This is a genomic window from Pseudomonas sp. 203-8, assembly GCF_020708595.1.
GTDB lineage: Bacteria > Pseudomonadota > Gammaproteobacteria > Pseudomonadales > Pseudomonadaceae > Pseudomonas > Pseudomonas aeruginosa.
In genome coordinates this window covers 1-225,821 of the sequence record NZ_JAJFDF010000007.1, presented here as the reverse complement: position 1 = coordinate 225,821, position 225,821 = coordinate 1, and the positions used below count along the sequence as shown (strand labels likewise).

Below are 225,821 nucleotides of genomic sequence, written 5' to 3'. Positions count from 1 at the left end.
CTGGGCGCGCTCGGCCCGGTCCAGGCGCAGGCGTCGGACGCGCAACAGCAGCGCCAGGCTCATGCGCAGAGGCTCCGCAACTGCGCGCAGGCCTGTGCGTAATCGCTGGTTTCGTGGGTACCCTGGCGCAGCCACTGGCGGATCGCCGCGATCTTCTCGATGGCCCGGTCGGCTTCACTGTCCTGGCCTTTCTGGTATTCGCCGATCTTCAGCAGCAACTCGACTTCCTCGTACTTCGCTAGCCATTCGCGCAAGCGTCCGGCCGCATGGCGCTGATCGTCGTCGACGATCTGGTTCATGACCCGGCTCACCGAGTGCAGCACGTCGATGGCCGGATAGTGGTTGGCGGCGGCCAGCTTGCGCGACAGCACGATGTGCCCGTCGAGAATCGAGCGGGTCTCGTCGGCCACCGGCTCGCTCATGTCGTCGCCTTCCACCAGTACGGTGTAGAGCGCGGTGATCGAGCCCCGCTCGGATTGCCCGGCACGCTCCATCAGGCGTGGCAGCGCGGCGAACACCGAGGGCGGGTAGCCGCGGCGGGTGGGCGGTTCACCGGCCGCCAGGCCGATTTCGCGCTGGGCCCTGGCGAAGCGGGTCAGCGAGTCCATCAGCAGCAGGACGCGGCGACCCTGATCGCGGAAATACTCGGCGATGCTGGTGGCGACGAAACCGGCCTTGGCGCGTTCCATCGCCGGTCGGTCGGAGGTGGCGACCACCAGCACCGAGCGGCGCAGCCCCTGTTCGCCGAGGTCGCTTTCGATGAACTCGCGGACTTCGCGACCGCGTTCGCCGACCAGGGCGAGTACCGTCACATCCACCTCGGCATTGCGCACCAGGCTGGCCAGCAGGGTGCTCTTGCCGCCGCCGGCGGCAGCGAAAATGCCCATGCGCTGGCCTTCGCCGCAGGTCAGCAGGCCGTCGATGGCGCGCACACCCAGCGATAGCGGCCGCTCTATCAGGCGCCGGCTCATCGGCGGCGGGGCATCCCGGTAGACCGGATACCAGGCCGCCGGCTCGGCCGGCGGGCTGCCGTCGAAGGGGCGGCCGAGGCCGTCGAGCACCTGCCCGAGCAGGTGCTCGCCGACCGCCACGCGATGCATGCCGCCGGTAGGGCTGACTTCGGTGTTGGAGGAAACCCCGAGCATCTCGCCGAGCGGGGTGAGCAGCGCCTGGTGCTGCTGGAAGCCGATGACCTCGGCGAGCAGCGCCAGGCTCTGGTCGGGATTGCGCAACTGGCAGAGTTCGCCGATGCGCACGCCGGGCACCACGGCCTTGAGCAGGGTTCCGGTGACCTGGGTGACCCGCCCGCGGATCTGGATCGGCCGGCAGCCTTCGATGGCGTGGCGCATCCGGACGATGAGAGGAGAGAGAGGCGCGGGCATGGCGGGTCGGTTCGGCTGGAGTCGGCGCGCACTATAGAGAAAGCCTCGCGCGACGAATTTCAGTGCCAGCCGGGAGTTTTTAGAAATCGGTTGCCGCCGCGGCTAAAAAAAACCGGCCGATATTGGCATCGGCGGCACTGGACCGGTTCCTATACTGCGCCGCCTTTGCAGACCAGGAACCACAGCCACGATGGACATCCTCCAGAGTTCCTCCGCCGCGCCCCTCGCGCCGCGGGAAGCGGCCAACGCCCCCGCGCAGCAGGCCGGCGGCAGCTTCCAGGGCGAGCGCGTCCACTACGTCTCCGTTTCGCAGTCGCTGGCCGATGCCGCGGAAGAGCTGACCTTCGCCTTTTCCGAGCGCGCCGAGAAATCCCTGGCCAAGCGCCGCCTGAGCGACGCCCATGCGCGCCTGAGCGAAGTCCAGGCCATGCTGCAGGAGTACTGGAAGCGCATTCCGGACCTGGAAAGCCAGCAGAAGCTCGAGGCGCTGATCGCCCACCTGGGCAGCGGTCAACTGAGCAGCCTGGCGCAGCTCAGCGCTTACCTGGAGGGCTTCTCCAGCGAGATCAGCCAGCGCTTCCTGGCGCTGTCGCGGGCGCGCGACGTCCTGGCCGGGCGGCCGGAGGCGCGGGCGATGCTGGCGCTGGTCGACCAGGCGTTGCTGCGGATGGCCGACGAGCAGGGCCTGGAGATCGAACTCGGCCTGCGCATCGAGCCGCTGGCCGCCGAGGCTTCCGCCGCCGGTGTCGGCGATATCCAGGCGCTGCGCGATACCTACCGTGACGCAGTACTCGACTACCGGGGCCTGTCGGCGGCCTGGCAGGACATCCAGGCGCGCTTCGCCGCGACGCCGCTGGAGCGGGTCGTGGCCTTCCTGCAGAAAGCCCTGAGCGCCGACCTGGACAGTCAGTCGAGCCGGCTCGATCCGGTGAAGCTGGAGCGGGTCATGAGCGACATGCACAAGCTGCGCGTGCTCGGCGGCCTGGCGGAGCAGGTGGGGGCGCTCTGGCAGGTGCTGGTGACGGGGGAGCGGGGCCATGGCATACGGGCCTTCTGAATTGACCGGCGCAGTCATCGCCTTGCTCGAGAAGCGCTGGGTCGGCGTCGCCGAGGTGCAGGCGTTGCTCGAGCCGTTGCCGCTGGCCGACGTCGCCCGGCAGATCCATTTCTTCCGCGAACTGAAGCGTCTCTACCGCCTGTTGCCGGTCGAAGTGTTCGGCGACGACGAGCAGCGCCAGAATCTTTTGAATGCCTGCCAGATGGCACTCGACCTGGCGATCGAGCGCGAAGAGGAGCAGCAGCATGGACTGGGTTGAGCTGGCCGTCGCGCAGTTCTGCCAGGACCTGCGGGTGAGCGTACCGGCGCCGTTGGCGCGCGTGGTGCAACTGGATTTCGAGGACAGCGGCACCTTGCAGCTGGAACGCCATGGCGAACAGTTGTCGCTCTGGCTGGCCTGTGACCTGGCCTGGCACCAGGCCTATCGCGGCACCCTGCGGGCGTTGCGCCTGTGCCATGCGCGCGCGGCCGGGAGCCTGCCGCTGCGTTGCGCCTGGAGCGGCGAATCGCGCCTGCTGCTGTGCATCACCCTGGAAGCCCGGCAGGTCGGCATGCCGACGCTGCACCAGGCCTTGCAGGCGCTGCGCTCGGCGCGCAGCGAAGTGCTCGCCGCATGAGCCGGGTCGGTGCCTGGCACATCGGCATCGAACGGCTCGACCTGGCGCATGCCGAGCCGTTCGCACCGCCCCTGCCGGAGCGCCATCTGCTGGCGCCCGACGGCCGGCCGGTGGAGACCCACGTCGCCAGCCTGTATCCCGCGCAGCAGGCGCAACAGCGCCTGTTCGACTACGCCCGGCCACAGCTGGAGTTGCACGGCCTGCTGCGCCCCGGCGACTTCCGCCGGGCGCTGCGCGATCTCCGCCTGGCCCTCACGCTGCCCCGCCAGCCGGCCCTGCAGGCCGCGGCCTGCCTGCTCGGCGAGCGCGATGAAGACGAGCGACTGCTGCAAATGGCCCTGAACCTGTTGCACAAGGTATGAATCGATGACGTTGAAACCGACGCAACAGCGCCTGTTGCTGATGCTGGGCTGGTTGCACCTGCAATGCGGCCAGCCGCGACGCGCCCAGGTGTTGCTGGAGGCCTTGCTGAGCGTTGCGCCGGAGCGCCGCGACGGGCGCCGTGCCTTGCTCCTGGCGTTGCTCCAGCAAGGCCTCGGCGAGCCCGCCGTGCGCCTGTGCCGGCAGTTGCAGGAGGATGGCGAGGAGGAGCCCGGTCTGTGGCGTTGCCTGAGCCGTGCCGAACAGCTCGCCGGGCGTCTCGACGCGGCGCGTGCCGCGCACGCCCGGGCGCTGGAGCTGGAGGCGCGGGAATGAACGACCTGAGCGGGCTTCTCGGCCGGGTCGGCGAGCGCAAGGACATCCTGCTGGTGGTGTTGCTGCTGGCGGTGGTGTTCATGATGGTGCTGCCGCTGCCACCGCTGCTGCTGGACATCCTCATCGCCGTCAACATCACCATCTCCGTGGTCCTGCTGATGATGTCGGTGTACATCGGCTCGCCGTTGCAGTTCTCGGTGTTCCCGGCGGTGCTGCTGATCACCACGCTGTTCCGCCTGGCGCTGTCGGTGAGCACCACACGGATGATCCTGCTGCAGGCCGACGCGGGGCAGATCGTCAACACCTTCGGCAGCTTCGTGGTCGGCGGCAACCTGGTGGTGGGCATCATCATCTTCCTGATCATCACCATCGTGCAGTTCCTGGTGATCACCAAGGGTGCCGAGCGGGTCGCCGAGGTCAGCGCGCGCTTTTCCCTGGATGCCATGCCGGGCAAGCAGATGAGCATCGACGGCGACATGCGTGCTGGCGTGATCGATGTCAACGAGGCGCGGGCGCGGCGCGCGGTGATCGAAAAGGAAAGCCAGATGTTCGGCTCCATGGACGGCGCGATGAAGTTCGTCAAGGGCGACGCCATCGCCGGGCTGATCATCATCGTCGTCAACATCCTCGGCGGCATCGCCATCGGCGTCACGCAGAAGGGCCTGAGCACCGCCGACGCGCTGCAACTGTACGCGGTGCTGACCGTCGGCGATGGCATGGTCTCGCAGGTGCCGGCGTTGCTGATCGCCATCACCGCCGGGATCATCGTCACCCGGGTGTCTTCCGACGAATCGGCGGACCTCGGCAGCGACATCGGCGAACAGGTGGTGGCGCAGCCCAAGGCGCTGCTGATCGGCGGCCTGTTGCTGGTGCTGTTCGGCCTGATTCCCGGTTTCCCGACCCTGACCTTCCTGGCTCTCGCGCTGCTGGTTGGCGGCGGCGGCTACTTCATGCTCTGGCGCCAGCGGGCCCAGGCCAGCGCCGGTTCCCGCGACCTGCCGGCGCTGCTCGCGCAGGGCGCCGGAGCGCCATCGGCCAAGGCGCGTGGCAAGGCTGGCGGCGGCAAGCCGAAGGCCGGGCGTCTCGCCGAGCAGGAAGAATTCGCCCTCACCGTGCCGTTGCTGATCGACGTCGATGCCAGCCTCCAGGAACGTCTCGAGGCGATGTCGCTGAACGAGGAGCTGGTGCGGGTACGACGCGCGTTGTATCTGGATTTCGGCGTGCCGTTCCCGGGTATCCACTTGCGCTTCAACGAAGCGATGGGCGATGGCGAATACCTGGTGCAGCTACAGGAGGTCCCGGTCGCGCGCGGATGCCTGCGGCCGGGCTGGTTGCTGGTGCGCGAACGCGCCGCGCAGCTGGAATTGCTCGCGGTCCCCCACGAGCCGGCAGAGCTGCAGGTGCCGGGAGAAGAGGCGAGCTGGGTGGAGCAGGCGCATCAGGATCGCCTGGAGCGTTCCGGCTGTGCCTGCCTGGGCCTGGAGCAGGTGCTCACCTGGCACCTGTCCCATGTGCTGCGGGAGTACGCCGAGGATTTCATCGGCATCCAGGAGACGCGCTACCTGCTGGAGCAGATGGAGCAGGGTTACGGCGAGCTGGTGAAGGAGGCGCAGCGGATCGTTCCCCTGCAGCGGATGACCGAGATTCTCCAGCGCCTGGTCGGCGAGGACATCTCGATCCGCAACATGCGGGCGATCCTCGAGGCGATGGTGGAGTGGGGGCAGAAGGAGAAGGACGTGGTGCAGCTCACCGAGTACATCCGCAGCAGCCTCAAGCGCTACATCTGCTACAAGTACTCCAGCGGCAACAATATCCTTCCCGCCTATCTGCTGGACCAGGCGGTGGAGGAGCAGATCCGCGGTGGCATCCGCCAGACCAGCGCCGGCAGCTACCTGGCCCTCGACCCGGCGATAACCCAGGCCTTCCTCGAGCGCGTGCGGCAGACCGTCGGCGATCTCGCGCAGATGCAGAACCGGCCGGTGCTGATCGTTTCCATGGATATCCGCCGCTACGTGCGCAAGCTGGTGGAGAGCGACTATGCCGGGCTGCCGGTGCTGTCCTACCAGGAGCTGACCCAGCAGATCAACATCCAGCCGCTTGGCAGGATCGTGTTGTGAGCGCCGATCCGCTGATTCCCTGGTTTCTCGCCCGCGGCCTGGCGGTGCGTCCGCATTGCCTGCGCGACACCTCGATCGCGCTCGGCTGGCAGGTCCTGGCCCATGGCTGCGAACTGGCCTGGCGCTGCGACGGCGAGCGGGTCTGGATCGTGATGTTGCGTCGGCGGCAGGCGCGCAGCGGATTGGCCAATCCATTCGCCGCGCTGTACCTGCTGGCGGAGGCCACGCTCGATACGCTGGGGCCGCGCCAGCGTCTCTACGGCAAGGTCCTGGCGCTGGCCGGCAGCCCACTGCCTGGCGAGCGCATGGCGCGCTTCTATCGCCGCTGGACCGGCGCCGCCGAGCCCGCCGACGGCTGGTTCGAGCTGGAGGCCGGGCGGGTGGTGACGCAGCGAAGCCTGCGAAAACGACAAAAACCCGACCGTGCCTGACAGGCTCCGGCAACGTCGATCCCTACCATGGGCGACATGAACGAATACACCGAAGACACCCTGCGGGCGACCGTCCAGGCCGCCGAACTGGCGATTCGCGACAGCGAGGAACGCGGCCGCCTGCTGGCGGAAATGTGGCAAGGCCTGGGGCTTGCCGCGGACGCCGGCGAGCTGCTGTTCCAGGCGCCGGAGCGAGAGCTGGCGCGAGCCGCCGAAGAGGAGCTGCTGGCCGAACTGCGGCGCATGCGCAGTTCCCAGCCGACGCAGGGCGAGCAGGGTACCCGGCCGCGGCGTCCGACGCCGATGCGTGGCTTGTTGATCTGAGAAATCACGATGGAAGTCAGAAACCTTAATGCCGCTCGCGAGCTGTTCCTGGACGAGCTCCTGGCCGCGTCGGCGGCGCCTGCCAGTGCCGAGCAGGAGGAACTGCTGGCCCTGTTGCGCAGCGAGCGGATCGTGCTGGCCCACGCCGGCCAGCCGCTGAGCGAGGCGCAAGTGCTCAAGGCGCTCGCCTGGTTGCTCGCGGCCAATCCGTCCGCGCCTCCGGGGCAGGGCCTCGAGGTACTCCGCGAAGTCCTGCAGGCACGTCGGCAGCCCGGTGCGCAGTGGGATCTGCGCGAGTTCCTGGTGTCGGCCTATTTCAGCCTGCACGGGCGTCTCGACGAGGATGTCATCGGTGTCTACAAGGATGTCCTGCAGACCCAGGACGGCAAGCGCAAGGCGCTGCTCGACGAGCTCAAGGCGCTGACCGCGGAGTTGAAGGTCTACAGCGTGATCCAGTCGCAGATCAACGCCGCGCTGTCGGCCAAGCAGGGCATCAGGATCGACGCTGGCGGTATCGATCTGGTCGACCCCACGCTATATGGCTATGCCGTCGGCGATCCCAGGTGGAAGGACAGCCCCGAGTATGCGCTGCTGAGCAATCTGGATACCTTCAGCGGCAAGCTGTCGATCAAGGATTTTCTCAGCGGCTCGCCGAAGCAGAGCGGGGAACTCAAGGGCCTCAGCGATGAGTACCCCTTCGAGAAGGACAACAACCCGGTCGGCAATTTCGCCACCACGGTGAGCGACCGCTCGCGTCCGCTGAACGACAAGGTCAACGAGAAGACCACCCTGCTCAACGACACCAGCTCCCGCTACAACTCGGCGGTCGAGGCGCTCAACCGCTTCATCCAGAAATACGACAGCGTCCTGCGCGACATTCTCAGCGCGATCTAGAGGTATCCATGAACCAGCAAGCGACCCCTTCCGACACCGACCAGCAACAGGCGCTGGAGGCCTTCCTGCGCGACGGCGGCACCCTGGCGATGCTTCGCGGACTCAGCGAGGACACCCTGGAGCAGCTCTATGCGCTGGGCTTCAACCAGTACCAGGCGGGCAAGTGGGACGACGCGCAGAAGATCTTCCAGGCACTGTGCATGCTCGACCACTACGACGCCCGCTACTTTCTCGGCCTGGGCGCCTGCCGCCAGTCCCTCGGTCTCTATGAACAGGCCCTGCAGAGCTACAGCTACGGCGCGCTGATGGACATCAACGAGCCGCGCTTTCCCTTCCATGCCGCCGAGTGCCACCTGCAACTGGGTGATCTCGACGGAGCCGAGAGTGGCTTCTACTCGGCCCGGGTCCTGGCCGCGGCACAGCCGGCGCACGAGGCCCTGGCCGCGCGTGCCGGCGCCATGTTGGAAGCCGTAACCGCGAGAAAGGATCGAGCATATGAATCCGATAACGCTTGAACGCGCCGGACTGCCCTACGGGGTGGCCGACGCCGGGGATATCCCGGCGCTCGGCAGGCCGGTCGCGAGGGATGTCGAGAGTCTGCGGGTGGAGCGCCTGGCGGCGCCGGCCGCGGCTTCCGCGAGCGGCACGGGGGTGGCGCTGACGCCGCCGTCCGCAGCCAGCCAGCAGCGCCTGGAGGTCGCCAATCGTGCGGAGATCGCCAGCCTGGTGCAGGCAGTGGGCGAGGATGTCGGACTGGCGCGGCAGGTTGTGCTGGCCGGCGCTTCGACGCTGTTGTCCGCCGGCCTGATGTCGCCGCAGGCGTTCGAGATCGAGCTGGCGAAAATCACCGGCGAAGTCGAGAACCAGCAGAAGAAACTCAAGCTGACCGAAATCGAGCAGGCGCGAAAGCAGAACCTGCAGAAGATGGAGGACAACCAGCAGAAGATCAGGGAATCGGAAGAAGCCGCGAAAGAAGCCCAGAAGTCCGGTCTGGCAGCCAAAATCTTTGGTTGGATCAGTGCAATAGCTTCGATCATCGTCGGCGCAATCATGGTGGCAACCGGCGTCGGCGCGGCCGCGGGTGCACTGATGATCGCGGGCGGTGTCATGGGAGTGGTCTCCCAGTCGGTACAGCAGGCAGCCGCGGACGGATTGATCAGCAAGGAAGTGATGGAAAAGCTCGGCCCGGCACTGATGGGTATCGAGATCGCCGTCGCGCTGCTGGCGGCGGTGGTCAGCTTCGGCGGCTCAGCGGTCGGCGGGCTGGCCAGGCTGGGCGCGAAGATCGGCGGCAAGGCGGCCGAGATGACCGCCAGCCTGGCGAGCAAGGTCGCCGACCTGGGCGGCAAGTTCGGCAGTTTGGCCGGCCAATCGCTGTCGCACTCGCTGAAACTCGGCGTGCAGGTTTCCGACCTGACCCTGGACGTCGCCAACGGCGCGGCCCAGGCCACTCATTCGGGATTCCAGGCGAAGGCCGCGAACCGCCAGGCCGACGTGCAGGAATCGCGTGCCGACCTGACCACCCTGCAGGGCGTGATCGAGCGCCTGAAGGAAGAGCTGAGCCGCATGCTGGAAGCATTCCAGGAAATCATGGAGCGGATCTTCGCCATGCTCCAGGCCAAGGGTGAAACCCTGCACAACCTGTCCAGCCGACCGGCAGCGATCTGAGGAGACGTCACATGATCGACACGCAATATTCCCTGGCGGCTACCCAGGCCGCGATCCCCTCCGAGCCGATCGCTCCCGGCGCCGCCGGGCGTTCCGTCGGCACGCCGCAAGCGGCTGCGGACCTGCCGCAGGTGCCGGCCGCGCGGGCCGATCGGGTCGAACTGAACGCTCCGCGCCAGGTGCTCGACCCGGTGCGCATGGAAGCGGCCGGCAGCGAGCTGGACAGCAGCGTCGAGCTTCTGCTGATTCTCTTCCGCATCGCGCAGAAAGCGCGCGAGCTGGGCGTGCTCCAGCGCGACAACGAGAACCAGTCGATCATCCACGCGCAGAAGGCGCAGGTGGACGAGATGCGCAGCGGCGCCACGCTGATGATCGCCATGGCGGTGATCGCTGGCGTCGGCGCATTGGCCTCGGCGGTGGTCGGCAGCCTCGGCGCGTTGAAGAACGGCAAGGCCATCAGTCAGGAGAAGACCCTGCAGAAGAACATCGATGGGCGCAACGAACTGATCGACGCGAAGATGCAGGCGCTTGGCAAGACCTCCGACGAGGATCGCAAGATCGTCGGCAAGGTCTGGGCGGCGGACCAGGTGCAGGACAGTGTGGCGTTGCGTGCGGCGGGCCGTGCCTTCGAGAGCCGCAACGGCGCCCTGCAGGTGGCCAACACGGTGATCCAGTCCTTCGTCCAGATGGCCAACGCCTCGGTCCAGGTGCGCCAGGGCGAATCGCAGGCGAGCGCCCGGGAAGGAGAGGTCAACGCCACCATCGGGCAGAGCCAGAAGCAGAAGGTCGAGGACCAGATGAGCTTCGATGCCGGCTTCATGAAGGACGTCCTGCAGCTCATCCAGCAGTACACCCAGAGCCATAACCAGGCCTGGCGTGCGGCGGCCGGAGTGGTCTGAGCCGTCTCCGCGCGGGAGGAAAAGGCCACAGCGATGTGGCTTTTTTCTTAAAAGAAAAGTCTCTCAGTGACAAAAGCGATGCATAGCCCGGTGCTAGCATGCGCTGAGCTTTAGGAGGCGCCCCCATGGATTTAACGAGCAAGGTCAACCGACTGCTTGCCGAGTTCGCAGGCCGTATCGGTTTGCCTTCCCTGTCCCTCGACGAGGAGGGCATGGCGAGCCTGCTGTTCGACGAACAGGTGGGCGTCACCCTGTTGCTGCTCGCCGAGCGCGAGCGTCTGTTGCTGGAGGCCGATGTGGCGGGCATCGATGTGCTGGGCGAGGGGATCTTTCGCCAGCTCGCCAGCTTCAACCGCCATTGGCACCGTTTCGATCTGCATTTCGGCTTCGACGAGCTGACCGGCAAGGTCCAGTTGTATGCGCAGATTCTCGCAGCGCAACTGACCCTCGAATGCTTCGAGGCGACCTTGGCCAATCTGCTCGATCACGCCGAGTTCTGGCAGCGCCTGCTGCCGTGCGACAGTGATCGCGAGGCGGTCGCTGCGGTCGGCATGAGGGTTTGAGCGGCCCCATGAAAATCGAATCGATTTCGCCGGTGCAGCCGTCCCAAGACGCTGGAGCCGAGGCGGTGGGGCATTTCGAGGGGCGTTCGGTGACCCGCGCGGCCGTTCGCGGCGAGGACCGTTCCAGCGTGGCCGGGCTGGCGCGCTGGCTGGCGCGCAACGTGGCTGGCGATCCGCGTAGTGAGCAGGCCTTGCAGCGTCTCGCCGACGGTGACGGCACGCCGCTGGAGGCGCGCACGGTCCGGCGCAGGTGAGGTGCTGGATGCTGTTGCCGCTGGCGTTGCTGCTCGGCGGTTGCGTCAGCCAGCCCGCGCCGATGTCGCCGAAGGTGACGGTGGGTGGTTCGGTGGGCGGCGTTTCCCTGCAGGCGCGCCAGGCGCAACTCAGGCTGCGCCTGTATGCCGTCGTTCAGGGAAGGATGCAAACGATTGCCGAGCGGCGCTACCGGGTGTCCGGGTTGCCGTTGCGCTATGCCTTCGATCTGGAGGTCGACAGGTTGGAGGGCGAGGCATTGTACCTGCGTACCGAGCTTTCCTGGGTGGGCGTCGCGGCGGTCCAGGCGAGTGCCTGGCAACAGGTGGCGGCGGGCGTCGATGAGCGGGTCCGGCTGGTTCGGCGCGACTGTTTTCCGAGTTGTACGGCCGCTCGCCCGGAAGAAAGATCTGGCAACGATTGATACATTGCCTGCTGTTTCGGAAAGTGCGTATGGAGATTAAAGAAGTGCAAGTCTCGTTCGTTTTCAGGGAAGGCCTCGAATAATAAAACTGGTACTTTTGTTCCGCTTCTAAAGAAGGCTGGATTAATTGGCGGAAGCCGACTCGCTCTGCGAATCAGCGCACGTCGGATAATCCTGATTATTATAAAATCGACTCCGTGCTCATGGCTTTGAAAATCAATAAAACGGAGCGTATTCATGCCTCTCCGCTCGGCGGGGCATTCAAGGTACGACGGGAAGTGTTGGGGTTCTTATAATATGCAAGGAGCCAAATCTCTTGGCCGAAAGCAGATAACGTCTTGTCATTGGAACATTCCAACTTTCGAATACAGGGTAAACAAGGAAGAGGGCGTATATGTTCTGCTCGAGGGCGAACTGACCGTCCAGGACATCGATTCCACTTTTTGCCTGGCGCCTGGCGAGTTGCTTTTCGTCCGCCGCGGAAGCTATGTCGTAAGTACCAAGGGAAAGGACAGCCGAATACTCTGGATTCCATTATCTGCCCAGTTTCTACAAGGCTTCGTCCAGCGCTTCGGCGCGCTGTTGAGTGAAGTCGAGCGTTGCGACGAGCCCGTGCCGGGCATCATCGCGTTCGCTGCCACGCCTCTGCTGGCCGGTTGCGTCAAGGGGTTGAAGGAATTGCTTGTGCATGAGCATCCGCCGATGCTCGCCTGCCTGAAGATCGAGGAGTTGCTGATGCTCTTCGCGTTCAGTCCGCAGGGGCCGCTGCTGATGTCGGTCCTGCGGCAACTGAGCAACCGGCATGTCGAGCGTCTGCAGCTATTCATGGAGAAGCACTACCTCAACGAGTGGAAGCTGTCCGACTTCTCCCGCGAGTTCGGCATGGGGCTGACCACCTTCAAGGAGCTGTTCGGCAGTGTCTATGGGGTTTCGCCGCGCGCCTGGATCAGCGAGCGGAGAATCCTCTATGCCCATCAGTTGCTGCTCAACAGCGACATGAGCATCGTCGACATCGCCATGGAGGCGGGCTTTTCCAGTCAGTCCTATTTCACCCAGAGCTATCGCCGCCGTTTCGGCTGCACACCGAGCCGCTCGCGGCAGGGGAAGGACGAATGCCGGGCTAAAAATAACTGACGTTTTTTGAAAGCCCGGTAGCGGCTGCATGAGTAGAATCGGCCCAAATTGCAGGCTCTGACGAGCGCGCAATGTAGTGAGGAAGCCAAGGCAGAGAATGGAGCAGGAAGACGATAAGCAGTACTCCCGAGAAGCGGTGTTCGCTGGCAGGCGGGTATCCGTGGTGGGCTCGGACGCCCGCTCGCGGGGTCGGGTGCCGGGTTACGCATCGAGCAGTTTGTATCGTGAGTCCGGAATCATCAGTGCGCGGCAACTGGCGTTGCTGCAGCGGATGCTGCCGCGCCTGCGGCTGGAGCAACTGTTCCGCTGCGAGTGGTTGCAGCAGCGCCTGGCGCGCGGCCTGGCGCTGGGGCGCGAAGAGGTGCGGCAGATTCTCCTCTGCGCGGCGCAGGACGACGACGGCTGGTGCTCCGAACTGGGCGACCGGGTCAACCTCGCCGTGCCGCAGTCGATGATCGACTGGGTCCTGCTGCCGGTCTATGGCTGGTGGGAAAGCCTGCTCGACCAGGCGATCCCCGGCTGGCGCCTGTCGCTGGTGGAGCTGGAGACCCAGTCCCGGCAACTGCGAGTCAAGTCCGAATTCTGGTCCCGCGTGGCCGAGCTGGAGCCGGAGCAGGCCCGCGAGGAACTGGCCAGGGTCGCCAAGTGCCAGGCGCGCACCCAGGAACAGGTGGCCGAACTGGCCGGCAAGCTGGAGACGGCTTCGGCACTGGCGAAGAGCGCCTGGCCGAACTGGCAGCGGGGCATGGCGACGCTGCTCGCCAGCGGCGGGCTGGCCGGCTTCGAGCCGATCCCCGAGGTCCTCGAATGCCTCTGGCAACCTCTCTGCCGGCTGGACGACGACGTCGGCGCGGCGGACGCCGTCCAGGCCTGGCTGCACGAACGCAACCTGTGCCAGGCACAGGATCACTTCTACTGGCAGAGCTGAGCGGCCGGCGAAAGCCGGCCCTACCGAGGAATCATGGATCATCTGTTGAGCGGATTGGCCACTCGCCTGGGCCAAGGGCCCTTTGTTGCCGATCGGACGGGTTCGTACCACCTGCGCATCGACGGACAGAGCGTCCTGTTGCTGCGCCAGGGCGACGACCTGCTGCTGGAAAGCCCGCTGGAGCACGCCCCCCTGGACCCGCAGCGCGACCAGCTGGGGTTGCTGCGGGCGCTGTTGTCGCGGGTCGCCAGTTGGAGCCGGCGCTATCCCCAGGCCATCGTCCTGGACGCGGACGGGCGCCTGCTGTTGCAGGCGCGGCTGGGCCTCGACGGCCTCGATCCCGAGCGACTCGAACGGGCCCTGGCCGCCCAGGTGGGGTTGCTCGAGGCGCTGGCGCCGGAGCTGGAACCGCTGCCCCGCGGGTTGCCGCCGCAGGCTCCGGTGTGGCGTCCCTGATGCGCCGCCTGCTGATCGGCGGACTGCTGGCGCTGCTGCCTGGCGCGGTCTTGCGCGCGCAGCCGCTGGACTGGCCCAGCCTGCCTTACGACTATGTGGCGCAGGGCGAAAGCCTGCGCGACGTGCTGGCCAACTTCGGCGCCAACTACGATGCCTCGGTGATCGTCAGTGACAAGGTCAACGACCAGGTCAGCGGTCGCTTCGACCTGGAAAGCCCGCAGGCCTTCCTGCAGTTGATGGCCTCCCTCTACAACCTCGGCTGGTACTACGACGGCACCGTGCTGTACGTATTCAAGACCACCGAGATGCAATCGCGGCTGGTGAGGCTGGAGCAGGTCGGCGAGGCCGAGCTGAAGCGCGCGCTGACCGCCGCCGGTATCTGGGAGGCGCGCTTCGGCTGGCGTGCCGACCCTTCCGGGCGACTGGTGCACGTGTCCGGTCCGGGGCGCTATCTCGAACTGGTCGAGCAGACCGCCCAGGTGCTGGAGCAGCAATACACCCTGCGCAGCGAAAAGACCGGCGACCTCAGCGTGGAGATCTTCCCGCTGCGCTATGCGGTCGCCGAGGACCGCAAGATCGAGTACCGCGACGACGAGATCGAGGCGCCGGGCATCGCCAGCATCCTCTCGCGGGTGCTCAGCGATGCCAACGTGGTTGCGGTGGGCGACGAGCCGGGCAAGCTGCGCCCGGGACCGCAATCGAGCCATGCGGTGGTCCAGGCGGAACCGTCGCTGAACGCGGTGGTGGTGCGCGACCACAAGGACCGGTTGCCCATGTATCGCCGCCTGATCGAAGCCCTCGACCGGCCCTCGGCGCGGATCGAGGTCGGCTTGTCGATCATCGACATCAATGCCGAGAACCTCGCCCAGCTGGGCGTCGACTGGAGCGCCGGGATTCGCCTAGGCAACAACAAGTCGATCCAGATCCGCACCACCGGCCAGGATAGCGAGGAGGGCGGCGGCGCCGGTAGCGGGGCGGTCGGCAGCCTGGTGGACAGTCGCGGGCTGGATTTCCTGCTGGCCAAGGTCACCCTGTTGCAGAGCCAGGGACAGGCGCAGATCGGATCCCGGCCGACCCTGCTGACCCAGGAGAATACCCAGGCGGTGCTCGACCAGAGCGAAACCTACTATGTGCGGGTCACGGGCGAGCGGGTGGCCGAGCTGAAGGCGATCACCTACGGCACCATGCTGAAAATGACGCCGCGAGTGGTGACTCTCGGCGATACGCCGGAGATCAGCCTCAGCCTGCACATCGAGGACGGCAGCCAGAAACCCAATAGCGCCGGCCTGGACAAGATCCCCACGATCAACCGCACGGTGATCGATACCATCGCCCGCGTGGGCCATGGCCAGAGCCTGCTGATCGGCGGCATCTACCGCGACGAACTGAGCCAGAGCCAGCGCAAGGTACCCTGGCTCGGCGACATTCCCTATCTCGGCGCGCTGTTCCGCACTACCGCGGACACCGTGCGCCGCTCGGTGCGGCTGTTCCTCATCGAGCCGCGGCTGATCGACGATGGCGTCGGCCATTACCTGGCGCTGAACAACCGTCGCGACCTGCGCGGCGGCCTGCTTGAAATCGACGAGTTGTCGAACCAGAGCCTGTCGTTGCGCAAGCTGCTCGGTAGCGCCCGCTGCCAGGCGCTGGCGCCGGCCAGGGCCGAACAGGAGCGCTTGCGCCAGGCCGGCCAGGGTTCGTTCCTCACGCCCTGCCGGATGGGTGCGCAGGAGGGCTGGCGGGTGACCGACGGCGCCTGTCCCAAGGACGGCGCCTGGTGCGTCGGCGCGGAGCGCGGGAATTAGCATGGCCTGGAAGATCCGCTTCTACAGCGGGCTGAACCAGGGCGCCGAAGTCTCGCTCGGAGAGGGCCGGGTGGCGCTTGGCAGCGATCCGTTGCAGGCCGACCTGGTGTTGCTCGACGAGGGCATCGCGGCAGTCCACCTGGTGCTCGAGGTCGATGCCCAGGGCGTGCGCCTGCTGGAGTGGGCGGAGGGCTGCGAGCCTCGCCAGGACGGCCAGGCGCAAGTCGCCGGAGCGATCCTGCAGGCGCTTGCCGGGCAGACCTGCGGCCCGCTGCGCTGGGCATTCTGCGACCCGCAGCGGAGTTTTCCCGAGCGTTTCCCCGAAGCCGAGGTGCAGACCGCGCCAGTGCGCCGCAAGTCGTCCGCCCGTGCCGGCGGGGCCTGGCTGCTCGGCGTCAGCCTGGCGCTGGCGCTGTGTCTGCTGGGCATGCTCGTCGAACCCTGGTCGGCCCGCCAGCACGGCATGGCCGGCGAGGAGCCCCTGGCGAAGGTGCGCGCCTACCTGCGCGAGCAGGGCATGAGCGAGGTGGATGTGCAGCGCCAGGGCGACAGTCTCCTGCTCGGCGGCTACCTGGAGGACAACGCCCGGCGCCTGGCGCTACAGCGCTACCTCGATGGCAGCGGCGTGGACTACCGACTGGAAGCACGGAGCATGGAAGACATTCGCCAGGGCGTGGATTTCATCCTGCAGAAATTCGGCTATCGGCAGATCCTCAGCAGCAACGCGGACAAGCCTGGCTGGGTCCGGCTCAACGGCGAACTGGCGGAACAGGACGAACGCTGGGCGCGGATCGACGCATTGCTGGAGTCCGAGGTGCCGGGCCTGCTCGGGGTGGAAAACCAGGTCCGGGTGGCCGGCTCGCACCTGCGCCGCCTCGAGCGCCTGCTGGCGGACGCCGGCCTCGACCGGCAACTGAGTTTCCGCGAGCGCGGCGAGCGCATCGAGTTGAGCGGCACGCTCGACGAGGTCCAGCTCAGCGCCTTCTACCGCCTGCAGCGCGAGTTCCAGCAGGAATTCGGCAACCGCCCGAGCCTGGAGCTGCTCAGTCGCGGCAAGCGCGCCAGCGGCGACGAACTGGAGTTCACGATTCGCTCGGTGTCGCTGGGGCGGGTGCCCTATGTAGTGCTCGGCGACGGCCAGAAATACCCGGTGGGCGCCTCGACATCCCGCGGTGTGCGAATCCTCGCCATCGAGCCGGAGTCGATCCTGGTGGCCCGCGGCAAGCAGCGTTTCATCATCAATCTCAAAGGGGAGGTGCTCCATGATGACAGCCTTGGAAACGCGACTGTCGGTCGCTGACGGCACGCATGCCGCAGCGCTCCGGCAGCGTCTGCAGGCGGCGCTGGCGGAGTGTCGCCGGGAACTGGCCAGAGGCGCCGGCCCGGAGCGTTTCCAGTTCCTGCAACAGCAGGCCCGGGCCCTCGAAGGCGGTCTCGGCATTCTTTCGCAGCTCACAGAGGACTAAGCATGGCGCAGATATTCAACCCCAACCCGGGGAATACCCTCGATACCGTGGCCAATGCCCTGAAGGAGCAGGCCAACGCAGCGAACAAGGACGTCAACGAAGCGATCAAGGCCTTGCAGGGGACCGACAATGCCGACAACCCGGCGCTGCTGGCCGAGCTGCAACACAAGATCAACAAGTGGTCGGTCATCTACAACATCAACTCGACGGTGACCCGTGCGCTGCGCGACCTGATGCAAGGCATCCTGCAGAAGATCTGAACATGGACACTTCACTGATACGCGAATTGGCGGAACTGGCGCTGGCCGGCAGCGGGCAGCACTGCCACGAAGAGGCGCTGTGCATCGCCGAGTGGCTGGAGCGCCTCGGACAGGACGAAGCGGCGCGGCTGATCCGGATTTCCAGCCTGGCCAACCAGGGGCGCTATCAGGAAGCCCTGGCCTTCGCCCATGGCAATCCCTGGCCGGCGCTGGAGCCCTGGTTCGCCTTGTGCGAGTGGCACCTGGGGCTGGGCGCCGCGCTGGACCGCAGGCTGGCCGGGCTGGGCGGCAGCAGCGATCCTGCCCTGGCCGACTTCGCCGCCGGCATGCGCGCCCAGGTGCGGACATGAGCCGCATCGACACGCCGCCGGGATTCGCCGTCTATCCGTCGGCCAGTCTAAAGGCGGCGAACCTGCCGGCTGTCGATCAGGTGCTGGCTTTCGAGCAGGCCCTCGGCGGCGAGCCGCCGGCGGCCGGACGCCGCCTGGCCGGGTTGGAGAACGGCGCTCTCGGCGAGCGCCTGCTGCAGCGCTTTGCCCAGCCGCTGCAAGGGTTGGAGGCGGACCGCCTGGAGCTGAAGGCGATGCTCCGTGCGGAACTGCCGCTGGGGCGCCAGCAGCAAACCTTTCTCCTCCAGTTGCTCGGTGCAGTCGAGCATGCGCCGGGCGGCGAATACCTGGCGCAACTGGCGCGTCGCGAATTGCAGGTGCTGATCCCGCTCAACGGCATGCTCGACAACCTCGTGCGCAACAGCCACAAACTCGACCTGGAGTCATGATGGATATCTCTCGGATGGGCGCCCAGGCGCAGATCACCAGTCTCGAAGAACTCTCCGGCGGCCCGGCCGGCGCGGCCCACGTCGCCGAGTTCGAACGGGCGATGGGCGGTGCCGGCAGCCTGGGCGGCGACCTGCTCAGCGAACTGGGGCAGATCAGGGAGCGTTTCAGCCAGGCCAAGCAGGAGTTGCAGATGGAGCTGTCGACGCCCGGCGACGATCCCAACAGCCTGATGCAGATGCAGTGGTCGCTGATGCGCATCACCATGCAGGAAGAGCTGATCGCCAAGACCGTCGGGCGCATGAGCCAGAACGTCGAAACCCTGATGAAGACCCAATGAGGCGAACGGTGAAAGGTCTGTCGCGCATGGCGCTCCTGGCGCTGGTCCTGGCGTTGGGCGGGTGCAAGGTCGAACTCTATACCGGGATCAGCCAGAAGGAAGGCAACGAGATGCTGGCGCTGTTGCGTTCGGAGGGCGTTTCCGCGGACAAGCAGGCGGACAAGGATGGCACCGTGCGCCTGCTGGTGGAGGAATCGGATATCGCCGAGGCGGTGGAGGTGCTCAAGCGCAAGGGCTATCCGCGGGAGAACTTCTCCACGCTGAAGGATGTGTTTCCCAAGGACGGGCTGATTTCCTCGCCTATCGAAGAGCGCGCGCGGCTCAACTACGCCAAGGCCCAGGAGATTTCCCATACCCTTTCCGAGATCGATGGCGTGCTGGTGGCGCGGGTCCATGTGGTGCTGCCCGAGGAGCGCGACGGACTGGGCAGGAAGTCCTCGCCGGCATCGGCCTCGGTGTTCATCAAGCACGCCGCCGACGTGCAACTGGATGCCTACGTGCCGCAGATCAAGCAACTGGTGAACAACGGCATCGAAGGCCTCAGCTACGACCGCATCAGCGTGGTCCTGGTGCCGTCGGCCGGGGTCCGCCAGGTCCCGCTGGCGCCACGCTTCGAGAGTGTCTTCTCGATCCAGGTGGCGGAGCACTCGCGCGGACGCCTGCTCGGTCTGTTCGGCCTGCTGCTGGCGTTGCTGCTGGCGAGCAACCTGGCGCAGTTCTTCTGGCACCGGCAACGGGGCTGAGCGGCGCGATGCCATTGACGGCCTACCAGTTGCGCTTCTGCCCGGCCCGCTACATCCACGAGTCGCACCTGCCCGCGGTATTGCTGCGGTTGCTGCCGGCGCTGCCGGACTGGCGGCGACAGAGCGTTCTCAACGCCTGGCTGCTGGAGCAACTGGAACTGGACTGCGCGTTCCGCATGCCCGCGCAACTGGGCGGGCTGGCCCTTTACCCGCAGGCGGCGCTGGAACGGACCCTGGGCTGGCTCGGTGCGCTGCTGCACGGCCAGGCCTTGCGGCAGGTGCTGGACGGTGCGCGGGTACGGCGCATCCGCGCGCAGATCGGCGAACAGGGCCAGCGTTTCTGCCTGGAACAGCTCGACCTGCTCATCGGTCGCTGGCCGCCCGGCTGGCAGCGGGCCTTGCCGGAAAACCCGGAAGACGGCTATTTCCGGCGCTGCGGCCTGGCTTTCTGGCTGGCCGCCTGTAGCGATGCCGACTGCGGTTTCTCGCGGCGCCTGCGCCTGCGTCTGGAGGCCATGCCGGCCCCGGCGGACTGGACCTTCGACGAACAACGGCGATCCCTGGCGCGGACCCTGTGCCTGAAGGTCGCCCGACAAGCGAGCGATGAATGCTTCCATTTGTTGAACTAGACGCCAGTCGCGTACGGCTGGCCCCCGGGCAGGCCCTGTTGCGCGCCCGCGACTACCAGGACTACCTCAGCGCCAACCGCCTGGTGGAAGCGGCACGCGAGCGTGCCGCCGAAATCGAGCGCGAGGCCCACGAGGTTTACCAGGAGCAGAAGCGCCTGGGCTGGGAGGCCGGATTGGAGGAGGCGCGTCTGCGCCAGGCCGGGCTGATCCAGGAAACGCTACTGCGCTGCAATCGCTACTACCGGCAGGTCGATCGCCAGCTTGGCGAGGTGGTGCTGCAGGCGGTGCGCAAGGTGTTGCGCCACTACGACGCTGTCGAGCTGACCCTGGCGGCCACGCGCGAGGCACTGGCATTGGTGAGCAACCAGAAGCAGGTGATCCTGCACGTCCAGCCGGAACAGCTGGTCGCGGTGCGCGAGCAGGTCGCCCGGGTGCTCAAGGATTTCCCCGAGGTGGGCTACCTGGAAGTGGTCGGCGATGCCCGGCTGGACCAGGGTGGTTGCATCCTGGAAACCGAGATCGGGATCATCGACGCTTCGCTCGACAGCCAGTTGGCGGCGTTGCAGGCCGCATTGACGGAGAGCGTGGCGCGGAGCGGCGAGGAGGAAGGGGACGCCGGTTGAGGGAACCAGGCGCCGCCCCCGGCCCGGGCGTTGGCTCCGGGCCGAGGGCTGAGACGCTGCCGTTCGCCCGCGGCGGCGACGCTGGCGGTGCGGTCGGCGCCTTCAGAGCAGGGTGAAGCTGCGGCTTTCGGTTTGCGCCGAATCCAGGCCGACGAAGACCTTGAACTCGCCCGGCTCGGCCGTGTGCCTGAGCTGGCTGTCGTAGAACTTCAGGTCTGCCTCGCCGAGGCGGAAGACGATCTCCCGCGATTCGCCGGGCTCCAGCATCACCTTGCGGAACCCGCGCAGTTCCTTCACCGGACGGCTGAGGCTGGCGACCGGGTCCTGCAGATAAAGCTGGACCACCGTGGCGCCGGCGCGCTTGCCGCTGTTGCTGAGCGTGACCCGCGCTTCCAGGGTAGCGCCGCGGGCCAGCCGTTCGCTGGACAGGCGCAGGGGCGAGAGACTGAACTCGGTGTAGCTGAGGCCGTAGCCGAACGGGTAGAGCGGGCCGTTGGCTTCGTCGAAATAGCGCGAGGTGTATTTGCCGGGGTTGTCGTGGTCCATCGGCCGGCCGGTGTTCAGGTGGTTGTAGTAGACCGGAACCTGGCCCACCGAGCGCGGGAAGGACATGGTCAGCTTGCCGCTGGGGTTGTGCTCGCCGAACAGCACGTCGGCGATGGCGTTGCCGCCTTCGGTGCCACTGAACCAGGTTTCCAGGATCGCGTCGGCGTTTTCCTGCTCCCAGCCCAGCGACAGCGGTCGGCCGTTCATCAGCACCAGCACCAGCGGCTTGCCGGTGGCCTTCAGTGCCTTCAGCAGCCGCCGCTGGCTGGCCGGGATGCGCAGGTCGGTGCGACTGGAGGCCTCGTGGGCCATGCCCTGCGATTCGCCGACCACGGCGACCATCAGGTCGGCGTCGCGCGCGGTGCGCAAGGCCTCCTCGAGCATCGCCTCGGCGGAGCGCGGATCGACCTCGACTTCCGGGTTGTAGCTGTTTAGGTAGTCGAGGATCGCCTGGTCGCCACTGACGTTGGCACCCTTGGCGTAGAGCAGGGTGGCACGCTCGCCGACGGCATTGGCCAGGCCCTGGTAGACGGTTACCGCCTGGCGTGGCACGCCGGCTGCCGACCAACTGCCGATGACGTCGCGCTGGCTCTTGGCCAGGGGGCCGATCACGGCGATCCGCCCCTGTTTCTTCAGCGGCAGCAGACCGTCGCGGTTCTTCAGCAGGACCAGTCCTTCGCGAGCCACCTCGCGGGCGGCCTGGCGGTGCAGGCGGCTCTCGGCGTTGGTGTCGAACGGCGGGTCGTCCGGCTTGCCCAGGCGCCGGTAGGGATCGGCGAACAGGCCGAGGTCGTACTTCGCCGCCAGCACGTCGCGGCAGGCGCGATCGATGTCGGCCTGGTCGATCTCGCCGGCCGCCAGCAGCTTCGGTAGCCAGGTCGAGTAGAGATCGTCGTTCATGTTCATGTCGACACCGGCCTGGATCGCCAGGCGCGTGGCGTCCCGCTCGTTGCCGGCGAGGCCGTGCTTGATCAGTTCCTTCACCGCGCCGTGGTCACTGATGGTCAGCCCCTTGAAGCCCCACTGCTGGCGCAACAGGTCGGTCAGCAGCCAGCGGTTGGCGGTGGCGGGCACGCCGTTGATGGTGTTCAGCGAGACCATCACCGCGCCGGCGCCGGCGTCCACCGCGGCCTTGTAGGGCGGCAGGTAGTCCTGGAACATGCGCGGCAGGCTCATGTCCACGGTGTTGTAGTCGCGGCCGCCTTCGGCCGCGCCGTACAGGGCGAAGTGCTTGACCGCCGCCATGATGCTGTCCGGGGCGGCCAGGTTGGAGCCCTGGTAGGCACGGACCATCACGCCGGACAGCAGCGAGGTCAGGTAGGTGTCTTCGCCGAAGCCTTCCGAGACCCGCCCCCAGCGCGCGTCGCGGGTGATGTCGACCATCGGCGAGAAGCTCATGTCGAGCCCGTCGGCGCTGGCTTCGAGGGCGGAGATCCGCGCGCTGCGGGCGACCACCTCGGGGTCCCAGCTGGCGGCCAGGCCGAGGCTGATGGGAAAGATGGTGCGGTGCCCGTGGGCCACGTCGTAGGCATGGAACAGCGGGATCTTCAGGCGGCTATGGCGGACCTGGTCCTGCATGGCGCGAATGTCCGGGCGGGTCACGGTATTGAATATGGCGCCGACCTTGCCGGCGCGGATATCCGCCATCAGCGCTTCCTTGGGATGGTCGGCGCCGACGCTGACCAGGCGTAGCTGGCCGATCTTTTCCGCGTTGCTCATGCGAGCCATCAGGCTGGCGATGAAACGCTCCTTGTCGGTGGCCGGCGGATTGCCGGATTCGCCCTGGCCAGCCGCCAGTGCCGGGCTCCCGCTCAGCCCGATGAGAAGCCCCAGTACACACAGCCTGTTCATGCATGTTTTCTCGTTATTGGATAGACGCTCGTCGTGGCGGCGTGACATGTCGCGGCATGCCGCCCGGCGGGCGCGACATAAGGTGTTCGCAGCGCGGGCGGAAGTCAACGAGACGGCGATGGGCGAATCTGCCGCTTCTGACAGGTCCCGTGGCGCGCCGCTGGCGGCGCTCAGGCGACGCTGGCGAGCAACTGCTCGGCCGGCATCGGCCTGCCGAGCAGGAAGCCTTGCAGCGAATTGCAGCCGAGGCGGGTCAGGAACTCCTGCTGGGCCTCGGTTTCCACGCCCTCGGCGACGATCTTCAGGTTCAGCGTGCGGCCGAGGGCGACGATCGCCGAGACGATCGCGGCGTCGTCGCTGTCGTGGGCCAGCTCGTTGATGAAGCCACGGTCGATCTTCAGTTCGCTCGCCGGCAGGCGTTTGAGATACAGCAGGCTGGAGTAGCCGGTGCCGAAGTCGTCGATGGAGATGCCGACGCCCATCGCCGACAACTGCTCGAGGATCACCAGGCTGGCATCGGCATCGCGCATGGCGGTCGATTCGGTCACCTCGAGGATCAGGTGGCTGGGCTCCAGGCTGTGGCGCAGGAGTGCGTTGCGTACCGAGTCGACCAGGCCGGCATGGGCGAACTGCAGGGCCGAAAGGTTCACCGCGATGTTCCAGTCCGCATGTCCGCCGTCCAGCCAGAGGCGCATCTGCCGACAGGCTTCGTCGAGCACCCACTCGCCGATCTGCACGATCAGGCCGGTCTTTTCCGCCAGCGGCAGGAACTGGCCGGGGGTGATCAGCCCGTGTTGCGGATGCTCCCAGCGCAGCAGCGCTTCCACGCCGATCATCGGTCCGTTCGGCGCCAGTACCTTGGGCTGGTAGTGCAAGACCAGTTGCCGGCGCTCCAGGGCCTGGCGCAGGTCATGCAGTAGTTGCAACTGTTCCTGGGCGTTGGCGTTCATCGAACTCTCGAAGAAGCAGTAGCCGTTCCGTCCCTGGTCCTTGGCGTGATACATCGCCGCGTCGGCATTGATCATCAGCTCGTGGCGGGTCTGCCCGTCGCCGGGGTAGAGCGCGATGCCGATGCTCGCCGAGATCCGCACCTCGTGGCGGGATATCTGGTACGGCTGGCTGATCCGCTTCACCAGCTTCTCGGCCAGGGTCGCGGCGTCGGCGGGCTCTCGGGCCTCGATCAGCAGGACGAACTCGTCGCCGCCGAGGCGGGCGATGGTGTCCTGGGCGCGGACGTTGGCGCGGATACGCTCGGCGACTTCGATCAGCAACAGGTCGCCGAGGTGATGGCCGTAGGCATCGTTGACCGCCTTGAAGCCGTCCAGGTCCATGAACAGCACGGCGAACCGGCGATCGTCGCGGATCGCCTGCTGGATCGCCTGCTCCAGGCGGTCGTCGAGGAGCATGCGGTTGGGCAGCTTGGTCAGGTTGTCGTGCAGGGCCAACTGGATCAGCTCGCGGTTGGCTCGTGCGAGGGAGGTGGCGAGCACCGAGGTACGTGCCTCGAGGCGCGAGTCCAGCACCGACACGATCAGGGCGATGGCGATCACCGCCAGGGTGATCACGATGACCAGCACCGCCAGCCAGCCGTTGTCGATGCCTCGGCCGGCGGCGCCGCAGAAGCTGCCCAGGGGGAACTGCGCGGCGGCCATCCCGGTGTAGTGCATGCCGACGATGGCGCAGCCCATCACCAGGGCGGCGCCGGCGCGGACCAGGACGATGCGCCGGCTGCCATGGCGCAGGCGGAAGGCGATCCACAGCGCGGCGCCGGAGGCGATCACCGCGATCAGGATGGAGAGGCCGAGCCACAGCGAGTCGTAGACGATCCCCGGCATCATCAGCAGGGCGGCCATCCCGGTGTAGTGCATGGCGGCGATGCCGCTGCCCATCAGCAGGGCGCCCAGCGCCAGGCGTTGCCAGGGGAGTTCCGCCTGGCACACCAGCCAGAGGGCGAAGGCCGAACTGCCGACGGCCAGTAGCAGCGACAGCAGGGTCAGGCCCAGGTCGTAGCCGAGCGGGATCGGCAGGCTGAAGGCGAGCATGCCGACGAAATGCATCGACCAGATGCCGAAGCCCATGGCGAAAGCGCCGCCGATCAGCCAGGAGAGCGCCTCGCGGCCTTTCGCCAGGGTCACCCGGCCGGCCATGTCGAGAGCGGTGTAGGACGCCAGGATGGCCACAATCAGGGAAAAGGCGACAAGAACCTGGTTGTAGCTGCTGATAAGCATGAAAGCGTCCGAACGGGATAGCGGGAGAGAAGTGGTTGATATCAACCTGATATTATTGCACGAGTCGCTTTCGCCAATGCCATCGGGCAGGACCAACGGTCGCCGGCGCAGGCGGAATCTTGCTCAACGGCCGGGCCTTTTGTACAGCGCTTTGTCTGCCGCCGGTCGCCGCCCGCCGGGGCAGGCGGCGGAAAGCTCGGCAGCGCTGGCAGGTTGACGCTACCCTGAAAGAAGCCATGGTCGTCCGATCCTCCTCTGGCCTGATCACAAAACTCTCATGATCGCCGACGATGGCTTCAGCTGAATGGGGAATCGGTGAATTTTCTGAATGTCTCGACAGGAGGTGCGTCTCATGGAAAAGCCCTTCTCGGATGATGTCAGCGTGAATGTCCTGCGTCGCATGAAAGAAGGCGGCTTCGACTTCGCGCGCATCCATCCCATCGACTTCTTCGCCATCTTTCCCAGTGAGCGGGAGGCCCGCCAGGCAGCGGGCCAGTTTCGCGGCGAGTCGCTCAGGGCCCAGGTCGTCGCTCGCGACGATGGCTCCTGGAACCTGCAGGTCAGCAAGGTGATGTACGCCACCCATGCCGCCATCGGTGCCTTCGAACACGACCTGGAGGAAGTCGTGGTGCCGCTGGGCGGCGTGCTGGACGGGTGGGGCGTGACCCAGGAGGTCACTTCGCTGCGTCCGTGACGGCGGCGGGACCCCGGCCGCGATCCCGGGCCGGGGCTCCTGCGTCGGGCTTTCCTTCCTCGAAGGCTTTCCTTCAGACTGGGGAAGGAGGTAAGCCATGAGCGATATTCTGATCCTGACCCATGCCGAGTTCTGTCCGCCAGGCCATCTGGGTGCCGTGCTGGCGGCGCGCGGCCTGGACTTCCGCGTGATCCGCGCCGACCTCGGCGAACTCGCCGGTCTCGACGCCGAACGCCCGCGAGCGGTGGCGATCATGGGTGGGCCGATGAGCGTCAACGACGACCTGCCCTGGTTGCGCGACGAACTGGCGCTGCTGCGTCGCTTCATCGAGCGACGCATCCCGCTGATCGGCCATTGCCTCGGCGGCCAGTTGCTGGCCTGCGCCCTGGGCGCGACGGTGCGGCAACAGCCCTACACCGAAATGGGCTGGCAGCCCATGCAGCGGGAAAGCCGCGACAGTCCATGGCTGGCCGGGCTGCCGGAGCGCTTCTCGATCTTCCAGTGGCATGGCGATGCCTTCGACCTGCCGCAGGGCGCCGAGCGCCTGCTGTCCAGCCCGTGGTGCGAGAACCAGGGGTTTTCCTGGGGTGGTCACGTACTCGGCCTGCAAGGCCATCCGGAAATGACCGAGGAACTGGTGCGGCGCTGGATCGCCGGCTGGCCGCACCTGCTCGATCCCTCCCAGCCCAGCCAGCAATCCGCCGAGGACATGCTGGCCGGGTTGTCTGCCAAGGTTGCCGGGCTGAATCGGGTGGCCGAGGGTTTCTACCGTCATTGGCTGTCGCTGATCGATTGACCTTCCCGGCCGCGGGCGCCCCCCTGGCACTACCGCCGGTCCGCTTTATCGCTCGTTCGAGCGAGACGGCTGTCTGCATGGAAGGGAGGGGAGAAGCCGTCTCCCTTCCGGGTCTGTTCTAGACTTATCGGTCCCACAGGTTGCTTCGCGATCGGCAGGTCGATGCCGGTCCGTGGCCGCGGGGCGCTCATGCCGTCGAACGGGGCGCCCTTCCTCTCCCTGTGGGCAGGATGCACCAGACTGGGGCGAACCCGCCGCGCCGACCCTGCGAATCGCAGACGAGCCGTGATCCGCGCGCTGGCACGGGCTTTGCGAGTTCCCCATCGTTCGTGACGACAAGGAGTCCGGCATGGCACGCATGTTTTACGACGAGATGCACGATGCTGGCGGCGAATGCCGCTCGCATTATCGGGAATTCGCTCGCTGGCTGGCCGACACCCCTGAAGAGCAATTGCTGCAACGCCGGCGCGAAGCCGACCTGCTGTTCCACCGCGCCGGCATCACCTTCACCCTGTACGGCGACGAGCAGGGCACCGAGCGCCTGATCCCCTTCGACACCATCCCGCGCAGCATTCCCGCGGCGGAGTGGGCGCACATCGAGGCCGGCTGCATCCAGCGCGTCCAGGCGCTGAACCTGTTCCTCGCCGATCTCTACCACGAACAGCGCATCCTCAAGGCCGGGGTGATTCCTGCCGAGCAGGTCCTGGCCAACGACCAGTACCAACTGGCGATGCAGGGACTGGACCTGCCGGGCAACGTCTACGCGCACATTGCCGGGGTCGACCTGGTCCGCGACGGCAGCGGCAACTACTACGTGCTGGAGGACAACCTGCGCACGCCCAGCGGTGTTTCCTACATGCTGGAAAACCGCAAGATGATGATGCGCCTGTTCCCCGAGCTGTTCGTCCGCCAGCGCGTGGCGCCGATCGACCACTACCCGGACCTGCTGCTCGACACCCTCAAGCGGGCCAGTGACGTCGAATCGCCGAGCGTGGTGGTATTGACGCCGGGACGTTTCAACAGCGCCTACTTCGAACACGCCTTCCTCGCCCGCGAGATGGGCGTGGAACTGGTCGAAGGCGCCGATCTGTTCGTCCGCGACGAGCGGGTCTACATGCGCACGACGGCCGGACCGCAACCGGTGGACGTGATCTACCGAAGGATCGACGACGCCTTCCTCGACCCGCTGGCGTTCAACCCGGATTCGCTGCTCGGCGTGCCCGGCCTGCTGGCCGCCTACCGGGCCGGCAACCTGGTGCTGGCCAACGCGATCGGTACCGGGGTGGCCGACGACAAGTCGATCTATCCCTACGTGCCGGACATGATCCGCTTCTACCTCGGCGAAGACCCGCTGCTGCACAACGTGCCGACCTGGCAATGTCGCAAGCCGAAGGAACTGGCGCACGTCCTGGCGCACCTGCCGGAGCTGGTGGTGAAGGAGACCCAGGGTTCCGGCGGCTACGGCATGCTGGTCGGACCGGCGGCCAGCCGGGAGGAAATCGAGCTGTTCCGCGAGCGCCTGAAGGCTCGCCCGGAGGCCTATATCGCGCAACCGACGCTGTCCCTGTCGACCTGTCCGACTTTCGTCGAGAGCGGCGTCGCGCCACGCCATATCGACCTGCGGCCGTTCGTCCTGTCGGCGCCGGATCGGGTTCGCCTGGTGCCTGGCGGGCTGACCCGGGTGGCGTTGCGCGAAGGCTCGCTGGTGGTCAATTCGTCCCAGGGCGGCGGCACCAAGGACACCTGGGTGGTGGAGGAATAAGCATGCTCAGCCGGACCGCTTCCGACCTGTACTGGATGTCGCGCTACCTGGAACGCGCGGAGAACCTCGCCCGCATGCTCGACGTCAGCTACTCGCTGTCGCTGTTGCCGCAGGACCGCAACGGCGGCGGCCTGGACGAACTGGCCATGCCGCTGCTGATCACCGGCACCCTCGACGCCTACCTGGAGCGCCACGGCGAACTGGCCGCCGAGCGCCTCCTGAGTTTCTTCGCCCTCGACCCGGACAACCCGGCGAGCATCTACAGCTGCCTGGCCGCAGCGCGCGCCAGTGCCCATGCGGTACGCGGGCGGATCACCCTGGACATGTGGGAGAACATCAACGCTACCTGGCTGGAAATGCGCGGCATCGCCGCCGAGGGCATCCTGCGCTATGGCATCAGTCGTTTCTGCGAATGGGTGAAGGACCGCTCGCACCTGTTCCGCGGCGCGACCTTCGCCACCAGCATGCGCAACGATGCGTTCCGCTTCATCCGTCTCGGAACCTTCATCGAACGCGCCGACAATACCTTGCGCCTGCTCGATGCGCGCTACCAGACCCAGGGCGAAGCGGCGCTCGCCGGGGCGGACGAGGGCACCGCGCGCGGCTACTACCAGTGGAGCGCGCTGCTGCGGGCGCTATCCGCCTTCGAGGGCTACACCGAGCTGTACCGCGCCTCGCCCAACGCGCGCAACATCGCCGAATTGCTGCTGTTGCGCGAGGACGTGCCGCGTTCGCTGCTGTCCTGCATCGAGGAACTGAGCGAGATCCTTTCCGGCCTGCCCGGCGTCAACGGCCGGCCGGCGCAGCGCCTGGCCGCCGAGCTGGAGGCGCGGGTGCGCTACACCGGCATCGACGAGGTGCTGGAGCAGGGCCTGCATACCTGGATCACCGACTACATCCTGCTGGTTCGCCAGTTGGCCAACGCCATTCACAGCTCCTACCTGGAGGCCGCATGAGACTCTCGATCACCCACGACACCACCTATCGCTACGAAGACCGGGTGCGCGCCAGCATCCAGTACCTGCGCCTGACCCCGCAGGACAGCGAGCGCCAGCACGTGGTCGATTGGCGCCTGGACCTGCCGCGCCCGGCGCGGCCGCTGCGCGATCCATACGGCAACATCCTGCACGTCCTGACCCTGGACGAACCGCATGAGTCGGTCCTGATCGCCGCCCACGGCCTGGTCGAGATCGACGAGGAGCGCGAGGTGGAGCACGATCGCCAGTCGCCGTTGCCGTTCCTGCGCAGCACCCGCCTGACCGGCGCCGATGCCGAGATGCGCGCCTTCGCCGAACGCGCCATGGGCGGCCGCAAGGATCGCGGCGGCCTGCTCGACCTGATGCATGCGCTGCACGAGCATATCCTCTACCAGCCGGGGGCGACCCGCGTCGACAGCACCGCCATCGAGGCCTTCGGCGCACGCGCCGGGGTCTGCCAGGACCATGCGCATGCCTTCCTCGCCTGCATCCGCAGCCAGGGTGTGCCGGGGCGCTATGTCTCCGGCTACCTCTACACCGAGGACGACACGCACCTGGCCAGCCATGCCTGGGCCGAGGCCTGGCTCGGCGACGGCTGGTACAGCTTCGACGTGACCAACCGGCTCGGCCGTCCGGAGCGCCATCTCAAGCTGGCCGTCGGCCTCGACTACCTGGATGCCTGCCCGGTGCGCGGCTTGCGCCGTGGCGGCGGTTGCGAGCAGATGCATGCGCGGGTGCTGGTCAGCGCGCCGCTGCTGCAGGTGCAGCAACAGTGACGATCCATTGCGCGCCTGGCGTTATCGGCGATTGCCTTTACGCTTGAGGGGCGGGGACGGACGGAATAAGGAAGATTCGAGATGACCTACTGTGTCGCGATGCACCTGGCCGACGGCTTGGTGTTCGCCTCCGATTCGCGGACCAACGCCGGGATCGACCATATCGCCACCTTCCGCAAGCTGTTCACCTTCGGCACGCCCGGCGAGCGCCTGCTGGTGGTGCAGACGGCCGGCAACCTGGCGACCTCGCAATCGGTGATCAACCTGCTGCAGCAGCGCATCCGCCGGGACGGCGCCAGCCTGCTCAACGTGCCCTCGGTCTACGACGCCACGGCGCTGATCGCCGAGACCACCCGCGAGGTGATGGCCCGCGACGGCGGCAATCTGGCCGGCAATACCGACCTGAGCTGCTCCTTCCTGGTCGGCGGGCAGATCGCCGGCGGACCGCCGGCGCTGTACAGCATCTACCCCCAGGGCAACTTCATCCAGGCCACGCCGGACACGCCTTTCCTGCAACTGGGCGAAAGCAAGTACGGCAAGCCGATCCTCGACCGCAACCTGACTTTCGACACGCCGCTGGAGCAGGCCCTGCGCTGCGCGCTGGTGTCGTTCGACTCGACCATCCGCAGCAACCTCTCGGTGGGCATGCCGCTGGACCTGCTGGTCTACCACCGCGACAGCCTGATCCTGCCGGAGGGCTACCGGGTCACCGAGGACGACGCCTATTTCAGCGCCATCCGCCGCCAGTGGAGCGCCGGCCTGCACGACTTGCTGGAGCGCCTGCCGTCGCCGCCCTCGGCGTACAACATCTGACGCCGCTTCAGCCGGCCGCGCCCGCCTTGCGGCCGGCCATGTGGCGCAGGTAGCCGATCAACTGGCGCAACTCCTGGTCGTCGATCACCCGTTCCGGGAACGCCGGCATCTTCGCCTGCGGCCATTGCCGCAGCGCCTGCGGGTCGCGGATGTAGCGGGCGAGGAATTGCGGCTGGAAGTACTCGGTGGGGTTGTACGGCAGGTTCAGGTCCGGGCCGAACTGGGCGTCGCCGGCACCGTTGAGACGGTGGCAGGCCAGGCAGTTCTTCTGGAACACGGCGAAGCCGGCGCGCACCTCCGCGCTGGCGTCAGCGGCCGGCAGCAGGGCCGGGAAGCGTTCGGCCAGAGGGGACTGGTAGCGGATGCGGACGACCTGGAAGGGCCATTGCTCCGGACCGATGCGTTTTTCCTCGGGTTTGCTCCAGACCAGATAGAACGGCCCGGCGGACGGCTTGCCCGCGCCCAGCGGCGGCCAGGGGCGCTGCGGATCCTCTATCGCCAGCCAGGCTTGCGAGCCCTGTTCGGCGAGCAGCGGGGCGGCCGGCAACTCGGCGGCGAAGCCGTCGCTGGCCACGGCCTGCAAATGGTCTTCGGGATGCACGCCTTTCAACAACGCCGCCAGTGGCACGGCGCGGTAGCGCATGTTCCGGCGGTAGGCGACGTCGGCCGGGATGTCCAGGTCGCGGGCCTGCGGATGCCTGAGCAGTTCTTCGCTGCTCCAGGTCTGCGTGCCCCCCGGCAGTTCCAGGCGGAGCTCGGCGGCCCAGGCGGCAGCCACAGGGAAGAGCAGGGCACCTAGCAACGCCAGGCGCGGGAGAGTGACAGGCATGCGGGTTCCTCGTGCATCCGCCGGTTATGGCATGGAGCGAGAGATTGGCACGGAACGGGGGCCTCGCGGTAGCATGCGGGCCATTGCATAGCTGGCTAACCAAGGGGTTCCCGTGCTCGCCGAGTTGTTCGCCGTGATGGCGCCCGTGCTGTTCGGCGCCGGTGTCGGTTACGTCTGGGTCCGTCTCGGACACGCCTATCCGACCGAGTTCGTTTCGCGCATCGTGTTCAACATCGGTTCGCCATGCCTGATCCTCGCCACCCTGGCGCATACCCGGGTGGACCTGCACAGTTTCGGCCGGATGGCCCTGGCCAGCGCGCTGATCTGCGTCTGCATGGCTGCGCTGGGCTGGGCGGCGGCGCGCCTCGGGCGCCAGGAGTGGCAGGTGCTGGTGCCGGCCTACAGCTTCCCGAATGTCGGCAACATGGGCCTGCCGGTGTGCCTGTATGCGTTCGGCGAGGCGGGGATGACCCTGGCGGTGGCGTTCTACCTGATTATGTCGATCGGCAACTTCAGCCTCGGCGTGTTCTGGATGAGCGGCGAGCGCTCCTGGCGCTCGCTGCTGGGCAATCCGATCCTGCTCAGCGTGCTGCTGGCCTTGTTGTTGATGGGGCTCGACCTGCAACTGCCACGCTGGATGGCGAATACCGTCGACCTGATGGCCGGGCTGACCATTCCGCTGATGCTGATCACCCTCGGCGTGTCCCTGGCCAGCATCCGCCCGCGGCAACTGGGCAATGGCTTCTTCTATGGCGGCCTGCGTCTTCTGCTGGGGGCGCTGGTGGGCTGGTCGGTGGCGCTGGCGTTGCAATTGCCGCCGCTGGCGCAGGGGGTGCTGGTGGTGCAGTCGTCGATGCCGGTGGCGGTGTTCAACTATCTCTACGCCTTGCGCGGCAATCGTTCGCCGGATCAGGTCGCCAGCCTGGTGCTGTGTTCGACCCTGCTGTCGTTCGCCTTCATTCCGCTGCTGCTGACCTGGTGGCTGCCTGCGCTGCGCTGACCGCGAGGCGGTGCGCAGCGTGCAGGCAGCAGGTGCCCTAGCGGATCAGACTGTTAAGGTTGGGAAGGATCAGGATGACTGTGGTGGCGAAGACGATGAGGCTCGCTTGCCGCCATCTTTTTGGCTGCTCGTTCAACATGGCCTGTCTGCCTTTCTTGTTGTCGGGTGGCTGCCTGCTCCGCGCTACGGCCCGGCGGAACGGCTTGCCACGCAGTGGCGTACTCTTCGGTCGGCCCGGCATCCCCGGCGTCGACCTCCCTTTCGAACGCTTGCATGAATCAGTCTAAGCCCCGGCCTGCGCGGGCTTAGACCACTTGGATACAAGCTGCTGCGGTCTAGACATATTCCCTCTATATGACAGCGTGGTGACGGCTCTGGCGTGCGTCTCGACCGTTCGTCCGGTGTCCGGGTTTCCGGTCGAAAGATGGCATGGTGCTATCTTCCCGGCGTTGCAGGCTGAGCTGGGCGGTCAATCAGCCTGAGCGGTTCGGTCATTGTCCCGCCGGCGAGCCTGTTTAAGGTAGGCGGAGGCCCGCTCGGCCGGACGAGAACAGGATAAGAGAGACCGCCATGACCGACGCATTCATTTACGACGCCGTGCGTACTCCCCGCGGCAAGGGCAAGAAGGATGGCGCGCTGCACAGCGTCAAGCCGGTGAACCTGATGGCCGGGCTGTTGCGCGCGGTCCAGCGGCGCAACGACCTGGATACCGCCCAGGTCGACGATATCGTGCTCGGCTGCGTGACGCCGGTGGGCGACCAGGGCGCCGATATCGCCAAGACCGCGGCGCTGGTGGCCGACTGGGACGAACAGGTTGCCGGCGTGCAGATCAACCGTTTCTGCGCCTCCGGCCTGGAGGCGGTGAACCTGGGGGCGATGAAGGTACGCTCCGGCTTCGAGGACCTGGTCCTGGTCGGTGGCGTCGAGTCCATGTCACGCGTGCCGATGGGCTCCGACGGCGGCGCCTGGGCACTGGATCCGGAAACCAACCTGCACACCAGCTTCGTCCCGCAAGGGATCGGCGCCGACCTGATCGCCACCCTGGAAGGCTTCAGTCGCGCCGATGTCGATGCCTTCGCCCTGCGCTCCCAGCAGAAGGCCGCCAAGGCCCGCGCCGAAGGGCTGTTCGGCAAGTCGCTGGTGCCGGTCGCCGACCAGAATGGCATCGTCCTGCTCGACCACGATGAGTTCATTCGCGCCGACTCCACCCTGGAAGGGCTCGCCGCGCTCAAACCGAGTTTCGAGATGATGGGGCAGATGGGCTTCGACGCCACCGCGCTGCGCAAGTACAGCCAGGTCGAGCGCATCGAGCACGTGCATACGCCGGGCAACAGCTCGGGGATCGTCGACGGCGCCAGCGCCATGCTCATTGGCTCCGAGGCCAAGGGCCGCGAACTGGGCCTGAAGGCGCGGGCGCGGATCGTCGCTACCGCGGTGACCTCCACCGACCCCACCATCATGCTTACCGGCCCCGCGCCGGCGACCCGCAAGGCCCTGGCCAAGGCCGGCCTGAAGGTGGAAGACATCGACCTGTTCGAAGTCAACGAGGCGTTCGCTTCGGTGGTGATGAAGTTCATGAAGGACATGGGCGTGGCGGAAAGCAAGGTCAACGTCAACGGCGGCGCCATCGCCATGGGCCACCCGCTCGGCGCCACCGGCTGCATCATCCTCGGCACGCTGCTCGACGAACTGGAGCGGCGCAACCTGCGCTACGGCCTGGCCACCCTCTGCGTAGGCGGCGGCATGGGCATCGCCACCATCATCGAGCGCGTGTGAAGGGAGAACCGGAATGACTGACGCTATCCGTTACGAAAAAGGCCAGGACAACGTCGTCGTCCTGACCATGGACATGCCCGGGCAGAGCGCCAACACCATGAACGGTGTCTACCGCGAGGCGATGGCGAAGACCATCGCACGGCTGGAGGCGGAGAAAGAGGGGATCGCCGGCGTGGTGCTGACCTCGGCGAAGAAGACCTTCTTCGCCGGCGGCGATCTCAACGAGCTGATCAAGGTCACCAAGGCCGACGCCCCGGCCTTCTACCAGGGCATCCTCGAACTCAAGGGCCAACTGCGGCGCCTGGAGACCCTCGGCAAGCCGGTGGTCGCCGCGATCAACGGCGCTGCGCTGGGCGGCGGCTGGGAGATCTGCCTGGCCTGCCACCACCGCATCGCCCTGGACAATCCCGGCGTGCAGCTCGGCCTGCCGGAGGTGACTCTCGGCCTGTTGCCGGGCGGCGGCGGGATCGTGCGCATGGTGCGCCTGCTTGGCCTGGAGAAAGCCCTGCCGTACCTCGCCGAAGGCAAGAAGGTGCGTCCGGCGGAAGCGCTCAAGGCCGGGCTGATCCACGAACTGGCCGACAGCCCCGAGGAAATGCTGGAGAAGGCCCGCGCCTGGATCCTCGCCAACCCGGCGGCGAAGCAGCCCTGGGACAGCGCCGGCTACAAGATTCCCGGCGGTACGCCTGCCAGTCCCAACGTGGCGCAGATGCTGGCCATCGCACCGTCGGTGCTGCGCGACAAGACCAAGGGTTGCTTCCCGGCGCCCGAGAAGATCATGTGCGCGGCGGTGGAGGGCGCCCAGGTCGATTTCGACACCGCGCAACTGATCGAGGCGCGCTATTTCACCGAGCTGACCACCGGCCAGGTGGCGAAGAACATGATCGGCACCTTCTGGTTCCAGCTCAACGAGATCAACGCCGGCAAGTCGCGGCCGCAGGGGTATCCGGTGCGGGCGACGAAAAAGGTCGGCGTGCTCGGCGCCGGGATGATGGGCGCGGGCATCGCCTACGTATCGGCGGCGGCCGGCATCGAGGTGGTGCTCAAGGACGTCTCGCTGGAAGCGGCGGAGAAGGGCAAGGCTTATTCGGCCAGGCTGCTGGACAAGAAAGTTGCGCGCGGGCACCTGTCTGCCGAGAAGCGCGACGCCTTCCTCGCGCGGATCGTGCCGAGCGTCAGCGAAGCCGACTTCGAAGGCTGCGACCTGATCATCGAGGCGGTCTTCGAGGACCGCGCGCTGAAAGGCAAGGTCACCGCCGAGGCCGAGAAGCATGCCCTGGCCGATGCGGTAGTGGCGTCCAATACCTCGACCCTGCCGATCACCGGTCTGGCCCAGGCGGTGGCGCGGCCGGAGAAGTTCATCGGCCTGCACTTCTTCAGCCCGGTGGACAAGATGCCGCTGGTGGAGATCATCCGCGGCGAAAAGACCAGCGACGAAACCCTGGCGCGCGGTTTCGACTACGTACTGCAGATCAAGAAAACGCCGATCGTGGTCAACGACAGCCGCGGCTTCTTCACCTCGCGGGTATTCGGCACCTTCACCAACGAAGGCATCGCCATGCTCGGCGAAGGCGTGAGCGCCGCGATGATCGACAACCAGGCGCGCCAGGCCGGTATGCCGGTGGGGCCGCTGGCGATTTCCGACGAAGTCTCCCTGAGCCTGATGACCCACATCCGCAACCAGACCGCCCGCGACCTCGAGGCCGAGGGCAAGGCTCTGCCGACGCACCCTGCGTTCGCCGTGATCGACCTGATGGTCAATGAGTACAAGCGCCCGGGCAAGGCGGCCGGCGCCGGCTTCTACGACTACCCGGCGAACGGCAGGAAACATCTCTGGGCGGAACTCAAGAGCCGCTTCGAGAAGCCCGATGCGCAAATATCCGCCGAGGACGTACGCGACCGCCTGCTGTTCATCCAGGCTATCGAGACCGTGCGTTGCGTGGAGGAGGGGGTATTGCACTCCACCGCCGACGCGAACATCGGCTCGATCTTCGGTATCGGTTTCGCCGCCTGGAGCGGGGGCGCCTTGCAGTTCATCAACCAGTACGGCCTGAAGGACTTCATCGCCCGCGCCCAATACCTGGTCGAACAGTACGGCGAGCGCTTCGAGCCGCCGGCGCTGTTGCTGGAGAAGGCGGCGAAGGGCGAGCTGTTCTGAGTCCTGGCGTCGCATGGAGAGCCGGCCTTCGGGCCGGCTTTCTCGTGGTTGCGTACCGCGGCGGATGACGCCACCCCGGTATCCCCTGGTTCTTGCCAGCCAGGCCGCCACGGGTAGGGCGAATAGCGCCATGGGCGCTATCCGCCGATATGCCGAGGTTCGGCGGATAACCGCGATGCGGTTATCCGCCCTACGCCGCGCGGCGGTACAGGCCCTTGCCTCCAGCCGCCATTGGTAGGGCGAATAGCGCCACAGGCGCTATCCGCCGATATACCGAGATTCGGCGGATAACCGCGATGCGGTTATCCGCCCTACGCCGTGCGTCGATACAGGCCAGCCTCCATGCTTGCCTCCAGGCCGCCACGGGCGCTTCCGCCGATGTGCCTACGCGGGACCTGGGTGTTCCTCGCCGGGGTAGCGCAGCAGGTCGATCACGGCGCTCAACGCCGCCGGGTGGTTGCGGCGGTTCGGATAATAGAGATGGAAACCGGGAAAGGGAGCGCACCAATCCGCCAGGACCCGTTCCAGGCGGCCGGCGGCGAGGTGCTCGGCGACTTCCTCCTCGATGGCGAAGGCAATCCCGACATCGGCCAGCGCCGCCTGTAGCATCAGGCGCGGGTCGTCGAGGACCAGCGGTCCGCTCACGGCCACCGAAAGCGTTTTCGCACCCTTGCTGAATTGCCATTTGTACAGCTCTCCGGAAGACACCTTGCGCCAGCCGATGCAACGGTGGCCGAGCAATTCCTCCGGGCTACCCGGCCTGCCTTGCCGTCGGAAGTAGGCCGGGGTCGCGACGATGGCCAAGCGCAGGTCCGGGCCGACCCGCACGGCGCGCATGCCGTGCTGGAGGTCTTCGCCGAGGCGGATGCCGGCGTCGAAACCGGCTTCGACGATATTGGCGAAACCCTCGTCCGCCACCACTTCCAGGGTGATGCCGGGATAGTCGCGGGCCAGTTCGCCGAAACGTGGCGCGAGGACGAGACCGATGGCGTTTCGCGGTGCGTTGATTCGTACCAGGCCGTGAGGCGTTTCGCGAAAGCGGTTAAGGCTGTCCAGCGCGGCGGCGATGTCTTCGAACGCCGGGTCCAGGTGTGCCAGCAGGTGCTCGCCGGCCTCGGTCGGCGAGACGTTGCGAGTGGTGCGGTTGAGCAGGCGGATACCGAGCTGGGTTTCCAGTTCGCGCAGGGTGTGGCTGAGCGTCGGCGGGGTTACGCCGAGGGTGGCGGCGGCGCGGCGGAAACTGCGTTCGCGAGCGATGGCGACGAAGGCGGCGAGACCGGCGAGATCGGGCTTCTTCATTGGATTATTAAAATAACTCGATCAATGAAAGAGATTTTTCCAGGATAGTTAGCTATTCGGCAGCAATATAGCATCGTCGGGAAACCTGGCTCATGAACAGGGTGGGGCCGGGGAAACCGCTCTTTTCAGAGCCTTCCGACGAGGTCGTACGATGCAGCATGTCCGTCTTGGCAATAGCGGCCTGAAAGTCTCCCGGCTCTGCCTGGGGTGCATGACCTATGGCGATCCGGCGTGGCGTCCATGGGTGCTGGACGAGGAACGGGCGCGTCCGTTCATTCGCGAGGCGCTGGAAGCCGGGATCGACTTCTTCGACAGTGCCGATATCTATTCCACCGGCGAGAGTGAGCGGATCCTCGGACGCGCGCTCAGGGACTTCGCGCAGCGCGAGGACCTGGTAATCGCCACCAAGGCGTTCTTTCCCATGAGCGACAGGCCCAACGCCTGCGGCTTGTCGCGCAAGCATCTGCTTGCCAGCGTGGATGCCTCGCTGCGGCGGTTGGGTACGGACTACCTGGATCTCTTCGTGATCCATCGCTTCGATCCGGAAACCCCGATCGAGGAAACCTGCGAAACCCTCGACAGCCTGGTGCGTGCCGGCAAGGTCCGTTACCTCGGCGCCTCGTCGATGCCGGCCTGGCGCTTCATGAAGATGCTCGCCTTCCAGCGCCACCACGGCCTGGCGCAATTCATCTCGATGCAGAGCCAGTACAACCTGATCGTTCGCGAGGACGAGGAGGACCTCGTGCCGCTGTGCCGGGAAGAGGGGATCGCGTTGACGCCCTGGTCGCCGCTGGCGCGTGGGCTGCTGGCCGGAGCGCGAAGCGCCGGCACGCTGCGGACCCGGACGGACGAACAGGCCCCGCGCTGGTACGGCGGCAGGGAGGAAGTCGAGTCGACCCTCGGCGCGTTGGAGAAACTCGCCGCTGCCCGCGGGCTTCCACCGGCGCAACTCGCCCTGGCCTGGCTGCTTGGCCGGAACGGTGTCGCCGCGCCGATCGTCGGCCTGTCCAGGCCGCATCACCTCGAGGATGCCCTCGCGGCGCTGACGCTGGACCTCGCCGAAGAGGAGTGCGCCACGCTGGAGGCGCCGCTCACGGTGCGCGCCCGGACCCCGCGCTGGTAGGGCGCACATCGACGGAGAAAGCATGATGAGACGACAGGCTTCCGTGTTGCTGCTGGTATCCATGGTATCGGCGACCGTCTTGCCGGTTTTCGCCCGTGCGCCGGGCGAGCGCGAGCCGTCCTGCGCCGCGACGAGCATCGTCCTGCCAGCGGGGGCCCGGTATCCCAACGGCATCGCCCATGCCGCCGATGGAACGCTGTACGTCGGCCTGGTCACCAGCGGGCGCATCCTGAGCAAGCCTCCCGGGGGCGAGTGGGAAACCTTCTTCGCCGGCAGCCCGGCGATCTTCGCTGCCACCGCGCTGCGGCTGGACGAGCCGCGTGGCCTGCTCTGGGGCAATTCGCCGGACTTCCTACCCGCTGGCCGGCGCCGGCCGCATGGGGTGTTCGCCCTGGATCTCGCGACCGGTGCCGTGCGCCGATATCTGACCCTGCCCGGCGACGGGATGGGCAACGATCTCGCGGTGGCGCCGGACGGAACGGTCTACCTGAGCGAAACCCGGGATGGCAGCCTGATGCGGCTGCGGCCCGGGGAACCGGCGTTCCAGGTGTTGCTGCGCGACAGCCGCCTGGCCGACCCCGGCGGCCTGGGCGCGGCGGGCATCGTCCGGGTGGACGAGGACACCCTGCTGGTCGGCAACTTCGGTAGCGGGGCGATCCATGTCGTCGAAGGGGTCGCCACGCGTCCGCGGCTGCGCGAGATGGAGCTGCCCCGAACGCTGGAGAATCCGGACGGCATGGCGCTGGCTCCGGACGGCTCGCTGATCGTGCTGGAGAACGCCATCCGCAGCGGCGCCGGCAAGGTGCTGCGGATCGCCGAGCCGCTCGCTCCAGGGCGGCGCGGCATCGAAGTGATACGCGAGGGCCTGGAGTCGCCGGTCAACCTGACCGTCACCGGACAGGGTTGCGCCTATGTCAGCGAGTCACGCATTCGCCACCGCCTGTTGCCGGGGCGCGAGGGCGAGGCGCCGGCGCGTTTCCTGATCCACCGGCTGCCCCTGGACGCGGCCGGGGGCGGTTGATCGGCCGCTCAGGCGTTGGCGAAACGACCCTCCAGATAGGCGATGATCTCGCTGGATTCGTACATCCAGCGCACCTGGCCGTTTTCCTCGATGCGCAGGCACGGCACCTTGACCTTGCCGCCGCCTTCCAGCAAAGCCTGGCGGGCCTGCGGATCGTTCATGGCGTCCTTGAGTTGCATCGGCAGGTTCAGCCGGTGCATGGCGCGGCGTGTCTTCACGCAGAACGGACAGGCGCGGAACTGGTAGAGCGACAGGTTCCGCAGCGCCCGCTCGACCTCGGCCTGGGCCTCGGCGCTGCGCTGCAGCTTGCGGGGGCGGCTGACGAAGTCGGCGAGGATAATCGCCTGACCCAGTCCGTTACGTACTGCCTTGAGCAACATGGCGTGTGCCTCGCGGGAAAACCGCCAGTTTACGTGGCGGTTCCGGGCATGGGGAGTCCTTCCGTCTCCTGTGCAGATTTCTTTACGGCTGGGCGTCTCGGGAATCTTTCTGCCGGCTGCTTGTTTTTTGGCGAATCGTCCGGATATTCCTTTCGAGGCCAGGGCGACGGTTCCCTTGCCCGCGCTCCTGTGTTAATTAAATCAAACGAAAACGACAATAACCCCACTTCTTCAGAGAGTCTTTATGTCGCTCCGCATCTGTATCCTGGAAACCGATATCCTTCGTCCCGAGCTGATCGAGCGCTACGAAGGCTACGGCCGGATGTTCCAGCAACTGTTCGCCAAGCAACCGATCGCCGCCGAATTCGTCATCTACAACGTGGTGGAGGGGCGCTATCCGGCGGACGACGAGCGCTTCGACGCCTACCTGGTGACCGGCAGCAAGGCCGACTCCTTCGGTCCCGACCCGTGGATCCAGACCCTGAAGACCTTCCTCCTGGACCGCTACGAGCGCGGCGACAAGCTCCTCGGCGTGTGTTTCGGCCACCAGTTGCTGGCCCTGCTGCTCGGTGGCAAGGCCGAGCGCGCCAGCCAGGGCTGGGGCATGGGCATCCACCAGTACCAGTTGAACGAACGGGCCGACTGGATGAGCCCGGCGCTGCCGGACCTGACCCTGTTGATCAGCCACCAGGACCAGGTCACCCGGCTGCCGGAAAACGCGCGGGTGATCGCTTCCAGCGACTTCTGTCCCTATGCCGCCTACGCCATCGGCGACCAGGTGCTGTGCTTCCAGGGGCATCCCGAGTTCGTCCACGACTATTCCCGCGAACTGCTCGAACTGCGCCAGCAGCACCTGGGCGAGGAACTCTATCGCAAGGGGGTCGATAGCCTGGCGGGGGATCACCAGGGCACCGTCGTCGCCGAATGGATGATGCGTTTCGTCGCGCGCCAGCCGACCGGCGCCTGAGCCGGCCCCGCGCCATGCGAGCGCCGCCAGCCTCCCGGGGTTGGCGGCGTTTTCGTTTCAGGCCGGGCAGTCGAGGATGAAGCGCTCCGGGATCCAGCGCTGCGGGCGTGCCGGCGGGGTGCCGCTCTGCAGCTTCAGCGCCAGGTTGGCCGCCAGCGCGCGGACCATCGCCTGGTTGCATTCGATGGTGCGCGCCAGTGCGCCTGCCGAGCCTTGGGCGAGGCCGAGTAGCGAGTAGCCATTGGTCAATATCGCCAGGGCGGCGACGATCCAGAATTTCCGTGTTTGCCTTCTCATGCTGTTTCCCGGGAAAGAAGCCGGCGTTCAACCGGCGCGTCGACTGTTCAACCCCGAGAGCAGGCCTGGCAGGGCCTGGCCGATCTGGTTGGAGAAGGTCGTGGCGGTGTCGTTGTCCGGTGTGGCGTTCCTGGCGCTTTCGGCGCCGGCGACGAGGCTCAGCACGACCAGCATGAGGATGGCGTACAGACCCAGGGTGGCCAGGGCGGTGTTGCGGGCGTAATGGCGTGGGCTGCGACGTTTCATGGCGGCTTCCGTGATCGATACCTCGGATGGGCATAGGATCGCGGAGAAGAATTCGATTGGATAACGAATTGTCGCGCTATTAACTATCGACAGAAATGATGCTTTGGCCGAACGACCGGTACGGGTTGCGGGGCCCGGGTTCGGGCCCGATGGATCAGGACGAAGTCGGCGCGAGCAGGCGATCGACCACCTGCCGGGCTCGCTCGAAGGAGGGGTAGCCGCTGCGCGCGACCGGCAGCTCGGCGTAGGCCTGGCGATAGGTCTCGGCCTTGGGAATGTCGGCGCGCGGCAACAGGAAGGGCTCGGCGTAGATCTTGTAGAGCATCGCGTTGGCCAGCGGGTAGCGTCGCTCGGCGGAACGTTCGAGGAGGCGGGTGATGCGCTCGCAATCGCTGGCCTGGCCGTCGCGGCGAGCGATCAGCACGGCCTGGTAGAAGTCCGCCTCGCCGCTGCGGTCGTCGCGCGCCGCGCGCTCCAGCAGGGCCTGGGCCAGCGGCAGGCGATCGCGGTCGTTGGCGACGATGATCAGTTTCGCCTGCAGCATGTCGTTCTCGTACAGCAGTTTTTCCCTGTCGCTGTCCTGGCGGCAGGTGGCGCAGCTTGCCAACAGCGGGATCAGGCAAAGTGCAATCCATTTCGGCATGGCGGTTGTTTCCTTGTCATGGATGAGACGGCACGAGGCTGGAATCCAATGGAGAGGCGAGGCGCCTCCAAGGTTCCCTCGCATGCAGTCTAGTCGGCCCGTAGCGGATGGGACCGGCCGTCTTTGATACGCATCAACTGGCGCCGGCGGGCAAGGCGTACGGTGAAAGATGCAGGGCGGCGCACGAAGCGCCTGTTCCGAAGCCAAGAAGGAAACACTCATGATTCGTGAAGTTGAAGGTGACATTCTGCTTTCCGGGGCCCAGGTGATCGCCCACGGCATCGCGCCCCAGGACCATTTCGACAGCGGCCTGGCCCTCGCCTTGCGCGAACGCTGGCCGTCGATGGTTCGCGACTACCGGCATGCCGCCCATGCCAGGGCGCCCGAGCCGGGCGGCATCTGGGTCTGGGCCGGGGTCGACGAGCAGGGCAAGACCCAGTGCATCGTCAACCTGATCACCCAGGGCATGCTGCACAGCGGTCGCAGCGCCAAGCCGGGCAAGGCGAGCCTGGAGGATGTCGGCCATGCCCTGCGCGAGCTGGCCCGCTATGTGCGCAGCGAAGGGGTGAGCAGCCTGGCTCTGCCCTGCGTGGCGACGGGAGTGGGCGGGCTGGACTGGTCCGAGGTCAAGCCGCTGGTGGTTCGCCACCTGGGCGACCTGGAGATCCCGGTGATTCTCTACGAGGTCTATCGCAAGGGCGTGGCGGCCGAGGAAAAGCTGGCCTGAACGAGAAGCCCGGCGTGAGCCGGGCTTTTCAGGGTTGCGGGGAAAAGAAAAACGTTCCTGGCAGGCGGCGTTCAACCCTGCGCATCGGTGTCGCTCGCGGTTGGCGCCGTGGCCTGTTGCTGCTGGGCCTGCTCGATGGCGTGCTGGTTCAGTTGGACCATGCGGTTTTCCATCAGGCTGGATTCGTCGGCGAAGCTGGCTTGCACTGCGAGGGTGGTAGCCATGCCGAGGAGAATGGCGGCGAAGACGTTGCGTTTCATGATGACCTCCGGTTTTCCTTGGGAATGTCACCAGGATAATCCGTAATAATTTTTTAAAAATAGCAGTTAGGGAGAGTTACCTTTGCGTAATAAGTAATTATTGGGCGCAAAAAAGCCCGGTACCAACCGGGCTTTCGCTGGCGCGGGCCTTAGCCCAGGTGCTTCTTGTCCAGCTCGATCGCCTGGTCGAGGGTTTCCAGCAGTGCCTTGCGCACCTTGAGCTTGGTATTGCGATGCGCGGTCATGTTGAGTTTCTTCAACTGCTGGGCCGCTGCACGCGCGCTTTCCTGCAACTGGTCGGCGCTGACCAGGGTGTCGAGGAAGCCGGCATCCACCGCAGCGGCCGGACTGAACATCTCGGCATTGATGACCGAGCGGGTGAACGCCGACTTGCGCAGGCGATCGCGGGCCAGTTCGATGCCGACATGGTGCATGGTCATGCCGATGGCGACTTCGTTCAGGCCGATCTGGAACGGCCCGTCGACGCCGATCCGGTAGTCGGCCGAGAGCAGCAGGAAGGCGCCCTTGGCTACCGCGTGCCCGGGGCAGGCGACGATCACCGGATAGGGATGGGAGAGCAGGCGGCGAGCCAGGGTCGAGCCGGCGGCGACCAGGTTGACGGCATTCTCCGGGCCGGAGGTCATGACCTTCAGGTCGTAGCCACCGGAGAGGATGCCCGGCTGGCCGGTGACGATGACCACGGCCTTGTCCTGCAGGGCCTGGTCGAGAGCCTGGTTGAAGGCGTCGATCACCGCCGGGGAGATGGCGTTCACCTTGCCGTTGTTGAGGGTCAGGGTGGCGATGCCGTCTTCGAACTGGTAGCTGATCAACTCGCTCATGGCAGGATTCCTTTTGGTGGAGTGGCGCAGACCTTACTGATGGGCGTCGTCGGCGTAAAGCGCTTTGGCTGACCCGCGGGTCATGCGCGATTGTGCTTGCGCGGGCCTCCCGAGCAGGGCTCCAGTGACGCCTGCGCGTTCCTGGCAGAAGAAACGGTTGAGTCTGGCCGGGGAAGACAGCAATATGGACCCTATCGTTAGTCCGGCCTTGCATGCGGTGCAGGTCACCCGTTTCGAGGATGTCCGCCAGGCGCGCTCAGCCGCCGGGACGAGAACGGACGAAGTTATCCGGCGGCCTGCTGAAGGCCGGTACGCGGGGGCATCCTCGCGAGGAACCCTATCAATCAGGCGCGGGTCGGGTTACGAACCCGTTGAGGAGATCCAAAGTGAGCGAGTCCCTGTCCATCCATCATGACGTGGGCGGCCATCAGTTCGAGACGACGGTGGATGGCCATCGTGCCTATCTGGCGTATATGGACCTGGGCAAGCAGACGCTGGACATCTACCGGACCTTCGTACCGGATTCGCTGCGGGGTCGCGGTATCGCCGCCGCGCTGACCGAACACGCCCTGCAGTACGCCGACCGCATGGGCTACAGCGTGATCCCGTCCTGCTCCTACGTGGAGCGTTACATCGAGCGTCGCCAGCGTCAGGCCGATCCGGCCGCCTGAGCAGGTGCGCAATGAAAAACGCCGGGCATCAGCCCGGCGTTTTCGTTTCCGCCTCGCTCAGCCGCGCTGGCGTTTCGGCAGCACGTCCTTGAGCTTGGCGTGCATGCTGCGGATGCTCTTCTCGGTGGTCGCCCAGTCGATGCATGCATCGGTGATGGAGACGCCGTACTGAAGTTGGTCGAGATCCTTCGGAATCGGCTGGCTGCCCCAGCCCAGGTGGCTTTCCACCATCAGGCCGACGATCGAGTTGTTGCCTTCGACGATCTGGTTGCTGACGTTGTCCATCACCAGCGGTTGCAGGGCCGGGTCCTTGTTGGAGTTGGCGTGGCTGCAGTCGACCATGATGTTCAGCGGGATTTTCGCCTTGTTCAGGTCCTGCTCGCAGAGCGCGACGCTGACCGAATCGTAGTTCGGCTTGCCGTTGCCGCCGCGCAACACCACGTGACCATAGCGGTTGCCCTTGGTGGTGACGATGGATACGCCGCCCTGCTGGTTGATGCCGAGGAAGCGATGCGGGCTGGAGACTGACTGCAGGGCATTGATCGCCACGGTCAGGCTGCCATCGGTGCCGTTCTTGAAGCCGACCGCGGAAGACAGGCCGGAGGCCATCTCGCGGTGGGTCTGCGATTCGGTGGTACGGGCGCCGATCGCCGACCAGCTGATCAGGTCCTGCAGGTACTGCGGGGAAATCGGGTCGAGCGCTTCGGTGGCGGTGGGCAAGCCTTTCTCGGCGAGGTCGCGGAGCAGTTGGCGACCGATGTGCAGGCCATCCTGGATCTTGAACGAGTCGTCCAGGTACGGATCGTTGATCAGGCCTTTCCAGCCCACCGTGGTACGCGGCTTCTCGAAGTACACGCGCATCACCAGGAACAGCGTATCCGCCACTTCGGCCGCGAGCGCCTTGAGGCGGTCGGCGTATTCGTGGGCGGCCTTGATGTCGTGGATGGAGCAGGGGCCGATCACCACGAACAGACGGTGGTCCTTGCCATCCAGGATGTCGCGCACCACCTGGCGACCATGGGCCACGGTCTGCAGGGCCTTGTCGGTCAGGGGAATTTCACGCTTGAGCTGCTCCGGCGTGATCAGGGTCTCGTTGGAGGCAACGTTAAGGTCGTCGATCTGTAAATCAGCCATCGTGGTACTCAATCAGGTCACGGGCGCCGGCCGCCGGGAGGCCCCCTGCGAAAGGGCGCAGGCATGAAGTTCGCAAACGGGGAGACGAACCTTAACGTGTCGGGCCGGGCCTAGACAATGGGCGGGACGCGGTTCGCCGGTGTTTTCCCCGCTCTGCGCACGTTTTCTTCGTTGCTCCGGGCCAAGGCTGCCAGCGGAGTTGCAGGTGAGGCCGCCGCGGACGATATTGTGCAGGTGCTGCGGAGGGGCGCGCCTTGCGCGTATCCGCTGGCCGAGGAGGGCGCCAGCGCTATCGCAGGAGCCGAAGCCTACGGATGATGGTCGGGCCCCATTTCTTCCTTTCTATCGAGGTCAGCAGCGTGCCGTCCCTGGAACTCACCGATCTGGACGCCGACCGGCAGTTGCTTGCCCTGGAAGGGGTTTCGCTGTTGGTATTCACCAGCGAAGGCTGCGCGTCGTGCCGCTGGGCCCGGCGCCATCTCCCCGCGATGGACCTGCCCATCGAGCGCCTGTGCTGGGTGGACGCCGGCCGCAATGGCGGCCTGGTGGAACGCTACGGCGTCTTTCACCTGCCGGCCCTGTTCATGGTCCGCGACGGCCGCTTCCATGGCGCACTGAACGTTCCGCTGCACCAGGAAGCCTTGCGGGGTGCGGTGCTGGCGGGGTCGACCGCTTTACCTGAGGAGTTGCCCTGATGGATTCAAAGCAGCAACGGATCGGCGTCATCGGTACGGGAGCCATCGGCGGCTTCTATGGATTGATGCTGGCGCATGCCGGTCACGACGTGCATTTTCTCCTGCGCAGCGAGTTCGAGGCGGTCAATCGCGCCGGACTCAGCCTGAATAGTGCGGTGCATGGCTTCCGGCGCCTGGCGCCGGTCCAGGCCTACCATTCGGCGCAGGACATGCCGCCCTGCGACTGGTTGCTGGTGGGCGCCAAGACCACCGGCAATCACGAACTGGCACCCCTGATCCGCGCAGCGGCGGCGCCGGGAGCCAAGGTTCTGCTGCTGCAGAACGGTCTGGGCGTGGAGGAGCGGCTGCGGCCGCTGCTGCCGGAAAGCCTGCATCTGCTGGGCGGCCTCTGCTTCATCTGTGTGCATCGCGGCGAACCGGGCGTGATCGAGCACCAGGCCTACGGCGGAGTGAATCTCGGCTATCATTCCGGACCGGCCGACGAGCGACGCCGGCGCGAGATCGTCGAGGAGGGTGCCGCGCTGTTCCGCGAGTCCGGGCTGGAGTCCACGGCGATGCCCGACCTGGAGCAGGCGCGCTGGCAGAAGCTGGTCTGGAACATCCCCTACAACGGGCTGTCGGTATTGCTGAAGAGCAGCACCGCGCCGCTGATGGCCAACGCGGACAGTCGGTCGCTGATCGAGGCGATCATGGAGGAAGTCATCGGTGCTGCCGGCGCCTGCGGCTTCATCCTGCCTGAGGGCTATGCGGACCAACTGCTGGCGGCGACCGAGCGGATGCCCGACTATCGGCCGAGCATGTACCACGACTTCGCCCATGGGCGGCCATTGGAGCTGGCGGCGATCTATGCCGCGCCCCTGGCCCGCGCTGCTGCTGCGGGCTACCGGATGCCCAGGGTCGAGGCGCTGTACCAGGCGTTGCGCTTCCTCGAAGCACAACCGCGCTGAAGGGCCGAGCGCGGCGACCAGCCGGCGCCGCGCTCGCAGGGAGAAAAGGGATTTACCCCAACGGGCCGGAAAAAGCCCGAAACAGCAGGGAACGCTAGGAGAATGGATGCTTGCTGCTAATCTGCTAATGAGGCCCGCCGCGCAGGCTGTCGAGGAGGCCGCATGATTCGTTCGATTCTCTACGCCACCGATCTGGGGCTCTATGCTCCCTATGTCCTGCAACACGCCCTGTCGCTGACCCGCGCCTACAACGCCGAGCTCTATGTCGTCCATGTGGTGGAGCCCCTCGGGCTGTTCGCCGAGTCGGTCCTGCAGACCTACCTTGACACCGAGCGTCTCCAGGACCTGCGGGCGCAAGGGCTGGACAACGTCATGGAAAGCATCGAGAAGCGGGTCCTGGAAGGGTTTCGCGATGAACTCGGCGAGTTGCCCCAGGATGCGGCGCTGGTCAAGAGCGTGCGGGTGGTGCAGGGCGACCCGCCGCAGATGATCCTCGATGAGGCGGAAAAGCTGGCCGTGGACCTGATCGTCGCCGGCAGCCATAGCCACGGCACCCAGCTCGACACGCCGCTGGGCCGGACTGCCGCGCGTCTGGTGCAACTGGCGGAGGTACCGGTGTACCTGGTGCCGATGTTGCAGCACCGTAGTCGCGACCTGTAGGCCAGCGGTCGGCTGGTGAAAAAGCGTGCAAAATCAAAAAAAACGTCTAATTTTATTCCTCAAACCATTAATATGGTTATATACCTTCGGTTCTTGATCGCCGGTCGCGACAACCTTTTCGAGGAATCTCCATGAAGCTTCAGCAATTGCGCTATATCTGGGAGGTTGCGCACCACGACCTCAACGTCTCCGCCACGGCGCAGAGCCTCTATACTTCGCAGCCGGGCATCAGCAAGCAGATCCGCCTGCTGGAGGACGAACTGGGCGTCGAGGTGTTCGCTCGCAGCGGCAAGCACCTGACCCGTGTGACGCCGGCGGGGGAGCGGATCATCCATACCGCCGGCGAGATCCTGCGCAAGGTCGAGAGCATCAAGCAGATCGCCCAGGAATTCTCCAACGAGAAGAAGGGCACGCTGTCCATCGCCACTACCCACACCCAGGCGCGCTATGCGCTGCCCAACGTGATCAGCGGCTTCATCAAGCAGTACCCGGACGTCTCCCTGCACATGCACCAGGGCACGCCGATGCAGATCGCCGAAATGGCCGCCGACGGCACCGTCGACTTCGCCATCGCCACCGAGGCGCTGGAGTTGTTCGGCGACCTGATCATGATGCCCTGCTACCGCTGGAATCGCTGCGTCATCGTGCCCCACGGGCATCCGCTGACCAAGCTGCCGAAACTGACCCTGGAAGCCCTGGCCGAGCAGCCGATCGTCACCTACGTGTTCGGCTTCACCGGCCGCTCCAAGCTCGACGAAGCCTTCAGCCAGCGCGGCCTGGTGCCCAAGGTGGTATTCACCGCGGCCGATGCCGACGTGATCAAGACCTACGTGCGGTTGGGCCTGGGGGTCGGCATCGTGGCGCACATGGCGGTCGATCCGAAGCTCGACAACGACCTGGTGATCCTCGACGCCAGCCACCTGTTCGAGTCCAGCGTGACCAAGATCGGCTTCCGCCGCGGCACCTTCCTGCGCGGCTTCATGTGCGACTTCATCGAGAAATTCGCTCCGCACCTGACCCGCGAGCTGCTGGCCAAGGCCGTGCAATGCCACAACAAGGCCGAGCTGGACGAGTTGTTCGACGGCATCGAACTGCCGGTCTACTGATCGCCTCGGCCCATGAAAAAGCCCGGCCTGGTGCCGGGCTTTTTCATGGCTGGCCCTCAGAGCATGTCGAGATTGTCGCGACCGGCCAGCCTGGCCAGCGCTTCGCGATCAGCGTCCGCGGACTGCTCGGCTCGCGGTTCGAGGACTTCATGGAGGAAGCTCATGAACACGGTGTAGACCTGTTCGCGCCCGTCGTCGTGGCGAACCACGAAGAACGGCGCGGTCTCTACGCCATATTGGGCGGCGACCATCCAGCCTGCGCTGTTCGGGTCGCGTTCGTCGGCCACCAGGGTGCGATGGATGCGCGGCAGGTAGCCGCCTTGTTCCAGGCGTTGCCGGACTTCCTTGCACTTGCGGCAGTCCTCGCCGTTGGCGAGGACTTTCTTGACCATGGTGATGCGCATGCTGGGTCTCCGCTCGGGGTTCGACCCGCACTTTACCCCGATTGCATACGCTCTATCGACGGTTTCAGGCCTTGCTGATCAGGTTGCCGGCGTGCAGCCCGCACTCCTTGTGGGTGGCTTCCTCCCACCACCAGCGGCCCTCGCGCTCGTGCTGGTTGGGCAGCACCGGACGGGTGCAGGGTTCGCAGCCGATGCTGATATAGCCGCGTTCGTGCAGGCTGTTGTAGGGCAGTTCGAGCATGCGGATATAGCCCCAGACCTCCTCGCTGGTCATGGACGACAGCGGGTTGAATTTGTACAGCGGCTTTTCCGGCGTGGAAAAGGCACCGTCGATTTCCAGCACCGCCACCTGGCTGCGCGTGCCGGGGCTCTGGTCGCGGCGTTGGCCGGTGGCCCAGGCGCGCACGCCGGCGAGCTTGCGCTTGAGCGGTTCGATCTTGCGGATGCCGCAGCACTCGCCGTGGCCGTCCCGGTAGAAGCTGAACAGGCCCTTTTCCTTCACCAGGGGTTCGAGCAGGCGCGGGTCGGGGGAAAGCACGTCGATGGCGATGCCGTAGTGTTCGCGGACCTGGTCGATGAAACGATAGGTTTCCGGGTGCAGGCGACCGGTGTCGAGGCTGAACACCTTCACGTTGCGGTTGAGCTTCCAGGCCATGTCTACCAGGACGACGTCCTCGGCGCCGCTGAAGGAGATCCACAGCTCGTCGCCGAAGTGCTCGAAGGCGGCTTTCAGGATGTCCTGGGGGGATTTGTCGGCAAGGCTGGAGGCGAGGGCGGGAAGGTCGAAAGGCTGGCTCATCGGGCTGGGGTCCTGGTGCTGGGTGGCGCTGTTGCGCTCTGTGGCGGGAATGGTAGCAAAGGGCGGCATATGGCCCTAAATAACCATTTACCCCTGTCGACCTTGATTCCAGGAATAAGCCGGCGTTGCCTTGCCCTCGGCGAGGGGCTAGAGTGCCGCGTCCGTCGTCACCCCATCGTTCAGAGAATTTCGAGGAGAGTCCTGTGGAAATTGCCTGTCTTGACCTGGAAGGCGTGCTGGTTCCGGAAATCTGGATCGCGTTCGCGGAAAAAACCGGTATCGACGCCTTGAAGGCGACCACCCGGGACATTCCGGACTACGACGTGCTGATGAAGCAGCGCCTGCGCATCCTCGACGAACATGGCCTGAAGCTGGGCGACATCCAGGAGGTGATCGCCACCCTGAAGCCGCTGGAGGGGGCGGTGGAATTCGTCGACTGGCTGCGCGAGCGCTTCCAGGTGGTGATCCTCTCCGACACCTTCTACGAGTTCTCCCAGCCGCTGATGCGCCAGCTGGGCTTCCCGACCCTGTTGTGCCACAAGCTGGAGATCGACGACAGCGACCGGGTGGTCGGCTATCAATTGCGCCAGAAGGATCCCAAGCGGCAGTCGGTGATCGCCTTCAAGAGCCTCTACTACCGGGTGATCGCCGCCGGTGATTCCTACAACGACACCACCATGCTTTCCGAGGCCCACGCCGGCATCCTGTTCCATGCCCCGGAAAACGTGATCCGCGAGTTTCCCCAGTTCCCCGCGGTGCATACCTACGAAGACCTCAAGCGCGAGTTCCTCAAGGCTTCCAGCCGTTCGCTGAGTCTGTAGCCGCGCCGCCGATGAAAGAGCCCGCGGAACGCGGGCTCTTTTTCTATTCCGGGGACGCTGTCCCGGCCATCCCTTCCAGGGTTTCCAGCAGTACCCGGACCTTGTCCAGGGTTTCCTGGTACTCGTCCTCCCAGTGCGAGTCGGCGACGATGCCGCCGCCGCCCCAGCAACTGACCTGGCCGTTCCTGACCAGCAGGGTGCGGATGGCGATCGAGCTGTCCATCTCGCCGCGCACGTCGAGGTAGAACAGGCTGCCGCAGTAGATGCCGCGTCGGCTCGGTTCCAGTTCGTCGATGATCTGCATGGCGCGAATCTTCGGCGCGCCGGTGATCGAGCCGCCGGGGAAGCTGCCTTCCAGCAGGTCGAGGGCGTCCTTGCCCGGCGCCAGTTCGCCGGTGACGCTGCTCACCAGGTGATGCACGTTGGGATAGCTTTCCAGGGCGAACAGCTCCGGTACCCGTACGCTGCCAGGTTGGCAACTGCGTCCGATGTCGTTGCGCAGCAGGTCGACGATCATCAGGTTTTCCGCGCGGTCCTTGGGGCTGGCCAGCAGCGACGCCGCCAGCGCCATGTCCTCCTCGGGGGTCTTGCCGCGCGGGCGGGTGCCCTTGATCGGCCGGGTTTCCACCTTGCCCTTGCCGAGCTTGAGGAAGCGCTCCGGCGACAGGCTGAGGATCGCGCCGTCGGCCAGTCGCAGGTAGCCGGAGAACGGCGTCGGGCAGGCCTCGCGCAGGGCGCGATAGGCCGGCCACGGCGAGCCGCTGCAAGCGGCCTGGAAGCGCTGGCTATAGTTCACCTGGTAGCAGTCGCCTGCCTGGATGTAGTCCTGGATGCGGCGGATCGCCTGCCGATAGTCGGATGCGCTGATGCTCCGTCGGAATTTTCCCAGAAGCTTGAAGTTGCCGGCCGCGCCTTGCGTTTCCTCGCTGAACAGGGCGATCAGGCGCTGGCGTTCGCGCTCGTCCAATCGCGGGTGGAATACCAGTTGGCTGGTGCCGGCCTGGTGGTCGCTGATCAGCGCCCAGGCATACAGGCCGACGGAGGCCAGCGGCAGGCCCAGGTCATCGCGGGCGTGTTCGCCGATGCGCTCGATGCGCCGACCCAGGTCGTAGGATAAATAGCCCAGCAGACCGCCGGCGAAGGGCAGTTCGTACGGCGCTGGCAGCTGCGCGGGGCCCAGGCTTCCGGCCGCTTCGCGTAGGCGGGCGAAGAAGCGGTTGGCCGATTCGTCGGGCAGCGGCGCCAGTTCTGCCAATGGCCAGGCGCTCATAAGGTCATAGCGTCCACGGGTAGCGATGGGGCGACCCGAATCGAGCATCACCGCACCGGGCGCCTCATGGATGATGGCAAAGAGACAGCTTGGGTCGCTATGGTAGGGCAGGGGGTGAACATGACAACTGGGCATGGAAAGTGGGGGTAGTGGGACAGTCAGGAATTCTAGTTCGCCGGAATCGTCGATCCTAGAGCCATTTCTTCAGTTTACGTAAGAAGGGTGATCTGCTAATTATGGAAATATCCCACGGAGATTTGGCTCCGTACCACAATGATAATGACACAGGGATACAGGCCGTGGATGCAGTACAGAATCCAGCAGCCGGCAGCCTTTCGCGCTCCAGAATAGTGCCGCCTCAGGTGCCAGCCGAATATTCTCTTCGCCCCGCGATCCGCAACCTGCTGGATCGCAATCCCCATTCACGCGTTCTGATGTTTTCCGCACCTGCCGGCTTCGGCAAGACCTGCGCGCTCGCCGCCCTGGCCAGGGAGCGCACTGTAGCAGACCAGGCGGTGGCCTGGCTGTCGCTGGCCGAAGAAGACGACGACCCCGCCCGTTTCTGCCGGCAGCTGATCGAGGCGCTGGGCGAAGCCGTGCCGCAGCTTGGCGACGACGCCCAGACCTACCTGCAGAACACCATGCGGGTCCCGGTGGTGGCGGTGATCGAAAGCCTGCTCGGCGATCTCGATCGCTATGCGCGGCCGTTGCTGCTGGTGCTGGACGACCTGCACCTGGTTAGCAACCCGGACATCTTCACCGGCCTCAATCGCCTGGTGCAGTACGCACCGCCCGGGCTGGTCCTGGCCCTGGGCACGCGTTCGCAGCCGGCGCTGAGCCTGGCTACCTGGCGGGCCAAGGGACTGTTGCTGGAAATCGGCCTCGAGGAGCTGCGCCTCGGCTTCGAGGAAACCCGCGAATACCTCGAGCGCAGCGGTCTCTATCTGGACGAGCCCTGCCTGAAGGCGCTCTATGGCCAGACCGAAGGCTGGGTGGTGGGCGTGCATCTCGTCAGCCTGTGGCTGCGCCAGCAACCGCAGGCGCAGGAAATGGCCCTGCTCGACGGCGACAAGCAGGCGGTCAGCGCCTATCTGCTGGCGGCGGTCTTCGAACGCTTGCCTGGCGACCTGCAGGAAGCGCTGCTGGCCCTTGGCGTTGCCAGCCAATTGAGCGGCGACCTGGCCAACGCCCTGACCGGGCGCCAGGACGGCCAGGCGCTGCTGGAACGCCTGGAGTCCATGCAATTGTTCCTCCTGCCGCTGGATCGCGAACGCCAGTGGTATCGCTTCCACCTGCTGTTCGCCGATTTCCTCCGCAACCGCCTGCGCGACTCCGATCCGGACCGTTTCAAGCAACTGCATTTCAACGCCAGCCTGTGGTTCACCAACCACCACATGCCGACGTTCGCCATCGAGCATGCCTGTGCGGCGGAAGACCCGGAGATGATCGCCGCGCTGGTCGACGGATGCGGACTGGAATTGATCAACCGCGGCCAGCTCAGCCTGATCTACCGTTGGCGCAAGCATGTGCCGGACGAAATCGCCGAGCGCTATCCGATCCTGGTCCTTACCGATGTCTGGTCGCGGGCCAGCGACCTCAGCCTGGGCGAGGCCAACCGGATCATCGACGAACTGCTGGCGCGCTGGGGGGAGAGCCGCGGCGACGGGCCGATGGGCGACCAGTACCTCTCCGCGCTGGCGGTGAAGGCGGTGGTGGCGTTGCAGAAGGACGATCTGGAACTGTGCATCGCCCTGGCTCGCCGGGTCGAAGTCCAGCTCGGGCAGAACGCTGCCTTCCTCGAAGTGGCGGTGTTGATCACTGCCGCGCTGGCCCAGGTGGTCCGTGGCCAGGGCGACCAGGCGCGGCGCCTGCTGGGGCTGGCGCAGCAGCGCAATCATTTCCTCGAAGGGCGCTACCTGGACATGCAACTGGCCAACGTCGAGGTGATCCTCGCACTCGAGCAGGGCCAGGTGAAACAGGCGCAACTGCTCATCGAGCGGCTCCGCCAGCGCGCCCGGCCGCTGTTCGAGAAGTCCAGGAGCGCGCTGGCGCTGCCGACCATCACCGAGGCCCTGACCGCCTACTACAGGATCGAGCTGGACGGGCTGGAAGAGCGCCTGGGCTGGGCGCTCGGGCATGTGGATGTGATCAATCCGATCGATTTCTATGCCCAGGGACAGATCTGCCTGGCGCGCACCCAGCGCCTGCTGGGACGGCCGAAGGAGGCGCTGGCCAGCCTGGCGGCGATGCAGGCCCTGGCCTCGCGCAATCAGTCGTGGCGCTTCTTCGCCCAGGCCATGGCCGAAGAGATCAACCTGATCCTCCAGGACAGCGGCCCCGACCGCCTGAAGCGCGCCGAGCAGCGGTTGAAGAGCGTGGACTGGAACAAGATGGCGGCACACTACCGCAACATGGCCTTCAACCCGGTCAACTGGTCGCTGGGTGTGAGCCGCGTGCGCCTGTTGCAGGGGCGAGGACATTTCAGCGAGGCGCTGCACGAGATCACTCAGTTGCGCGGCACCTTGCAGCCCGGCTGGCACGGCCTGCAGCGCCTGCGCCTGGATATCCTGGCGGCGCTCAGCTATCAGCGCCTGGGCTACCAGGAACGGGCCAACAGCCTGCTCGGCGAATGCCTGATCAATGCCGAACGGGAAGGGGTGCGCAGCCTCTTCATCGAGGAAGGCGACGGTATTCGCCAGTTGCTCCAGCAACTCGAATCCACCGAGCGCCAGCCGGCGCTACAGACCTTCATTCGCGGCCTGCTCGGCATCTGGCCCGGGCAGGGCGTGCGCAAGCCCCAGGATGCGCTCGAGGAAGGCCTGACGGAGCGCGAGCGCGAAGTGGTCTGCCTGGCCGCACAGGGCCTATCCAACGAAGAAATCGGCCAGCGCCTGTCGCTGGCCCTGGGGACCGTCAAATGGCATCTGCACAACATCTACGAAAAGCTCAAGGTGCGCAATCGCACCCAGGCGATCCGGCGAGCCCGCGAGCTGAGCCTGCTCTGACCATGGGCCATCGCGACGGTGTTCCCGCCAGCACCATTCCGCTGTTGCAGACCAAGCTGTTCCCGCCAGGCGCCGGAGGGCTGCCGCTGCTGCCCCGCCAGGCGCTGATCGACCGCCTGTACGAGGCCCGCGGGCGACGCGCGATGGTGCTCAGCGCGCCGGCCGGCTTCGGCAAGAGCACCATCCTCTGCCAGTTGCGCCTGCGCCTGCTGGAGCAGGGCGCGGCGGTGGCATGGTTGTCCTGCGACGAGACCGACAGCGAACCGCAGCGTCTGATCCAGTACCTGCTGGCGAGCATCCAGCGAGTGGTCCCGGCATTCGGCGGCAATACCGCCAATCTGCTCGGCACCGACGTCGCGGTGCCGCTGGAGGGTATCCTGGATGCCTTCCTCGCCGACTTGCGTCGCCTGGAAGGCCCCTTGTACCTGTTCCTCGACGATTTCCACCGCATCCGCCACGCCGCCTTGCCGCATGGGGTTCGCTACCTGATCGAGAACCTGCCCGATCACGTGCGGGTGGTGGCCTCGACCCGCTTCCGCCCGCGCTTCCTGGTCGACGAGCCGACCCTCAAGCCCTGGACCTTCTGCCTGAGCGCGGAAGACCTGCGGCTATCGCGCGAGGAGAGCGATGCGTTTCTCCTCGACCTCAAGGGGCTGGAGCTGGGCGAACGCGAGCTGAAGCTGCTGTTCAAGCGCACCGAAGGCTGGATCACGGCGTTGCACCTGGCGGCCCTGGCCCTCAGTCGCAATACCGACCGGGAAGGTTTCCTCCGCGGGCTCTCCGGGACCGAACGGAACATCGCCGACTACCTGGCGGAAGACGTGCTGGCCAGCCTGCCCGCCGACCTGCAGCTGTTCCTCGACCAGACCTCGGTGCTCGATGAGTTCAATGCGGAACTGTGCAATGCGCTGACCGGGCGTCGCGACGGCCTGGACATGCTCATGCGCCTGCAGAACGAGCAGTTGTTCGTCATCGCCCTGGACGACCAGCGCGAATGGTTCCGCTACCACCATCTGTTCGCCGAGTTCCTCCAGGGGCGGCTGTCCCGGCATGCCGATCCGACCCCGTTGCTGCATGCGGCGGCGCGCTGGTGCGAGGGGCGCGACCTGGCCGACCGGGCGATCAAGTACGCCCTTCGCGCCCGCGACTACCTGTTCGCCGCCGAGTTGCTGGAGCGCCAGGGCGCGCGCCTGATCGCCGGTAACCGGGTGTACGGCATCCTCGGCATGCTCAACGGCATTCCCGCCGAGGTGATCCGCGAGCATCCGGTGTTCCAGATCTTCTACGCCTGGCAACTGGCGTTCGAGCAACGCTTCGCCGAGGCCGAGGCGTTGATCGAGGAGGTCAGCCACCGCCTCTTGCAGGGGCGCGGCAAGGTCATGCACTTCGGGCTCGGCGAGTTGCTCGCCGCCGCCCAGGTGCTCAAGGCCCTGGTGTTGCTCTACCAGGACAAGCTCGAAGCCTGCCTGAAGGTCGCCCGTCACTGGCTGTCCATGGTCCCGAGCAACCAGCCGGTGTTCCGCGCCAGCCTGCTCTGCGTGCAGGCTTCGGCGCATGCGCTGCTCGGCGACTACGCCGAGGCCGCCGGCGCCATCGGTTCCGCGCGGGAGGACCTGAAAGTCGCCGACAGCGAGTACCTGCAGGTGGTGACCAGCCTGATCGAATCCCTGATCTGCAAGGAGAGTGGCGACCTGGAGCGGGGCAGGGCGATAGCCGAGTCGGCGCGCAACCGGGTCGAGCAGGTATTCGGCCGGCGCAGCCGGGTCGGCGGACCCTTGTCGCTGGCCTATGCCGACCTGCTCTACGAGCAGGACCGGCATGCCGGCGTGCTCGCCGAACTACCGCTGGCGACGGTCTGGCGGGATGTCGCGACGCCGGTGGAACTGCTCAGTCGCGGCCAGTTGGTCATGGCCAAGGCTCGCTTCTTCTCCGGCGCCGCCGAGCAGGGGCTGGCGCAACTCGACGAATGGCTGAGCGGTCTGCTCTCGCCCGGCTACGAGCGTGTCTATGCTCACGCCATGAGCTGCAAGGTGCAGTTCCTGCTGTGGCTGCGCCGTCCGAACGAAGCCGAACGGGTCTGCCTGCAACTGGAGCGGCATCTTGCCGGGCTCTCCGGCGAGCGGCATGCCGACGCACAGACCGCCCTGGTCCTGGCGGAGGCTCGGCTGGCATTGTCCGAGCGTCACGCGGAACGCGCGCAGAGCAAGCTGGAAAGCTGTCTGGCCGGCTACTCTTCCGCTTACCAGAGGGATCGGCGGCTGCGTTTGTCCTTGTTACTTTCTGTGGCGTATTGGCAGAAAGGTAACAGCGAAAAAGCCATCGGCCTGTTCCTCGCCACGCTCGAGGAAGCCTGGAATCTCGGCTACCGCCGGCTGTTCCAGGACGACGCGTTGTGGCTGTTGCCGATGTGGGAAAGCTGGAGGGAAGCGGAGCCCAAGCGTGCCGCGGCCTGGCAGGGGCTGGCCGACCTGCTCCGCGAGCAGTGCCGGAAGCTCTCCGTGGACCCGGAAAGTTTCGATGAAAATCAGGATGTTAGCCATCGCGAACGGGAAATCCTGCGGCTGGTGGCGGCGGGCTTGTCGAACCGCGATATCGCGCAGGCGGTGCACCTGTCGGAAGCCACCATCAAGTGGCACCTGCACAACCTGTTCGCCAAGCTGGGTGTGAAGAGCAGAACGCAAGCCGTACTAAAGGGTAAAAGCCTGGGACTGCTGAGCGAGGCGTGAGCGGCAGCCGCCATCGCTCCATCCCTTGGATGGGCTGGCGGCGGAAGGGGTGGCCCAGTAGCTTGGAATCCAGGACGAGAGAGCATGAGGCTCTACCGAATCCATGTCCGGGACGCCTAGGGAAGCAGTACCGGACCTGGAGACCGGCGAGATGCCGGTCGATCTGCCGGGGACAGGATGCAAACGGCAGTGCCCTGGGGCAAACCACACCTGAACACTGGAGAAATAACAATGAAAAAGCACCTGTTCCTTGCAACTGCTGTTCTGGCTGCTCCCTTGCTGGCGCATGCCGACCTGAAAGCCATGGACGATGGCGCGCTGTCCGACGTGACCGGCCAGGCAGGCATCAGCATTTCCGGTACTTTCCAGGGCTCCGTCGGGGCCGTGACCTACACCGATACCGACACCAACGGCGGCTCCCTGCGGCTGGAGAACATCAGCCTGCCGGCGCTGACCATCGACGATACCAAGCCGCTGACCATCGACGTCGTCACCACCGATATCGGCGGCAAGTCGACCCAGCAACTGGCCATCGGCCTGCCGGCCATCACCGGCGACGTGACCGTTGGCGCCATCAAGGTGGGCGACACCAGCGCCGCCAGCATCGGCTCGCTGACCGTCTCCGGGCTGAACATGGCCGGTTCCACCATCAAGGTCTGGGGTCACTGATCCAGGAACCGAGTCGAGACGCGAAGACCTCGCCGAGGCATCGGCGGGGTCTTTCTCCGAAAGAGGTACGACGGGGCGATGTTCGAGATTTTGCTGGGAAGTCTGATCGGGCTGTTCGGGTTCACCCAGACGGTCGATACCAAGCCGCAACCGCAGGGCACGGTCAACCTCAGCCAGCCTCTGACCCCCAATGGACCCTACCGCGAATCGGTGCAGCTGGAGCCGATGAGCCAGTTGCAGTTCCGCAACGTCATCCGCCAGGCCTATGACTACAGCTGCGGCTCGGCGGCGCTTACCACGCTGCTGGACTACTACCTCGGGCGCAACCTCGAGGAACGCCAGGTCATGGAAGGGCTGCTGCGCTATGGCGAGGCCGATAAGATCGTGCAGCGCCGCGGTTTCTCGCTGCTCGACATGAAGCGCTACGCCGCTGCGCTGGGCTACAAGAGCGGTGGTTTTCGCGCCGAGTTCAGCGACCTGGACGCTCTCGAGCATCCGGCGCTGGTCCCCATCCACTATGCCGGCTTCAAGCATTTCGTGGTGGTGCGCGATGTCTACAACGATCACGTCTTCGTCGCCGATCCGGCCTTGGGCAACATCAGCTTCACCCGGACGCGCTTCGAGGAAATCTGGGACCAGAACGTCCTGTTCGTGATCTTCCCGAGTGGGCAGGAGCCCCGCAACGCGCTGGCGCTGAACGATCGCGACATGCGCCTGGTGGACGACCGCACCGTCAGCCTGCTGGCGTTCCGCGAGTTTCCGCAGATCAACAAGATCACTGAAAACCAGGTCCGTGAGCTGGGCACTGGTGGCGACGTCATACACCTGCGCACCAAGTAGCAGATACCCAAAAACAAGAACAATCTCTGGGGATAGCGCCATGAGAATCAGGGGGTACACATGCGCGGCGGCGCTGATGCTGTCTATCAGCGGTTTGTCCGTTGCCGAGGAAGCCTCGGTCGACCAGGCCCGTGACGCGCTGGCCAAGAAGAATGACGATGCCGACAGCGCCAAGGCGCTGGAGGAAGTCTTCCAGGCCGCCGAGAAGAGCTACACCTTGCTGAAGAAGGGCGAGCGGACCCTGACCTACGGTTTCGACTACGCGCTGGTGCGCGACCAGCGGCTGACCCTGGTGCCGCTGACCAAGACCAGCGGCGGCACGCAGATCTACGGCCTCGCCGGCCGGCAGAGCCAGTCCCAGCACACCTTCACCAACTCCTTCACCTTCGACTACGGGATCTGGGACAACCTCACCTTCAGTTTCCGCCTGCCGCTGGTAGCCAAGTACGACACCGAGATGGATACCCACGCCTACAGCCTCGGCGACGTTTCCGCGACCTTGCGCTGGCAGCCCTGGGCGGCGGTGCGCGGGCGGCCGGTCACCACGCTGTATACCACCATCGGCCTGCCGACCGGCGACAGTCCCTACAAGACCAACCTGGACAAGGACATCTCCACCGGCAACGGCTACTACAGCCTGGGCTTCGGCGCGAACATGTCCTATGTGATCGACCCGGTGGTCCTCTACGGCTCGCTCGGCTACACCTGGAACCTGCCGGTGGACGACGTGCACCAGACCCTGGCCGACAACTCCCAGCTGGAGAAGGTCTCGCCCGGCAACACGATCAACTTCAACATGGGCATGGCCTACGCGCTGTCCTACGACGTCTCGCTGGCGACCTCGTACCAGATGGCCTACACGCTGAAGAACCGCTACCACACCACTGCCGGTACGTTCGAGTCGTCCGAACAGACCAGTAGCATCATGAACTTCTCGCTCGGCTTGCGGACGTCACCGGACTACATCGTCAACGTCAACGCCGGTTTCGGCCTCACGGAAGACTCGCCGGATGTACTGCTGGGGTTATCCGTACCCCTCGATATCAAAGGGCTGAAGGCCCAGTAACCCGCGAGCGAGGCCTGTTATGAAGATGCGCATTGCGCCGCTCTGGCTGGCGCTGGCAGGGGTGTGCCTGGCCTGGATTCCGCCGGCCGGCGCGCAGATGGCCAACGACCTGACCATCGGCAACCCGAAAGCCATGGCCCTCGGCAACGCCGTGACCGCCGACGAGACCGGCATCGATTCGGTGCACTACAACCCGGCGGCGCTGACCAGGATGAAGGGCCGCCAGGCGACCGTGAAGCTGCTTACAGGGGTGATGGACATCCGCGCCGGCTTCAAGGCGCCGCCGAACTACGGCGAAGGCACCTTCGGCCTGCGCGACGACCCGGTCGCCAACAGCCACAGCCGGACCCTGACCCCGACCATGTACCTGCCCGGCCTCGGCGGCATGACCGACGTGCCGTTGCTGGTGGCGCCGCTGGCCGGGATCTCGATCAACCCGCCGGGCTCCAAGTTCACCTTCGCCACCAACGTCTATACCCCGCAAGCGCTGGGCTACAGCCGCGATTCCGATAGCGATCCGGCGCGCTACCAGGGACGCGAGGTGTCGTTGCAGCGGCTCACCTACTTCTCGCCGACCCTGGCCTACCAGGTCAACGACGAGCTGTCGGTCGGCCTGTCGGTGGGTTTTTCCCACCAGGCAGTAGCGTTGAACGAGGATTTCCGGGCGCCGAACCAGTTGCTCGGGCTGTTGCAGCAGACCAAGGAGATCGGTTGCCTGCCGGGAATGCAGGAGATCCTCGAGGTGTTCTTCAACGTCTGCGGCGGCAACATCGGTCCGTTCCAGAACCTGGCCAATATCGACCTGGACATGCAGCAGTCGCTGTCGCCCAGCTTCAACCTCGGCGTGCTCTGGGAGCCCACCGACTGGTTCGCCTGGGGCGCGACCTACCAGAGCGAGTCGCGGATGAGGCTCAAGGGCAAGTACCGGGTCGACTACGGCCAAGGCTGGCAGGGTTTCTGGACCGGGGTGCACAAGTCGCTCGGTGGTGCGATCCTCGGCCAGATGTTCCCCTACGGGAACGTCGATGAAGAGCATGGCAACGCCACGATGAACATGGTCTACCCGGATGCCTTCTCCACCGGCGTGAAGCTGCGCCCGTTCAAGAAGTGGCAATTCAACTTCGACCTGAAATGGAACGGCTACAGCGACTGGAACGAGTTCAAGATCGAGTTCGACCGCGAGCTTGACCTGCTGCGCATCGCCAAGTACCTCGACTCGAAGGACGCCACCAGCCACAGCATCACCCTCGACCGCGGCTACCGCGATACCTGGAGCTGGGCCATGGGCGTGCAGTACGACGTCAACGACCGTTTGCAGCTACGCGCCGGCTACGAATACCGGCCTTCGGCGATCCCCAAGGGCCAGGCGGACATCCTGGTGCCGATCGGCGATGCCAATCTCTACGGCCTGGGGCTGGGCTACCAGTGGGACAAGGACACGGTGATCGATGTCGGTTTCAACTACTTCGTCACCAAGCAGAGCGTCAAGGCCGATACCAGCTGCAACCTGAACTGCACCGGGCTCGACAACCTGGTGTACAACCCCTACGCGGGACTGGACGTGGACACCACGGTGAAAGCCTATATTTTCGCCATGACCTACCGTACGACCTTCTGAGGGCTGGAGCATGATGCGCGCATCCATCGTACTTTGCGTCTTCTCCCTGGCGCTGCCGGCATCTTCGCCGGGCTGGGCCTCCGGCGGGCGCTACCTGACCTGGGTGGACGACAATGGCGGGGTGCACAACACCTTCGTCGACGGCCAGTTCGACCGCCAGCAGCGCCAGGCGCGACAGCGTATCGGCCAGAGCGACCAGGCGCGGGTGCTGAACAAGGCGGACAACGCCACGCAGTGGCCGGGGAACAGCAGCGGAGGGGAGAGCAAGCGTCGCTACTACACCTGGATCGATGCCAACGGCAACGTGCAGAACAGCTTCTATGCCGGCGCCAAGGTCGCCGGCCAGCGCGCCGACTACGTCCTGCCCAACGGCGAACACTCCGCCGAATACATCGACGCCGAGGCCTTCGAGGGCAAGGGTTTCGTTCGCAGCGAGAACGGCAGTCCCTACTACACCTGGGTGGACGAGAAGGGCCGCATGCACAACTCGCAGATCCCGCCCGAGGAGCGCGCGGCGCGCTTCAAGCGGGAGGCGGCGCCTTCGTCGCAGATCGCCTTCACCGAGGGCCGGCAGATCGAGTTCAAGCAGCGTCCGGCGGCGTTGCCCGGGCTGGATGGCGCCGGCCAGCAGAGCGATGCGCTGAAGGCTTTGCTCAAGGGCACCGAGATGACCATCGACGATCTCTACCAGGACCTGCAACGGCGCTGCTGCGAGCAGATCGCCGAGAGCGACTTCACCGAACTGGATGCCGACGAACCGCGCTACGAGGAGTTGAACCGCTTCTCGCCGAGCTTCGACTTTCCCATGGGCAGGAGCTTCTACGCGGCGATCCGGCTGCCGCGCTCTCAGGGTGTCTACGGCCTGCGCATCCGCAGTTTCGCCAACCGCCAGGTGGTCTACCCGTCGCTGCTGTTCCTCGACGAGCAGAAGCGTCCGACCCGGCTGGTCAGCGACGCGGTGTACAAGCTGAACCCGGAAACCTGGTATCGCTACGCTTTCATCGAGGGTACGGTGCCGGTGCGAGCCAATCGCGGCGAGCGCTACGTGCTGCTGCTGACCACCGACGAGGACCGCTCGCTGCAAACCCTCGACAACAAGCCGTTCAAGCGTCCGCTACAGGGCCTGGCGGTGAACGAGGCGGGTATGCAGGTGCATGAGCACGCCCGGCAGGGCGGCTTCGAGCTGGCCGTGGTGCGTTGAAATCCGAGACATGAAAAAGCCCGGCCGGAGCCGGGCTTCTTCATACCGGAAGCACGTCAGCCCTGGTGCTGCTGGACGTGGCCGAACAGCTGCTGGGAGAAGCGTACGCGCTCTTCCGCGGACTCTTCGATGCCTTTCGCCTTGAGTTCTTCCAGTCGCGCCTCGACGGCGTGGCAGCGGTGCACCAGGCCGCTGTCGTTGGCGATCTGGATGTTCAGGCCCGGGCGGGCGTTGAGTTCGAGGATCAGCGGGCCTTTCTCCTGGTCGAGAACCATGTCCACGCCGATGTAGCCGAGGCCCGACAACTCGTAGCAACCGGCCGCCAGCTTCATGAAGCCGTCCCAGTTCGGCAGTTGCACACCGTCCACCGCGTTGGTGGTGTCCGGGTGCTTGGCGATCTTGTTGTTCAGCCAGGTGCCGCGCAGGGTGACACCGGTGGCCAGGTCGACGCCCACGCCGATGGCGCCCTGGTGCAGGTTGGCCTTGCCGCCCGACTGCCGGGTCGGCAGGCGCAACATGGCCATCACCGGGTAGCCCATCAGCACGATGATGCGGATGTCCGGCACACCTTCGTAGCTGATGCTCTTGAAGATCTGGTCGGGGGTCACCCGGTACTCGATCAGTACGCGGTCGCGATGACCGCCGAGGGAGTAGAGGCCGGAGAGGATGCTCGAGATGTGGTGCTCGATCTCCTCGTGGCTGACGATCTTCCCCGACACGGTCTTGTAGCGGCCCTCGAAGCGGTCGGCGATCACCATGATGCCGTCGCCGCCGGCGCCCTGCGCCGGCTTGATGACGAAATCGTTGTGCTCGCCGATGATCTCGTTGAGCTTGTCGATGCCTTTCTCGGTCTCGATGATGCCGTACATCTCCGGCACGTGGATGCCGGCCTCGAGCGCGCGTTCCTTGGTGATGATCTTGTCGTCCACCACCGGATACAGGTGCCGCTTGTTGTACTTCAGGACGTAATCGGCATTGCGTCGGTTGATGCCCATCACGCCTTTCGCGGTCAGGTCTTTCCAGGTCTTCCAGATCGACATGGTTCAGTCCTTGAGCAGGGCCTTGAAGCGGAACAGCTCGGTCAGGCGGTAGCCGCGGTAGCGGCCCATGGCGAGCATGAAGGCGACCAGGATCAGCAGCACGGCCGGGAAGGTGAAGATGAAGTACACCAGTTCCGGGATGCGCATGAGGATGTGCGCCAGCGATGCCGCGAAAAGGGTGCCGATGGCCACCTTCATCGCATGGCCGCCGCCGCGCTCTTCCCAGGTGATCGACAGGCGTTCGATGGTCATGGTCAGGATCACCATCGGGAACAGGGCGATCGACAGGCCGCTCTCGAAGCCGAGCTTGTGGCTGAACAGGCTGATCACCGCGATCATCACCACCACGAAGGTCAGCACCACCGAGAGGCGCGGCAGCATCTGCAGCTTCAGGTGCTCGAGATAGGAGCGCAGCGACAGGCCCAGGGCGGTGATCACGGTGAACAGGGCGATACCCCATTGCAGGCCGGTCTCGCGGAAGGCCAGGGCGATCAGCACCGGGGTGAAGGTGCCGAGGGTCTGCAGGCCGATCAGGTTGCGCAGGATCAGGATCACCAGCACGCCGATCGGGATCATGATCATGATCTGGAAGGTCTGCTGGGTGGACAGCGGCAGGCCGTACAGGGAGTACTCGAGGAAGGCCGCCTCGGTGTTCTCGTCGGACAGCTTGGCCAGGCGGATGGCGTTCATCTCGCTGCTGTTCAGGCTGAAGCTGACCTGGGCCTTCTTGCCGCCGTCGATGGTCATCAGCGGCTCATCGCCAAGCCACCAGATCAGGCGATCGGAGGGCAGGCCCTGTTCGCCGGTGACCACGTTGAAATACAGCCAGTTCTCGCCGTTGAAGCTGCGCAGCCACAGTTCCGGGCTCTGTTGCAGGTCGGCGACCAGGCGGATGGTATGGACCCGCTCCATCGGCACGTGGGCGATGGACAGCAGGGTTTCGACGATATGCGCTTTCTTTTCCAGGCTGGTGTCGCCGGCCATCAGCAGCTTGACGTTGTCGTCGTTGCCGTTGTTGGCGCGCTTGATGGCTTCGCTGACGAAGGTCTCGACGTCGGCCGAGTGCTGGCGAATGGGGGCCAGCAGGGCTTCTGCGGCGATCTTCTCCGGGCCTTCCAGGGGCAGGCTGTCGCGGAAGATCGGGCCTTTCTCCTTGGTCTTCTCGCCGGTGTAGCGCTTGGTCAGCACCAGGCGGTAGTACAGGGTCTGCTTGCCGTTGGCGCGGCGGGCGGACCAGGTCACCTTGCGATTGCCGTCGGCGCGATTGATGCTGACGCCGTAATTGTTGGAGACGAAGCTTTCGTTGAGGCTGACGTAGTCCTGGCTCAACGGCGGAACGAACATCTGCACCTTGACCGGGGTTTTCGGCGTGGCGACGAAGTCGACCTTGGCATCGATGTTCCAGAGGTCATCGGTTTCGGCTTCGGTAACGGGAATACCCTGGACGAAAATCTGATAGGCGGTGATCGCCACACCCAGGGTCAGCAGGATGGCGATCAGGACTTTCAGATGCAGGTTGAGAGAGCGCATGTCGTTTACTCAGCAGGTTTTGCATCAGGTTTGCAGCCGGGTTTCCCGGCCGAGTATTTCAAGCTCGGATCGACCAGTGCGTCGAATTTCTTCAAGGCCTCCGAGCCGATCAAAAGCGGGTATTGGAATGCACTTCGGTCGGTCAGGTTCACTTCGATGGTGCGAATCGCCTTGCCCATGCAGACCTGCAGCTCGATCACCGGACGGGCGGTATAGGCCTTGCCCTCGTCGGGGTTGAAGTCGCCGTGGCGGCGCTTGATCTTGCTGATCCGCGCCAGGGGCTTCTCGATCGGGGTGTCGTCGGCGTTGTCGGTGGCCAGGTAGAAGCGCACCCAGGTTTCGCCGTCGCGCTTGAAACGCTTGATGTCGCGGGCGCTGAGGGAGGCGGTCTTGGCGCCGGTGTCGAGCTTGGCGGCCAGCTGGATGTCCGGGTCGTTGATGCGCGCGTATTCGTTCAGGCCGTAGACCGTCTTTTCGGCGGCTACGCTCAGGCCTGGTACGGCGATGAATAGGCAGAGCAGGGGAGCTAAGGGCTTGAGTTTCATAAGTCCTGGTTGGTGTCGCGTTCGGCGGGTCGATCTTGCGATCGCTGTCCAGTCCGTGACGGAAAACCCTGCGTCATCGACCTGCGCTCGGCAGGCCGGGCATGCCGGGCGCCCCGCCAGGCGCATGCGGGCCGCATTCTATCACGCGGTTTTTCGGCAGCGACAGCCGCTTATACCACTTGGTCGGGGTTTTGCCCCTGGGATGAAACGAAATTCCATCCTGGGGCTCGAAGCGTTACCGGAAGCGGGCAAGGGACCTTGGCGGTGCCGAGCCGCTGGCCCCGGAGCGGTTATTTGAAGCGCCGTTCCACGCCTTTTTCGACGAGGATCTTTGCGGAAATCTCCTCCACCGAGAAATGCGTGGAGTTGATGTAGGCGATGTTTTCGCGGCGGAACAGGCTTTCGACCTCGCGTACCTCGAATTCGCACTGGGCGAAGCTGGCGTAGCGACTGTTGGGCTTGCGCTCGTTGCGAATCGCGGTGAGGCGATCGGGGTCGATGGTCAGGCCGAACAGCTTGTGCTTGTACTGCTTGAGGGCGTTCGGCAGTTGCAGGCGCTCCATGTCCTCTTCCGTCAACGGGTAGTTGGCGGCGCGGATGCCATACTGCAGGGCCATGTACAGGCAGGTGGGCGTCTTGCCGCAGCGCGAGACGCCGACCAGGATCAGGTCGGCCTTGTCGTAGTAGTGGGTGCGGGCGCCGTCGTCGTTGTCGAGGGCGAAGTTCACCGCCTCGATGCGATCCATGTAGTTGGAGTTGTGGCCGATGGAGTGGGACTTGCCGACCGAATAGGACGAGTCGGCCGAAAGCTCCTGTTCCAGAGGCGAAAGAAAGGTGGCGAAGATATCGATCATGAAACCGTTGGATTGCGCCAGGACCGCCCGGATGTCGCGGTTCACGATGGTATCGAAGATGATCGGGCGGGCCCCGTCCGACTCGGCAGCATTATTGATTTGCTGTACCATGGCGCGCGCTTTTTCTTCGGTATCGATGTACGGTCTCGTCAGTTTGACGAAGCTGATGTTCTCGAACTGTGCCAGAAGGCTTTGGCCCAGGGTTTCGGCGGTGATACCGGTGCCGTCCGAGATGAAGAATGCGGTTCGTTTCATTTGCACCGAAAGCCTTAAGGTAGGAACGATTCTTGGCTATGATAGGCCGCGCGTTGTCAGAGGCCTTTCTGTCGCAGCATTGTCACTTATTTCTAAGGGCCAGGCCAGAATCCAGCGGAGCTGCTCCTGGCCCCGCTTGAGCTTTTCCAATTCAATAGTGGAGAGATCACCTTGGTAGAGTACGTAGTTTCCCTCGATAAGCTCGGCGTCCATGATGTAGAGCATGTGGGGGGCAAGAACGCATCCCTCGGCGAGATGATCAGCAACCTGGCCGGTGCCGGCGTTTCCGTACCCGGCGGATTTGCCACCACCGCCCAGGCCTACCGTGACTTCCTCGAGCAGAGTGGCCTCAACGACCGTATCCACGCGGCCCTGGACGCCCTGGACGTCGACGACGTCAACGCCCTGGCCAAGACCGGCGCGCAGATCCGCCAGTGGGTGATGGAAGCCGAGTTCCCGGCCCGTCTCGACAGCGAGATCCGCCAGGCCTTCGCCGCCCTGGCCAACGGCAACGACAACCTCGCCGTGGCAGTGCGTTCCTCCGCTACCGCCGAAGACCTTCCGGACGCCTCGTTCGCCGGCCAGCAGGAAACCTTCCTCAATATCCGCGGCGTGGACAATGTGATCCGCGCAGCAAAAGAGGTCTTCGCCTCCCTGTTCAACGACCGCGCCATCGCCTACCGCGTGCACCAGGGCTTCGATCACAAGCTGGTCGCCTTGTCCGCCGGCGTGCAGCGCATGGTCCGCTCGGAAACCGGCACCGCCGGGGTGATGTTCACCCTGGACACCGAATCCGGCTTCCGCGACGTGGTCTTCATCACCGGTGCCTACGGCCTGGGCGAGACCGTGGTCCAGGGCGCGGTGAACCCCGACGAGTTCTACGTCCACAAGCCGACCCTGGAAGCCGGGCGTCCGGCCATCCTGCGCCGCAACCTGGGTAGCAAGGCGATCAAGATGATCTACGGCGACGAAGCCAAGGCCGGTCGCTCGGTCAAGGTGGTGGACGTCGATCGCGCCGATCGCGCCCGCTTCGCCCTGAGCGACGCCGAGGTCACCGAGCTGGCCAAGCAGGCCATGATCATCGAGAAGCACTATGGCCGCCCGATGGACATCGAATGGGCCAAGGACGGTGACGACGGCAAGCTGTACATCGTCCAGGCACGCCCGGAAACCGTGAAGAGCCGCGCCAGCGCCACGGTCATGGAGCGCTACCTGCTGAAAGAGAAGGGGACCGTCCTGGTGGAAGGGCGTGCCATCGGCCAGCGCATCGGTGCCGGTCCGGTCAAGGTGATCAACGACGTGTCGGAAATGGACAAGGTCCAACCGGGTGACGTCCTGGTCTCCGACATGACCGACCCGGACTGGGAGCCGGTGATGAAGCGCGCCAGCGCCATCGTCACCAACCGCGGCGGGCGTACCTGCCACGCGGCGATCATCGCTCGCGAACTGGGCATCCCGGCGGTGGTCGGTTGCGGCAACGCCACCCAGATCCTGCAGGATGGCCAGGGGGTGACCGTTTCCTGTGCCGAAGGCGATACCGGCTTCATCTTCGAAGGCGAACTCGGTTTCGATGTGCGCAAGAACTCGGTCGACGCCATGCCCGACCTTCCGTTCAAGATCATGATGAACGTCGGCAATCCCGATCGCGCTTTCGATTTCGCCCAGTTGCCGAACGAAGGCGTGGGCCTGGCCCGCCTCGAATTCATCATCAACCGCATGATCGGCGTGCACCCCAAGGCATTGCTGAACTTCGCCGGCCTGCCGGCGGACATCAAGGAAAGCGTGGAGAAGCGCATCGCCGGCTATCCCGATCCGGTCGGCTTCTACGTCGAGAAGCTGGTGGAAGGCATCAGCACCCTGGCCGCGGCGTTCTGGCCGAAGAAGGTCATCGTGCGCCTGTCCGACTTCAAGTCCAATGAGTACGCCAACCTGATCGGCGGCAAGCTCTACGAGCCGGAAGAAGAGAACCCGATGCTCGGCTTCCGTGGCGCCTCGCGCTACATCAGCGAGTCGTTCCGCGACTGCTTCGAGCTGGAGTGCCGTGCGCTGAAGAAGGTCCGCAACGAAATGGGCCTGACCAACGTCGAGATCATGGTGCCCTTCGTGCGCACCCTGGGCGAGGCGAGCCAGGTGGTCGAGCTGCTGGCCGGGAACGGCCTGAAGCGCGGCGAGAACGGCCTTAAGGTCATCATGATGTGCGAACTGCCGTCGAACGCCCTGCTGGCCGACGAGTTCCTCGAGTTCTTCGATGGCTTCTCCATCGGTTCCAACGACCTGACCCAGCTGACCCTGGGCCTGGATCGCGATTCCGGCATCGTTGCCCACCTGTTCGACGAGCGCAATCCGGCGGTGAAGAAGCTGCTGGCCAACGCCATCGCTGCCTGCAACAAGGCCGGCAAGTACATCGGCATCTGCGGCCAGGGTCCGTCGGACCACCCGGACCTGGCCCGCTGGCTGATGGAGCAGGGCATCGAGAGCGTCTCGCTGAACCCCGACTCGGTGCTGGATACCTGGTTCTTCCTTGCCGAGGGGCAAGACCAGGCCTGATCGGTCCTCGCTGTATCCGGAAAGGGCGGGTAACACCGCCCTTTTTCGTGCCTCCTGTACAAGACAAGCATGCAAAGCAGTAGTCGCCTCTTTCCTGTCGCCCTGGTCAGCGCCGAGTTGCGCGCCGACCTTACCGAAGACATCTATCGCCTGAAGCCCGGCAACAGCCCCGATGCCAGCGTCGAGCTGGTCGTAACCCGGCTTGGACAGCAGGCCGCCGGCGAGCGGCGCGGACCGCCTGTGATCCTCCTGCACGGGAGTTTTTCCAACCGCCGCTTCTGGTACTCGCCGCGTGCGCTCGGACTAGGTCCTTACCTGGCGCGGGCGGGGTTCGATGTCTGGCTGCCGGAAATGCGCGGCCATGGCCTGTCGATTCGCAACGATGGTTACCGGGACAACCGGGTCGCCGACTACGCGCGCTACGACCTGCCGGCGCTGGCCTCCTTCATCCACGAGCAGTGCGGGCAGCCGGCGCACTGGATTGGCCACTCCCTCGGTGGGGTGGTGCTGGCGGCGGGACTGGGCGGGGGTTACCTGGACCAGGCGCGGATCGCTTCCGTGGCGTTGTTCGGTAGCCAGGTCAGCACCGCGCACTGGCTGTTCAGGTTGCCCATGGCAGGCATCCTCGCGCGCCTGCTGCTGCGCCGCGTCGATGCGCTGTCCGGAAGCCGTTGGCGGCAGGGGCCGGAAGACGAGCCGGTCGGCGTGGCGCTGGAGGTCCTGCGTTGGCATGGGCTGTTCGGCCGCTTCGGCGAGCCGGGCAACGACTGGTGGAAGGGGCTCGCCGCGGTCGACGTGCCGCTATTGGCGGTCGCCGGGGCTGGGGACCGGCAGGACCCGTCCTGGGCCTGTCGCAAGTTGTTCGAGCAGTTCGCCTCGTCCGAGCGCGAATACCTGTTGCTCGGACGCGAGGCTGGCTACGCCGAGGACTACGGGCATATCGAGATGCTGATCGGCAAGGCGGCCCAGCTAGAGGTCTGGCCCTTGGTGGAGCGCTGGCTGCGCCAGCGATCGCCGGCGGGCGACGAATCCGCGTGGAGCGAGGCGCTAGACGTATCGGAAGCCGGAATCAGCGGCTAACATGTGACGCAAATGGCGGCTCCGGTCACGCCGGCGCCGCCGGGGCGGGCGGCCGATGTTCCTCCGGAGCTGCCCGAGCCGATCCCTTCACCCACAGGAGCTTCCCATGCATTACGTCACTCCCGATCTGTGCGATGCCTATCCTGAGCTGGTCCAGGTCGTCGAACCCATGTTCAGCAACTTCGGCGGCCGCGACTCCTTCGGCGGCGAGATCGTCACCATCAAGTGCTTCGAAGACAACTCGTTGGTCAAGGAGCAGGTCGACAAGGACGGCAAGGGCAAGGTCCTGGTCGTCGATGGCGGTGGTTCGCTGCGCCGCGCCCTGCTGGGCGACATGCTGGCCGAGAAAGCGGCGAAGAACGGCTGGGAAGGGATCGTCGTGTATGGCTGCATCCGTGACGTCGACGTGATCGCCCAGACCGACCTCGGCGTCCAGGCCCTGGCCAGTCATCCGCTGAAGACCGACAAGCGCGGCATCGGCGATCTGAACGTCGCCGTGACCTTCGGCGGCGTCACCTTCCGCCCCGGCGAGTTCGTGTATGCCGACAACAACGGCATCATCGTTTCTCCGCAGGCCTTGAAGATGCCCGAATAGGGCTTTTTAACAGCCGTTCCGGCCCCGGTGACGCAGGCAGCGTCCCGGGGCTTTTTGCTGGAATGAACCCGGGGTGCGCATACGGGTCTCAGGACTGGCTTTAAGGTTGTGCCGCAAGTCCATGAATTGACTGGTACCGGACTTGTGTTTTTACTGTCGAAATGGTCGTTTTACCAAGGGAAGCGCAATGCAAGCGTACGAGTCGGGTGACGAGCGCGGCCTGATCTATGGCTACGTCCTCAACGGGCGCGGCGGCGGACGCCGTGTCGGACGCAACCAGATAGCGGTGCTCGACCTGCTGCCGGAGGAGAGTCTTTGGCTGCACTGGGACCGCGGCGTACCGGAGGCACAGGCCTGGCTGCGGGATTCCGCGGGGCTCAGCGAGTTCGCCTGCGATCTGCTGCTGGAGGAGGCGACCCGCCCCCGTTTGCTCGATCTCGGGGCCGAAAGCCTGCTGGTGTTCCTCCGTGGAGTGAACCTGAATCCGGGCGCGGAGCCGGAAGACATGGTTTCGCTGCGGGTATTCGCCGACGCGCGCCGGGTGATCTCGCTGCGCCTGCGGCCGCTGAAGGCGGTGGCCGATCTGCTCGAGGACCTGGAGGCGGGGAAAGGGCCGAAGACGGCATCCGAGGTCGTGTACTACCTCGCGCACTACCTGACCGATCGCGTCGACACGCTGATCAGCGGGATAGCCGACCAGCTCGATGCTGTCGAGGAGCTGGTCGAGGCGGACGAGCGCGCCAGTCCCGACCAGCACCAGTTGCGTACCCTGCGCCGCCGGTCGGCGGGGTTGCGGCGCTACCTGGCGCCGCAGCGGGACATCTACTCGCAACTGGCGCGCTACAAGCTGTCCTGGTTCGTCGAGGACGACGCCGATTACTGGAACGAGCTGAACAACCGGCTGACGCGGAATCTCGAAGAACTCGAGTTGATACGGGAGCGCATCAGCGTCCTGCAGGAAGCCGAGTCGCGGCGAATCACCGAACGGATGAACCGCACCATGTATCTCCTTGGTATAATCACCGGCTTTTTCCTGCCGATGAGCTTCGTCACCGGCCTGCTGGGAATCAATGTCGGCGGCATTCCAGGGGCGGATGCACCGCATGGGTTCTGGCTGGCCTGCCTGCTGATCGGCGGGGTCGCCACCTTCCAGTGGTGGGTATTTCGTCGGCTGCGCTGGCTCTGACGTGACCTGGAGTGAGGAGAGGGCGTCACTCCCTCGTACAGACATGAGGTGCGCATGCACGATCCGTTCGAAGAGTCCCTGCGGGACCTGCTCAAGGCTTCGGCTCCCCAGCCGGACGACGACGCGCGTCTGGGACGGGTGCTGAAGACCGCCAATCGCCAGGTCGGCGCCGGTGACCTGTTCAGCCTCATGGGGCACTGGCTGCAGGCGCTGATGATCGGCATCAACAACGGTTCGCCGCATCTGGCGCCGGTTTCCCGTATTTCCGCGAAAAACGCATCTTCTGCTGACAAGGCTGAGTGAACATGCAATTCGATATCTGGACCCAGAGCTTGCTGACCGCGATGAACACCCTGTGGGGCAAGCTGGCAGGCTTCATCCCCAACCTGCTCGGCGCCCTGGTGGTCGTTCTGCTCGGCTTCGTCATCGCCAAGCTGCTCGATGCGCTGCTTTCCAAGCTGCTGGCCAAGCTGGGCCTGGACCGGCTGATGGGTGGCACCGGCCTGACCAAGCTGCTGGCCCGGGTCGGCATCCAGGTTCCGGTCTCGACGCTGGTCGGCAAGATCGTCTACTGGTTCGTACTGCTCGTCTTCCTCGTATCCGCCGCCGAGTCGCTCGGCCTGCAGCGGGTATCCGCCACGCTGGACGTCCTCGCCCTGTACCTGCCCAAGGTGTTCGGCGCGGCCCTGGTGCTGATCGTCGGCGTGCTCCTGGCGCAACTGGTGAACAGCGTCGTGCGCGGCGCGGCGGACGGCGTCGGCCTCGAATACGCGAACGGCCTGGGGCGGATCGCCCAGTGGCTGGTCATCATCATCAGCATCTCGGTGGCGGTGGGGCAGCTCGAGGTCAAGACCGACCTGCTCAACTACATCATCGCCATCGTCCTGATCACCGTCGGCCTGGCCGCTGCGCTGGCCCTGGGCCTGGGCAGCCGCGAGGTCGCCGGGCAGATCATTGCAGGAATCTACGTCCGCGAGCTGTATCAGGTCGGACAACAGGTGAAAGTGGGTGACGTTGAAGGCACTATTGAAGAGATAGGTACGGTCAAGACCATCCTGCTGACGGAAGAGGGAGAGCTTGTGTCGCTGGCCAACCGTCTACTGCTCGATCAGCGAGTTACCAGCCGCTGATCCGGGAGAGATAATGGACGTGGCTGCTCTGCAGGGCGGCCCGGCTTACGATATGACTGGCCTGATCTCACTTGAATAAGCCTCACCCCCTGTCACAGCGGTATGACCCACGCCAGCTTTCCGATGAAGAGCTGGTCGAGCGTGCGCACTCGGAGCTGTTCCACGTGACGCGCGCCTATGAAGAATTGATGCGGCGTTACCAGCGCACGCTGTTCAACGTCTGTGCCCGCTACCTGGGCAACGACCGCGACGCGGACGACGTGTGCCAGGAGGTGATGCTGAAAGTTTTGTACGGGTTGAAGAACTTTGAGGGCAAGTCGAAGTTCAAAACGTGGCTATATAGCATCACGTACAACGAGTGCATCACGCAGTACCGCAAGGAGCGCCGCAAGCGCCGATTGATGGATGCGCTCAGCCTCGACCCGCTGGAGGAGGCTTCCGAGGAGAAGTCGCCGAAGGTTGAGGAGCGGGGCGGATTGGATCGTTGGCTCGTCCATGTCAATCCGATAGATCGGGAGATTCTGGTTCTTCGCTTCGTCGCGGAACTGGAGTTTCAGGAGATAGCGGATATCATGCACATGGGTCTGAGTGCGACGAAAATGCGCTACAAGCGGGCACTGGACCGCCTGCGCGAAAAGTTTTCAGATGCGACCGAAACATAGTTGGGTAAATATTGTCTCTCTATGCGGGAAGTTCTGATAAACTTGCCACCCAAGTTGTGCGGCTGATTGTTGGACAACTAACTGACCATCAAGATGGGGATTTAACGGATGAAACTGAAGAACACCTTAGGCGTTGTCATCGGCTCGCTGGTTGCCGCTTCGGCAATGAACGCCTTTGCCCAGGGCCAGAACTCGGTAGAGATCGAAGCCTTCGGCAAGCGCTACTTCACCGACAGCGTTCGCAACATGAAGAACGCGGACCTGTACGGCGGCTCGATCGGTTACTTCCTGACCGACGACGTCGAGCTGGCGCTGTCCTACGGTGAGTACCATGACGTTCGTGGCACCTACGAAACCGGCAACAAGAAGGTCCACGGCAACCTGACCTCCCTGGACGCCATCTACCACTTCGGTACCCCGGGCGTAGGTCTGCGTCCGTACGTGTCGGCTGGTCTGGCTCACCAGAACATCACCAACATCAACAGCGACAGCCAAGGCCGTCAGCAGATGACCATGGCCAACATCGGCGCTGGTCTGAAGTACTACTTCACCGAGAACTTCTTCGCCAAGGCCAGCCTCGACGGCCAGTACGGTCTGGAGAAGCGTGACAACGGTCACCAGGGCGAGTGGATGGCTGGCCTGGGCGTCGGCTTCAACTTCGGTGGTTCGAAAGCCGCTCCGGCTCCGGAACCGGTTGCCGACGTTTGCTCCGACTCCGACAACGACGGCGTTTGCGACAACGTCGACAAGTGCCCGGATACCCCGGCCAACGTCACCGTTGACGCCAACGGCTGCCCGGCTGTCGCCGAAGTCGTACGCGTACAGCTGGACGTGAAGTTCGACTTCGACAAGTCCAAGGTCAAAGAGAACAGCTACGCTGACATCAAGAACCTGGCTGACTTCATGAAGCAGTACCCGTCCACTTCCACCACCGTTGAAGGTCACACCGACTCCGTCGGCACCGACGCTTACAACCAGAAGCTGTCCGAGCGTCGTGCCAACGCCGTTCGTGACGTACTGGTCAACGAGTACGGTGTAGAAGGTGGTCGCGTGAACGCTGTTGGTTACGGCGAGTCCCGCCCGGTTGCCGACAACGCCACCGCTGAAGGCCGCGCTATCAACCGTCGCGTTGAAGCCGAAGTAGAAGCTGAAGCCAAGTAATCGGCTGAGCCTCTAAGGAAAAACCCGGCTCAGGCCGGGTTTTTCTTTGCCTGGAAAAAGACCGCTCGTCAGGCGCTCAGGGAAATCGGTTGCGACACGATGTCGCGGGTTACTTCGCCGATCACCAGGATCGCCGGGCTTTTCAAGGCGAAACGTCCGGCGTCCCGCAGTAGCTCGCCGAGGTTGCTGCGGCATTCGCGCTGGTTGCCCAGGGTGGCGTTCTCGATCATCGCCAGCGGCGTATCCTCGGCCATGCCTCCAGCCAGCAGCCCGGCCTGGATCTCTGCGAGACGGGCGACGCCCATGTAGACCACCAGCGTGGTACCGCTGCGTGCCAGGGCTTCCCAGGCCAGCGGGCTGTCGTCCTGGGTATGCGCGGTCACCAGGGTCACGCCGCGGCTGATGCCGCGGTAGGTCAGCGGTATGCCGCAGGCAGTGGCGCCAGCCAGCCCGGCGGTGATGCCGTTCACTATCTCGCTGTCTATCCCGTGCCGGGCCAGCCATTCGGCTTCTTCGCCGGCGCGGCCGAAGATGCATGGATCGCCGCCTTTCAGGCGCACCACGCTGCGTCCCTGGCGGGCATGCCGCAGCATCAGGCGCTGGATGAAATCCTGCGGTGTGGAGCGGCAGCCGCCGCGTTTGCCGACCCGGACCAGCCGGGCGGACGGACAGTGCTCCAGTATGCTCGGGTTGACCAGATCGTCGACCATCACCACATCCGCGTCCTGCAGGGCGCGAACTGCCTTCAGGGTCAACAGTTCCGGATCGCCGGGACCCGCACCCACCAGCCAGACCTTACCGCTCATCGTCGTTCTCCTCAGGCATTCGCCGCCATGGGCCGGGGGGCCGCCAGCAGTCTCTTGATTTCCGGTACGCAGGAGCCGCAGCCGGTGCCGCAGCCGAACTCGCGCTTCAATCCGTCCAGGTCCAATCCGCGGGCGATGCCGCCGAGCACCGTTTGCTGGCTGACGTTCTGGCAACTGCACAGGGTCTTGCCGCCCGCACCCTGGCTGGGTCGTCCCGGTGCCGCGCCGAGTGGGGCGAGCAGCCAGCGGCGTAGCTCGCTATCGGCCCGGCCGGTAAGCCAGAGCTCTTTCAACCAGTCACGGGCGAGGGTTTCGCCGGCGAGCCGGACGGCGACGATGCGCCCGTCTTCGAGGCGCACGCGCTTGCCGATGGCGCGCCGTGGGTCGTCGTAGGCGAGGATCGGCCCGTCGAGCAATTCGAGTTGGCGATCTATCCGCTCCAGCAGGTCTGCGCCAGGCGCCTCATGGTGTGCGGCGCTGACCAGCAGGGCGGGGCGCTCGCGTCCAGCGAGACTGAAGCTGGCGTGGTCGAAGACTTCGCACAGCGCGCGGAGGGCCTCGAAACGCGCCTGGATATCGGTTTCCACCAGCGCGAACAGGCGCCAGGGCAGTTCGACGGACTCGACCTGAACCCCGGCGTGCTTGAGTTCGGGTTGTTTCGACAGGGGGTCGAACGCCGGCAGGGTTAGGACATTGCAGCCCAGGCCCTTGAGGAAGCGATCGCCCCAGTGCATCGGCAGGAAGGCCTGGCCGGGGCGCACCGAGTCGTCTGCGCTCACCGGCAGGACCAGGGCGCCACGCCGGCTCTTCAGGCGCACGAGCTGCCCGTCCAGCAGTTGGCGGCGGCGCAGTTCCTCGGGATGCAGGTGCACCAGGGCCTCCTCTTCATGGCCGAACAGGCGTGCGCAGGTGCCGGTCCGGCTCATGCCGTGCCACTGGTCGCGCAAGCGTCCGGTATTGAGGGTCAGCGGGTAGCGCGCGTCGCGTTTTTCCTGGGCGGCGCGGTAGGGTTCGGCGACCAGTTGCGCGCGTCCCGAGGCGGTAGGGAAGCGGCCGTCTGCATAGAGCCGTGCGGTGCCTTGCTCCGCGCCAGTGGGAAATGGCCATTGCTGCGGCCCCAGGCGGTCGAGCAGTGCGTAGCTGAGGCCGGAAAGATCGAGGTCGCGCCCGGCGGTGAGCAGCTTGTATTCGTCGAACAGGCTGCGGCTGTCGGCAAAGGCGAACAGGCCGGGTTTAGCGGGCCGCAGGTGCCCTTCCAGGCGGCGAGCGAAGTCGCAGACGATGTTCCAGTCCTGGCGTGCTTCCCCGGGGGGCGGAACGGCCCGACGGACATGACTGACCCGCCGTTCCGAATTGGTCACGGAGCCTTCCTTTTCTCCCCAGGATGCGGCTGGAAGCAAAAGGTCGGCGTATTGGCAGGTTTCCGTGCCGGCGAAGGCTTCCTGGACCACCACGAAGGGACAGCGGGCAAGGGCTTCGTGGATCTTGCGCTGGTCCGGCAGCGATTGCGCGGGGTTGGTACAGGCGATCCAGAGCGCCTTGATCCGGCCGTCGTGGACCGCATCGAACAGCTCGATGGCGCTGAGACCGGGGGACGTGGGCAACTGTTCCACACCCCAGTAGTGCGCCACCTCGGCGCGATGGCCGGGATCGGCGGCTTCGCGGTGGCCGGGCAGCAGGTTGGCCAGGCTGCCGGTCTCGCGACCGCCCATGGCATTCGGCTGGCCGGTGAGGGAAAACGGCCCGCATCCGGCGCGGCCGATCTTGCCGGTGGCCAGGTGCAGGTTGATCAGTGCGCTGTTCTTGGCGCTGCCGGCGCTGGACTGGTTGAGCCCCATGCACCAGAGCGAAAGGAAGCGCGGCGAACGGCCGATCCATTCGGCGCAGCGCTGCAGGTCGGCGCGGTCGATGCCGCAGATGTCGGCGACGGCGGCCGGGGTGTAGTCGCGCACCAGTTCCTTCAGGTCGGCGAAACCCTCGGTATGCTCGGCGATGAACGAACGGTCGATCCAGTCCTCCCAGAGCAGGATATGCAGGATGCCGTGGAACAGTGCGACGTCGGTACCGGGCAGCAGCGCCAGGTGCAGGTCGGCCAGCTCGCAGGTGTCGGTGCGCCGCGGGTCGATCACCACGATGCGCATCTCCGGCCGAGCGGCCTTGGCGGCTTCCAGGCGACGGAACAGGACCGGGTGGGCGAAGGCCATGTTGCTGCCGGCGATCAGCACGCAATCGGCGCAGTCGAGGTCTTCGTAGCTGCACGGCGGTGCGTCGGCGCCCAGGCTGCGCTTGTAGCCGACCACCGCCGAGGACATGCACAGGCGCGAATTGCTGTCGATGTTGTTGGTGCCGACCAGGGCCCGCGCCAGCTTGTTGAAGGCGTAGTAGTCCTCGGTCAGCAACTGGCCGGAGATATAGAAGGCCACGCTGTCCGGCCCGTGTTCGCGAATAGTCTCGGCGAAACGCCCGGCGGCATGTTCCAGGGCACTCTCCCAGTCGCTGCGAGCCCGCGCCAGTTGCTTGCCGAGGCGCAGTTGGGGGTACAGCGCGCGGGCCTGGAGGTCGCCGGTCAGGTGCAGGCTGGCGCCTTTGCTGCAGAGTCTGCCGAAGTTGGCCGGGTGCCGAGGATCGCCTTGCACGCCGAGGATGCGTTCGCCGTCGTGTTCGATCAGGACGCCACAACCCACGCCGCAGTAGCAGCAGGTCGAAGCGGTGGTGCGCAGCGGGGAATCTGTCGACATGCTCGGCTCCTGTTATCGGCGAGAGATCAGGCGCACAGCGCCACGCTGTCCAGGCCGAGCAGCACCCGCCCGTTCTCCACCCGCACCGGGTGGCGATGGGCGCAGCCCTGGTCCGGGGCCACGGCTTCGCCGCTCTCCAGTTCGATCTGCCAGTTGTGCAACGGACAGGCCACTCGCTTGCCGTAGATCAGGCCCTGGGACAGCGGGCCGCCCTTGTGCGGGCAGCGGTCATCGAGGGCGAAGACCTGGTCGTCGGCGGCGCGGAAGATGGCGATGTCGCCTTTCGGGCCGGCGACCACGCGCGAGCCCAGCGGGTTGATTTCATCGAGGGCGCAGATATCCAGCCAGTTCATCGGTTCACTCCGGTAGGGGGAGGGCCGCCGTGGGACGGCCCGGACAAGGGATTCAGACGTTTTCCAGTTGCTTGAGCGGAATCCGTTCGAACTCCTTCTTCAATTGCGGCTGTTCGATGCGCTGCTTCCATGGGTCCTGCTCGAAGGACAGGGCGAATTGCAGGCGGTCGTTGAGCGCCTTGCGGTTTTCCGCGTCCTCGACCACCGCCTTGCGGATGTGCTCCATGCCGACCCGCTGCAGGTAATGCACCGTGCGCTCCAGGTAGAAGGCTTCCTCGCGGTAGAGCTGGAGGAAGGCGCCGTTGTATTCGCGCACCTCTTCGGCGGTCTTGAGCTTGACGAAGAACTCCGCGACCTCGGTCTTGATCCCGCCGTTGCCGCCGATGTACATCTCCCAGCCGGAGTCCACGCCGATGATGCCGACGTCCTTGATCCCGGCCTCGGCGCAGTTGCGCGGGCAGCCGGAGACCGCCAGCTTGACCTTGTGCGGCGACCACATGTTGAACAGGTCGTGTTCCAGATCGATGCCCAGCTGCGTCGAGTTCTGCGTGCCGAAGCGGCAGAACTCGCTGCCGACGCAGGTCTTCACGGTGCGGATGGATTTGCCGTAGGCATGTCCGGAGGGCATGTCGAGGTCTTTCCAGATGGCCGGCAGGTCGTCCTTCTTCACCCCCAGCAGGTCGATGCGCTGGCCACCGGTGACCTTGACCATCGGCACCTGGTACTTGTCGGCGACGTCGGCGATGCGCCGCAACTCGGCGGCGTTGGTCACGCCACCCCACATCCGCGGTACCACCGAGTAGGTGCCGTCCTTCTGGATGTTGGCGTGGGCGCGTTCGTTGATCAGGCGCGACTGCGGATCGTCCTTGGCTTCTCCCGGCCAGGTCGAGATCAGGTAGTAGTTCAGGGCCGGACGGCAGGTGGCACAGCCGTTCGGGGTCTTCCAGTCCATGAAGCGCATGGCGGCGTCGAGACTGGTCAGCCGGTGTTCGCGAATGGCCTTGCGGATCTGCCCGTGGTTGAGGTCGCTGCAGCCGCAGATGGCCTTCTCGCTCTTCGGCTTGACGTCGGCGGCGCCGCCGACGGTGCTGATCAGGATCTGTTCCACCAATCCCGCGCAGGAGCCACAGGAGCTGGCGGCCTTGGTGTGTTTCTTGACTTCGTCGACGCTGAACAGGCCGTGTTCTTGTATGGCCTTGACGATGGTGCCCTTGCAGACGCCGTTGCAGCCGCATACTTCGGCCGTGTCGGGCATGCTCGCGGCGCTGTTCTGGCCCTGGTGGCCGACATCGCCGAGGGCGTTCTCGCCGAACATCAGGTGATCGCGGATCTGCGCGACGTTGTGGTTCTCGCGGATCTGCCGGAAGTACCAGCCGCCGTCGGCGGTGTCGCCGTAGAGACAGGCGCCGACCAGTACATCGTCCTTGATTACCAGCTTCTTGTAGACGCCGCCGATGGGGTCGGAAAGGGTGATGGTCTCGCTGCCTTCGCCGCCGATGAAGTCGCCGGCGGAGAACAGGTCGATACCGGTCACCTTGAGCTTGGTCGAGGTCACCGAGCCCTGGTAGCGGGCGTAGCCGAGATGAGCCAGGTGGTTGGCGCAGACCTCGGCCTGCTCGAACAGCGGCGCAACCAGGCCGTAGGCGATGCCACGGTGGTTGGCGCATTCGCCGACCGCATAGATGCGTGGGTCGTAGGTCTGCAGGGTGTCGTTGACCAGGATGCCGCGGTTGCAGGGGATGCCCGCGCTTTCGGCCAGCTCGGTATTGGGGCGGATGCCGGCGGCCATTACCACCAGGTCGGCGGGAATCACGTCGCCGTCGTTGAACTGCACGGCACAGACCCGGCCGCTGCCGTTGTCCATCAGTTCCTGGGTCTGGGTGTTCAGGCGGAAGCGGATGCCGCGGGCTTCCAGCGCGCCTTGCAGGAGTTTGCCGGCGGTGCGGTCCAGTTGGCGTTCCAGCAGCCAGTCGGAGAGGTGCACGACGGTCACGTCCATGCCGCGTTGCTTGAGGCCGTTGGCCGCCTCCAGGCCGAGCAGGCCGCCGCCGATCACCACCGCGTGGCTGTGGGTCCGGGCGCAGTCGATCATGGCCTGGGTGTCGGCGATGTCGCGGTAGCCGATCACGCCCTGCAGGCGATTGCCGGGTATCGGCAGGATGAAGGGGAGCGAGCCGGTGGCCAGCAGCAGGCGGTCGTACTCGGCCTCGCTGCCGTCCGCGGCGACCACCCTGCGGCGGACCCGGTCGATCTGCACCACCTTGCGGTCGAGGAGGAGCTTGATGCCGTTTTCCGCATACCAGTTGAGGTCGTTGAGGACGATTTCCTCGAAGGTCTGCTCGCCGGCCAGCACCGGGGACAGCAGGATGCGGTTGTAGTTGGGATGGGGCTCGGCGCCGAACACCGTGATGTCGTAGAAGTCCGAGTTGAGCTTGAGCAGTTCTTCCAGGGTACGGACCCCGGCCATGCCGTTGCCGACCATCACCAGCTTGATCTTCTTCATGCGGAGTAGCTCCTGCATAAGGTTGGCGCAAACAAAAAAGGCGTCCCGCTGTTGCCAGCAGGACGCCTTTGTCCAGGTCCCGTTCGGTCGGGAAACGCCGCCTCGTCGTTGAGGCAGGCGCTTTGTTGTCGATTGTCGGGAGAACCCAAGCAGGCGCCGTGCCAACTTGCGCTATTGCCTATCTCCATGGCCTTGCAGGGATAACGCGGGGCCTCACCGCGGTCTTTCTGCTCCGTGCCGGGGCGTATCGCACCGGGCTGGTGCCTCTCAGCCCTTCAGCCAGACCAGGAGTAGCGCCAGGTTGGCGGCCAGGGACAGCAGGGCGATGGCGCGCCAGGTCTGCAGCGGTTCGCGCTCCAGCAATGGGCGGGGCGCCGCGACCGGCAACGCTTCTCCCTGTTGCAGCGAGAGCAGCCATTCCTCGGCGGTCTCGAAGCGCTGTGCGGGGTCGCAGGCGACGGCGCGCAGCAGCAGGTCGTCGATCCAGGCCGGCAGGTCGGGGCGATAGCGGCTGGGCGGGACGGGGCGACCGAAGCGCGGGTGCTGGAAGGCTTCGATCTCGCCATAGGGATAGCGCCCGGTCAGCGCCTGGTAGAGGCAGACGCCGGTGGCGTAGAGATCCTGGCGCACCGAGGGCGAGGTGCCGGAGAAGCACTCCGGCGCCAGGTAGCTGGGCGTACCCGGTAGCAGATGGGGGTCTTCGCGCGACAATCCCGGACACCAGGCCAGGCCGAAATCCAGCAGGCGCAGCTCGCCGTCGCGGCCGAGGTGGAGATTTTCCGGCTTGAGGTCGCGGTGCAGCAGGTTGCGTCGATGCAACTGGCCAAGCCCGCGCAGCAGCTGGTTGGCCAGCCCCAGCCACTCCGGCAGCGACAGCGGGCCATGGTTGCGCAAGCGCTCGGCGAGAGTCTCTCCGGGGTGCTCGCGCATCAGGTAATAAAGATGCTGGCGTTGCGCCAATCCGTGCAGCTCGGGGAAATGCCGGCCCTGGACGCGGCGCAGGAACCATTCCTCGAGCAGCAGGGCCTGGGTTGCCAGCGGATCGTCGGCACGTGCGGCGGGAAGGGTCTTCAGCAGCCAGGGTTGGCCCTGGCCATCCTCGACCCGGTAGAGCAGGGACTGGCGGGATTCGCCGAGCAACTGCCGGACCCGCCAGCCTTCGAAGAGCTGGTCGGGCTTCAGCGGTGGCGGCAGTGGCCAGTGGCCCAGTTGCGCGAGGGCGTCGCCGAGGTTGCCTGCGGGCACGGCTTCCACGCGCACCAGCAGGGCGCTGGCGTTGTCCTGGCTGCCTGCCAGGTGGGCGGCGCGAACCAGAGCCTCGGCGCTGCGCTGCGGCTCTTCGGCGTTGCGCAGGATGCTGCGGATGCCGCTGTCGCCCAGCGTCGCCCAGACGCCGTCGCTGACCAGTAGCCACTGGCTGCCGGGCTCCAGATCGCCTTCCAGATAGTCGACCACCAGATGCTGGTCCAGTCCCAGGGCGCGGGTCAGCACGTGTTGCATGTGCGGCTGTTCCCAGACGTGGTCGCTGGTCTGCCGGAGCAACTCGCCGTCGCGCCACAGGTAGGCCCGGCAATCGCCGACGTGGGCCAGGGTGTAGCGGGTGCCGCGCAGCACCAGGGCGGTGAGGGTGGTGAGCAGCGGCTGGCCGCCGCCGTTGGCCTGTAGCCAGCGGTTCTGCGCCAGCAGCAGGCGGTCCAGGGACTGCACGATGGCCCAGGTTTCCGGAGTCGCATAGTAATCCAGGGCCAGCGCTTGCAGGCTGCTGCGCGCCGCCAGGCCGCCATCGGCGCACTGGCTGACACCGTCGGCGATGGCCAGCAGGTGTCCCTTGCTGGCGGCCAGGGCCGGCGCCGGGGTGACCACCCGCAGCGCATCCTGGTTTTCCGTGCGAGGCCCGCGGGCGCTGGCCTCGCCAATGCTCAGTCGCAGCCCCACGCTCAGACCCGCGCGGCGGTGACCGCGGCCGAGCCCCAGGTGGTGCGCCAGCGCCGCTTCACCCCGTGGAGGCCGAACCAGGCCAGCACGCCGAGACTGGCGAACAGCCACAGGCCGAGCTGGTAGTCGCCGGTGCTTTGCTTGATCGCGCCGAGGCCGGCAGTCAGGCAGAAGCCGCCGATGCCGCCGGCCATGCCGATCAGCCCGGTCATCACGCCGATTTCCTTGTGGAAGCGCTGCGGTACCAACTGGAACACCGCGCCATTGCCGGCACCGAGACTGAGCATGGCGACCACGAACAGGCCGAGGGCGGCCATCGCGCTGGACAAGTGGAAACCGACCGCGGCGATGCAGATGGCGGCCAGGGTGTACACCATCAGCAGGCTGCGGATGCCGCCGATGCGATCGGCGAGGGCGCCACCGAGCGGGCGCATCAGGCTGCCGGCGAAGACGCAAGCGGCGGTGTAGTAGCCGGCGGTCACCGGGTTCAGGCCGTACTGGTCGTGGAAATAGCCGGGCAGGGTGCTGGCCAGGCCGAGGAAGCCGCCGAAGGTGACGCTGTAGAAGAACATGAACCACCAGCTGTCGCGGTCGCCGAGGGCTTTCAGGTAATCGCCCATGGCCTTGGGCGCCGGCCGCTGCGGGGCGTTGCGCGCGACCATGGCGAACACCAGGAGGGTCAGGACGAGCGGCAGCAGGGCGAAGCCGAACACATTGTTCCAGCCGAACGCGGCGGCCAGGCCGGGGGCGAAGAGGGCGGCGAGCACGGTGCCGGAGTTGCCCGCGCCGGCGATGCCCATGGCCTTGCCCTGGTGTTGCGGCGGGTACCATTGCGATGCGAGCGGCAGGGCCACGGCGAAGGATGCCCCGGCGAAGCCGAGGAACAACCCCAGCAGCAGTGCCTGCTCATAGCTGTTCACGCCCAGCAGCCAGGCGGCCGCGAGGGCGGCGATGACGATGACCTGGGCGAGGATGCCGGCGCTCTTCGGCGACCAGCGATCGGCCAGCAGGCCGAGCAGGAAGCGCAGTACGGCGCCGGCGAGGATCGGCGTGGCGACCATCATCGCGCGCTGCTGGGTGCTCAGTTGCAGGTCGCCGGCAATCTGCACCCCCAGCGGGCCGAGCACGTACCAGACCATGAAGCTCAGGTCGAAATAGAGAAACGCCGCGAACAGGGTCGGCGCATGGCCGGCCTTCCAGAAGCTGTTGTTCATCGAACACCTCGTATCCAGCGGAATCGGGGCGGAACGGCCGCCCGGCGGAAGTTGCATCGCTACAAGGTGAGCGTCCGACAGCGGACCACCCACCCGCCCCGACGCTGGGGCGAAACGACGAAGACGCCACGGGCCTCTGCCGGGAAGGAGAGGCCGCGCGACGTCTTTGTCGGGGATGGGTAACCGCCGTTGGCTACCGTCAGGCAGGACGTAGCAAGCTCTTTGCCAAGTTGTCGAAAGCGCGGCGTAGAGCGGTTGCAGGGACAACCATGGCGTCGGGCGTGCACGCCGTGGTGGCAGGCGTCGGGGGCTTGCACAGGGCTGGGGCGGCGCGTCCGTGCGCCGTCGGCGGTTCAGCGATGGGCGGTGTTCAGGTGGTAGATGGTCACGCGGCTGCCTTCGCCGCTGTCGCCGGCGTTGTCGTTCACGTAGGCGCCGGCCTTGAAATAGAGCAACTGGTCGTTCCAGGCGCTGCCGAGGGTCTGGTAGTAGGCGTCCTCTTCGCCGTCCTGGCTGCGTGCGCGCACCGCCAACTCGCCGCTGGAGGTGACGCGCAGGCTGTAGTTGAAGCGCTCGCCCAGGCGTACCTGCTCGAGGATCGACACGTTGCGGCTATAGGAATCGTCCGGGTGGTTGCGTACCAGCGCCTCGACCCGGCCGAGGCCTTCCTCGGGCTTGTAGTAGTACTGCAGCTTCACCAGAGGTTCGCCGTCGTCGGTCTGTGGCGACTTGCTGTGGATCTGGCCGATGATCACCTTGTTCTTCGAGGGGACCTTCTCGACGCTCATGGTCACCCGCAATTCGTTGTCGGCCTGCCAGTAGTACCAGTTGTCGAGGCTGCCGTCGGCCTGGGTTTCGCGCAGTTCGGTGCGGGGATAGGTGCTGTCCTCGGTGTGCGAGCCGTCGATGGGCACCCAGAAGACCAGGCCGCCATCGTTGCCTTGCTGGAAGTACTGGCTCTGGTAGCCGTTGTTGAGTTGCTGGGTGGTGATCACCTGCGGGGTGGGTTCGGTGGGAATGGTAAGGTTCCAGGTGCTGAGATCGATCATGCTGAGCATCTCCTGACCGCTGAGTCGGCGGTGCGGTTCGGGCGGACGCCTGCGGCTCCTAGCCCTGGGCGTCCACTGCGGGCCTCCCTGGTCATGCTAGTCGAGGGTGGCGAGGGGGTAGCTCCCAGAACGGATAGGGCCGTTCCGGGCGCACGAGCATAGCCGCGCCGCTCTGCGCCGGGGGCCAGCAGGGTGGCTGGCGATATGATCGCCAGCTGCCCAGCCGGATTCAGCCGCCGAGCATGTCGTGCATGGCGATGATCTGCTCGGCGACCTGGATCAGCTTCTGCTGGCGGCTCATGGCCTGGCGCCGCATCAGCGTGTAGGCCTCCTCCTCGCCGCAATGCTTCATCTTCATCAGCAGGCCCTTGGCCAGCTCGATGCGCTTGCGCTCGGCCAGCTGCGCCTCGCGCGCCTGCAGTTGAGCGCGCAGCGCCTGGTCGCTCTCGAAGCGCGCCATGGCCACGTCGAGGATCGGTTGCAGGCGGCTGGCCTGGATGCCTTCGACGATGTAGGCGCTGACCCCGGACTGGATGGCGCGGCGCATCACTCCCGGATCGTGCTCGTCGGTGAACATCACGATCGGGCGCGGCTGGTCGCGGCTGACCAGGCAGACCTGCTCCATCACGTCGCGGCCGGGAGACTCCGTGTCGATCAGGATCACGTCGGGACGCAGCGCTTCGACGCGCGCCGGCAGGTCGATGGTCAGCCCTGACTCGTCCACCACTTCGAAACCGCTCTCGAGCAGGGCGGCCCTGAGGCGTCCGACTTTCTTCGGCGTGTCGTCGATCAGCAGGATACGCAGCATGGCGGGCGCACCAGGGTCAGAGGTCGATGCCCTGGCCGGTTTCGGCCAGGGCGTGGATCGGGAAGCTGCGGGCGTAGCCGGCGGGGTCGCTGCCGTCCCAGGTGCGCCCGTCGATCAGTGTCGAGCGGCGCATGTCGGCGCCGTCCAGGCACAGGCCAAGGGCCGTCGCGGCATCGCGGTACAGCGCGGTCTGCTGGACCCTCCGGGCGATGCCCAGGTAGTCCGGGTCTTCGCGCAGCAGGCCCCAGCGGCGGAATTGGGTCATGAACCACATGCCATCCGAGAGCCAGGGCCGGTTGACTTCGCCGTCGGCATAGAAACGCAGCGGATGCGGGTCCTGCCAGGCGTTGCCGAGGCCGTCCTGGTAGCGGCCGAAGAAGCGCGGCTGGATCGCGCCGAGCGGAGCGTCGACATAGTCGCGGCCGCTGATCAGTTGCGCGGTGCCCAGGCGGTTCTCGGCGTTCTGTTCGATGAAGCGGCTGGCGTCGAGGACCGCCATGACCAGCGCGCGGGCGGTGTTCGGGTAGGCGTCGACGAAGGCGCGGGTAGTGCCGAGGACCTTTTCCGGGTGGTCCGGCCAGATCGCCTGGCTGGTGGCGATGGTGAAGCCCTGGCCCTGGTCCACGGCCAGGGCGCCCCAGGGTCCGCCGGCGCAGAACCCGTCGATGCGCCCGGCCTGGAGATGGCCGACCATCTGCGCCGGTGGAACCACCACGCTGTGCACGTCGTGCAGCGGATGCAGACCGATGCTCGCCAGCCAGTAGTTCAGCCAGAGCGCGTGGGTACCGGTGGGAAAGGTCTGCGCCAGGGTCAGGCGTGCACCATTCTGGCGCCGATGCCGGAGCAGTGCCTCCGCACTGGTCACGCCAGCCTGCTTCAGCGGTTCGGAAAGATTGATCGCCTGGCCGTTCTGGCACAGTCCCATGAGCACCGCCATCTCGCTTGCCGCGCTGCCGCCGAGGCCGAGCTGGACGCCGTAGACCAGCCCGTACAGGCACTGCGCGGCATCCAGCTCGCCGCTGAGCAGTTTGTCGCGCAAGGTGGCCCAGGACGGTTGGCGCCTGAGATTGAGCGTGAGGCCGTAGGGCTGGGCGAAGCCCTGGGTGGCGGCCACGATCAGCGAGGCCGAATCGGTCAGCGCCATGAAACCGATGTCCAGGGCGCTCTTTTCCGGTGCGTCGGAACCGCCGGCCCAGGCCTGGCTGCGTATCGCTCTGTCTGTCATCACCACCTCGAGTGCGGGAGGGCGGCGCGGGCCGTCCCGTTTTCCAGTGCGCAGGCGCCGTCGTCGGCGCGCTTTTCCATAGCTGCCACAGCAAGCGCTATGCCAGGCGGCGCGGGGGTTTTCGCCGGGCAAGAAAAAGCCCCGCACGGGGCGGGGCTTGTTCGACGCGTCGCTGGATCAGGCCTGGACGACCGGGATCTTGGCGTTCGCAGCCGCTTCGCGGAACTCGGCGATCTGGTCGAAGCTCAGGTAGCGGTAGACGTCGGCAGCCATGCTGTCGATGTCCTTCGCGTAGGCCATGTACTCCTCCACGGTCGGCAGTTTGCCGAGGATCGAGGAGACCGCCGCCAGCTCGGCCGATGCCAGGAACACATCGGTGGCATCGCCCAGACGGTTCGGGAAGTTACGGGTCGAAGTGGAGACCACGGTGGAACCGGTCTGGACGCGAGCCTGGTTGCCCATGCACAGCGAGCAGCCCGGCATTTCCATGCGCGCGCCAGCCTTGCCGTAGATGCCGTAGTAGCCTTCCTCGGTCAGCTGGTGGGCGTCCATCTTGGTCGGCGGAGCCAGCCACAGACGGGTCGGGATGCCGCCCTTGACCTTGTCCAGCAGCTTGCCGGCGGCGCGGAAGTGACCGATGTTGGTCATGCAGGAGCCGATGAACACTTCATCGATCTTGCGGCCCTGTACGCTCGACAGCAGACGCGCGTCGTCCGGATCGTTCGGCGCGCAGAGCACCGGCTCCTTGACGTCGGCCAGGTCGATCTCGATCACCGCGGCGTACTCGGCGTCCTTGTCGGCTTCCAGCAGCTCCGGCTTGGCCAGCCAGGCTTCCATCGCCTGGGCGCGACGCTCCAGGGTGCGCGGGTCGCCGTAGCCTTCGCCGATCATCCAGCGCAGCAGGGTGATGTTGGACTTCAGGTACTCGGCGATCGCCTGTTCCGGCAGCTTGATGGTGCAGCCGGCGGCGGAACGCTCGGCCGAGGCGTCGGACAGCTCGAAGGCCTGCTCCACGGTCAGGTCGTTGAGGCCTTCGATCTCGAGGATGCGGCCGGAGAAGATGTTCTTCTTGCCCTTCTTCTCGACGGTCAGCAGGCCCTGCTGGATCGCGTAGTAAGGGATCGCATGGACCAGGTCACGCAGGGTGATGCCCGGTTGCAGCTTGCCCTTGAAGCGCACCAGCACCGACTCCGGCATGTCCAGCGGCATCACGCCGGTGGCGGCGGCGAAGGCCACCAGGCCGGAGCCGGCCGGGAACGAGATGCCGATCGGGAAGCGGGTGTGCGAGTCGCCGCCGGTACCAACGGTATCGGGCAGCAGCATGCGGTTCAGCCAGCTGTGGATGATGCCGTCGCCCGGACGCAGCGACACGCCGCCACGGGTCATGATGAAGTCGGGCAGGGTGTGGTGGGTCTTGACGTCGATCGGCTTCGGATAGGCCGCGGTGTGGCAGAAGGACTGCATCACCAGGTCGGCGGAGAAGCCGAGGCAGGCGAGGTCCTTCAGTTCGTCGCGGGTCATCGGGCCGGTGGTGTCCTGGGAACCGACGGTGGTCATCTTCGGTTCGCAGTAGGTGCCCGGGCGCACGCCCTGGCCTTCCGGCAGACCGCAGGCGCGGCCGACCATTTTCTGCGCCAGGGTGAAGCCCTTGCCGCTATCGGCCGGTGCTTCCGGCTTGCGGAACAGGTCGGAGGCGCCCAGGCCCAGCTCGGCGCGGGCCTTCTCGGTCAGGCCACGGCCGACGATCAGCGGGATACGGCCGCCGGCGCGGACTTCGTCGAGCAGGACCGGGGTCTTCAGCTCGAAGGTGGTGACCACTTCGCCGCTGTCGTGGCGAACGACCTTGCCTTCATAGGGGTATACGTCGATGACGTCGCCCATGGCCAGGTTGGTGCAGTCGAACTCGATCGGCAGGGCGCCGGCATCTTCCATGGTGTTGTAGAAGATCGGTGCGATCTTGGTGCCGAAGCAGAAGCCGCCGGCACGCTTGTTCGGCACGAACGGAATGTCGTCGCCGAAGAACCACAGCACCGAGTTGGTGGCGGATTTGCGCGAGGAACCGGTGCCGACCACGTCGCCGACGTAGGCGACCGGGAAGCCCTTGGCCTTGACCGCTTCGATCTGCTTCAGCGGACCGACCGAACCCGGCTGGACCGGCTCGATGCCGTCGCGGGCCATCTTCAGCATGGCCAGGGCGTGCAGCGGGATGTCCGGGCGCGACCAGGCGTCGGGGGCCGGGGAGAGGTCGTCGGTGTTGGTTTCGCCGGGGACCTTGAATACGGTGAGAGTCAGCTTTTCCGGGACTTCCGGCTTGGCCTTGAACCACTCGCCATCGGCCCAGGATTGCAGCACGGACTTGGCCGCGGCATTGCCCTTCTTGGCGCGCTCGGCGACGTCGTGGAAGGCGTCGAACATCAGCAGGGTGTGCTTCAGCTGTTCGGCGGCGGTGTTGGCCAGTTCGGCGTCGTCCAGCAGCTCGACCAGGGTGGCGATGTTGTAGCCGCCCTGCATGGTGCCCAGCAGCTCGGCGGCACGTTGCTTGTCGATAAGGGGGGAGGTGGCTTCGCCCTTGACGATGGCGGAAAGGAAACCGGCCTTGACGTAGGCGGCTTCGTCGACGCCCGGCGGTACGCGGTTGGTGATCAGGTCAAGGAGGAATTCTTCTTCGCCGGCCGGCGGGTTCTTCAGCAGCTCGACCAGGCCTGCGGTCTGTTCGGCGTTCAGCGGTTGGGGCACGACACCCTGGGCGGCACGCTCTTCTACGTGTTTGCGGTAGGCTTCAAGCACAGTATTTCCCTCATCAGTGGTCCCGGGGGACACGTATCCAGGAACCGACGCAGATCCGCTCGTCAGGCCCAGGTGGACGGTAATCCACCAACCTACGAGGGCATCGGCAGGTTCCAGACAGAAGCTGTTTTCAAAGTTTTACGCCGGCGGGCTGGGGTGGGGCTGGCGAGACGCTTGAGGGAGGCGCCGTCGCCAGCGTACCTGCCGGAAACTGTGCTCGTGACGCTTTGAAAACAGCTTCTAACGGACATTGGCGCCTAAAAAGGCGGGCCAATGTTACTGGAAACTCGACGCAAAGTTAAGTCGGAAACCCTAGGAACCACGGGGTGAACTTGATTAGACAAAGGGCTAAGATGCCGCTTTGTTTTCGTTGTCCCGGCCATGTCTTCGCAAAGAATCAAAACCCCCTGCGTAGGGCTTTGCTCCACGGTATACGGCGACCTGGTATGCCGTGGCTGCAAGCGTTTCCACCATGAGGTGGTCAACTGGAACCTCTACGACGCCGAGGAAAAGCGGGCTGTCTGGAGTCGCCTTGAGCAGTTGCTGGCCCAGGTGATGGCCGCCAAGCTGGAAGTCTTCGACGCCGCGCGCCTGCGCCTGCAACTGGAGCAGCGGCAGATCCGTTTCGTCCCCGAGCAGTCCCCCTATTGCTGGGCCTACCAGTTGATCGCCCGCGGTTCCCGGCTGATCAACCAGATCGAAGCCTACGGCGTGGCACTGCTGCCGGAATTCCGCGACTGGAGCCTGCCGGACCTGCGCGATGCCATCGACCGGGAATTCTTCCTGCTGTCGGAAGCGCATTACCAGCGCTACATCGCGCCCTCGTTCCTGCAGGCGATCGACAGATAGGCGGTGTCTCCAGCGAAAAAGCCGCCCTTGGGCGGCTTTTCCGTCCGACCAGCGGTCACTCCTTGCTGGCCAGCTCCTCCAGGTGGGCGATGATGTCGTCCGGCTTCAACACCAGCACGTCGCTTTCCAGGGTATCCAGCACCACTTCCGCGGTATTGCCGATCAGCGCGCCGGACAACCCGGTGCGCGCCACGGTGCCGATCACGGTGACCACCGCGTCGAGCTTCTGCGCGGTGCGCGGGATCAGCACGTCGGCCGGACCTTCCTCGATGTGCAATTGTTCGTCGCTGAAACCGTACTCGGCCTGGAAGGTGCGGCAGGCCTCGCGATAGCGGGCCTCGATGGTTTCGCTGAGCTGGAAGGTCGGGTCGGCGGAGGAGAGCATCGGCGAGGGGTGGGCGCTGATCACGTGCAGCGTGGCCTTGGCCAGGCCGGCGATGTCGTAGGCATGGCTGATGATCCCGGCGTGCAGGGAGCGGTGCTCGCCGTCGTTGTTGCCGACGTCGACCGCGGCGAGGATCTTTCCGCCCGTCCAGGGCCGGGCGGTCTTGGTCATCAGTACCGGGCAGGGCGCGAAGCGCAGCAGTTTCCAGTCGTCCGGGGTGAGGATGGCCTTTTTCAGCGGGTTGTCGGGAAAGTGCTGCTTGATGATCAGCCCGCAGCCTTCGGCCTGTTGCTCGGCGATGATGGTCTGGTGCAGGGAGTCCTTCCAGGCCTGGTTGGTCGAGACGCTGTAGCCTTCCTCGCGCAGCTCCTGGGCCAGGTCGTTGAGAGCGGCGCTGTGGTCGCGGCGCTTCTCGCAGACCAGCAGGTGCAGGTGCGACTGGGTCACGCCGGCGATCAGTTGTGCCCGTTTCAGGGCGAGACCTTCCAACTGGTCCGGTTCAATCACCACGAGGATGCTGCGAATGGCTTGCATGATCGTCTCCCTGAGTGCTTGTGGTTATCGCTGAAACAACTCTAGACGCAATCCAGCCGCTGCTCTTGATGCATATCAAACGGGTCGGCCTGCCCGACCGCCGCAGCTTCCGTATAATGCTCCGCCTTTCCTGCCCCGACCAGCGTCATGGCAGGCCCTTTCCAGAATGAGTGACCTGCACCATGTTGCCCGAGATCGACCAATTCCTTGCCTGTTCCACTCCCGCCGCCTGGGTCGAGGCGGCCCTGGAGCGCCAGGACGTCATGCTGCTGGACCACAAGGCCTGCGAGATGAAGGCCGCGGCGACGGCGATGCAACTGATCGGCAAGTACTCCGGCCGCCTGGACCTGGTGAACAAGATGAGCCGCCTGGCGCGCGAGGAGCTGCGCCACTTCGAGCAGGTGCTGGCGATCCTGAAGAAACGCGGTATCCCGGTGGTCAATGTCAGCGCCTCCCGCTACGCCTCGGCGCTGCGCGACCTGGTGCGCAAGCAGGAGCCGCAGCGGCTGACCGATACGCTGGTGGTCGGCGCCTTCATCGAGGCGCGTTCCTGCGAGCGCTTCGCCGCCCTGGTGCCGCACCTGGACGCGGAGCTGGCGAAATTCTACGGCGGTTTGCTGAAGTCCGAGTCGCGGCATTTCCAGGACTACCTGAAGCTGGCCTACCAGTACGGCGACGAGGCCGACGTGGAGCGCACGATCGAGGTGGTGCGGGCCAAGGAGGCCGAGCTGATCAGCAGTCCGGACAACGAATTCCGCTTCCACAGCGGCCTCCCGGTGGACCTGGTGGCCTGAGTCGGAAACAAGAAAGCGCCCCGCGGGGCGCTTTTTTTGCTGCCTGGATCAGTCCTTGACCTTGAGGTCGAGGGCCAGGTCGCGGGCGGCCTTGGTCGCCAGAACGCCCATCAGCTGGCCGATCTCGTCCTGGCGGCTCGCCGCGCCGTTGGCGCCGGCGCCCATCATTACGCTGGGTACGGGGGCCTGGGCGGCGGCTTCGGCCCAGACCTTGTTGATCGCGATTAGCGCGTCGAGCTTCGGCTGCAACGCGCCGTCCGCCTTGATCACCGCTTCGCGGGCGTAAGCCTCGGCGTCGGCGGTGATCTTGGTGGCCTGGGCGGTCACCGTGGCCTTGTCGCGCAGCAGTTCGGCGGTCTGCTTCTCGATCTCGGCGCGCTGCTTCTCGCGCTCGGCGTTGATCACCGCCAATTGCTTGTCGGTTTCCGCCTGGGTGGTGCGTTCGATCTGGTCGCGCAGGGTTTCCTGGCGCTTGGCCTCGACTTCCTTCTCGCCGCGGGCGGTGACCAACAGCTTTTCCTCTTCTTCCTTCAGGCGGTTCTGCCGCGCCACCGCCAGCTCGGCGAGCGCCTGCTGGACCTTGACCATGCGCTGCTTGTACTGCGGGTTGGGATCGACGTTGGTGATCCGCGCTTCCACCACCTCGACGCCGAACTTGCGGAACTGCTGTTGCTTGCGTACCGGGATGCCCTTGGCATCGGTGACCTTCTCGGTGACGAACTGGCTGGCGTTGTTGTCGCCGAACGCTCCCTGCTCGGTGCCGGCCTGGAGGATCGCGGTCTGGTGCGGAATGGCGCCGCGCGGCCCGCGGACTTCCTTGCGCTTGATCAGGTACAGGCCGTCGTTGAGCTGGTTCTCGAACTCGGCGGCGAATTCGCTGCGGGCTCCGGCGTAGTAGTCGTCGGCGCTCATCAGCGAAGCGGTGGCCTGGAGGGTTTCCTTGATCGCCGGCACCAGTGCGGTGCGGATGAAATTGTCCGGGTTGCGGTATTCCTGGGCCATCTTCAGGAACGGCTCGCCGCCGGGCAGGCGAAAGCGCGCGGAAGATTCGACCTTGGCGTCGACGTTGCCGAGGAACACGATCGGGAAAGCCTCGATGGTGGCGCCAAGGCCGTCGTTGTCCGGATTGGTGTCGTTATCGTCCATGACCAGCACGGACTGCACGCTGATGGCCTTCTTCCAGGTGGTGGCGCGACCGAACCACTTGGTCGCGTAGCCGACGTCATCGACGATCTTCTCGTCGCCGAAGATGGTCCTTACGTGGGTCATGAAGCCGGCTTCGTTATAGAAGAACACGCCGTTGAACAGGCCGAAGCCGAGGGCGAGCACGCCGAGGGGGGCGGCGACGAACTTGATGAGGTTTCCCTTCGAGATGATCACGATCATTCCTTGATGCGGGGTGGGGGAGCGCGATCCTGCTGAAAGGTGGCCCGCAACGTCAAGATGGACGGCGGAAAAAATGCGAATCGCATAATGTTTCGCTGAAAGGCCCGCATGGCGGGCCTGGGGTGGGTCAGAGCGGGAAGGGTGCCTGGCGATGGCCGTTGGCGTCGATCTCCAGGGCCCAGCCCTGGCGGTCCCAGTCGCCGAGCACGATGCGCCGGGCGGGCTGGCCGTCGATGTCCAGCGGGTGTTCGGCCGGCCGATGAGTGTGGCCGTGGATCAGGGTACGCACGCCATGCCTGCGCATGACCCGGGGCACTTCTTCGGGTGTGACATCGATGATGTCGACGGCTTTCATGCGGGTCTGCGCGCGGCTTTCCTTGCGCAGCTTGCGTGCCAGCTTGTGCCGGGTGGCCAGCGGCAGGTGGCGCAGTACCCAGAGCGTGAGCGGGTTGCGCAGCCAGCGGCGCAGGCGCATGTAGGCCTCGTCTCGGGTGCACAGGCTGTCCCCGTGCATCAGCAATACCGGCTCGCCGTACAGGTCGATCACGCTCGGGGCGGGCAGCAGCGTGCATCCGGCCTCGCGGCAGAACGCCTTGCCAATGAGGAAGTCGCGATTGCCGTGCATCAGGTAGATGCGCGTACCGCCGTCGGCCACCTGGCGCAGGGACTGGGCGATGGAGCGCTGGAAGGCGTCCATGCCGTCGTCGCCGATCCAGGCTTCGAAGAAGTCGCCGAGGATGTACAGGGCCTCGGCCCGGCGGGCGCGCTCATCGAGGAAAGACAGAAACGCCCGGGTGATGTCCGGGCGTTCCGCTTCGAGATGCAGGTCCGAGATGAACAGGACGCTCATCGCTTCATTCTTCGACGATTTCGGCCTTCTCGATGATCACGTCCTCGGCCGGCACGTCCTGGTGGCCGCTGCGCATGGTGGTGGCCACGCCCTTGATCTTGTTGACCACGTCCATGCCCTCGACCACTTCGCCGAAGACGGCATAGCCCCAGCCCTGGGTGGTGGGGGCGGTGTGGTTGAGGAAGTCGTTGTCGGCGACGTTGATGAAGAACTGCGCGCTGGCCGAATGCGGGTCCATGGTACGGGCCATGGCGATGCTGCCGACCTTGTTGGTCAGGCCGTTGTTGGCTTCGTTCTTGATCGGTGCGCGAGTGGGCTTCTGCTTCATGCCCGGCTCGAAACCGCCACCCTGGATCATGAAGTTGTTGATCACGCGGTGGAAGACGGTGTTGTCGTAGTGGCCACTTTTCACGTACTCCTTGAAGTTCGCCGCGGTTTCCGGGGCTTTCTCTTCATCGAGCTTCAGGGTGATGACGCCATGGTTGGTATGCAGCTTGATCATGTGGGTAATCCGCTTTGTCGTGAAAATCGAAGGCCTGTCAGGGGGTTGACAGCTTCGGCTATGATAAGCGCTTTGATTTGCCCGGCCTACCCTGGTCGGGCGAGAGCATGACCAAGGATCCCATGAGCAAGCCAGAGACCACCGCCGCCCCGAACTTCCTGCGCCAGATCGTTCAAGCCGACCTGGATGCCGGCAAGCACGCGAAGATCGTCACCCGTTTCCCCCCGGAGCCCAACGGTTACCTGCACATCGGCCACGCCAAGTCGATCTGCCTGAACTTCGGCCTGGCCCAGGAATTCGCTGGCGATTGCCATCTGCGCTTCGATGACACCAACCCGGCCAAGGAAGACCAGGAGTACATCGATGCCATCGAGGCCGACATCAAGTGGCTGGGCTTCCAGTGGTCCGGCGAGGTCTGCTATGCCTCCAACTATTTCGACCAGCTGCATGCCTGGGCCATCGAGCTGATCAAGGCCGGCAAGGCGTTCGTCTGCGACCTCGGTCCCGAGGAAATGCGCGAATACCGCGGCACCCTCACCGAGCCGGGCCGCAACAGCCCTTACCGTGACCGTTCGGTGGAGGAGAACCTCGACCTGTTCGCCCGCATGAAGGCCGGTGAGTTCCCCGACGGCGCCCGTTCGCTGCGGGCGAAGATCGACATGGGTTCGCCGAACATGAACCTGCGTGACCCGATCCTGTACCGCATCCGCCATGCGCATCACCACCAGACCGGCGACAAGTGGTGCATCTACCCGAGCTACGACTTCACCCACGGTCAGTCGGACGCCATCGAGGGCATCACCCATTCGATCTGCACCCTGGAATTCGAAGACCATCGTCCGCTCTACGAGTGGTTCCTGGCCAACCTGCCGGTGCCTGCGCAACCGCGCCAGTACGAATTCTCCCGGCTCAACCTGAACTACACCGTGACCAGCAAGCGCAAGCTCAAGCAACTGGTCGACGAAGGCCATGTCAGCGGCTGGGACGATCCGCGCATGTCGACCCTGTCCGGCTATCGCCGCCGCGGCTACACCCCGGAGTCGATCCGCAACTTCTGCGAGATGATCGGGGTGAACCGTGCCAGCGGCGTGGTCGACATCGGCATGCTCGAGTTCAGCATCCGCGACCACCTGGACGCCACCGCGCCGCGTGCCATGTGCGTGCTGAAACCGCTCAAGGTGGTGATCACCAACTACCCCGAAGGGCAGGTGGAGAACCTCGAGTTGCCGCGTCATCCGAAGGAAGACATGGGAGTGCGCGTACTGCCGTTCGGTCGCGAGCTGTTCATCGATGCCGGTGACTTCGAGGAAGTCCCGCCGGCCGGCTACAAGCGCCTGATCCCCGGTGGCGAGGTGCGTCTGCGCGGCAGCTACGTGATCCGTGCCGACGAAGCGATCAAGGATGCCGACGGCAATATCGTCGAACTGCGCTGCAGCTACGATCCGGACACCCTGGGCAAGAACCCGGAAGGCCGCAAGGTCAAGGGCGTGATCCACTGGGTGCCGGCCGAGGGCAGCGTCGAGTGCGAAGTGCGCCTGTACGATCGGCTGTTCCGCTCGGCCAATCCGGAGAAGGCGGAAGAGGGCGGCAGCTTCCTCGACAACATCAACGCCGACTCCCTGCAGGTACTGGCCGGCTGTCGCGCCGAGCCGTCGCTGGGCCAGGCGAACCCGGAGGATCGCTTCCAGTTCGAGCGCGAAGGCTATTTCGTCGCCGACCTGAAGGACTCCAGGCCGGGCAAGCCGGTGTTCAACCGTACCGTCACCCTGCGTGACTCCTGGGGACAGGGCTGAGGAAAGACCGTGCTGCAGATCTACAACACGCTGAGCAAGACCAAAGAAGTCTTCACGCCGCTGGTCGGCAACCAGGTACGCATGTACGTGTGCGGCATGACCGTGTACGACTACTGCCATCTGGGCCACGGCCGCAGCATGGTGGCGTTCGACGTGATCACCCGCTGGTTGCGCCACCGTGGCTACGACCTGACGTACGTGCGCAACATCACCGATATCGATGACAAGATCATCAATCGCGCCAACGAGAACGGCGAGCCGTTCGATGTGCTGACCGAGCGCATGATCGCGGCGATGCACGAGGACGAGGCCCGGCTGAACATCCTCAAGCCGGACCAGGAGCCACGCGCCACCGATCACATCGCCGGCATGCACGCGATGATCCAGACCCTGATCGACAAGGGCTATGCCTACGCGCCGGGCAACGGTGACGTGTACTACCGGGTCGGCAAGTTCGCTGGCTACGGCAAGTTGTCGCGGCGGCGGGTCGAGGACCTGCGCATCGGTGCGCGGATCGAGCCGGGCGAAGCGAAGGAGGATCCGCTCGATTTCGTGCTCTGGAAGGGCGCCAAGCCGGGCGAGCCGAGCTGGTCGTCGCCCTGGGGCGATGGCCGCCCGGGCTGGCACATCGAGTGCTCGGTGATGTCCACCTGCTGCCTGGGCGATTCCTTTGACATCCATGGCGGTGGCAACGACCTGGAGTTCCCTCACCACGAGAACGAGATCGCCCAGAGCGAGGCCGCGACCGGCAAGCCCTACGCCAAGTCCTGGCTGCACTGCGGGATGATCACCATCAACGGCGAGAAGATGTCCAAGTCGCTGGGCAATTTCTTCACCATCCGCGAAGTGCTGGAGAAATATCACCCCGAAGTGGTGCGTTACCTGCTGATCGCCAGCCATTACCGCAGTCCGATCAACTACTCGGAGGAGAACCTGCGCGAGGCCAAGGCGGCCCTGGACCGTTTCTACAACGCGCTCAAGGGGCTGCCCGAGGCGGCGCCGGCGGAAGCGGCGGAGTATGTCGAGCGCTTCGCCGCGGCGATGGACGACGACTTCAATACCGCGGGTGCCTGCTCGGTGCTGTTCGAGCTGGCGCGGGAGGTCAATCGTCTGCGCGAAAGCGACCTGTCGGCGGCGGCTGCGCTGGCCGCGCGCCTGAAGCAGTTGGCTGGCCTGCTGGGGGTGCTGCAGCTGGAGCCGGAAGCCTTCCTGCAGGCGGGCGCCGAGGGCAAGGTCGATGCGGCCGAGGTCGAGGCGCTGATCCAGGCGCGCCTGGAGGCGCGGGCGGCGAAGAACTGGGCGGAGTCCGACCGGATTCGCGACCAGCTCACCGCCATGGGCGTGGTGCTGGAGGATGGCAAGGGCGGCACTACCTGGCGCCTGGCCGACTGAACCCGCAGCGATAAATGAAAAGCCCCGCGTTCGCGGGGCTTTTCATTACCGGCGACCTCAGTCGTGCAGGTGTTCGGCGGCGTGCAGGGTATTTTCCAGCAGGCAGGCGCGGGTCATCGGCCCGACGCCGCCCGGCACCGGGGTGATCCAGCTGGCGCGTTGCGCCGCCACCTCGTATTCCACGTCGCCGACCAGGCGGCCGTCGGCCTGGCGGTTGATGCCGACGTCGATGACGATGGCGCCTTCCTTGATCCACTCGCCCTTGACCAGTCCCGGCTTGCCGGCAGCGACCACCACCAGGTCGGCGCGCGACACATGGTCGGCCAGGTCGCGGGTGAAGCGGTGGGTCACGGTGACGGTGCAGCCACCCAGCAGCAACTCCAGAGCCATGGGCCGGCCGACGATGTTCGAGGCGCCGACCACGACCGCGTCCATGCCGTACAGGTCGGCGCCGGTGCTGGCGAGCAGGGTCATGATGCCTTTCGGGGTGCAGGGGCGCAGCAGGGGCATGCGCTGGGCCAGGCGGCCGATGTTGTAGGGATGGAAACCATCCACGTCCTTGTCCGGGTGGATACGCTCCAGCAGCAGGGAGGCGTCCAGGTGGGCGGGCAGGGGTAGCTGGACCAGGATGCCGTCGATGGCGGGATCGTCGTTCAGGCGGTCGATCAGGGCCAGCAGGTCGTCCTGGCTGGTTTCGGCGGGAAGATCGTAGGCCTGGGAGAGAAAGCCGACTTCCTCGCAGTCCTTGCGCTTGTGCGCCACATAGACCTGAGAGGCCGGATCGGTGCCGACCAGGATCACCGCCAGGCCGGGAACGCGCAGGCCTTGCTGGCGGCGCTCGGTCACGCGTTGGGCTATCTGCTGGCGAAGGTTGGCGGCGATCGCTTTGCCGTCGATCAGTTGTGCGGTCATGTCGGAAGGGTAACCATCGAATCGGGTGGAAAAAGGACGCGCATTTTCGCATGGACGCCGCCCGGGGCAAAGGAGGCGACCCGTGGATTTGCCGTAACTCCTTTATATAGCTGAATTTTTTTAAAAAACCCGTTGACGGCCTTTCGCCCCCTGTATAACATGCGCCCCGCTTGCCGAGCACAGCCGGACGCAGGGTAAGAGGTAAAGCAAGTCGGTTGCTGACTTTGTGATTGCCAGAGCTTAAAGTTTGCGCTCAGCATTGAATGCAGATGAATAAAGCGCCCGTAGCTCAGCTGGATAGAGCATCCGCCTTCTAAGCGGATGGTCGCAGGTTCGAGTCCTGCCGGGTGCGCCATTCGGCGAATCGGCAAGAAGCAGGCGATGTTTTACCGCAAGTCGTAATATGGTGGGCGTAGCTCAGTTGGTAGAGCACAGGATTGTGGCTCCTGGTGTCGTGGGTTCGATTCCCATCGTCCACCCCATATTCCGAAGCGCCAGGCCCGGGGCCTGGCGTTTTCATTTCCAAGCAGTGTCCCGCGGACGTGGTGGAATTGGTAGACACACTGGATTTAGGTTCCAGCGCCGCAAGGCGTGAGAGTTCGAGTCTCTCCGTCCGCACCACCTTCAGGCTCGGCTTGTCCGGCCGCTGCGGTTGAAGCCGGAACGTCCGGCACGATTCACGATATGGTGGGCGTAGCTCAGTTGGTAGAGCACAGGATTGTGGCTCCTGGTGTCGTGGGTTCGATTCCCATCGTCCACCCCATATTTCGAAGCGCCAGGCCTTGTGCCTGGCGTTTTCGTTTGCGCTTCTCGATCTCTTCTCCGCTTGCCTTTCCGGCACCCAACCCGCCCTCATGGGGCGACGGCAGGTTGAACTTGTTCCAGCTCCGGCGCTCTTAAGCGAGCCCGTCGTTCCTGGCGGGTCCGTATATGCAGTCTGGGTGAAGCGACATGTCGATGAAATGGACCGAGCAGCGCTTGCGCAAGGCTCTCAAGCAGATGGCGAACAATCATGAATCGGCTGCGGTCGAGGTCATGCGCGCCGTCGAGCGGGCGAACGATCCGAAGCTGGCGCAGCGCCTGCTCGAGGTGATCGAGCAGATGCACCAGGATGCCGATGCGCTGCGCTCCATCGACGACGAAATCGCCAGCGGCGTGATCCGTTGCCAATGAGGCCGTAGACGCTCCGCAGTTCAGGACTTCCCGGCGGAAGCCGGCGCATCCGGCCGGTTCGCCAGTTTCGGGCGCAAGGTCGCGCCCTGGGCTGTGTTCCGGCGAACGGTATAAGGTTGGCGGCCGCGGAAGGCGAAGGCGGTGAACATGTTCGTATTCTCTCTCGGTGCGTTTCAGAAACGGTATTCCACCAGGACGCCCAGGCCGATGCTGTCATGCCACTCTTCGGCGACAGCGGCGGAGCAGAGGCTGGCGAGCGTGCCGGCGAGGCACAGGGAGGGGTTTCTCATGGGGACTCCTTCCGTTGCAGCCAGGGACGTGCCTTGGTGTCTTGCTGGGCGAAGCGGTAGCCGAGCGCGTTCAGACCGTCGAAGTCGCGACTGAAGGTGTCTCCCAGGCCCTGGCCGCTGCCGGCCAGGACGGCGTGTGCGCTGTCGATGGGTTGCAGGATGAACTCGCCGGAGCGGGTTCCTCCGGCTTGCCCGCGCACCAGCAGGAAGCCGTCTTCGATCCTGATGCTCAGGCCGTTCAGGTAGCTGTGCCGGCTCGTGCTGGCGACGCGGTAGGTGCCGACGGCTTCGGTCCAGGCCTGGGGCAGGGGTGTCGGCTCGATGCGCTCGCCGAGGTAGGCGGCCTGGCCGTGGCGGCGGGACACCAGGATTCGGCGTTGGCCGTAGCTGACCACGTCCAGTTGCAACTGTCCGGCGCTGTCCACGCCGACGGGCCAGAATCCCAGCAGTCTTTTTCTCATCTGCAGCCAGCCCGAGGTGTCGCGCAACAGTTCCACGCGTTGTTCGCCGAAATCTGCGTACAGGCGACCCCGGCGCTCGTACAGGCGAACCTGGCCTTGGCGGGTTGCGTAGCGACCGTATAGCTGTCGCCGGTCCTCCGAGCTCGGCACCTTCAGTGCGGGGGCGCGCGCGGGGGTGGGCTGTACGGCGGGGCGACGAGCGCCCTGCCTGACCTGCAGCATGAGCGACGCCGCTTGCCGGGCCAGGGAGGCGGTGAGCGAACCGCTGTCATCGGCGTTGCTCATGACAATGGCGGCGAGGCGCTGTTCCGGCAGCAGAACCAGGTGGGCGCTGAATCCTGGGGTGGCGCTGGCGTACTCATAGTGACGGATGCCCCCTTCCAGCGGCGCGGAGCCGCACGGGCTGAGGAACCAGGCCAGGCCCACCTGGCAGTCGAAGTCCAGGGCATTGCCGGCGTTCTGCTGGCGGAACATCTCCTCGACGGAGTGTTTCCGGAGAAGCTGGCGCTCCTTGTGGCGCCCGTTGGCGAACAGCATGCGGACGAAGCGGCTGAGGTCGACCGGGCTGCTCCACAGGTCGTTGACCGGGAGGTCGCTGGCGGCGGCGGAGCTGGGGCGACCGCCGCCGCTGTAGCCTTGGGCGCGTTGCGCCTGGGGCAGGGCGTTCCTGGCGAAGCTGGAGCGAGTCATCTGCAAAGGGTCCAGCAGGTGCTCCCGCATGTGCTGCTCGAAGTGCTTTCCGGTGTTGCGCTCGATAGCCGCGCCGACCAGCTCGTAGCCAAGGTTGGAATAGGCGACCTGGGTTCCCGGCGGATTGCTCAGCCAGACGCCGGATACTTTCGCCGGCAGTTGGCCGAGTGAGCTCGGGCGTTCGCCGAACAGGGGCGGCAGGTGTTCGCCAGGAAGGCCGGACTGGTGGCTGAGCAGCCGGCGGAAAGTGATCGCGCGATCCGCCTCGCTCTGGTCGGCATGGAAGCGTGAGCGTACGTAGAACTCGCGCAAGGTGTCCTGGAGCGGGGCGTCGAGAGAGAGTTGGCCGCGTTCGGCCAGTTGCAGGGTCGCGCTGGCGATCAGTAGCTTGGACAGGTCGCCGGCGTGGAATGCGGTGTGCTCGCTGGCGTTGATCCTGTGCTGTCGGTCGGCATAGCCGAAACCGCGGGCCCAGACCAGTTGCTGGTCGTCGACCAATGCCAGGGCCAGGCCGGGCACGTCCTGCCTTTCCATTTCCCGGCGGATGTGGCGTTGCAGATAGTCGATGACCTCGCCGTAGTTGCCCACGGCGGCGCTCGGCGCTGGCGGGGCGGGCGGCAGTCCGTGGCAGCCGCTGGTGCCGAGCAGGCAGCCGAGAAGGGAAAGATGCATTGCACGAAACATGGAACACCTGGCGGAAAGGCGAGGTGTCCCATGCTAGGGCGGGCCTGGCTGGCAGTCCTTACGGCTTTGTCAGCAATCTGTGAAAGACTGTTAAGCCTCCGCTGTCAACGGGGTCGCTCCCAGGTCAGGCGGAAGGAGGCGCCTCCCTGCGGCGTTTCCAGCGCTTCCGCATAGCCGCCGTGCCATTGCGCGACCCGGCGGACGATCGCCAGGCCCAGGCCGAAGCCGCCGGTGCTGCGATCGCGGCTGTCGTCCAGGCGCGAAAAGGGTTCGAAGATCTTCTGCCGGGCGTCCGCCGGTATCCCGGGGCCGTCGTCGTTGACCCGTATCTGACAGCTGTCGCCTTGATCGAGGAGGGCGATTTCGACGCGCGAGTGTGCGTGGCGAATGGCGTTGCGCAGCAGGTTGATCACTGCGCGCGCCATGAAGCGAGGCTCGATGCGGATCTGTTCGACCTGGCAGGCGCTGATCTCGCAGGTGACTCCGGCGGCTTCGGCTTCCAGGGCGACGTCGGCGACGACGCTATCCAGCCAGCTCGCGGCGTCGACGATTTCCCGGTGGCTCCCGACGTTGCCGTGCTCCAGGCGGGCGTAGGTCAGCAGTTCGGAGACCATTTCCTCCAGTTCGCCGAGATCGGCGCGCATGTCCTCTATCAGGTCGTGGCGTACTTCGGCGTCGACCTGCTTGTTCAATTGCTCGAGTTCGAAGGACAGGCGGGAGATCGGCGTGCGCAATTCGTGGGATACCGCGTTGGTCAGTTCACGCTGGTTGCTGATCAGGCTTTCGATGCGGTCGGCCATCTGGTTGAAGTGCTGGGCCAGGGTGCGGATGTCGGAGCGTCGGAAAATGCGCGTGCGCGATGACAGGTCGCCGTCGCCGAAGCGTTGCGCGGCCAGGCGCAGGGTCTCGAGGTCGCGCCAGTGCGGGCGGACCCATACCAGCAGGGCGATGCCGACCAGCACGCCGAGCAGGATGTAGGCCAGCACGGTGAATAGTGGGGTCAGCGAGGGTTCCGGCGGCAGCTTGATGTCGAGCAGCTGCGGGCCCGCGTCGATGCGGCTGATGAATTCCGTGAAGTCCTCGCGTACCACCAGCAGGTTCTTGTCGAGGAGGGCCTGCTCTTCCTGCGTCAGCTTCGCCTGCCTGGCATCCGTCAGGCTCAGCTCGAGCCCGTAGTGGGGACGCCAGTCTTCGAGCTGTCGCTGGCGTCCGGCCTGGTCCAGCGGGGCCAGCTTTTCCACCAGCGAATAGGCCTGGCCGCGAACGGCGTCGCGGTGATAGTTCTCGACGATGCTGTCGTAGAACGCGTCGATGACATGGTCGACCACGAAGATCGCGGCGGCGAACCCCAGGGCCAGTAGCAGGTAGAGGCGCAGGAACAGGCGCAGCATTCAGAGCTCCCAGCCCAGCGGGTTGAACAGGTAGCCCTTGCCCCAGACGGTCTTGATCCGGACCGGCTCGCGCGGATTGTCCTTCAGTTTATTGCGCAGCTTGCTGATGCAGACGTCGACGCTGCGGTTCAGGCCGTCGAAGCCGATGCCGCGGATCTGGTTGAGGATCTCGTCGCGGGAGAGTATTTCCCCTGCCTGGCTGGCCAGCAGCCAGAGCAGCTCGAACTCCATCGTGGTCAGTTCGATGCCGAGGCCTTCGAGTTCCGCTTCGCGCCGCCGTCGGTCGATGTTCAGCTTGCCGAATGTCAGGCTTTCCGGGGAGGCGGGAAGGGGCGCGTGCCGGCGCATCAGGGCGCGCAGGCGGGCGAGCAGCACCGGTGGCTCGATCGGCTTGATCACGTAGTCGTCGGCGCCGGACTCCAGGCCGAGGATGTGATCGAGATCGTCCTCCTGGGCGGTGAGTATGAGGATCGGCAGGTTCGCGACCCGGCGGATCTCCCGGCACACCTGCAGACCATTCTGTCCGGGGAGCATGAGGTCGAGAACCACCACTTGCGGTTTGAAGTCGAGGAAGGCGGCGAACGCGGCATCACCGCGATGCACCTGGCGCACTTCGAAACCATGCTGGGAAAGGAAACTGGCGATCAGGCGGGCGAGCTTCTGGTCGTCTTCGACGAGCAATACCTTGCTGAGGGTAGGGCAGTCCATAGGGTTTCATCGGTCGGAGCGGAATCGGCTGGCATTATATGCGCCCGCTTCCGGCGAAGCTCCAGCGACTCGTTCGAGATCGGGCTGCGATCGGCGGAAGCGGCCGGAAACACCCCGGGGATCCGCCTGCACCCTGGCGGGGTGACTTCTGCTTTTCCCTCTACTAGAATGCATGCCCTTGATTCTGGGAGCCGGAAGGACCGGCTTACGTCTGTGCAACGAGGAATATCCATGCAAGTTTCTGTTGAAAGCACTTCCGCTCTTGAGCGCCGCATGACCGTTGGTGTGCCTGCCGAGCGTATCGAGACCGAAGTCAACAAGCGTCTGCAGCAGACCGCCCGTCGTGCCAAGATTCCAGGTTTCCGCCCCGGCAAGGTGCCGATGAGTGTCATTCGTCAGCGCTACGAAGCTTCCGCGCGCCAGGAAGCCATGGGCGATCTGATCCAGGAAACCTTCTACGAAGCCGTGGTCGAGCAGAAGCTGAATCCGGCCGGTTCGCCGTCGGTAGAGCCCAAGTCCTTCGAGAAAGGCAAGGACCTGGAATACATCGCAACCTTCGAAGTCTTCCCGGAATTTACCGTTTCCGGCCTGGAAGACATCAAGGTCGAGCGCCTGCAGGCCGAAGTTTCCGATGCTGATGTCGACAACATGCTCGATGTCCTGCGCAAGCAGAACACCCGTTTCGAAGTGGTCGAGCGTGCCGCCCAGAACGATGACCAGTTGAACATCGACTTCGTCGGCAAGATCGACGGCGAAGCCTTCGCCGGCGGTTCCGCCAAGGGCACCCTGCTGGTACTGGGCTCCGGTCGCATGATCGCCGGCTTCGAAGAAGGGCTGGTGGGGGCGAAGGCCGGTGAAGAGCGTGTGCTCAACCTGACCTTCCCCGAGGACTACCAGAACCTGGACCTGGCCAACAAGGCTGCCGAGTTCACCGTTACCGTCAATAGCGTAGCCGAGCCCAAGCTGCCGGAACTGAACGAAGAGTTCTTCGCTCTGTTCGGCGTGAAGGAAACCGGTCTCGATGGCTTCCGCGCCGAAGTGCAGAAGAACATGGAGCGCGAGCTGCGCCAGGCGATCAAGTCCAAGGTCAAGAACCAGGTCATGGAAGGTCTGCTGCAGGCCAACCCGATCGAAGTGCCCAAGGCCCTGATCGGCAACGAAGTGAACCGTCTGCGCGTGCAGGCCGTCCAGCAGTTCGGCGGCAACATCAAGCCTGACCAACTGCCGGCCGAGCTGTTCGAAGAGCAGGCCAAGCGCCGTGTGGTGCTGGGCCTGATCGTCGCCGAAGTGGTCAAGCAGCACGAGCTGAAGGCCGACGAAGGTCGCGTTCGCGAAATGATCGAGGAAATGGCCTCGGCCTACCAGGAGCCCGAGCAGGTCGTCGCCTGGTACTTCAAGAACGAGCCCCAGCTGAACGAAGTCCGTTCTGTTGTACTGGAAGAACAAGTCGTAGATACTGTCCTGCAAAAGGCCACTGTGACCGATAAGCAGGTATCCTACGAAGAAGCGGTCAAGCCGGCCGAAGCTCCGCAAGCGGCCTGATTCGTTCCTCTCGTTCGAATCCCACAAGCCAGCCTTAGTGCTGGCTTGTGCGTCTTTGAGGCTTCACTATCTGTTAGGGAGTGATCGCAAGACATGTCTCGCAACTCTTTTATTCCGCACGTTCCCGATATCCAGGCCGCCGGTGGCCTGGTGCCCATGGTGGTGGAGCAGTCCGCCCGCGGCGAGCGCGCCTACGACATCTATTCGCGCCTGCTGAAGGAGCGGATCATCTTCCTGGTCGGCCAGGTCGAGGACTACATGGCCAACCTGGTGGTTGCCCAGTTGCTGTTCCTGGAGGCTGAAAATCCCGAGAAGGACATTCATCTCTACATCAACTCGCCGGGTGGTTCGGTGACTGCCGGGATGTCCATCTACGACACCATGCAGTTCATCAAGCCCAACGTCTCGACCACCTGTATCGGCCAGGCGTGCAGCATGGGTGCCCTGCTGCTTGCGGGCGGTGCCGCCGGCAAGCGCTACTGCCTGCCGCATTCGCGGATGATGATCCACCAGCCGCTGGGCGGTTTCCAGGGCCAGGCCTCGGATATCGAGATCCATGCCAAGGAAATCCTCTTCATCAAGGAGCGTCTGAACCAGATCCTGGCGCACCACACCGGCCAGCCCCTGGACGTCATTGCCCGCGATACCGATCGTGACCGCTTTATGAGCGGTGACGAAGCCGTCAAGTATGGCCTGATCGACAAGGTCATGACCCAGCGCGACCTGGCCGTCTAAGGCTCCGCAATACTGGCGGTCGAGACATTCGGCCGCCTCGTGGGCTTGAAAATGCCCACAATTGCCTTCATCTTGTGTTTGAAGCTACCCATTGGATCGATCGAATGACTGATACCCGCAACGGCGAGGACAACGGCAAGCTGCTGTATTGCTCCTTCTGCGGCAAGAGCCAGCACGAAGTGCGCAAGTTGATTGCCGGCCCCTCGGTCTTTATCTGCGACGAGTGTGTCGACCTGTGCAATGACATCATCCGCGAGGAGGTGCAGGAAGCGCAGGCGGAAAGTAGTGGGCACAAACTTCCGGCGCCGAAAGAGATCCGCACCATCCTCGATCAGTACGTGATCGGGCAGGAGCGGGCCAAGAAGGTTCTGGCGGTAGCGGTATACAACCACTACAAGCGCCTCAACCAGCGTGACAAGAAGGACGATATCGAGCTCGGCAAGAGCAACATTCTGATGATCGGCCCAACCGGCTCGGGCAAGACCCTGCTGGCCGAGACCCTCGCACGTCTGCTGAACGTGCCGTTCACCATCGCCGATGCGACCACGCTGACGGAAGCGGGCTACGTGGGCGAGGATGTCGAGAACATCATCCAGAAGCTCTTGCAGAAGTGCGATTACGATGTGGAGAAGGCCCAGATGGGCATCGTCTACATCGACGAGATCGACAAGATCTCCCGGAAATCGGACAACCCCTCCATCACTCGCGACGTTTCCGGCGAGGGTGTGCAGCAGGCCCTGCTGAAGCTCATCGAGGGCACCGTTGCCTCGGTACCGCCGCAGGGCGGTCGCAAGCATCCGCAGCAGGAGTTCCTGCAGGTCGATACGCGCAACATCCTGTTCATCTGCGGCGGCGCTTTCGCCGGTCTGGAGCGGGTCATCCAGAACCGTTCCGCGCGCGGCGGCATCGGTTTCAATGCCGAAGTGCGCAGTCAGGAGATGGGCAAGAAGGTCGGCGAGGCGTTCAAGGAAGTCGAACCGGAAGATCTCGTCAAGTTCGGTCTTATTCCCGAGTTTGTAGGGCGTTTGCCGGTGATCGCGACTCTTGATGAGCTCGACGAGGCTGCGCTCATGCAGATCCTGACCGAGCCGAAGAACGCTCTCACCAAGCAGTACGCCAAGCTGTTCGAAATGGAAGGCGTCGATCTCGAATTCCGTCCGGACGCACTCAAGGCGGTTGCCCGCAAGGCGCTCGAACGCAAGACCGGTGCACGTGGCTTGCGTTCAATTCTCGAAGGTATCCTTCTCGATACCATGTACGAGATTCCCTCCCAGCAGGATGTCAGCAAGGTGGTCATCGATGAGAGTGTCATCGATGGCTCGTCGCAACCCCTGATGATCTACGAGAACAGCGAAAAGCCAGCCAAGGCTGCGCCTGAGGCATGAAAGAGCAGGGGCCTTCGGGCCCCTTTTCTTTTCCGACTGGCACGCTTGTTTTTTCCCGGGCCTAACCCCATCTTAGGCTGAAAGGTCTTCCTATCTGTTTCGTGGCCAAGTGCCGCTGTAGAGCCGACATTATGAAAACACTCGTCGAATTGCCCTTGCTGCCGCTACGTGACGTGGTGGTGTACCCGCACATGGTCATCCCGTTGTTCGTCGGTCGGGAAAAGTCCATCGAGGCCCTGGAGGCAGCGATGACCGGCGACAAGCAAATCCTCCTGCTGGCGCAGAAAAACCCCGCGGACGATGATCCGGGCGAAGATGGCCTGTACCGCATGGGTACGGTCGCTACCGTGCTGCAGTTGCTCAAGCTGCCGGATGGCACCGTCAAGGTGCTGGTCGAAGGCGAGCAGCGCGGCCAGGTCGAGCGCTTCATCGAGGAGGAAGGGCACATTCGTGCCGCGGTCCAGGCCATCGACGACGCCAATGTCGGCGAGCGCGAGGCCGAGGTCTTCACTCGCAGCCTGCTGAGCCAGTTCGAGCAATACGTCCAGTTGGGCAAGAAAGTCCCCGCCGAGGTGCTTTCCTCGCTGAACAGCATCGACGAGCCGAGCAGGCTGGTCGATACCATGGCCGCGCACATGGCGCTGAAGATCGAGCAGAAGCAGGACATCCTGGAGATCACCGACCTGTCGTCGCGGGTCGAGCATGTCCTGGCGCTGCTGGATGCCGAGATCGACCTGCTGCAGGTGGAAAAGCGTATCCGCGGCCGGGTCAAGAAGCAGATGGAGCGCAGCCAGCGCGAGTACTACCTAAATGAGCAGATGAAGGCCATTCAGAAGGAACTCGGCGATATCGACGAAGGGCACAACGAAGTCGAGGAGCTGAAGAAGCGCATCGACGCTGCCGGCCTGACCAAGGAGGCGCACACCAAGGCCACTGCCGAGCTGAACAAGCTCAAGCAGATGTCGCCGATGTCGGCGGAAGCCACCGTGGTGCGTTCCTACATAGACTGGCTGCTGAACGTGCCGTGGAAGGCCGAGAGCAAGGTGCGCCATGATCTCGCCAAGGCGGAAGACATCCTCGATGCCGACCATTATGGCCTGGAAGAGGTCAAGGAGCGCATTCTCGAGTATCTCGCCGTGCAAAAGCGGGTGAAGAAGCTCAAGGGCCCGGTCCTTTGCCTGGTGGGACCGCCCGGCGTGGGCAAGACCTCCCTGGCCGAATCCATCGCCCGCGCCACCAATCGCAAGTTCGTGCGCATGGCGCTCGGCGGCGTGCGTGACGAGGCCGAGATCCGCGGTCACCGTCGTACCTATATCGGCTCCATGCCGGGCCGCCTGATCCAGAAGATGACCAAGGTCGGCGTGCGCAACCCGCTGTTCCTCCTCGACGAAATCGACAAGATGGGCAGCGACATGCGCGGGGATCCCGCCTCGGCGCTGCTCGAGGTGCTCGATCCGGAGCAGAACCACAACTTCAACGATCACTACCTGGAAGTCGACTACGACCTGTCCGACGTGATGTTCCTCTGCACCGCGAACTCGATGAACATCCCGGCGCCCCTGCTGGATCGGATGGAAGTCATCCGCCTGCCGGGCTACACCGAGGACGAGAAGGTCAATATCGCCTCCAAGTACCTGATTCCGAAGCAGGTCCAGGCCAACGGACTGAAGAAGGGCGAGCTGACCTTCGAGGAAGGCGCCCTGCGCGACATCATTCGCTACTACACCCGCGAAGCCGGGGTGCGCAGCCTCGAGCGGCAGATCGCCAAGGTCTGCCGCAAGGCGGTGAAGGAGCATGCCAAGCTCAAGCGTATCCAGGCGGTGGTGTCCAGCGAGACGCTGGAGAACTACCTCGGCGTGCGCAAGTTCCGTTATGGCCTCGCCGAACAGCAGGACCAGATCGGCCAGGTGACCGGGCTGGCCTGGACCCAGGTCGGCGGCGAGCTGCTTACCATCGAGGCGGCCGTGGTACCCGGCAAGGGCCAGTTGACCAAGACCGGATCGCTGGGCGACGTGATGGCGGAATCGATCACCGCGGCGTTGACCGTGGTGCGCAGCCGCGCCCAGAGCCTAGGAATCGCGGCGGACTTCCACGAGAAGCGCGACATCCATATCCACGTTCCGGAAGGCGCTACGCCGAAGGATGGCCCGAGCGCAGGCATCGGCATGTGCACGGCGCTGGTTTCGGCGATCACGCAGATCCCGGTGCGCGCCGACGTGGCAATGACCGGGGAGATCACCCTGCGTGGGCAGGTGCTGGCGATCGGCGGGCTGAAAGAAAAACTTTTGGCGGCGCACCGCGGCGGGATCAAGACGGTGATCATTCCCGAGGAAAATGTTCGCGACCTGAAGGAAATTCCGGACAATATTAAGAGTGATCTGGTTATTAAACCGGTTAAATGGATTGACGAAGTCCTGCAAATTGCGCTGCAATACGCCCCGGAGCCCTTGCCCGATGCGGCTCCGGAGATGGTTGCAAAGGATGAAAAACGCGAGCCTGATTCCAAGGAGCGAATTAGCACGCATTAGTCGGTAGGTATTCTTGACACTGTTTTTGGGCCCTTGTTATAAAGCGGCACTTGCTGAGTCAGTTGGCCTACCAGCGCAGAATTTCCTTACACCTAACACATAGAAACATACTCAACAGAAATAAGGGGACTTAGAGTGAACAAGTCGGAACTGATCGATGCAATTGCCGCATCTGCTGATATCCCGAAAGCTGTTGCCGGTCGCGCACTGGACGCAGTGATCGAGTCCGTCACTGGCGCCCTGAAGGCTGGTGACTCCGTCGTGCTGGTTGGTTTCGGCACCTTCGCTGTCAAAGAGCGCGCTGCTCGCACCGGTCGCAACCCGCAAACTGGCAAGCCGATCAAGATCGCCGCTGCCAAGATCCCGGGCTTCAAAGCCGGTAAAGCCCTGAAGGATGCTGTCAACTAAGCGTCTTTTGGGACTCGTTCTACCCAGGTCGGCCAAGGCTGGCCTGGCTGCGGAGCGGTAGTTCAGTCGGTTAGAATACCGGCCTGTCACGCCGGGGGTCGCGGGTTCGAGTCCCGTCCGCTCCGCCAGTTACGAGAAGGCGCATCCTCGGATGCGCCTTTCTTATATCCGCATCTCTTACCCACGCCGCGCCGCCCAAGACGGCTGGTCGTGGCAGTTTTTGGGGGCTGCATGCTGCAGAACATCAGGGATAATTCCCAGGGCTGGATCGCCAAGACCATCATTGGCGTGATCATCGTTCTCCTGTCGCTGACCGGCTTCGACGCGATCATCCGGGCCACCGACCACTCCAACGTGGCCGCCAAGGTCAACGGCGACGATATCAGTCTCAATGAAGTCCAACAGGCCGTGGACATGCAGCGTCGCCAGCTGCTGCAACGCCTGGGCAAGGATTTCGATCCATCCATGCTGGATGACAAGCTGCTCAAGGAAGCGGCCCTGAAGGGGCTGATCGAGCGTACCCTGCTGCTCCAGGCCGCCAAGGACGACAAGTTCGCCTTCTCCGACCAGGCGCTGGACCAGTTGATCCTGCAAACTCCCGAGTTCCAGGTCGACGGCAAGTTCAACGCGGATCGCTTCGACCAGGTCATCCGCCAGATGAACTACAGCCGCATGCAGTTCCGCCAGATGCTCGGCCAGGAAATGCTCATCGGCCAGCTTCGCGCCGGCCTGGCGGGCACCGGTTTCGTCACCGACAACGAATTGCAGTCCTTCGCTCGCCTCGAGAAGCAGACCCGCGACTTCGCCACCCTGGCGATCAAGGCCGACGCCTCCAAGAGCAGCGTGAGCGACGACGAGGTGAAGGCCTTCTACGAAGGCCACAAGAGCGAGTTCATGACTCCCGAGCAGGTGGTCGTCGAATACGTGGAGCTGAAGAAGTCCTCCTTCTTCGACCAGGTCAAGGTGAAGCAGGAAGACCTCGAGGCGCTGTACCAGAAGGAAATCGCCAACCTTTCCGAGCAGCGCGATGCCGCACACATCCTGATCGAGGTGAACGACAAGGTCGGCGACGAGCAGGCCAAGGCGAAGATCGACGAGATCAAGGCTCGCCTGGCCAAGGGCGAGGATTTCGCCGCGCTGGCCAAGGAGTTCTCCCAGGATATCGGCTCGGCCGCCACCGGCGGCGACCTGGGCTACGCCGGTCGCGGCGTGTACGACCCCGCGTTCGAGGAGGCGCTGTATGCGCTGAAGCAAGGTGAGGTATCCGCCCCGGTGAAGACTCCGTACGGCTACCACCTGATCAAGCTGCTGGGCGTGCAGGCACCGGAAGTGCCGAGCCTGGAAAGCCTCAAGCCGAAGCTCGAGGACGAACTGAAGAAGCAGATGGTCGAGCAGCGTTTCGTCGAGGCTACTAAGGATCTGGAAAGCTCCGCCTACGAAGCCGCCGACCTGAGCCAGCCGGCGCAGGAAATGGGCCTGAAGGTCCAGACCAGCCAGCCGTTCGGACGTTCGGGAGGCGACGGCATCGCTGCCAACCGCCAGATCGTGCAGACCGCGTTCAGCGCCGAGGTGCTGGAAGAAGCCGCCAACAGTGGCGCCATCGAGCTGGATCCGGACACCGTGGTGGTGCTGCGGGTCAAGGAACACAACAAGCCGAAGGAGCAACCGCTGGAGCAGGTTGCGGCGAACATCCGCGAGCGCCTGGCCGCCGAAAAGGCCGCCGAGGAGACGCAGAAGCGTGGCGAGGCCCTGATCGCAGAGCTGCGTGAAGGCCGTACCTCTTCCGCAGCGGGTGAGTCGTGGAAAGTGGTCGAGGCGGCCTCCCGCGGCCACGAAGGCGTCGATCCGAAACTGCTCCAGGCGGTGTTCCGCATGCAGCGTCCGGAGGCCAAGGACAAACCTTCGTTCTCTGGCGTGACCCTGGCCAATGGCGATTACGTGGTGATCCGCCTGAATGGCGTCAGCGAGCCGGAGGAGGCTATCTCCGACGACGAGAAGGCCATGTACCGCCGCTTCCTGGCTTCGCGCAGCGGACAGGCAGACTTCGCCGCCTTCCGCCGTCAGTTGCAGGACAAGGCGGAAGTCGAGAAATACTGAGACCGAGATGCAGAGAAAAGGCCGCTTACGCGGCCTTTTCTTTATTCCTCCCATGAAAAATGGCCGCTCGAAGCGGCCATTTTTCATGGGCGGGGCGATCAGTCGTCGTCCAGCGGGCCCATGGCGGTAGTGTTGAAGCCGCCATCGACGTAGAGGATCTCGCCACTGATACCGCTGGCCAGGTCTGAACAGAGGAAGGCGCCGGCATTGCCGACTTCCTCGATGGTGACGTTGCGCCGCAGCGGCGTCTGCCGCTCGTTGGCGGCCAGCATTTTGCGGAAACTCTTGATCCCGGAGGCGGCGAGCGTTCGGATCGGCCCGGCGGAAACCGCATTGACCCGGGTGCCTTCCGCGCCCAGGCTGCCGGCCAGGTAGCGGACCCCGGCCTCCAGGCTGGCCTTGGCCATGCCCATTACGTTGTAGTTCGGCATGGTCCGTTCGGCGCCCAGGTAGGAGAGGGTCAGCAGGCTGCCGTTGCGGCCCTTCATCATTTCCCGTCCGGCCTTGGCCAGGGCGATGAAGCTGTAGGCGCTGATGTCGTGGGCGATGCGGAAGCCCTCGCGGGTGGTCACCGCGGTGAAGTCGCCGTCGAGCTGATCGCCTGGAGCGAATCCGACGGAGTGGACGATGATGTCCAGGCCGTCCCAGTGCTTGCCCAGGGCGGCGAACACCGCTTCGATCTGGCTGTCGTCGGCCACGTCACAGGGGAAGCACAGCTCCGGCCGCGAGCCCCAGCCACTGGCGAACTCCTCCACCCGGCCCCTGAGCTTGTCGTTCTGGTAGGTGAAGGCCAGTTCGGCGCCTTCCCGGTGCATGGCGGCGGCGATGCCGGAAGCGATGGAGAGCTTGCTGGCGACTCCGACGATCAGGGCGCGTTTTCCTGTGAGAAATCCCATGGTCCGTTCCTTGTCTGCTACTCAGTTTTCCGCGCTTGCCGGGGCCATGAAGGCAGCCTCCAGCAATTGCTGCGTATAGGGATGTTGCGGCGAGGCGAAAACCGCTTCGGCGCTGCCCTGTTCCACCACCTTGCCATGTCGAACCACCATCAGCTGGTGGCTGAGCGCCTTGACCACCGCTAGGTCGTGGCTGATGAACAGGTAGGTGAGGTTGTACTTGCCCTGCAGTTGCCGCAGCAATTCCACGACCTGGCGCTGCACGGTGCGGTCGAGCGCCGAGGTCGGTTCGTCGAGCAGGATCAGTGCCGGTTTCAGCACCAGTGCCCGGGCGATGGCGATGCGCTGGCGCTGGCCGCCGGAGAATTCGTGGGGGTAACGGTAGCGGGTCTGCGGATCGAGCCCGACCTCCACCAGCGCGTCGATGATCGCCTGCTCCTGTTCGGCCTCGCTGCCGATCCTATGGATGCGCAGGCCTTCGCCGACGATCTCGCCGACACACATGCGTGGGCTGAGGCTGCCATACGGGTCCTGGAACACCACCTGCATCTCGCGGCGCAGCGGGCGCACGTCATGTTGCGCGAGACCGTCCAGCCGGGTGCCTTCGAAGCGGATGCCGCCCTGGCTTTCCAGCAGCCGCAGGATTGCCAGGCCAAGGGTCGACTTGCCCGAGCCGCTTTCGCCAACGATGCCCAGCGTCTGCCCGCGGGGTAGTTCGAAATTGACCCCGTCGACCGCCTTGACGTGGTCCACGGTGCGGCGGAACACGCCTTTGCGGATCGGGAACCAGACCCGCAGGTCGTCCACCGCCAAAAGGGTTTCACCGGGCGGGTTGCTTGCCGGCGCACCGCTGGGCTCGGCGTTGAGCAGCTCGCGGGTATAGGGGTGTCGCGGGGCTGCGAAGAGTTCCTGGCAGGAAGCCTGCTCGACGATCCGCCCTTGTTGCATGACGCAGACGCGGTGGGCGATGCGCCGGACCAGGTTGAGGTCGTGGGTGATCAGCAGCAGGGACATGCCCAGGCGTGCCTGCAGGTCCTTGAGCAGATCGAGGATCTTCAACTGGACGGTGACGTCGAGCGCGGTGGTCGGTTCGTCGGCGATCAGCAGTTGCGGCTCGCAGGCCAGGGCCATGGCGATCATCACCCGCTGCCGCTGGCCGCCGGAGAGTTCGTGTGGATAGGCTTTCAGGCGCTTGGCTGGCTCGGGGATGCCGACCAGCTCGAGCAGTTCGAGAATTCTCGCGCTGGCCTTGGCGCCACCCAGGCCCTTGTGCAGGGCGAGGACCTCGGCGAGCTGCTTCTCGATGGTATGCAGCGGATTGAGCGAGGTCATGGGTTCCTGGAAGACCATGGCGATGCGGTTGCCGCGGATCCCGCGCAGGCGCCGTTCCGGGAGCTTGAGCAGATCCTCGCCCTGGTAGTGGATGCTGCCTGCTGGGTGGCTGGCGACGGAGTAGGGCAGCAGGCGCAGGATCGAGTGGGCGGTCACCGACTTGCCCGAGCCGCTTTCGCCGACCAGGGCCAGGGTCTCGCCCTGGCGGATGTCGAAGCTGACGCCTTCGACCACCCGCTGGCGTTGCTCGCCGGAGAGGAATTCGACGGCGAGGTCGCGGATTTCCAGAATGTTCTCGCTCATCTCATTTCCTCGGGTCGAAAGCGTCGCGGGCGGCTTCGCCGATGAACACCAGCAGGCTCAGCATGACCGCCAGCACCACGAAGGCGGAAATGCCCAGCCAGGGTGCCTGGAGGTTGGACTTGCCCTGGGCGACCAACTCGCCCAGCGACGGCGCGCCGGGCGGCAGGCCGAAGCCGAGGAAGTCCAAGGAGGTGAGGGTGCCGATGGCGCCGGTGAGGATGAACGGCATGAAGGTCAGGGTCGAGATCATCGCGTTCGGCAGGATGTGACGGAACATGATGGCGCTGTTGCGCATGCCGAGGGCCCGAGCGGCGCGGACGTATTCCAGGTTGCGCCCGCGGAGGAACTCGGCGCGGACCACGTCCACCAGGCTCATCCAGGAAAACAGCAGCATGATGCCCAGCAGCCACCAGAAGTTCGGCTGGACGAAGCTGGCCAGGATGATCAGCAGGTAGAGCACCGGCAGCCCCGACCAGACTTCCAGGAAACGCTGGCCGAGCAGGTCGACCCAGCCGCCGTAGTAGCCTTGCAGGGCGCCGACGGTGACGCCGATCAGAGAACTGAGCACGGTCAGGGTCAGGGCGAAGAGTATCGACACGCGGAAGCCGTAGATCACCCGGGCGAGCACGTCGCGGGCCTGGTCGTCGGTGCCCAGCCAGTTTTCCGCCGACGGCGGGGCGGGGGCGGGAACCTTCAGCTCGTAGTTGATGGTGTCGTAGCTGTAGGGGATCGGCGGCCAAAGCACCCAGCCGTCCTTCTCGGCGATCAGTTGGCTGATGTAGGGGCTCTTGTAGTTGGCTTCCAGGGGGAATTCGCCGCCGAAGGTGGTTTCCGGGTAGCGTTTGAAGACCGGGAAATACCAGCCGCCGTCGTAATGCACGACCAGCGGTTTGTCGTTGGCGATCAGTTCGGCGCCGAGGCTGCCGACGAACAGGATGAGGAACAGCCAGAGCGACCACCAGCCACGCTTGTTGCTCTTGAAGCGGGCCCAGCGGCGCTGGTTGATGGGAGACAGGCGCATCGGATTACTCCCGGTTCTCGAAGTCGATGCGCGGATCGACCAGGGTGTAGACGATATCGCTGATCAGCTTCATGACCAGCCCGAACAGGGTGAAGATGAACAGCGTGCCGAAGACCACCGGGTAGTCGCGGTTCATCGCCGCTTCGAAGCTGAGCAGGCCGAGGCCGTCGAGGGAGAAGATCACCTCGATCAACAGCGAACCGGTGAAGAAGATCCCCAGCAGCGCAGCCGGCAGGCCGGCAATCACCAGCAGCATGGCGTTGCGGAATACGTGCCCGTAGAGCACGCGGCGTTCGGTCAGGCCCTTGGCGCGGGCGGTGACCACGTATTGCTTGCCGATCTCGTCGAGGAAGCTGTTCTTGGTCAGCAGCGTGATGGTGGCGAAGTTGCCGATCACCAGGGCGGTTACCGGCAAGGCCAGGTGCCAGAAATAGTCGAGCACCTTGCCGCCGAGGCTGAGCTGGTCGAAGTTGTTCGAGGTCAGGCCGCGCAGGGGGAACCAGTCCCAGTAGCTGCCGCCGGCGAACAGCACCACCAGCAGGATGGCGAAGAGGAAGGCGGGAATGGCGTAGCCGACGATGATCGCCGAGCTGGTCCAGATGTCGAAGACGCTGCCATGGCGGACCGCCTTGGCGATCCCCAGCGGGATCGACACCAGGTACATGATCAGCGTGCTCCAGAGCCCGAGCGAGATCGACACCGGCAATTTCTCGACGATCAGGTCGGTGACCTTGGCGTCGCGGAAGAAGCTCTGCCCGAAGTCCAGGTGCAGGTAGTTCTTCAGCATGATCATGAAGCGCTCGGGGGCCGACTTGTCGAAGCCGTACATGCGCTCGATCTCTTTCACCAGCTCCGGGTCCAGGCCTTGCGCGCCGCGGTATTGCGAGCCGGCCACGGCGACTTCGCCGCCGCCGCCGGAGATGCGCCCGGTGGCGCCGCCGGAAGCGGCGTCGAAGCCTTCCAGCTTGGCGATCATCTGCTCCACCGGACCGCCGGGAGCGGCCTGGATGATGATGAAGTTGATCAGCAGGATGCCGAACAGGGTAGGGACGATCAGCAGCAGGCGCCGCAGGATATAGGAGAGCATGCGGCGTTACTCCCGTTCCGGCTCGGCGTCTTGCGTGGCTTCGGCTTGCGTCTTGCTCGGCAGCGCCTTGTCGCTGGTCTGCCACCAGGTCATCAGGCCCCAGTCGTAGAGTGGCGTCACCTTCGGCCGGCCGAAACGGTTCCAGTAGGCGACCCGCCAGGTATCGACGTAGTAGTTGGGAACCACGTAGTAGCCCCACGACAGTACGCGGTCGAGGGCGCGGGTATGGTCGATCAGGCTTTGCCGCGAGTCGGACTGGATCAGGCTTTCCACCAGGCTGTCGATGGCCGGGTCCTTGAGGCCGATGAAGTTGCGGCTGCCGGCCTTGTCGGCGCTGCTGGAATGCCAGAACTCTCGCTGTTCGTTGCCTGGCGAGTTGGATTGCGGCCAGGTCGCCGAGGTCATGTCGAAATCCCGCGAGCGCAGGCGGTTGACGAACTGCGAGACGTCGACGCGACGGATCTGCATATCGATGCCAAGTTCGGCCAGGTTGCGCTTGAACGGCAGGATGACCCGTTCCATGTTGGCCTGGAACAGCATGAATTCGAAGCTCAGTGGCTGGCCGTCGGGACCTACCATGCGGTTGTTCTCGATCCTGTAGCCGGCTTCGGTGAGCAACTGGTAGGCCTTGCGCCGCTGCTCGCGGATCACCCCGCTGCCGTCGTTGACCGGATTCTGGAAGACCTGGTCGAAGGCCTCGTCGGGAATCTTGCCGCGCAGCGGTTCGAGGATCTTCAGCTCGGCTTCGCTGGGCAACTGGTGGGCGGCCATCTCCGAGTTCTCGAAATAGCTGTTGGTGCGCTTGTAGGAGCTGAAGAACAGCTGCTTGTTCGACCATTCGAAGTCGAACAGCAGGCTGATCGCCTGGCGTACCCGGCGGTCCTGGAACACCGGGCGGCGGATATTGAAGGCGAAGCCCTGCATCCCCACCGGGTTGTGGTTGTGGATGCTGGCCTTGATGAAGCGCCCGTCGCGCAATGCCGGCGACTCGTAGCCGGTGGCCCAGTCCTTCGCCGAATATTCGAGGTTGACGTCGTACTGGCCGGCCTTGAAGGCTTCCAGGGCGACCGACATGTCGCGATAGGAGTCGATGGTGATGGTGTCGAAGTTATAGAGTCCGCGGGAGACCGGAAGGTCCTTGGCCCACCAGTCCTTGACTCGCTCGTAGCTGATGGAGCGTCCCGGATCGACCTTGGCGATGCGGTAGGGACCGCTGCCTACCGGGATTTCCATGCCGGTCTTGGAAAAGTCGCGGTCGGCCCACCAGTGTTTCGGCAGGATCGCGATCTGCCCGAGGATCAGCGGCAGTTCGCGGTTGCCGGCGTGCTTGAAGTCGAAGCGCACGCGAAGCTTGTCCTCGGCGACCACCTTGTCGACGTCCGCATAGTAGTTGCGGTACATCGGGTCGCCCTTGCTCACCAGCGTCTCGAAGGTGAACACCACGTCTTCGGCGGTGACCGGCGTGCCATCGCTGAAACGGGCCTGGGGGCGCAGGTAGAAGCGCACGTAGCTGTTGTCCGGTGCCTTCTCGATCTTCTCCGCGAGCAGGCCGTATTCGGTGAACGGCTCGTCCTGCGACTGGAAGGCCAGGGTGTCGTAGATCAGGCCCAGCGAAGGGGCCGAGACGCCCTTGCCGATGAACGGGTTGAGGCTGTCGAAGCCGCCGAAGTCGGCCTGGCGGAGGATGCCGCCTTTTGGCGCATCCGGATTCACGTAGTCGAAATGCTTGAAATCGGCGGGATACTTCGGAGGCTCATCGTAGAGCGTCAGTGCATGTTTCGGGGCGGCGAGGAGCGGGCCGCAGCAGCCGAGCAGCAGGGCTGCCAGCAGAGGGGTGAAGCGGGGACGGATCATCGGGACGTCTCCAGGTTTTTCTGCCACCACGCGCGCAGGCCCAGGGTGTAGGGCGGGGTGGCGACGAAGGCGAAGCGGTTGCGGTACGCCAGACGGTGCGAATTGAGGTACCAGTTGGGAATGCTGTAGTACTGCCAGAGCAAGGTCCGGTCCAGGGCGCGCGCGGCGGCGACCTGTTCGTCGCGGCTGTGGGCGCCGAGCAGGCGGTTGAGCATGGCGTCGACCACCGGGTTGGCGATGCCCGCGTAATTCTTGCTGCCCTTGACCTTCACCTGGCTGGAGTGGAAGTACTGCCACTGTTCCAGGCCGGGACTGAGGGTCTGTGGCAGGGTCATGAGGATCATGTCGTAGTCGAACTGGTCCAGGCGCTGCTTGTATTGGGCGCGGTCGACGGTGCGCAGGCGCGCGTCGATGCCGATGCTGGCGAGGTTTTCGCGATAGGGCTGGAGAATACGCTCCAGGCTCGGATTGACCAGCAGGATTTCGAAGCGCAGCGGTTCGCCCTTTTTATTCAGCAGTCGGTCGCCGGACAGCTTCCAGCCGGCATCGGCCAGTAGACCGAGTGCATGCCTGAGGGTTTCACGGGGAATGCCGCGCCCCTCGGTGGTCGGCAGGCTGAACGGCTGTTTGAACAACTGCGCCGGCAATTGCTTGCGGTACGGCGACAGGTACAGCCATTCCTGGCCCTCCGGGACGCCGCTGGCGGCGAATTCGCTGTTCGGGTAGTAGCTGCGCGAGCGCAGGTAGGAATTGCTGAAGAGGGCGCGATTGGTCCATTCGAAGTCGAACATCTCGCCCAGCGCCTGGCGTATCGCGCGCTCCTTGAACACGGCGCGACGGGTGTTCATGAACAACGCCTGGGTCTGGCTGGGGATCTGGTGCGGGATTTCCGTGCGGATCACATCGCCGCGCAGAACCGCGGGGAAGCGATAGTTGTTCAGCCAGTTCTTCGCCTGGTGCTCGATGTAGAAGTCGAACTCGCCGGCCTTGAAGGCTTCGAAGGCGACGCCGTTGTCCCGGTAGAAGTCCACCACGACCCGGTCGAAATTGTATTTGCCGCGGTTCACCGGCAGTTTTTCGCCCCACCAGCCCTTCACGCGTTCGAACACCAGGCGGCGCCCGGGATCGACCTCGACGATGCGATAGGGACCGCTGCCCAGCGGCGCGGTGAAGGTGGTGGCGCGGAAGTCGCGATCCTTCCAGTAATGCTGCGGCAGCACCGGAAGCTCGCCCAGGCGCAGGATCAGCAGCGGGTTGCCGGAGCGCCGCAGGACGAAACGCACCCGGTGGGGGGTGAGGATATCGACCCGCTTCACCTCCTGCAGGTAGGTGCGGTACATCGGGTGCCCCTGCTTGACCAGGGTGCGATAGGAAAAGGCCACGTCGCTGGCGGTGATCGGCCTGCCGTCGTGGAAGCGCGCTTCCGGCCGCAGGTTGAATACCACCCAGCTGCGGTTTTCCGTGTATTCCACGCTCTTCGCGATCAGGCCATAGCTGGAGGCTGGTTCGTCGCCGGACGGGTCGTACAGGCCGGTGCCCACCATCAATGGTTCGTTCAGCTCGTTGACTCCGTACTGGAGGAAATCGCCGGTGCCGATCGGGCTGGTGCCTTTCAGGGTGTAGGGGTTGAGCGTGTCGAAGCTGCCCGAGGCCATCAGGCGCAAGGTGCCGCCTTTGGGGGCGTCGGGATTGGTCCAGTCGAAGTGCTGGAAATTGGCCGGATACTTGAGCGTGCCGAATTGGGCATAACCATGGCTCTGGATAATCGCGGCGAAGCTGGGCAGGCTCACGGCCAGGCCGAGGATCAGGAAGGAGAGGCGACGCATCAGGCGTGTGTCCGGGTCCTTGGCTATTTTTGACAACGAATCGTCAGGCAACAGTAACACCTTGCCCGCACAGGAAAAAAGAGGGAGCGCGGGCCTGTCCGGCCTAGGGTCCGGGGTTCTGGCCGCGCTTGCGAAAACGCCACGCCGGCAGGAGCGGGCGTGGCGTTTCGGGACGGCCTGCAATGGGCTGTCAGCGGCTCGCGGTGTCCAGGTACAGGGTCAGGGTCTGGCCGGGCTTGAGCGCCTGCTTGCTGCGCGGGTTCCAGCGCTGCAGGTGCTTCATTTCGACATTGAAGCGCTTGGCGATCAGGTACATCGAGTCGCCTTGCTTGACCTTGTAGTAGGTGGCGCTGTCGCGCTTGCCGGCGGCGTTTCCCTTGCGGGCCGCCAGGGCCTGGGTGCCGCCTTGCAGCTTGAGGGTCTGGCCGACCTTCAGGGCGTGCTTGTCCAGGCCGTTCCAGCGCTTCAGGTCGTTGACGTCGACGCCGTTGTTGCGGGCGATCTGCCACAGGCTGTCGCCGTTCTTGACCTTATAGGAGCGGGTCCTGGCCGGGGTGGAAGCCTGTCGGGCGAGTTGCTGGTAGACCGGCTTGACGGCGCCGCCGGCGATCTGCCCGGGGATGCTCAGTTGCTGGCCCTTGCGCAGGTGGTTGCTGGACAGGCGGTTGGCGCTCTTGAGCTCCGCTACGGTGATCCGATAGCGGTTGGCGATGCTGTGCAGGCTGTCGCCGCTACGCACCCGGTATTGCTGCCAGGCGGTGACTTCCTTCGGCTTGAGGGTGTCCAGCGAGGCGGTCAGGAACGCCGCTTTCTCCATCGGCACCAACAGTTGCTGGGGGCCGTCCATGGTCACGCGGCGCTTGTAGGCCGGGTTAAGCTGGTACAGCTCGTCCTCGTCCAGGTTCGCCAGCGCGGCGACGCTGGACAGGTCGATCCCGCGCTTGACCCGGACGGCCTGGAAGTAGGGCTCGTTGTTGATCGGGTTCAGGCTGATGCCGTAGGAATCCGGCGCCATGACGATCTGTGAGAGGGCGAGCAGCTTGGGTACGTAGTCCTGGGTTTCCTGCGGCAGCGGCAGGTTCCAGTAGTCGGTCGGCAGGCCCAGTTTCTCGTTGCGTTCGATGGCGCGGCTGACAGTGCCTTCGCCGGCGTTGTAGGCCGCCAGGGCGAGCATCCAGTCGCCGTTGAACATGTCGTGCAGGCGCTCGAGATAGGTCAGGGCGGCATTGGTCGAGGCGGTGATGTCGCGGCGACCGTCGTAGAAATTGGTCTGGCGCAGGTTGAAATGCTGGCCGGTGGCGGGAATGAACTGCCAGAGGCCGGCGGCGTTGCTGCGCGACAGGGCGAAGGGGTTATAGGCGCTTTCGATGACCGGCAGCAGCGCCAGTTCGAGCGGCATGTTGCGTTCTTCCAGGCGCTCGACCACGTAGTGCATGTAGAGGCTGCCGCGCGCGCTCGATTGTTCGAGGAACGACTGGTTGCTGAGGAACCAGAGGCGCTGGCGTTCGATGCGCGGGTTGGTGCTGATCGCATCCTGGAGCTGGAAACCGTCGCGCATGCGGTCCCAGATGTCGTTGTAGGCGGCGTTCTGGCCGGGCTGGGTATGCAGCCAGGAGGGGTTGAACTGGACGTCGACGGCTCGGGCGCCGGGACGTGCTGCTTTGGCCTGGGCCTCCCCCTTGATCTGGCCGCTGCCCTGGCAGCCGGCGAGCGCACCGGCGATGAGCAGGATGGACACCCGAACGGCGCGAGCCAGGGCGTCTAGATCGGGGGTTTTACGTGTCTGTGGCGGCATCGGCTGAGTGCTGTTCCGGGCAAAAATTCAGCCGATTCTAGAAATGACCTCAAGAGTGGTCAAGATTTCGCCAACCTTCAGAACTGGTCCTTCCAGGCCCTCAGGACGGCGAAAACCTCCTCCGGGGTGCGGTTTTGCTGGCCGCTCCGCTGGTCGGCTTTTTTCTTAACAGATTTTTCCGAAACGCGAAGAAATGGATTGGTCGACAATTCCAGCGAGATTTCCGACGGCAGGGTGATGCGGTCCCGTTCGCGCAGCCGGGTCGCTTCCTCGAAGCGTTCCCGCAGCGCCGCGTTGTCGGGCTCCACCGCCAGCGCGAAGCGCAGGTTACTCAGCGTGTACTCGTGGGTGCAGTAGACCCGGGTGTTGGCCGGCAGCGCGGCCAGTCGCGCCAGGGAATGGTGCATCTGCGCCGGGGTGCCTTCGAAGAGACGGCCGCAGCCGGCGGCGAACAGGGTGTCGCCGCAGAACAGCAGCGGCGTCTCCGCCGGGTGGTAGTAGGCGATATGGCCGAGGGTATGGCCGGGCACGTGGAAGATCTCGAAGACCAGGCCGAGCACCTCGACCCGTTCGCCGTCTTCCAGCGCCAGGTCGCGGGCCGGGATCTTCTCGTTGGCCGGGCCGAGAACCCGCGCGCCGGTCAGTTCCTTCAGGGCCGCGACGCCGCCGACGTGGTCGTGATGGTGGTGGGTCACCAGGATATCGCTCAACCGCCAGTCGGGATGGGTGGCCAGCCAGGCTTCCACCGGCTTGGCGTCGCCGGGGTCGACCACCGCGCAGCGACGGCTTGTCGCATCTTGCAACAGCCAGATGTAGTTGTCGTTGAAGGCGGGCAGGGCGTCGATCTGTATCATGGGTCGATGTCGCTAAGCAGAAGTCATTGGCGCATAGTATTGCTTATTTTCCCGTCGTGCCGGCGTCCGTCGCCGCGAAGGGGAAGACGCTGGAGGTACGCATGAACGAACCGCAAGCCTTCGCCCAGACCGATGCCGAGTGGCTGGCATCGATCAACCGGGCGCGCGACTGGTTCCAGGGGCCGCTGGGCAGCCTGATGCTGGCCGAGGAGCGACGCCTGTTGTGCGACGAGCTGACCCGTTACTTCGGTGGCTACCTGGTGCACTACGGGCCGCATGCCGAACTGCCGCCGAGCACCGGACAGATTCAGCGCGGCGTGCGCCTGGGGCCGCCGCTGCCGGGCGTGGACATCGCCTGCGAAGAGGGCGCCTGGCCGCTCAGCGAACATGCCGCGGACGTGGTCCTGCTGCAACACGGCCTGGATTTCTGCCTGTCGCCTCACCGTCTCCTGCGCGAAGCCGCGCGTACCGTTCGTCCGGGCGGCCACCTGCTGCTGATCGGCATCAACCCATGGAGCCTGTGGGGCATCCGTCATTATTTCGCCGGGGATGCCTTGCGCCAGGCCCGCTGCATTCCTCCGTCGCGGGCCTGCGACTGGCTCAACCTGCTGGGCTTCGCGCTGGAGAAACGGCGCTTCGGGTGCTATCGTCCGCCGCTTGCGTCGGCAGCCTGGCAATCGCGCCTGGCTCGCCTGGAGCGCTGGGGCGACGCCTGGCAGTCTTCGGGCGCCGGCTTCTATCTATTGGTGGCACGCAAGCTGATCGTGGGGTTGCGCCCGTTGCGCCAGAGCAAGCGCGAACCGCGCGGTCAGCTGGTGCCCATGCCGGTGGCGAAAGTCAGCCGGCGAGATTCCGAAATTTAGGCATGACAGATAAAGAACAGGTAGTGATCTATACCGACGGCGCCTGCAAGGGCAACCCTGGGCGCGGCGGCTGGGGGGCGTTGCTCCTCTACAAGGGCGCCGAGCGAGAGCTTTGGGGCGGCGAGCCGGACACCACCAACAACCGCATGGAGCTGATGGCGGCGATCCAGGCGCTGGCGGCACTCAAGCGTTCCTGTCCGATCCGTCTGATCACCGACTCGGAATACGTGATGCGCGGCATCACCGAATGGTTGCCGAACTGGAAGAAGCGCGGCTGGAAGACCGCCAGCAAGCAGCCGGTCAAGAATGCCGACCTCTGGCAGGCCCTGGATGAGCAGGTCGCCCGGCACCAGGTGGAGTGGCAGTGGGTCCGCGGGCATACCGGCGATCCCGGCAACGAGCGGGCCGACCAGTTGGCCAACCGTGGCGTCGCCGAATTGCCGCGCTGAGCGGCCACACCGAAACAAGCGTTCAGCAGCCGCGGCTGCAGCGAAACAGAGAAAGGCTCTATAGATGCGTAGCGTCGTACTGGATACCGAAACCACCGGCATGCCGGTGACCGATGGTCACCGGATCATCGAGATCGGCTGTGTCGAGCTGGAGGGGCGCCGCCTGACCGGTCGCCACTTCCACGTCTACCTGCAACCCGATCGCGAGGTCGACGAAGGGGCGATCGCCGTCCACGGCATCACCAACGAATACCTGAAGGACAAGCCGCGCTTCCGCGAGGTCGCCAACGATTTCTTCGAATTCATCCGCGGCGCCCAGCTGATCATCCACAACGCGGCGTTCGATATCGGCTTCATCAACAACGAGTTCGCCCTGCTGGGCCAGCAGGACCGCTCGGACGTGACCGAGTACTGCTCGGTGCTGGATACCCTGCTGATGGCCCGCGAGCGCCATCCGGGCCAGCGCAACAACCTCGATGCGTTGTGCAAGCGCTACGGCGTGGACAACTCCGGTCGCGACCTGCACGGCGCGTTGCTCGACGCCGAGATCCTCGCCGACGTCTACCTGGCGATGACCGGCGGCCAGACCAGCCTGTCGCTGGCCGGCAGCGGCGCGGAAGGCGACGGCAGCGGCCGGCCGATGGTCAGCCCGATCCGTCGGCTCGATCCGGCGCGGGTAGCCACCCCGGTGCTGCGCGCCAACGCTGAAGAGCTGGCTGCGCATGCGGCGCGGCTGGCGGTGATCGAGAAGTCGGCAGGTGGTCCGTCGCTCTGGGCGCAACTGGAAGCGCCGGTCGGCGAATAGCCTGCCCATGCACCACGGGCGCCGCGTTCAGCGTGTCGCCCGGTCCACCAGCAAGGTGTCGCAGAACTGCTCGAAACGGCGGATCCTGCCGTCCTCTACCGTCCATACGTGTGCCACACGCGCTTCGAACGACTTGCCGCTGCGACGGTGGGTCGCTGCATATCGACCGACGGCGACCACGCTGTCGCCGCCGTCGATCAGGCGCTCGATCTCGACCCTGAAGCCCTCCCAGTCCCGCTGCAAGGCCTGGAACACACCGGCGCCGATGGCGGCCGCGCCGACATAGGTGCCGGCCAGCGGGAAACCGGCCATTTCCGTCCATTCGGTGCGTTCGTCCATGTCCGCCAGCATTCCGGCGAGGTCCCCACGGCTAGAGGCCGCATAGTGATCGCTGACGATCCGATAAGCGCTGCGCATCGTTGTCGCTCCGTAGCAGGGCAGAGAGGTCCATGCTCCTCGCTGGCGGGAGAGGAGGCAAGCGCGGCGCGCCGACTTGTGTTGCCGCGACCTTTTCTTACAAGGGCAAGCCGCCGGGGGTTACGTGCGTGCCGGCAAGTCTCTACCCTGAGCCGACCGGCGGGGTTCGCCCGCCTGCTGCTCGGGATCAACAATGTATAAAGACCTCAAATTTCCCGTCCTCATCGTCCATCGCGACATCAAGGCCGACACCGTTGCCGGCGAACGCGTGCGGGGCATCGCCCACGAACTGGAGCAGGACGGCTTCAGCATTCTCTCCACCGCCAGCTCCGCCGAGGGGCGCATCGTCGCTTCCACCCACCACGGCCTGGCCTGCATTCTGGTCGCCGCCGAAGGTGCCGGGGAAAACCAGCGCCTGCTGCAGGATGTGGTCGAACTGATCCGCGTGGCCCGCGTGCGGGCGCCGCAATTGCCGATCTTCGCCCTCGGCGAGCAGGTGACCATCGAGAACGCGCCGGCCGAGTCCATGGCCGACCTGCACCAGTTGCGCGGCATCCTCTACCTGTTCGAAGACACCGTGCCGTTCCTCGCCCGCCAGGTCGCCCGGGCGGCGCGCAACTACCTGGCCGGGCTGCTGCCGCCATTCTTCCGTGCGCTGGTCGAGCACACCGCGCAGTCCAACTATTCCTGGCATACGCCGGGCCACGGCGGCGGTGTCGCCTATCGCAAGAGTCCGGTGGGACAGGCCTTCCACCAGTTCTTCGGGGAGAACACGCTGCGTTCCGACCTGTCGGTCTCGGTCCCCGAGCTGGGATCGCTGCTCGACCATACCGGCCCCCTGGCCGAGGCCGAGGACCGTGCCGCGCGCAATTTCGGCGCCGACCATACCTTCTTCGTGATCAATGGCACTTCCACCGCGAACAAGATCGTCTGGCACTCCATGGTCGGTCGCGAAGACCTGGTGCTGGTGGACCGCAACTGCCACAAGTCGATCCTCCACTCGATCATCATGACCGGGGCGATACCGCTCTACCTGACTCCGGAACGCAACGAACTGGGGATCATCGGGCCGATCCCGCTGAGCGAATTCAGCAAGGAGTCGATCGCCGCGAAGATCGCCGCCAGCCCGCTGGCGCGCGGCCGCGAGCCGAAGGTGAAGCTGGCGGTGGTGACCAACTCCACCTACGACGGCCTGTGCTACAACGCCGAGCTGATCAAGCAGACCCTCGGCGACAGCGTCGAGGTGTTGCACTTCGACGAGGCTTGGTACGCCTATGCCGCGTTCCACGAGTTCTACGACGGACGCTATGGCATGGGCACCTCGCGCAGCGAGGAGGGACCCCTGGTGTTCGCCACCCACTCCACGCACAAGATGCTCGCCGCCTTCAGCCAGGCCTCGATGATCCACGTGCAGGATGGCGGGACCCGGAAGCTGGACGTGGCGCGCTTCAACGAAGCCTTCATGATGCACATCTCGACCTCGCCGCAGTACGGCATCATCGCTTCGCTGGACGTGGCTTCGGCGATGATGGAAGGGCCCGCCGGGCGTTCGCTGATCCAGGAGACCTTCGACGAGGCCCTCAGCTTCCGCCGGGCCCTGGCCAACGTACGGCAGAACCTGGACCGGAACGACTGGTGGTTCGGCGTCTGGCAGCCGGAGCAGGTGGAGGGCACCGATCAGGTCGGCACCCATGATTGGGTGCTGGAGCCGAGCGCCGACTGGCACGGCTTCGGCGATATCGCCGAAGACTACGTGCTGCTCGATCCGATCAAGGTCACCCTGACCACCCCGGGCTTGAGCGCCGGCGGCAAGCTCAGCGAGCAGGGGATTCCGGCTGCCATCGTCAGCCGCTTCCTCTGGGAGCGCGGGCTGGTGGTGGAGAAAACCGGTCTCTACTCCTTCCTGGTGCTGTTCTCGATGGGCATCACCAAGGGCAAGTGGAGCACCCTCGTCACCGAACTGCTCGAATTCAAGCGCTGTTACGACGCCAACCTGCCGCTGCTCGACGTCTTGCCCTCCGTGGCCCAGGCCGGCGGCAAGCGCTACAACGGCGTGGGCCTGCGCGACCTCAGCGACGCCATGCACGCCAGCTACCGCGACAACGCCACGGCGAAGGCCATGAAGCGCATGTACACGGTGCTGCCGGAGGTCGCGATGCGGCCGTCCGAGGCCTACGACAAGCTGGTGCGCGGCGAGGTCGAGGCGGTACCGATCGCTCGGTTGGAAGGGCGCATCGCGGCCGTCATGCTGGTACCCTATCCGCCGGGTATCCCGCTGATCATGCCGGGTGAGCGCTTCACCGAGGCGACCCGCTCGATCCTCGACTATCTCGAGTTCGCGCGGACCTTCGAGCGCGCCTTCCCTGGTTTCGACTCCGATGTGCATGGCCTGCAGCATCAGGACGGACCGTCCGGGCGCTGCTATACCGTTGAATGCATAAAGGAATGAAGCCGACAGGCTAAGGGGTGTCGATGGCGGGGGGAGAGAAGGCCGGCAAGCGCGGCATGGGGTTCTGGACCTGCAGCGCGCTGGTGATCGGCAACATGGTCGGTTCGGGAGTCTTCCTGCTTCCCTCCAGCCTGGCGGCGTTCGGCGGGCTCAGCCTGTTCGGCTGGCTGGTGTCGAGCACCGGCGCGGTGCTGCTGGCGCTGACCTTCGCCCGCCTGGCGCGGGTCAACCCCGGCGCCGGCGGCCCCTACGCCTATACCCGCGACGGTTTCGGCAGCTTCGCCGGCTACCTGTGCGCCTGGACCTACTGGAAAGCCGCCTGGATCGGCAACGCGGCGATCGCCGTGACCCTGGTCGGCTACCTGCGGGTATTCATCCCGGCGCTGGCGGATCCGCTGCTGATGGTCAGCGTGGCCATCGCCGCGATCTGGCTGTGCACCCTGATCAACCTGCGAGGCATCGGCACCTTCAGCGTGGTGCAGAACCTGCTGACCATCCTCAAGCTGCTGCCGTTGTTGCTGGTCGGTATCCTCGGCTGGTTCCACTTCAATCCCGAGCACCTGGCGATCCCGGCGCGCAGCGAGCTGCCGAACATGGGCTATGCCCAGGCGATCGCCACCACCGCGGCGCTGACCCTGTGGTCGTTCATCGGCCTGGAGTCGGCCACCGTGCCGGCCGACGACGTCGAGGATCCGCGCCGCACCATTCCCCGTGCGACCCTGTTCGGCACGCTGGCCGCGGCGGCCCTCTACATCCTCTCGATCACTGCGGTGCAGGGCCTGATGCCGCCGGAGGTGCTGGCCCGCTCCACCTCGCCGTTCGCCGACGCGGCGCGGATCCTGATGGGCGACTGGGGCTACTACCTGGTGGCTGCCGGGGCGGTCATCGCCTGCCTGGGCGCGCTCAATGGCTGGGTCCTGTTGCAGGGCCAGATCCCGGTGGCTCCGGCGCGCGACGGGCTGTTCCCGGAGTCGCTCGGCCAGCTCAACAAGAACGGCGCGCCGGCCCACGGCCTGCTGGCCTCGGGGCTGCTGGTGACGGCGCTGGTGATGGTCGACGGGCATGGCGACCTGGTCGATGTGTTCAACGTGATCATCCTGCTCGGCACCATGACCGGGGTGGTCCCCTACGCGTTCTGCACCGCCGCGCTGTTGCAACTGCTGGCGGTGCGACCGGACGAGTTCTCGCCGCGTTCACGCCGGCAATTGCTGGTGATCGGCTCGCTGGGCTTCGCCTACTCGCTATGGGCGCTGTATGGCACCGGCCAGCAGGCGATCTTCTGGGGCTTCCTGGTGCTGATGGCCGGTATCCCGATGTACACCTGGCGGCAATGGCGCAACCAGGTCAACGGAGTGCCGACGCTCAAAGCCAATGACTGACCGCCCACCAGCCCAGGCCGCCCATCACCAGGGTGTAGGGTAGCGCCATCCAGACCATGCGGCCGTACGACAGGCGCACCAGCGGGGCGATGGAGGAGGTCAGCAGGAAGAGGAACGCCGCCTGGCCGTTGGGCGTCGCTACGCTGGGCAGGTTGGTGCCGGTATTGATCGCCACCGCCAGGGTATCGAAATGCTCGCGGCTCATGTGGCCGGCATCCAGCGCCTGTTTCACCTCGGTGATGTAGATGGTGGCGACGAATACGTTGTCGCTGATCGCCGAGAGCAGGCCGTTGGCGATGAACAGCATGCCCGGCTGGCGTTCCGCCGGCAGCGCCAGCACCGCCTGGATGATCGGGGTGAACAGGTGCTGCTGGTGGATCACCGCGACCACCGCGAAGAACACCACCAGCAGCGCAGTGAACGGCAGGGCCTCCTGGAAGGCGCGGCCGATCTGGTGTTCGTCGGTGACGCCGGTGAAGGCAGTGATCAGCACGATCACCAACAGGCCGATCAGGCCGACCTCGGCGACATGCAGGGCCAGCCCGACGATCAGTACCAGCGCCGCCAGGGCCTGCACCAGCAGCGCGGCCTTCTGCTGCGCTCCGCGTTTGCGGCTTTCGCTGGCGGCGTACTCGGCGAGCACCTGGCGCACCGCCGCCGGCAACTGGGCGCCATAGCCGAAGCGGCGGCTCTTCTCCAGCAGCACGCAGGTCAGCAGGCCGGCCGCCAGTACCGGCATGGATACCGGCGCGACCTGGCGGAAGAACTCGACGAAATGCCAGCCGGCCTCGTGGCCGATCAGCAGGTTCTGCGGCTCTCCCACCAGGGTGCAGACGCCGCCCAGCGCGGTGCCGACCGCCGCGTGCATGAGCAGGCTGCGGAGGAAGGCGCGGAATTCCTCGAGATGGGCCCGGTGCAGCTCGGGGACCTGGCGGTCGGTGGCGGGATCGTAGTCCTCGCTGGCGCGCTGCCCCGAAGCGACCCGGTGATACACGGCGAAGAATGCCACCGCCACGCTGATCACCACGGCGGTCACGGTGAGGGCGTCGAGGAAGGCCGAGAGGAGGGCGGCCAGCAGGCAGAACAGGAGCGATAGCAGGGTCTTCGAGCGCACGCCGAGCAGCAGGCGGGAAAACAGCAGGAGCAGCAGGTCCTTCATGAAGTAGATGCCGGCGACCATGAACATCAGCAGCAGGAGCACCGGGAAGTTGTGCTGCAATTCCGCATAGAGCGCCTCGGGGGTAGCCAGGCCAAGCAGCAGCGCCTCCAGCACCAACAGGCCACCCGGCTGTAGCGGATAGCATTTCAGCGCCATGGCCAGGGTGAAGATGAACTCGCCGACCAGCACCCAGGCGCTTGTCACCGGCCCGGCCAGCCATAGCAGCAGGGGGTTGAGCAAGAGGAAGGCGAGCACCGTCAGCTTGTACCAGCGCGGCGAATGCCCGAGGAAGTTCTGTGCGAAAGCCTGGCTCAGGGGACTGCTCACGATGGACTCCACGGCAAGGAAAAGACTGAAAATGCCAGCAGGACTTTCGTTGGATCAAGCGTTTAGCGCAATCATCGAAGAGATTGCGGTATCAATGGGCGTGCCGTGCATCACATAGTGCAGCATCGACATTTGGCTCGCCCTTGTTATAGTTGCGGGATTTTCCGCACAACAAAAATCTCTGCGTTCTGACAGCGCAGTTGCTCTGCCGAGGACTATCGCCGTGACCGAGTACAACGCATTCCGTGTGGAGCTGGCAGACAAGATCGCCCACGTCCAGATCAACCGTCCGGACAAGATCAATGCCATGAACCAGGACTTCTGGCGCGAGATCATCGAGATCTTCCGCTGGGTCGACGATACCGACGAAGTGCGGGTGGTCGTGCTGTCCGGGGCGGGCAAGCATTTTTCCTCGGGGATCGACCTGATGCTGCTGGCCCAGGTCGGCAGCCAACTGGGCAAGGACGTCGGCCGCAACGCCGACGCCCTGCGTCGCAAGATTCTCGAGCTGCAGGCCTCGTTCAACGCGGTCGACAACTGCCGCAAGCCGGTGCTCGCGGCGATCCAGGGCTACTGCCTGGGCGGCGCCATCGACCTGGTCTCGGCCTGCGACATGCGCTACTCGACCGCCGACGCGCAGTTCTCGATCAAGGAGATCGACATCGGCATGGCCGCCGACGTCGGCACCCTGCAGCGCCTGCCGCGGATCATCGGCGATGGCATGATGCGCGAGCTGGCCTACACCGGGCGCATGGTCGACGGCGAAGAGGCACGGAGCATCGGCCTGGTCAATCGTACCTACGCGGACCAGGCCGCATTGATGGATGGGGTCTTCGAACTGGCGCGGCAGATCGCCGCGAAGTCGCCGATCGCCATCCGTGGTACCAAGGAAATGATCCGCTATATGCGCGACCACCGGGTCGACGACGGCCTCGAGTACGTCGCTACCTGGAACGCCGCCATGCTCCAGTCCGCCGACCTGCGGGTGGCGATGGCCGCGCATATGGCCAAGCAGAAGCCGGAATTCGCTGATTGATGCCGTTGTATATTCTTGCGCGGGAGGCGCACTAGACCGATGGTCACAGGAGCCACGTCCCTCAGTCTGGTGCGCGACGAGTTGTTCGCCACCATGGAACAGGCCGAACAGGGTCTTGAGCAGTTCATTGCCGAGCGGCAGAACGGCAGCCTGCTGCAGCACGCCGTCGAATGCCTGCAACAGATCCGCGGCACCCTCAACCTGATCGAGCTGGCCGGCGCCGAGCTGCTGGCCCAGGAAGCCCTGCAGCTGGCGACCGACATTCCCACCGGCGTCAGCGAGGAGCGCGACGGCCAGCTGGCAGCCCTGGGCAACGCCCTGTACGTGCTGCGCCGCTACCTGGAGAACGTCGAGGCCAATCGCCAGGAGATCCCCGAGCTGCTCTTGCCGGCGATCAACGAAGTGCGCTGTGCCGCAGGGCAGCCGGCGCTGCCGGAAAGCTTCTTCTTCAGCGCCCGCCTGGATATCCCGCGGCCGCCGAGCACTGCCATCGACCACCTGCCTTCCGAAGCCGAACTGGGCGAGGAAAGCCGGCGGATGCGCCACATGTACCAGATCGGCCTGCTCGGCCTGATCCGCGAACAGAACCTCTATCCCAGCCTCAAGCTGATGGGCCGCGCGCTGGCGCGCCTCGACAGTCTGCACGGCGGGGTGGCCCGTTCGCGGCTGTGCTGGATCGGCGCCGCGGCGATCGAGTCGATCGTCGATGGCCAACTGTTGCCGCGCAAGTCGCGCAAGCAACTGTTCTCGCGCATCGACCGCGAGCTCAAGCAATTGCTGATCGGCCCGGCCTACGAGGCGCCGCGCCATCTGCTCAAGGAACTGCTTTACCTGGTGGCGCTGTCCGACGGCCAGGGCCCGCGTTCGCGCGAGGTCCGCGAACTGCATGGGCTGGCGCCGCTGCCGTTCACCGACCACCTGCTGGAAGAGGAATCGCAGCGCCTGTCCGGCCCCGGCCAGTCGGTGATGCGTTCGCTGTCCACGGCGATCCGCGAGGAACTCGCCGGGGTCAAGGACATGCTCGACCTGATCGAGCGCGGCGTGGCCCAGCCGGATAGCCTGACCAACCTGCATGCGCAACTGGGCAAGCTGAGCAAGACCCTCGGCATGGTCGGCCTGAACTCGGCCGGCACCGCCCTGCAGACCCAGCTACCCACCGTGGCCGCCTGGGCTGCCAGCGGCGTCGCCGATTCGCCGCCGGCGTTGCTGCGCCTGGCCGATGCGGTGCTCTACGTGGAAAGCATGGTCGGCAACCTCGAGCGCGGCGAGCGCCGCATCATCCGGCCGACTCCGGCGGAGCCCGGGCAGGAAGCCGATGCGTTCGCCGTGCACCAGTTGGCCGAGGCGCGCATCGTGGTGATCGAGGAGGCCAAGGCCGGCCTGGCCCTGGCCAAGCGTGCGATCACCGCGTACCTGGAATCCAATGGCGACAAGCTCAACCTGGCCAACGTCCCGGCCAGCCTGCAGGCGGTCCGGGGCGGTCTCTGGTTCCTCGGTCAGGAGCGCGCCGCGCTGCTGGTCGGCGGCTGCGCCGACTACATCCAGCAGCGCATGATCGAGACCGCGCAGATGCCTTCGGAGCAGATGCTGGAAACCCTCGCCGACGCCCTGACCAGTCTCGAATACTATCTCGAGGGCGGTGCCGTGCTGCGTCCGCAGGGCCAGCCGGACGTCCTCGACCTGGCCAGCGCCAGCGTCAAGGCGCTCGGACTGCCGGTGGCCGCCTGATGGCCGGCGAGTTCCGCTGGCAGGCAGGTCGGCCGGCTACCGCCCAGGTCGGCGGCTGGGTGCTCGCGCACTGTCAGCAGCGCTTCCTCCAGGACGACAACGGCCTGCTGTTCCCCCGCGAATGGCTGAAGCGCCAGGAACTCCCGCTGCTCGCCGAACATGGGGTCGGCCATTGGCAGGGCGAGCCGGTCTACGTGCTGGAACTGGACGAGCCGATCGAGCTGCCGGGCATGGCCTGGGCGCCGTTGCGGCAGTTCATGCTGCACGGCGATTTCGATCAGTTCTGCATGCTCGGCTATGCCAGCCAGATCGGCATCTGGGCACGTCACAACCGGTTCTGCGGCAATTGCGGCACACGCATGCAGGCGCAGGACCACGAGCGGGTGATGCAGTGTCCGCAGTGCGGGCTGCACCAGTACCCGCGCCTGTCGCCGAGCATGATCGTCCTGGTGACCCGGGGCGACGAGGTGTTGCTGGCGCGTTCGCCGCGCTTCGTGCCGGGGGTCTACAGTACCCTGGCCGGCTTCGTCGAGGCCGGCGAGTCGGTGGAGCAGTGCGTGGTCCGCGAGGTGCGCGAAGAGGTCGGGGTGGAGGTCGCCAATCTCGAATACATCGGCAGCCAGAACTGGCCGTTCCCGCATTCGCTGATGCTCGGTTTCCACGCCGAGTACGTGTCCGGCGAGATCGTCCCGCAGGAAGACGAGATCGAGGACGCCCAGTGGTTCTCCCTCGATGCCTTGCCGCCGCTACCGGCGCAGCGCTCGATCGCCCGGCACCTGATCGACCTGTACCTGGCGCGCCGCTCAGGCGCCGCTGAACCAGTGCTGCCAGGCTAGCCGCGCGGTCAGCGCCAGGACCACCAGGATGAACACCGGGCGAATGAACTTCGCCCCGCCGCCGATGGCGGTGCGCGCGCCGAAATAGGCGCCGACCATCAGCGACGCACCCATGCACAGGCCGAGCAACCAGATCACCTGGCCGGAGGCGATGAACACCGCCAGCGCCACTATGTTGCTGACGAAGTTCATGCTCCGCGCCACACCGCTGGCGCGGACCAGGTCCAGCGGGTACATGAGCAGCGAGCTGACGGTCCAGAACGCTCCGGTGCCCGGTCCCGCCACGCCGTCGTAGAAGCCCAGGGCGAGGCCCTGCGGCCACTGGCGCTTGCGTCCGAGCGGCGCATCGGCGTCCAGCGGCGCCTTCGGCGTGCCGCCGAAGAGCATGTAGAGGCCGCAGGTGAATACCACCACCGGGAGCATCCGGTTCAGCCACTCGGCGGGCAGCAGGTGAGCCGCCCAGGCGCCTATGGCGGCGCCGATCGCGGTGGCGAGCAGAGCGTTGCGCCACTTCCCGGGATGGAACAGCTTGCGCCGGTAGAAGGTGTAGCTGGCGGTCGCCGCACCGAAGGTCGAGCTCAGCTTGTTGGTACCCAGCGCCAGGTGCGGCGGGACCCCGGCGGTGAGCAGCGCAGGGATGGTCAACAGGCCGCCGCCGCCGGCGATGGCGTCGATGAAGCCGGCGAGAAAGGCCACCACGGCCAGGATGATCAGGGTGCTGGGGTCTATCGCGAGTTCGAAGGGCATGAAAAACCGGACCTGCTTCCAATCGGGAAACGGCCTCGCTGGCCGTCGGGAGGAGGGGTGCGCATAATGCCCGCAATTTCACGCAGAAGGAATCGCTTGCATGCAGTACGACGGTCTGGCCTGGGCATTCGCGTTACTGGCCTTGCTGGCCGCCCTGGTCGCGGTGCGCATCCTCTTCGAACGCACCTGGTTCCTCGGCTGGCTGCGCGGCACCTGCGGCTTGGCCTTCGTCGCCGTGGCGGCGCTGCTGCTGGTGCTCGCCTGGGACCTGCGCAGCTATTCGCTGCTCAAGCCCGAGCAGCCGATGGCCACCCTGAGCTTCCAGGCCGAAGGGCCGCAGCGCTACCGGGTGCTGATCCAGGAGGGCGCCAACGAGCGCAGCGTGGTGCTGGACGGCGAACTCTGGCAACTGGACGCGCGGATTTTCCGCTGGAAGGGGCTAGCCGCGTTGATCGGTCTGGCGCCGGGCTATCGCCTCGACGCGCTCAGCGGCCGCTTCCTGGCCCTCGAGCAGCAGTCCCGGGGCCGCCGCCTGGGCTTGTCGCAGAGTCCGCTGGGTGTCGATCTCTGGCGCTGGCTGCGGGCCGGCGAGCACGACCTGTTCCTGTTCGAGCCGCTGGCGGGGCGGGTGACTTTCCTGCCGATGGCGGACAAGGCGGTGTTCGCGGTGAACTACGGCGTCGCCGGGCTGCTTGCCGAGCCGATGAACCTGGCGGCCGAGGAGGCGCTCAGGGACTGGCGCTAGGCCATGCGAAAAGCCGGGGCGGCGGCGATCGCCTGGGCGGTTTCGCGAAAGCGTTCGATGAGTTCCGACGGCGTGCGGTAGGCCAGCGCCAGCCGATAGGGAATTCGCGCCCGCCGCCCTTGCAGGGGACGAAAGGTGACCCCCGGCGGGCGCAACGGTTGTAGCAGCGAAGGCACTAGCGCGACGCCGATGCCGCCGGCCACCAGCCCGGCGATGGTCTGCATCTGCCGCGCCTCCTGCACCACCTCCGGGACGAAGCCGGCTGCCGCGCAGGCGGCGACGATCAGGTCGTGCATGCCCGGCCCATAGTGCCGTGGAAACAGCAGCCAGGGTTCTCCGGCCAGTTGTTCCAGGCGCAGGCGCGCATGGCGTGCCAGCCGATGCCCTTCGGGCAATGCCACGCGCATGTCGCCGTCCACCAGTAGATGTGTGTACAGGCCGGGCTGGCAGTCGACCGGCAGAACGATCAGGCCGGCATCGATGCGGTCTTCGCGCAACGCCTCCAGTTGCCCTGCGGTGGTGTCTTCCTGGAGCTGGAAGTCCAGCGCGCCATGCTGTTGGCGGAACGCCTGGAGTATGCGCGGTAGCAGAATATTGATGGTGCTGTCGACGAACGCCAGGCGCAACGTTCTGCGTCCGCTGGCGGCGCTGCGCGCGGCCGCCAGGGTGCGTTCGGCCTGGGCCAGGGTGCGCCGGGCTTCGTCGAGGAACGCGCGGCCTGCCGGCATCAGGCGGTGGATACGGTTGTCACGCTCCAGCAGGCTGGCGCCGACTTCTTCTTCCAGCCGCCGGATCGCAGTGGTCAGCGGTGGCTGGGCCATGTGCAGGCGCTCAGCGGCGCGGCGGAAGCTCAGCTCCTCGGCAACCGCGACGAACTGGCGGAACTGGCGTAAGTCGGCCATTGCGATATCTCCCGGATATGGTGAGTTAAGAAAGACAGTATTGGATATATCGCGGCGGATCCGTCGAAAATCCATCCGTACGCTCGCTCTGGCCAGACGAGGCGTTCCATCCATTACAGAGGAAGCCCGTCATGCACACTCATTCTCCAATCCCCCGTACCGCCCTGGTCACCGGCGGCTCGTCGGGCATCGGCCTGGCCATCGCCCGGCGCCTTCGGCAACAGGGTTATCGGATCGCCCTGGTGGCCCGTGATTCCCAGCGTCTGCAACGCGCTGCCGCCGAGTTGGGCGGTGTGCCCTGGATGGCCGCCGATCTTTCCCGTCGCGAAGCTGTCGAGGCGGTGGCCGCCTGGGTTGGCGACACCTTCCAGGGGCTCGACGTGCTGGTGAACAACGCCGGGTTCACCCGAAAGATCGCCGCCACCACTCCGCTGGCTGAGGCCGAGCGGGAATGGGATGCGCTGCTGGACGGCAACCTGAAAAGCGCGTTCCTCATGTCGCTGGCGGTGTTGCCGCATTTCGCGGAAGAGGGCGGGCGGATCATCCATATCGGATCGATCGCTGCGCAGACCGGTAGCGGCAGTCCTGGTGCGCTGGGCTATGCGGCAGCCAAGGCCGGCCTGCATGGCTTCGGCGTGGCCCTGGCGCGGGAACTCGGTTCGCGCGGGATCACGGTGAACAGCGTGGCGCCGGGTTACATCGCCGACACCCGGTTCTTTCCCGGCGGCCTCGATCCGCAACGGGTCGCCGCCATCGTCGGCGAGACCCCGCTGGGCAGGACCGGCCGGGTCGAGGACATCGCCGCGGCGGTGGCCTGGCTGGCCTCGCCCGAGGCGGGGTTCGTCACCGGAACGGTGGTGTCGGTGAACGGTGGCTGGCGGGTCGGCAACTGAAGTGGAAGCGGCGGGTAACGCCTATGGGGGTACTCGTCCGGCTACCCGAGAACGCAGGTGAATAGCCGTGGGGCGGCTGTCCCGCGCTGGTGCGAGGCATTGGCAATCCTGAAATGAAAAGAGGGAGCCCTGGCTCCCTCTTCGCGCGTTCGCCGTTCCGTCAGGAAAGGAAGCCGCCGTCGACGTTCAGCGCCACGCCGGTGGTGTAGCTGGACGCTTCGCTAGCCAGGTAGAGCACGGCGCCTGCCATTTCGCTCGGCTCGGCCACGCGCTTGAGCGGGATGCGCTGCAGGGCGAGGTTGCGGATCGCGTCGTTCTTCACCAGCGCCGAAGCGAACTTGGTGTCGGTCAACCCTGGCAGGAGGGCGTTGCAGCGGATGCCGAACTGCGCGCATTCCTTGGCGAAGACCTTGGTCATGCTGATCACGGCGGCCTTGGTCACCGAGTAGATGCCCTGGAACTCGCCGGGCGATACGCCATTGATCGAGGCCACGTTGATGATGCTGCCGCCGCCGTGTTCCTTCATCAGCTTGCCGCCCTCGATGGACATGAAGTAGTAGCCGCGGATGTTGACGTCGACGGTCTTCTGGAAGGCGCCGAGGTCGGTTTCCAGTACGTTGCAGAACTGCGGGTTGGTGGCGGCGTTGTTGACCAGGATGTCGAGGCGGCCGAACTGCTCGCGGATCTGTGCGAAGACGTTCTGGATCTGCTCCATCTCGCCGATGTGGCAGGCGATCGCGGTGGCCTTGCCGCCCTCCGCGGTGATCGCGTCGGCGACCGCCTGGCAGCCATCGATCTTGCGGCTCGAGACGATCACGTGGGCGCCTTGCTGGGCCAGCAGCTTGGCTATCGCCTCGCCGATGCCGCGGCTGGCGCCGGAAACGAAGGCGATCTTGCCGTCGAGGTCGAACAGGTGGGTCTTGGACATGGGCTATCCCCTTGTAGTGGTCGGTTACAGGCGGGAGCGCTCGATGGCCTGCAGGCTCATCTGCTCCAGCAGCTTGTTCATCTGCACGAACTGGGCGAAACGCTTGTCCTGGGTCTGCCCGTGGTAGTAGCGGTAGTAGATCTGCTGGACGATGCCGGCAAGACGGAACAGGCCATAGGTGTAGTAGAAGTCCAGGTTGTCGATCGGTGGGATCCCGGCCCGCTCGGCGTAGTAGTCGGCGAACTCTCGGCGGGTCAGCATGCCCGGCAGGTGGCTGGGCTGGCGGCGGGTCAGCTGCACCGGAGCCGGGTCGCCGGCTTCCACCCAGTAGGCGAGGGTATTGCCGAGGTCCATCAGCGGATCGCCGAGGGTGGCCAGTTCCCAGTCCAGCACGCCGATGATCTGCATCGGGTTTTCCGGGTCGAGGATCACGTTGTCGAAGCGGTAGTCGTTGTGCACGATGCCCGGCTTGTGGTGATCGGCCGGCTGCTTGTCCTTGAGCCAGGCCTTGACCGGTTCCCAGAGCGGCGCGTCGGGGGTCAGGGCCTTCTCGTAGCGGTCGGTCCAGCCGGCGATCTGGCGCTGCACGTAGCCGTCCGGGCGGCCCAGGTCGGCCAGTCCGCAGGCGGCGTAGTCGACGTTGTGCAGTTCGACGAACTTGTCGATGAAGCTCTTGCACAGGCTGCGGGTCTGTTGTTCGTCGAGATTCAGCTCAGGCGGCAGTTCGGCGCGCAGGATGATGCCCTTGACCCGTTCCATGACGTAGAACTCGGCGCCGATCACCGACTCGTCGGTGCAGTAGAGGTAGGCTTTCGGGCAGTAGGGGAAGCCTGCGTTCAACTGGTTCAGGATGCGGTATTCGCGGCCCATGTCGTGGGCCGACTTGGCCTTGTGGCCGAATGGCGGGCGACGCAGGACGAACTCCTGGCGCGGATACTCGATCAGGTAGGTCAGGTTGGACGCGCCACCGGGGAACTGGCTGATCTTCGGGGTGCCTTCGAGGCCGGGGATATGGGCTTTCAGGTACGGGTCGATGACGGCGGCGTCGAGTTCTTCGCCGGCGCGGATGCGAGTGGATTGGTCGGTCAGCGACATGGGGTTCCCTTCTCGTGGTGCCACGGCGGAGCCGCGGGAGCCGGTGCGCGCATCAGGCTGCGCAATGATGGTGACCGGCGATAATTGGCTAATCTAATGCCCTGTCCCGGCCCTCACAAGCCGCCGCCAGGCGTTATGGGCAAGCGTGTTGCCGCTCCATCACGGTCCCTGATCGTCGGCCTGGAGGAATGCCGGACGAAAAAAAACCGGAGCCGCGAGGGACTCCGGTTTTCCTTCTGGCATGGCGCCGGAAACGGTCAGACCGGGAACAGTTCGCCCAGCTTCATCGCCAGCATCATGTCGCCTTCGGCGCGCAGCTTGCCGGCCATGAAGGCCTGCATGCCGTCGGTCTCGCCGCTGGTGATGCCCTTCAGGGTTTCGCTGTCCATGATCAGGGTGACGTTGGGGTTCTCGGCGTCGCCCTGTACCACTTCGCAGGTACCGTCCTTGACGACCAGGTAGTGATTGTCGCCGTCTTCGATGTTGAACTGGAACACCAGATCCAGGCCGGCGGCCGCGCTGGCGTTGAACTTGCTTTTCATGGTGGAGACGATGTCAGCAACGGTGGTCATGGGTTCTATTCCTTTCTTCTAGGGTTTTTTCGGCGACCGGAACGGTCGCGGTAGGCCGGCTCATCGATAGGTGATGAGTTCCGGCGCCTTCAACAGTTCCAGGTGCACGTGACTGTTGAAGGAAGCCAGGGACACTTCCTCGCCGCGGAATTTCAGGCGAGTCAGCGAGGTATTGACGATCTGCCAGTTCAGCTCGAAGGCCTTGAGCGGCGGAACGCCGACGATCAGTTGGAGCAGGGCGGTGATGGTACCGCCGGAGGTGAACACGGCGACCCTGTCCTTGCCGCTGGCCTGCGCCAGCAGACGACGAAGACCGTCATGGACCTTATCGAGGAATTCCTGCCAGCTTTCCAGCCCATCTTTCTCATGGTTGCCGGAAACCCAGCGCGCGATGATGGTGGAGAACAGGCGCTGGAACTCGGCCCGATGCTCGGCCGCATGGCGAAGGATGTGCAGGGCTTCCGGCTGCTCCTCGAGCAGGTCCGGCAGGTGCGCGCGGATCACCGCGTCGGCTTCGAATTCGTTGAACGCCGGATCGACTTCCAGCTCCGGCGTGGCCAGCCCGGAGGACTCCAGGCGTTCGAGGGCGGCGCGGGCGGTGTGCTGCTGGCGGCGCAAGCCGCCGCTGAGGACGCGGTCGAAACGGACGCCGAGGTTCAGCAGGTGGTCGCCGAGGATTTCCGCCTGGCGGATGCCGGTCGGCGACAGCACGTCGTAGTCGTCGGCACCGAACGACGCCTGGCCATGTCGAATCAGGTAGATGCTGCCCACGGGCGGACCTCGGCGGGTGAAAGTTCCGCGAGGGTATGAGGATCACCCAGGGCTGTCAACGAAAAAACATACGCTTGTTTGAATGTCATTCGCTGCCTTTATCGGCTGCTCCGGGCGCGCCCTGCAAAGGCTCTCCAGGCAGTGGCATCGCTGGCCGCCCGTCGGTGGCCTGGGTATGCTTGCGCAATCGTGTCGCCCGTAGACGGGTGCGTCAACAGTAGAGAGGGGGTTGTGTGGAGTTCATTGCCGAATATGCGGGCTTTCTGGCCAGGACCGTGACCGTGCTGGCGGCGATCATCGTGGTGCTGGTGGTGATCGTCGCCCTGCGCGGCCGCGGCCGGCGCGGCGCAGGCGGGCACCTCGACGTGCAGAAGCTCAACGATTTCTACAAGGACCTGCGCGAGCGGGTCCGCCACAGCGTCCTCGACAAGACCAGCCTCAAGGCCTTGCGCAAGGAGGAGAGCAAGGCGGCGAAGCAGGCGAAGAAACATCCTGAACAGAAGTCGCGGGTCTACGTGCTCGATTTCGACGGCGACATCAAGGCCTCGGCTACCGAGCAACTGCGCCACGAAGTGACTGCGGTGCTGAGCATGGCGGGCAAGGACGACGAGGTGGTGCTGCGCCTGGAAAGCGGCGGTGGCATGGTCCATGGCTACGGTCTGGCGGCCTCGCAACTGGCGCGCATCCGCCAGGCCGGCGTGCCGCTGACCGTGTGCGTCGACAAGGTGGCGGCCAGCGGCGGCTACATGATGGCCTGCATCGGCGATCGGATCCTTTCCGCGCCCTTCGCCATCCTCGGCTCGATCGGCGTGGTGGCGCAGTTGCCCAACGTCCACCGGCTGTTGAAGAAGCACGATATTGACTTCGAGGTGCTTACCGCCGGCGAATACAAGCGTACGCTGACGGTATTCGGCGAGAACACCGAGAAGGGCCGGGAAAAGTTCCAGGAGGACCTGGAGGTGACCCACGAACTGTTCAAGAACTTCGTGGCCCACTACCGGCCGCAACTGAACATGGACGAGATCGCCACCGGCGAGGTCTGGCTGGGCCAGGCCGCACTGGGCAAGCTGCTGGTGGACGAACTCAAGACCAGCGACGAGTACCTGGCCGAGCAGGCCAGGGAGCGCGATGTCTACCAGGTGCAATTCGTCGAGCGCAAGAGCCTGCAGGAACGCGTCGGCCTGGCCGCCAGCGTGGTTATCGACCGCGTGCTGGTGACCTGGTGGGGGCGGCTCAACCAGCAGAAGTTCTGGCAATAGGCCGGCGCCGACAGGGACGAACACGCTGTCTTCAGGGTTTTCACGAGAGGAGGTCGAAATGGCTGTATTCAAGGCGTTGTGGGTGACGGAAGCGCCCCACGGCGTTTACGAAACGCAGGTGGTCGAGCGCGATACCGGCGACCTGCCGGCGGGCGACGTACTGATCCGCGTGCAGTATTCCTCGCTGAACTACAAGGATGCGCTGTCCGCCAGCGGCAACCGCGGGGTGACCCGCAAGTACCCGCATACCCCCGGCATCGATGCCGCCGGTGTGGTCGCCGAGTCCTCGGTGGCCGAGTTCGCGGCCGGCGACGAGGTGATCGTCACCGGCTACGACCTGGGCATGAACACCGCCGGTGGTTTCGGCCAGTACATCCGCGTGCCCGCGGCCTGGGTGATCAAGCGCCCGCAAGGCCTGAGCCTGCGCGAGGCGATGATCCTCGGCACCGCCGGCCTGACCGCGGCGCTCTGCGTCGAAAAGCTGGAGCGCAGCGGCCTGCGCCCCGACCATGGCTCGGTGCTGGTGACCGGCGCCAGCGGCGGGGTCGGCAGTATCGCCGTGGAACTGCTGGCCAAGCTCGGCTACACCGTGGCGGCCGCCACCGGCAAGCTGGAGCAGGCCGAGTTCCTCAACCGCCTGGGGGCCAAGCAGATCCTCGATCGCGCCACCGTGGCCGATGGCGTCGACAAGCCGTTGCTCAAGGAACAGTGGGCCGGCGCGGTGGACACCGTCGGCGGCGACATCCTCTTCAACGTGGTCAAGTCGTTGCAGTACGGCGGCAGCGTCGCCTGCTGCGGCCTGACCGCCGGCGCCGGCTTCAAGGCCTCGGTGCTGCCGTTCATCCTGCGCGGGGTCAACCTGCTCGGGGTGGACTCGGTGGAGCTGCCGCTGGTGGTCAAGGCATCCATGTGGGACAAGCTGTCGCTGCAATGGAAGCTCGACAACCTCGAAGAGGTGGCGCGCGAGATCGCCCTCGAAGAGCTGCCGGGGGCGATCAACCAGATCCTCGCCGGCAAGCTGGTCGGCCGGGTGCTGGTCAACCTCGGCTGAGGGCGTTGCCGGAGCCCAGCTCCGGCAACAGGTAGCCCGCCCATAGCGATTCGGCGAACTGCGGCCGGAAGAAGCCGAAATGGCCGATGTGGCGGGCGCCGATTTCCTCGGGAGCGATGCGCCAGGCGGTTTTCGGCGCTTCGCGGTAGAAGCCCAGCAGCGACTCGATGCTGCGTCGGGACATCATTTCATCGTCGGTGAACGACAGCGACACGATGGGCGTGCGTACGGCGGAGAAGGCGCGGCGGATGGCCTCGCCATCCGCGAGGGCGTACTGCGGATGCAGGCACCAGCGTCGCCATTGTTCGATCACCCCGCGCGGCAGGTCGCCGACCATGCCCAGGCGGCGCCCGGGAAAATAGCCGAGCAGCGGCGTCAGCAGGGGCGCGACGAGGTACCAGAACAACCAGACCTTGTTGCGCAACCGCGGGCTGTTTTCCTTCCAGTAGCCACTGCCGCTGGCGATGCTGAAGACCCTATCGATACGCTCGCGCCCTTCGACGAAGGGCAGGATCTGGCCGCCCAGGCTATGGCCGATCCAGTACAGGGGCTTGCTCCCGCTCTCGGCGAGCGCGGCGGCGAGCATGGCGCTGCAGTCATGACGGGCCCAGCCCAGCACATCGACCTCGAGACCGCGCAGCGAGCCGTTGCGCGATTGCCCCATGCCCAGGTAGTCGAAGGTGATGGCCAGGTAGCCGCGCTCTGCCAGCCAGGCGGCGAAGGGCGCGTAGAAGCGCTGTTCCACTCCCATCGCCGGGACGATCAGGAGATAGCCGCGCGGCTCCCCGGCAGGCCGGTACCAATGGCTGGCCAGCGGATGGCCGTTGCCGTTATCGATGAGGCGTGGTTGCGGAGGGTTCATGCCGGTCTCCGTGGTCTGCTCATGGCTTCGAGAATAGAGCTGGCCGCCAGGGCGCCTCCAGCCGGCCGAAAGCACGGCCGGGGCGCCTTGGCGGTCAGGCCTGGCTGACGTACATGGTGATCTCGGCGCGGAATACCGGCTTGTCGTCGACATAGGCGACCACCGGCACCACCAGGTTGCCGGTGGCTTGCCAGTCGATCTGGCTGCCGTCGGCCACCGCGCGCACGTCGCCAGTGGCCTTGGCCAGGTACTCGACGGTCATGCCGCGCGGAATCCAGCGATGGCCGGCGGGAATCGAGGCGTCGGTCATGGTCCCGGCGGCCAGTTCGGCGGCATTGCACAGGGCGATGGCATGCACCGTGCCGATATGGTTCAGCACCTCGCGGCGCTTGGGGAAGGTGACTTCGGCATAGCCGGGACGCAGTTCGACGAACTGCGGGGCGATGCTGGCGAAATAGGGTGCGAACTGGCCGATCATGGCGCTGAACTGGGCCGGGCCGACCTGCTGGTACATCTGCATCATCTGACTCATGGAAAACTCCGGGCGTTTCAGGATTGAAGATGTGTGCGCACCGGGGCAGTATACGAAGGTTAGAAATTTATTCTAGAAAAATATTCTAGTCAGCGTTTCGACGATTAACGACAAGGACCGACATGGGCCGTTCTTCCCGCAAAGACGAGATTCTCCAGGCCGCCCTGGCCTGCTTCAGCGAGCATGGCGTAGACGCCACCACCATCGAGATGATCCGCGACCGTTCCGGAGCGAGCATCGGTAGCCTCTACCACCATTTCGGCAACAAGGAACGCATCCATGGCGAACTGTACCTGGCCGGGATCGGCCAGTACGCGGCGTTGCTCGAAGCCGGCTTCGCCAGGGCGCGCAGCGCCGAGGAAACGGTCAGGTTGCTGGTCACCAGCTACATCGACTGGGTCGTGGCGAATCCCGACTGGGCACGCTTCATCCTGCACAGCCGCGGGCGGGTGGAGGCGGGGGAGCTGGGCGAGCGCCTACGGGCCGACAACCAGGCGCACTTCGCACGGATCCATGCGGCGCTGGCGGGATATCGGGCCGAGGGCCTGTTCCGCGAGATGCCGGACGACTGCTTTGCTTCGGTGGTGATCGGCCCGGCCCACGACCTTGCCCGCCAGTGGCTGGCCGGGCGAACCCGGGTGGCGTTGGCCGACTGTCGCGAACTGCTGGCGCAGGTGGCCTGGGACAGCGTGCGGGCGGCCTGAGGCGTCCGTGACCTCGGGAATGAAAAAGCCCCGCGGCTGCGGGGCTTTTCCGTCAGGGCGGGGGTCAGCCGCGGCGGCGGAACAGCGGTAGCGGCTGCTCCACCGAGGTCTGGTAGACCTCGCTGAAGTCGTCCAGGCTGGCCAGGGCGTCTTCCGGGCTGCGGTCGGCACGGATGGCATAGGCGTCGAAGCCGCAGCGGCGCATGAAGAACAACTGGTCGCGCAGCACGTCGCCGATCGCGCGGATCTCGCCCTTGTAGCCGTAGCGCTCGCGCAGCAGGCGCGCGCTGCTGAAGCCGCGGCCATCGGTAAAGGCGGGGAAGTTCACTGCGATCACTTGGAACCTGTCGAGGTCGCCGGCGATGCTTTCCGGCTCCTCGTCCGCGTCCAGCCAGACCCCCAGGCCGCCGTCGCGGCCGCGCAGGGCCGGGCCGTGCTCGAGCCACAGGGCCAGCGGGATGATCACGTCGTCGCTGTTGGGTACGCTTTCCAGGGTCGCGTCCTTGGGCAGCAAGTGCCAGCGGTCGTCGACCACCTGGCGGTCCTTAATGATTCGCTGCATATACGCGCTCCTTGAACGGGTCGATACCGATACGGCGGAAGGTGTCGATGAAGGGTTCTTCCTCGGTCCGGCGTTCCACGTAGACCTGGATGATCTTGTCGATCACGTCGGCCATCTGCTCCTGGGCGAAGGACGGGCCGAGGATCTGCCCGAGGCTGGCGTCGCGCGCCGAGCTGCCGCCGAGGGAGACCTGGTAGAACTCCGCGCCTTTCTTGTCGACCCCGAGGATGCCGATGTGGCCGACATGGTGATGGCCGCAGGCGTTCATGCAACCGGAGATGTTCAGGTCGATGTCGCCGATGTCGAATAGATAGTCGAGATTGTCGAAGCGGCGCTGGATGGCTTCGGCGATCGGGATCGACTTGGCGTTGGCCAGGGAGCAGAAGTCGCCGCCGGGGCAGCAGATGATGTCGGTCAGCAGGCCGACGTTGGGGGTGGCGAAGCCCAGTTCGCGCAGTTCGCCCCAGAGGGCGAAGAGTTCGCCCTGCTCGACGTCGGCGAGAATGATGTTCTGGTTATGGCTGTTGCGCACCTCGCCGAAGCTGTAGCGGTCGGCGAGATCGGCGATGGCCTCCAGCTGTTTGTCGGTGACGTCTCCCGGCGCGGTGCCGGTGGGCTTCAGCGAGAGCGTCACGGCGACGTAGCCGGGCTTCTTGTGGGCGAAGGTGTTGCGTGCGCGCCAGCGGGCGAAGCCGGGGTGCTCCGCGTCGAGCCGGGCGAGGGACTCGTCGAGGTCGTCGAGGGCCTTGTAGGCCGGATCGACGAAATGCGCGGCGACGCGCTGGACTTCCGCCTCGGTGAGGGTGCTCGGTCCGTCCTTGAGGTTGGCCCATTCGGCCTCGACGCGCTCGGCGAAGACTTCCGGGGTCAGCGCCTTGACCAGGATCTTGATCCGCGCCTTGTACTTGTTGTCGCGCCGGCCATAGCGGTTGTAGACGCGCAGGATGGCATCCAGGTAGCCGAGCAGGTGCTGCCAGGGCAGGAATTCATTGATGAAGCTGCCGACGATGGGGGTTCGGCCCAGGCCGCCGCCGACCGAGACGCGGAAGCCGAGCTCGCCGGCCTCGTTCTTCACCGCCTCCAGGCCGATGTCGTGCACTTCGATGGCGGCACGGTCGCTCACCGCGCCGTTCACCGCGATCTTGAACTTGCGCGGCAGGTGGGCGAACTCGGGGTGGAAGGTCGACCATTGGCGGATGATCTCGCACCAGGGGCGCGGGTCCACCAGCTCGTCGCGGGCGACGCCGGCGAACTGGTCGGTGGTGGTGTTGCGGATGCAGTTGCCGCTGGTCTGAATCGCGTGCATCTGCACGGTGGCCAGCTCGGCGAGGATTTCCGGCACGTCTTCCAGCTCCGGCCAGTTGAACTGCACGTTCTGCCGGGTGCTGATGTGGGCGTAGCCCTTGTCGTAGTCGCGGGCGATCTGCGCCAGCTTGCGCAGTTGGCGCGAGGAGAGCAGGCCATAGGGAACGGCGATGCGCAGCATCGGGGCATAGCGCTGGATATAGAGACCGTTCTGCAGGCGCAGCGGGCGGAACTCCTCACCGGTCAATTCACCCGCCAGGTAACGGCGGGTCTGGTCGCGGAACTGCTTGACGCGGTCCTCGACGATCCGTTGGTCGTACTCGTCGTATACGTACATGAATATTCCTGCTGTCAGGCTATGCGGCTTACTGCGTTAACCAGCGCGCACGGCTACGCGCTCCACGCGGAGTGGGCGCACGATACCAGTTCATATTTATGCGTAAAAGTGATGTTTGAGTATATGGTAAGAACCAAAAAGACTAAGTCGCCAGGCAAGCATAACCGCTTCGCAACGGCGCCTTTCTTGAGCGATGGGCGGCGCTGGTCTTAACTGGAGAGTGCCTTTCGATGTCTTCGTCCCGATACCCACAAGAAACAGGGGGAGTCATGAGCGAGCCGAGCAAAACCCAGGAAAACCGCGACAGCGTGGTCGACGCCCGCGCGGCCTTCGTCCTGATCCTGCTGGTGGTGGCTACCGCGGTGTTCTGGGTCAGCCACCAGTGAAAGCCCGCCTCGGCGGCGCAGAGGTCACAGGCCGCTGAGGCTCAGCACCAGTTTCACGATCCCGGCCAGCAACAGCACGAACACCAGGGTGAAGAGCAGGCCCAGCATGATGAAGTGCACGGGCTTGCCGTGGGTGAAGTCGCGGGCGCGGTTTCGCCCGCTCTGTACGCCGAAGGCGGCAGCCATCACGCTATGCAGCATCTGCCAGAAGGTCGGCGGCTTCTGGTTCGGTTCTTCCGTCTCGATACCCATCGGTGGTCCTCCCTTTTCCATACCTGCCCTGAGAGTCTAGACCCTTGGCGGGAGGAGGGTGGCTTCAGGCCTGGCGGGCGGGGATGCGCCGTTCCACCGTGCCCTGCGTGGCCCTGGCGCGCAGTTGCCCGCAGCCGCCGTCGATGTCCTGGCCGGCCGAGTTGCGCACCTTGGTCAGCACGCCGCGGCTGTGCAGGTAGCGCACCAGCTCGACGATCCGCTCCCCGCTCGGGCGCCGGTAGGCGTCGCCGTCCATGCTGTTGTAGGGGATCAGGTTCATCACCGCGAAGCGGCCCTTGAGCAGGCGCAGGATGCCGTCCATTTCCTCCAGGCTGTCGTTGATCCCTTCGAGCAGGGTCCATTGGTACTGGATCGGATAGTCGACCCGGCGGGCGTAGGCCTCGCCGGCTTCCACCAGTTCTTCCGGGCTCAGCGGCGGCGCCTTGGGCAACAGTTGCCGGCGCAGTTCGGCGCGGGTGCTGTGCAGGGACAGGGCGAGGGCGGGCTTCACCCGTTGCCGGGGCAGGCGCTCGAACACGCGGGGATCGCCGACGGTGGAGAACACCAGGTTCTTGTGGCCGATGCCGCCATCGGTGCCGAGCAGGTCGATGGCTTCGAGGACGTTGTCGAGGTTGTGCGCCGGCTCGCCCATGCCCATGAACACCACTTTCTTCACCGCTCGCCGACGGCGCGCCAGGACCACCTGGGCGACCATCTCCAGGCTGCCGACCTGGCGCAGCAGGCCGCTGCGGCCGGTCATGCAGAACACGCAGCCGACCGCGCAGCCGACCTGGGTCGAGACGCACAGCCCACCGCGCGGCAGCAGCACGCTTTCCACCATCTGCCGGTCGGCCAGTTCCACCAGCAGGCGCGACGAGCCGTCGCTCGCCGGATGCTCGCTGTGCAGGCGGGCGATGCCTTCCAGTTCCGCTGCTACCTGGGGCAGACCATGGCGTACGCCCAGCGGCAGGAAGTCCTCGGCCCGCTGGCGGGCGGTGCAGGCATCGAGGGCGCGGCCCTGCAGCCAGGCGCGGACGATCCTCCCGCAATGCAGGGGCTTGGCGCCGAGATCGGCGAGGCGCTGGTGGAGGTCTTGGCTACGCATGGGGCGCGCATCCTACCATTGCCCGTCATGAGGCGGTATGGCCGGCGCCGACGTGCTATCGTTGCGCTCCGCTCCACCGCAGCAACGGAACCGTTCCATGAAATTCGTCCACCAGCGCGAACACCTCAACGAAGACGACATCGTGGTCATCGAGTGCTCGCAGCAATGCAATATCCGCCTGATGAACGACGCCAATTTCCGCAGTTTCAAGAATGGCGGGCGGCATAGCTACCATGGCGGCGCCTTCGACCGCTTCCCGGCGAAGATCAAGGTGCCCAGCACCGGGTTCTGGAACATCACCATCGATACCGTGACCCGGCGCCCGATCAGCGTGACGCGCAAGCCGAACTTCAAGTGGTCGATCAAGTTCGTGCGCCGTTCCGGTTCGCAGTTCACCTGAGGGCGCGCGTCCCATGAGTGCGAAAATGGACGAGCAGGCGCTTCTGGCGTTGCTCCGCGAGCTGGCCATCGACAGCCAGCGGGTCGAGCATCCCGCGATCGCCTCCATCGAGGAATATTACGCGCAGGGCATCGAATTGCCCGACCAGGGCATCAAGAACCTGTTCCTGCGCAACCGCAAGGGTACTCGCCACTACCTGGTGCTGCTCGACGAGCGCAAGGAGGCCGACCTGCCGGGCATCGCCGAACAGATCGGCGAAAGCCGCCTGTCGTTCGCCTCGGTCGAGCGCCTGCGCGAATACCTCGGCGTCGAACTGGGCTGCGTGACGCCTTTCGCGCTGGTCAACGATCCGCAGCACAGGGTCGAGGTGTTGCTCGACGATGCCATCCGCCAGGACCGGTTGCTCGGTTTCCACCCGTTGGTGAATACCGCCACCGAGTGCATCCGCTACGCAGACCTGCTGGCTTTCCTCGCCCACACGGGGCATGAACCGCGCCTGATCCGGGCGTAGGTCGCAGCTTCGCGCCTGCTGGCACCAGGCCAGGTCATGCCGGCGCCGGTTTCACTCGAAGAAGTTGTGCCAGCAGTCGCTCAACGGGCCGACCTCGAAGGTCTTGCACCAGGGTTGGGCTTCCAGCCACAGGCGGGCGCTTTCCCGGTCCGCCTCGTCCAGGCTGCCGACCCGCGCCAGGCACAGGTAGCCGCTGATCTCCGCCTGTTCCGGCGAGCCGCCACCGCCGAACACCCAGCCCTGGGCCTCGACGAAGTCGATCAGATGGTCCAGCGCATCGTCGTGGGAGAGGGCGTTGCGGTCGTAGGTCAGTTCGAAGCTGAAGCCGAACTCCTGGAACTCGCCCAGGCGCAGTTTCTTGCGCAGGCGGCGCTTGCGCGGCTTTTCCATCTGCTCGGGAGTGAGGAATTTCATCGTCGCCTTCCTGGTCAGTCATCGTAGCCAAGGTTCGGCGCCAGCCAGCGCTCGCTGACGCTGGCTTCCTGGCCCTTGCGCTGGCTGTAGCGTTCCACCTGGTCCTTGTCGATCTTGCCGACCGCGAAGTACTGCGCCTGCGGGTGGGCGAAATACCAACCGCTGACCGCCGCGGCCGGGAACATCGCGTAGTGCTCGGTCAGGCTGACGCCGGACAGGCCCTGCGGATCGAGCAGTTCGAACAGAGTGCCTTTCTCGGTATGGTCGGGGCAGGCCGGGTAGCCCGGTGCCGGGCGGATGCCGACGTATTGCTCCTTGATCAAGGCCTCGTTGTCGAGGTGTTCGTCGCGGGCGTAGCCCCAGTACTCCTTGCGCACCCGCTCGTGCAGCCACTCGGCGCAGGCTTCGGCGAGGCGGTCGGCGAGCGCCTTGACCATGATGCTGTTGTAGTCGTCGCCCTTGGCTTCGTACGCCTTGGCCACTTCCTCGGCGCCGATCCCGGCGGTGGTGATGAAGCCGCCGATGTAGTCGCGCACGCCGCTTTCCTTCGGCGCGACGAAATCGGCCAGCGACAGGTTCGGCTTGCCGTCCGGCTTGATCGTCTGCTGCCGCAGGTGGTGCAGGGTGGCGAGGGTCTCGCCATCGGCGCCGTAGACCTCCAGGTCGTCGTGCTCGACCTGGTTGGCCGGCCAGAAGCCGAACACCGCGCGGGCCTTGATCAGCTTCTCGTCGATCAGCTTCTTCAGCATCGCCTGGGCGTCGTTGAACAACGAGGTGGCGGCCTCGCCGACCACCTCGTCGGTGAGGATGCGCGGGTACTTGCCGGCCAGGTCCCAGGAAATGAAGAACGGCGTCCAGTCGATGTACTCGGCGAGCACCGCGAGGTCGATCTCGTCGAGCACCCTGACGCCGGTGAAGGAAGGCGTCGGCGCCTGGTAGCCGGCCCAGTCGAACGCCGGCTTGTTGGCGATCGCCTGTTCGTAGCTCAGCCGCTCGGTGCGGGCGCTGCGGTTGGCCGTGCGTTCGCGGACCACCGCGTAGTCGGCGCGGGTGCGGGCCACGTAGTCGGCCTTCAGCTCCTTGGACAGCAGGCTGGTGGCCACGCCTACCGCGCGCGAGGCGTCGGTGACGTAGACCACCGCGTCGTTGCTGTACTGCGGATCGATCTTCACCGCGGTATGCGCCTTCGAGGTAGTGGCGCCGCCGATCATCAGCGGCAACTGGAAATTCTGCCGCTGCATTTCCTTGGCGACGTGGACCATCTCGTCCAGCGACGGCGTGATCAGGCCAGACAGGCCGATGATGTCGCATTTCTCGGCGATGGCGGTCTGCAGGATCTTCTCCGCCGGCACCATCACGCCGAGGTCGACCACGTCATAGCCGTTGCAGCCGAGCACCACGCCGACGATGTTCTTGCCGATGTCGTGCACGTCGCCCTTCACCGTGGCCATCAGGATCTTGCCCTTGGCTTCCGGCTTGTCGCCTTTCTCCGCCTCGATGAAGGGAATCAGGTGGGCCACCGCCTGCTTCATCACTCGCGCGGACTTGACCACCTGCGGGAGGAACATCTTGCCGGCGCCGAACAGGTCGCCGACCACGTTCATCCCGGACATCAGCGGACCTTCGATGACCTCGATGGGACGCGCACACTGCTGGCGGCATTCCTCGGTGTCCTCGACGATCCAGGTGGTGATGCCCTTGACCAGCGCATGCTCGAGGCGCTTCTCGACACTGTAGCTGCGCCATTCCTCGTCCTCGGCCTCCTTGACCGCGCCGCCGCCCTTGTAGTCGTCGGCGATCGCCAGCAGGGCCTCGGTGGCCTCGGGCGTGCGGTTGAGCACCACGTCCTCGACCCGGTCGCGCAGCGCTTTCGGAATCTCGTCGTAGATTTCCAGCTGGCCGGCGTTGACGATGCCCATGGTCAGGCCGTTGCGGATCGCGTAGTAGAGGAACACCGAGTGGATCGCCTCGCGTACCGGGTTGTTGCCGCGGAACGAGAAGGACACGTTGGACACCCCGCCCGAGCTCAGGGCGTAGGGCAGGTGGTCGCGGATGTAGGCGCAGGCGTTGATGAAATCGACCGCGTAGTTGTTGTGTTCCTCGATGCCGGTGGCGATGGCGAAGATGTTCGCATCGAAGATGATGTCTTCCGGTGGGAAGCCGACTTCGTCGACCAGGATGTCGTAGGAGCGCTTGCAGATTTCTTCCTTGCGCGCCTGGGTGTCGGCCTGGCCGTCCTCGTCGAAGGCCATCACCACCACCGCGGCGCCGTAGCGCTTGCACAGGCGGGCATGGTGCTTGAAGGCCTCGACGCCTTCCTTCATCGAGATCGAGTTGACGATGCCCTTGCCCTGGATGCACTTCAGGCCGGCCTCGATCACTTCCCACTTGGAGGAGTCGATCATGATCGGCACGCGCGAGATGTCGGGCTCGGAGGCGATCAGGTTGAGAAAGGTGACCATGGCCGCCTTCGAGTCCAGCATGCCTTCGTCCATGTTGATGTCGATCACCTGGGCGCCGGCTTCCACCTGCTGCTGGGCGACCTCGAGAGCTTCCGCGTAGTTTTCCTCGCGGATCAGCCGGGCGAACTTGGCCGAACCGGTGATGTTGGTGCGCTCGCCGACGTTGACGAACAGCGAGCTGCGGTCGATGGTGAACGGCTCCAGGCCGGACAGGCGACAGGCCCGGGGAATCTCCGGGATGGCCCGCGGCGGGTACTTGGCCACTGCCTTGGCGATCGCCTCGATGTGCGCCGGGGTGGTGCCGCAGCAGCCGCCGACGATATTGAGGAAGCCGGCGGCGGCGAATTCCTCGACCACCACGGCCATTTCCGCCGGCGATTCGTCGTATTCGCCGAAGGCGTTCGGCAGGCCGGCGTTGGGGTGGGCCGAGACATGAGTGTCGGCCTTGGTCGACAGTTCCTCGATGTACGGCCGCAATTCCTTGGCGCCGAGGGCGCAGTTCAGGCCTACCGAGATCGGCCGGGCATGCCGCACCGAGTTCCAGAAGGCCTCGGTGGTCTGGCCCGACAGGGTGCGGCCGGAGGCGTCGGTGATGGTTCCGGAGATCATGATCGGCAGCTCCACGCCGAGTTCCTCGAACACGCCCTGGACGGCGAAGATCGCCGCCTTGGCGTTGAGGGTGTCGAAGATGGTCTCGATCAGGATCAGGTCGGCGCCGCCTTCGATCAAGCCGCGGGTCGCCTCGACGTAGTTCTCCACCAGTTCGTCGAAGGTGACGTTGCGGTAGCCGGGGTTGTTCACGTCCGGGGAAATCGAGCAGGTGCGGCTGGTCGGGCCGAGCACGCCGGCGACGAAGCGCGGCTTGTCCGGGGTCTCGGCGGTCTTCGCGTCCGCCACCTGGCGAGCCAGGCGCGCCCCTTCGACGTTGAGTTCGTAGGCCAGCGACTGCATGCCGTAGTCGGCCTGGGACACCTGGGTGGCGTTGAAGGTATTGGTCTCGAGGATGTCGGCGCCGGCGTCGAGGTAGGCCTTCTCGATGGCCTGGATCACGTCCGGGCGGCTCAGCAGCAAGAGGTCGTTGTTGCCTTTCACGTCGCTCGGCCAGTCGGCGAAGCGCTCGCCGCGGTAGTCGGCCTCTTCCAGCTTGTAGCTCTGGATCATGGTGCCCATGCCGCCATCGAGGATCAGGATACGTTCCCTGAGGGCGTGCTGGAGGGCTTGCAGGCGGGCGCTGCGATCGGTGAGCGGGCTGGACATGGATGGACCTGGCGTCAGTGGGCGGAAAGGTGAAAAGCATAACAAAGGCAGGGGCTTTCCGACCGGGGGTGGCTGGACCATGAATTTCATTCAAGTTGAAAGATGTTCATTCGCGGGCCGGAAAAATCCCTGGCGCCGTTTTGTCGCAGTATACGGGCGGAATGCGGAGGTCGGAGTGCGCAGGCAGGCGGCGAAGGGACGGGCGAGTGGAGTCGGGATGCTCGTGGGGAATCGTGCTGCGAATGAGTCTGGCTCATTCGCAGCACGGCCTGAATCAACTGGCCCTGGGCAGGCTGCAACTGGCCAGGGAGTAGACGTAGTAGTTGAGGCGGTCGCGGTCGGTGCGATTCCACACCTGGCCGACCGACTTCAGGCCCTGGCTCTGGCCGACCGCGCCGGCGATGCTGCCGCACCAGCACATCGGGTACTTCTGCCGATACAGCGGACCGCTGATGACCACCGCGACGTGCCCGTAGGTGCGGCCCTTCAGGCCGGCGATCACCAGGAAGCCCTGGGCCGCCTTCTGCGCGGCCTCGGCGCCGGAGGCGAGCTTGGTCCAGCTCTGCTCCAGGCCGTCGACCATGGCGTTGGCGTTGCCGCGGGGCATCGGTACGCCCAGCTCGGCGGCCACCGACTGGACGAAGCCGGAACAGTTGTCCTTGTTCGGGGTGCCGGCCAGGTAGCTCTTGTCCCAGCTGTTCTTGCAGGCGTTGACGATGCATTGATCGAGACTGTCCATGTATCACCTATGCGTGTCGATAAGGGGCGCTCCGGCCCGGATCATTTCTTTGCGGTCTGGCAGAACGGCGCGAGGGAACGCGTCACGATCTTCGCGCAGCTGTCGACGGATTCGCCCGAGCATTTCTCTCCCAGGCGCAGCCCGTCCTTGTCCACCGCCCAGCGCTGGCCGGAGATGTCCTCGCGGTGCACCACCTTGCAGGTGGCGCTGTCGTAGGACACCAGCTCGGCGCTGGAGCCGCTGAATTCATGCATCAGCACGCGCCGGCCGTCCTGGCTCAGGAACACGCCGCCGCGCGACCAGATGCCGCCGTCCTCTATGCGGCAATCGTTGCCGCTGTCGCGGTCGGCCAGGTAGACCGGCGGTTCGGGAAAGGCATCGGGGTTGTCGTCGTTGGGATCCTCGTTGCTGAACATCACGCGGACGTGCTCGTCCTCGCCGCCGAACATGTTCGGCGAGCCGAACTGGGGCACGATTTCCAGCTGGGTGAAAGTACAGTCCGCCGCCTGGGCCGAAAGGCTCAGGAAGAGAGCGGCGAAGCTGCCGGCGAGCAGTTTCATGGGGCGGGTTCTCCGTTGGGCCGCCAGGGCGGCGAAAGGATGGACCAGGCCGCGCCGGGCGCGAACGGAAGCGCCGCCTGACGACAGCAGGCGGAAAGCGGCGAAGAGGGGACGTGGGGCGCACGCGAACCGGCGCGGATGGGGCGCGGCGAGTCGAAACATATCCCTGTTTCCTCGAAGTCATCGTCCTTGATCGCCAGGGCGGGCCTGGGAGCCCGGCTAGCATACGTGGCGGCCGAAGCCGGTGGAATGCTGGCGAAATGGCGGCTCATATCCGGGGCGCGTTCGCCCGCCGTTGTGAAAGTGCGGCGCAGAGAGGCGGGTTTGCTAGAATCGCCCGTCGCCGAGTGAGGAGTGGTTCATGTTGCCAAGACCGTTGGTTGGGTTGGCCTTCGTTTTGTCGTCTTTTATCCAGTCTGTTTCCGCTGCTGAAATTTCCTATAGCCGTGACGTCCAGCCGATCTTTACCGCCAAGTGCGTCGCCTGCCACGCCTGCTACGATTCGCCCTGCCAGCTCAACCTGAGCAGCGCCGAGGGCGCGCAGCGCGGCGCCAACCAACTGCCGGTCTACGACGGCACGCGGACCAAGGCGCAGGAAACCACCCGCCTGTACCTCGATGCGCACGGTGCCGACGCCTGGCGGCGCAAGGACTTCTGGTCGGTGCTCGAATCGCAGGACGGCCAGGCCGCACTGATGGCGCGGATGCTCGAGCTTGGCCACAGCCAGCCGTTGCAGCCGAATGCGAAGATCCCCGAAGGCCTGGACATTTCGATCAACCGCGCCAACCAGTGCCCGACGCCGGCCAGCATCGATGCGTTCATCCGCAAGAACCCAGGTTCCGGCATGCCTTTCGCGGTGGCCGGGCTGAGCGACGACGAATACGCCACCTTGCAGAAGTGGCTGGCCGCGGGCGCCCCGGTCGACCAGCAGCCGTTGCGGCCGACCGCCGCCGAGGCGCGCCAGGTGGCCAGCTGGGAGCGTTTCCTCAACCAGCCTGGGGCCAAGCAGAGCCTGGTCTCGCGCTGGCTCTACGAGCACCTGTTCCTGGCGCACCTGTATTTCCCGGAGCAGGGCGCGCCCGGCCACTTCTTCCAGCTGGTGCGTTCGCGCACGCCCAGCGGCCAGCCGATCGACCCGATCCCGACCCGGCGTCCCAACGACGATCCGGGCAACAGCTTCTATTACCGCCTCTGGCCGATTCAGGGCGTGATCGTACACAAGACGCACATCACCTATCCGCTGACGGCGAAGAAGCTGGAACGCGTCCAGGAGCTGTTCTTCGGCACCCAGTGGAACACCGACAAGGTTCCCGGCTACGGCGTGCAGAGCCGCGCCAACCCGTTCGCCACCTTTGCCGCGATCCCGCCACGGGCGCGCTACCAGTTCATGCTGGACAACGCCGAATACTTCACCCGTACCTTCATCCGCGGGCCGGTGTGCCGTGGACAGATCGCTACCGACGTGATCCGCGACAACTTCTGGGTGGTATTCCAGGACCCCGAGCAGGACCTGTTCGTCACCGACGCCAACTTCCGCGCGCAGAGCGAGCCGCTGCTGGCCTTGCCGGGGCAGATCGACGAGCTGAAGAACCTGCTCGGCCTGTGGAGCGCCTACCGGGACAAGCGCAACGAGTACGAAGACCTGCGCCAGGACGTCTACGCCGACGCGCCGCCGCCGACCTGGAACACGCTCTGGCACGGCAACGACAACGCCCTGCTGAGCATCTTCCGCCAGTTCGACAGCGCCTCGGTGCGCAAGGGCCTGCTTGGCGAGGTACCGCAGACCCTGTGGCTGATGGACTACCCGCTGTTCGAGCGAACCTACTACGGGCTGGTGGTGAACTTCGATGTCTTCGGCAACGTCTCGCACCAGGCGCAGACGCGCCTGTACTTCGACCTGATCCGCAACGGCGCCGAGCAGAACTTCCTCCGCTTGATGCCGATCGACGCGCGCCAGCCGTTGCTCGACGACTGGTACCAGAACAGCGGCAAGCTGAAGATGTGGATGGACTACCAGGCCTTCGACGATGACACGCCGAGCGCGCTGGGATTGCCGGAGAAGCAGCCGAAGAAGGCCTTCGCCGAAGAACTGCTGCGTCGCTACGGCGACCTCAATGCGCGCCCCGACCCGATCAACCGCTGCCTGGACGGCAACTGCTATCGACCGGGCATCGACCGCGAACTGCAGGACGCCGAGCAGGCCTTCAGTCGCCTGGTGAGCCGGCCGGCGGCCGGCCTCAAGGTCATCGAGCGCTTCCCCGAGGCGACCATGCTGCGGATACGTACGTCCAGCGGCAAGCGCGAGGTCTATACCGTGCTGCGCAACCGCGCGCACAGCAATGTCGCCTTCATGCTCGGCGAGTCGCTGCGCTACCAGCCGGGCCTGGACACCCTGACGATCTACCCGGGCGTGCTGTCCAGCTACCCGAACTTCATGTTCGATCTGCCGGCGACGGATGCCGAGGCCTTCGTCGGCGCCCTGGAGGCGGCGAAGAGCGGCGAGGACTTCGACAAGGTGGTCGAACGCTGGGGCGTGCGCCGCAGCAATCCGCAGTTCTGGAGCTACTTCCACGATCTCGAGGCGTACATCCGCGAAACCGAGCCGGTCGAGGCGGGCGCACTGGACATGAACCGCTACGAGAACCTCTGAGTCTCGCGACCCGCTCCACAAGGGGCGGGTCGGTTATCGCGAATTATTCCTACTAATTTACTAGGGCTTTATCCGCAAGTACCGATTGGCGTAAACTGTCGGCATATTTGCGAGGAGTTGCCATGAGCGCCATCACCATTACCGAAGCTGCCCAAGCGTATCTGGCCGAGTTGCTGGAGAAGCAGAGCACCCCGGGTATCGGCATTCGTATCTTCATCACCCAGCCGGGTACCCAGTACGCGGAAACCTGCATCGCCTACTGCAAGCCGGGCGAGGAAAAGGTCGAGGACACCGCCATCGCCCTGAAGGACTTCACTGCCTGGATCGATGCGGTCAGCGAGCCCTTCCTCGAAGATGCGGTGGTGGACTACGCCACCGACCGCATGGGCGGCCAGTTGACCATCAAGGCGCCGAACGCCAAGGTGCCGATGGTCAACGAGGACAGCCCGATCACCGAACGCATCAACTACTACCTGCAGACCGAGATCAATCCCGGGCTGGCCAGCCACGGCGGACAGGTGAGCCTGGTCGACGTGGTCGAGGACAACATCGCCGTGTTGCGTTTCGGCGGCGGTTGCCAGGGCTGCGGGATGGTCGACATGACCCTCAAGGATGGCGTCGAGAAGACCCTGATCGAGCGTATTCCCGAACTGAAGGGCGTGCGTGACGTGACCGACCACAGCAACAAGGAGAACGCCTACTACTGAGGCGTTTCCGTAAAGCAGAAGAGGCGACCGCAAGGTCGCCTTTTTCGTTGCCGGCGTTTCAGCGCGACAGCGTCCGCGTTCGTCGTACCGGCCAGAGCAGTGCCAGCGCCACCAGCAGCGCCGGCCAGACCAGCAGGTTCACCGCGTTCCAGCCAAGGCTGGTGATCAGGGCGCCGGAGCCGAACGACATCAGCGCCGCCACCAGGCTGTTGCCTTGCTCCATCAATCCTTGCGCGGCGCCGCGCTCGCTTTCGGCGTGGCCCTCGCCGAGCAGGGTGGTGCCGGCGATGAGCATCAGGTTCCAGCCGCTGCCCAGGGCCAGCGAACTGAGCAGGAAATGCGTGACCGACTGCCCGTCCAGGGCGATGCCGGCACTTGCGGCGAGCAGGAACGCGCCGAGCAGGGCGACGCGACGGTTGCCGATGCGGTCGACCAGCGGTCCGGCGAAGAACGCCGGAAGGAACATTCCCAGCACGTGCCATTGGATGACCCGACTCGACTGTTCCAGCGGCAGGCCGCAGAAGCTCATGGCCAGCGGCGTGGCGTTCATGATCAGGATCATCAACCCGTGTCCGGCCGCGGTGCAGGCGATGGCCGCGCGGACCACCGGCCGCCGCAACAGGCCGCCTATGTCGCGCCAGGCGAGTCGTGCCGGGCGTGGCGCCTGGCCTTCGCGGAGCAGGGCCATCAGCAGCAGGCCGGCGAGGGCCAGCACGGCGATCAGCAGATAGGCGCCGACGAAGGGCTGGGCCAGCGCGTTGCGTGACCACAGCGCCAGGCTCGGCGCCAGCAGCGCGGCGAGTACTCCGCCGGCGAGCACGTAGGCGCTGGCGCGGCCTTTCCGCCCGGCATCCACCGCCTCCAGCGCGGCGAACCGGTAGTACATGGCCGAGGCCTGGTAGACCCCGATGCCCAGCGCGCCGAGACAGAACCAGAGGAAATCGCCAGTCCAGACACCGGCGGCGCAGACCAGGCCGCCGAGCACGCCGCCGCCGGCGCCGAGCATCAGCCCGGGACGTCGGCCGTGGCGCTGCATGAAGTGCGACAACGGCTGCACCGCCAGCAGGTTGCCCAGCACCAGCAGGGCCAGGGGCAGGGTGGCCAGGCTGTTCAACGGCGCCAGCTGGACGCCGACCAGGGCGGTCAGGGTTATGCCGATCAGCGAGCAGGACCAGTACAGGGCCTGGCCGCAGAACAGCAGGAGCAGGGTCGGGTTGCGTAGCAGCATGGCGTCACTCCGGACAACCGCCGGGCCTGACGACGCGTCGGCTGGAGGCGGGGTGACGGGCTAGCGCATCCCGCGGACGCCTTGGCCGGGCCAGCAGTTCGCCGCCGCAGTTCGGGCACTGGCCGCCCAGGCGGACCGTCGCGCAGTCGCGGCAGAAGGTGCACTCGAAGGTGCAGATCAGCGCGTCGCCGCTGTCGCCGGGCAGGTCGCGGTCGCAGCACTCGCAGTTGGGGCGCAGTTCCAGCATGGGAAGGTCCTCGGTGGGAGCGTCAGGCCAGCATGCCGAAGCGTTCGGCGTATTCCTGGGGGCTGACCGAAAGATGCTTGTGGAACGTCCGCCGGAGGTTTTCCGGATGGCCGAAGCCGCACAGCCGGGACACCGTGGCGATCGACGCCTGGGCGTCCTGCAGCAGGGCGCGCGCGGCCTCCAGGCGAACCCGCTCGACGTAGCGACCGGGCGCCACGCCCAGTTCCTGGAGAAATACCCGGGACAGCGTACGCGGGCTCATGCAGGCCTGGTCGGCGAGGGCTTCCAGGGACAGGTCGCCGGCGAGGTTGGCGGGAATCCACTCCAGCAGCGCGGCCAGGCGCGGGGTGCGGCTCGGTTCCGGGGTCAGCCAGGCGCTGAACTGGGCCTGGCCGCCAGGACGCTTGAGGAACATCACCAGGCGTCGCGCGACGCTGAGCGCCAGGCTGCGGCCGAGGTCGGCCTCGACCAGCGCCAGGGCCAGGTCGATTCCCGCCGTGACGCCGGCCGAGGTGAAGATGTGGGCGTCGCCGTCGCGGCACCGCGGGTCGTAGGTGTGCAGGCGGTCGCCTTGCACATGGATGCCGGGAAACCCCTGGCGCAGCGTCGCCACGTCGGCCCAGTGGGTGGTCGCCGGGCGCCCGTCGAGAACCCCGGCGGCGGCCAGGATCAGCGCTCCCGAACACACCGAGCCGAGCCGCCGTATGCACGGTTCGGCGGCTTTCAGCCAGGCGAGCAGGTCGGCGTTGCGGGTCTGCGCCTCGACACCGAGGCCGCCGGGCACCAACAGGGTGTCCAGGCTTTCCGGCGGACAGTCGCGCCAGGCGAGGTCGGCGCAGATGCGGATGCCCGCGGAACTGGGCACCGCTTCGCTACGCTCGCCGAGCACCTGTATCCGGTAGAAAGGCGGCAGGCCCTGGCGCTGGCGTTCGACGTTGGCCGAGGCGAATACCTGCAGCGGTCCGGTCACGTCCAGGCTCATCACGTCGGGATAGATCAGGCAGGCAATCAGGCGCGGTTCGGGCATGGCACAACCTCATGGCGATGGCGGCAGTCTGGCGTCCTTCGGGCCTGGCCGCAATGCCAGTCGGCCCACGGATCTTGCCATTCGCTCGCCCGGGGCGTCCCGCTGCGCCGATGGTTGGTATCGCCTCGGCACGCCGCATGCCCTATTGTCTGGTAACGGGTGATGGCTTTTTGACTCATCGCTGCAGAGGCGCCAGGGTATTGTCGTCCAGGCCTGTTTCAGCGTTCGGTCCGAGGTAGGGGAGTCAGCATGCTTGCACGCGACAGCCTGGTACAGGCTGGTCTGCCGGATAATCCGTATGCGCGCCAGTTGCGCAACGGCTTTCGTTGGTTGCGGTTCGAAAAGGAGCTGGAAAACGAGTTTCGCGAGTTTCTCAGCTGGAACTCGCTGATGCAGCGGCGCGCTGCCATCGGGGTGGCGTTCCTGATCTGGGCGCTGTTCATCGTGGCCGACTGGATGATGGTGGACATCCGCCTGCACCCCAGCCTGTTCGAGCAACTGCTGGGCGTGCGCCTGGGAATGATCGGCCTACTGCTGGTGGTCTGGCCGGCGGCCTTCCTGCCCAGCCTGCGCAAGGTCGGCGATGCCATCGCGCCCTACTGCCTGCTGCTGATCAACCTGGCGGTGCTGGCCTGCGACGTGCTGTTCGAGTGGCATGGGGTGCCGCGCTTCACCCAACTGGGCGCGACCCTGGGTATCCTCGCGGTGTTCTTCCCGCTCGGCCTGGCGTTCTGGGCCTGCGTGCGCCTGGCGTTGCTGTGCCTGGCCCTGAACCTGGCGGTATTCCTGCTTTTCGGCGGCGAAGAGAACCTGCGTACCAACCTGCTGAATACGCTCTACAACGGCCTGGTGGTGCTGATCTGTTCGTTCGCCCTGTACCTGCAGGACTACGCCCAGCGCGAGCAGTTCCTCGGCCGGCGGCTGCTGGGCATGATGGCCGAACAGGACAGCCTCACCGGCCTGGTCAACCGACGCTACTACGAGCTGCTCGCCCAGCGGGCCCTGGAGCAGGGCGCCCGCGAAGAAAAGGGAGTGGCGCTGATCCTGGTGGATGTCGACGACTTCAAGGCCTACAACGACCACTACGGGCATCCGGCCGGCGATGCCGCCCTGCGCCAGCTTGGCGTCGTGCTCCGGCAGGGCGCGCGGCGGCCGCTGGATATCGCCGCGCGCCTGGGCGGGGAGGAGTTCGCCGTGTTGCTCTACGACAGCGAGGAGGGCAACACCCTGGCCATCGCCGAGCGCCTGCGGCAGGCGGTGGAGGCGCTGGGCATCGAGCACCTGGGCTCCAGCGCCGGCCCCTGCCTGACCATCAGCCTGGGGGTGGCCTATTCGACCTCCGGCATGGGCCTGGACGCGCTCTATCGCGAGGCCGACCGCGCGCTCTACGAGGCCAAGGATGCAGGGCGCAACGCGGTGCGCGTGGCGTTCCGGCAGCACGACCGCCTCGAATAAAGGAAACGAAAAAAGGCGCCCGTGGGCGCCTTTCGTCGTATGGAACGGCTCAGCCTTGGCTGGGCATACTCCAGTCCTGCAGGTTGTAGCCGTTGTGGCTGAGTTCTTCGCGTGCCTGTTGCAGCAGGCCGGCAAGCTGCTCCGGATCGGAGTAGGCGGAGCTCGGAATGCGTGCACGGCCCAGCAGGCGGGTGCCAGTGCGATCGACTACGGACAGGCTCAGGCCGCCGTCACTGCCTAGCTCGGACCAGGCAACGCACTGGTATGGCTGGAAGGCGCGCCCGGTGATCAGCAAAGCCTCGTTGAAACGGAGCGTAGCGTTCATGGGAGTCGGTCTCTCTCGTTCATGTCTGTGTGGAACATGGGTGGCGCTTCCCGGCTCCACCGTGTTCGGTCACGCTAACTGATGCTTTCGAAAGCGAAAAAGTCACGGCGTGGCGCGTTTGTGCAACAGGTTGTCGCTTTTTCGAAGGGTTTTAGCGTGCCGAAGCGGCTAGGCGCGGTGTTTTGTCGCAGAACTCCAGGAGGGCGGCCAGGCCGCCTTGCGCTCGCCGCCCGCGCCTGCACAGCCTAGAATGGCGGCCCACCTGTGGCAGCGGACCGCTTCGCATGGATATCGACCTCGCCCGTACCTTCCTGGAGATCGCCCGCAGCGGTAGCTTCGTCGCTGCCGCGGAACGCCTGCACCTGACCCAGACCGCCGTCACCGCGCGCATCCAGAACCTCGAAGGGCAACTCGGCTGCCGGCTGTTCGTGCGCAACCGCGCGGGCGCGCGCCTGACCGCCGACGGCGAGCACTTCCTCGGCTACGCCAGCCAACTGGTGCAGACCTGGGATGCGGCGCGACGCGACCTGCCGCTGCCGGACGGCTTCCGCAACCTGCTCAACCTCGGTGGCGAGGTCAGCCTGTGCAATCCGCTGCTGCTGAACTGGATGCGGCGCCTGCGCGAGGCGATTCCCGGCCACGCCGTGCGGGTCGAGATCGGCCAGGGTGCCGACCTGCTCAAGCAACTGGAGCAGGGCGTGCTGGACGCCGCGCTGGTCTACCAGCCGGAATACTGGCCGGGGCTGCAGGTCGAGCAGTTGCTGGAGGAAAAGCTGGTGATGGTGCGTTCCGTGCTATCCGCGGAGCCTTATCTGTATGTCGACTGGGGCCCGGATTTCCGCAGCCAGCACGATGCCGCGCTGCCGGACCGGGCCAAGGCCGCGCTAGCCTGCAACCTCGGTCCGCTGGCCCTGCAGTACATCATGCAGAACGGCGGCAGCGGTTATTTCCGTACCCGGGTGGTGAGCAGCTACCTGGATGGCGGCACCCTGCAACGGGTCGAGCAGGCGCCGGAGTTCGCCTACCCGACCTACCTGGTGTACTCCCGCGAGCGCCTGTCGCCGACCCTGCGCCATGCGTTCCAGTTGCTGCGCGAAGTGGTCCGCGAGGACAGCGACTGGTCGCAGCGCTGGGACTACGTGATCTGATCGGCCTGGCCCAGGTGCTGCAGCCAGTTGCGGTAGAGCGCGGCGATCAGGTCGGTCTGGCTGACGATGCCGACCAGGTAGCCGGCCTCGTTGAGCACCGGCAGGCAGTGCAGGCCTTCGTCGGATAGCAGCGAGACCAGTTCGACGGCGTGGGTGTCGGCCTGTACGCAGACCACCGGGGTGGTCATGATCGTCTTCAGCTTGGTCCCGCGCAGGAAGCGCAGGCGCTTGAACGGGCTGCCGTCGGGGCGGAAGTGCTTGAGCAGGTCGCTCTGGGTGACGATGCCGGCCAGCCGCCGATGCTCGTCGAGCACCGGCAGGGCCTTCAGACGGTGTTCCTGCAACTGCTTCCAGGCGTCGTCGATGAAGGTCTCGGTGCTGGCGGTCTGCACGTCGCGGGACATGATCCGTGCCGCGGTCAGCTCGCCCATGCGCCGGCGCAAGGCGTAACGCTCTGTATGGTGGATCAGTCGCTCGAGATCGTCGCGGGTGATGTCGACGTATTCGCCGAAGTCCTGCAGCGCCTGGTCCAGGTCCCGGGCGGAGAAGTCCGTACGCGCGCTCGGCGCCAGGTCGCGGGTGCCATGGAGATTGGCCCGCGGCGACTGGTAGGGGCGCGGGTAGGGAGAGCGCATCAGGTTGTTGTAGAGCAGCGCGCAGCCGATCAGCACCAGGGTGGAGAGCAGGATCGGCCAGACCACGTCGATGCCGAGTTCGCTCAGGGACGGGTTGAGGGCCACGCTCAGGGCCAGCGCGCAGCTCGGCGGATGCAGGCAGCGCAGGGCGAACATCAGCAGCATGCCGAGGGCCATGCCGACCAGGGCCGGGGCCAGATCGTGTCCGAACCAATAGGCGCTGAGGCCGCCGGCCAGGGCGGCGACCAGGTTGCCGCCGAGCATCGACCAGGGTTGCGCCAGGGGGCTGGAGGCGAGGGCGAACAGTAGTACGGCGGATGCGCCGAGCGGCGCTGCCAGGCGCAGCGCCAGTTCGCTGCCGAACAACGCCTGGCAGGCGAATACCGCGGCGAGCGCGCCGATGCAGGCACCGAGTCCGGCGCGCAGGCAGTCGCGCGGTCGAGCGTTCAGGGTCAGGGGGCGGAAGCCTTTCAGCCAGGTGCGTACGGCGGTGCTGGGGGAGTCGTTCATGGAACTCTTCGAAGCGAAAGAAAGGGGCCGTTGCCGGCCCCGTAAGGCACTTTCGTGCTGGAGGCATCCATCCCTGGATGATGGAGTCGGTTCAGGCGAGGAACGGCGGGCCGGCGGCCTCGCGGGATTCCTCGAGGGGGCGGACCACCTGCCGGCAGATCTTGCCGGTATCCCGGGCGACCCGGCGGGCGGCCTCGGGATCGTCGGCGAATGGCAGCAGGGCGGCCTGTTCGCGTTCCTCGCGGGTACTGCCGGCGAGCCTGAGGGCGAGGCCGAGCGCCAGGGTGGAGAGGCACAGCAGGGACAACAGCATGTTCAGGCCCCCTGGCCGGCCGCCAGGACCGGCTGCCGCTGGTCCTGCGCGCTGCGCAGGGTCCGCCAGGTGTTGTAGGCCATCAGCAGCATGCCGCTGGCGAAGGTGGCGCCGCCGAGCAGGCGCACCACGTAGCCCGGATGGCTGGCCACCAGCGCCTCGACGAACGAGTAGGTGAGCGTGCCGTCCTCGTTGACCGCCCGCCACATCAGGCCCTGGGTGATGCCGTTGACCCACATCGAGGCGATGTACAGCACGGTGCCGATGGTGGCCAGCCAGAAGTGCGCGTTGATCAGGCCGACGCTGTGCATCCGCTCGCGGCCCCAGAGTTTCGGGATCATGTGGTAGAGCGTGCCGATGGAGATCATCGCCACCCAGCCGAGGGCGCCGGCGTGGACATGGCCGATGGTCCAGTCGGTGTAGTGGGACAGCGAGTTGACCGTCTTGATCGCCATCATCGGGCCTTCGAAGGTGGACATGCCGTAGAACGCCAGGGACACCACCAGGAAGCGCAGGATCGGGTCGTCGCGCAACTTATGCCAGGCTCCGGAGAGGGTCATCATGCCGTTGATCATGCCGCCCCAGCTCGGTGCCAGGAGGATCAGCGACATCACCATGCCCAGCGACTGCGCCCAGTCCGGCAGCGCGGTGTAGTGCAGGTGGTGCGGACCGGCCCAGATGTAGATCGAGATGATCGCCCAGAAATGCACGATGGACAGGCGATAGGAGTAGATCGGTCGCCCGGCCTGCTTGGGCACGAAGTAGTACATCATGCCGAGGAAGCCGACCGAGAGGATGAAGCCGACCACGCTGTGCCCGTACCACCACTGGATCATCGCGTCGGTGGCGCCGGAATAGGCCGAGTAGGACTTGCCCAGGCTCACCGGCAGCAATGCGTGGTTCACCATATGGACCATCGCGGTGACGATGATGAAGGCGCCGTAGAACCAGTTGCCGACGTAGATGTGCTTCACCTTGCGACGGGCGATGGTGCCGAAGAACAGGTAGGCATAGACCACCCAGACGATCGCCATCCACAGCGCCAGCGGCCATTCCATCTCGGCGTATTCCTTGGAGGTGGTATAGCCCAGCGGGTAGCTGACGATCATCCCCACGATCGCCGCCTGCCAGCCCCAGAACACGAAGCGCGCCAGGGCATCGGAGATCAGCCGCACGCCGCTGGTGCGCTGCACCACGTAGAAGGAGGTGGCGAACAACGCGCTGCCGCCGAAGGCGAAGATCACCAGGCTGGTGTGGATCGGGCGGATGCGGCCGAAGCTGGTCCAGGGCAGGTCGAGGTTGAGCGCCGGCCAGACCAGTTGGACGGCGATGAACACCCCCAGGCCCATGCCGAGGATGCCCCAGACCAGGGTCATCAAGGTGAACTGGCGGACGACGTCGTAGTTGTAGCCGTCCGGATCTTTTCTGCTATCCGTATCGTTCATGGTCGCTGGCACGCCGGGCCCCGGGGCCCGGCCGGCTGGCGAGCAGGCGCGACCCTCGGGTCCTCGTTGGGTTATCGGTATTTTTCTGGGTATCCCGTTGCCGGGTCGATGGAGTGCGGAGGTCGGATCTTCGTCTGGAAGGCTCGGAACAGACGGCTCATGGCACTGGTGGCCATTCTAGGAGGGGAGCCTTATTCGTCTCCAACGAATAATGTTGCTATTACAGTGCAAAATTATTGAATTGAAACGGAGGAGGACTTCCGGGGCAGGGCGCACAACCGCTTCGTGGGATGTGCGCCAGGGCGGCTATCCGCCCTCCGCGATGGCGCTGCCGGCGATGGCAGGCTCAGCCAGTCTTTTTCTTCTTCGGCAGCAGGCGCTTGACCAGCAGCACCACCGCCAGGACCACCGCGCCGGCGACGATGCCGAACAGGAAGTTCAGCAGGGTCGGGGTGATCGCCGCCAGCAGCGGGCCCAGCGTGGCGATGCCGGCGACGCTCTGCGCGGCCTGTTCGATGGCGTGGTGGACCACCGGGATACCGTGGGTGAGGATGCCGCCGCCGACCATGAACATCGCCGCCATGCCGACCACCGACAGGCCTTTCATCAGGTATGGCGCGGTGCGCAGGATGGCGCCGCCGAGCCCTTGGGCAAAGCCGCTGTCGCGCCTGGACAGGTAGAGGCCGGCGTCGTCCAGCTTGACGATGCCGGCGACCAGGCCGTAGACGCCGATGGTCATCACCAGGGCGATGCCGACCAGCACCAGTACCTGGGTGGTGAAGCTGGACTCGGCGACGGTACCCAGGGTGATGGCGATGATTTCCGCGGAGAGGATGAAGTCGGTACGGATCGCGCCGCCGATCTTCTGCTTTTCCAGGGCGGCCACGTCGACATTGGCCGCCAGCGCTGCCTCGTCGGCGTGCTCGTCGTCATGGGGCAGGTATTTGTGGGCGATCTTCTCGAAGCCTTCGAAGCACAGGTAGGCGCCACCGAGCATCAGCAGCGGGATCACCGCCCAGGGCGCGAAGGCGCTGATCAACAGCGCGGCGGGGACGAGGATCGCCTTGTTCCGCAGCGAGCCCTTGGCTACCGCCCAGACCACCGGCAGTTCGCGGTCGGCGTTGACCCCGGTGACCTGCTGGGCGTTGAGGGCCAGGTCGTCGCCGAGGACACCGGCGGTCTTCTTCGCGGCGACCTTGGTCATCAGCGAGACGTCGTCGAGCACCGCGGCAATATCGTCGAGGAGGGTGAGGAGGCTGGCTCCGGCCATCTTGGGTTTCCTTACTGGGTGGTGGGCACCGCCATCTTGGCGGGGTGTGTATTTGACACCGGATCGCGGCGGCGGAACAGTGCCTCGCGTTGGAGCGCGGGAGCCGCCGCACAGTTCATTGCGCAGGCGTTCGAGCGAGGTTTGCCAGGGCCAGGCGGGCGATGGCCAGCTCGGCTTCGGTCTCCTCGCGGCTGCCGTCCTCGTCGAACCAGGCCGCCGAGAGTCCGGTCCAGGCCAGGATCCATTGCAGCAGGCGGCGGCGCTGCAGGCCGCTGGCGGCGATTACGATCTCCAGCTGGCGCTCGAAACGGCCGGGCGCCTGGGCGGTCTTCGCGTCGGGATTGGTGAACAGGTTGGCGTAGTCGTAGCCGCGCTCGCCGTAGAGCCGCTTGGGGTCGATGACTTGCCAGCCGCGCTCGCCGAAGTCGAGCACATTGCCGTGGTGGATGTCGCCATGCAGCGGGCGCTGTTCGCGAGCGGTCTCCAGCAGGTAGCGGGCGGCATTCGCGCAGTCGACGTAGAGCCCGCCGTAGCGGCGCTCGGCGGCATACAGCGAGTCGAACCAGCGCTCCAGCGGGGTCAGCTCCGGCAACGGACCCGGGCGCGGGGCATGGATGCGTTCGATGGCCTGGCAGAGGATACGCGTAGCCTCGTCGTCGTCGCCGCGCCTGACCATCTCCAGCAGCGAGCGCCCGCCGGTGGCACGCTCCATCAGCAGCGCCTGGTGGTCGTAGGCCAGCACCCTGGCCGCGCCCTGGCCGTCCCACCAGTTGAGCAGTACGTGGCCGAAACGCTCTTCTTCGGCACTGGATATCTTCAGCATCGCCGCTGCGCCGCGATGGCGCACCGGCAGCAGGCGGCTGCTGTGGGTGGCGAAGGGCTCGCCGTCGGGTTGCAACGCCCAGCGCTCGAGGTAGGGCGAGAAATCGAGGGATTCGTTCACGGTCGGTCTCAGGCGCCCAGGCGCTGCTGGATGAAGTCGAGGAAGCACTGGATGCGCAGCGCCAGTTGCGAGTTGCGATAGTAGACGGCGTGGATCGGTTGCCGGTATTCGCTCATCTGTTCGGCGAACAGCGGCACCAGGCGCCCATCCTGGATATCGCGGTCGGTCATGAAGCTGGCCAGGCAGGCGATGCCCTGGTGGCTCAGGGCCAGTTGGCGGAGCGTCTCGCCGCTGGAGGCAGAGATATCCGGCTGGATCTCCAGGCGATCGCCGTCGGCGTGCACCACCGGCCAGCGGTTGAGATGCTCGGGCTGGGTGAAGCCGAGCAGGGTGTGCCCTCGCAGCCCCTCGATGCTCGCCGGCGTGCCGTGGCGGGCCAGGTACTCCGGGCTGGCGAGGATGTGCAGGCGGCTGGCGCCCAGCGGCCGCGCGTGCAGGGTGGAGTCGCTGAGCGCACCGATGCGGATCGCCACGTCGGTGCGTTGCTCCAACAGGTCGATGATCAGGTCGTTGGTGTTGAGTTCGAGCTGGATGTCCGGGTACAGCCGGCGGAACTCGCCGATGTGCGGCACCACCGCGTGCAGCATGAAGGGCGAGGCGGCGTTGATCCGCAGGCGCCCGGCGGGGCTCTGCCGGCGCAGGGCCAGGCGTTCCTCGAGCGCCTCCATCTGCTGCAGGATCTGCCGTGCCTGGTCGAGGAAGTAGCGGCCTTCCTCGGTCAGCTCCATGCGCCGGGTGGTGCGGTTGAGCAGGGTGGTGCCGAGCTTGTGCTCGAGGCGCGAGAGGGTCCGGCTGACGGCCGAGGCGGTCAGTCCCATCTGTTCCGCGGCGGCGCTGATGGAACCGCTGTCGACTACACTGACGAAGCTTTGCAGTTCATCGGAGTTGGCTTTCATTCGTGACTCCAGGGCAATCATTGCCGAAGCATAGCGATGTTTTCGGCAAGGACTGAAGAGGCACGCGTGCCCGCAGGAGGTTTTCATGCCCGGCCACCGCATTACCCTCACCGGAGAAAAGCAGACGCTCCTGATCACCCTCTACGCCAAGGCGCTGGATAGCCGCCTGGACGATTCCATCCTCCATGACCGTTTCGCCGAGGCGGCGGTGCGGCAGATCGACTTCGACTTCTCCAGGGTCGCCCTCGGCAAGGGCAACGAACGGGCCCTGGCCATGCGCTCGCATTACTTCGACCAGGCCTGCCGCGAGTTCCTCGACCACCATCCCGAGGGGCAGGTGCTCAACCTCGGTTGCGGCCTGGACAGCCGTATCTACAGGGTCGACCCGCCGGCCGAGCTGCCCTGGTTCGACCTCGACTATCCGGAAGTCATGGACCTGCGCGAGCGACTCTACCCGCCGCGCGCCGGCGCCTATCGGGCGCTGCGCCACTCGGTGGACGACGACGGCTGGCTGCAAGGGGTGCCGCGCGAGCGGCCCGCCCTGGTCCTGGCCGAGGGGCTGATGCCTTATCTGCGGGAGTCCCAGGTGCGACGCCTGGTGGAACGCCTGGTCGACCACCTGGGTAGCGGCGAGCTGCTGTTCGACGGCTACGGCCGCCTCGGCATCATGCTGCTGCGCCTGTATCCGCCGCTGCGCGAGACCGGGGCGCAGGTGCATTGGAGCATCGACGACCCGCGCGAACTCGAGCGGTGGCATCCGGCCCTGCGTTTCATCGAGGAGGTCACCGACTATGACCCGCAGGACGTCGCCAAGCTGCCGCAGTCGTCGCGGCTGATGCTGCCGATCTACAACGGCTTCGCCTTCCTGCGGCGGATGGGCCGGCTGATCCGCTACCGTTGGCCCAGGGTCTAGGCGCCGCAGGCGAGGCCGGGGTCAGGCGAGCACCGCCACCGACTTGATCTGCGCCCACAACAGCTGGCCGGGTCGTAGTTGCAACTGGTCCCGCGAGTAACGGGTGATCCGCGCCAGCAGCGGATTGCCGCCGGCATCCAGGCGCACCAGGACGTGGGCCGCGGTGTCGGTATCGACCAATTCCAGGACCCGTACCGGCAGGCGGTTGAGGATGCTGCTCTGGGCGTCGTCGCGCAGGTTCAGGCTGACGTCGCGCGCCTGTACCTTGAAGCGCAGGCGCTTGCCGGGGGCCAGCGGGGCGTGGGCGACGCGCATTTGCAGCGCGCTGCCGGGCAGGACCAGGGTCAGCAGGCCGTAGGCCGGGTCGTGGTCGCTGACCGTGCCCTCGATCACCACCCCGGCGTCGTCGTCCAGCGCCAGCGGCAGGTCGACTCGCGCCAGGGTTTCGCCGATCGGCCCGCTGGCGCGGACCTTGCCGTTCTCCAGCAGCACCAGGTGATCGGCCAGGCGCGCCACTTCGTCTGGCGAGTGGCTGACATAGAGCACCGGGATGTCCAGTTCCTCGTGCAGGCGCTCGAGATAGGGCAGGATCTCGCCCTTGCGCTTCAGGTCGAGGGATGCCAGAGGCTCGTCCATCAGCAGCAGGCGCGGGCTGGTGAGGAGGGCCCGGGCGATGCCGACGCGTTGCTGCTCGCCGCCGGAGAGGCGTTCCGGCATGCGTTCCAGCAGGTGCTCGATGCCCAGCAGGGCGCAGGCCTGTTCCAGCTCGACGCGGCGTTCGGCGGCGGCGATGCGCTTGAGACCGAAGGCCAGGTTGCGCCGCACCGTCAGGTGGCGGAACAGGTTGGCATCCTGGAACACGTAGCCCAGGGCACGCCGGTGGGGCGCGACGAAGAGGTTGCGGCGGCTGTCCTGCCAGGTCTCGCCGTTGATCGTCACCTCGCCCTCGGCGGCCTTTTCCAGGCCGGCGATACAGCGCAGGCAAGTGCTCTTGCCGGAGCCTGAATGGCCGAACAGAGCGGTCACGCCACGACCGGGAAGAGCCAGGTCGATGTCCAGTTCGAAGCCGGGGTAGGCGCGGCGGAAGCGCAGGCGCAGGCCGTCCATCTCAGGCCCAGCCCGGCCGGCGGCGCCGGCCCGAATAGAGGGCGAGGAGGACGACGAAGGAGAACGCCACCATGCCGCCGGCCAGCCAGTGGGCCTGGGCGTATTCCATGGCTTCGACGTGATCGAATATCTGCACCGAGACCACGCGGGTTTTCTCCGGGATGTTGCCGCCGATCATCAGCACCACGCCGAACTCGCCGACGGTATGGGCGAAGCCGAGGATCGCGGCGGTGACGAAACCCGGCCGGGCCAGCGGCAGGACCACGCTGAAGAAACGGTCGACGGGGCTCGCGCGCAGGGTCGCGGCAGCCTCCAGCGGTTTCTCGCCGATCGCCTCGAAGGCGTTCTGCAACGGTTGCACGACGAAGGGCAGCGAGTAGAACACCGAGCCGACCACCAGACCGGCGAAGGTGAAGGGCAGGGTGCCGAGACCGAGGCTCTGGGTGAGCTGGCCGATGAAACCGTTGGGACCCATGCTGACCAGCAGGTAGAAGCCGATCACCGTCGGCGGCAGCACCAGCGGCAGGGCCACCACCGCGCCGATCGGCCCCTTCAGCCAGGAGCGGGTGCGCGCCAGCCACCAGGCGATGGGCGTGCCGATCAGCAGCAGGAGGAGGGTGGTGAGCGAAGCCAGCTCGATGGTCAGCCAGATGGCCGCCAGGTCCGTACTGTCGAGTGGCAACGCCATGCAGGTCCCGCCTTAGAGTTCGTAGCCGTAGGACTTGATCAGCGCGACGGCCTTGGCGCCCTTCAGGTAGTCGACCAGGGCCTTGGCGGCGGCGTTGTCCTTGCCCTTGTTGAGGATGACCGCGTCCTGGCGGATCGGGTCGTGCAGCTCGGCGGGAACGATCCAGGCCGAGCCGGTTGCGACTTTACCATCCTTGTAGATCTGCGACAGGGCGACGAAGCCCAGTTCGGCGTTGCCGCTGGAAACGAACTGGTAGGCCTGGCTGATGTTCTGGCCTTCCACCAGCTTCGGCCCGAGCGTGGCGGCGAGGCCGAGCTTGTCCATCGCCTGGGTGGCGGCGAGGCCGTAGGGCGCGGTCTTCGGGTTGGCGATGGACAGGTGCCTGAAGCTGCCACTCTTCAGCACCTCACCCTTGGCGTCGACGTAGCCGGCCTTGGGCGACCAGAGTGCCAGGGTGCCGATGGCATAGGTGAAGCGCGAGCCGGGCACGATCTCGCCTTCCTGCTCCAGTTTCGCCGGAGTGCTGTCGTCGGCGGAGAGGAAAACCTGGAACGGAGCGCCGTTCTTGATCTGCGTATAGAACTGGCCGGTGGCGCCGTAGGCGGCAACCAGCCTGTGCCCGGTGTCTTTCTCGAATTCCTTGGCGATGGCCTGGATCGGCGCGGTGAAGTTGGCCGCGACGGCGACCTGCACCTCGTCGGCGCTGGCGGCCAGGGATACGGCGCTGGCGAGGAGGGCGAGCAATAGCTGGGGCAGGCGGGTGGTCATGGAGTGCTCCTGTGGGGGGCGAACGAAGTTGGCGGACGGGGCTGGCGCAAGCTTAGGGGTTCGCTATGGCTTTTGGAATATAGCGCTACGCGGAAATTGATCCGGCGCAAGTCGCTCAGCCGGCCAGCGCGCGGAAACGCCGACGCGGCGCGGCCTCGCCGGGGAGTGCCAGGCAGCCGGCGCAGACCAGGCGGACGATGTTTTCCGCCGCCTGCCGGTAGTCGCTTGCGTCCAGCCCGGCCTGGCCGGTGAGGCGCGCCAGTTGCCAACCGCCAAGGGCATAGGACTCGGTCATCGCCCACAGGTTGAGCAGCAGGTGGTACGGATCCAGCGGCGCCAGCAGGCCTTCGTCGATCCACTGGCGGATGCGCTCGGCGTTGCGTTCCGCCTGGGCGTCGAGGCGTTCCAGCAGCGGCGCCGGCATGCGCGGCGCGCCGCGCATGATCTCGCAGGAGAAGACTCTGGCCGCGTGCGGCCGCTCGGCGCCGATGCGCATCTTGTTGTCGACGTAGGCGCGTAGCGCCTCGGCGGGCGGCTGGTCGCCGGCGAATGGCCGGGAGGCTTCCAGCAGGGGCTCGACGATGCTGTCCAGCACCGCCTCGTAGAGTTGCGCCTTGGAGCGGTAGTAATAGAGCACGTTGGCCTTCGCCACGCCGGCGCGCTCGGCGACGTCGCTGAGCCGGGCGGCGCTGAAGCCGCAGTCGGCGAAGACTTCGCAGGCGGCGTCGAGGATCAGTTGCAGGTTGCGTTGGCGGATCTTCTTCATCGGGACCGATACGGGGCAGGTTTCGTTGTTAATATTTTTATATAACGAACGCCTTGTGCCTGGATAGTCGTCGTCAGGCCGGCGACGCTTGATCGGATGCGCATTGCCAAGCCGTGGGGGCGCTGGTATCTGTATGCATGAACAGTACCAGGCTCCGCTACCCGTGAATTCCCCAGCGCTTCCCGAACCCTTCTACTACCTGCACAACTTCCGCGCGGTGCTCGCCTGGATCGGCGAACGCTATGCCGATCTGCTCGACGATCAGGAACGTGCCTTCATCGCCGCGTTCGCCGAGCTGCCCGAGGCCAGCCAGGCCCTGCTGGTGCGCATGGTGATGCGCAAGGGCACGCTGTTCCGCGAAGGCAAGCTGGCCTATGCCGAGATCGGCGACACGCGCGCCGCCGTGCAACCGCTGTTGGCATTGGGCTGGGTGGACGCGCAGCCGACCCTGGAACTGGCGCAACTGTTCGGCTTGCTGAGGAAGGACGAATTGTCGCAGCTGTTCAGGGACCATCTCGGGCGCGCGAACCTGCGCAAGGATGCGTTGCTGGAACGGCTCCAGCCGTTGTTCCCCGAGGCGCGGCGGCTCGCCGAGTGGCAGGCCGACTTCGCCGAACCGGTCTACGAGTTGCGCTGCATGGCGCTCTGCGACCGCTTGCGGTTGATGTATTTCGGTAACCTGTGGCAGGACTGGTCGGAGTTCGTCCTTGCCGACCTGGGTATCTATCGTTACGAAAGCGTCGAGTTTTCCGCCGACTCTCGCGGCTTTCGCCTGCGCGCCGACGTCGACGCCTATCTCCACCTGTTCGACTGCCGCCAGCGCTTCGACCTCGGCGAGCCGCTGGAGGAACTGCTCGCCGGCCTGCCGGGCGAACCCTACGCCAATCCCTGGCTGGAAGGGCGGCGGGTCAAGCTGCTGTTCCAGTTCGCCCAGCACTGCGAAAAGCAGCGGGATTTCGACCTGGCCCAGCGGCTCTATCGCCAATCCAGCCACCCCGGCGCGCGCCTGCGGGCGATTCGCAGCCTGGAACGCGGCGAGCGCTTCGCCGAAGCCCATGCATTGGCGCGGGAGGCCAGCTGTGCGCCGGAAAGCGACGCCGAACGCCAGGGCCTGGCCCGATTGCTGCCGCGCCTGCAAGGCAAGCTCGGCCTGCCGCGACAGGCGCGGGCGGCGGCTCCGGAAATCGACCGCCTGGACCTGTGCCTGGCGTACCCGAGCGAACCCTGTAGCGTCGAGTGGGCGGTTCGCGAGCACCTGGAAGAGCCCGATTGCGCGGTGCACTACGTCGAGAACGGCCTGATCAATTCGCTGTTCGGACTGCTCTGCTGGGAGGCGATCTTCGCCGCCATTCCCGGGGCGTTCTTCCATCCCTTCCACAGCGCGCCGGCGGACCTGCACAGCGCCGACTTCCGCCAGCGCCGCGCCGCCCTGTTCGAGGCCTGCCTGGGACGGCTGGAGGACGGCAGCTACCGCGACGCGATCCGCTGTCGCTACCGCGACAAGTTCGGCCTGCAGTCGCCCTTCGTCTACTGGGAACTGCTTGGCGAGGAACTGCTCGAACAGGCGCTCGATTGCCTACCGGCGGCCCACCTGCGCGCCTGGTTCGAACGCCTGCTGGAGGATATCCCGGGCAACCGCGCCGGCCTGCCGGACCTGATCCAGTTCTGGCCGGCGCAGCGGCGCTACCGGATGGTCGAGGTCAAGGGACCGGGCGACCGCCTGCAGGACAACCAGTTGCGCTGGCTGCAATTCTGCCGCGAGCGGGAGATGCCGGTGGCGGTCTGCTACGTGCGCTGGCATGTCGATGACTGAGCAGGGCGGCGAGGCGCTGTACCAGGTGGCGGTGCGCGCGCTTTGCGAGTTCAGCGCCAAGCGCGGCGACCTCGACCTGCGCTTCACCCCGTCGCCCAGCGCCCTGGAAGGCATCGCCGGACATACCCTGGTGACCTCCCGGCGCCCCGCTCACTACCAGCGCGAAGTGGCGCTGGACGGACGCTACCGTCACTTGCAGGTGCGCGGCCGGGCGGATGGCTACGATCCGCAGGCGAACTGCCTGGAGGAAATCAAGACCCACCGCGGCGACCTCGCCCTGCAACCGGCCAACCACCGGCACCTGCACTGGGCCCAGGCCAGGGTCTACGGCTGGCTGCTCTGCGCCGAACGGAAGCTGGAGGAAGTCGAACTGGCGCTGGTCTACCTGGAGGTCGGCAGCCAGAAGGAGACCCGCTTCGTCGAGCGGGTGCGGGCTGACGAGCTGCGGCTGTTCTTCGAGAGCCAGTGCCAGGCGTTTCTCGCCTGGGCCGAGCAGGAACTGGCGCACCGCCAGCGGCGCGACCGCGAACTGGCCGCGTTACGCTTTCCCCACGCCGAATTCCGCCACGGCCAGCGGCAACTGGCGGAGGCGGTGTACAAGGCCGCCTCCGCCGGTTGTTGCCTGATGGCCCAGGCGCCGACCGGGATCGGCAAGACCATCGGCACGCTGTTCCCGCAACTCAAGGCGATGCCCGGGCAGCGCCTGGACCGGCTGTTCTTCCTGGCCGCCAAGACCCCGGGCCGGGCCCTCGCGCTGCATGCCCTGCGTAGCCTGGAAGGGGAGACCGGCGGACTGCCGGTGCGGGTGCTGGAACTGGTGGCGCGGGACAAGGCCTGCGAGCACCCGGACAAGGCCTGCCACGGCGAGTCCTGTCCCCTGGCCCAGGGCTTCTACGAACGCCTGCCGGCGGCCCGCGCCGCCGCCGTGGAGGCGCGCTGGCTGGACCAGGCGCGGTTGCGCGAGGTGGCGCTGGCGCACCGGGTCTGTCCCTACTACCTGGGCCAGGAACTGGCGCGCTGGTGCGACCTGGCGGTGGGCGACTACAACTACTACTTCGATCTCGGCGCCATGCTCCATGGCCTGGCCCAGGTCAACCAGTGGCGGGTGGCGGTACTGGTGGACGAGGCGCACAACCTGGTGGAGCGCGGCCGGCGGATGTATTCCGCCGAACTCGACCAGGGCGATTTCCTCGGTGTGCGCAAAACCGCCCCGGAGGCCCTGAGGAAACCGCTGGAGCGCATCCAGCGTGCCTGGAACGAACTGGGCAAGACCCAGGCGGACGACTACCAGGCCTACGACGAGCCTCCGCAGAAGCTGCTCCTGGCCTTGCAGAACGCGGTGGCGGCGATCAACGACCTGCTCGCCGAGCAACCGCAGGCGCTGGAGCCGGCGTTGCAGGAGTTCTACTTCGCGATCCTGCAGTTCGGCCGTCTCGCCGAGCTGTTCGGCGAGCATTCGCTGTTCGACATCGAGAAGCGCCCAGGCCGCAACGGCCGCAGCCTGGCCCGGCTGTGCCTGCGCAACGTGGTGCCGGCGGCGTTTCTCGCCGAGCGCTTCGCCGCCAGCCGCTCCACCGTGCTGTTCTCCGCTACCCTCGGGCCGCGCGACTATTACGCCGACCTGCTCGGCCTGCCGGCGGGCACGCCCTGGCTGGAAGTGGACTCGCCATTCAGCGCCGAGCAACTGGAGGTGCACATACAGCGTCGGGTTTCCACGCGCTATGCGCAGCGCCAGGCATCCCTGGCGCCCATCGCAGCGATTCTCGGCGAGCAGTTTCGCCAGCGGCCGGGCAACTACCTGGCCTTCTTCAGCAGCTTCGATTACTTGCAGCAGGCGCTGGACGTCTTCCGCCAGGCATACCCGTGGGTGCCATGCTGGAGCCAGACGCCACGGATGGACGAGGCGGAGCGCCGGGTCTTCCTCGAGCGCTTCGTCGCGGGCGGCGAGGGCATCGGCTTCGCCGTGCTCGGCGGTGCCTTCGGCGAAGGCATCGACCTGCCTGGCGAGCGCCTGATCGGCGCCTTCATCGCCACCCTCGGGTTGCCCCAGGTGAATCCGGTGAACGAGCAGATCCGCCTGCGCATGCAGCGCCTGTTCGGTGACGGCTACGACTACACCTACCTGTATCCGGGACTGCAGAAGGTGGTCCAGGCCGCCGGGAGGGTGATCCGCAGCCGCAGCGATCGCGGCGTGGTGCACCTGATCGACGACCGTTTCGCCCAGGCCAAGGTGCGCCGGTTGCTGCCGGGCTGGTGGCAACTGCGTTGACCCGTGGCGATACGCCGGCAGGTGCTGCCGGACAGCCGGACAGCCATGTATAATCGCGTCCCCACGATTTCCCCCGATCCGGATACGCCATGGCTTCCGCTCCCGACGCTCTTCCCCAGGCCCTTTCCTCCGACGACGCTCCGGCCCAGGCCGCGCCGAGCGACGCCAGCGCGTTGCTGAAGGCCGCCCTGGCGAAGAAGAACCAGGCCCAGCTCTATCCGCAGCGGAAGATCCACGACAAGGGCCAGCGTCCCGGCATGGCGCCGCGCGGTACCCGTCGTTCGATGGGCAAGCGCTGAGGCCTTTCCCGCGCCTGGCGTTTTGTGGGCCAGTTCCCGCCACGAAGGATCAAAGCGGGCAGCCTTAACAGTTTTGCCCTTTCGCGGCCGTAGGCCGCAGCCCCATCCCTTATGCTCGCCGCCCCTGGGCGAGCCGCGTCGATGCAGCGCGCCCGTTTGCCGGAATCCGCCTGCTGCATGTCGCGTCACCTTCCATCGTCTTTCGTTTCCCTGCGCAGCCTGGCCGGGCATGCGCCCGCTGTGCTTTGCGTGCTGCTGCTGGCGTTGCTCAGCGCCAGCCTGGCCAGCCAGACGCGCTCGCTGCGCCGCGAGCTGGCGGAATTGCCCGCCGCAGCGGCCCCGGCGCCGCCAGCCAACCCTTCAGCGGCCCCGCGCGCGGCGTTAGCCGGCTTGTTCGGTGGCGCTCCGTCGCCGCGCGGCGCGACGGCGGGCGAGCGTCTGCAATTGCGCCTGCTGGCCTGCTTCCTGGCGCGTCGCGAGGACCGCTCGGCGGCGCTGATCGCGGTGGCCGGGCGCTCGCAGCGCTTCCTGCCGGGCGCCGAAGTGCGCCCCGGCACCGTGCTGCTGGCGGTTCATCGCGACCATGTGGTGCTGCGCGACCAGGGTTATGAAGAACGTCTGTATTTCCCCAAAGCCGAAGGGGCAGAAACCACCCATGCCACGTTGTAGTACCCGTTCCGCCCAGCGCCTGTCTCCGCTGTTCCTGGTCCTGTCGCTGGCCGTCCTCGGCCTGGCGCCGCCGGTCCATCCGGCACCTGCCGAGACTGCCGCCGCGCAAGAGGAAGAGCAGTGGACGATCAACATGAAGGATGCCGAGATCGGCGACTTCATCGAGCAGGTATCGAGCATCAGCGGCCAGACCTTCGTCGTCGATCCGCGGGTGAAGGGGCGGGTCACGGTGGTATCCCAGGCGCGGCTCAGCCTGGCGGAGGTCTACCAACTGTTCCTTTCGGTGCTCGCCACCCACGGCTACGCGGTGCTGCCGCAGGGCGACCAGGCGCGTATCGTGCCGAACATGGAGGCACGCCAGGACGCCGCGCAGACGACCGTCCGCGATGGGCCGGGCAGCCTGGAGACGCGGGTGGTCCAGGCGCAGCAGACCTCGGTGGCGGAACTGATCCCGATGATCCGGCCGCTGGTCCCGGCCCATGGCCATCTGGCCGCCGTACCGTCGGCCAACGCGCTGATCGTCAGCGACCGCCGCGCCAACATCGAGCGCATCGAGGCGATCGTGCGCAGCCTCGACCGGGCCGGCGAACATGACTACAGCATCTACGACATGCGCCATGCCTGGGTCGCGGAAATCGCCGAGGTGCTCGATCGCAGCGTCACCCCGGCCGCCGGGAAGAGCGCCGCCACCGTCCAGGTCCTTGCCGACAGCCGCAGCAACCGCCTGGTCCTGCTCGGTCCGCCGCAGGCGCGAGCGCGCTTGCTGCGGCTGGCGCAGTCGCTCGACGTCCCCTCGTCGCGGTCGGCGAACAGCCGGGTGATCCGCCTGCGCCATGGCGACGCCAAGACCCTTGCCGCCACCCTCGGGGAGATCGGCGAATCGCTGCACGGCGAGCGGGGCCAGGATGGCCGGGGAAGCGGCAAGCGCGGCCTGCTGGTGCGCGCCGACGAATCGCTGAATGCCCTGGTGATCCTCGCCGACCCGGAGGATGTCGGCCTGCTCGAGGACATCGTCCGCCAGCTCGACGTGCCGCGCGCGCAACTGCTGGTGGAGGCGGCGATCGTCGAGCTGTCCGGCGAGATCGGCGACGCCCTCGGGGTGCAATGGGCGCTGCGTAGCGGGCATGTCGCCGGCGGCGCTGGCTTCGCCGACAGCGGGTTGTCCATCGGCACCCTGCTGGGCGCGTTGCAGGCCGGCAAGCCGCCGGCAGAGCTGCCCGACGGTGCGATAGTCGGCCTCGGCAGTCGCGATTTCGGCGCGCTGGTCACCGCGCTGAGCCGCAATAGCCGCAGCAACCTGCTGTCGACGCCGAGCCTGCTGACCCTGGACAACCAGAAGGCGGAAATCCTGGTCGGCCAGAACGTGCCGTTCCAGACCGGCAGCTACACCACCAGCGCCAGCGGTTCGAGCAATCCGTTCACCACTGTCGAGCGCAAGGATATCGGGGTGACCCTCAAGGTCACGCCGCACATCGGCGAGGACCGCATGCTGCGCCTGGAGATCGAGCAGGAAATATCCTCCATCGCGCCAACCGCCACCCTGGCGGCGAAGGCGGTGGACCTGGTGACCAACAAGCGCTCGATCAAGAGCACCGTACTGGCCGACGACGGCCAGGTCATCGTCCTCGGCGGACTGATCCAGGACGACCTGCTGCGCAGCGATTCGCGGGTACCGCTGCTGGGCGACATCCCCGGCGTCGGCCGGCTGTTCCGCTCGTCCCGCGAGACCCGGGTGAAGCGCAACCTGATGGTCTTCCTGCGACCGAGCATCGTCCGCGATGCCGCCGGCCTGGAGCGCATCAGCCATGGCCGTTACCGTTCCATCCAGTTGCTGCGCGGTGCCGCCGGCGAACCGGCGCGCCCGCTGTTCGAGGATGCCGGCGCCATCGACCTGCGTCCCGCCGCCCAGGTCGCACCGGCACCTATTGGCTCGCCGCGCAGCTATCCGGCTCCAGCCCCGGTGCTGATGGAGAAGCCGCGCCTGGCGGACCCGGCGTCCCTGGGCGACGGTCGCGGCGGCGAGGTGCTGGAGGTTCGCCAGGGCACGCACGCGCCGCAGCCGCCGTCACCCCAGCGCTACGCCGTGCGATTGGTCGAGGGCAGCAGCGAAGCCTTCATGCGCGCGCTGATCGAGCGGCATCCGGGCCTGTCGTTGCGTTTGCGCCGCGAACTGCGCGATGGCCAGGAGCTGTTCGCGGTGGAGCGGGGCGACTACCTCGACCCGGAGCAGGCACGCCGGGCCCTGGCGGAACTGCCCGAAAGCCTGCCGCGAGGGAAGGCGCGGGTGATTGCGCATACGCCGGGAAGCGCCCTGTGACGGACTTCGAATCCTCGCGTCGCGCTCCGTCCACCGGATTGTCCGGCGCGCTGCGGCGGCCGCGCTCCAGCGCAGCGCCACTGCCAGATCTGGCAGTTGTCGCTGGCGGGGACGGAGGCTTTAGTAGCCGCACTTTTTTCCAGGGCCGGGCAGTGGGACCGCAATGCATGGACGACATCGAGACCAGAGTGAGGAAACTGGTAGCCGCCCGGTTCGGCGTGGAGGAATGCGACATCCGGCTGGACAGCGACTTCCGTAACGACTTCGGTGCCGAGTCGCTCGAGGTAGTCGAACTGGTCATGGCCCTGGAAGCGGAGTTCGGCGTCGAGATCGCCGATGACGATGCGGAACGGATCGAGACCGTGCGCCAGGCCATCGACTATCTCGAGGAAGCCGTGCCGACCTGACTCCCCCTGGACCACCGGCCGATGCCGTGGTCATTCCCTGCGAAACGCTGTGCGCCACCTCCCGCCCGTGCCGGCGGCAAGGTGCGCGACGTCCCGCGCTTCGATTACGCCGGATCGTCCAGCCCGCCCCGGGCCGATCCGGCTTTTTTTTGCCCGCCGCCGCGATTGCGAGGCGGCCGCCGTCGGTTGGATTTCCTGAATCTTCCCGCGCCTCGCCGGTCGACCGAACAAGGGCAGCGTGCCATTCCCGGCGCGTGCCCGCCATTCGTAACGGAGGTCGTCATGGCTACACGACGGAAAACAACACCCCAGGAAATCGATGATATCCAGGACCGCATGGGTTCGATGCGCGAGCTCGATTTCGACGAGCGCCGCCAGGCGCGTAAGGCGCGGATCGGCGACGAGCGGCCCGAGGCCGAGGTGGAGGCCGAATTTTCCTCGCGGCGGGTACGCGAGGCGGGCCACGCTGGCGGGCAGCCGGACGAGGACGATGGTTACCAGGATAACGTCGGCATGGACGATCTGGCGCCGGAAACCCTGATCGACGAAAGCGGCGCCCGCTCGCCGGCCGAGCGCGGCGGCGAATCGCCCGCGGACAAGCGCCTGAGGGTCGTGCATGGCAACGAGATCGGCGCTGGCCACGGCCTTGACGAAGCCGAGCTGGCACGTCGCGATCCGCTCGACGGCGCCTCCACCGAGGAACGCTGAGCGCGCGCAGACTGTATCGAAGTATTTCCGGCGCCTGGCGTTCTGTGATCGATTCGGCTCGGTTGTGGTGCGCTGCCGCACGCTTTACCGCCGGACGGAGCGGGGCACCGGATCTACTGCAAAAGCTGATAGTTGTCTTCCCGGGTGACGGCGTTGCACGGTCCTGCGGCGTGCAACCCGGCCTGGGCGAAATACCGGCGGAGCGGACCAGGCTATCCCGTCGGAGGCGATGTCGCCGGGCTGCTGGCTTTCAAGGTTTCCCTTCGATGACCAGGAGCTACCCATGCAGCACAAAAGATCCCGCGCGATGGCGAGTCCGCGCTCGCCGTTCCTCTTCGTCTTGCTGGCGCTCGCCGTGGGCGGTACGGCCAATGCCCATGACGATGGCCTGCCGGCCTTCCGCTATTCGGCGGAGCTACTCGGCCAGTTGCAACTGCCCAGCGTGGCCCTACCGCTGAATGACGACCTGTTCCTCTACGGTCGCGACGCCGAGGCGTTCGACCTCGAGGCCTACCTGGCGGTGAATGCGCCGGCGCTGCGCGACAAGAGCGAATACCTGGAGCACTGGAGCGGCTACTACAGCATCAACCCGAAAGTGTTGCTGACCCTGATGGTCATGCAATCCGGGCCGTTGGGGGCGCCGGACGAGCGCGCCTTGGCGGCGCCGCTGGGACGGCTGTCGGCGAAACGCGGCTTCGATGCCCAGGTCCGCGACGTGTTGCAGCAGTTGTCGCGGCGCTACTACGGTTTCGAGGAATACCAGTTGCGCCAGGCGGCTGCGCGCAAGGCCGTCGGCGAGGACGGCCTGAACGCGGCATCGGCCGCGCTGCTCGGTCTGTTGCGAGAGGGGGCGAAGGCCTCCGCCGTGCAAGGCGGCAATCCGCTCGGCGCCTACGCGCAGACCTTCCAGCGCCTGTTCGGCACCCCGGCCGCGGAACTCTTGCAGCCGCGCAACCGCGTGGCCCGGCAACTCCAGGCGAAGGCCGCGCTGGCGCCGCCATCCAACCTGATGCAATTGCCCTGGCGCCAGGGCTATTCCTGGCAGCCCAACGGAGCGCATTCGAACACCGGCTCGGGCTATCCGTACTCGTCCTTCGATGCGTCCTACGACTGGCCGCGCTGGGGCAGTGCGACCTACAGCGTGGTCGCCGCCCACGCCGGTACGGTACGGGTGCTGTCGCGCTGCCAGGTACGGGTGACCCACCCCAGCGGCTGGGCCACCAACTACTACCATATGGACCAGATCCAGGTGAGCAACGGCCAGCAGGTCAGCGCCGACACCAAGCTCGGCGTCTATGCCGGCAACATCAACACCGCGCTCTGCGAGGGTGGCAGCTCCACCGGACCGCACCTGCATTTCTCGCTGCTCTACAACGGCGCCTTCGTTTCCCTGCAGGGCGCCAGCTTCGGTCCGTACCGGATCAACGTCGGCACCAGCAACTACGACAACGACTGTCGCCGCTACTATTTCTACAACCAGAGCGCCGGCACCACCCATTGCGCTTTCCGTCCGTTGTACAACCCCGGCCTGGCGCTCTGAGTCGGCGCGGGGCCCGGCTCCAGCCGGGCTCCGCCGCGAGCGAAACGGCGCTGAACAGCTGGCGCGTCGCTGCCGCCGCGCCCGGCGCCAGGCTGACCGCGTGGGCCGGCATGCTCAGCCGCGCCGGGGCAGCAGGGCGTAGGCGTCGCGAACCACATCCTTGCCGTAGTGGCGTTCCAGGCGGCGGACGATGAAGTGACCGCGCGCCATGGCCTGGAAATGGTTCATGAACACCGTGTTGATCGCCGCGCCGCCGAGGGCACCGACGATGGGCACGATCTGCGCCGCAAGCTTTTCCGAATACTGCACGCCCAGGCGCTCGGCGACCTTGCGCACCAGGGCCAGGAGCATCGGCGCGGCCTTCTTGCTGCCGGCGTCCTTGCCGAGGAAGTCGGCGGCCGCCTTGACCTGCTGGGCCAGCGCCGTACGCACCGCGTAGTAGCCGGACTCCGACGCGTCGTCCGAGGCGGATTTGCCGCCGAGGGCGAAGACTTCGATACAGGCCATCAGGGTGTCCATGTCCCTGATCGACTCGCCCTCGCTGCGCGCGATGTCGGCGATGGAACGGAAGATGATGCCGGTGGTGACCGGCACCTCGACCAGCATCGCCAGCGGCCCGAAGAAGCCGCCGACGCCACCGGAAACGGCGGCGCCGAGGGTATGCAGGCGGTTCGCCGGCTGACCGCTGGCGTTTTCCTGGAGGGTGGCGGTGGCCGAGCGGGCGACTTTCAGCAGCGCTCCCTCGATCACCGAACCGAGCTTCTCGTTGACCTTCCGTGGCAGCTTCTTCAGGCCGTATTCGATCGGCGTGCCCAGCAGGCTGGTGAGTTGCGCGGTGAGTCCAGGGTTTTCCAGCAGGTTCTTGGCGGCCTGGAGTTGCTTGAGATCGGCGGGGGAAAGGCTCATGGAAGGTCCGGCTGACGGTGGTCGGTCAACCTAACCACTGTCCGCCGGCGTTGTCCACGCTCAATAGTCGCCGCGCTTGCGGAAGGCCCAGCGGCCGGCGAGGAAGGTGAAGCTGGCGACCAGCACGAGCATGATCCAGAAGCCTTCAGGATCGTCGGCGAAGGGAATCCCGCCGACGTTCATGCCGAAGAAGCCGGCGACGATGTTGATCGGCAGGGCCAGCACCGTGACCATGGTCAGGGTGAAGAGGATGCGGTTGTTCTGTTCGTTGAGCTTGGCCGCGATCTCTTCCTGCAGCAGCTTGATCCGTTCGCCCAGGGCGGTCAGGTCGCTGATCACCAGGGAGAACTCCTCGGTGGCTTCGCGCAACTCACGCAGGTCGGCATCCTGTAGCCATTCCGGCGGTCGGTTGAGCAGGCGCAGCAGCGAACCGGGCTCCAGCGCCAGCAGGCGTTGCAGGCGTACCAGCACGCGCCGCATGGCGCCGAGGTCGGCGCGGTTGGCGGAGAGGCGCAGGGCCAGTAGCTGGTCCTCGATGCGGTCCACTGCGACGCTGGTTTCGCGGACGATCTGGGTCAGCGCGTCGCCCTGGTCGCGCAACAGGTGGATCAGCAACTGCAGGGGCGAACGGAAAGGTTCGCCGTGCTTCACCGAAGAGCGCAGCTTGTCCACCGAGCGCAGCGGTTGCGCTCGTGCACTGACCAGCAGCCGGCCACGGGCGCAGACCCACAGGGTGGCGACGTCCGAAGAGACCAGGCCGAAGTTGAAGACCACGTCGTTGACCACTGCCAGCAGCGCCGAGTCGACGTGTTCGATGCGCGTCGAGCGCGACCCCTCGCGCAGGCTTTCGAAGAAATAATCCGGCAGTTCCAGATGCTTCTTCATCCAGCGCTCGCAGGCGGCATGGGCGAGGTTCAGGTGCAGCCAGAGGAACTCGTCCGGCGCCTCCTCGCGAGCCTGCCGCAGGCAGGCGAGGGCGGTAACCGAGTCGATTTCCCGCCCCGCTTCGCCGGGGCGGAAACGGAAACCGTAGATCAGGCCGAACAGGTCGGCGTCCTGGGGCGGGGAGATACCGTGATGCATGGTCGCTCGCGGGAGAGGATCGGTTGGATAACTTGGCATCGTGACGATGACGCTTTGATTGCAGGACGATGAAGGCCGCTTCGCGGGATGCCCGGCGATGCTTTCCGTTGGAACTGTCGGGGTCGTCTTGCCGTCGCCTCGCGCCGACGAACTACGAGGTGCCGGGAAGTGCTATTTCATTTCTCCCGGTTTTTTATGAAATACGCATCGTAGAGTTCTGATATTTGCCCGCTGGGTTATTTAGTCGATTTGCCGTGCCAGGTGATGGGGGTTGTTTATAAAGTATTATAACTTTTTGATTATATATTGTTTATCAATTAGATAGGCGTGTGATGGCTAAATGGCTGCATGTTTTCCAGGGGTTATCTAAATTGAATTTTTCATGGGGGTTTTCTTAGTCGTTATATATAAAGTCAGACTCGCCTTTTATTTAAAAGCTGCTATTTCTGGATTACATGGTGCGGCCGTTCGGTCGCTGCTTGACAAGAGGAATGTCGGAAATGTCGATCCAGGCGAAAGTTACCCCTATCGATCAGAGTATTTCTTCTGCGGCTGCCGTCGAGGTTCCGGAAAACGGGATACTCAAACTCTCCCAGAGCAGTAATGTCGCGCTCGATGTCGCACCGGAGTCGGTGGCGGGATACTCGAAGAGCGGTTCGGACCTGATCGTCCAGCTGAAGACCGGGGAAAGCGTCCGGATCGCCAACTTCTATGCGGAAGGCCAGCCTTCAAGCCAACTGTTCCTGGCCGACAAGGACAAGCTGGTGGCGGTAGATCTGCCGCCGGTCGCTGCCGACGGGCCGCTGATGGCCGGCTACATCCCGCAGGAAAGCCTGGCCGGTTTCGAGTCGCTGACCGGCGCCGGTGTGCTCGGTGGCATGAGCGCAGGGACTGCGCTGCTGGTCGGTGCGGCGGCCATCGGCGCCGGGGTGGCGATTTCCAACAGCAGCGGCGGCGGTGGCGGCGGCGGTTCTTCGGTGCCCCCGGACACCACTCCGCCGAAGGCGGCCAGCGGCCTGAAGATAGCGCCTGACGGCAGCAGCATCAGCGGCCAGGCCGAGGCCGGCGCGAGCGTCGGCATCGATACCAATGGCGACGGCAAGCCGGACCTCACCGTGATCGCCGATGCCAACGGCAATTTCACCGCTCCGCTGAACCCGCCGCTGACCAATGGCCAGACGGTCACCGTGGTGGTCACCGACCCGGCTGGCAACGCCAGCCCGCCGGCCCAGGTCACCGCTCCGGACACTACCGCCCCGGCGCCGGCTACCGACGTGCAGGTGGCGCCGGACGGCAGCAGCGTCACCGGCAAGGCCGAACCCGGCTCGACGGTGGGCGTCGATACCGACGGCGACGGCCAGCCGGACACCACCGTGGTGGTCGGCCCCGGCGGCAGCTTCGAGGTTCCGCTGAACCCGCCGCTGACCAATGGCGAGACGGTGACGGTGATCGTTACCGACCCGGCCGGCAACAACAGCACCCCGGTGACCGTCGAGGCGCCGGACACCACCGCCCCGGCGCCGGCCACCGACGTGCAGGTGGCGCCGGACGGCAGCAGCGTCACCGGCAACGCAGAGCCGGGCGCCACCGTCGGTGTCGACACTGACGGCGACGGCCAGCCGGACACCACCGTGGTGGTCGGTCCCGGCGGCAGCTTCGAGGTTCCGCTGAACCCGCCGCTGACCAATGGCGAGACGGTGACGGTGATCGTTACCGACCCGGCCGGCAACAGCAGCACCCCGGTCACCGCCGAAGCCCCCGACTTCCCCGACGCGCCCCAGGTCAATGCCAGCAACGGCAGCGTCCTCAGTGGTACGGCGGAAGCGGGCGTGACCATCGTGATCACCGACGGCAACGGCAATCCGATCGGCCAGACCAGCGCCGATGCCAACGGCAACTGGAGCTTCACCCCCGGTAGCCAACTGCCGGATGGCACCGTGGTCAATGTGGTGGCCAGGGACGCCGCCGGCAACAGCAGCCCGGCGACCTCCATCACCGTCGACGGCGTGGCGCCGAGCGCGCCGGTGGTCGAGCCGAGCAACGGCAGCGAACTCAGCGGGACTGCCGAACCGGGCAGCAGCGTGACCCTGACCGACGGCAATGGCAATCCGATCGGCCAGACCACCGCCGATGCCAACGGCAACTGGTCTTTCACGCCGTCCACCCCGCTGCCGGACGGTACCGTGGTCAACGTGGTGGCCAGGGATGCCGCCGGCAACAGCAGTCCGCCGGCCAGTGTTACCGTGGATGCCGTCGCGCCGGCCACGCCCACCGTCGATCCGAGCAACGGTACGACCCTCAGCGGCACCGCCGAGCCGGGCGCTACCGTGACCCTGACCGACGGCAACGGCAACCCGATTGGCCAGGTCACCGCCGACGGCAGCGGCAACTGGACCTTCACCCCGAGCACGCCGTTGCCCAACGGCACGGTGGTCAACGCCACGGCTACCGACCCGTCCGGCAACGCCAGTTCGCCGGCCAGCGTCACCGTGGACGCCGTGGCACCGGCCACGCCAGTGGTCAACCCGAGCAACGGCACCACGCTCAGCGGCACCGCCGAGCCGGGCGCCACCGTGACCCTGACCGATGGCAACGGCAATCCCATCGGGCAGGTCACCGCCGATGGCAGCGGCAACTGGAGCTTCACTCCGACCACGCCGTTGCCCAACGGCACCGTGGTCAACGCCACGGCCACCGACGCCTCCGGCAACACCAGTGCGGGCAGCAGTGTCACCGTGGACTCGGTAGCCCCGGCCACGCCAGTGATCAACCCCAGCAACGGCACCACGCTCAGCGGCACCGCCGAGCCGGGCAGCAGCGTGACTCTGACCGATGGCAACGGCAACCCGATCGGCCAGGTCACCGCCGACGGCAGCGGCAACTGGAGCTTCACCCCGTCCACGCCGCTGGCGGATGGAACCGTGGTCAACGCCACGGCCACCGATCCGGCGGGCAACACCAGCGGCCAGGGCAGCACCACCGTCGATGGCGTGGCGCCGACCACGCCGACCGTCAACCTGAGCAATGGCAGCAGCCTCAGCGGCACTGCGGAACCGGGCAGCACGGTGATCCTCACCGACGGCAACGGCAATCCGATCGCCGAGGTCACCGCCGACGGCAGCGGCAACTGGACCTACACCCCGTCCACGCCGATCGCCAACGGCACCGTGGTCAACGTGGTGGCCCAGGACGCCGCCGGCAACAACAGCCCGGGCGCCAGCGTCACCGTGGACTCGCAGGCCCCGGCGGCTCCGGTGCTCAACCCGAGCAACGGCACCACGCTCAGCGGTACCGCCGAGCCGGGCGCCACCGTGACCCTGACCGACGGCAACGGCAACCCGATTGGCCAGGTCACCGCCGACGGCAGCGGCAACTGGAGCTTCACACCGGGCACGCCGTTGCCCAACGGCACCGTGGTCAACGCCACGGCCAGCGACCCGAGCGGCAATACCAGCGCTCCGGCCAGCACCACCGTGGACTCGGTGGCGCCGGCCGCGCCGGTGGTCAATCCGAGCAACGGCGCGGAGATCAGCGGCACCGCCGAACCGGGCGCCACCGTGACCCTGACCGATGGCAGCGGCAATCCCATCGGGCAGGTCACTGCCGACGGCAGCGGCAACTGGAGCTTCACCCCGTCCACGCCGCTGGCGGATGGAACCGTGGTCAACGCCACCGCTACCGACCCGGCCGGCAATACCGGCGGCCAGGGCAGCACCACCGTGGACGCCATCGCGCCGGCCACGCCGACCGTCAACCTGAGCAATGGCAGCAGCCTCAGCGGCACCGCCGAGCCGGGCAGCACGGTGATCCTCACCGACGGCAACGGCAATCCGATCGCCGAGGTCACCGCCGACGGCAGCGGCAACTGGACCTACACCCCGTCCACGCCGATCGCCAACGGTACTGTGGTCAACGTGGTGGCCGAGGACGCCGCCGGTAACAGCAGCCCGCCGGCGACGGTGACCGTCGATTCCAGCGCGCCGCCGGCGCCGGTGATCAACCCGAGCAACGGCGTCGTCATCAGCGGCACCGCCGAGGCCGGTGCCACCGTGACCCTCACCGATGCCGGCGGCAACCCGATAGGGCAGGTCACCGCCGACGGCAGCGGCAACTGGAGCTTCACGCCGGGCACGCCGCTGGCCAACGGCACGGTGATCGTCGCCACGGCCACCGACCCGACCGGCAATACCGGCCCGCAGGCCGCCACCACGGTGGACGCGGTGGCGCCGCCGGCGCCGGTGATCGATCCGAGCAACGGCACGACCATCAGCGGCACCGCGGAGGCCGGGGCCAAGGTGATCCTCACCGACGGCAACGGCAACCCGATCGGCGAAACCACCGCCGACGGCAGCGGCAACTGGACCTTCACGCCCGCCACGCCGCTGGCCAACGGCACAGTGGTCAACGCCGTGGCCCAGGACCCTGCGGGCAATACCGGCCCGCAGGGCAGCACTACCGTGGACGCGGTGGCGCCGAACACGCCTGTGGTCAATCCGAGCAACGGCAACCTGCTCAACGGTACCGCCGAGCCGGGCAGCACCGTGACCTTGACCGACGGCAACGGCAACCCGATCGGCCAGACCACCGCCGATGGCAGCGGCAACTGGAGCTTCACGCCCGGCTCGCAACTGCCCAACGGCACCGTGGTCAACGTGACCGCGAGCGACGCCGCCGGCAATACCAGCCCTCCCGCTACCACGACGGTGGATTCCTCACTGCCGTCGATCCCGCAGGTGGATCCGAGCAACGGCTCGGTGATCAGCGGCACCGCGGACGCCGGCAACACCATCATCATCACCGATGGCAACGGCAACCCGATTGGCCAGGTCACCGCCGACGGCAGCGGCAACTGGTCCTTCACTCCAGGCATCCCGCTGCCGGATGGCACGGTGGTCAACGTGGTGGCGCGCAGCCCAAGCAATGTCGACAGTGCGCCGGCGGTGATCACGGTGGATGGCGTGGCCCCGGCGGCGCCGGTGATCGATCCGAGCAACGGCACCGAGATAAGCGGTACCGCGGAAGCTGGCGCGACGGTGATCCTCACCGATGGCGGCGGCAACCCGATCGGCCAGGCCACCGCCGACGGCAGCGGCAACTGGACGTTCACCCCGGGCACCCCGCTGGCCAACGGCACCGTGATCAACGCGGTGGCCCAGGACCCAGCCGGCAACACCAGCGGTCCGGCCAGCGTCACCGTCGATGCCATCGCCCCGCCGGCGCCGGTGATCGATCCGAGCAACGGAGTCGTCATCAGCGGTACGGCGGAAGCCGGGGCCACGGTGATCCTCACCGACGGCAACGGCAACCCGATCGGCCAGGTCACCGCCGACGGCAGCGGCAACTGGGCCTTCACGCCCGCTACGCCGTTGGCCAATGGCACGGTGATCAATGCGCTGGCCCAGGACGCCGCCGGCAACAACAGCAGTCCCACCAGCGCCACCGTCGACTCGCTGGCGCCAGCAGCCCCGGTGATCGATCCGAGCAACGGTAGCGTGATCGCCGGTACCGCCGAGGCTGGTGCCACGGTGATCCTCACCGACGGCAACGGCAACCCGATCGGACAGGTCACCGCCGATGGCAGCGGCAACTGGAGCTTCACGCCCGGCACGCCGCTGGCCAATGGCACGGTGGTCAATGCGGTGGCCCAGGACGCTGCCGGCAACACCAGCGGCCCGGCCAGCACCACGGTGGACTCGGTGGCGCCGGCCGCGCCGGTGATCGACCCGAGCAACGGCAGCGTGATCGCCGGTACCGCGGAAGCCGGTGCGACGGTGATCCTCACCGATGGCGGCGGCAACCCGATCGGCCAGGCCACCGCCGACGGCAGCGGCAACTGGACGTTCACCCCGAGCACCCCGCTGGCCAACGGCACCGTGATCAACGCCGTGGCCCAGGACCCGGCCGGCAATACCAGCGGTCCGGCCAGCGTCACCGTCGATGCCATCGCCCCGCCGGCGCCGGTGATCAATCCGAGCAATGGAGTCGTCATCAGCGGTACGGCGGAAGCCGGGGCCACGGTGATCCTCACCGACGGCAACGGCAACCCGATCGGCCAGGTCACCGCCGACGGCAGCGGCAACTGGAGCTTCACGCCCGGCACGCCGCTGGCCAACGGCTCGGTGATCAATGCGCTGGCCCAGGACGCCGCCGGCAACACCAGCGGCCCGGCCAGCACCACGGTGGACTCGGTAGCCCCGGCCACCCCGGTGCTCGATCCGAGCAACGGTACGGTGATCAGCGGTACCGCCGAAGCCGGCGCCACGGTGATCCTCACCGATGGCGGCGGCAACCCGATAGGGCAGGCCACCGCCGATGGCAGCGGCAACTGGAGCTTCACTCCGGGCACACCGCTGACCAACGGCACGGTGATCAACGCGGTGGCCCAGGACGCCGCCGGCAACACCAGCGGTCCGGTCAGCACCACGGTGGACGCGGTGGCTCCGGCCACTCCGGTGATCGACCCGAGCAATGGTGTCGAACTCAGCGGCACCGCCGAACCCGGCGTCCGGGTGATCCTCACCGATGGCAATGGCAACCCGATCGGCCAGACCCTCGCCGACGGTAGCGGCAACTGGAGCTTCACGCCGGGCACGCCGCTGGCCAACGGCACGGTGGTCAACGCCGTGGCCCAGGACCCGGCCGGCAATACCAGCGGCCCGGCCAGCACCACGGTGGACACGGTGGCTCCGGCCACGCCGGTGATCAATGCCAGCAACGGCAGCGTGATCACCGGGACCGCCGAGGTCGGCGCCAAGGTGATCCTCACCGATGGCAACGGCAACCCGATCGGCGAGACCACCGCCGACGGCAGTGGCAACTGGACCTTCACCCCCGGCACGCCGCTGGCCAACGGTACGGTGATCAACGCCGTCGCCGAAGACGCCGCGGGCAACGCCAGCGGTCCGGCCAGCACCACGGTGGACTCGGTGGCGCCGTCCGCTCCGCTGCTGAGCATCAGCGCCGACGGCGCGCTGCTGACCGGCACCGCCGAGCCGAACAGTCAGGTGCGTATCGTGGTCAACGGCGACACCGCCAACCCGATCACGGTCACCGTCGACGGCGCCGGCAACTTCAGCCTGCCGTTCGCGCCGCCGCTGATCACCGGCGAACTGATCGCCGGGGTTGCCGTGGACGCCGCCGGCAACGTCAGCGGGCCGGCCACCATCAACGCGCCGGACCTGGCGCCGCCGACCATCAGCGTGCCGGAAGCCGCCGATACCTGGATCAACGCCGCGGAGATCGGCGACGGCATCCAGGTCGATGTGACGGTCCGTCCGACCATGCAGGTCGGCCAGGTGGTCACGGTCAAGTTCGCCGGGCAGAACGGCTACGAGGCCGAGGTCAGCCATACCCTCACCGCCGGCGACATCGCCGCCGGCAACCTGACCCTGACCCTGACGCCTCCCGGCGGCATGGGCCCGTTCCCGGAGGGCGCCTCGACCGTCACCGCCGACATCAACGGCGGCACCGCGTCGACCCCGGTGCCGTTCACCATCGACACCATTCCGCCGGCGACCCCGGTGCTGTCCCTGGTCGGCAACATCCTGACCATCTCGGCGGAGCCAGGGACCGAGTTGACGGTGACCGTCGACGTCGGCGGGGTGACCGCCACCGCCACGGTGACCGCCGACAACAGCGGGCTGGCGTCGCTGAACCTGCTCACCGACCTGGACATCGACTTCAGTTGGGACCAGTTGCTCAATGCCCAGGTGTCGGTGGTCGGACGCGACCCGGCCGGCAACCCGAGCAACACGGCGAGCATCGGCGTCGGCACCAGCATCGAGCAACCGGTGACCATCGGCAACTTCGGCCTCGACGTCAGCCTCAACCCGCTGAACCCGCGTTTCGGTTTCAGCGGAACCACCGAGCCTGACTCCAGCGTGGTGATCCGGGTCATCACCCCGGCGTTGAACGTCGAATTGCTGCCGATCCAGGCGGATTCGTCCGGAAACTTCTCGCTGAACCTGCTGAGCCCGACCATCCTCACCCAGTTGGGGCTGAACATCACCGACATCCTCAACCTCGGCTCGCAGATCTCGTTCAACCTGGTGTCCACCGACTCCAATGGCAACGACAGCGCCGCCTACGGGATCACCCTGACCCCCAACGGACTGTCGCTCAATATCGGCCAGATCGATGTCAACGGTACTTCCGGCGACGACGTGCTGTCCGGCGCCAACGGCAGTTCGGAGCACATCAACGGCGGCGACGGCAGCGACCTGATCTTCAACGTGGGCACCGGCGATCACGTGGTGGCCGGCAACGGCAACGACACCATCCAGATCACCGCGACCGATTTCGTCAGCATCGATGGCGGCGCCGGGTTCGACACCCTGGTCCTGGCCAACGGCATCGACCTCGACTACAACGCCGTCGGCGTCGGCACGCTCAGCAACCTCGAGCGCATCGACCTCGGCAAGGGCGATTCGGGTAGCGTGCTGACCCTGACCGCGGCGGAGGTGGATGCCATCACCGATGCCAACAACACGTTGCAGATCACCGGCGAGAACAACGACACCCTGAACGTGGTGGGCGCGGTGAATACCGGTACCACGCAACTGATCAACGGCATTACCTACGACGTCTACACCTTCGGCAGTACCACCCTGCTGATCGAGGACAACACGGTACAGGTCGTGGTCTGATGCGCGGGCGCAGGCAGTACGCGCGCAAGGGACGGCGGCATGGGAAGGGAGCCATCTGGCTCCTTTCCCTGGGTCTGCCGATGTTCGCGTCGGCCATGCCCCTCGACCAGGCGGTCAGGGCAGGGCTGGCGATCCACCCGGAAGTACGATCCGCGATGGCCGAAGCGGACCGTGCAGGCACCGAGGTGGAGATGGCCAAAGGGGGGTACTACCCCTCCGTGACGATGTCCGGGGGGCCGCAGGAGTTCGACTTCGGCGAGATCGTCTACGATCTCACCGCGTCGCAGATGCTGTACGACTGGGGTCGGGTAACGAGCAAGGTCGACAGCGCCAGCGCGACCCAGCGCAAGCTGTCCGAGGCGGTGCTGGTGGCGCGCGACGATGCGGCGCTGGATATCGTCGAGACCTACCTCGACGTGCTTGCCTCGGAGCGCCGGGTGGAGGCGGTGCGCGAACACATCCAGCGCCTCGACGGCATCCGCGAGATGACCCAGGCGCGCGGCGGCGACGGCTACGCCGACCGCAGCGAGCTGGATCGCGCCAATCTGGAACTGTCGCGGGCCCAGGAGCAGTTGTCGCTGGAGAAGGGCAACCTGCAGGACGCGCGCAACCAGTACGCGATCCTGGTCGGCCAGGAGCCCGCCGACCTGGTGGAGCCCGAGCCGATGTCGCTGCAACGCTACCTGGCGGCCAGCGATATGGCGCGGGTGATCCGCGAATCGCCTTTGCAGCGCAAGGCCCTGGAGGACGCCAATGTCGCCGAGGCCGAGGTCCGCGAGGCCAAGGCGTCGCTGCTGCCGCAACTGAACCTGGAGGCCAGCGCGCTGCGCCGGGAGATCGGCGGGCATCCGGAAAGCGACTCGGTGGTATCCCTGCGCTTCCGCATGGACACCTTCCAGGGGCTTTCCAACTTCCGCCGGCCGACCGCCGCGCAGCAGCGCCTGGAGTCGGCGAAATGGAGCGCCGACGCGATGCAGCGCGACATCCGCCGGCAATTGCAGAACCTCTTCGACAACGGCGACACGCTGCGCTGGCGGGAACAGTCGCTGACCCAGCAGGTGACCGAGTCGGAGCAGGTCGGCGAGTTGTATCGCGAACAGTTCGAGGTTGGCCGGCGCGACGTGATCGACCTGCTCAACGTGCAGCGCGAGCGGTTCGAGGCAGAGCGGCAACTGATCAACCTGCGGATCGAACGCAAGCGCATCGAGTATCGGGCGGCCGCGCAAGTCGGCCTGTTGGGTCCGCTATTGGAGAACCGGCTGAATCATGGAAGCTGAGAAAACCCCGGATAACGTCGTGATCCTCAACCACGACCCCATCGTCGACCCGTTGCGCCAGGGCTTGTTGCTGCTCTGCCGGCAGCTTGGCCGACCGCTCGGCGACGCCGAACTGGTGGACGGCATGCCGCTGGAGCACGGTCGCCTGCCGTTGCACCTGGTGGCCCGCGCGTTGCGCCGCGCCGACATCACCGCCCAGGTCACCCGCCAGCCGTTGCGCCGGATCGACCGCTACCTGCTGCCGGCCCTGCTGCTGCTCGACGACGGCCGCGCCCTGGTGCTGGTGGGCAACGACGGCGGGCACGCCGAGGTGCTGGTACCGCAGAGCGACGGCGGAAGCCAGAGGATGCCGCTGGCCGAGCTGGAAGCGCTGTACAGCGGCACGGCGATCTTCGCCAAGTGCCGCTACCGCCCGGACGGGCGGGTCGGCGACTACGCCAGCGCCTTGCCCGAACACTGGTTCTTCGGCCCGCTCAAGCGGCTCTGGCGTTCCTACGCCGAGGTCACCGCCGCGGCGTTGGTGGCCAACGTCCTGGCGGTCGCCTCGGCACTGTTCGCCATGCAGGTCTACGACCGCGTGGTGCCCAACGCGGCGTTCGACACCCTGTGGATCCTCGCCAGCGGCGTGGCCCTGGCGATCGTCCTCGACGGTGTCCTGCGGATCATGCGCGGCCACCTGCTCAACGTGCTCGGCAAGCGCCTCGACCTGCAACTCTCGACCCTGCTGTTCTCCCGCGTGCTGAGCACCCGGGTCGCCGCCAAGCCGGCGTCGATGGGCGCCTTCAGTACCCAGGTGCGGGAGTTCGAGTCGGTGCGCGAGTTCTTTACCTCGTCCAGCGCGGCGCTGATCAGCGACCTGCCGTTCGTGGCGATCTTCCTGCTGATCATCGCCGTGATCGGCGGCCATGTGGTCTGGGTGCCGCTGGTGGCCTGCGTGCTGATGATCCTGCCGGGGCTGCTGACCCAGCGCCTGCTCGGCCACCTGTCGCGGCAGAACCTGCGCGAAGGGGCGATGAAGAACGGCGTGCTGCTGGAAGCCTTCGAGCACCTGGAGACGGTCAAGGCGACCCGCGCCGAAGGCCGCTGCCTGCACCAGTGGGAAACCCTGACCGGCGAACTGGCCGGTACGGCGATGAAGACCCATACCCTGGCCTCGACCCTGAGCTACTCGGCGAGCATCGTCCAGCAGCTCTGCTACGTCGGCGTGGTGGTCTTCGGCGTCTATCGGATCAGCGAGGGCGCGATGACCGTCGGCGGCCTGGTGGCCTGCTCGATCCTCGCCTCGCGGGCCATCGCACCGCTGTCGCAGGCGGCCGGCATCCTCGGTCGCTGGCAGCACACCAAGGTGGCGATGGAAGGCCTCGACCAACTGATGAGCGCCGAGCAGGAGCGACCCCAGGGCAAGCGCTTCGTGCACAAGGAGCGCCTGCAGGGACATTACCGCCTGGAGGGCGTGCGCCTGGCCCACGGCGACAGCCCGCCGGTGGTCGACGTGCAGGCCCTGAACATCCGCGCCGGCGAGCGGGTGGCGCTGCTCGGCGGCAACGGCGCCGGCAAGTCGACCCTGCTGCGCCTGCTCAGCGGCCTGCTCGACGCGCAGGCGGGACGCCTGCTGCTGGACGACGTCAGCCTGACCCAGATCGACCCGGCCGACCGCCAGCGCGGTATCGGCTACCTGCCGCAGGACGTGGCGCTGTTCCATGGCAGCCTGCGCGACAACCTCAACCTGGAGAACGCCGCGCTGGGCGACGAGGAACTGCTGGAGACCCTCGACGGGGTCGGCCTGGGCGCTTTCGTCCGCGGCCACCCGCTGGGGCTGGACATGCCGATCCAGGGCAACGCCAGCCTGTCCGGCGGCCAGCGCCAGGCCGTCGGGCTGGCCCGGGTGCTGCTACAGGACCCTCCGATCCTGCTGCTCGACGAGCCGACCGCGGCCTTCGACCAGGGCAGCGAGAAACAGGTCATCGACTACCTGCAGCAATGGTTGGGCAAGCGCACCCTGGTCATCACCACCCACAAGAAAAGCATGCTCGCCCTGGTCGAGCGTGCGGTGGTCCTGCGCCAGGGCAGGGTGATCATGGACGGCCCGCTGGAGCAGGTGGTGCAGGGCAACCAGGTACAGGCACCGCAGGCCGCCGAAGGAGGCAACCATGGACTCTGACCGCGACGCCGCCGCCCTGCGCCGGCAACTGGCCGACCCGTTGCTGGCGGCTACCCACCCGGTCTACCGGCCGCTGCTCTGGACCCTGCTCGGTTGCGTGCTGCTGTTCATCGGCTGGGCGGCCTGGGCGCAACTGGACGAGGTGACCCGCGGCGACGGTCGGGTCGTGCCGTTCAGCCGCATCCAGAAGATCCAGAGCCTGGAGGGCGGCATCCTCGACCGCCTGCTGGTGAAGGAGGGCGACCTGGTGGAAGTCGGCCAGCCGCTGGTGCGCCTCGACGAGACGCGCTTCCTCACCAACTTCCAGGAGTCGGCGAACCAGGCCAGCGTGCTGCGCGCGGCCATTGCCCGGCTCGACGCCGAGGTGCTAGGCAAGAAGAGCATCGAGTTCCCGCCGGACGTCGATCCCGAGGGGCCGCTGGCGCGTTCCGAACGCGAGCTGTTCAAGTCGCGCCGCGACAAACTGGTGGAGGGCACCCAGGCGATCCAGCGGCAGATCCACCTGGCGCAGAGCCAGCTCGACCTGGTTCGCCCGCTGGTGGCCAAGCGTGCGGTGAGCCAGATGGAGGCGCTCAAGCTGAGCCAGGACATCGCCACCCTCAGCGGCAAGCTGACCGAGCTGAAAAGCACCTATTTCCAGGATGCCTATACCGAGCGCGCACAGCGCAAGGCCGATCTCAGCGCCCTGGAACCGATCGTCCAGCAGCGCCAGGACCAGTTGCGCCGCACCGAGATCCTGTCGCCAGTGCGCGGGCGGGTGAACACCGTGCTGATCAACACCCGCGGCGGGGTGATCCAGCCCGGCGAGCCGATCATGGAAGTGATCCCGGTAGAGGAGCGTCTGCTGGTGGAGGCGAAGATCAAGCCGCGCGACGTGGCCTTCCTGGTTCCCGGCATGCCGGCCAAGGTGAAGATCACCGCCTACGACTACACCATCTACGGCGACCTCAAGGGCACCCTGGAGCAGATCAGTGCCGACACCATCGAGGAGGACACCCCGCATGGCAAGGAGTCCTACTACCAGGTGCTGATCAAGACCGATGGCAGCCAGTTGAAGCGCGGCGAGGAGGTATTGCCGATCATTCCGGGGATGGTCGCCGAGGTGGACATCCTCAGCGGCAAGCGCAGCGTGCTCAACTACCTGCTGCGGCCGCTGATCAAGGCGCGCCTTTACTGAGGCGTGCAGGACAGGCCCCGGTCGGTGGAAACGTGCCAGCCGCTTCCCTGTAGCCATGGCGAGCTACGTAGGCGGTGGCGCTGGTAACGCTGCCCGGGCGGGCGCACGCTAGGCGTCGCGCCGAGCTGCGAGGCGCTGTCGGGTCCTGGCGTCGAGTAGCTCGCGCAGGGTCTTGAACAGCGGTGCGCGGTCGGTATAGCGACGGCCGTAGTCGAGGTTGAAGGCATAGTCGAAGTCCGCCGGATTGTCGCCCTGGGTGTGCTGGAGCAGGGTTTCCAGCTTGTCCAGGGCCTTCACTGCCAGGGCTTCGGCGGACTCGCCGCGCTCGTATTCGTCCCACAGGGCGAGCAGGCGGTCGCGCAGCGGCGCGTCGAGGTGACGGGTCAGCTGCAACAGGTCGGCGCGTTCCTGTTCGCCTTTGTCCGGGTGCGCGGCCTGCTCGACGGCGGGGATGTCGCCGTGGATCGCTTCGCCGAGGTCGTGGACCACGCACATGCGCAGGACCTTGCCGAGGTCCAGGCCGGCCAGTTGGTCCTCGAAGGCCAGTGCCATCAGGCACAGCCGCCAGCTATGTTCGGCGGTGCTTTCCGGGCGGCCGGAGGAGGTGTGCGCGGAGCGCAGGACGTCTTTCAGGCGTTCGGCTTCGCGGAGGAATTCGAGGCGGTTGCTCAGCAGTTCGAGGGACATGGCGCGGGCTCCGCTACCGGTGAAACGAGCCTGCAAGCCTAGGCGCGGCGGTGCTGAAGGTCCATGGATAAAATATCCGCGGCGACGTTCAGAGGGTTTCCACCAGGCGCACCGCGCGTCCGTCCGAGAGGGTCATGCGGGTCCAGCGGCAACGGCTGCGCCGGATCGGCACGATGGCCGAGGCGTTCGCTCCGCTGGCGAACTCCAGCGCCGGCGGTGCCAGCAGTTCGCGCCAGCCGAGTTCCTCGAGGGTGGCTTCCTGGCGGAGGATTTCCTCGCTGCAATAGGGCCACAGCGAACGGTCGAGCAGTTCGCCGAGAGGCACGCCGAATTGCGCGGCGCGTGCCGGCGAACAGGCCAACAGGCGATGGGTGAGGTCGCAGATCAGGTGCACGGGTTGCGGGTTGGCCTCGACCAGGCGGGCCAGTGCCTGGTCGGCGGCGGCTTCCAGGCGGGCGCCGAGCAGACGCTCCAGGCGTGCCCGTTCCTCCACCAGCAGCGCCTGGGTACCGGACTCCCAGCGCGAGATGGTCGATTGCGCCACGCCGAGCAATTCGGCGGCATGCGTTTGCTTGACCCGGTGCAGCAGGCGCCAGCGACGCAGGGCGGGGCCCAGGGACGAAGAAGGGAGAGGCTCGGTCATGCTTGGCTACGCGGGCGAATGGACGCTGAAGTCTGCGCCCGACGCCGGGCGGAGGCAAATCGGCGCGACACCGGGGGGACCCGTATGGTCGGCGGCGATCCTCGGAGGGCCGCCCGCGCCGCGCCGGCAGCCGTGGAGCTGCCGGCGGGCGTCTCGCTCAGGCCTTGGCGAAGGAGGTGGGGAAGGGCAGGTTGTACAGGCGTTGCCCGGTGGCGGCGAAGATCGCATTGGCCAGCGCCGGGCCGATGGGCGCCACACCGGGTTCGCCGACCCCGGTGGGCGCTTCGCCGGAGGGCACGATGTGCACTTCGACCTTGGGCATCTCGGCGATCCGCAGCACCTGGTAGCCGTCGAAGTTGTTCTGCTCGACCTTGCCGTCCTTCAGGGTGATCGCGCTGTGCAGGATCGCGCCGAGGCCGAAGCCGATGCCGCCCTCCATCTGCGCGGCGATCACGTCCGGGTTGATCGGGATGCCACAGTCCACCGCACAGACCACCCGCTCGACCTTCAGCTTGCCGTCCTTGTCCACCGAGACCTCGACCACCTGGGCGACGAAGGTCTTGAATGCCTCGGTCACCGCGATCCCACGCCCGCGCCCGGCGGGCAGCGGCCTGGACGGGTCCCAGCCGGCCTTTTCCGCAGCCAGTTCGAGCACGCCGCGCAGGCGCGGCTGCTCTGCCAGCAGGTCGCGGCGGAACAGGTAGGGGTCCTTGCCGGCGGCCTGCGCTGCCTCGTCGATGAACGCCTCCACCGCGTAGACCGTGTGCGAGCTGCCGACCACCCGCCACCACAGGACCGGCACGCCGACCTGGGTGGTGCTCAGCTCGACCGAGACATTGGGCACCGCATAGGGCAGGTTGGCGGCGCCTTCCACCGAGGTGGCGTCGATGCCGTCCTTGACCATCACCGCGGCGAACGGCGTGCCTTCCAGGATCGACTGGCCGACGATGCGATGTTGCCAGCCGACCAGCTTGCCGTCGGCGTCGAGCCCGGCTTCGAGCCGGTGGTAGTACATCGGCCGGTAGAAACCGCCGTGGATGTCGTCCTCGCGGGTCCATTGCAGCTTCACCGGCACGCCGTTGGCGCCCAGCGCCTTGGCGATCGATACCGCCTCGACGATATAGTCCGACCAGGCGTTGGCGCGCCGGCCGAAGCTGCCGCCGGCGTAGAGCGTATTGATCTTCACCTGCTCCGGCTTCAGCCCGGCGGTGCGCGCCGCGTTGCCCTGGTCGACGGTCTGGAACTGGTCGCCGGCCCAGATCTCGCAGCTGTCGGCGGTCAGCCTGACCACCGCGTCCAGCGGCTCCATCGGCGCATGGGCGAGGAACGGGAACTCGTAGCTGGCGGCGATCCTGCGGGTCGCCCCGGCCACCGCCTTGGCGGCGTCGCCGTCCCTGCGCGCGGGCTTGCCGGGTTGCTCGGCGAGCTTGCGGTACTCCGCCATCAGCGCCTCGGAACCACGCTTCTCGGCCTTGCTCTCGTCCCACTCGACCTTGAGCGCGTCGCGGCCTTGCTTCGCCGCCCAGAAGCCCTTGGCGACCACCGCCACGCCGTGCGGCACCTGGACCACCTCGACCACCCCCGGAATCGCCCTGGTCGCCGTGGCGTCGAACGATTTCACCGTGGCGCCGAACAGCGGCGGGCGCTGGAGCAGGGCGACCAGCATGCCGGGCAGGCTGACGTCGAGGGTGAATTGCGCACTGCCGTCGGTCTTGCCGGGAACGTCGACGCGCGGCGCCTGGTGACCGATCAGGCGGAAGTCCTTGGGATCCTTCAATTGCACGTTTTCCGGCACCGGCAGTTCCGCCGCCGCAGCGGCCAGCGAACCGTAGCTGGCCTTGCGCTGGCTGGCCGGATGTTCGACGAAGCCGTCGCGGGTGCGCAGTTCGGTGGCCGGCACTCGCCACTGGCGGGCGGCGGCCTCGACCAGCATCGCGCGCGCCTTGGCCCCGGCCTCGCGCAATTGCATCCAGGAGTTGGCCATCGCCGAACTGCCGCCGGTGCCCTGCATGGTGCCGAAGGCCAGGTTGGCGTAGCGCTTGGCGTCGGCGGGCGCGCTTTCCACGCGGACCTTGCTCCAGTCCGCGTCGAGTTCCTCGGCGACGATGGTGGCGATACCGGTATAGGCACCCTGGCCCATCTCCACGTGCTTGGCGATCACCGTGACACTGTCGTCCGGAGCGATCCGCAGGAAGGCGTTGGGCGCGAAGCCGGCGTCCGGCAGGGCCGCGGCGAGGGCACGCCGGGCTCCGCTCCACTGGAAGCCGATGGTCAGGCCGACCACCGCGGCGCCTTTGAGGAAGCCGCGGCGCGAGCCGGGCAGGGCGTTGCTCAGATCGATCTTGCTGTTCATGGCGTCAGGCCTTCAGGGTGTCGGCGGCTTCGTGGATGGCGGCGCGGATCCGCACATAGGCGGCGCAGCGGCAGATGTTGCCGTTCATCGCGGCATCGATGTCGGCGTCGCTGGGGCTGGCGTTCTGCTCCAGCAGCGCTGTGGCGGACATGATCTGGCCGGACTGGCAGTAGCCGCACTGCGGTACCTGGAGCTTGACCCAGGCGTCCTGCACGGCCTTGCCGGGCTTGCTCTGGATACCCTCGATGGTGGTGACGCGCTTGCCGGCGACCGCGGAGACCGGCAGCACGCAGGAACGTACCGCGGTGCCGTCCAGCTGCACGGTGCAGGCGCCGCACTGGGCCATGCCGCAGCCGAACTTGGTGCCGTGCAGGCCGGCGCTTTCCCGGATGGCCCAGAGCAGGGGCATGTTGGGATCGACGTCGAGGGTGACGTTCTTGCCGTTCAGGACGAGCGAGGTGGGCATGCTGATTCTCCACGGAAAGGCCCGGGCAGGGCGTTATCTCTTATCAGGCAGGGATGCATCGGGCGAAGTGTGCGCGAAGGACGAAACGGACGCCTTGCACGATCCTGCGAAAGTCTAGATCAATCCTGCCGAGCGTCCCGGCGGGCGCGGCGCGGAAACGCGGCGAAACAACTCCGTCGGCGCAGGCGTTCACCCGGCATCGGCAACGCGCTAGGATCGCTGCCGTCGGTGACTGACGCCCGCCCGGGCGGCACGCACTTTCAGCCGGAAGCGGGACGACCCGTTTTCCCTCTTTCATTGCGCGGGGACGACCCTGCAGAGAGGCTGAAAATGGCGTGGATCTATCTCTTGCTCGCCGGTGTCTTCGAAATCGTCTGGGCCACGGCCATGAAGGAGTCGGCCGGCTTCACCCGCCTGTGGCCAAGCCTGGTCACCCTGCTGTTCATGATCCTCAGCTTCGGCCTGCTGGCCGTTTCCATGAAAACCCTGCCCCTCGGCACGGCCTACACCATCTGGGTCGGCATCGGTGCGGTCGGCGCCTTCGCCCTGGGCATCCTGCTCTTCGGCGAAAGCCCGAGCCCGTTGCGGCTGCTGGCGGTGGGGCTGATCGTGGCCGGCATCGTCATTCTCAAGCTGGCGACCCGTCAGGGCTGAGGGGCGACCATCATGTACGCATCCTTCGCTCCCGCGACCTGGGCCTTGCTCGCCTACCTCTTCGGCGCGCTCGCCCTTTGCCTGCTCATGCTGGGGTTGGGCCGGGTGCTGGGCGGCCGATCGCATGGCCGGGCGAAGAACCTGCCGTTCGAGTCGGGGGTGGATTCCACCGGCTCGTCGCGCTTGCGCTTCTCGGTCAAGTACGCGTTGGTCGCCATGCTGTTCGTGATCTTCGGCATCGAGATGCCGTTCCTCTACCTCTGGGCGGTGTCGCTACGGGAGAATGGCTGGGCGGGTTTCGTCGAGGCGACGCTGTTCGTCTCCCTGCTGCTGGTCGGACTGTTCTACCTGCACCGGGTCGGCGCCCTCGACTGGTCGCCGGAGCGCCGGCGGAAAAAGCCGCACGACTAGTCGTGGAGGATCACCAGCAGGTAGCGGCAGGCTTGCCCGGCGGTGGCGAAGGTCACCGCGCGGTCGACGCCGAAGTCCAGGCGGTCGCCGCGTTGCAGGTGGAACGACTGCTCGCCGTAATCCACCCGCAGCGCACCCTCGACCAGCCACAGGCGCTGCCGGTAGGGCCGGCCGCCCCAGCGGGGATAGTCGAGGCGGGCGTTCGCCGGGATCTCCACTTCCACCATCTCGCAGCCGCTGCGCGGATCGCGAGCGCCGACCTGGCGGCGGCGGTAGCCGCTGGCCGGGTCTTCCCACACTTCCTGCTGCGCGCGCCGGCAGAGCGGTTCGGCCGGCGCCTGCGCGTCGCCGAGCAGCTCGGAGAGGGCGACCCCCAGGCCGCCGGCGAGACGGCCGAGGACGCTGGCGGTGGGGCTGCTTTGGTTGTGCTCGATGCGCGAGATCATCGCCTTGCTCACCGCGCAGCGTTCGGCCAGTTGGGCGAGGGTCAGCTCGCGCTCCTTGCGCAGGGCGGCTAGGCGTCGGGCAATCAGTTCGTCGATATCCATGAGTGGCCCTGGCGGATTTTTCTCGTCCATGATAGTCACTGTCCAATATATTGGAAATTCGACCTTGCATTGGAGCTTGCCCGCGATGACCGAACCGACGATTCGCCGCCTGGCTGGCGAGGAGATCCTGGCGCGCCTGGACGAACTGGCCGAGGTACTGCTGGACTGCGTGGAAGGCGGGGCTTCGGTCAGCTTCATGTGGCCGTTGCCGCGGGAGCGGGCGCTGGCTTTCTGGCGCGGCGTCGGCGAGAGCGTGGCGGGCGATGAACGCCTGCTGTTGGTGGCGGAAGCGGAGGGGCGGATCGTCGGTACCGTGCAACTGCTCCTCGACCAACCGCCGAACCAGCCGCACCGCGCCGACGTGGCGAAGATGCTGGTGCACCGGCGTGCGCGTCGGCGCGGCATCGGCGAGGCGCTGATGGGCGAGCTGGACCGGCTCGCCCGGGCCTACGGCAAGTCCCTGCTGGTGCTGGACACGGTCAGCGGCAGCGCCGCCGAACGGCTGTACCTGAAGACCGGCTGGACACGGGTCGGGGAAATTCCGGACTACGCCCTGATGCCGGACGGCACGCCCTGTCCCACCACCTATTTCTACAAGCGCCTGGCTGCTGCCGGCTGACCGAAGATGCCAGCGTTCCCAAGGCAGGCCGGGTAGAATCGGCGGATGCGAGAGATTCGGGGTCGATGGTGGAGTTACTGCAAGGGTTCGTCCTGACCCGGCACTGGCGCGATACGCCGGCCGGCACGGAAGTCGCGTTCTGGCTGGCGACCGAGCAGGGCCCGCGGCAGGTTCGGCTGCCGCCGCAGCCGTCGGTGGCGTTTGTCCTCGCCGAGCAGCGCGGGCGCGTCGAGTCCCTGCTCGCCGGGGAGACTGGCGCCGAGCTGCGGCCGCTGGCGCTGCGCGACTTCCAGCAGCGGCCGGTGCTCGGCCTGTACTGCCAGCAGCATCGCCAACTGATGAATCTGGAGAAACGCTTGCGCCAGGCCGGCGTCGAGGTGTTCGAGGCCGATATCCGGCCGCCGGAGCGCTACCTGATGGAGCGCTTCATCACCGCGCCGGTCAGCCTGGAGGCGAGTGTCGAGGCCGACGGCAGCCTGCTCGCCCGGCGCCTGAAGCCGGCTCCGGACTATCGCCCGCGCCTGCGCCTGGTGTCGCTGGACATCGAGACCAACGCCCGCGGCGATCTCTACTCCATTGCCCTGGAAGGCTGCGGCCAGCGCCAGGTATACATGCTCGGCCCGGCCAACGGCGATGCCGCGGCCGTGGATTTCCGCCTCGACTATTGCGACAGCCGTGCCGGGCTGCTGGAACGTCTCAACCAGTGGCTGGCCGAGCACGATCCCGACGCCATCATCGGCTGGAACCTGGTGCAGTTCGACCTGCGCGTCCTGCATGAGCATGCCCAGCGCCTGAAGGTGCCGCTGCGCCTGGGGCGTGGCGGCGACGAAATGGGCTGGCGCGAGCACGGCAGCCGCAACAACCACTTTTTCGCCGCGGCGGCCGGCCGCCTGATCATCGATGGCATCGAGGCGCTGCGCTCGGCGACCTGGAGCTTCCCCTCGTTCAGCCTGGAGAACGTCGCCCGGACCCTGCTCGGCGAAGGCAAGGCGATCGACAATCCGTACCAGCGGATGGACGAGATCGATCGCATGTTCGCCGAGGACAAGCCGGCCCTCGCGCACTACAACCTGAAGGACTGCGAATTGGTGACGCGGATCTTCGCCCGTACCGAACTGCTCGACTTCCTCCTCGAACGGGCCACCGTCACCGGCCTGCCGGCGGACCGCAGCGGCGGCTCGGTGGCGGCCTTCACCCACCTGTACATGCCGTTGATGCACCGCGCCGGCTTCGTCGCCCCGAACCTCGGCGAGAAGCGTCCGGAAGCCAGTCCCGGCGGCTTCGTCATGGACTCGCGGCCGGGCCTCTACGAATCGGTGCTGGTGCTCGACTACAAGAGCCTGTATCCGTCGATCATCCGTACCTTCCTGATCGATCCGGTCGGCCTGGTGGAAGGCCTGCGCCAGCCGGACGACGAGCACTCGGTGGAAGGCTTTCGCGGCGCCCGCTTCTCGCGTACCCGGCATTGCCTGCCGGCCATCGTCGCACGGGTCTGGGAGGGCCGCGAGGCGGCCAAGCGCGAACGCAACCAGCCGCTCTCGCAGGCGTTGAAGATCATCATGAACGCCTTCTACGGGGTGCTGGGTTCCAGCGGCTGCCGCTTCTTCGACCCGCGCCTGGCCTCGTCCATCACCCTGCGCGGGCATCGGATCATGCGCCGTACCCGCGAGCTGATCGAGGCCGAGGGCTATACGGTGATCTATGGCGATACCGACTCCACCTTCGTCTGGCTCGGCAGCCCCCGCGCCGAGGAGGAGGCCGCGGCCATCGGCCGGGCGCTGGTGGCGCGGGTCAACGACTGGTGGCGCGAGCACCTGAAAGAAGAATTCGGCCTCGACAGCGCCCTCGAGCTGCAATTCGAGACCCATTACCGGCGTTTTCTCATGCCCACCGTGCGCGGCGCCGAGGAGGGCAGCAAGAAACGCTACGCCGGCCTGGTGCGCCGCGCCGACGGTGGCGAGGAGATGGTCTTCAAGGGCCTGGAGACCGTGCGCACCGACTGGTCGCCGCTGGCCCAGCGCTTCCAGCAGGAACTCTACCTGCGCATCTTCAATCGCCAGCCCTACCAGGACTACGTGCGCGATTACGTACGACGGACCCTGGCCGGCGAGCTGGACGACCTGCTGGTCTACCGCAAGCGCCTGCGCCGGCGCCTCGACGATTACCAGCGCAACGTGCCGCCGCATGTGCGCGCGGCGCGCATCGCCGACGACTACAACCTCGAGCGCGGGCGCCCGCGGCAGTACCAGAGCGGCGGCTGGATCAGCTACGTGATCAGCGTCGCCGGTCCCGAGCCGCTCGAGGCGCGGCGTTCGGCCATCGACTACGAGCACTACGTGGGCAAGCAGTTGCAGCCGGTGGCCGACGCCATCCTGCCGTTCGTCGGCGATGATTTCGCCACTTTGGTCGACCGGCAGATGGCGCTGTTCTGAGGCTGCCGACGCCTAGGCGAGCCGCGCCGGGATCTCCGCGAGCAAGCTCCCGAGCCGTTCCGCCAGTGCCGCGCCGCAGCCCAGCAAGGGCGCGCGCAGCTCGTCGCCGATCAGTCCCTGGCGCGCCAGGCCGGCCTTGACCGGCGCCGGGTTGGGTTCGGCGAAGGCCGCACGGATCAACGGCAACAGCGCGAAGAAGTTGGCCCGGGCCGCTTCCAGCCGGCCCTCGACGACCTGCCGGTGAAGCGCGACGAAGCGCTGTGGGTGCAGGTGCGCGGAGGCGGCGATGGCACCGCTGGCGCCCAGGCAGAAGGCGTTGAACATTTGCAGGTCTTCGCCGGCGAGCACCGCCACCTGGCCGTCTGCCAGCAATGCCAGGGTGTTTTCCAGGCTGCCGCCGCAGTCCTTGATCGCGGCGATGCGCGGGTGGCCGACGATCCGTCGCAGGGTTTCCAGTTCCATGCGCACACCGGTGCGATAGGGAATGTCGTAGACGATCAGCGGCACGCTGGACGCGTCGGCGACCCCATGGAAGAAGCGCACCAGCGCCTCCTGGGAGGGGCGGATGTAGTAGGGCGCCGGCACCAGCAGGCCGGCGAGCGGACGCTCTAGCACTTCGCGCTGGAAGGCCAGCAGTTGCGCCTGGTTGTTGCCGGCCAGCCCCATCGCCACGCGCTCCGGCGCCACCCGTTCGAGCACGGCGTCGAGCAATTGCAGCTGTTCGCCGTGTTCGAGCGCCGCGGCTTCGCCGGTGGTACCGCAGACCACGACCCCGGCGACACCGGCATTCAGCAGGTGGTCGAGCAGGCGCGGCAGCGCGGCGAAGTCGATCTCGCCATGGCGGAACGGCGTGACCAGCGGGACCCAGATACCTTGGAACGATGACATGACTCTCTCCTGGTGGCTGACCGTCTTGTCGGCGTCAGGAGGGCGGAAGGAGTTCGGCGGGAGGCGGGAGCGCCTGCGTGTCCTGTCAGCTCACCTGACGGGACAGCACGCCCCGGTCAAATGAGCGACTGTTTCTTCGATTTCTTCGCGGCAACGGCACGGCCCCGAGCCTTGGCGCCGGGGCCAAGCGGAAAACGCTCGAAGTCGAAGGACAGGGACATGCCGTGGAATACCGGAAAAAGGGGGACGGGCAATTTCTACGGGCTGCGCGGCGCGCTGTCAACCGCGTCGCGGGTTCAGGCCAGTTGCGCCGGGTCGAGCATGTCGCTTTCGAAGGTCATCCAGCCGCCGTTCTCGCTGGCCGCGCCGTCGAGGATCGGGCCGTAGTAGGTGAGGCCGATGGTCAGGCTGAAGCAGATGTGGGTAGCGTTCTCCGGGGCGTCCAGCTGGCCTTCGAAGTGCAGCTTGAGCACGCCCGGCTCGACGCTTTCCAGGCCGATGGCGACGTTCGGGTTGTCCACGGCCTCGCTTTCGCGGCCGCGTTGCTCGGCGCTGACGGTGAGGGTCACGGTGTCTCGGTACATGTCTTGCTCCAGTTGGCGTGGGGCCGGCGTCGCCAGCGCGGCGGACAGACTACTGGCAGACGCGCCGGCTGGCCAGTGTTGGCTGCGGTAGGCGCCGCGCGGGGCCTGGGAATCATTCGCCGGCGGCGCAGTCCAACTGCGCATCACCAACCAACCCCCGAGGGGATGATGAAGCTACCCGTGCTCGCTGTATTGGGCGCCGCGCTGCTGTTGAGCGCCTGCGCGAAGAAGGAGGCCGAGGCCTGTGCCTCGCCGGACGTGAAAGACCAACTGATGCGGATCTTCCTCCAGGGCGCGATCACCGAGCGCTCGCCGGAGTTCAAGGACAGCGCGCTGCGCGACGTGGCGATCCTCGAGAAGGATCCCGACAGCGGCGTGCTGTCCTGCGTCGGCACCCTCAGCGTGCCGGCCGGCCAGCAGGTGGTCGAGGGCGTCCTGCAATATCGCATCGCCCCGGTGGCCAAGTCCGACTACGACTACCTGCTGCTGGATACCGCCGGCGCCAACACCACCGCCCTGGCGCAGCGCCTGAACAAGGCGCTCGGCCAGTGATCGCGCGCCTCGCTCAGGGTACGCCGTTGCGGCCGTGGGCGAGGAAGCCGGGACGGGTGCCGAGGCGCTCGTAATAGGCGCGCACCGCTGGCAGCGACGGATGCTCGAACGGCGTCTCGTACCAGCGGTTGACCGACAGGCCGATGGCGATGTCGGCCAGGCTGAAGGTCTCGCCGGCGACATAGGCGCCGGTGCGTAGCAGTTGTCCCTCGAGGATTTCCATGAAGCCCGTCCAGCCGCGCAACGAAGCCTCCACCTGGGCCGCGTCGCGGTGCGCCGGCGACTGCCGGACCAGGCTCATGAAGGCATAGCTCCACGAGCGGTTGAGGTCGGAGGCCTGCCAGTCCAGCCACTGGTCGACCCGCGCGCGCGGCGCCGCCTGCTGCGGATAGAGGCGTTCGCCGGTATAGCGGTTGGCCAGGTAGCGGATGATGCTGTTGGATTCCCAGAGCACCAGTTCGCCGTCGCGCAGCACCGGCACCATGGCGTTCGGGTTGAGGGCGAGGAATTCCGCCGCGTGGGTGTCGCGGAAGCCGCTGCCCCAGTCTTCGCGGCGGTAGGGCAGGTCCAGTTCGGCGCAGGTCCAGAGCACCTTGCGCACGTTGATCGAAGAGGCCTTTCCGAGAATCTCCAGCATGGCGATGGCGCGTCCTTGGGCAGATAGGAAGGCTCCGAGTATACGGGCCGATCCCGCCGACGGGGAGCGGCTCGAGCGGGGGCGCCGGCTAGGCGCCGCTGGCTTGCCGGCGGCCCGGGCGGCGGCGCGCCCAGAGGGCGAAGTAGAGCCAGCCGATGACGAACGATGGCGCCACGCTCGCCAATGGATGCGGCGTGCCCGAGAGCCAGTGCAGCGCGGCCATCGGCGCGGTCAGCAGGAGCACCACCAGCAGGGGCGCCTGGCGTTGCGCAAGGCCGTGGCGGCGGCCGAGACATTGCAACAGGTACAGGCCGAAGCGCGTCGCCAGGAGACTCGCGGCGCCCTGGAGCAGGGCGGCGATGCCCATCCCGGCCAGGCCGCCGTCCTGGTTGGCATAGGCCGCCCAGGCGCCGTAGAGCACCGCGGCCGGCAGCGCCGCCAGCCACGGGTCGTCGGAGCGCTGCGCGAGTCCGCTCACCGGATGATCCTCTGCTGCACGTAGGGTTCGGCACCGGGCGCGAGGCGGACCATGCAGAGGATCTGGTCGCTGCTGCCGACGTGGGCGACGAAGTGGTCGTTGGTCCTGGCGTGGCTGGACATCGCCATGCGCGGGAAGAAATCCGGGGCGACGCTGCGTTGCCCGCCGGGTATCAGGCCGGTTTCCGCATCCAGGCGCAGGTTGGCGGACAGCGTGCCGACCACGTCGCGGGCCAGGTCGACCATGTCCGGGCTCTGGCGCGGCGCTTCCAGGTCCGGGTACAGCGTCGCTCCCGGGATCCGCGCGCTGAGGGCGCGGAACATGTTGTAGACCACAGGGTTGTAGGTCTTCGCCACGATCAGTGGCGGCAGCCCGCCGTTGCGCTCGCTGACTTGGCGCAGGAAGAACTGGTTGATCCGCTTGAACAGGCTGGTGCGGTGGTAGCGGTCGACCACCATCGCCGTCCACAGGTAGAGGAAACGCGTCGCGCCGCGGACGAAGTCCTTCGCGCCCAGGATGCCGATGATCCGTTCGCCCTCCGGGTCGGTCGCCAGTACCAGGTGGTCGTAGGTCTCGAAGATATCCGGCTGGTTGCCGAAGTATTGCAGCACGTCGAACTGCGGCATTCCCTCTTGCAGGTCGGCGACTATCTTGCGCTTGAAGCCCTCGGGGAACTGCCGTTCGCGGCTGGAGTAGTCGAGGTCGAAGGCGTTTTTCTGCGGATCGCTGGTCATGGTCGTGGCTCGCCGGAGGAAGAGGCTGAAGGGCGCAGGACCAACTGGCGGTCCGTCGCGTCGGGGGCGTCGTCGGCGATACGGATGTACGCGCCGCGGGCCCAGAGTTCGTTGAGATCGGTGGCGCCGTCGAACGGCAGGCCGGAATTGCGGGTGGACAGCGCGTAGCGCGAGTTGTCGAAGTCCGCCAGGTCGATGACCATCCGCAGGGTCGCGGCGATCCGTGTGTTGAACGGGTTGGCCGGGTCGCTGTAGTCGAAGCGCCCGACGTTGACGCTGAAGTTGTCGCCGCCCTTGTTGTTCTTCAGGTCGAACAGCGCGCGCAACGGGGTCTTGTGGAAGGGCACGTGCTCGGCGAGGGCGGCGTGCGCCTCGCCCCACTTCCAGCCGCTCGGCGCGCTTCCGTGGGCGGCTCGCAGTTCGTCGAGGGCGCGGCGCAGCGACTGGTTCAGCTTGAGGTCGCAGCCTTGTTCCTGGCCGCACCAGAAGCGCAGGTCGGCCTGGCCGTCGAGGATCAGCCGGAGGAATCCGTCGTAGTTGCGCTGGTTCCAGCCGCTGGCCAGCAACTGCGTGCCGATCCTCGGTTGCAGCAGCTCGCGGGTGAAGGCGCGTACCCAGTAGCCGGCGATCAGTGGCGCGGCCAGGTCGGCGGCGGCCTGGTGGTTCCAGCCCTGGAGCAGGGCGAAGGCCTCGCTGGCGCGCAGTTCGGGGTCGCTGACCTGCTCCAGCATCTTCGGCAACAGGCTCGCCATCACGCTGGAGAACTCGTCGTTCTGCAACTCCAGGCTGTCTTCCAGGGTGCGCTGGCCGGGGCCGCCGAGCCACTCGCGGATGCGTTCGTAGCGGTAGGGCAGGACCCAGTCGTGGCCGAAGTCGAAGGCATTGTCGGGCGGCACGATGCGCTGGTTCGCCGTGGCGATGAACCCTTCGCGGGGGTTGAGGCTGCGTGGCTTGGCGCTTTCCGGAACGTAGCCGACCCAGTCGTAGCGGCCCTCCCAGCCGGGCGAGGGGGCCAGGCCATGGAGGTCGTCGTCGGCGCCGCGGAGCGGTACGCGACCGGCGGAGACGTAGCCGATGTTGCCCTCGACGTCGGCATAGACCATGTTCTGCGGCGGTACGCCGAAGTCGGCGGCGGCGTCGAGGAACTGTTCCCAGCCTTCGGCCCGGTTGATCGCCAGCAAGCTCGGGAAGGTCTTGTCGTGACGGTCGAGGCCGGTCCAGGCGAGGGCGATCACCAGCCGGTCGCGCTGCGCCTGCGGCAGCCGCGCCGGTTCGTAGATGTCGCTGATCACCGGGCCGTGGCGGGTGCTGCGGACCTCCAGCGAGACCGTCTCGCCGTCGCGCACGGCGATGCGTTCCAGGCGCGTCTCGAAGGGCCGGTAGCCGTCCGGGGTCAGGTAGCGCCGCGGGTCCTGGGGATCGACGCGCTCCAGGTAGGCGTCCTGGATGTGCGAGCCGGTATTGGTGTAGCCCCAGGCGATGCGCTGGTTATGGCCGATGACGAACAGCGGGGCGCCGGCGAAGTTGGCGCCGGTGAGGCTCAGGCCGGGGATCTTCAGGCTGGCCAGGTAGAAGGCCGCCGGGTTGGTCAGGCGCAGGTGCGGATCGTTGGCCAGCAGCGGCTTGCCGGTGGCGCTGCGGCTGGCGGAGACCACCCAGTTGTTCGAACCGATGCCTTCGACGTTGGAACCGGGCAGTTGCCCCAGCAGCTTGCCGGCGTCCGGCGTGTCGCGCAGGGAGCGGTACAGGCTGGCGTAGTCGCGGGTGGCCGGCGGCCGCTCGCCCGGATAGGGGGCGAACACCTCGTTGATCCGCGCCAGGTCCAGGTGCTCGGCCAGCGCCAGGCGCTGCAACTGCATGCCCAGGTTGGCGCTCAGGGTCCAGGAATAGAGCAGGTGCAGGGACAGGCTGTCCACCGGCCCCCAAGGCCCCGGCCGTTCGTGGCGCACCAGGCTGAATTCCAGCGGCAGCGCCGCCGGGGCCAGCCCCAGATAGGCGTTGATCCCGGCGCTGTAGCGTTGCAGCAGGACGCGCGTGGGCGCGTCCAGGTTGGCGTAGATGCCTTCGGCGGTGCGTCGGAAGCCCAGGGTGCGGGCGAACCTGTCCATCGGCAGGGTCTTGGCGCCGAACACTTCGGAGAGCGTCCCGCCGGCATAGCGGCGGGCGAACTCCATCTGCCACAGGCGATCCCTGGCGTGGCTGTAGCCGAGCAGGAAATAGCCGTCCTCCAGGTTCTGCGCGCGGATATGCGGGACGCCGGCGGCGTCCCAGGCGATCCGCCCCTCGTGTTCCAGGCCATGGCCGACCTGGATCTCGCCGTACTTGAAGCCCAGCGGGACGGCCAGCAGGTAGACCGCGCAGGCCACTAGCCCCAGCAGCAGGCCGCCGAGGGACAGGCGCCAGGCGTAACGTGCGTTCTTCGACATCGCTTCGAGTCTCCACGCCGACGGGTCAATAGACCCGCCGGTTCCGGTCCGCATGGCGACTGACGAAGAACACCAGCGAGACGCGCTCGCCGGCGGTCACCCGCTGGACCTCGTGGGGATAGCTGCAATCGCTGATGATCACCGAGCGCGGCTCCGGCTTGATGTCGTTGCGCAGGTTGCCATCGCGGTCGTAGACCACGAACTGGCCGCCGGCGAAGTAGGTGCCGAGCTGCAGGACGATGGAGTACTGGTAGTCCGGGTTGCTGTCGGTATCCAGGTGCCGGCCGATGAACGAGCCGGCCTTCATCCGGTTCACCTGCATGCGCCGGACGTAGAAGGCGTCGTCGCCCATCAGCTTGCGGAACAGGCTCATCACGTTGTCGTTGCAGACGCGCGGGATGATCAGCTCCGACAGCGCATGGTTGACCACCGTGGGACGGTCGCGGTCGGTCATGAAACGGGCCACGTAGAGGTCGTTCTCCTCGTCGGCGTCGCCGATCAGGATCTTCTCCCACGGCAGGGTCGAGTTGGCCAGAACCTGGTTCATCAGTTCCCAGTCCTGCTCGTCGTAGAGCGCGTCGCTGGGGGTGATATAGGCGCAGCCGTTGGCTGCCAGGCTCTGGGTGATCTGGGCAATCTGAGTATTCATGGGGTTTCCTGTGTGATCAGGCGGTAGCCTGGGATGCGGGTTGGTTGGTGTGGGGCTGGTTGGCGGCATCGGTCTCCGGAGCGAGCCGGGCATGGTTCTCGCGGTACCAGTCGACGATTCCGAACGGGTCCGACTGGCCGCGGCAGAGGTGGTCGCGCAGGATCAGGAAGTTCTCCCACATGCCCCAGGTCTCGGTCATCGGGCCGAACTTCGAGGGGCGCGCCTCGTTGGCCGCGCGCTCCGGCGCGATGCGCCAGAAGTTCACTCCCGGCTTGCGATGGTGGAAGTCGTGGCTGGGCAGGTCCTGCATGAAGGAGAACACCCGCAGCGGGATGTCGATCAGCAGCACGCCCAGGCTCCAGCGAACGAACGCCAGGGCGAAGGCCAGGCCCTGCTTGTCGGCCGGATAGGGGCGGCCGAGGAAGCGTCCCCAGCTCAGCGAGCCGTAGTGCAGGAAGCGCGGCAGGCCGTGCTCGTTGCGGGCGAACCAGAGGTGCTCGGAGACGTGCTGGATCCACGACGAGTACTGGGTGAGGATGAAGATCGGGAACAGGTAGAACAGCGCGAACGCCTCCAGGTAGCCGCTGGCGTACACCAGGCCGAGCAGCGCGGCCCAGTAGAGCGCCCGGCTGACGCGCTCGTGGCGCGGGGCGGAGACGAAGCTGACGTCGAAGCGGAATTTCAGGTGCTCGAGGATCCGCGCCGGATGGAAGGGCGCGAGCACCAGGCGGGTCCAGAAGGCGCTCTCGGACATGCCCTTGTAGAAGCCGTGCTGCTTCATGAAGACCAGGTCGACGTCGTGCTCGGTATTGAAGGTGCGTACGCTGTGGTGTTCGTTCACGTGCAGCTTCACGTACTCGTCGCGCGGGGTGTGCAGGATCGGGATCGACAGGATCCACTTGCAGGTGAAGCGGGCCAGCGCCTTGTTCTCCAGGCTGGCGCCATGGGTGGTGTAGTGGAAGGTATGGAGGAAGCCGCGCTGGCGGTTGACCACCAGGCACATGATCAGCGCGCCCAGCAGGCACTTCAGCCACAGCGGCTGCTGCGAGGCGAGCAGTTGCTGGCCGTAGATCACCGCGAGGAAGAACACCGCGTAGCCCCAACTGATGTGCAGGTAGAGCTGCCAGGGCTTGAGCAGGGTGTCTTTCGGTCGCCGCGGCGGGCGGTCGTTCAGCGACTTGCCGGTGACCCAGGTCCAGAACGGCTGGCAGGGCAGGTCCTTGTAGGTACGGCGCACGTCGATGCCGTATCCGTACTTGGAGTATCGGGTCTTGAACAGTTCATCTTGCATGGCGCAGGCGCTCCCTGGTTACAGGTAGTCGGTTCGGATGTAGAGCGTCGGGACGGTCGCGAAGAACGAGTAGAACGGCTCCATCCGGTAGTGATCGACGGCCAGCACGACGAAGTTGTCGAAGCGCTCGCCGAAGAGTTTTCCCATCAATGCGTACTCGGCGGCCTGGGAGACGAAGCTGGCCCAGATCTGCTCGCGCGACTGGCTGGCGAACCATTTCTCGTAGAGCGGCAGGCGCGACAGGAAGATCGATTCCAGGGCCGGGTAGTCCAGCCCGGTCTGGCCGTAGTCGCCCTGTTCCAGGCGCTGGACGATCTCGCCGTGGGCCCGGTGCCAGCCGTCCTCGCCGCCGCACATCTCGAAGAACGAGCAGGTCGCGGCCGGGCAGGGCAGGGCCCCGGCGATCCGCTCGAGCTGGCGCTCGACCTTGCCGAGGAAACCCTCGCGGGTCTCGCCGGTGGCGGGGTTGCGGTTGAACGACAGGTATTCGAACTCGCCGCCGAGGATCGCGTGGCGGATTTCCACCTGGCGCGCCCTGGCCAGCTCCGCCACCGCCTGGCCGGCGCTGACCAGCTTGGCGCCGGCCAGGCCGGGCTGGTCGCCGACTCGCTCGAAGGTGTAGCGCGGCTTGCCCTCGGCATCGCTGGAGTGCGAGTAGTCCGGGCATACCGCGCTCACCAGGTGCAACGGACGGCCTTCGCCAGCGGCGCGCTCCAGCGCCTCCACCAGGCCGCGCAGGGCCCGCTCGCTGGGCGGCATGACGTTGCCGGCGGCCAGCCAGCGCTCGATGTCGCGGGCGTGGCGGTCGAGCTGCGGGATGTCCGGATGCTTGAGTTCCAGCTCGCTCTTGGCGTTGACCGCATCGGCCAGGAGCAGGGTGGTCAGGGACGGGATGCGTCCCTTGCTCTTGAAGCGGTGGATGTTGGTGACCACCGAGTTGCCCTGGCGCAGCTTGAAGTCGAATTCCTGGTGGCGCGACTGGAGGATCAGGTAGAACAGGTAGTTGCTGAACGGCAGCTCGCGCGCGCCGTGGGAGATGCGCAGCTCCAGATACCTGCGTTTCAGTTCGCCGAGGCGCGTTTCCAGTTGCGCATAGGTATGGTCGGGGACCACTTCGGCGAGGGGGAGGCCATACGAGATGGATTTCAATATGTTCCGGCTGAGACGGGAATCGATGTCTGGAATCATGGCGTTCACCTGACGTCGGGCTTGACCAGGACGGGAGCGGGCTGGGTTTTTCCGGGGAGGCTGTGCACGTCGCGGAACAGCAGCATGTCGACGAACTGCTGCTCCTTGTCGCCGGCGAAGCCCTGCGGCTCGTCGATGCGGCGGGGGTTCTCGTAGGTGCCGAACAACATGTCCCAGATCGGGAAGTCGCTGTAGTTGCACTCGTGGCGGTCGCGCTGGTGGTGGATGCGGTGCATCTCCGGGCGCTGGAACAGGTAGCCGAGGACGTGCGGGGTGCGCAGGTTCGAGTGGTAGAACATCTCGCCGAGCGCGGCGAACATGATGTAGTAGGCGCCGGCCTCGATGCTGATGCCCATCACCACGTAGGCGACGAAGCTGCCCAGCAGCGAGTTGAAGACCATCTCGGTCGGATGCTTGTAGAAGGAGGTGAATACCTCGATGCGTTGCGGCGCGTGGTGCAACTGGTGGAACAGCCGCCAGAGCGTGTCGTTGGCGTGGCGCGCGCGATGCCACCAGTAGGTGACGAAGGTGTTGACGAAGTAGGCGGCGAAGCCGGCCAGCAGTGGTGGCAGGGCATCCGAGGTGTGCAGCAGGCTGTGCCCCATCATCCATTTGTTCCAGGTGATGCCGGCGAGCAGGGCGATCGACACCTGGACGATGTTGAGGAAGATCACCCGGGCCACCCAGGTGCTCACCTTGGGCAATTTCCAGCCGGGAACCAACTGTTCCAGCATGAAGATGAATAGCGCCACTCCGATCAAGTAATAAATCATATTTATCTCCTCTTCCTTAGGGGCGGACGCCATGCGGAACTTTCATCGATACGAAAGGCCAGCGTCCTGTTTATTGTCTGAAGCACTTCTCGGCAGGCTGCGGTTATCGCTTCGCTATATTCGGAAGGCGATCTCGGTCAGGCGTGGATAGCTTGTCCATGGTCGAATGGAGCGCTCTTTTTAATTGCCTCAGAATGCGCTTCGTGAAAATCGGCACGGACAATGAAATGCCTGGTCGAATTAAATTGTCACAGCCCGGCAGGGACAACCTGCCCTTCCGGGCAGGTATCTGCGGAGAGATAGGGGGGGAAGTATGTAGTTGCCATTTCTGGTCCCCGGGGAGCCTCGTCGACGAGGCCCGCCATGGGCCAAGGTTTGTTGTCGGGAGGCTCTCCCGACGACGATGGAGCGTGCGAGAAGAACAATGAGAAAGACCGCCGTGAGGCCCATCGGAGAGCCGTTCTACGGTTTCCGCAAAGATCCGGGGCGCCGTCCCCTCCAGCCCAGCGCAGTTCCTGCGCGGCGCCTCGTGTCCGTGCTCATCGAGAAGTTCTCTTCAGCCTCGTTTCGTCGTCGCCCGGCGGGCGGCGAATGGGCTCGACCTCGTCCGGAACACCCGCACAGGGCCGGTGGCGATATGTACTTCCAGGTCCGGCTTGATAAAGGGAATTGTCATGAGTGGATAAGACGGAAACAAAAAAGAATAAAAACGCTGAAGAACCGAATCCTGCCGGGATCGATTGTTGACTGGTGAAGCTGGCATGCATGATGAGAGAGAGGGATATCTCGAGATTTTGTCAAGAATAACAACCGAGGAAGAGTTCTTCTCCCTGGTTCTCGAGATATGCGGTAATTATGGATTCGAATTCTTTTCATTCGGTGCGCGGGCGCCTTTCCCGCTGACCGCGCCTAAATATCATTTCCTGTCCAATTACCCAGGGGAATGGAAAAGCAGATATATCTCCGAAGACTACACATCCATCGACCCGATCGTGCGCCATGGTCTCCTGGAATACACCCCGCTGATCTGGAATGGCGAAGACTTCCAGGAGAACCGTTTCTTCTGGGAGGAAGCGCTGCATCACGGCATCCGTCACGGCTGGTCGATCCCGGTCCGCGGTAAGTACGGGCTGATCAGCATGCTGTCCCTGGTGCGTTCCAGCGAGAGCATCGCCGCCACGGAAATCCTGGAGAAGGAATCCTTCCTGCTCTGGATCACCAGCATGCTGCAGGCTACCTTCGGCGACCTGCTGGCGCCGCGCATCGTCCCGGAAAGCAATGTGCGCCTGACCGCCAGGGAAACCGAGATGCTCAAGTGGACCGCGGTGGGCAAGACCTACGGCGAGATCGGCCTGATCCTGTCGATCGACCAGCGCACGGTGAAGTTCCATATCGTCAATGCGATGCGCAAGCTCAACTCCAGCAACAAGGCGGAGGCCACCATGAAGGCTTACGCCATCGGCCTGCTCAACTGAATCGACGCCTCGTCGCCTAGCGAGGCCGCCGCGCAAGCGTCCGGCCATTCACCGAATGGCCGGATAGCGTTTGCGCCGGTCGCCTGAGCGCAGCCTTCCCACCGGCAGCGTTTCCCCGCTGCCCCCTTCGCCATTGCGCCCGTCCTCCTGTTGTCCGGCACGCTAGTGCAACTTTCCGGGCGCTTGGCAAACCGGCCAAAGAATAGAACGGAATCGTTGCCCCACACCTGTAATTTTTAAGGGGTTATGGCTATTGCAAAAAAGCGTTTATAAGTTTGTCCCCTGTCAAATCTGGTTACAACTGGGTTTCAGGCGAAACATTCGGTCATGGCAATTCGGCATTAGTTGAAACTTTGGAGACGCTCCGAAGCGGGCAACTTTTGTCCGGAAAAAGCTTCACGGCAATTTCTCCGGCCTGTCATCCCGATGTCTTCTTTCCGGTATGAATGCCAGTCGATTCGAACTGGCGGAGATTCGCACCATGCGAGAGTACCAACGGTTGAAAGGGTTTACCGACAACCTGGAATTGCGTCGGCGCAACCGTGCCACGGTCGAGCACTACATGCGCATGAAGGGGGCCGAACGGTTGCAGCGGCACAGCCTGTTCGTCGAGGACGGCTGCGCCGGCAACTGGACCACGGAAAGCGGCGAACCCCTGGTTTTTCGGGGCCATGAGAGCCTCAGGCGGCTCGCCGAGTGGCTCGAGCGCTGCTTCCCCGACTGGGAGTGGCACAACGTGCGGATCTTCGAGACCGAGGATCCGAACCACTTCTGGGTCGAGTGCGACGGGCGCGGCAAGGCGCTGGTCCCGGGGTATCCGGAGGGCTATTGCGAGAACCACTACATCCATTCCTTCGAACTCGAGAACGGCCGGATAAAATGCAATCGCGAGTTCATGAACCCGATGCAGAAATTGCGAGCATTGGGAATAGCCGTTCCACAAATAAAACGTGACGGTATTCCCACCTGATTAATGTTTATTCCAATTCAAGAGGAGATATGACGATGCTCGATAATGCCATTCCCCAAGGTTTCGAAGACGCCGTGGAGTTGCGCAGGAAGAATCGCGAGACGGTGGTCAAGTATATGAACACCAAAGGCCAGGATCGCCTGCGCCGCCATGAACTTTTCGTCGAGGACGGCTGTGGCGGTTTATGGACCACCGATACCGGCTCGCCCATCGTCATTCGTGGCAAGGACAAGCTGGCCGAGCACGCGGTGTGGTCGCTGAAATGCTTCCCGGATTGGGAGTGGTACAACATCAAGGTCTTCGAGACCGACGATCCCAACCACTTCTGGGTCGAGTGCGACGGCCACGGCAAGATCCTCTTCCCCGGCTATCCCGAGGGCTACTACGAGAACCACTTCCTGCATTCCTTCGAGCTGGACGACGGCAAGATCAAGCGCAACCGCGAATTCATGAACGTCTTCCAGCAATTGCGCGCCCTGAGCATTCCGGTCCCGCAGATCAAACGCGAAGGCATTCCCACCTGAGGCCATCCTGGAAGGGGTGAACTATGGACGATCTATTGCAACGCGTACGGCGCTGCGAAGCGCTGCAGCAACCCGAATGGGGCGATCCGTCGCGCCTGCGCGACGTGCAGGCGTACCTGCGCGGCAGTCCGGCGCTGATCCGCGCCGGCG

The 225,821-nt window shown here is 65.9% G+C and carries 208 protein-coding genes, 5 tRNA genes and 1 pseudogene (1 of these 214 running past the window's edge); 119 read left to right on the top strand and 95 right to left on the bottom strand.

Annotated features, from left to right (window positions below; translation table 11 throughout):
* Positions 1-63 carry the start of a type III secretion system central stalk protein PscO gene (gene pscO / locus LJF27_RS17960; protein ID WP_003087688.1) on the bottom strand. The gene continues 414 nt to the left of window position 1, outside the view, so only the first 63 of its 477 coding nucleotides appear in the window; it begins with the start codon at positions 61-63; the stop codon falls past the left edge of the window.
* Entirely contained in the window at positions 60-1,382 is a 1,323-nt protein-coding gene (gene pscN / locus LJF27_RS17955) for a SctN family type III secretion system ATPase PscN (RefSeq protein WP_003122866.1), read from the bottom strand. The genes pscO and pscN overlap by 4 nt, the downstream gene beginning before the upstream one ends.
* 190 nt (positions 1,383-1,572) lie before the next feature.
* Between pscN and popN the strand changes: the two genes are divergently transcribed.
* The 28 genes from popN (at position 1,573) to pscL (ending at position 20,481) form a co-directional block, all read left to right on the top strand.
* Positions 1,573-2,439: a SctW family type III secretion system gatekeeper subunit PopN gene (gene popN / locus LJF27_RS17950; protein ID WP_003087692.1), complete on the top strand. Its 867-nt coding sequence runs from the start codon at positions 1,573-1,575 to the stop codon at positions 2,437-2,439.
* On the top strand, positions 2,420-2,698 hold the full coding sequence (gene pcr1, locus LJF27_RS17945) for an Acr1 family type III secretion system gatekeeper subunit Pcr1 (protein ID WP_003087693.1): 279 nt from the start codon (positions 2,420-2,422) through the stop codon (positions 2,696-2,698). Before popN ends, pcr1 begins: the two co-directional genes overlap by 20 nt.
* Entirely contained in the window at positions 2,685-3,056 is a 372-nt protein-coding gene (gene sycN, locus LJF27_RS17940; RefSeq protein ID WP_003113546.1) for a type III secretion chaperone SycN, read from the top strand. The genes pcr1 and sycN overlap by 14 nt, the downstream gene beginning before the upstream one ends.
* Entirely contained in the window at positions 3,053-3,418 is a 366-nt protein-coding gene (gene pscX / locus LJF27_RS17935; protein ID WP_023085089.1) for a type III secretion system protein PscX, read from the top strand. Before sycN ends, pscX begins: the two co-directional genes overlap by 4 nt.
* A 4-nt stretch (positions 3,419-3,422) precedes the next feature.
* Entirely contained in the window at positions 3,423-3,752 is a 330-nt protein-coding gene (gene pscY / locus LJF27_RS17930; RefSeq protein WP_003113547.1) for a type III secretion system chaperone PscY, read from the top strand.
* A complete protein-coding gene (gene pcrD / locus LJF27_RS17925; protein ID WP_003100792.1) occupies positions 3,749-5,869 on the top strand; it encodes a SctV family type III secretion system export apparatus subunit PcrD in 2,121 nt (706 codons plus the stop codon). Before pscY ends, pcrD begins: the two co-directional genes overlap by 4 nt.
* Positions 5,866-6,300, top strand: coding sequence for an LcrR family type III secretion system chaperone PcrR (gene pcrR / locus LJF27_RS17920; RefSeq protein WP_003100791.1), 435 nt, complete (start codon positions 5,866-5,868; stop codon positions 6,298-6,300). The genes pcrD and pcrR overlap by 4 nt, the downstream gene beginning before the upstream one ends.
* A 27-nt stretch (positions 6,301-6,327) precedes the next feature.
* Entirely contained in the window at positions 6,328-6,624 is a 297-nt protein-coding gene (gene pcrG / locus LJF27_RS17915; RefSeq protein WP_003100790.1) for an LcrG family type III secretion system chaperone PcrG, read from the top strand.
* A gap of 9 nt (positions 6,625-6,633) precedes the next feature.
* Complete coding sequence (pcrV, locus tag LJF27_RS17910) at positions 6,634-7,518, top strand: type III secretion system needle tip protein PcrV (protein ID WP_003100789.1); 885 nt, start codon at positions 6,634-6,636, stop codon at positions 7,516-7,518.
* A gap of 8 nt (positions 7,519-7,526) precedes the next feature.
* Entirely contained in the window at positions 7,527-8,033 is a 507-nt protein-coding gene (gene pcrH / locus LJF27_RS17905) for a SycD/LcrH family type III secretion system chaperone PcrH (protein ID WP_023116629.1), read from the top strand.
* Positions 8,014-9,186, top strand: a complete 1,173-nt coding sequence (gene popB / locus LJF27_RS17900; protein ID WP_004342870.1) for a type III secretion system translocon subunit PopB — start codon at positions 8,014-8,016, stop codon at positions 9,184-9,186. Before pcrH ends, popB begins: the two co-directional genes overlap by 20 nt.
* Positions 9,187-9,197: 11 nt before the next feature.
* Positions 9,198-10,085: a type III secretion system translocon subunit PopD gene (gene popD / locus LJF27_RS17895; protein ID WP_003113550.1), complete on the top strand. Its 888-nt coding sequence runs from the start codon at positions 9,198-9,200 to the stop codon at positions 10,083-10,085.
* Positions 10,086-10,210: 125 nt separating this feature from the next.
* Positions 10,211-10,648 carry a type III secretion system regulatory chaperone ExsC gene (gene exsC, locus LJF27_RS17890; RefSeq protein ID WP_003100769.1) on the top strand — a complete coding sequence of 146 codons (438 nt, stop codon included), beginning with the start codon at positions 10,211-10,213 and terminating at the stop codon, positions 10,646-10,648.
* 8 nt (positions 10,649-10,656) lie between these two features.
* A complete protein-coding gene (gene exsE, locus LJF27_RS17885; protein ID WP_003100766.1) occupies positions 10,657-10,902 on the top strand; it encodes a T3SS regulon translocated regulator ExsE in 246 nt (81 codons plus the stop codon).
* An 8-nt stretch (positions 10,903-10,910) separates the two neighbouring features.
* The gene (exsB, locus tag LJF27_RS17880) at positions 10,911-11,324 is read left to right on the top strand and encodes a YscW family type III secretion system pilotin ExsB (RefSeq protein ID WP_023116628.1); all 414 of its coding nucleotides are present in this window, start codon (positions 10,911-10,913) and stop codon (positions 11,322-11,324) included.
* A 297-nt stretch (positions 11,325-11,621) separates the two neighbouring features.
* Positions 11,622-12,458 carry a T3SS regulon transcriptional activator ExsA gene (gene exsA, locus LJF27_RS17875; RefSeq protein WP_003120334.1) on the top strand — a complete coding sequence of 279 codons (837 nt, stop codon included), beginning with the start codon at positions 11,622-11,624 and terminating at the stop codon, positions 12,456-12,458.
* A 97-nt stretch (positions 12,459-12,555) separates the two neighbouring features.
* Complete coding sequence (exsD, locus tag LJF27_RS17870; protein WP_003100755.1) at positions 12,556-13,386, top strand: T3SS regulon anti-activator ExsD; 831 nt, start codon at positions 12,556-12,558, stop codon at positions 13,384-13,386.
* Positions 13,387-13,419: 33 nt separating this feature from the next.
* Complete coding sequence (pscB, locus tag LJF27_RS17865) at positions 13,420-13,842, top strand: YscB family type III secretion system chaperone PscB (RefSeq protein WP_003100754.1); 423 nt, start codon at positions 13,420-13,422, stop codon at positions 13,840-13,842.
* Entirely contained in the window at positions 13,842-15,644 is a 1,803-nt protein-coding gene (gene pscC, locus LJF27_RS17860; RefSeq protein ID WP_014603062.1) for a SctC family type III secretion system outer membrane ring subunit PscC, read from the top strand. The genes pscB and pscC overlap by 1 nt, the downstream gene beginning before the upstream one ends.
* 1 nt (position 15,645) lies before the next feature.
* Positions 15,646-16,944, top strand: a complete 1,299-nt coding sequence (gene pscD, locus LJF27_RS17855) for a SctD family type III secretion system inner membrane ring subunit PscD (protein ID WP_003100752.1) — start codon at positions 15,646-15,648, stop codon at positions 16,942-16,944.
* On the top strand, positions 16,907-17,110 hold the full coding sequence (gene pscE, locus LJF27_RS17850) for a YscE family type III secretion system co-chaperone PscE (protein ID WP_003100751.1): 204 nt from the start codon (positions 16,907-16,909) through the stop codon (positions 17,108-17,110). The genes pscD and pscE overlap by 38 nt, the downstream gene beginning before the upstream one ends.
* 2 nt (positions 17,111-17,112) lie before the next feature.
* Positions 17,113-17,370, top strand: a complete 258-nt coding sequence (gene pscF, locus LJF27_RS17845; protein WP_003117718.1) for a type III secretion system needle filament protein PscF — start codon at positions 17,113-17,115, stop codon at positions 17,368-17,370.
* A 2-nt stretch (positions 17,371-17,372) separates the two neighbouring features.
* On the top strand, positions 17,373-17,720 hold the full coding sequence (gene pscG / locus LJF27_RS17840; protein WP_003100735.1) for a YscG family type III secretion system chaperone PscG: 348 nt from the start codon (positions 17,373-17,375) through the stop codon (positions 17,718-17,720).
* Positions 17,717-18,148, top strand: coding sequence for a YopR family T3SS polymerization control protein PscH (gene pscH / locus LJF27_RS17835; protein ID WP_023112922.1), 432 nt, complete (start codon positions 17,717-17,719; stop codon positions 18,146-18,148). The genes pscG and pscH overlap by 4 nt, the downstream gene beginning before the upstream one ends.
* Positions 18,148-18,486, top strand: a complete 339-nt coding sequence (gene pscI / locus LJF27_RS17830) for a SctI family type III secretion system inner rod subunit PscI (protein WP_010895582.1) — start codon at positions 18,148-18,150, stop codon at positions 18,484-18,486. The genes pscH and pscI overlap by 1 nt, the downstream gene beginning before the upstream one ends.
* Complete coding sequence (pscJ, locus tag LJF27_RS17825) at positions 18,483-19,229, top strand: SctJ family type III secretion inner membrane ring lipoprotein Psc (RefSeq protein ID WP_003120329.1); 747 nt, start codon at positions 18,483-18,485, stop codon at positions 19,227-19,229. The genes pscI and pscJ overlap by 4 nt, the downstream gene beginning before the upstream one ends.
* 8 nt (positions 19,230-19,237) lie before the next feature.
* Entirely contained in the window at positions 19,238-19,858 is a 621-nt protein-coding gene (gene pscK, locus LJF27_RS17820) for a SctK family type III secretion system sorting platform protein PscK (RefSeq protein WP_003087734.1), read from the top strand.
* Positions 19,837-20,481: a SctL family type III secretion system stator protein PscL gene (pscL, locus tag LJF27_RS17815; RefSeq protein WP_023084393.1), complete on the top strand. Its 645-nt coding sequence runs from the start codon at positions 19,837-19,839 to the stop codon at positions 20,479-20,481. Before pscK ends, pscL begins: the two co-directional genes overlap by 22 nt.
* A 102-nt stretch (positions 20,482-20,583) precedes the next feature.
* Here pscL and bglX read toward each other — a convergent pair whose 3' ends face one another.
* Entirely contained in the window at positions 20,584-22,878 is a 2,295-nt protein-coding gene (bglX, locus tag LJF27_RS17810) for a beta-glucosidase BglX (protein WP_023103275.1), read from the bottom strand.
* A 170-nt stretch (positions 22,879-23,048) separates the two neighbouring features.
* A complete protein-coding gene (locus tag LJF27_RS17805) occupies positions 23,049-25,106 on the bottom strand; it encodes a putative bifunctional diguanylate cyclase/phosphodiesterase (protein WP_023116627.1) in 2,058 nt (685 codons plus the stop codon).
* A gap of 352 nt (positions 25,107-25,458) precedes the next feature.
* Between LJF27_RS17805 and LJF27_RS17800 the strand changes: the two genes are divergently transcribed.
* The 6 genes from LJF27_RS17800 to LJF27_RS17775 all read left to right on the top strand — a co-directional run bounded on the left by LJF27_RS17800 (position 25,459) and on the right by LJF27_RS17775 (position 30,924).
* On the top strand, positions 25,459-25,800 hold the full coding sequence (locus LJF27_RS17800; RefSeq protein WP_003087738.1) for a ribonuclease E inhibitor RraB: 342 nt from the start codon (positions 25,459-25,461) through the stop codon (positions 25,798-25,800).
* Between the two features lie 97 nt (positions 25,801-25,897).
* Positions 25,898-26,596 (top strand): type 1 glutamine amidotransferase, encoded by a 699-nt coding sequence (locus tag LJF27_RS17795; protein WP_023116626.1) that lies wholly within the window; start codon positions 25,898-25,900, stop codon positions 26,594-26,596.
* 349 nt (positions 26,597-26,945) lie between these two features.
* On the top strand, positions 26,946-28,358 hold the full coding sequence (locus tag LJF27_RS17790; RefSeq protein WP_003087741.1) for a circularly permuted type 2 ATP-grasp protein: 1,413 nt from the start codon (positions 26,946-26,948) through the stop codon (positions 28,356-28,358).
* A 2-nt stretch (positions 28,359-28,360) separates the two neighbouring features.
* A complete protein-coding gene (locus tag LJF27_RS17785) occupies positions 28,361-29,314 on the top strand; it encodes an alpha-E domain-containing protein (protein WP_003087742.1) in 954 nt (317 codons plus the stop codon).
* Entirely contained in the window at positions 29,311-30,111 is an 801-nt protein-coding gene (locus LJF27_RS17780) for a transglutaminase family protein (protein ID WP_003087743.1), read from the top strand. The genes LJF27_RS17785 and LJF27_RS17780 overlap by 4 nt, the downstream gene beginning before the upstream one ends.
* 81 nt (positions 30,112-30,192) lie before the next feature.
* Positions 30,193-30,924, top strand: a complete 732-nt coding sequence (locus tag LJF27_RS17775; protein WP_003100716.1) for a peptidase — start codon at positions 30,193-30,195, stop codon at positions 30,922-30,924.
* A gap of 7 nt (positions 30,925-30,931) precedes the next feature.
* Here the strand turns inward: LJF27_RS17775 and LJF27_RS17770 are convergent, their stop codons facing one another.
* Positions 30,932-31,753: a cytochrome c gene (locus LJF27_RS17770; protein WP_003100707.1), complete on the bottom strand. Its 822-nt coding sequence runs from the start codon at positions 31,751-31,753 to the stop codon at positions 30,932-30,934.
* Positions 31,754-31,865: 112 nt separating this feature from the next.
* On the opposite strand from LJF27_RS17770, the gene LJF27_RS17765 reads away from it, so the two are divergent.
* The 3 genes from LJF27_RS17765 to LJF27_RS17755 all read left to right on the top strand — a co-directional run bounded on the left by LJF27_RS17765 (position 31,866) and on the right by LJF27_RS17755 (position 36,687).
* Entirely contained in the window at positions 31,866-32,753 is an 888-nt protein-coding gene (locus LJF27_RS17765) for an AEC family transporter (RefSeq protein ID WP_003087746.1), read from the top strand.
* A 570-nt stretch (positions 32,754-33,323) separates the two neighbouring features.
* Positions 33,324-34,529, top strand: coding sequence for an acetyl-CoA C-acetyltransferase (locus tag LJF27_RS17760; RefSeq protein ID WP_003087747.1), 1,206 nt, complete (start codon positions 33,324-33,326; stop codon positions 34,527-34,529).
* A gap of 13 nt (positions 34,530-34,542) precedes the next feature.
* Positions 34,543-36,687, top strand: a complete 2,145-nt coding sequence (locus LJF27_RS17755) for a 3-hydroxyacyl-CoA dehydrogenase NAD-binding domain-containing protein (protein WP_003100703.1) — start codon at positions 34,543-34,545, stop codon at positions 36,685-36,687.
* A 384-nt stretch (positions 36,688-37,071) separates the two neighbouring features.
* On the opposite strand, the gene LJF27_RS17750 is transcribed toward LJF27_RS17755, so the two are convergent.
* Positions 37,072-37,986, bottom strand: a complete 915-nt coding sequence (locus tag LJF27_RS17750; protein ID WP_003122853.1) for a LysR family transcriptional regulator — start codon at positions 37,984-37,986, stop codon at positions 37,072-37,074.
* A gap of 151 nt (positions 37,987-38,137) precedes the next feature.
* Here LJF27_RS17750 and LJF27_RS17745 point away from each other — a divergent pair, with 151 nt between their 5' ends.
* Positions 38,138-39,109: an aldo/keto reductase gene (locus tag LJF27_RS17745; protein ID WP_003117709.1), complete on the top strand. Its 972-nt coding sequence runs from the start codon at positions 38,138-38,140 to the stop codon at positions 39,107-39,109.
* Positions 39,110-39,131: 22 nt separating this feature from the next.
* Positions 39,132-40,130 (top strand): SMP-30/gluconolactonase/LRE family protein, encoded by a 999-nt coding sequence (locus LJF27_RS17740; protein WP_019396581.1) that lies wholly within the window; start codon positions 39,132-39,134, stop codon positions 40,128-40,130.
* An 8-nt stretch (positions 40,131-40,138) separates the two neighbouring features.
* Here LJF27_RS17740 and LJF27_RS17735 read toward each other — a convergent pair whose 3' ends face one another.
* Positions 40,139-40,510 (bottom strand): glutaredoxin family protein, encoded by a 372-nt coding sequence (locus tag LJF27_RS17735; protein WP_003087752.1) that lies wholly within the window; start codon positions 40,508-40,510, stop codon positions 40,139-40,141.
* A 244-nt stretch (positions 40,511-40,754) separates the two neighbouring features.
* Between LJF27_RS17735 and LJF27_RS17730 the strand changes: the two genes are divergently transcribed.
* Positions 40,755-41,477: an amidotransferase gene (locus LJF27_RS17730; RefSeq protein WP_003098093.1), complete on the top strand. Its 723-nt coding sequence runs from the start codon at positions 40,755-40,757 to the stop codon at positions 41,475-41,477.
* 57 nt (positions 41,478-41,534) lie between these two features.
* Here LJF27_RS17730 and LJF27_RS17725 read toward each other — a convergent pair whose 3' ends face one another.
* The 3 genes from LJF27_RS17725 to LJF27_RS17715 all read right to left on the bottom strand — a co-directional run bounded on the left by LJF27_RS17725 (position 41,535) and on the right by LJF27_RS17715 (position 42,663).
* The gene (locus LJF27_RS17725; protein ID WP_003087754.1) at positions 41,535-41,774 is read right to left on the bottom strand and encodes a hypothetical protein; all 240 of its coding nucleotides are present in this window, start codon (positions 41,772-41,774) and stop codon (positions 41,535-41,537) included.
* Between the two features lie 27 nt (positions 41,775-41,801).
* Positions 41,802-42,020, bottom strand: coding sequence for a hypothetical protein (locus LJF27_RS17720; RefSeq protein WP_003098091.1), 219 nt, complete (start codon positions 42,018-42,020; stop codon positions 41,802-41,804).
* A 154-nt stretch (positions 42,021-42,174) separates the two neighbouring features.
* Complete coding sequence (locus LJF27_RS17715; protein ID WP_003087756.1) at positions 42,175-42,663, bottom strand: hypothetical protein; 489 nt, start codon at positions 42,661-42,663, stop codon at positions 42,175-42,177.
* Positions 42,664-42,883: 220 nt separating this feature from the next.
* Here LJF27_RS17715 and LJF27_RS17710 point away from each other — a divergent pair, with 220 nt between their 5' ends.
* The gene (locus LJF27_RS17710; protein ID WP_003087757.1) at positions 42,884-43,390 is read left to right on the top strand and encodes a macro domain-containing protein; all 507 of its coding nucleotides are present in this window, start codon (positions 42,884-42,886) and stop codon (positions 43,388-43,390) included.
* Positions 43,391-43,461: 71 nt separating this feature from the next.
* Here LJF27_RS17710 and LJF27_RS17705 read toward each other — a convergent pair whose 3' ends face one another.
* Positions 43,462-43,650 (bottom strand): hypothetical protein, encoded by a 189-nt coding sequence (locus LJF27_RS17705; protein ID WP_003087758.1) that lies wholly within the window; start codon positions 43,648-43,650, stop codon positions 43,462-43,464.
* Positions 43,651-43,799: 149 nt separating this feature from the next.
* Positions 43,800-44,489, bottom strand: coding sequence for a crotonase/enoyl-CoA hydratase family protein (locus LJF27_RS17700; RefSeq protein ID WP_003087759.1), 690 nt, complete (start codon positions 44,487-44,489; stop codon positions 43,800-43,802).
* Between the two features lie 386 nt (positions 44,490-44,875).
* Here LJF27_RS17700 and LJF27_RS17695 point away from each other — a divergent pair, with 386 nt between their 5' ends.
* On the top strand, positions 44,876-45,160 hold the full coding sequence (locus tag LJF27_RS17695) for a GNAT family N-acetyltransferase (RefSeq protein ID WP_003087762.1): 285 nt from the start codon (positions 44,876-44,878) through the stop codon (positions 45,158-45,160).
* Between the two features lie 57 nt (positions 45,161-45,217).
* Here the strand turns inward: LJF27_RS17695 and LJF27_RS17690 are convergent, their stop codons facing one another.
* Entirely contained in the window at positions 45,218-46,294 is a 1,077-nt protein-coding gene (locus tag LJF27_RS17690) for a 3-deoxy-7-phosphoheptulonate synthase (RefSeq protein WP_003087765.1), read from the bottom strand.
* 317 nt (positions 46,295-46,611) lie between these two features.
* Between LJF27_RS17690 and LJF27_RS17685 the strand changes: the two genes are divergently transcribed.
* The 4 genes from LJF27_RS17685 (at position 46,612) to cysB (ending at position 49,702) form a co-directional block, all read left to right on the top strand.
* Positions 46,612-46,989, top strand: coding sequence for a thioredoxin family protein (locus tag LJF27_RS17685; protein ID WP_003120319.1), 378 nt, complete (start codon positions 46,612-46,614; stop codon positions 46,987-46,989).
* Positions 46,989-47,936, top strand: coding sequence for a putative 2-dehydropantoate 2-reductase (locus LJF27_RS17680; RefSeq protein ID WP_003117707.1), 948 nt, complete (start codon positions 46,989-46,991; stop codon positions 47,934-47,936). Before LJF27_RS17685 ends, LJF27_RS17680 begins: the two co-directional genes overlap by 1 nt.
* A gap of 162 nt (positions 47,937-48,098) precedes the next feature.
* Entirely contained in the window at positions 48,099-48,596 is a 498-nt protein-coding gene (locus LJF27_RS17675) for a universal stress protein (RefSeq protein ID WP_003087770.1), read from the top strand.
* 131 nt (positions 48,597-48,727) lie between these two features.
* A complete protein-coding gene (cysB, locus tag LJF27_RS17670) occupies positions 48,728-49,702 on the top strand; it encodes an HTH-type transcriptional regulator CysB (RefSeq protein ID WP_003087775.1) in 975 nt (324 codons plus the stop codon).
* A 56-nt stretch (positions 49,703-49,758) separates the two neighbouring features.
* Here the strand turns inward: cysB and LJF27_RS17665 are convergent, their stop codons facing one another.
* The gene (locus tag LJF27_RS17665) at positions 49,759-50,106 is read right to left on the bottom strand and encodes a hypothetical protein (RefSeq protein ID WP_003098081.1); all 348 of its coding nucleotides are present in this window, start codon (positions 50,104-50,106) and stop codon (positions 49,759-49,761) included.
* A 64-nt stretch (positions 50,107-50,170) separates the two neighbouring features.
* Positions 50,171-50,974 (bottom strand): phosphoadenylyl-sulfate reductase, encoded by an 804-nt coding sequence (locus tag LJF27_RS17660; RefSeq protein WP_078465414.1) that lies wholly within the window; start codon positions 50,972-50,974, stop codon positions 50,171-50,173.
* Positions 50,975-51,108: 134 nt separating this feature from the next.
* On the opposite strand from LJF27_RS17660, the gene thrH reads away from it, so the two are divergent.
* Positions 51,109-51,726: a bifunctional phosphoserine phosphatase/homoserine phosphotransferase ThrH gene (gene thrH, locus LJF27_RS17655; RefSeq protein ID WP_003098078.1), complete on the top strand. Its 618-nt coding sequence runs from the start codon at positions 51,109-51,111 to the stop codon at positions 51,724-51,726.
* A gap of 43 nt (positions 51,727-51,769) precedes the next feature.
* Here the strand turns inward: thrH and pabB are convergent, their stop codons facing one another.
* A complete protein-coding gene (gene pabB, locus LJF27_RS17650) occupies positions 51,770-53,131 on the bottom strand; it encodes an aminodeoxychorismate synthase component I (RefSeq protein WP_004349129.1) in 1,362 nt (453 codons plus the stop codon).
* A gap of 164 nt (positions 53,132-53,295) precedes the next feature.
* Between pabB and LJF27_RS17645 the strand changes: the two genes are divergently transcribed.
* The 7 genes from LJF27_RS17645 to LJF27_RS17615 all read left to right on the top strand — a co-directional run bounded on the left by LJF27_RS17645 (position 53,296) and on the right by LJF27_RS17615 (position 64,121).
* Positions 53,296-56,001: a helix-turn-helix transcriptional regulator gene (locus LJF27_RS17645; RefSeq protein WP_017148928.1), complete on the top strand. Its 2,706-nt coding sequence runs from the start codon at positions 53,296-53,298 to the stop codon at positions 55,999-56,001.
* A 2-nt stretch (positions 56,002-56,003) separates the two neighbouring features.
* A complete protein-coding gene (locus tag LJF27_RS17640) occupies positions 56,004-58,727 on the top strand; it encodes a LuxR C-terminal-related transcriptional regulator (protein ID WP_003087788.1) in 2,724 nt (907 codons plus the stop codon).
* Between the two features lie 231 nt (positions 58,728-58,958).
* Positions 58,959-59,396, top strand: a complete 438-nt coding sequence (locus tag LJF27_RS17635; protein ID WP_003098074.1) for a DUF6160 family protein — start codon at positions 58,959-58,961, stop codon at positions 59,394-59,396.
* Positions 59,397-59,474: 78 nt separating this feature from the next.
* Complete coding sequence (locus LJF27_RS17630) at positions 59,475-60,236, top strand: C39 family peptidase (protein ID WP_003098072.1); 762 nt, start codon at positions 59,475-59,477, stop codon at positions 60,234-60,236.
* Between the two features lie 40 nt (positions 60,237-60,276).
* Positions 60,277-61,302 carry a transporter gene (locus tag LJF27_RS17625; RefSeq protein WP_003120313.1) on the top strand — a complete coding sequence of 342 codons (1,026 nt, stop codon included), beginning with the start codon at positions 60,277-60,279 and terminating at the stop codon, positions 61,300-61,302.
* A 19-nt stretch (positions 61,303-61,321) separates the two neighbouring features.
* The gene (locus tag LJF27_RS17620) at positions 61,322-62,920 is read left to right on the top strand and encodes an outer membrane protein transport protein (protein WP_003098070.1); all 1,599 of its coding nucleotides are present in this window, start codon (positions 61,322-61,324) and stop codon (positions 62,918-62,920) included.
* Positions 62,921-62,933: 13 nt separating this feature from the next.
* Complete coding sequence (locus tag LJF27_RS17615) at positions 62,934-64,121, top strand: MalM family protein (RefSeq protein ID WP_025921182.1); 1,188 nt, start codon at positions 62,934-62,936, stop codon at positions 64,119-64,121.
* A gap of 56 nt (positions 64,122-64,177) precedes the next feature.
* On the opposite strand, the gene LJF27_RS17610 is transcribed toward LJF27_RS17615, so the two are convergent.
* The 4 genes from LJF27_RS17610 to ppsR form a co-directional block, all read right to left on the bottom strand.
* A complete protein-coding gene (locus tag LJF27_RS17610) occupies positions 64,178-65,161 on the bottom strand; it encodes an alpha-L-glutamate ligase-like protein (protein WP_003087807.1) in 984 nt (327 codons plus the stop codon).
* 3 nt (positions 65,162-65,164) lie between these two features.
* The gene (locus tag LJF27_RS17605; RefSeq protein ID WP_003087809.1) at positions 65,165-66,691 is read right to left on the bottom strand and encodes an inactive transglutaminase family protein; all 1,527 of its coding nucleotides are present in this window, start codon (positions 66,689-66,691) and stop codon (positions 65,165-65,167) included.
* 5 nt (positions 66,692-66,696) lie between these two features.
* Positions 66,697-67,236 carry an ATP-dependent zinc protease gene (locus LJF27_RS17600; protein ID WP_003087811.1) on the bottom strand — a complete coding sequence of 180 codons (540 nt, stop codon included), beginning with the start codon at positions 67,234-67,236 and terminating at the stop codon, positions 66,697-66,699.
* Positions 67,237-67,526: 290 nt separating this feature from the next.
* Positions 67,527-68,345 carry a posphoenolpyruvate synthetase regulatory kinase/phosphorylase PpsR gene (ppsR, locus tag LJF27_RS17595; protein WP_003087813.1) on the bottom strand — a complete coding sequence of 273 codons (819 nt, stop codon included), beginning with the start codon at positions 68,343-68,345 and terminating at the stop codon, positions 67,527-67,529.
* A gap of 171 nt (positions 68,346-68,516) precedes the next feature.
* Between ppsR and ppsA the strand changes: the two genes are divergently transcribed.
* The 8 genes from ppsA (at position 68,517) to oprF (ending at position 76,706) form a co-directional block, all read left to right on the top strand.
* Positions 68,517-70,892, top strand: coding sequence for a phosphoenolpyruvate synthase (ppsA, locus tag LJF27_RS17590; RefSeq protein ID WP_003098065.1), 2,376 nt, complete (start codon positions 68,517-68,519; stop codon positions 70,890-70,892).
* A gap of 69 nt (positions 70,893-70,961) precedes the next feature.
* Entirely contained in the window at positions 70,962-71,972 is a 1,011-nt protein-coding gene (locus LJF27_RS17585; protein ID WP_003087820.1) for an alpha/beta fold hydrolase, read from the top strand.
* A gap of 106 nt (positions 71,973-72,078) precedes the next feature.
* Positions 72,079-72,567 carry a ribonuclease E activity regulator RraA gene (rraA, locus tag LJF27_RS17580; RefSeq protein ID WP_003087823.1) on the top strand — a complete coding sequence of 163 codons (489 nt, stop codon included), beginning with the start codon at positions 72,079-72,081 and terminating at the stop codon, positions 72,565-72,567.
* A gap of 187 nt (positions 72,568-72,754) precedes the next feature.
* Positions 72,755-73,753, top strand: coding sequence for a zinc transporter ZntB (locus tag LJF27_RS17575; RefSeq protein ID WP_003098062.1), 999 nt, complete (start codon positions 72,755-72,757; stop codon positions 73,751-73,753).
* 48 nt (positions 73,754-73,801) lie between these two features.
* A complete protein-coding gene (locus LJF27_RS17570; RefSeq protein ID WP_003120308.1) occupies positions 73,802-74,056 on the top strand; it encodes a hypothetical protein in 255 nt (84 codons plus the stop codon).
* 2 nt (positions 74,057-74,058) lie between these two features.
* Positions 74,059-74,883 (top strand): mechanosensitive ion channel family protein, encoded by an 825-nt coding sequence (locus LJF27_RS17565; RefSeq protein ID WP_003087830.1) that lies wholly within the window; start codon positions 74,059-74,061, stop codon positions 74,881-74,883.
* Between the two features lie 71 nt (positions 74,884-74,954).
* Positions 74,955-75,545, top strand: coding sequence for an RNA polymerase sigma factor SigX (gene sigX, locus LJF27_RS17560; RefSeq protein ID WP_003098059.1), 591 nt, complete (start codon positions 74,955-74,957; stop codon positions 75,543-75,545).
* A 108-nt stretch (positions 75,546-75,653) separates the two neighbouring features.
* Complete coding sequence (gene oprF / locus LJF27_RS17555; RefSeq protein WP_003087843.1) at positions 75,654-76,706, top strand: outer membrane porin OprF; 1,053 nt, start codon at positions 75,654-75,656, stop codon at positions 76,704-76,706.
* A gap of 68 nt (positions 76,707-76,774) precedes the next feature.
* Here oprF and cobA read toward each other — a convergent pair whose 3' ends face one another.
* From cobA to acnB, 10 genes are all read right to left on the bottom strand, one after another.
* Complete coding sequence (cobA, locus tag LJF27_RS17550) at positions 76,775-77,512, bottom strand: uroporphyrinogen-III C-methyltransferase (protein WP_003087845.1); 738 nt, start codon at positions 77,510-77,512, stop codon at positions 76,775-76,777.
* A gap of 11 nt (positions 77,513-77,523) precedes the next feature.
* Positions 77,524-80,250, bottom strand: a complete 2,727-nt coding sequence (locus LJF27_RS17545) for a nitrate reductase (RefSeq protein ID WP_003450063.1) — start codon at positions 80,248-80,250, stop codon at positions 77,524-77,526.
* Positions 80,251-80,276: 26 nt separating this feature from the next.
* Positions 80,277-80,603 carry a nitrite reductase small subunit NirD gene (gene nirD, locus LJF27_RS17540; RefSeq protein ID WP_003098054.1) on the bottom strand — a complete coding sequence of 109 codons (327 nt, stop codon included), beginning with the start codon at positions 80,601-80,603 and terminating at the stop codon, positions 80,277-80,279.
* 52 nt (positions 80,604-80,655) lie between these two features.
* Positions 80,656-83,106, bottom strand: coding sequence for a nitrite reductase large subunit NirB (nirB, locus tag LJF27_RS17535; protein ID WP_025921183.1), 2,451 nt, complete (start codon positions 83,104-83,106; stop codon positions 80,656-80,658).
* 267 nt (positions 83,107-83,373) lie between these two features.
* Positions 83,374-84,969: a bifunctional protein-serine/threonine kinase/phosphatase gene (locus LJF27_RS17530; RefSeq protein WP_023116623.1), complete on the bottom strand. Its 1,596-nt coding sequence runs from the start codon at positions 84,967-84,969 to the stop codon at positions 83,374-83,376.
* Between the two features lie 74 nt (positions 84,970-85,043).
* Positions 85,044-86,255: an MFS transporter gene (locus LJF27_RS17525; RefSeq protein ID WP_003120302.1), complete on the bottom strand. Its 1,212-nt coding sequence runs from the start codon at positions 86,253-86,255 to the stop codon at positions 85,044-85,046.
* A gap of 353 nt (positions 86,256-86,608) precedes the next feature.
* A complete protein-coding gene (locus tag LJF27_RS17520) occupies positions 86,609-87,304 on the bottom strand; it encodes a polysaccharide lyase family 7 protein (RefSeq protein WP_003098044.1) in 696 nt (231 codons plus the stop codon).
* Positions 87,305-87,533: 229 nt separating this feature from the next.
* Positions 87,534-88,112, bottom strand: a complete 579-nt coding sequence (locus tag LJF27_RS17515) for an ANTAR domain-containing response regulator (protein ID WP_003087868.1) — start codon at positions 88,110-88,112, stop codon at positions 87,534-87,536.
* Between the two features lie 16 nt (positions 88,113-88,128).
* Positions 88,129-89,337, bottom strand: coding sequence for a CmpA/NrtA family ABC transporter substrate-binding protein (locus LJF27_RS17510; protein ID WP_003098042.1), 1,209 nt, complete (start codon positions 89,335-89,337; stop codon positions 88,129-88,131).
* A 177-nt stretch (positions 89,338-89,514) separates the two neighbouring features.
* Positions 89,515-92,124, bottom strand: coding sequence for a bifunctional aconitate hydratase 2/2-methylisocitrate dehydratase (acnB, locus tag LJF27_RS17505; protein ID WP_003087875.1), 2,610 nt, complete (start codon positions 92,122-92,124; stop codon positions 89,515-89,517).
* 381 nt (positions 92,125-92,505) lie between these two features.
* Between acnB and LJF27_RS17500 the strand changes: the two genes are divergently transcribed.
* Positions 92,506-92,973, top strand: a complete 468-nt coding sequence (locus LJF27_RS17500; protein WP_003098041.1) for a DUF1289 domain-containing protein — start codon at positions 92,506-92,508, stop codon at positions 92,971-92,973.
* A 55-nt stretch (positions 92,974-93,028) separates the two neighbouring features.
* Here LJF27_RS17500 and LJF27_RS17495 read toward each other — a convergent pair whose 3' ends face one another.
* Entirely contained in the window at positions 93,029-93,892 is an 864-nt protein-coding gene (locus LJF27_RS17495; RefSeq protein ID WP_003087881.1) for a universal stress protein, read from the bottom strand.
* Between the two features lie 170 nt (positions 93,893-94,062).
* Here LJF27_RS17495 and LJF27_RS17490 point away from each other — a divergent pair, with 170 nt between their 5' ends.
* Positions 94,063-94,686: a tRNA isopentenyl-2-thiomethyl-A-37 hydroxylase MiaE gene (locus LJF27_RS17490; RefSeq protein ID WP_004342965.1), complete on the top strand. Its 624-nt coding sequence runs from the start codon at positions 94,063-94,065 to the stop codon at positions 94,684-94,686.
* A 48-nt stretch (positions 94,687-94,734) separates the two neighbouring features.
* Here the strand turns inward: LJF27_RS17490 and LJF27_RS17485 are convergent, their stop codons facing one another.
* From LJF27_RS17485 to LJF27_RS17475, 3 genes are all read right to left on the bottom strand, one after another.
* On the bottom strand, positions 94,735-96,066 hold the full coding sequence (locus LJF27_RS17485) for an SPFH domain-containing protein (protein ID WP_003087885.1): 1,332 nt from the start codon (positions 96,064-96,066) through the stop codon (positions 94,735-94,737).
* Positions 96,067-96,199: 133 nt separating this feature from the next.
* Positions 96,200-96,922 carry a UDP-2,3-diacylglucosamine diphosphatase gene (lpxH, locus tag LJF27_RS17480; RefSeq protein ID WP_023116622.1) on the bottom strand — a complete coding sequence of 241 codons (723 nt, stop codon included), beginning with the start codon at positions 96,920-96,922 and terminating at the stop codon, positions 96,200-96,202.
* A 4-nt stretch (positions 96,923-96,926) separates the two neighbouring features.
* Positions 96,927-97,424: a peptidylprolyl isomerase gene (locus LJF27_RS17475; protein ID WP_003087890.1), complete on the bottom strand. Its 498-nt coding sequence runs from the start codon at positions 97,422-97,424 to the stop codon at positions 96,927-96,929.
* A 122-nt stretch (positions 97,425-97,546) separates the two neighbouring features.
* On the opposite strand from LJF27_RS17475, the gene LJF27_RS17470 reads away from it, so the two are divergent.
* Positions 97,547-99,217 (top strand): glutamine--tRNA ligase/YqeY domain fusion protein, encoded by a 1,671-nt coding sequence (locus LJF27_RS17470; RefSeq protein ID WP_003098032.1) that lies wholly within the window; start codon positions 97,547-97,549, stop codon positions 99,215-99,217.
* Positions 99,218-99,226: 9 nt separating this feature from the next.
* Positions 99,227-100,609, top strand: a complete 1,383-nt coding sequence (cysS, locus tag LJF27_RS17465) for a cysteine--tRNA ligase (RefSeq protein WP_017148932.1) — start codon at positions 99,227-99,229, stop codon at positions 100,607-100,609.
* Between the two features lie 57 nt (positions 100,610-100,666).
* Here cysS and folD read toward each other — a convergent pair whose 3' ends face one another.
* Positions 100,667-101,521: a bifunctional methylenetetrahydrofolate dehydrogenase/methenyltetrahydrofolate cyclohydrolase FolD gene (gene folD, locus LJF27_RS17460; RefSeq protein ID WP_003087898.1), complete on the bottom strand. Its 855-nt coding sequence runs from the start codon at positions 101,519-101,521 to the stop codon at positions 100,667-100,669.
* Positions 101,522-101,799: 278 nt separating this feature from the next.
* On the opposite strand from folD, the gene LJF27_RS17455 reads away from it, so the two are divergent.
* The 5 genes from LJF27_RS17455 (at position 101,800) to LJF27_RS17435 (ending at position 102,694) form a co-directional block, all read left to right on the top strand.
* Positions 101,800-101,876 (top strand) — tRNA-Arg (locus LJF27_RS17455).
* Between the two features lie 51 nt (positions 101,877-101,927).
* Positions 101,928-102,003 (top strand) — tRNA-His (locus LJF27_RS17450).
* A 54-nt stretch (positions 102,004-102,057) separates the two neighbouring features.
* Positions 102,058-102,142: transfer RNA gene (locus LJF27_RS17445), tRNA-Leu, on the top strand.
* Positions 102,143-102,208: 66 nt separating this feature from the next.
* A tRNA-His gene (locus LJF27_RS17440) sits at positions 102,209-102,284 on the top strand.
* 188 nt (positions 102,285-102,472) lie between these two features.
* Positions 102,473-102,694 (top strand): hypothetical protein, encoded by a 222-nt coding sequence (locus LJF27_RS17435; protein WP_003087901.1) that lies wholly within the window; start codon positions 102,473-102,475, stop codon positions 102,692-102,694.
* 286 nt (positions 102,695-102,980) lie between these two features.
* Here the strand turns inward: LJF27_RS17435 and LJF27_RS17430 are convergent, their stop codons facing one another.
* The 3 genes from LJF27_RS17430 to parR form a co-directional block, all read right to left on the bottom strand.
* On the bottom strand, positions 102,981-104,819 hold the full coding sequence (locus tag LJF27_RS17430; protein WP_023103269.1) for a serine hydrolase domain-containing protein: 1,839 nt from the start codon (positions 104,817-104,819) through the stop codon (positions 102,981-102,983).
* Between the two features lie 104 nt (positions 104,820-104,923).
* A complete protein-coding gene (parS, locus tag LJF27_RS17425) occupies positions 104,924-106,210 on the bottom strand; it encodes a sensor histidine kinase ParS (RefSeq protein WP_003087912.1) in 1,287 nt (428 codons plus the stop codon).
* Entirely contained in the window at positions 106,211-106,918 is a 708-nt protein-coding gene (gene parR, locus LJF27_RS17420; protein WP_003098126.1) for a response regulator transcription factor ParR, read from the bottom strand.
* Positions 106,919-107,149: 231 nt separating this feature from the next.
* On the opposite strand from parR, the gene tig reads away from it, so the two are divergent.
* The 7 genes from tig (at position 107,150) to LJF27_RS17385 (ending at position 115,613) form a co-directional block, all read left to right on the top strand.
* Positions 107,150-108,460 carry a trigger factor gene (gene tig / locus LJF27_RS17415; RefSeq protein ID WP_003087920.1) on the top strand — a complete coding sequence of 437 codons (1,311 nt, stop codon included), beginning with the start codon at positions 107,150-107,152 and terminating at the stop codon, positions 108,458-108,460.
* Between the two features lie 93 nt (positions 108,461-108,553).
* Positions 108,554-109,195 (top strand): ATP-dependent Clp endopeptidase proteolytic subunit ClpP, encoded by a 642-nt coding sequence (gene clpP / locus LJF27_RS17410; RefSeq protein ID WP_003098129.1) that lies wholly within the window; start codon positions 108,554-108,556, stop codon positions 109,193-109,195.
* Positions 109,196-109,299: 104 nt separating this feature from the next.
* Entirely contained in the window at positions 109,300-110,580 is a 1,281-nt protein-coding gene (gene clpX / locus LJF27_RS17405) for an ATP-dependent Clp protease ATP-binding subunit ClpX (protein WP_003087924.1), read from the top strand.
* Between the two features lie 131 nt (positions 110,581-110,711).
* Positions 110,712-113,108, top strand: a complete 2,397-nt coding sequence (gene lon / locus LJF27_RS17400) for an endopeptidase La (protein ID WP_003124759.1) — start codon at positions 110,712-110,714, stop codon at positions 113,106-113,108.
* A gap of 135 nt (positions 113,109-113,243) precedes the next feature.
* The gene (hupB, locus tag LJF27_RS17395) at positions 113,244-113,516 is read left to right on the top strand and encodes a nucleoid-associated protein HU-beta (RefSeq protein ID WP_003087931.1); all 273 of its coding nucleotides are present in this window, start codon (positions 113,244-113,246) and stop codon (positions 113,514-113,516) included.
* Positions 113,517-113,567: 51 nt separating this feature from the next.
* Positions 113,568-113,644, top strand: a tRNA-Asp gene (locus LJF27_RS17390).
* 103 nt (positions 113,645-113,747) lie between these two features.
* Complete coding sequence (locus LJF27_RS17385; protein WP_023103268.1) at positions 113,748-115,613, top strand: SurA N-terminal domain-containing protein; 1,866 nt, start codon at positions 113,748-113,750, stop codon at positions 115,611-115,613.
* Between the two features lie 98 nt (positions 115,614-115,711).
* Here LJF27_RS17385 and fabI read toward each other — a convergent pair whose 3' ends face one another.
* The 8 genes from fabI to gloB all read right to left on the bottom strand — a co-directional run bounded on the left by fabI (position 115,712) and on the right by gloB (position 126,578).
* Positions 115,712-116,509: an enoyl-ACP reductase FabI gene (gene fabI / locus LJF27_RS17380; RefSeq protein WP_003087936.1), complete on the bottom strand. Its 798-nt coding sequence runs from the start codon at positions 116,507-116,509 to the stop codon at positions 115,712-115,714.
* A 21-nt stretch (positions 116,510-116,530) separates the two neighbouring features.
* A complete protein-coding gene (locus LJF27_RS17375; RefSeq protein ID WP_003087940.1) occupies positions 116,531-118,141 on the bottom strand; it encodes an ABC transporter ATP-binding protein in 1,611 nt (536 codons plus the stop codon).
* A 1-nt stretch (position 118,142) separates the two neighbouring features.
* On the bottom strand, positions 118,143-119,162 hold the full coding sequence (locus LJF27_RS17370; protein WP_003087942.1) for an ABC transporter permease: 1,020 nt from the start codon (positions 119,160-119,162) through the stop codon (positions 118,143-118,145).
* Positions 119,163-119,166: 4 nt separating this feature from the next.
* Positions 119,167-120,249 carry a microcin C ABC transporter permease YejB gene (locus LJF27_RS17365; RefSeq protein ID WP_003087943.1) on the bottom strand — a complete coding sequence of 361 codons (1,083 nt, stop codon included), beginning with the start codon at positions 120,247-120,249 and terminating at the stop codon, positions 119,167-119,169.
* A gap of 6 nt (positions 120,250-120,255) precedes the next feature.
* A complete protein-coding gene (locus tag LJF27_RS17360; RefSeq protein ID WP_016263589.1) occupies positions 120,256-122,103 on the bottom strand; it encodes an extracellular solute-binding protein in 1,848 nt (615 codons plus the stop codon).
* Positions 122,100-123,929, bottom strand: coding sequence for an extracellular solute-binding protein (locus LJF27_RS17355; protein ID WP_023116621.1), 1,830 nt, complete (start codon positions 123,927-123,929; stop codon positions 122,100-122,102). The genes LJF27_RS17360 and LJF27_RS17355 overlap by 4 nt, the downstream gene beginning before the upstream one ends.
* Before the next feature lie 190 nt (positions 123,930-124,119).
* Entirely contained in the window at positions 124,120-125,724 is a 1,605-nt protein-coding gene (locus LJF27_RS17350; protein WP_003120244.1) for a lytic transglycosylase domain-containing protein, read from the bottom strand.
* Between the two features lie 77 nt (positions 125,725-125,801).
* Positions 125,802-126,578: a hydroxyacylglutathione hydrolase gene (gene gloB, locus LJF27_RS17345; RefSeq protein ID WP_004343011.1), complete on the bottom strand. Its 777-nt coding sequence runs from the start codon at positions 126,576-126,578 to the stop codon at positions 125,802-125,804.
* A 101-nt stretch (positions 126,579-126,679) separates the two neighbouring features.
* Here gloB and LJF27_RS17340 point away from each other — a divergent pair, with 101 nt between their 5' ends.
* The 3 genes from LJF27_RS17340 (at position 126,680) to dnaQ (ending at position 128,695) form a co-directional block, all read left to right on the top strand.
* The gene (locus LJF27_RS17340) at positions 126,680-127,441 is read left to right on the top strand and encodes a methyltransferase domain-containing protein (RefSeq protein WP_004343013.1); all 762 of its coding nucleotides are present in this window, start codon (positions 126,680-126,682) and stop codon (positions 127,439-127,441) included.
* A 2-nt stretch (positions 127,442-127,443) separates the two neighbouring features.
* Complete coding sequence (gene rnhA / locus LJF27_RS17335) at positions 127,444-127,890, top strand: ribonuclease HI (protein WP_003087954.1); 447 nt, start codon at positions 127,444-127,446, stop codon at positions 127,888-127,890.
* Between the two features lie 64 nt (positions 127,891-127,954).
* Positions 127,955-128,695 carry a DNA polymerase III subunit epsilon gene (gene dnaQ, locus LJF27_RS17330; RefSeq protein WP_003087958.1) on the top strand — a complete coding sequence of 247 codons (741 nt, stop codon included), beginning with the start codon at positions 127,955-127,957 and terminating at the stop codon, positions 128,693-128,695.
* Between the two features lie 27 nt (positions 128,696-128,722).
* Here dnaQ and LJF27_RS17325 read toward each other — a convergent pair whose 3' ends face one another.
* Positions 128,723-129,112 (bottom strand): nuclear transport factor 2 family protein, encoded by a 390-nt coding sequence (locus LJF27_RS17325; protein WP_003098144.1) that lies wholly within the window; start codon positions 129,110-129,112, stop codon positions 128,723-128,725.
* A gap of 193 nt (positions 129,113-129,305) precedes the next feature.
* Between LJF27_RS17325 and ldcA the strand changes: the two genes are divergently transcribed.
* Positions 129,306-131,561 (top strand): lysine-specific pyridoxal 5'-phosphate-dependent carboxylase LdcA, encoded by a 2,256-nt coding sequence (gene ldcA / locus LJF27_RS17320; RefSeq protein ID WP_003087961.1) that lies wholly within the window; start codon positions 129,306-129,308, stop codon positions 131,559-131,561.
* Between the two features lie 23 nt (positions 131,562-131,584).
* The gene (locus tag LJF27_RS17315) at positions 131,585-132,940 is read left to right on the top strand and encodes an amino acid permease (protein ID WP_003117687.1); all 1,356 of its coding nucleotides are present in this window, start codon (positions 131,585-131,587) and stop codon (positions 132,938-132,940) included.
* Here the strand turns inward: LJF27_RS17315 and nhaB are convergent.
* Positions 132,924-134,426, bottom strand: a complete 1,503-nt coding sequence (gene nhaB / locus LJF27_RS17310) for a sodium/proton antiporter NhaB (RefSeq protein WP_003113594.1) — start codon at positions 134,424-134,426, stop codon at positions 132,924-132,926. The genes LJF27_RS17315 and nhaB overlap by 17 nt on opposite strands.
* 223 nt (positions 134,427-134,649) lie before the next feature.
* Between nhaB and LJF27_RS17305 the strand changes: the two genes are divergently transcribed.
* Genes LJF27_RS17305 through nudC form a run of 3 tightly spaced genes read left to right on the top strand, consistent with a single transcriptional unit; the run spans position 134,650 to position 138,026 of the window.
* Complete coding sequence (locus LJF27_RS17305; RefSeq protein WP_003087972.1) at positions 134,650-135,462, top strand: crotonase/enoyl-CoA hydratase family protein; 813 nt, start codon at positions 134,650-134,652, stop codon at positions 135,460-135,462.
* Positions 135,463-135,501: 39 nt separating this feature from the next.
* Positions 135,502-137,190 carry a type IV pilus/biofilm regulator FimL gene (fimL, locus tag LJF27_RS17300; protein ID WP_003098159.1) on the top strand — a complete coding sequence of 563 codons (1,689 nt, stop codon included), beginning with the start codon at positions 135,502-135,504 and terminating at the stop codon, positions 137,188-137,190.
* On the top strand, positions 137,190-138,026 hold the full coding sequence (gene nudC / locus LJF27_RS17295; protein WP_003113595.1) for an NAD(+) diphosphatase: 837 nt from the start codon (positions 137,190-137,192) through the stop codon (positions 138,024-138,026). The genes fimL and nudC overlap by 1 nt, the downstream gene beginning before the upstream one ends.
* On the opposite strand, the gene LJF27_RS17290 is transcribed toward nudC, so the two are convergent.
* The gene (locus tag LJF27_RS17290; protein ID WP_003450110.1) at positions 137,994-138,773 is read right to left on the bottom strand and encodes a TSUP family transporter; all 780 of its coding nucleotides are present in this window, start codon (positions 138,771-138,773) and stop codon (positions 137,994-137,996) included. The genes nudC and LJF27_RS17290 overlap by 33 nt on opposite strands.
* A 100-nt stretch (positions 138,774-138,873) precedes the next feature.
* Here LJF27_RS17290 and LJF27_RS17285 point away from each other — a divergent pair, with 100 nt between their 5' ends.
* Positions 138,874-139,518 (top strand): hypothetical protein, encoded by a 645-nt coding sequence (locus tag LJF27_RS17285; protein WP_003087981.1) that lies wholly within the window; start codon positions 138,874-138,876, stop codon positions 139,516-139,518.
* Here the strand turns inward: LJF27_RS17285 and LJF27_RS17280 are convergent.
* On the bottom strand, positions 139,515-140,420 hold the full coding sequence (locus tag LJF27_RS17280; RefSeq protein ID WP_023116620.1) for a LysR family transcriptional regulator: 906 nt from the start codon (positions 140,418-140,420) through the stop codon (positions 139,515-139,517). The two genes, LJF27_RS17285 and LJF27_RS17280, sit on opposite strands and share 4 nt — an antisense overlap.
* Before the next feature lie 131 nt (positions 140,421-140,551).
* Here LJF27_RS17280 and LJF27_RS17275 point away from each other — a divergent pair, with 131 nt between their 5' ends.
* Entirely contained in the window at positions 140,552-141,313 is a 762-nt protein-coding gene (locus LJF27_RS17275) for an SDR family NAD(P)-dependent oxidoreductase (RefSeq protein ID WP_003113599.1), read from the top strand.
* 160 nt (positions 141,314-141,473) lie between these two features.
* Here LJF27_RS17275 and LJF27_RS17270 read toward each other — a convergent pair whose 3' ends face one another.
* The 4 genes from LJF27_RS17270 to LJF27_RS17255 form a co-directional block, all read right to left on the bottom strand.
* The gene (locus tag LJF27_RS17270) at positions 141,474-142,241 is read right to left on the bottom strand and encodes an SDR family oxidoreductase (RefSeq protein ID WP_003087987.1); all 768 of its coding nucleotides are present in this window, start codon (positions 142,239-142,241) and stop codon (positions 141,474-141,476) included.
* Positions 142,242-142,265: 24 nt separating this feature from the next.
* Complete coding sequence (locus tag LJF27_RS17265) at positions 142,266-143,336, bottom strand: phosphotransferase family protein (RefSeq protein ID WP_003098170.1); 1,071 nt, start codon at positions 143,334-143,336, stop codon at positions 142,266-142,268.
* 257 nt (positions 143,337-143,593) lie between these two features.
* Complete coding sequence (locus LJF27_RS17260) at positions 143,594-143,908, bottom strand: SCP2 sterol-binding domain-containing protein (protein ID WP_003087993.1); 315 nt, start codon at positions 143,906-143,908, stop codon at positions 143,594-143,596.
* Between the two features lie 60 nt (positions 143,909-143,968).
* Entirely contained in the window at positions 143,969-144,679 is a 711-nt protein-coding gene (locus LJF27_RS17255; protein WP_003087996.1) for a histidine phosphatase family protein, read from the bottom strand.
* Between the two features lie 233 nt (positions 144,680-144,912).
* On the opposite strand from LJF27_RS17255, the gene sohB reads away from it, so the two are divergent.
* Positions 144,913-145,938, top strand: coding sequence for a protease SohB (gene sohB, locus LJF27_RS17250; protein WP_003098174.1), 1,026 nt, complete (start codon positions 144,913-144,915; stop codon positions 145,936-145,938).
* A 58-nt stretch (positions 145,939-145,996) separates the two neighbouring features.
* Positions 145,997-146,989 (top strand): YhdH/YhfP family quinone oxidoreductase, encoded by a 993-nt coding sequence (locus LJF27_RS17245; protein WP_003087998.1) that lies wholly within the window; start codon positions 145,997-145,999, stop codon positions 146,987-146,989.
* Here the strand turns inward: LJF27_RS17245 and LJF27_RS17240 are convergent.
* Both LJF27_RS17240 and LJF27_RS17235 read right to left on the bottom strand, forming a co-directional pair.
* Positions 146,976-147,851 (bottom strand): alpha/beta fold hydrolase, encoded by an 876-nt coding sequence (locus LJF27_RS17240; RefSeq protein ID WP_003117684.1) that lies wholly within the window; start codon positions 147,849-147,851, stop codon positions 146,976-146,978. The genes LJF27_RS17245 and LJF27_RS17240 overlap by 14 nt on opposite strands.
* A 94-nt stretch (positions 147,852-147,945) precedes the next feature.
* Positions 147,946-148,383 carry a hotdog fold domain-containing protein gene (locus LJF27_RS17235; protein WP_003098177.1) on the bottom strand — a complete coding sequence of 146 codons (438 nt, stop codon included), beginning with the start codon at positions 148,381-148,383 and terminating at the stop codon, positions 147,946-147,948.
* Between the two features lie 122 nt (positions 148,384-148,505).
* Between LJF27_RS17235 and LJF27_RS17230 the strand changes: the two genes are divergently transcribed.
* Positions 148,506-149,087: a TetR/AcrR family transcriptional regulator gene (locus LJF27_RS17230; protein ID WP_003098179.1), complete on the top strand. Its 582-nt coding sequence runs from the start codon at positions 148,506-148,508 to the stop codon at positions 149,085-149,087.
* 64 nt (positions 149,088-149,151) lie between these two features.
* Here LJF27_RS17230 and LJF27_RS17225 read toward each other — a convergent pair whose 3' ends face one another.
* The 4 genes from LJF27_RS17225 to LJF27_RS17210 all read right to left on the bottom strand — a co-directional run bounded on the left by LJF27_RS17225 (position 149,152) and on the right by LJF27_RS17210 (position 153,034).
* Entirely contained in the window at positions 149,152-149,649 is a 498-nt protein-coding gene (locus LJF27_RS17225) for a DUF934 domain-containing protein (protein ID WP_003088003.1), read from the bottom strand.
* Positions 149,633-151,291 (bottom strand): nitrite/sulfite reductase, encoded by a 1,659-nt coding sequence (locus LJF27_RS17220; RefSeq protein WP_003098180.1) that lies wholly within the window; start codon positions 151,289-151,291, stop codon positions 149,633-149,635. The genes LJF27_RS17225 and LJF27_RS17220 overlap by 17 nt, the downstream gene beginning before the upstream one ends.
* Before the next feature lie 410 nt (positions 151,292-151,701).
* Positions 151,702-151,929: a DUF2970 domain-containing protein gene (locus LJF27_RS17215; RefSeq protein WP_003098182.1), complete on the bottom strand. Its 228-nt coding sequence runs from the start codon at positions 151,927-151,929 to the stop codon at positions 151,702-151,704.
* Positions 151,930-151,993: 64 nt separating this feature from the next.
* Positions 151,994-153,034, bottom strand: coding sequence for an RNA methyltransferase (locus LJF27_RS17210; RefSeq protein WP_003122825.1), 1,041 nt, complete (start codon positions 153,032-153,034; stop codon positions 151,994-151,996).
* A 37-nt stretch (positions 153,035-153,071) separates the two neighbouring features.
* Between LJF27_RS17210 and LJF27_RS17205 the strand changes: the two genes are divergently transcribed.
* On the top strand, positions 153,072-153,434 hold the full coding sequence (locus LJF27_RS17205; RefSeq protein ID WP_003122824.1) for a DUF1883 domain-containing protein: 363 nt from the start codon (positions 153,072-153,074) through the stop codon (positions 153,432-153,434).
* 13 nt (positions 153,435-153,447) lie between these two features.
* Positions 153,448-153,945 (top strand): prolyl-tRNA synthetase associated domain-containing protein, encoded by a 498-nt coding sequence (locus tag LJF27_RS17200; protein ID WP_016851746.1) that lies wholly within the window; start codon positions 153,448-153,450, stop codon positions 153,943-153,945.
* A gap of 51 nt (positions 153,946-153,996) precedes the next feature.
* Here the strand turns inward: LJF27_RS17200 and LJF27_RS17195 are convergent, their stop codons facing one another.
* From LJF27_RS17195 to tsi1, 4 genes are all read right to left on the bottom strand, one after another.
* Positions 153,997-154,359: a YggL family protein gene (locus tag LJF27_RS17195; RefSeq protein WP_003098191.1), complete on the bottom strand. Its 363-nt coding sequence runs from the start codon at positions 154,357-154,359 to the stop codon at positions 153,997-153,999.
* Between the two features lie 14 nt (positions 154,360-154,373).
* Positions 154,374-158,078, bottom strand: a complete 3,705-nt coding sequence (gene metH / locus LJF27_RS17190; RefSeq protein WP_003088025.1) for a methionine synthase — start codon at positions 158,076-158,078, stop codon at positions 154,374-154,376.
* A 274-nt stretch (positions 158,079-158,352) separates the two neighbouring features.
* On the bottom strand, positions 158,353-158,817 hold the full coding sequence (gene tse1 / locus LJF27_RS17185) for a type VI secretion system effector peptidoglycanhydrolase Tse1 (RefSeq protein ID WP_003088027.1): 465 nt from the start codon (positions 158,815-158,817) through the stop codon (positions 158,353-158,355).
* A 41-nt stretch (positions 158,818-158,858) separates the two neighbouring features.
* Positions 158,859-159,377 carry a type IV secretion system immunity protein Tsi1 gene (gene tsi1 / locus LJF27_RS17180; RefSeq protein ID WP_017002534.1) on the bottom strand — a complete coding sequence of 173 codons (519 nt, stop codon included), beginning with the start codon at positions 159,375-159,377 and terminating at the stop codon, positions 158,859-158,861.
* Positions 159,378-159,738: 361 nt separating this feature from the next.
* On the opposite strand from tsi1, the gene LJF27_RS17175 reads away from it, so the two are divergent.
* Both LJF27_RS17175 and nfuA read left to right on the top strand, forming a co-directional pair.
* The gene (locus LJF27_RS17175) at positions 159,739-162,027 is read left to right on the top strand and encodes a fatty acid cis/trans isomerase (RefSeq protein WP_023116619.1); all 2,289 of its coding nucleotides are present in this window, start codon (positions 159,739-159,741) and stop codon (positions 162,025-162,027) included.
* Between the two features lie 122 nt (positions 162,028-162,149).
* Positions 162,150-162,734: a Fe-S biogenesis protein NfuA gene (gene nfuA, locus LJF27_RS17170; protein WP_003088034.1), complete on the top strand. Its 585-nt coding sequence runs from the start codon at positions 162,150-162,152 to the stop codon at positions 162,732-162,734.
* A 58-nt stretch (positions 162,735-162,792) separates the two neighbouring features.
* Here nfuA and LJF27_RS17165 read toward each other — a convergent pair whose 3' ends face one another.
* The 3 genes from LJF27_RS17165 to LJF27_RS17155 are packed head-to-tail and all read right to left on the bottom strand — an operon-like array spanning position 162,793 to position 165,236.
* Positions 162,793-163,962: an MFS transporter gene (locus tag LJF27_RS17165; RefSeq protein WP_009876266.1), complete on the bottom strand. Its 1,170-nt coding sequence runs from the start codon at positions 163,960-163,962 to the stop codon at positions 162,793-162,795.
* Between the two features lie 4 nt (positions 163,963-163,966).
* A complete protein-coding gene (locus tag LJF27_RS17160; protein WP_003113606.1) occupies positions 163,967-164,209 on the bottom strand; it encodes a DUF1272 domain-containing protein in 243 nt (80 codons plus the stop codon).
* A 22-nt stretch (positions 164,210-164,231) separates the two neighbouring features.
* A complete protein-coding gene (locus tag LJF27_RS17155; RefSeq protein ID WP_023116618.1) occupies positions 164,232-165,236 on the bottom strand; it encodes a GlxA family transcriptional regulator in 1,005 nt (334 codons plus the stop codon).
* Positions 165,237-165,485: 249 nt separating this feature from the next.
* On the opposite strand from LJF27_RS17155, the gene LJF27_RS17150 reads away from it, so the two are divergent.
* Positions 165,486-166,691 (top strand): GGDEF domain-containing protein, encoded by a 1,206-nt coding sequence (locus tag LJF27_RS17150; protein WP_003098203.1) that lies wholly within the window; start codon positions 165,486-165,488, stop codon positions 166,689-166,691.
* Positions 166,692-166,740: 49 nt separating this feature from the next.
* Here the strand turns inward: LJF27_RS17150 and LJF27_RS17145 are convergent, their stop codons facing one another.
* Positions 166,741-167,016 carry a hypothetical protein gene (locus tag LJF27_RS17145; RefSeq protein ID WP_003098204.1) on the bottom strand — a complete coding sequence of 92 codons (276 nt, stop codon included), beginning with the start codon at positions 167,014-167,016 and terminating at the stop codon, positions 166,741-166,743.
* Positions 167,017-167,300: 284 nt separating this feature from the next.
* Here LJF27_RS17145 and LJF27_RS17140 point away from each other — a divergent pair, with 284 nt between their 5' ends.
* Positions 167,301-168,164, top strand: coding sequence for a LysR family transcriptional regulator (locus LJF27_RS17140; protein WP_004343056.1), 864 nt, complete (start codon positions 167,301-167,303; stop codon positions 168,162-168,164).
* On the opposite strand, the gene LJF27_RS17135 is transcribed toward LJF27_RS17140, so the two are convergent.
* The 6 genes from LJF27_RS17135 to LJF27_RS17110 all read right to left on the bottom strand — a co-directional run bounded on the left by LJF27_RS17135 (position 168,152) and on the right by LJF27_RS17110 (position 174,176).
* A complete protein-coding gene (locus tag LJF27_RS17135; RefSeq protein ID WP_003113608.1) occupies positions 168,152-169,309 on the bottom strand; it encodes an HPP family protein in 1,158 nt (385 codons plus the stop codon). The genes LJF27_RS17140 and LJF27_RS17135 overlap by 13 nt on opposite strands.
* A gap of 91 nt (positions 169,310-169,400) precedes the next feature.
* Positions 169,401-169,622 (bottom strand): hypothetical protein, encoded by a 222-nt coding sequence (locus LJF27_RS17130; protein WP_003120225.1) that lies wholly within the window; start codon positions 169,620-169,622, stop codon positions 169,401-169,403.
* 2 nt (positions 169,623-169,624) lie between these two features.
* Positions 169,625-171,067, bottom strand: a complete 1,443-nt coding sequence (gene ccoN / locus LJF27_RS17125) for a cytochrome-c oxidase, cbb3-type subunit I (protein WP_004343060.1) — start codon at positions 171,065-171,067, stop codon at positions 169,625-169,627.
* 346 nt (positions 171,068-171,413) lie between these two features.
* Positions 171,414-172,337, bottom strand: a complete 924-nt coding sequence (locus LJF27_RS17120; RefSeq protein WP_003160078.1) for a DUF808 domain-containing protein — start codon at positions 172,335-172,337, stop codon at positions 171,414-171,416.
* Positions 172,338-172,452: 115 nt separating this feature from the next.
* A complete protein-coding gene (locus LJF27_RS17115) occupies positions 172,453-173,280 on the bottom strand; it encodes an aminoglycoside phosphotransferase family protein (protein ID WP_003098209.1) in 828 nt (275 codons plus the stop codon).
* Between the two features lie 8 nt (positions 173,281-173,288).
* The gene (locus LJF27_RS17110) at positions 173,289-174,176 is read right to left on the bottom strand and encodes a LysR family transcriptional regulator (RefSeq protein ID WP_003098210.1); all 888 of its coding nucleotides are present in this window, start codon (positions 174,174-174,176) and stop codon (positions 173,289-173,291) included.
* A gap of 85 nt (positions 174,177-174,261) precedes the next feature.
* On the opposite strand from LJF27_RS17110, the gene LJF27_RS17105 reads away from it, so the two are divergent.
* A complete protein-coding gene (locus LJF27_RS17105; RefSeq protein WP_004343064.1) occupies positions 174,262-175,089 on the top strand; it encodes a class I SAM-dependent methyltransferase in 828 nt (275 codons plus the stop codon).
* A 21-nt stretch (positions 175,090-175,110) separates the two neighbouring features.
* Here LJF27_RS17105 and modC read toward each other — a convergent pair whose 3' ends face one another.
* The 4 genes from modC to LJF27_RS17085 all read right to left on the bottom strand — a co-directional run bounded on the left by modC (position 175,111) and on the right by LJF27_RS17085 (position 178,418).
* Complete coding sequence (modC, locus tag LJF27_RS17100) at positions 175,111-176,196, bottom strand: molybdenum ABC transporter ATP-binding protein (RefSeq protein ID WP_003098212.1); 1,086 nt, start codon at positions 176,194-176,196, stop codon at positions 175,111-175,113.
* A gap of 1 nt (position 176,197) precedes the next feature.
* A complete protein-coding gene (gene modB / locus LJF27_RS17095) occupies positions 176,198-176,884 on the bottom strand; it encodes a molybdate ABC transporter permease subunit (protein ID WP_003088068.1) in 687 nt (228 codons plus the stop codon).
* A gap of 12 nt (positions 176,885-176,896) precedes the next feature.
* Positions 176,897-177,652, bottom strand: coding sequence for a molybdate ABC transporter substrate-binding protein (modA, locus tag LJF27_RS17090; RefSeq protein WP_003098213.1), 756 nt, complete (start codon positions 177,650-177,652; stop codon positions 176,897-176,899).
* Between the two features lie 115 nt (positions 177,653-177,767).
* On the bottom strand, positions 177,768-178,418 hold the full coding sequence (locus tag LJF27_RS17085) for a TetR/AcrR family transcriptional regulator (protein WP_003098214.1): 651 nt from the start codon (positions 178,416-178,418) through the stop codon (positions 177,768-177,770).
* 133 nt (positions 178,419-178,551) lie between these two features.
* On the opposite strand from LJF27_RS17085, the gene fan1 reads away from it, so the two are divergent.
* The 8 genes from fan1 to lasA all read left to right on the top strand — a co-directional run bounded on the left by fan1 (position 178,552) and on the right by lasA (position 188,440).
* Positions 178,552-180,231 carry a nuclease Fan1 gene (gene fan1, locus LJF27_RS17080; protein WP_023116617.1) on the top strand — a complete coding sequence of 560 codons (1,680 nt, stop codon included), beginning with the start codon at positions 178,552-178,554 and terminating at the stop codon, positions 180,229-180,231.
* A complete protein-coding gene (locus LJF27_RS17075) occupies positions 180,224-182,500 on the top strand; it encodes an ATP-dependent DNA helicase (protein ID WP_003113616.1) in 2,277 nt (758 codons plus the stop codon). The genes fan1 and LJF27_RS17075 overlap by 8 nt, the downstream gene beginning before the upstream one ends.
* A gap of 89 nt (positions 182,501-182,589) precedes the next feature.
* Positions 182,590-182,799: a hypothetical protein gene (locus tag LJF27_RS17070; RefSeq protein WP_003088087.1), complete on the top strand. Its 210-nt coding sequence runs from the start codon at positions 182,590-182,592 to the stop codon at positions 182,797-182,799.
* Positions 182,800-182,940: 141 nt separating this feature from the next.
* Complete coding sequence (locus LJF27_RS17065; protein WP_003113617.1) at positions 182,941-183,468, top strand: type VI pilus biosynthesis protein; 528 nt, start codon at positions 182,941-182,943, stop codon at positions 183,466-183,468.
* Positions 183,455-185,785, top strand: a complete 2,331-nt coding sequence (gene gspD, locus LJF27_RS17060; RefSeq protein WP_023116616.1) for a type II secretion system secretin GspD — start codon at positions 183,455-183,457, stop codon at positions 185,783-185,785. The genes LJF27_RS17065 and gspD overlap by 14 nt, the downstream gene beginning before the upstream one ends.
* Before the next feature lie 167 nt (positions 185,786-185,952).
* The gene (gene acpP, locus LJF27_RS17055; RefSeq protein ID WP_003106681.1) at positions 185,953-186,192 is read left to right on the top strand and encodes an acyl carrier protein; all 240 of its coding nucleotides are present in this window, start codon (positions 185,953-185,955) and stop codon (positions 186,190-186,192) included.
* A gap of 282 nt (positions 186,193-186,474) precedes the next feature.
* Positions 186,475-186,900: a hypothetical protein gene (locus LJF27_RS17050; protein WP_023116615.1), complete on the top strand. Its 426-nt coding sequence runs from the start codon at positions 186,475-186,477 to the stop codon at positions 186,898-186,900.
* Between the two features lie 283 nt (positions 186,901-187,183).
* On the top strand, positions 187,184-188,440 hold the full coding sequence (gene lasA / locus LJF27_RS17045; RefSeq protein ID WP_003120216.1) for an elastinolytic metalloprotease LasA: 1,257 nt from the start codon (positions 187,184-187,186) through the stop codon (positions 188,438-188,440).
* A 114-nt stretch (positions 188,441-188,554) separates the two neighbouring features.
* Here the strand turns inward: lasA and LJF27_RS17040 are convergent, their stop codons facing one another.
* Entirely contained in the window at positions 188,555-189,346 is a 792-nt protein-coding gene (locus tag LJF27_RS17040; protein ID WP_023116614.1) for an EcsC family protein, read from the bottom strand.
* 60 nt (positions 189,347-189,406) lie between these two features.
* Positions 189,407-190,429, bottom strand: a complete 1,023-nt coding sequence (locus LJF27_RS17035; protein WP_023116613.1) for a transporter — start codon at positions 190,427-190,429, stop codon at positions 189,407-189,409.
* 500 nt (positions 190,430-190,929) lie between these two features.
* Here LJF27_RS17035 and LJF27_RS17030 point away from each other — a divergent pair, with 500 nt between their 5' ends.
* The 4 genes from LJF27_RS17030 to LJF27_RS17015 are packed head-to-tail and all read left to right on the top strand — an operon-like array spanning position 190,930 to position 203,689.
* A complete protein-coding gene (locus LJF27_RS17030; protein WP_025921187.1) occupies positions 190,930-199,074 on the top strand; it encodes an Ig-like domain-containing protein in 8,145 nt (2,714 codons plus the stop codon).
* Positions 199,074-200,351: a TolC family protein gene (locus LJF27_RS17025; RefSeq protein ID WP_003102743.1), complete on the top strand. Its 1,278-nt coding sequence runs from the start codon at positions 199,074-199,076 to the stop codon at positions 200,349-200,351. Before LJF27_RS17030 ends, LJF27_RS17025 begins: the two co-directional genes overlap by 1 nt.
* Positions 200,341-202,512, top strand: a complete 2,172-nt coding sequence (locus LJF27_RS17020; protein ID WP_023116610.1) for a type I secretion system permease/ATPase — start codon at positions 200,341-200,343, stop codon at positions 202,510-202,512. The genes LJF27_RS17025 and LJF27_RS17020 overlap by 11 nt, the downstream gene beginning before the upstream one ends.
* Positions 202,502-203,689 (top strand): HlyD family efflux transporter periplasmic adaptor subunit, encoded by a 1,188-nt coding sequence (locus LJF27_RS17015; RefSeq protein WP_003102741.1) that lies wholly within the window; start codon positions 202,502-202,504, stop codon positions 203,687-203,689. The genes LJF27_RS17020 and LJF27_RS17015 overlap by 11 nt, the downstream gene beginning before the upstream one ends.
* Before the next feature lie 108 nt (positions 203,690-203,797).
* Here LJF27_RS17015 and LJF27_RS17010 read toward each other — a convergent pair whose 3' ends face one another.
* The 4 genes from LJF27_RS17010 to LJF27_RS16995 form a co-directional block, all read right to left on the bottom strand.
* On the bottom strand, positions 203,798-204,376 hold the full coding sequence (locus tag LJF27_RS17010) for an HD domain-containing protein (RefSeq protein WP_003102740.1): 579 nt from the start codon (positions 204,374-204,376) through the stop codon (positions 203,798-203,800).
* Between the two features lie 88 nt (positions 204,377-204,464).
* On the bottom strand, positions 204,465-205,019 hold the full coding sequence (locus LJF27_RS17005; protein ID WP_003088112.1) for a helix-turn-helix domain-containing protein: 555 nt from the start codon (positions 205,017-205,019) through the stop codon (positions 204,465-204,467).
* Between the two features lie 157 nt (positions 205,020-205,176).
* Positions 205,177-207,372, bottom strand: a complete 2,196-nt coding sequence (locus tag LJF27_RS17000; RefSeq protein ID WP_014603034.1) for a xanthine dehydrogenase family protein molybdopterin-binding subunit — start codon at positions 207,370-207,372, stop codon at positions 205,177-205,179.
* A gap of 4 nt (positions 207,373-207,376) precedes the next feature.
* Positions 207,377-207,838, bottom strand: a complete 462-nt coding sequence (locus LJF27_RS16995; protein WP_003102736.1) for a (2Fe-2S)-binding protein — start codon at positions 207,836-207,838, stop codon at positions 207,377-207,379.
* Positions 207,839-208,168: 330 nt separating this feature from the next.
* Here LJF27_RS16995 and LJF27_RS16990 point away from each other — a divergent pair, with 330 nt between their 5' ends.
* Together LJF27_RS16990 and ndhC are read left to right on the top strand one after the other, a co-directional pair.
* Positions 208,169-208,492, top strand: a complete 324-nt coding sequence (locus LJF27_RS16990; protein ID WP_003102734.1) for a DMT family transporter — start codon at positions 208,169-208,171, stop codon at positions 208,490-208,492.
* 12 nt (positions 208,493-208,504) lie between these two features.
* Positions 208,505-208,903 (top strand): NADH-quinone oxidoreductase subunit A, encoded by a 399-nt coding sequence (ndhC, locus tag LJF27_RS16985; RefSeq protein WP_003088123.1) that lies wholly within the window; start codon positions 208,505-208,507, stop codon positions 208,901-208,903.
* On the opposite strand, the gene LJF27_RS16980 is transcribed toward ndhC, so the two are convergent.
* Positions 208,900-209,451, bottom strand: a complete 552-nt coding sequence (locus LJF27_RS16980) for a helix-turn-helix domain-containing protein (RefSeq protein ID WP_016253541.1) — start codon at positions 209,449-209,451, stop codon at positions 208,900-208,902. The genes ndhC and LJF27_RS16980 overlap by 4 nt on opposite strands.
* An 85-nt stretch (positions 209,452-209,536) precedes the next feature.
* Between LJF27_RS16980 and LJF27_RS16975 the strand changes: the two genes are divergently transcribed.
* Positions 209,537-210,070 (top strand): GNAT family N-acetyltransferase, encoded by a 534-nt coding sequence (locus LJF27_RS16975; RefSeq protein ID WP_023086358.1) that lies wholly within the window; start codon positions 209,537-209,539, stop codon positions 210,068-210,070.
* A gap of 68 nt (positions 210,071-210,138) precedes the next feature.
* Positions 210,139-212,502, top strand: a complete 2,364-nt coding sequence (locus tag LJF27_RS16970; RefSeq protein WP_003122806.1) for a DNA polymerase II — start codon at positions 210,139-210,141, stop codon at positions 212,500-212,502.
* A gap of 12 nt (positions 212,503-212,514) precedes the next feature.
* On the opposite strand, the gene dapA is transcribed toward LJF27_RS16970, so the two are convergent.
* Positions 212,515-213,390 carry a 4-hydroxy-tetrahydrodipicolinate synthase gene (dapA, locus tag LJF27_RS16965; RefSeq protein ID WP_003117661.1) on the bottom strand — a complete coding sequence of 292 codons (876 nt, stop codon included), beginning with the start codon at positions 213,388-213,390 and terminating at the stop codon, positions 212,515-212,517.
* Between the two features lie 296 nt (positions 213,391-213,686).
* Positions 213,687-213,974 carry a hypothetical protein gene (locus tag LJF27_RS30455; RefSeq protein WP_003088136.1) on the bottom strand — a complete coding sequence of 96 codons (288 nt, stop codon included), beginning with the start codon at positions 213,972-213,974 and terminating at the stop codon, positions 213,687-213,689.
* 165 nt (positions 213,975-214,139) lie between these two features.
* On the opposite strand from LJF27_RS30455, the gene LJF27_RS30450 reads away from it, so the two are divergent.
* On the top strand, positions 214,140-214,526 hold the full coding sequence (locus LJF27_RS30450) for a hypothetical protein (RefSeq protein WP_003115740.1): 387 nt from the start codon (positions 214,140-214,142) through the stop codon (positions 214,524-214,526).
* A gap of 13 nt (positions 214,527-214,539) precedes the next feature.
* Here the strand turns inward: LJF27_RS30450 and LJF27_RS16955 are convergent, their stop codons facing one another.
* The 8 genes from LJF27_RS16955 to LJF27_RS16920 form a co-directional block, all read right to left on the bottom strand.
* Positions 214,540-215,163: a glutathione S-transferase family protein gene (locus tag LJF27_RS16955; protein WP_023103258.1), complete on the bottom strand. Its 624-nt coding sequence runs from the start codon at positions 215,161-215,163 to the stop codon at positions 214,540-214,542.
* A gap of 88 nt (positions 215,164-215,251) precedes the next feature.
* Entirely contained in the window at positions 215,252-215,641 is a 390-nt protein-coding gene (locus LJF27_RS16950; RefSeq protein WP_023116609.1) for a hypothetical protein, read from the bottom strand.
* Positions 215,638-216,375, bottom strand: a complete 738-nt coding sequence (locus LJF27_RS16945) for a hypothetical protein (protein ID WP_009876284.1) — start codon at positions 216,373-216,375, stop codon at positions 215,638-215,640. Before LJF27_RS16945 ends, LJF27_RS16950 begins: the two co-directional genes overlap by 4 nt.
* A complete protein-coding gene (locus LJF27_RS16940) occupies positions 216,372-218,801 on the bottom strand; it encodes a penicillin acylase family protein (RefSeq protein WP_023116608.1) in 2,430 nt (809 codons plus the stop codon). Before LJF27_RS16940 ends, LJF27_RS16945 begins: the two co-directional genes overlap by 4 nt.
* A 25-nt stretch (positions 218,802-218,826) precedes the next feature.
* Positions 218,827-219,450 (bottom strand): 2OG-Fe(II) oxygenase, encoded by a 624-nt coding sequence (locus LJF27_RS16935; protein ID WP_009314568.1) that lies wholly within the window; start codon positions 219,448-219,450, stop codon positions 218,827-218,829.
* 16 nt (positions 219,451-219,466) lie between these two features.
* Positions 219,467-220,741 (bottom strand): fatty acid desaturase, encoded by a 1,275-nt coding sequence (locus LJF27_RS16930; protein ID WP_003102695.1) that lies wholly within the window; start codon positions 220,739-220,741, stop codon positions 219,467-219,469.
* A gap of 18 nt (positions 220,742-220,759) precedes the next feature.
* Positions 220,760-221,929 carry a hypothetical protein gene (locus tag LJF27_RS16925; protein ID WP_003088150.1) on the bottom strand — a complete coding sequence of 390 codons (1,170 nt, stop codon included), beginning with the start codon at positions 221,927-221,929 and terminating at the stop codon, positions 220,760-220,762.
* Positions 221,930-221,934: 5 nt separating this feature from the next.
* Positions 221,935-222,702 (bottom strand): sterol desaturase family protein, encoded by a 768-nt coding sequence (locus LJF27_RS16920; protein WP_003102692.1) that lies wholly within the window; start codon positions 222,700-222,702, stop codon positions 221,935-221,937.
* Positions 222,703-223,463: 761 nt separating this feature from the next.
* Between LJF27_RS16920 and qscR the strand changes: the two genes are divergently transcribed.
* From qscR to LJF27_RS16900, 4 genes and pseudogenes are all read left to right on the top strand, one after another.
* Positions 223,464-224,177 (top strand): quorum-sensing transcriptional repressor QscR, encoded by a 714-nt coding sequence (qscR, locus tag LJF27_RS16915; RefSeq protein WP_003118960.1) that lies wholly within the window; start codon positions 223,464-223,466, stop codon positions 224,175-224,177.
* Between the two features lie 481 nt (positions 224,178-224,658).
* A complete protein-coding gene (phzA, locus tag LJF27_RS16910; RefSeq protein ID WP_023115398.1) occupies positions 224,659-225,147 on the top strand; it encodes a phenazine biosynthesis protein PhzA in 489 nt (162 codons plus the stop codon).
* Between the two features lie 35 nt (positions 225,148-225,182).
* Positions 225,183-225,671: a phenazine biosynthesis protein PhzB gene (gene phzB, locus LJF27_RS16905; protein ID WP_003115119.1), complete on the top strand. Its 489-nt coding sequence runs from the start codon at positions 225,183-225,185 to the stop codon at positions 225,669-225,671.
* 23 nt (positions 225,672-225,694) lie between these two features.
* Positions 225,695-225,821, top strand: a pseudogene (locus tag LJF27_RS16900) (phospho-2-dehydro-3-deoxyheptonate aldolase); the annotation flags it as partial.

Coding starts and splice junctions, on each gene's coding strand:
- LJF27_RS17750 (WP_003122853.1), bottom strand. CDS start 37,986: ATGAAGAAGCCCGATCTCGCCGGTCTCGCCGCCTTCGTCGCCATCGCT.
- LJF27_RS17110 (WP_003098210.1), bottom strand. CDS start 174,176: ATGAAAGCCAACTCCGATGAACTGCAAAGCTTCGTCAGTGTAGTCGAC.
- LJF27_RS17230 (WP_003098179.1), top strand. CDS start 148,506: ATGGGCCGTTCTTCCCGCAAAGACGAGATTCTCCAGGCCGCCCTGGCC.
- modC (WP_003098212.1), bottom strand. CDS start 176,196: ATGGACGGCCTGCGCCTGCGCTTCCGCCGCGCCTACCCCGGCTTCGAA.
- rnhA (WP_003087954.1), top strand. CDS start 127,444: ATGACAGATAAAGAACAGGTAGTGATCTATACCGACGGCGCCTGCAAG.
- LJF27_RS17660 (WP_078465414.1), bottom strand. CDS start 50,974: ATGCCGCCCTTTGCTACCATTCCCGCCACAGAGCGCAACAGCGCCACC.
- exsD (WP_003100755.1), top strand. CDS start 12,556: ATGGAGCAGGAAGACGATAAGCAGTACTCCCGAGAAGCGGTGTTCGCT.
- pscJ (WP_003120329.1), top strand. CDS start 18,483: ATGAGGCGAACGGTGAAAGGTCTGTCGCGCATGGCGCTCCTGGCGCTG.
- phzB (WP_003115119.1), top strand. CDS start 225,183: ATGCTCGATAATGCCATTCCCCAAGGTTTCGAAGACGCCGTGGAGTTG.
- LJF27_RS17030 (WP_025921187.1), top strand. CDS start 190,930: ATGTCGATCCAGGCGAAAGTTACCCCTATCGATCAGAGTATTTCTTCT.
- cysB (WP_003087775.1), top strand. CDS start 48,728: ATGAAGCTTCAGCAATTGCGCTATATCTGGGAGGTTGCGCACCACGAC.
- LJF27_RS17265 (WP_003098170.1), bottom strand. CDS start 143,336: ATGTCGCTGACCGACCAATCCACTCGCATCCGCGCCGGCGAAGAACTC.
- LJF27_RS17215 (WP_003098182.1), bottom strand. CDS start 151,929: ATGGGTATCGAGACGGAAGAACCGAACCAGAAGCCGCCGACCTTCTGG.
- LJF27_RS16940 (WP_023116608.1), bottom strand. CDS start 218,801: ATGTCGAAGAACGCACGTTACGCCTGGCGCCTGTCCCTCGGCGGCCTG.
- bglX (WP_023103275.1), bottom strand. CDS start 22,878: ATGAACAGGCTGTGTGTACTGGGGCTTCTCATCGGGCTGAGCGGGAGC.
- nirD (WP_003098054.1), bottom strand. CDS start 80,603: ATGAACTGGCTGGATATCTGCGCCCTCGATGAAATCAACCCGCTGGGC.
- LJF27_RS17000 (WP_014603034.1), bottom strand. CDS start 207,372: ATGAACAGCAAGATCGATCTGAGCAACGCCCTGCCCGGCTCGCGCCGC.
- LJF27_RS17340 (WP_004343013.1), top strand. CDS start 126,680: ATGAACGAACCGCAAGCCTTCGCCCAGACCGATGCCGAGTGGCTGGCA.
- LJF27_RS17775 (WP_003100716.1), top strand. CDS start 30,193: ATGACCTACTGTGTCGCGATGCACCTGGCCGACGGCTTGGTGTTCGCC.
- LJF27_RS17140 (WP_004343056.1), top strand. CDS start 167,301: ATGGATATCGACCTCGCCCGTACCTTCCTGGAGATCGCCCGCAGCGGT.
- LJF27_RS17200 (WP_016851746.1), top strand. CDS start 153,448: ATGAGTGCGAAAATGGACGAGCAGGCGCTTCTGGCGTTGCTCCGCGAG.
- LJF27_RS17605 (WP_003087809.1), bottom strand. CDS start 66,691: ATGCGCTCTCTCAACCTGCATCTGAAAGTCCTGATCGCCATCCTGCTG.
- LJF27_RS17155 (WP_023116618.1), bottom strand. CDS start 165,236: ATGCCCGAACCGCGCCTGATTGCCTGCCTGATCTATCCCGACGTGATG.
- LJF27_RS17470 (WP_003098032.1), top strand. CDS start 97,547: ATGAGCAAGCCAGAGACCACCGCCGCCCCGAACTTCCTGCGCCAGATC.
- pscK (WP_003087734.1), top strand. CDS start 19,238: ATGCCATTGACGGCCTACCAGTTGCGCTTCTGCCCGGCCCGCTACATC.
- LJF27_RS17705 (WP_003087758.1), bottom strand. CDS start 43,650: ATGAAACGCAACGTCTTCGCCGCCATTCTCCTCGGCATGGCTACCACC.
- LJF27_RS17280 (WP_023116620.1), bottom strand. CDS start 140,420: ATGGCCGACTTACGCCAGTTCCGCCAGTTCGTCGCGGTTGCCGAGGAG.
- pcrH (WP_023116629.1), top strand. CDS start 7,527: ATGAACCAGCAAGCGACCCCTTCCGACACCGACCAGCAACAGGCGCTG.
- popD (WP_003113550.1), top strand. CDS start 9,198: ATGATCGACACGCAATATTCCCTGGCGGCTACCCAGGCCGCGATCCCC.
- LJF27_RS17635 (WP_003098074.1), top strand. CDS start 58,959: ATGAAAAAGCACCTGTTCCTTGCAACTGCTGTTCTGGCTGCTCCCTTG.
- qscR (WP_003118960.1), top strand. CDS start 223,464: ATGCATGATGAGAGAGAGGGATATCTCGAGATTTTGTCAAGAATAACA.
- rraA (WP_003087823.1), top strand. CDS start 72,079: ATGCATTACGTCACTCCCGATCTGTGCGATGCCTATCCTGAGCTGGTC.
- LJF27_RS17640 (WP_003087788.1), top strand. CDS start 56,004: ATGGGCCATCGCGACGGTGTTCCCGCCAGCACCATTCCGCTGTTGCAG.
- LJF27_RS17385 (WP_023103268.1), top strand. CDS start 113,748: ATGCTGCAGAACATCAGGGATAATTCCCAGGGCTGGATCGCCAAGACC.
- exsC (WP_003100769.1), top strand. CDS start 10,211: ATGGATTTAACGAGCAAGGTCAACCGACTGCTTGCCGAGTTCGCAGGC.
- LJF27_RS17665 (WP_003098081.1), bottom strand. CDS start 50,106: ATGCGCATCACCATGGTCAAGAAAGTCCTCGCCAACGGCGAGGACTGC.
- LJF27_RS16925 (WP_003088150.1), bottom strand. CDS start 221,929: ATGATTCCAGACATCGATTCCCGTCTCAGCCGGAACATATTGAAATCC.
- pcrV (WP_003100789.1), top strand. CDS start 6,634: ATGGAAGTCAGAAACCTTAATGCCGCTCGCGAGCTGTTCCTGGACGAG.
- LJF27_RS17105 (WP_004343064.1), top strand. CDS start 174,262: ATGCCCGGCCACCGCATTACCCTCACCGGAGAAAAGCAGACGCTCCTG.
- LJF27_RS17160 (WP_003113606.1), bottom strand. CDS start 164,209: ATGCTGGAACTGCGCCCCAACTGCGAGTGCTGCGACCGCGACCTGCCC.
- LJF27_RS17730 (WP_003098093.1), top strand. CDS start 40,755: ATGTCGCTCCGCATCTGTATCCTGGAAACCGATATCCTTCGTCCCGAG.
- LJF27_RS17700 (WP_003087759.1), bottom strand. CDS start 44,489: ATGAGCGAGTTGATCAGCTACCAGTTCGAAGACGGCATCGCCACCCTG.
- pabB (WP_004349129.1), bottom strand. CDS start 53,131: ATGCCCAGTTGTCATGTTCACCCCCTGCCCTACCATAGCGACCCAAGC.
- pscB (WP_003100754.1), top strand. CDS start 13,420: ATGGATCATCTGTTGAGCGGATTGGCCACTCGCCTGGGCCAAGGGCCC.
- dnaQ (WP_003087958.1), top strand. CDS start 127,955: ATGCGTAGCGTCGTACTGGATACCGAAACCACCGGCATGCCGGTGACC.
- LJF27_RS17795 (WP_023116626.1), top strand. CDS start 25,898: ATGAGCGATATTCTGATCCTGACCCATGCCGAGTTCTGTCCGCCAGGC.
- ldcA (WP_003087961.1), top strand. CDS start 129,306: ATGTATAAAGACCTCAAATTTCCCGTCCTCATCGTCCATCGCGACATC.
- LJF27_RS17085 (WP_003098214.1), bottom strand. CDS start 178,418: ATGAAGAAGATCCGCCAACGCAACCTGCAACTGATCCTCGACGCCGCC.
- clpP (WP_003098129.1), top strand. CDS start 108,554: ATGTCTCGCAACTCTTTTATTCCGCACGTTCCCGATATCCAGGCCGCC.
- LJF27_RS17520 (WP_003098044.1), bottom strand. CDS start 87,304: ATGATCGATCTCAGCACCTGGAACCTTACCATTCCCACCGAACCCACC.
- lon (WP_003124759.1), top strand. CDS start 110,712: ATGAAAACACTCGTCGAATTGCCCTTGCTGCCGCTACGTGACGTGGTG.
- LJF27_RS17710 (WP_003087757.1), top strand. CDS start 42,884: ATGATTCGTGAAGTTGAAGGTGACATTCTGCTTTCCGGGGCCCAGGTG.
- LJF27_RS17745 (WP_003117709.1), top strand. CDS start 38,138: ATGCAGCATGTCCGTCTTGGCAATAGCGGCCTGAAAGTCTCCCGGCTC.
- LJF27_RS16930 (WP_003102695.1), bottom strand. CDS start 220,741: ATGCAAGATGAACTGTTCAAGACCCGATACTCCAAGTACGGATACGGC.
- LJF27_RS16990 (WP_003102734.1), top strand. CDS start 208,169: ATGGCGTGGATCTATCTCTTGCTCGCCGGTGTCTTCGAAATCGTCTGG.
- lpxH (WP_023116622.1), bottom strand. CDS start 96,922: ATGAGCGTCCTGTTCATCTCGGACCTGCATCTCGAAGCGGAACGCCCG.
- tig (WP_003087920.1), top strand. CDS start 107,150: ATGCAAGTTTCTGTTGAAAGCACTTCCGCTCTTGAGCGCCGCATGACC.
- LJF27_RS17175 (WP_023116619.1), top strand. CDS start 159,739: ATGTTGCCAAGACCGTTGGTTGGGTTGGCCTTCGTTTTGTCGTCTTTT.
- parS (WP_003087912.1), bottom strand. CDS start 106,210: ATGCTGCGCCTGTTCCTGCGCCTCTACCTGCTACTGGCCCTGGGGTTC.
- ndhC (WP_003088123.1), top strand. CDS start 208,505: ATGTACGCATCCTTCGCTCCCGCGACCTGGGCCTTGCTCGCCTACCTC.
- LJF27_RS17785 (WP_003087742.1), top strand. CDS start 28,361: ATGCTCAGCCGGACCGCTTCCGACCTGTACTGGATGTCGCGCTACCTG.
- lasA (WP_003120216.1), top strand. CDS start 187,184: ATGCAGCACAAAAGATCCCGCGCGATGGCGAGTCCGCGCTCGCCGTTC.
- LJF27_RS17010 (WP_003102740.1), bottom strand. CDS start 204,376: ATGTCCCTCGAACTGCTGAGCAACCGCCTCGAATTCCTCCGCGAAGCC.
- LJF27_RS17165 (WP_009876266.1), bottom strand. CDS start 163,962: ATGCTGCTACGCAACCCGACCCTGCTCCTGCTGTTCTGCGGCCAGGCC.
- tse1 (WP_003088027.1), bottom strand. CDS start 158,817: ATGGACAGTCTCGATCAATGCATCGTCAACGCCTGCAAGAACAGCTGG.
- metH (WP_003088025.1), bottom strand. CDS start 158,078: ATGTCCAGCCCGCTCACCGATCGCAGCGCCCGCCTGCAAGCCCTCCAG.
- LJF27_RS17500 (WP_003098041.1), top strand. CDS start 92,506: ATGTCTTCGCAAAGAATCAAAACCCCCTGCGTAGGGCTTTGCTCCACG.
- LJF27_RS17220 (WP_003098180.1), bottom strand. CDS start 151,291: ATGTACGTATACGACGAGTACGACCAACGGATCGTCGAGGACCGCGTC.
- pcrD (WP_003100792.1), top strand. CDS start 3,749: ATGAACGACCTGAGCGGGCTTCTCGGCCGGGTCGGCGAGCGCAAGGAC.
- pcr1 (WP_003087693.1), top strand. CDS start 2,420: ATGGCATACGGGCCTTCTGAATTGACCGGCGCAGTCATCGCCTTGCTC.
- LJF27_RS17755 (WP_003100703.1), top strand. CDS start 34,543: ATGACTGACGCTATCCGTTACGAAAAAGGCCAGGACAACGTCGTCGTC.
- LJF27_RS17585 (WP_003087820.1), top strand. CDS start 70,962: ATGCAAAGCAGTAGTCGCCTCTTTCCTGTCGCCCTGGTCAGCGCCGAG.
- LJF27_RS30450 (WP_003115740.1), top strand. CDS start 214,140: ATGATGAAGCTACCCGTGCTCGCTGTATTGGGCGCCGCGCTGCTGTTG.
- LJF27_RS17495 (WP_003087881.1), bottom strand. CDS start 93,892: ATGCAAGCCATTCGCAGCATCCTCGTGGTGATTGAACCGGACCAGTTG.
- LJF27_RS17195 (WP_003098191.1), bottom strand. CDS start 154,359: ATGAAATTCCTCACTCCCGAGCAGATGGAAAAGCCGCGCAAGCGCCGC.
- LJF27_RS17015 (WP_003102741.1), top strand. CDS start 202,502: ATGGACTCTGACCGCGACGCCGCCGCCCTGCGCCGGCAACTGGCCGAC.
- LJF27_RS17350 (WP_003120244.1), bottom strand. CDS start 125,724: ATGCCGCCACAGACACGTAAAACCCCCGATCTAGACGCCCTGGCTCGC.
- LJF27_RS17120 (WP_003160078.1), bottom strand. CDS start 172,337: ATGGCCGGAGCCAGCCTCCTCACCCTCCTCGACGATATTGCCGCGGTG.
- LJF27_RS16995 (WP_003102736.1), bottom strand. CDS start 207,838: ATGCCCACCTCGCTCGTCCTGAACGGCAAGAACGTCACCCTCGACGTC.
- LJF27_RS17240 (WP_003117684.1), bottom strand. CDS start 147,851: ATGAACCCTCCGCAACCACGCCTCATCGATAACGGCAACGGCCATCCG.
- LJF27_RS17260 (WP_003087993.1), bottom strand. CDS start 143,908: ATGACCACCGTTGCTGACATCGTCTCCACCATGAAAAGCAAGTTCAAC.
- pscG (WP_003100735.1), top strand. CDS start 17,373: ATGGACACTTCACTGATACGCGAATTGGCGGAACTGGCGCTGGCCGGC.
- pcrG (WP_003100790.1), top strand. CDS start 6,328: ATGGGCGACATGAACGAATACACCGAAGACACCCTGCGGGCGACCGTC.
- LJF27_RS17780 (WP_003087743.1), top strand. CDS start 29,311: ATGAGACTCTCGATCACCCACGACACCACCTATCGCTACGAAGACCGG.
- LJF27_RS17725 (WP_003087754.1), bottom strand. CDS start 41,774: ATGAGAAGGCAAACACGGAAATTCTGGATCGTCGCCGCCCTGGCGATA.
- LJF27_RS17375 (WP_003087940.1), bottom strand. CDS start 118,141: ATGAGCGAGAACATTCTGGAAATCCGCGACCTCGCCGTCGAATTCCTC.
- LJF27_RS17800 (WP_003087738.1), top strand. CDS start 25,459: ATGGAAAAGCCCTTCTCGGATGATGTCAGCGTGAATGTCCTGCGTCGC.
- LJF27_RS17075 (WP_003113616.1), top strand. CDS start 180,224: ATGACTGAGCAGGGCGGCGAGGCGCTGTACCAGGTGGCGGTGCGCGCG.
- nudC (WP_003113595.1), top strand. CDS start 137,190: ATGGCCGGCGAGTTCCGCTGGCAGGCAGGTCGGCCGGCTACCGCCCAG.
- LJF27_RS17435 (WP_003087901.1), top strand. CDS start 102,473: ATGTCGATGAAATGGACCGAGCAGCGCTTGCGCAAGGCTCTCAAGCAG.
- pscL (WP_023084393.1), top strand. CDS start 19,837: ATGCTTCCATTTGTTGAACTAGACGCCAGTCGCGTACGGCTGGCCCCC.
- LJF27_RS17675 (WP_003087770.1), top strand. CDS start 48,099: ATGATTCGTTCGATTCTCTACGCCACCGATCTGGGGCTCTATGCTCCC.
- LJF27_RS17225 (WP_003088003.1), bottom strand. CDS start 149,649: ATGCAGCGAATCATTAAGGACCGCCAGGTGGTCGACGACCGCTGGCAC.
- LJF27_RS17275 (WP_003113599.1), top strand. CDS start 140,552: ATGCACACTCATTCTCCAATCCCCCGTACCGCCCTGGTCACCGGCGGC.
- sycN (WP_003113546.1), top strand. CDS start 2,685: ATGGACTGGGTTGAGCTGGCCGTCGCGCAGTTCTGCCAGGACCTGCGG.
- popN (WP_003087692.1), top strand. CDS start 1,573: ATGGACATCCTCCAGAGTTCCTCCGCCGCGCCCCTCGCGCCGCGGGAA.
- LJF27_RS17370 (WP_003087942.1), bottom strand. CDS start 119,162: ATGCGCCTGTCTCCCATCAACCAGCGCCGCTGGGCCCGCTTCAAGAGC.
- LJF27_RS17615 (WP_025921182.1), top strand. CDS start 62,934: ATGCGCGCATCCATCGTACTTTGCGTCTTCTCCCTGGCGCTGCCGGCA.
- LJF27_RS17430 (WP_023103269.1), bottom strand. CDS start 104,819: ATGTTTCGTGCAATGCATCTTTCCCTTCTCGGCTGCCTGCTCGGCACC.
- LJF27_RS17285 (WP_003087981.1), top strand. CDS start 138,874: ATGCAGTACGACGGTCTGGCCTGGGCATTCGCGTTACTGGCCTTGCTG.
- fabI (WP_003087936.1), bottom strand. CDS start 116,509: ATGGGATTTCTCACAGGAAAACGCGCCCTGATCGTCGGAGTCGCCAGC.
- LJF27_RS17325 (WP_003098144.1), bottom strand. CDS start 129,112: ATGCGCAGCGCTTATCGGATCGTCAGCGATCACTATGCGGCCTCTAGC.
- nfuA (WP_003088034.1), top strand. CDS start 162,150: ATGAGCGCCATCACCATTACCGAAGCTGCCCAAGCGTATCTGGCCGAG.
- LJF27_RS17025 (WP_003102743.1), top strand. CDS start 199,074: ATGCGCGGGCGCAGGCAGTACGCGCGCAAGGGACGGCGGCATGGGAAG.
- pscC (WP_014603062.1), top strand. CDS start 13,842: ATGCGCCGCCTGCTGATCGGCGGACTGCTGGCGCTGCTGCCTGGCGCG.
- LJF27_RS17790 (WP_003087741.1), top strand. CDS start 26,946: ATGGCACGCATGTTTTACGACGAGATGCACGATGCTGGCGGCGAATGC.
- LJF27_RS17290 (WP_003450110.1), bottom strand. CDS start 138,773: ATGCCCTTCGAACTCGCGATAGACCCCAGCACCCTGATCATCCTGGCC.
- LJF27_RS17475 (WP_003087890.1), bottom strand. CDS start 97,424: ATGATCAAGCTGCATACCAACCATGGCGTCATCACCCTGAAGCTCGAT.
- ppsR (WP_003087813.1), bottom strand. CDS start 68,345: ATGAAACGAACCGCATTCTTCATCTCGGACGGCACCGGTATCACCGCC.
- LJF27_RS17360 (WP_016263589.1), bottom strand. CDS start 122,103: ATGATCCGTCCCCGCTTCACCCCTCTGCTGGCAGCCCTGCTGCTCGGC.
- exsA (WP_003120334.1), top strand. CDS start 11,622: ATGCAAGGAGCCAAATCTCTTGGCCGAAAGCAGATAACGTCTTGTCAT.
- LJF27_RS17575 (WP_003098062.1), top strand. CDS start 72,755: ATGCAAGCGTACGAGTCGGGTGACGAGCGCGGCCTGATCTATGGCTAC.
- dapA (WP_003117661.1), bottom strand. CDS start 213,390: ATGTCATCGTTCCAAGGTATCTGGGTCCCGCTGGTCACGCCGTTCCGC.
- LJF27_RS17070 (WP_003088087.1), top strand. CDS start 182,590: ATGGCTTCCGCTCCCGACGCTCTTCCCCAGGCCCTTTCCTCCGACGAC.
- LJF27_RS17205 (WP_003122824.1), top strand. CDS start 153,072: ATGGCCGGCGCCGACGTGCTATCGTTGCGCTCCGCTCCACCGCAGCAA.
- LJF27_RS17020 (WP_023116610.1), top strand. CDS start 200,341: ATGGAAGCTGAGAAAACCCCGGATAACGTCGTGATCCTCAACCACGAC.
- LJF27_RS16980 (WP_016253541.1), bottom strand. CDS start 209,451: ATGGATATCGACGAACTGATTGCCCGACGCCTAGCCGCCCTGCGCAAG.
- modA (WP_003098213.1), bottom strand. CDS start 177,652: ATGACCACCCGCCTGCCCCAGCTATTGCTCGCCCTCCTCGCCAGCGCC.
- LJF27_RS17760 (WP_003087747.1), top strand. CDS start 33,324: ATGACCGACGCATTCATTTACGACGCCGTGCGTACTCCCCGCGGCAAG.
- LJF27_RS17740 (WP_019396581.1), top strand. CDS start 39,132: ATGATGAGACGACAGGCTTCCGTGTTGCTGCTGGTATCCATGGTATCG.
- gloB (WP_004343011.1), bottom strand. CDS start 126,578: ATGATACAGATCGACGCCCTGCCCGCCTTCAACGACAACTACATCTGG.
- LJF27_RS17630 (WP_003098072.1), top strand. CDS start 59,475: ATGTTCGAGATTTTGCTGGGAAGTCTGATCGGGCTGTTCGGGTTCACC.
- LJF27_RS16935 (WP_009314568.1), bottom strand. CDS start 219,450: ATGAATACTCAGATTGCCCAGATCACCCAGAGCCTGGCAGCCAACGGC.
- LJF27_RS17150 (WP_003098203.1), top strand. CDS start 165,486: ATGCTTGCACGCGACAGCCTGGTACAGGCTGGTCTGCCGGATAATCCG.
- pscH (WP_023112922.1), top strand. CDS start 17,717: ATGAGCCGCATCGACACGCCGCCGGGATTCGCCGTCTATCCGTCGGCC.
- fan1 (WP_023116617.1), top strand. CDS start 178,552: ATGCATGAACAGTACCAGGCTCCGCTACCCGTGAATTCCCCAGCGCTT.
- LJF27_RS17040 (WP_023116614.1), bottom strand. CDS start 189,346: ATGAGCCTTTCCCCCGCCGATCTCAAGCAACTCCAGGCCGCCAAGAAC.
- exsB (WP_023116628.1), top strand. CDS start 10,911: ATGCTGTTGCCGCTGGCGTTGCTGCTCGGCGGTTGCGTCAGCCAGCCC.
- LJF27_RS17685 (WP_003120319.1), top strand. CDS start 46,612: ATGGTCGGGCCCCATTTCTTCCTTTCTATCGAGGTCAGCAGCGTGCCG.
- pscF (WP_003117718.1), top strand. CDS start 17,113: ATGGCGCAGATATTCAACCCCAACCCGGGGAATACCCTCGATACCGTG.
- LJF27_RS30455 (WP_003088136.1), bottom strand. CDS start 213,974: ATGTACCGAGACACCGTGACCCTCACCGTCAGCGCCGAGCAACGCGGC.
- LJF27_RS17035 (WP_023116613.1), bottom strand. CDS start 190,429: ATGCATCACGGTATCTCCCCGCCCCAGGACGCCGACCTGTTCGGCCTG.
- LJF27_RS17210 (WP_003122825.1), bottom strand. CDS start 153,034: ATGCGTAGCCAAGACCTCCACCAGCGCCTCGCCGATCTCGGCGCCAAG.
- LJF27_RS17515 (WP_003087868.1), bottom strand. CDS start 88,112: ATGCTGCGTATCCTGCTGATCGACGACACGCCGAAGAAAGTCGGACGC.
- gspD (WP_023116616.1), top strand. CDS start 183,455: ATGCCACGTTGTAGTACCCGTTCCGCCCAGCGCCTGTCTCCGCTGTTC.
- LJF27_RS16955 (WP_023103258.1), bottom strand. CDS start 215,163: ATGCTGGAGATTCTCGGAAAGGCCTCTTCGATCAACGTGCGCAAGGTG.
- LJF27_RS16945 (WP_009876284.1), bottom strand. CDS start 216,375: ATGACCAGCGATCCGCAGAAAAACGCCTTCGACCTCGACTACTCCAGC.
- cobA (WP_003087845.1), bottom strand. CDS start 77,512: ATGAGCGGTAAGGTCTGGCTGGTGGGTGCGGGTCCCGGCGATCCGGAA.
- tsi1 (WP_017002534.1), bottom strand. CDS start 159,377: ATGAAACTGCTCGCCGGCAGCTTCGCCGCTCTCTTCCTGAGCCTTTCG.
- pscI (WP_010895582.1), top strand. CDS start 18,148: ATGGATATCTCTCGGATGGGCGCCCAGGCGCAGATCACCAGTCTCGAA.
- LJF27_RS17270 (WP_003087987.1), bottom strand. CDS start 142,241: ATGTCCAAGACCCACCTGTTCGACCTCGACGGCAAGATCGCCTTCGTT.
- LJF27_RS17735 (WP_003087752.1), bottom strand. CDS start 40,510: ATGTTGCTCAAGGCAGTACGTAACGGACTGGGTCAGGCGATTATCCTC.
- LJF27_RS17355 (WP_023116621.1), bottom strand. CDS start 123,929: ATGCGTCGCCTCTCCTTCCTGATCCTCGGCCTGGCCGTGAGCCTGCCC.
- LJF27_RS16920 (WP_003102692.1), bottom strand. CDS start 222,702: ATGATTTATTACTTGATCGGAGTGGCGCTATTCATCTTCATGCTGGAA.
- pscX (WP_023085089.1), top strand. CDS start 3,053: ATGAGCCGGGTCGGTGCCTGGCACATCGGCATCGAACGGCTCGACCTG.
- ccoN (WP_004343060.1), bottom strand. CDS start 171,067: ATGAACGATACGGATAGCAGAAAAGATCCGGACGGCTACAACTACGAC.
- exsE (WP_003100766.1), top strand. CDS start 10,657: ATGAAAATCGAATCGATTTCGCCGGTGCAGCCGTCCCAAGACGCTGGA.
- acpP (WP_003106681.1), top strand. CDS start 185,953: ATGGACGACATCGAGACCAGAGTGAGGAAACTGGTAGCCGCCCGGTTC.
- LJF27_RS17365 (WP_003087943.1), bottom strand. CDS start 120,249: ATGCTCTCCTATATCCTGCGGCGCCTGCTGCTGATCGTCCCTACCCTG.
- clpX (WP_003087924.1), top strand. CDS start 109,300: ATGACTGATACCCGCAACGGCGAGGACAACGGCAAGCTGCTGTATTGC.
- phzA (WP_023115398.1), top strand. CDS start 224,659: ATGCGAGAGTACCAACGGTTGAAAGGGTTTACCGACAACCTGGAATTG.
- LJF27_RS17720 (WP_003098091.1), bottom strand. CDS start 42,020: ATGAAACGTCGCAGCCCACGCCATTACGCCCGCAACACCGCCCTGGCC.
- LJF27_RS17135 (WP_003113608.1), bottom strand. CDS start 169,309: ATGAACGACTCCCCCAGCACCGCCGTACGCACCTGGCTGAAAGGCTTC.
- LJF27_RS17050 (WP_023116615.1), top strand. CDS start 186,475: ATGGCTACACGACGGAAAACAACACCCCAGGAAATCGATGATATCCAG.
- LJF27_RS17235 (WP_003098177.1), bottom strand. CDS start 148,383: ATGAGTCAGATGATGCAGATGTACCAGCAGGTCGGCCCGGCCCAGTTC.
- LJF27_RS16975 (WP_023086358.1), top strand. CDS start 209,537: ATGACCGAACCGACGATTCGCCGCCTGGCTGGCGAGGAGATCCTGGCG.
- LJF27_RS17145 (WP_003098204.1), bottom strand. CDS start 167,016: ATGAACGCTACGCTCCGTTTCAACGAGGCTTTGCTGATCACCGGGCGC.
- fimL (WP_003098159.1), top strand. CDS start 135,502: ATGGTCACAGGAGCCACGTCCCTCAGTCTGGTGCGCGACGAGTTGTTC.
- nirB (WP_025921183.1), bottom strand. CDS start 83,106: ATGAAGAAGATCAAGCTGGTGATGGTCGGCAACGGCATGGCCGGGGTC.
- LJF27_RS17005 (WP_003088112.1), bottom strand. CDS start 205,019: ATGACCGAGCCTCTCCCTTCTTCGTCCCTGGGCCCCGCCCTGCGTCGC.
- pscN (WP_003122866.1), bottom strand. CDS start 1,382: ATGCCCGCGCCTCTCTCTCCTCTCATCGTCCGGATGCGCCACGCCATC.
- LJF27_RS17600 (WP_003087811.1), bottom strand. CDS start 67,236: ATGAAACTCAAGCCCTTAGCTCCCCTGCTCTGCCTATTCATCGCCGTA.
- LJF27_RS17625 (WP_003120313.1), top strand. CDS start 60,277: ATGAGAATCAGGGGGTACACATGCGCGGCGGCGCTGATGCTGTCTATC.
- LJF27_RS17565 (WP_003087830.1), top strand. CDS start 74,059: ATGCAATTCGATATCTGGACCCAGAGCTTGCTGACCGCGATGAACACC.
- parR (WP_003098126.1), bottom strand. CDS start 106,918: ATGGACTGCCCTACCCTCAGCAAGGTATTGCTCGTCGAAGACGACCAG.
- LJF27_RS17805 (WP_023116627.1), bottom strand. CDS start 25,106: ATGCTTATCAGCAGCTACAACCAGGTTCTTGTCGCCTTTTCCCTGATT.
- popB (WP_004342870.1), top strand. CDS start 8,014: ATGAATCCGATAACGCTTGAACGCGCCGGACTGCCCTACGGGGTGGCC.
- LJF27_RS17315 (WP_003117687.1), top strand. CDS start 131,585: ATGGCGGGGGGAGAGAAGGCCGGCAAGCGCGGCATGGGGTTCTGGACC.
- LJF27_RS17715 (WP_003087756.1), bottom strand. CDS start 42,663: ATGCCGAAATGGATTGCACTTTGCCTGATCCCGCTGTTGGCAAGCTGC.
- LJF27_RS17510 (WP_003098042.1), bottom strand. CDS start 89,337: ATGACAGACAGAGCGATACGCAGCCAGGCCTGGGCCGGCGGTTCCGAC.
- LJF27_RS17770 (WP_003100707.1), bottom strand. CDS start 31,753: ATGCCTGTCACTCTCCCGCGCCTGGCGTTGCTAGGTGCCCTGCTCTTC.
- LJF27_RS17245 (WP_003087998.1), top strand. CDS start 145,997: ATGGCTGTATTCAAGGCGTTGTGGGTGACGGAAGCGCCCCACGGCGTT.
- pscD (WP_003100752.1), top strand. CDS start 15,646: ATGGCCTGGAAGATCCGCTTCTACAGCGGGCTGAACCAGGGCGCCGAA.
- LJF27_RS17690 (WP_003087765.1), bottom strand. CDS start 46,294: ATGGCTGATTTACAGATCGACGACCTTAACGTTGCCTCCAACGAGACC.
- LJF27_RS17620 (WP_003098070.1), top strand. CDS start 61,322: ATGAAGATGCGCATTGCGCCGCTCTGGCTGGCGCTGGCAGGGGTGTGC.
- LJF27_RS17525 (WP_003120302.1), bottom strand. CDS start 86,255: ATGAACAACAGCTTCTGGAAGGCCGGCCATGCGCCGACCCTGTTCGCG.
- pscE (WP_003100751.1), top strand. CDS start 16,907: ATGATGACAGCCTTGGAAACGCGACTGTCGGTCGCTGACGGCACGCAT.
- LJF27_RS17065 (WP_003113617.1), top strand. CDS start 182,941: ATGCAGCGCGCCCGTTTGCCGGAATCCGCCTGCTGCATGTCGCGTCAC.
- LJF27_RS17680 (WP_003117707.1), top strand. CDS start 46,989: ATGGATTCAAAGCAGCAACGGATCGGCGTCATCGGTACGGGAGCCATC.
- LJF27_RS17545 (WP_003450063.1), bottom strand. CDS start 80,250: ATGTCGACAGATTCCCCGCTGCGCACCACCGCTTCGACCTGCTGCTAC.
- pscY (WP_003113547.1), top strand. CDS start 3,423: ATGACGTTGAAACCGACGCAACAGCGCCTGTTGCTGATGCTGGGCTGG.
- LJF27_RS17130 (WP_003120225.1), bottom strand. CDS start 169,622: ATGCTGTTGTCCCTGCTGTGCCTCTCCACCCTGGCGCTCGGCCTCGCC.
- oprF (WP_003087843.1), top strand. CDS start 75,654: ATGAAACTGAAGAACACCTTAGGCGTTGTCATCGGCTCGCTGGTTGCC.
- modB (WP_003088068.1), bottom strand. CDS start 176,884: ATGGCGTTGCCACTCGACAGTACGGACCTGGCGGCCATCTGGCTGACC.
- folD (WP_003087898.1), bottom strand. CDS start 101,521: ATGACCGCACAACTGATCGACGGCAAAGCGATCGCCGCCAACCTTCGC.
- LJF27_RS17610 (WP_003087807.1), bottom strand. CDS start 65,161: ATGTCGATCTGGAAGACCTGGAAAGACCTGACCGCGAAAGGCGTGATG.